151 protein-coding genes and 11 tRNA genes are annotated in these 181,041 nt (G+C 41.8%); 88 read left to right on the top strand and 74 right to left on the bottom strand.

All coding sequences use genetic code 11. The features are described 5' to 3' along the window. Positions 1 to 206 precede the first annotated feature (206 nt). Together AAEU28_RS05515 and AAEU28_RS05510 are read left to right on the top strand one after the other, a co-directional pair. Positions 207 to 282 (top strand) — tRNA-Glu (locus AAEU28_RS05515). 232 nt (positions 283 to 514) lie between these two features. Continuing rightward, positions 515 to 2,074, top strand: a complete 1,560-nt coding sequence (locus AAEU28_RS05510) for a methyl-accepting chemotaxis protein (protein WP_421963280.1) — start codon at positions 515 to 517, stop codon at positions 2,072 to 2,074. A gap of 202 nt (positions 2,075 to 2,276) precedes the next feature. On the opposite strand, the gene nth is transcribed toward AAEU28_RS05510, so the two are convergent. The 12 genes from nth to AAEU28_RS05450 all read right to left on the bottom strand — a co-directional run bounded on the left by nth (position 2,277) and on the right by AAEU28_RS05450 (position 12,078). Beyond that, positions 2,277 to 2,909 carry an endonuclease III gene (gene nth, locus AAEU28_RS05505; protein ID WP_421963279.1) on the bottom strand — a complete coding sequence of 211 codons (633 nt, stop codon included), beginning with the start codon at positions 2,907 to 2,909 and terminating at the stop codon, positions 2,277 to 2,279. Positions 2,910 to 2,923: 14 nt separating this feature from the next. Further along, positions 2,924 to 3,622: an electron transport complex subunit E gene (locus AAEU28_RS05500; protein ID WP_058030776.1), complete on the bottom strand. Its 699-nt coding sequence runs from the start codon at positions 3,620 to 3,622 to the stop codon at positions 2,924 to 2,926. Further along, the gene (gene rsxG, locus AAEU28_RS05495; protein ID WP_421963278.1) at positions 3,619 to 4,257 is read right to left on the bottom strand and encodes an electron transport complex subunit RsxG; all 639 of its coding nucleotides are present in this window, start codon (positions 4,255 to 4,257) and stop codon (positions 3,619 to 3,621) included. Before rsxG ends, AAEU28_RS05500 begins: the two co-directional genes overlap by 4 nt. Next, positions 4,254 to 5,312, bottom strand: coding sequence for an electron transport complex subunit RsxD (rsxD, locus tag AAEU28_RS05490; protein WP_421963277.1), 1,059 nt, complete (start codon positions 5,310 to 5,312; stop codon positions 4,254 to 4,256). Before rsxD ends, rsxG begins: the two co-directional genes overlap by 4 nt. After that, the gene (rsxC, locus tag AAEU28_RS05485; RefSeq protein WP_421963276.1) at positions 5,309 to 8,170 is read right to left on the bottom strand and encodes an electron transport complex subunit RsxC; all 2,862 of its coding nucleotides are present in this window, start codon (positions 8,168 to 8,170) and stop codon (positions 5,309 to 5,311) included. Before rsxC ends, rsxD begins: the two co-directional genes overlap by 4 nt. A gap of 8 nt (positions 8,171 to 8,178) precedes the next feature. Next, on the bottom strand, positions 8,179 to 8,733 hold the full coding sequence (gene rsxB, locus AAEU28_RS05480; RefSeq protein WP_058030772.1) for an electron transport complex subunit RsxB: 555 nt from the start codon (positions 8,731 to 8,733) through the stop codon (positions 8,179 to 8,181). Positions 8,734 to 8,735: 2 nt separating this feature from the next. Then, a complete protein-coding gene (gene rsxA, locus AAEU28_RS05475; RefSeq protein ID WP_058030771.1) occupies positions 8,736 to 9,317 on the bottom strand; it encodes an electron transport complex subunit RsxA in 582 nt (193 codons plus the stop codon). 182 nt (positions 9,318 to 9,499) lie between these two features. Beyond that, the gene (locus AAEU28_RS05470; RefSeq protein ID WP_421963275.1) at positions 9,500 to 11,443 is read right to left on the bottom strand and encodes an EAL domain-containing protein; all 1,944 of its coding nucleotides are present in this window, start codon (positions 11,441 to 11,443) and stop codon (positions 9,500 to 9,502) included. 268 nt (positions 11,444 to 11,711) lie between these two features. Then, a tRNA-Asn gene (locus AAEU28_RS05465) sits at positions 11,712 to 11,788 on the bottom strand. A 23-nt stretch (positions 11,789 to 11,811) separates the two neighbouring features. After that, positions 11,812 to 11,888, bottom strand: a tRNA-Asn gene (locus tag AAEU28_RS05460). Positions 11,889 to 11,904: 16 nt separating this feature from the next. Then, positions 11,905 to 11,981, bottom strand: a tRNA-Asn gene (locus AAEU28_RS05455). 20 nt (positions 11,982 to 12,001) lie between these two features. Continuing rightward, positions 12,002 to 12,078: transfer RNA gene (locus AAEU28_RS05450), tRNA-Asn, on the bottom strand. Between the two features lie 1,035 nt (positions 12,079 to 13,113). Here AAEU28_RS05450 and AAEU28_RS05445 point away from each other — a divergent pair. Genes AAEU28_RS05445 through AAEU28_RS05435 form a run of 3 tightly spaced genes read left to right on the top strand, consistent with a single transcriptional unit; the run spans position 13,114 to position 16,915 of the window. After that, a complete protein-coding gene (locus AAEU28_RS05445; protein ID WP_421963274.1) occupies positions 13,114 to 14,496 on the top strand; it encodes an MATE family efflux transporter in 1,383 nt (460 codons plus the stop codon). Further along, the gene (gene uvrB, locus AAEU28_RS05440) at positions 14,489 to 16,495 is read left to right on the top strand and encodes an excinuclease ABC subunit UvrB (RefSeq protein ID WP_421963273.1); all 2,007 of its coding nucleotides are present in this window, start codon (positions 14,489 to 14,491) and stop codon (positions 16,493 to 16,495) included. Before AAEU28_RS05445 ends, uvrB begins: the two co-directional genes overlap by 8 nt. A 48-nt stretch (positions 16,496 to 16,543) precedes the next feature. Then, positions 16,544 to 16,915 (top strand): DUF2237 family protein, encoded by a 372-nt coding sequence (locus AAEU28_RS05435; protein WP_421963272.1) that lies wholly within the window; start codon positions 16,544 to 16,546, stop codon positions 16,913 to 16,915. Positions 16,916 to 17,512: 597 nt separating this feature from the next. Here the strand turns inward: AAEU28_RS05435 and AAEU28_RS05430 are convergent. Next, positions 17,513 to 18,109, bottom strand: coding sequence for a porin family protein (locus AAEU28_RS05430; RefSeq protein ID WP_421963271.1), 597 nt, complete (start codon positions 18,107 to 18,109; stop codon positions 17,513 to 17,515). A 145-nt stretch (positions 18,110 to 18,254) separates the two neighbouring features. Then, positions 18,255 to 19,103, bottom strand: coding sequence for a LysR substrate-binding domain-containing protein (locus AAEU28_RS05425; protein ID WP_421963270.1), 849 nt, complete (start codon positions 19,101 to 19,103; stop codon positions 18,255 to 18,257). Between the two features lie 118 nt (positions 19,104 to 19,221). Here AAEU28_RS05425 and AAEU28_RS05420 point away from each other — a divergent pair, with 118 nt between their 5' ends. Together AAEU28_RS05420 and AAEU28_RS05415 are read left to right on the top strand one after the other, a co-directional pair. Beyond that, positions 19,222 to 19,872, top strand: a complete 651-nt coding sequence (locus tag AAEU28_RS05420) for a glutathione S-transferase family protein (RefSeq protein ID WP_421963269.1) — start codon at positions 19,222 to 19,224, stop codon at positions 19,870 to 19,872. Between the two features lie 89 nt (positions 19,873 to 19,961). Then, positions 19,962 to 21,725, top strand: a complete 1,764-nt coding sequence (locus AAEU28_RS05415; RefSeq protein ID WP_421963268.1) for an ATP-binding protein — start codon at positions 19,962 to 19,964, stop codon at positions 21,723 to 21,725. Positions 21,726 to 21,768: 43 nt separating this feature from the next. Here AAEU28_RS05415 and AAEU28_RS05410 read toward each other — a convergent pair whose 3' ends face one another. Then, the gene (locus tag AAEU28_RS05410; RefSeq protein WP_421963267.1) at positions 21,769 to 22,227 is read right to left on the bottom strand and encodes a HugZ family protein; all 459 of its coding nucleotides are present in this window, start codon (positions 22,225 to 22,227) and stop codon (positions 21,769 to 21,771) included. Between the two features lie 144 nt (positions 22,228 to 22,371). Next, positions 22,372 to 24,573: a DPP IV N-terminal domain-containing protein gene (locus tag AAEU28_RS05405; protein WP_421963484.1), complete on the bottom strand. Its 2,202-nt coding sequence runs from the start codon at positions 24,571 to 24,573 to the stop codon at positions 22,372 to 22,374. A gap of 129 nt (positions 24,574 to 24,702) precedes the next feature. Here AAEU28_RS05405 and AAEU28_RS05400 point away from each other — a divergent pair, with 129 nt between their 5' ends. Together AAEU28_RS05400 and AAEU28_RS05395 are read left to right on the top strand one after the other, a co-directional pair. Beyond that, on the top strand, positions 24,703 to 25,092 hold the full coding sequence (locus AAEU28_RS05400) for an HIT domain-containing protein (RefSeq protein WP_421963266.1): 390 nt from the start codon (positions 24,703 to 24,705) through the stop codon (positions 25,090 to 25,092). A gap of 28 nt (positions 25,093 to 25,120) precedes the next feature. Continuing rightward, positions 25,121 to 25,528 carry a hypothetical protein gene (locus tag AAEU28_RS05395; protein ID WP_421963265.1) on the top strand — a complete coding sequence of 136 codons (408 nt, stop codon included), beginning with the start codon at positions 25,121 to 25,123 and terminating at the stop codon, positions 25,526 to 25,528. A gap of 53 nt (positions 25,529 to 25,581) precedes the next feature. Here AAEU28_RS05395 and AAEU28_RS05390 read toward each other — a convergent pair whose 3' ends face one another. Further along, positions 25,582 to 28,005, bottom strand: a complete 2,424-nt coding sequence (locus AAEU28_RS05390; RefSeq protein WP_421963264.1) for a prolyl oligopeptidase family serine peptidase — start codon at positions 28,003 to 28,005, stop codon at positions 25,582 to 25,584. Positions 28,006 to 28,562: 557 nt separating this feature from the next. Between AAEU28_RS05390 and AAEU28_RS05385 the strand changes: the two genes are divergently transcribed. Continuing rightward, entirely contained in the window at positions 28,563 to 29,402 is an 840-nt protein-coding gene (locus AAEU28_RS05385; protein WP_421963263.1) for an HDOD domain-containing protein, read from the top strand. 73 nt (positions 29,403 to 29,475) lie between these two features. On the opposite strand, the gene AAEU28_RS05380 is transcribed toward AAEU28_RS05385, so the two are convergent. From AAEU28_RS05380 to AAEU28_RS05370, 3 genes are all read right to left on the bottom strand, one after another. Next, positions 29,476 to 31,095, bottom strand: a complete 1,620-nt coding sequence (locus tag AAEU28_RS05380; protein ID WP_421963262.1) for a PepSY-associated TM helix domain-containing protein — start codon at positions 31,093 to 31,095, stop codon at positions 29,476 to 29,478. Further along, positions 31,092 to 31,406 (bottom strand): hypothetical protein, encoded by a 315-nt coding sequence (locus AAEU28_RS05375; RefSeq protein WP_421963261.1) that lies wholly within the window; start codon positions 31,404 to 31,406, stop codon positions 31,092 to 31,094. Before AAEU28_RS05375 ends, AAEU28_RS05380 begins: the two co-directional genes overlap by 4 nt. A 367-nt stretch (positions 31,407 to 31,773) precedes the next feature. Next, positions 31,774 to 32,730, bottom strand: a complete 957-nt coding sequence (locus AAEU28_RS05370) for a methylenetetrahydrofolate reductase (protein ID WP_421963260.1) — start codon at positions 32,728 to 32,730, stop codon at positions 31,774 to 31,776. 418 nt (positions 32,731 to 33,148) lie between these two features. On the opposite strand from AAEU28_RS05370, the gene AAEU28_RS05365 reads away from it, so the two are divergent. Further along, positions 33,149 to 36,028: a M16 family metallopeptidase gene (locus AAEU28_RS05365; RefSeq protein ID WP_421963259.1), complete on the top strand. Its 2,880-nt coding sequence runs from the start codon at positions 33,149 to 33,151 to the stop codon at positions 36,026 to 36,028. A 90-nt stretch (positions 36,029 to 36,118) separates the two neighbouring features. Here AAEU28_RS05365 and AAEU28_RS05360 read toward each other — a convergent pair whose 3' ends face one another. Beyond that, positions 36,119 to 36,436: a YebG family protein gene (locus AAEU28_RS05360; protein WP_421963258.1), complete on the bottom strand. Its 318-nt coding sequence runs from the start codon at positions 36,434 to 36,436 to the stop codon at positions 36,119 to 36,121. Between the two features lie 217 nt (positions 36,437 to 36,653). On the opposite strand from AAEU28_RS05360, the gene AAEU28_RS05355 reads away from it, so the two are divergent. Continuing rightward, positions 36,654 to 36,950, top strand: a complete 297-nt coding sequence (locus AAEU28_RS05355) for a ComEA family DNA-binding protein (RefSeq protein ID WP_421963257.1) — start codon at positions 36,654 to 36,656, stop codon at positions 36,948 to 36,950. A 49-nt stretch (positions 36,951 to 36,999) separates the two neighbouring features. On the opposite strand, the gene AAEU28_RS05350 is transcribed toward AAEU28_RS05355, so the two are convergent. Together AAEU28_RS05350 and dsbB are read right to left on the bottom strand one after the other, a co-directional pair. Then, positions 37,000 to 37,305, bottom strand: coding sequence for a DUF6170 family protein (locus AAEU28_RS05350; protein WP_421963256.1), 306 nt, complete (start codon positions 37,303 to 37,305; stop codon positions 37,000 to 37,002). Between the two features lie 7 nt (positions 37,306 to 37,312). Then, positions 37,313 to 37,831 carry a disulfide bond formation protein DsbB gene (dsbB, locus tag AAEU28_RS05345; protein WP_421963255.1) on the bottom strand — a complete coding sequence of 173 codons (519 nt, stop codon included), beginning with the start codon at positions 37,829 to 37,831 and terminating at the stop codon, positions 37,313 to 37,315. 288 nt (positions 37,832 to 38,119) lie between these two features. Here dsbB and fadR point away from each other — a divergent pair, with 288 nt between their 5' ends. Next, positions 38,120 to 38,833, top strand: a complete 714-nt coding sequence (fadR, locus tag AAEU28_RS05340; RefSeq protein WP_138484067.1) for a fatty acid metabolism transcriptional regulator FadR — start codon at positions 38,120 to 38,122, stop codon at positions 38,831 to 38,833. Between the two features lie 237 nt (positions 38,834 to 39,070). Next, positions 39,071 to 39,676, top strand: coding sequence for a peroxiredoxin C (locus tag AAEU28_RS05335; protein ID WP_058030731.1), 606 nt, complete (start codon positions 39,071 to 39,073; stop codon positions 39,674 to 39,676). A gap of 212 nt (positions 39,677 to 39,888) precedes the next feature. Here the strand turns inward: AAEU28_RS05335 and AAEU28_RS05330 are convergent, their stop codons facing one another. From AAEU28_RS05330 to smrB, 3 genes are all read right to left on the bottom strand, one after another. Then, positions 39,889 to 40,128 carry a hypothetical protein gene (locus AAEU28_RS05330; RefSeq protein WP_421963254.1) on the bottom strand — a complete coding sequence of 80 codons (240 nt, stop codon included), beginning with the start codon at positions 40,126 to 40,128 and terminating at the stop codon, positions 39,889 to 39,891. A 175-nt stretch (positions 40,129 to 40,303) separates the two neighbouring features. Further along, positions 40,304 to 41,104, bottom strand: a complete 801-nt coding sequence (locus tag AAEU28_RS05325; RefSeq protein ID WP_421963253.1) for a response regulator — start codon at positions 41,102 to 41,104, stop codon at positions 40,304 to 40,306. 94 nt (positions 41,105 to 41,198) lie between these two features. Beyond that, the gene (gene smrB, locus AAEU28_RS05320; protein WP_058030729.1) at positions 41,199 to 41,753 is read right to left on the bottom strand and encodes an endonuclease SmrB; all 555 of its coding nucleotides are present in this window, start codon (positions 41,751 to 41,753) and stop codon (positions 41,199 to 41,201) included. An 89-nt stretch (positions 41,754 to 41,842) separates the two neighbouring features. Here smrB and prmB point away from each other — a divergent pair, with 89 nt between their 5' ends. Together prmB and aroC are read left to right on the top strand one after the other, a co-directional pair. Next, positions 41,843 to 42,778: a 50S ribosomal protein L3 N(5)-glutamine methyltransferase gene (prmB, locus tag AAEU28_RS05315; protein WP_421963252.1), complete on the top strand. Its 936-nt coding sequence runs from the start codon at positions 41,843 to 41,845 to the stop codon at positions 42,776 to 42,778. A gap of 50 nt (positions 42,779 to 42,828) precedes the next feature. Beyond that, positions 42,829 to 43,932 carry a chorismate synthase gene (gene aroC / locus AAEU28_RS05310; protein WP_421963251.1) on the top strand — a complete coding sequence of 368 codons (1,104 nt, stop codon included), beginning with the start codon at positions 42,829 to 42,831 and terminating at the stop codon, positions 43,930 to 43,932. 56 nt (positions 43,933 to 43,988) lie between these two features. Here the strand turns inward: aroC and folD are convergent, their stop codons facing one another. Then, positions 43,989 to 44,843 (bottom strand): bifunctional methylenetetrahydrofolate dehydrogenase/methenyltetrahydrofolate cyclohydrolase FolD, encoded by an 855-nt coding sequence (folD, locus tag AAEU28_RS05305; RefSeq protein ID WP_421963250.1) that lies wholly within the window; start codon positions 44,841 to 44,843, stop codon positions 43,989 to 43,991. A gap of 615 nt (positions 44,844 to 45,458) precedes the next feature. On the opposite strand from folD, the gene AAEU28_RS05300 reads away from it, so the two are divergent. The 12 genes from AAEU28_RS05300 (at position 45,459) to AAEU28_RS05245 (ending at position 55,487) form a co-directional block, all read left to right on the top strand. Continuing rightward, positions 45,459 to 45,535 (top strand) — tRNA-Pro (locus tag AAEU28_RS05300). A 46-nt stretch (positions 45,536 to 45,581) separates the two neighbouring features. After that, a tRNA-Arg gene (locus AAEU28_RS05295) sits at positions 45,582 to 45,658 on the top strand. 25 nt (positions 45,659 to 45,683) lie between these two features. Beyond that, a tRNA-His gene (locus tag AAEU28_RS05290) sits at positions 45,684 to 45,759 on the top strand. Positions 45,760 to 45,776: 17 nt separating this feature from the next. Next, positions 45,777 to 45,853, top strand: a tRNA-Pro gene (locus AAEU28_RS05285). Between the two features lie 23 nt (positions 45,854 to 45,876). Beyond that, positions 45,877 to 45,953: transfer RNA gene (locus tag AAEU28_RS05280), tRNA-Pro, on the top strand. Between the two features lie 255 nt (positions 45,954 to 46,208). Further along, complete coding sequence (tig, locus tag AAEU28_RS05275; protein ID WP_421963249.1) at positions 46,209 to 47,513, top strand: trigger factor; 1,305 nt, start codon at positions 46,209 to 46,211, stop codon at positions 47,511 to 47,513. A gap of 142 nt (positions 47,514 to 47,655) precedes the next feature. After that, the gene (gene clpP, locus AAEU28_RS05270) at positions 47,656 to 48,273 is read left to right on the top strand and encodes an ATP-dependent Clp endopeptidase proteolytic subunit ClpP (RefSeq protein WP_058030725.1); all 618 of its coding nucleotides are present in this window, start codon (positions 47,656 to 47,658) and stop codon (positions 48,271 to 48,273) included. 180 nt (positions 48,274 to 48,453) lie between these two features. Continuing rightward, positions 48,454 to 49,737, top strand: a complete 1,284-nt coding sequence (gene clpX / locus AAEU28_RS05265; RefSeq protein WP_349285628.1) for an ATP-dependent protease ATP-binding subunit ClpX — start codon at positions 48,454 to 48,456, stop codon at positions 49,735 to 49,737. A 119-nt stretch (positions 49,738 to 49,856) separates the two neighbouring features. Then, positions 49,857 to 52,226: an endopeptidase La gene (gene lon, locus AAEU28_RS05260; protein WP_421963248.1), complete on the top strand. Its 2,370-nt coding sequence runs from the start codon at positions 49,857 to 49,859 to the stop codon at positions 52,224 to 52,226. A gap of 199 nt (positions 52,227 to 52,425) precedes the next feature. Then, complete coding sequence (gene hupB / locus AAEU28_RS05255; protein ID WP_010371157.1) at positions 52,426 to 52,698, top strand: nucleoid-associated protein HU-beta; 273 nt, start codon at positions 52,426 to 52,428, stop codon at positions 52,696 to 52,698. A 159-nt stretch (positions 52,699 to 52,857) separates the two neighbouring features. Beyond that, a complete protein-coding gene (ppiD, locus tag AAEU28_RS05250; protein ID WP_421963247.1) occupies positions 52,858 to 54,768 on the top strand; it encodes a peptidylprolyl isomerase in 1,911 nt (636 codons plus the stop codon). A 170-nt stretch (positions 54,769 to 54,938) separates the two neighbouring features. Further along, positions 54,939 to 55,487, top strand: a complete 549-nt coding sequence (locus tag AAEU28_RS05245) for a YkvA family protein (RefSeq protein ID WP_130255301.1) — start codon at positions 54,939 to 54,941, stop codon at positions 55,485 to 55,487. A 42-nt stretch (positions 55,488 to 55,529) separates the two neighbouring features. On the opposite strand, the gene AAEU28_RS05240 is transcribed toward AAEU28_RS05245, so the two are convergent. The 6 genes from AAEU28_RS05240 to pspF are packed head-to-tail and all read right to left on the bottom strand — an operon-like array spanning position 55,530 to position 61,893. After that, a complete protein-coding gene (locus AAEU28_RS05240) occupies positions 55,530 to 56,291 on the bottom strand; it encodes an ATP-binding cassette domain-containing protein (RefSeq protein WP_421963246.1) in 762 nt (253 codons plus the stop codon). After that, entirely contained in the window at positions 56,276 to 57,283 is a 1,008-nt protein-coding gene (locus tag AAEU28_RS05235; protein WP_421963245.1) for an oligopeptide/dipeptide ABC transporter ATP-binding protein, read from the bottom strand. Before AAEU28_RS05235 ends, AAEU28_RS05240 begins: the two co-directional genes overlap by 16 nt. Next, positions 57,283 to 58,176, bottom strand: coding sequence for an ABC transporter permease subunit (locus tag AAEU28_RS05230; RefSeq protein WP_130255298.1), 894 nt, complete (start codon positions 58,174 to 58,176; stop codon positions 57,283 to 57,285). The genes AAEU28_RS05235 and AAEU28_RS05230 overlap by 1 nt, the downstream gene beginning before the upstream one ends. Next, positions 58,163 to 59,194 carry an ABC transporter permease gene (locus AAEU28_RS05225; protein WP_421963244.1) on the bottom strand — a complete coding sequence of 344 codons (1,032 nt, stop codon included), beginning with the start codon at positions 59,192 to 59,194 and terminating at the stop codon, positions 58,163 to 58,165. Before AAEU28_RS05225 ends, AAEU28_RS05230 begins: the two co-directional genes overlap by 14 nt. After that, complete coding sequence (locus AAEU28_RS05220; RefSeq protein ID WP_421963243.1) at positions 59,194 to 60,801, bottom strand: ABC transporter substrate-binding protein; 1,608 nt, start codon at positions 60,799 to 60,801, stop codon at positions 59,194 to 59,196. Before AAEU28_RS05220 ends, AAEU28_RS05225 begins: the two co-directional genes overlap by 1 nt. 3 nt (positions 60,802 to 60,804) lie before the next feature. Next, entirely contained in the window at positions 60,805 to 61,893 is a 1,089-nt protein-coding gene (gene pspF, locus AAEU28_RS05215) for a phage shock protein operon transcriptional activator (protein ID WP_421963242.1), read from the bottom strand. A 184-nt stretch (positions 61,894 to 62,077) separates the two neighbouring features. Between pspF and pspA the strand changes: the two genes are divergently transcribed. The 10 genes from pspA to AAEU28_RS05165 all read left to right on the top strand — a co-directional run bounded on the left by pspA (position 62,078) and on the right by AAEU28_RS05165 (position 71,720). Then, complete coding sequence (gene pspA, locus AAEU28_RS05210; RefSeq protein ID WP_349285637.1) at positions 62,078 to 62,740, top strand: phage shock protein PspA; 663 nt, start codon at positions 62,078 to 62,080, stop codon at positions 62,738 to 62,740. Positions 62,741 to 62,801: 61 nt separating this feature from the next. Beyond that, entirely contained in the window at positions 62,802 to 63,035 is a 234-nt protein-coding gene (gene pspB, locus AAEU28_RS05205) for an envelope stress response membrane protein PspB (RefSeq protein WP_138484102.1), read from the top strand. Next, complete coding sequence (gene pspC / locus AAEU28_RS05200; protein WP_058030712.1) at positions 63,032 to 63,436, top strand: envelope stress response membrane protein PspC; 405 nt, start codon at positions 63,032 to 63,034, stop codon at positions 63,434 to 63,436. Before pspB ends, pspC begins: the two co-directional genes overlap by 4 nt. Positions 63,437 to 63,614: 178 nt before the next feature. Next, entirely contained in the window at positions 63,615 to 65,018 is a 1,404-nt protein-coding gene (locus AAEU28_RS05195) for a YcjX family protein (RefSeq protein WP_421963241.1), read from the top strand. Then, positions 65,015 to 66,040, top strand: coding sequence for a TIGR01620 family protein (locus AAEU28_RS05190; RefSeq protein WP_421963240.1), 1,026 nt, complete (start codon positions 65,015 to 65,017; stop codon positions 66,038 to 66,040). Before AAEU28_RS05195 ends, AAEU28_RS05190 begins: the two co-directional genes overlap by 4 nt. A 138-nt stretch (positions 66,041 to 66,178) precedes the next feature. Beyond that, on the top strand, positions 66,179 to 67,357 hold the full coding sequence (locus tag AAEU28_RS05185) for a trans-sulfuration enzyme family protein (protein WP_421963239.1): 1,179 nt from the start codon (positions 66,179 to 66,181) through the stop codon (positions 67,355 to 67,357). A gap of 220 nt (positions 67,358 to 67,577) precedes the next feature. Further along, positions 67,578 to 68,375, top strand: a complete 798-nt coding sequence (gene phhA, locus AAEU28_RS05180; protein WP_421963238.1) for a phenylalanine 4-monooxygenase — start codon at positions 67,578 to 67,580, stop codon at positions 68,373 to 68,375. Positions 68,376 to 68,385: 10 nt separating this feature from the next. After that, a complete protein-coding gene (locus AAEU28_RS05175; RefSeq protein ID WP_130255287.1) occupies positions 68,386 to 68,730 on the top strand; it encodes a 4a-hydroxytetrahydrobiopterin dehydratase in 345 nt (114 codons plus the stop codon). A 130-nt stretch (positions 68,731 to 68,860) separates the two neighbouring features. After that, positions 68,861 to 70,807: a DNA topoisomerase III gene (locus tag AAEU28_RS05170; protein ID WP_421963237.1), complete on the top strand. Its 1,947-nt coding sequence runs from the start codon at positions 68,861 to 68,863 to the stop codon at positions 70,805 to 70,807. Between the two features lie 55 nt (positions 70,808 to 70,862). Further along, positions 70,863 to 71,720 carry a tetratricopeptide repeat protein gene (locus AAEU28_RS05165; protein WP_421963236.1) on the top strand — a complete coding sequence of 286 codons (858 nt, stop codon included), beginning with the start codon at positions 70,863 to 70,865 and terminating at the stop codon, positions 71,718 to 71,720. A gap of 215 nt (positions 71,721 to 71,935) precedes the next feature. Here AAEU28_RS05165 and AAEU28_RS05160 read toward each other — a convergent pair whose 3' ends face one another. Then, the gene (locus AAEU28_RS05160) at positions 71,936 to 73,483 is read right to left on the bottom strand and encodes a methyl-accepting chemotaxis protein (RefSeq protein ID WP_421963235.1); all 1,548 of its coding nucleotides are present in this window, start codon (positions 73,481 to 73,483) and stop codon (positions 71,936 to 71,938) included. Between the two features lie 79 nt (positions 73,484 to 73,562). Here AAEU28_RS05160 and AAEU28_RS05155 point away from each other — a divergent pair, with 79 nt between their 5' ends. The 3 genes from AAEU28_RS05155 to AAEU28_RS05145 all read left to right on the top strand — a co-directional run bounded on the left by AAEU28_RS05155 (position 73,563) and on the right by AAEU28_RS05145 (position 76,881). Next, positions 73,563 to 74,501, top strand: a complete 939-nt coding sequence (locus tag AAEU28_RS05155) for an NADP-dependent oxidoreductase (RefSeq protein WP_421963234.1) — start codon at positions 73,563 to 73,565, stop codon at positions 74,499 to 74,501. 69 nt (positions 74,502 to 74,570) lie between these two features. Beyond that, positions 74,571 to 76,148 (top strand): glutamate--cysteine ligase, encoded by a 1,578-nt coding sequence (gene gshA, locus AAEU28_RS05150; protein WP_421963233.1) that lies wholly within the window; start codon positions 74,571 to 74,573, stop codon positions 76,146 to 76,148. Between the two features lie 115 nt (positions 76,149 to 76,263). After that, positions 76,264 to 76,881, top strand: coding sequence for a transglycosylase SLT domain-containing protein (locus AAEU28_RS05145; protein ID WP_421963232.1), 618 nt, complete (start codon positions 76,264 to 76,266; stop codon positions 76,879 to 76,881). A 78-nt stretch (positions 76,882 to 76,959) separates the two neighbouring features. Here AAEU28_RS05145 and AAEU28_RS05140 read toward each other — a convergent pair whose 3' ends face one another. Together AAEU28_RS05140 and AAEU28_RS05135 are read right to left on the bottom strand one after the other, a co-directional pair. Further along, positions 76,960 to 78,228 (bottom strand): HlyC/CorC family transporter, encoded by a 1,269-nt coding sequence (locus tag AAEU28_RS05140; protein ID WP_421963231.1) that lies wholly within the window; start codon positions 78,226 to 78,228, stop codon positions 76,960 to 76,962. Positions 78,229 to 78,289: 61 nt separating this feature from the next. Continuing rightward, complete coding sequence (locus AAEU28_RS05135) at positions 78,290 to 79,096, bottom strand: cytochrome C assembly family protein (protein WP_421963230.1); 807 nt, start codon at positions 79,094 to 79,096, stop codon at positions 78,290 to 78,292. 167 nt (positions 79,097 to 79,263) lie between these two features. Between AAEU28_RS05135 and ffh the strand changes: the two genes are divergently transcribed. Continuing rightward, positions 79,264 to 80,640, top strand: coding sequence for a signal recognition particle protein (gene ffh / locus AAEU28_RS05130; protein ID WP_058030699.1), 1,377 nt, complete (start codon positions 79,264 to 79,266; stop codon positions 80,638 to 80,640). 243 nt (positions 80,641 to 80,883) lie between these two features. On the opposite strand, the gene AAEU28_RS05125 is transcribed toward ffh, so the two are convergent. Genes AAEU28_RS05125 through AAEU28_RS05110 form a run of 4 tightly spaced genes read right to left on the bottom strand, consistent with a single transcriptional unit; the run spans position 80,884 to position 84,304 of the window. Further along, positions 80,884 to 81,621 carry a HugZ family protein gene (locus AAEU28_RS05125; protein ID WP_421963229.1) on the bottom strand — a complete coding sequence of 246 codons (738 nt, stop codon included), beginning with the start codon at positions 81,619 to 81,621 and terminating at the stop codon, positions 80,884 to 80,886. Continuing rightward, complete coding sequence (locus AAEU28_RS05120) at positions 81,614 to 82,411, bottom strand: heme ABC transporter ATP-binding protein (RefSeq protein WP_421963228.1); 798 nt, start codon at positions 82,409 to 82,411, stop codon at positions 81,614 to 81,616. The genes AAEU28_RS05125 and AAEU28_RS05120 overlap by 8 nt, the downstream gene beginning before the upstream one ends. Further along, positions 82,404 to 83,453, bottom strand: a complete 1,050-nt coding sequence (locus AAEU28_RS05115; protein WP_421963227.1) for a FecCD family ABC transporter permease — start codon at positions 83,451 to 83,453, stop codon at positions 82,404 to 82,406. The genes AAEU28_RS05120 and AAEU28_RS05115 overlap by 8 nt, the downstream gene beginning before the upstream one ends. After that, positions 83,450 to 84,304, bottom strand: coding sequence for a heme/hemin ABC transporter substrate-binding protein (locus tag AAEU28_RS05110; protein ID WP_421963226.1), 855 nt, complete (start codon positions 84,302 to 84,304; stop codon positions 83,450 to 83,452). Before AAEU28_RS05110 ends, AAEU28_RS05115 begins: the two co-directional genes overlap by 4 nt. A gap of 189 nt (positions 84,305 to 84,493) precedes the next feature. Between AAEU28_RS05110 and AAEU28_RS05105 the strand changes: the two genes are divergently transcribed. From AAEU28_RS05105 to tyrA, 6 genes are all read left to right on the top strand, one after another. Continuing rightward, positions 84,494 to 86,611 (top strand): TonB-dependent hemoglobin/transferrin/lactoferrin family receptor, encoded by a 2,118-nt coding sequence (locus AAEU28_RS05105; protein WP_421963225.1) that lies wholly within the window; start codon positions 84,494 to 84,496, stop codon positions 86,609 to 86,611. Positions 86,612 to 86,844: 233 nt separating this feature from the next. Beyond that, positions 86,845 to 87,093: a 30S ribosomal protein S16 gene (gene rpsP, locus AAEU28_RS05100; protein WP_017216164.1), complete on the top strand. Its 249-nt coding sequence runs from the start codon at positions 86,845 to 86,847 to the stop codon at positions 87,091 to 87,093. Positions 87,094 to 87,110: 17 nt separating this feature from the next. Further along, a complete protein-coding gene (rimM, locus tag AAEU28_RS05095) occupies positions 87,111 to 87,644 on the top strand; it encodes a ribosome maturation factor RimM (protein WP_058030694.1) in 534 nt (177 codons plus the stop codon). After that, positions 87,645 to 88,412: a tRNA (guanosine(37)-N1)-methyltransferase TrmD gene (trmD, locus tag AAEU28_RS05090; RefSeq protein WP_138482613.1), complete on the top strand. Its 768-nt coding sequence runs from the start codon at positions 87,645 to 87,647 to the stop codon at positions 88,410 to 88,412. A 33-nt stretch (positions 88,413 to 88,445) separates the two neighbouring features. Then, positions 88,446 to 88,805 (top strand): 50S ribosomal protein L19, encoded by a 360-nt coding sequence (gene rplS, locus AAEU28_RS05085; protein ID WP_058030692.1) that lies wholly within the window; start codon positions 88,446 to 88,448, stop codon positions 88,803 to 88,805. Between the two features lie 360 nt (positions 88,806 to 89,165). After that, positions 89,166 to 90,302: a bifunctional chorismate mutase/prephenate dehydrogenase gene (tyrA, locus tag AAEU28_RS05080; RefSeq protein ID WP_421963224.1), complete on the top strand. Its 1,137-nt coding sequence runs from the start codon at positions 89,166 to 89,168 to the stop codon at positions 90,300 to 90,302. A 250-nt stretch (positions 90,303 to 90,552) separates the two neighbouring features. Here the strand turns inward: tyrA and AAEU28_RS05075 are convergent, their stop codons facing one another. Continuing rightward, the gene (locus tag AAEU28_RS05075; protein ID WP_421963223.1) at positions 90,553 to 91,704 is read right to left on the bottom strand and encodes a chorismate mutase; all 1,152 of its coding nucleotides are present in this window, start codon (positions 91,702 to 91,704) and stop codon (positions 90,553 to 90,555) included. 346 nt (positions 91,705 to 92,050) lie between these two features. Between AAEU28_RS05075 and AAEU28_RS05070 the strand changes: the two genes are divergently transcribed. Further along, a complete protein-coding gene (locus tag AAEU28_RS05070) occupies positions 92,051 to 95,011 on the top strand; it encodes an EAL domain-containing protein (protein ID WP_421963222.1) in 2,961 nt (986 codons plus the stop codon). A 13-nt stretch (positions 95,012 to 95,024) separates the two neighbouring features. On the opposite strand, the gene AAEU28_RS05065 is transcribed toward AAEU28_RS05070, so the two are convergent. Next, positions 95,025 to 95,354, bottom strand: coding sequence for a stress response translation initiation inhibitor YciH (locus AAEU28_RS05065; protein ID WP_421963221.1), 330 nt, complete (start codon positions 95,352 to 95,354; stop codon positions 95,025 to 95,027). Between the two features lie 201 nt (positions 95,355 to 95,555). Between AAEU28_RS05065 and AAEU28_RS05060 the strand changes: the two genes are divergently transcribed. The 5 genes from AAEU28_RS05060 (at position 95,556) to cysE (ending at position 100,804) form a co-directional block, all read left to right on the top strand. Further along, the gene (locus AAEU28_RS05060) at positions 95,556 to 95,861 is read left to right on the top strand and encodes an STAS domain-containing protein (RefSeq protein ID WP_058030687.1); all 306 of its coding nucleotides are present in this window, start codon (positions 95,556 to 95,558) and stop codon (positions 95,859 to 95,861) included. An 18-nt stretch (positions 95,862 to 95,879) separates the two neighbouring features. Continuing rightward, a complete protein-coding gene (locus tag AAEU28_RS05055) occupies positions 95,880 to 97,544 on the top strand; it encodes a SpoIIE family protein phosphatase (RefSeq protein ID WP_421963220.1) in 1,665 nt (554 codons plus the stop codon). 240 nt (positions 97,545 to 97,784) lie between these two features. Next, the gene (locus tag AAEU28_RS05050) at positions 97,785 to 98,453 is read left to right on the top strand and encodes a GAF domain-containing protein (RefSeq protein ID WP_421963483.1); all 669 of its coding nucleotides are present in this window, start codon (positions 97,785 to 97,787) and stop codon (positions 98,451 to 98,453) included. Positions 98,454 to 98,573: 120 nt separating this feature from the next. Then, positions 98,574 to 99,764: an amino acid aminotransferase gene (locus AAEU28_RS05045; protein WP_421963219.1), complete on the top strand. Its 1,191-nt coding sequence runs from the start codon at positions 98,574 to 98,576 to the stop codon at positions 99,762 to 99,764. Positions 99,765 to 99,982: 218 nt separating this feature from the next. Continuing rightward, a complete protein-coding gene (cysE, locus tag AAEU28_RS05040) occupies positions 99,983 to 100,804 on the top strand; it encodes a serine O-acetyltransferase (RefSeq protein WP_138482628.1) in 822 nt (273 codons plus the stop codon). Between the two features lie 27 nt (positions 100,805 to 100,831). On the opposite strand, the gene xseA is transcribed toward cysE, so the two are convergent. Further along, on the bottom strand, positions 100,832 to 102,202 hold the full coding sequence (gene xseA, locus AAEU28_RS05035) for an exodeoxyribonuclease VII large subunit (RefSeq protein ID WP_421963482.1): 1,371 nt from the start codon (positions 102,200 to 102,202) through the stop codon (positions 100,832 to 100,834). A gap of 132 nt (positions 102,203 to 102,334) precedes the next feature. Between xseA and guaB the strand changes: the two genes are divergently transcribed. From guaB to rimI, 5 genes are all read left to right on the top strand, one after another. Beyond that, positions 102,335 to 103,804, top strand: a complete 1,470-nt coding sequence (gene guaB / locus AAEU28_RS05030; protein WP_421963218.1) for an IMP dehydrogenase — start codon at positions 102,335 to 102,337, stop codon at positions 103,802 to 103,804. 113 nt (positions 103,805 to 103,917) lie between these two features. Continuing rightward, entirely contained in the window at positions 103,918 to 105,492 is a 1,575-nt protein-coding gene (gene guaA / locus AAEU28_RS05025) for a glutamine-hydrolyzing GMP synthase (RefSeq protein ID WP_390441720.1), read from the top strand. 148 nt (positions 105,493 to 105,640) lie between these two features. After that, positions 105,641 to 105,717: transfer RNA gene (locus tag AAEU28_RS05020), tRNA-Trp, on the top strand. A 64-nt stretch (positions 105,718 to 105,781) separates the two neighbouring features. After that, on the top strand, positions 105,782 to 106,108 hold the full coding sequence (locus AAEU28_RS05015) for a hypothetical protein (protein WP_421963217.1): 327 nt from the start codon (positions 105,782 to 105,784) through the stop codon (positions 106,106 to 106,108). Beyond that, positions 106,098 to 106,550 (top strand): ribosomal protein S18-alanine N-acetyltransferase, encoded by a 453-nt coding sequence (gene rimI / locus AAEU28_RS05010; protein WP_421963216.1) that lies wholly within the window; start codon positions 106,098 to 106,100, stop codon positions 106,548 to 106,550. The genes AAEU28_RS05015 and rimI overlap by 11 nt, the downstream gene beginning before the upstream one ends. A gap of 15 nt (positions 106,551 to 106,565) precedes the next feature. Here the strand turns inward: rimI and AAEU28_RS05005 are convergent, their stop codons facing one another. Together AAEU28_RS05005 and AAEU28_RS05000 are read right to left on the bottom strand one after the other, a co-directional pair. Then, on the bottom strand, positions 106,566 to 109,235 hold the full coding sequence (locus AAEU28_RS05005; RefSeq protein WP_421963215.1) for an ATP-binding protein: 2,670 nt from the start codon (positions 109,233 to 109,235) through the stop codon (positions 106,566 to 106,568). A gap of 131 nt (positions 109,236 to 109,366) precedes the next feature. Next, on the bottom strand, positions 109,367 to 110,053 hold the full coding sequence (locus AAEU28_RS05000) for a 4'-phosphopantetheinyl transferase family protein (protein WP_421963214.1): 687 nt from the start codon (positions 110,051 to 110,053) through the stop codon (positions 109,367 to 109,369). Positions 110,054 to 110,327: 274 nt separating this feature from the next. Here AAEU28_RS05000 and AAEU28_RS04995 point away from each other — a divergent pair, with 274 nt between their 5' ends. The 5 genes from AAEU28_RS04995 to AAEU28_RS04975 all read left to right on the top strand — a co-directional run bounded on the left by AAEU28_RS04995 (position 110,328) and on the right by AAEU28_RS04975 (position 116,811). Continuing rightward, entirely contained in the window at positions 110,328 to 111,707 is a 1,380-nt protein-coding gene (locus tag AAEU28_RS04995; RefSeq protein WP_421963213.1) for an MATE family efflux transporter, read from the top strand. 158 nt (positions 111,708 to 111,865) lie between these two features. Beyond that, positions 111,866 to 113,455, top strand: coding sequence for a peptide chain release factor 3 (gene prfC / locus AAEU28_RS04990; RefSeq protein WP_058030675.1), 1,590 nt, complete (start codon positions 111,866 to 111,868; stop codon positions 113,453 to 113,455). Positions 113,456 to 113,524: 69 nt separating this feature from the next. Next, entirely contained in the window at positions 113,525 to 115,267 is a 1,743-nt protein-coding gene (gene argS, locus AAEU28_RS04985; protein WP_421963212.1) for an arginine--tRNA ligase, read from the top strand. A 124-nt stretch (positions 115,268 to 115,391) separates the two neighbouring features. Then, entirely contained in the window at positions 115,392 to 116,033 is a 642-nt protein-coding gene (gene pdxH / locus AAEU28_RS04980) for a pyridoxamine 5'-phosphate oxidase (RefSeq protein ID WP_421963211.1), read from the top strand. Positions 116,034 to 116,046: 13 nt separating this feature from the next. Next, positions 116,047 to 116,811 carry a TatD family hydrolase gene (locus tag AAEU28_RS04975; RefSeq protein WP_421963210.1) on the top strand — a complete coding sequence of 255 codons (765 nt, stop codon included), beginning with the start codon at positions 116,047 to 116,049 and terminating at the stop codon, positions 116,809 to 116,811. On the opposite strand, the gene AAEU28_RS04970 is transcribed toward AAEU28_RS04975, so the two are convergent. Continuing rightward, positions 116,778 to 117,407: an AhpA/YtjB family protein gene (locus AAEU28_RS04970; RefSeq protein ID WP_421963209.1), complete on the bottom strand. Its 630-nt coding sequence runs from the start codon at positions 117,405 to 117,407 to the stop codon at positions 116,778 to 116,780. The two genes, AAEU28_RS04975 and AAEU28_RS04970, sit on opposite strands and share 34 nt — an antisense overlap. A gap of 65 nt (positions 117,408 to 117,472) precedes the next feature. Here AAEU28_RS04970 and serB point away from each other — a divergent pair, with 65 nt between their 5' ends. Further along, positions 117,473 to 118,483: a phosphoserine phosphatase SerB gene (gene serB, locus AAEU28_RS04965; protein ID WP_421963208.1), complete on the top strand. Its 1,011-nt coding sequence runs from the start codon at positions 117,473 to 117,475 to the stop codon at positions 118,481 to 118,483. A gap of 73 nt (positions 118,484 to 118,556) precedes the next feature. Here serB and AAEU28_RS04960 read toward each other — a convergent pair whose 3' ends face one another. Beyond that, entirely contained in the window at positions 118,557 to 118,721 is a 165-nt protein-coding gene (locus tag AAEU28_RS04960) for a hypothetical protein (protein WP_421963207.1), read from the bottom strand. A 177-nt stretch (positions 118,722 to 118,898) separates the two neighbouring features. Next, positions 118,899 to 119,693 carry an RMD1 family protein gene (locus tag AAEU28_RS04955; protein WP_421963206.1) on the bottom strand — a complete coding sequence of 265 codons (795 nt, stop codon included), beginning with the start codon at positions 119,691 to 119,693 and terminating at the stop codon, positions 118,899 to 118,901. 217 nt (positions 119,694 to 119,910) lie between these two features. On the opposite strand from AAEU28_RS04955, the gene speA reads away from it, so the two are divergent. The 4 genes from speA to AAEU28_RS04935 all read left to right on the top strand — a co-directional run bounded on the left by speA (position 119,911) and on the right by AAEU28_RS04935 (position 126,721). Then, positions 119,911 to 121,824 (top strand): biosynthetic arginine decarboxylase, encoded by a 1,914-nt coding sequence (gene speA, locus AAEU28_RS04950; RefSeq protein WP_421963205.1) that lies wholly within the window; start codon positions 119,911 to 119,913, stop codon positions 121,822 to 121,824. Positions 121,825 to 121,835: 11 nt separating this feature from the next. Continuing rightward, a complete protein-coding gene (gene speB, locus AAEU28_RS04945; RefSeq protein WP_421963204.1) occupies positions 121,836 to 122,759 on the top strand; it encodes an agmatinase in 924 nt (307 codons plus the stop codon). A gap of 381 nt (positions 122,760 to 123,140) precedes the next feature. Further along, complete coding sequence (locus tag AAEU28_RS04940; protein ID WP_421963203.1) at positions 123,141 to 125,867, top strand: ATP-binding protein; 2,727 nt, start codon at positions 123,141 to 123,143, stop codon at positions 125,865 to 125,867. 86 nt (positions 125,868 to 125,953) lie between these two features. Continuing rightward, positions 125,954 to 126,721, top strand: coding sequence for a substrate-binding periplasmic protein (locus tag AAEU28_RS04935; protein WP_421963202.1), 768 nt, complete (start codon positions 125,954 to 125,956; stop codon positions 126,719 to 126,721). On the opposite strand, the gene AAEU28_RS04930 is transcribed toward AAEU28_RS04935, so the two are convergent. Then, positions 126,718 to 128,007 carry an MFS transporter gene (locus AAEU28_RS04930; RefSeq protein WP_421963201.1) on the bottom strand — a complete coding sequence of 430 codons (1,290 nt, stop codon included), beginning with the start codon at positions 128,005 to 128,007 and terminating at the stop codon, positions 126,718 to 126,720. The genes AAEU28_RS04935 and AAEU28_RS04930 overlap by 4 nt on opposite strands. 366 nt (positions 128,008 to 128,373) lie before the next feature. Here AAEU28_RS04930 and pdhR point away from each other — a divergent pair, with 366 nt between their 5' ends. The 4 genes from pdhR (at position 128,374) to lpdA (ending at position 135,356) form a co-directional block, all read left to right on the top strand. Next, complete coding sequence (gene pdhR / locus AAEU28_RS04925) at positions 128,374 to 129,132, top strand: pyruvate dehydrogenase complex transcriptional repressor PdhR (RefSeq protein ID WP_138567073.1); 759 nt, start codon at positions 128,374 to 128,376, stop codon at positions 129,130 to 129,132. Between the two features lie 51 nt (positions 129,133 to 129,183). Then, the gene (gene aceE / locus AAEU28_RS04920; RefSeq protein WP_421963200.1) at positions 129,184 to 131,850 is read left to right on the top strand and encodes a pyruvate dehydrogenase (acetyl-transferring), homodimeric type; all 2,667 of its coding nucleotides are present in this window, start codon (positions 129,184 to 129,186) and stop codon (positions 131,848 to 131,850) included. Between the two features lie 12 nt (positions 131,851 to 131,862). Next, a complete protein-coding gene (gene aceF, locus AAEU28_RS04915; protein WP_421963199.1) occupies positions 131,863 to 133,749 on the top strand; it encodes a pyruvate dehydrogenase complex dihydrolipoyllysine-residue acetyltransferase in 1,887 nt (628 codons plus the stop codon). 179 nt (positions 133,750 to 133,928) lie between these two features. Continuing rightward, complete coding sequence (lpdA, locus tag AAEU28_RS04910; RefSeq protein ID WP_421963198.1) at positions 133,929 to 135,356, top strand: dihydrolipoyl dehydrogenase; 1,428 nt, start codon at positions 133,929 to 133,931, stop codon at positions 135,354 to 135,356. Between the two features lie 60 nt (positions 135,357 to 135,416). Here lpdA and phaC read toward each other — a convergent pair whose 3' ends face one another. The 3 genes from phaC to AAEU28_RS04895 form a co-directional block, all read right to left on the bottom strand. After that, positions 135,417 to 137,183 carry a class I poly(R)-hydroxyalkanoic acid synthase gene (gene phaC, locus AAEU28_RS04905; protein ID WP_421963481.1) on the bottom strand — a complete coding sequence of 589 codons (1,767 nt, stop codon included), beginning with the start codon at positions 137,181 to 137,183 and terminating at the stop codon, positions 135,417 to 135,419. A gap of 99 nt (positions 137,184 to 137,282) precedes the next feature. After that, on the bottom strand, positions 137,283 to 137,627 hold the full coding sequence (locus AAEU28_RS04900; protein WP_138567068.1) for a phasin family protein: 345 nt from the start codon (positions 137,625 to 137,627) through the stop codon (positions 137,283 to 137,285). A gap of 70 nt (positions 137,628 to 137,697) precedes the next feature. After that, entirely contained in the window at positions 137,698 to 138,447 is a 750-nt protein-coding gene (locus tag AAEU28_RS04895) for an SDR family oxidoreductase (protein ID WP_421963197.1), read from the bottom strand. A 308-nt stretch (positions 138,448 to 138,755) separates the two neighbouring features. Between AAEU28_RS04895 and AAEU28_RS04890 the strand changes: the two genes are divergently transcribed. Beyond that, on the top strand, positions 138,756 to 140,579 hold the full coding sequence (locus tag AAEU28_RS04890) for an ATP-binding protein (protein ID WP_421963196.1): 1,824 nt from the start codon (positions 138,756 to 138,758) through the stop codon (positions 140,577 to 140,579). A gap of 152 nt (positions 140,580 to 140,731) precedes the next feature. Here the strand turns inward: AAEU28_RS04890 and AAEU28_RS04885 are convergent, their stop codons facing one another. From AAEU28_RS04885 to AAEU28_RS04855, 7 genes are all read right to left on the bottom strand, one after another. Further along, positions 140,732 to 142,558 (bottom strand): DUF885 domain-containing protein, encoded by a 1,827-nt coding sequence (locus AAEU28_RS04885; protein WP_421963195.1) that lies wholly within the window; start codon positions 142,556 to 142,558, stop codon positions 140,732 to 140,734. A 78-nt stretch (positions 142,559 to 142,636) separates the two neighbouring features. Further along, on the bottom strand, positions 142,637 to 143,773 hold the full coding sequence (gene hemW, locus AAEU28_RS04880) for a radical SAM family heme chaperone HemW (RefSeq protein WP_421963194.1): 1,137 nt from the start codon (positions 143,771 to 143,773) through the stop codon (positions 142,637 to 142,639). 2 nt (positions 143,774 to 143,775) lie between these two features. Beyond that, positions 143,776 to 144,363, bottom strand: coding sequence for an XTP/dITP diphosphatase (locus tag AAEU28_RS04875; protein WP_421963193.1), 588 nt, complete (start codon positions 144,361 to 144,363; stop codon positions 143,776 to 143,778). A 7-nt stretch (positions 144,364 to 144,370) separates the two neighbouring features. Beyond that, positions 144,371 to 144,805, bottom strand: coding sequence for a DUF4426 domain-containing protein (locus AAEU28_RS04870; protein ID WP_421963192.1), 435 nt, complete (start codon positions 144,803 to 144,805; stop codon positions 144,371 to 144,373). A gap of 12 nt (positions 144,806 to 144,817) precedes the next feature. After that, positions 144,818 to 145,351, bottom strand: a complete 534-nt coding sequence (locus AAEU28_RS04865; protein ID WP_421963191.1) for a YggT family protein — start codon at positions 145,349 to 145,351, stop codon at positions 144,818 to 144,820. 9 nt (positions 145,352 to 145,360) lie between these two features. Further along, positions 145,361 to 146,182 carry a pyrroline-5-carboxylate reductase gene (gene proC, locus AAEU28_RS04860; protein WP_421963190.1) on the bottom strand — a complete coding sequence of 274 codons (822 nt, stop codon included), beginning with the start codon at positions 146,180 to 146,182 and terminating at the stop codon, positions 145,361 to 145,363. Positions 146,183 to 146,196: 14 nt separating this feature from the next. Continuing rightward, on the bottom strand, positions 146,197 to 146,880 hold the full coding sequence (locus AAEU28_RS04855; RefSeq protein ID WP_421963189.1) for a YggS family pyridoxal phosphate-dependent enzyme: 684 nt from the start codon (positions 146,878 to 146,880) through the stop codon (positions 146,197 to 146,199). A gap of 30 nt (positions 146,881 to 146,910) precedes the next feature. On the opposite strand from AAEU28_RS04855, the gene AAEU28_RS04850 reads away from it, so the two are divergent. From AAEU28_RS04850 to AAEU28_RS04840, 3 genes are read left to right on the top strand one after another with little or no spacing between them, the layout of a single operon-like run. Next, complete coding sequence (locus AAEU28_RS04850) at positions 146,911 to 147,957, top strand: type IV pilus twitching motility protein PilT (protein WP_138482675.1); 1,047 nt, start codon at positions 146,911 to 146,913, stop codon at positions 147,955 to 147,957. A 12-nt stretch (positions 147,958 to 147,969) separates the two neighbouring features. Beyond that, entirely contained in the window at positions 147,970 to 149,088 is a 1,119-nt protein-coding gene (locus AAEU28_RS04845) for a PilT/PilU family type 4a pilus ATPase (RefSeq protein ID WP_138482677.1), read from the top strand. Then, positions 149,069 to 149,971, top strand: a complete 903-nt coding sequence (locus AAEU28_RS04840) for a hypothetical protein (protein ID WP_421963188.1) — start codon at positions 149,069 to 149,071, stop codon at positions 149,969 to 149,971. The genes AAEU28_RS04845 and AAEU28_RS04840 overlap by 20 nt, the downstream gene beginning before the upstream one ends. 200 nt (positions 149,972 to 150,171) lie before the next feature. Here the strand turns inward: AAEU28_RS04840 and ruvX are convergent, their stop codons facing one another. Genes ruvX through AAEU28_RS04810 form a run of 6 tightly spaced genes read right to left on the bottom strand, consistent with a single transcriptional unit; the run spans position 150,172 to position 154,453 of the window. Then, on the bottom strand, positions 150,172 to 150,621 hold the full coding sequence (gene ruvX, locus AAEU28_RS04835) for a Holliday junction resolvase RuvX (protein ID WP_421963187.1): 450 nt from the start codon (positions 150,619 to 150,621) through the stop codon (positions 150,172 to 150,174). Between the two features lie 15 nt (positions 150,622 to 150,636). After that, positions 150,637 to 151,197, bottom strand: a complete 561-nt coding sequence (locus AAEU28_RS04830; protein ID WP_349285688.1) for a YqgE/AlgH family protein — start codon at positions 151,195 to 151,197, stop codon at positions 150,637 to 150,639. Between the two features lie 48 nt (positions 151,198 to 151,245). Further along, complete coding sequence (gene gshB, locus AAEU28_RS04825; RefSeq protein ID WP_421963186.1) at positions 151,246 to 152,202, bottom strand: glutathione synthase; 957 nt, start codon at positions 152,200 to 152,202, stop codon at positions 151,246 to 151,248. A gap of 55 nt (positions 152,203 to 152,257) precedes the next feature. Further along, complete coding sequence (gene rsmE / locus AAEU28_RS04820; protein ID WP_421963185.1) at positions 152,258 to 152,992, bottom strand: 16S rRNA (uracil(1498)-N(3))-methyltransferase; 735 nt, start codon at positions 152,990 to 152,992, stop codon at positions 152,258 to 152,260. Between the two features lie 57 nt (positions 152,993 to 153,049). After that, a complete protein-coding gene (locus tag AAEU28_RS04815; protein ID WP_421963184.1) occupies positions 153,050 to 153,526 on the bottom strand; it encodes a hypothetical protein in 477 nt (158 codons plus the stop codon). 33 nt (positions 153,527 to 153,559) lie between these two features. Further along, positions 153,560 to 154,453: a hypothetical protein gene (locus AAEU28_RS04810; RefSeq protein WP_421963183.1), complete on the bottom strand. Its 894-nt coding sequence runs from the start codon at positions 154,451 to 154,453 to the stop codon at positions 153,560 to 153,562. Positions 154,454 to 154,534: 81 nt separating this feature from the next. Here AAEU28_RS04810 and glnE point away from each other — a divergent pair, with 81 nt between their 5' ends. Beyond that, positions 154,535 to 157,330, top strand: a complete 2,796-nt coding sequence (gene glnE, locus AAEU28_RS04805; RefSeq protein ID WP_421963182.1) for a bifunctional [glutamate--ammonia ligase]-adenylyl-L-tyrosine phosphorylase/[glutamate--ammonia-ligase] adenylyltransferase — start codon at positions 154,535 to 154,537, stop codon at positions 157,328 to 157,330. 56 nt (positions 157,331 to 157,386) lie between these two features. Here glnE and AAEU28_RS04800 read toward each other — a convergent pair whose 3' ends face one another. The 3 genes from AAEU28_RS04800 to tolC form a co-directional block, all read right to left on the bottom strand. Continuing rightward, a complete protein-coding gene (locus AAEU28_RS04800) occupies positions 157,387 to 158,001 on the bottom strand; it encodes a TcpQ domain-containing protein (RefSeq protein ID WP_138482694.1) in 615 nt (204 codons plus the stop codon). Positions 158,002 to 158,017: 16 nt separating this feature from the next. Further along, complete coding sequence (gene lpxL, locus AAEU28_RS04795) at positions 158,018 to 158,944, bottom strand: LpxL/LpxP family Kdo(2)-lipid IV(A) lauroyl/palmitoleoyl acyltransferase (protein ID WP_421963181.1); 927 nt, start codon at positions 158,942 to 158,944, stop codon at positions 158,018 to 158,020. A gap of 121 nt (positions 158,945 to 159,065) precedes the next feature. Continuing rightward, positions 159,066 to 160,406, bottom strand: a complete 1,341-nt coding sequence (gene tolC, locus AAEU28_RS04790) for an outer membrane channel protein TolC (RefSeq protein WP_421963180.1) — start codon at positions 160,404 to 160,406, stop codon at positions 159,066 to 159,068. Between the two features lie 166 nt (positions 160,407 to 160,572). Between tolC and nudF the strand changes: the two genes are divergently transcribed. The 8 genes from nudF to AAEU28_RS04750 all read left to right on the top strand — a co-directional run bounded on the left by nudF (position 160,573) and on the right by AAEU28_RS04750 (position 169,358). Further along, positions 160,573 to 161,196 carry an ADP-ribose diphosphatase gene (gene nudF, locus AAEU28_RS04785; RefSeq protein WP_421963179.1) on the top strand — a complete coding sequence of 208 codons (624 nt, stop codon included), beginning with the start codon at positions 160,573 to 160,575 and terminating at the stop codon, positions 161,194 to 161,196. Between the two features lie 12 nt (positions 161,197 to 161,208). Continuing rightward, the gene (locus AAEU28_RS04780; RefSeq protein WP_138482702.1) at positions 161,209 to 161,664 is read left to right on the top strand and encodes a DUF1249 domain-containing protein; all 456 of its coding nucleotides are present in this window, start codon (positions 161,209 to 161,211) and stop codon (positions 161,662 to 161,664) included. Then, positions 161,651 to 162,424, top strand: coding sequence for a metallophosphoesterase family protein (locus AAEU28_RS04775; RefSeq protein WP_421963178.1), 774 nt, complete (start codon positions 161,651 to 161,653; stop codon positions 162,422 to 162,424). The genes AAEU28_RS04780 and AAEU28_RS04775 overlap by 14 nt, the downstream gene beginning before the upstream one ends. Further along, positions 162,409 to 162,975 (top strand): YqiA/YcfP family alpha/beta fold hydrolase, encoded by a 567-nt coding sequence (locus tag AAEU28_RS04770; protein ID WP_421963177.1) that lies wholly within the window; start codon positions 162,409 to 162,411, stop codon positions 162,973 to 162,975. The genes AAEU28_RS04775 and AAEU28_RS04770 overlap by 16 nt, the downstream gene beginning before the upstream one ends. A 34-nt stretch (positions 162,976 to 163,009) precedes the next feature. After that, positions 163,010 to 164,899, top strand: coding sequence for a DNA topoisomerase IV subunit B (gene parE, locus AAEU28_RS04765; protein WP_421963176.1), 1,890 nt, complete (start codon positions 163,010 to 163,012; stop codon positions 164,897 to 164,899). A gap of 113 nt (positions 164,900 to 165,012) precedes the next feature. Continuing rightward, positions 165,013 to 167,310: a DNA topoisomerase IV subunit A gene (gene parC / locus AAEU28_RS04760; RefSeq protein ID WP_421963175.1), complete on the top strand. Its 2,298-nt coding sequence runs from the start codon at positions 165,013 to 165,015 to the stop codon at positions 167,308 to 167,310. Between the two features lie 165 nt (positions 167,311 to 167,475). Then, positions 167,476 to 167,934, top strand: coding sequence for a helix-turn-helix domain-containing protein (locus AAEU28_RS04755; RefSeq protein ID WP_421963174.1), 459 nt, complete (start codon positions 167,476 to 167,478; stop codon positions 167,932 to 167,934). A 113-nt stretch (positions 167,935 to 168,047) separates the two neighbouring features. After that, positions 168,048 to 169,358, top strand: coding sequence for a M20 metallopeptidase family protein (locus AAEU28_RS04750; RefSeq protein ID WP_421963173.1), 1,311 nt, complete (start codon positions 168,048 to 168,050; stop codon positions 169,356 to 169,358). 41 nt (positions 169,359 to 169,399) lie between these two features. On the opposite strand, the gene lepB is transcribed toward AAEU28_RS04750, so the two are convergent. The 4 genes from lepB to AAEU28_RS04730 form a co-directional block, all read right to left on the bottom strand. Further along, positions 169,400 to 170,065: a signal peptidase I gene (gene lepB, locus AAEU28_RS04745; RefSeq protein WP_421963172.1), complete on the bottom strand. Its 666-nt coding sequence runs from the start codon at positions 170,063 to 170,065 to the stop codon at positions 169,400 to 169,402. Between the two features lie 103 nt (positions 170,066 to 170,168). After that, positions 170,169 to 170,822, bottom strand: a complete 654-nt coding sequence (rluA, locus tag AAEU28_RS04740) for a bifunctional tRNA pseudouridine(32) synthase/23S rRNA pseudouridine(746) synthase RluA (protein WP_421963171.1) — start codon at positions 170,820 to 170,822, stop codon at positions 170,169 to 170,171. Between the two features lie 125 nt (positions 170,823 to 170,947). Continuing rightward, a complete protein-coding gene (locus AAEU28_RS04735) occupies positions 170,948 to 172,816 on the bottom strand; it encodes a methyl-accepting chemotaxis protein (protein WP_421963170.1) in 1,869 nt (622 codons plus the stop codon). 181 nt (positions 172,817 to 172,997) lie between these two features. Beyond that, positions 172,998 to 173,912: a DMT family transporter gene (locus AAEU28_RS04730; protein WP_421963169.1), complete on the bottom strand. Its 915-nt coding sequence runs from the start codon at positions 173,910 to 173,912 to the stop codon at positions 172,998 to 173,000. Positions 173,913 to 174,136: 224 nt separating this feature from the next. Here AAEU28_RS04730 and AAEU28_RS04725 point away from each other — a divergent pair, with 224 nt between their 5' ends. Then, positions 174,137 to 175,363 (top strand): response regulator, encoded by a 1,227-nt coding sequence (locus tag AAEU28_RS04725; RefSeq protein WP_421963168.1) that lies wholly within the window; start codon positions 174,137 to 174,139, stop codon positions 175,361 to 175,363. 25 nt (positions 175,364 to 175,388) lie between these two features. On the opposite strand, the gene AAEU28_RS04720 is transcribed toward AAEU28_RS04725, so the two are convergent. Both AAEU28_RS04720 and rapA read right to left on the bottom strand, forming a co-directional pair. Beyond that, positions 175,389 to 176,009, bottom strand: a complete 621-nt coding sequence (locus AAEU28_RS04720) for a hypothetical protein (protein ID WP_421963167.1) — start codon at positions 176,007 to 176,009, stop codon at positions 175,389 to 175,391. A gap of 241 nt (positions 176,010 to 176,250) precedes the next feature. Continuing rightward, positions 176,251 to 179,145, bottom strand: a complete 2,895-nt coding sequence (gene rapA / locus AAEU28_RS04715) for an RNA polymerase-associated protein RapA (RefSeq protein ID WP_421963166.1) — start codon at positions 179,143 to 179,145, stop codon at positions 176,251 to 176,253. A gap of 349 nt (positions 179,146 to 179,494) precedes the next feature. Here rapA and AAEU28_RS04710 point away from each other — a divergent pair, with 349 nt between their 5' ends. Next, complete coding sequence (locus tag AAEU28_RS04710; RefSeq protein WP_421963165.1) at positions 179,495 to 180,895, top strand: PhoH family protein; 1,401 nt, start codon at positions 179,495 to 179,497, stop codon at positions 180,893 to 180,895. Positions 180,896 to 181,041 lie beyond the last annotated feature (146 nt).

The raw sequence follows: 181,041 nt of genomic DNA, 5'->3' as shown, positions 1-181,041 counted from the left end.
CCTTTCACGGCGGTAACAGGGGTTCGAATCCCCTAGGGGACGCCACTTTACTAAAAGTGCTCAAGATAAATGCTCGTATGGTAAGAGCTTAAATAACCAGTCCTAGTGACACAGAATTCTGCGAAAGAATAATGCCGTTCGCCTCGCTGGCTCGGACTCACCTAACGCAGAAATAGCAAATCAGTAATTTGCTAAACAATTTCTGCGTCCCCTTCGTCTAGAGGCCTAGGACACCGCCCTTTCACGGCGGTAACAGGGGTTCGAATCCCCTAGGGGACGCCACTCTTCTTACTTTATTTATAAAAAATTCCTATTAAATCATCTCTCTTTTCTCTGAATTAAATTTTAATAAATTATCTATCCACTCTTATATCGTCTATATTTTATTACTTCAGTACTCCAAATTGATCTTGATCAATTTTTTGCAGCGAAAAGGCTTTCGCGATTTTCTACGAAAAAATTATCATATCTTTTTTAATAAGTGTGAACGACGATGACTAAAGGAAGAAATCAAGTGACCAACAGAGAGTATGATTACCCCAATCATTACAATCTGTTATCTACAACAAACACCAATGGCCAAATTAAATATGCGAATAAGCAATTTTGCGAAGTCGCGGGATTTGAGCTGCACGAACTAGAAAATAAACCGCATAATATTGTTCGCCACCCGAGCATGCCAAAAGCTGCTTTTAAAAATCTTTGGGATTATATTGGCAGTGGGCAATCTTGGATGGGAATGGTTAAAAACCGCTGTAAAAATGGTGATCATTACTGGGTGAATGCCTTTGTTACACCAATAAAAGATACCTCAGGTAAAACCGTTGAGTATCAATCGGTGAGAACCAAACCAGATAGCGCTGTTGTTAATCGTGCTGAGAATATTTATCAAAAGCTTAATTCAGGTAGTTCTGCAGAAAAACTCACAGCAGCATCTTGGTCATTACCCACCCAAATGATGGCAATCATAGTTGCATTTTATTTATTGACCATGATGTTTACTTCATTACCTACGCCTTGGAACTATATTGTAGAGACTGTACTTTTAGTCGCCATTTTAGCTTTTACACATAGGCAACTCGCACCAATAAGAGCGCTTAGTGAAAAAGCGAAACAAGTTTATGATAATCCGCTAATGCAAAAGATTTACTTAGGTAAAGTAAACGATATTGCTGCAATTGAATTAGCGCTTATAGCAAGGGAGTCTGAGCTCAGAGCGGTGTTAGGTCGTGTTAAAGATGCCAGTGCAACGGTAACCGAACAAGCCGATGATACGGTGAATGAATGCAATCACAGTGCTGAATTATTAAATAGCCAACAAGCGCAAACAGATGCACTTGCGACTGCAATCAATGAAATGACCGCGACAATCTCAGAAGTTGCAAGCAATACTAACAATGCTGCAGAGCGCTCCGAAGCTGCTTTAGAGTCAGTAAAAATAGGCAACGAAGCGGTTAATGAAAATATGCAAAATAATTATGCGTTGGCCGAAGAGTTGTCACAAACGCAAACTGATATTGAAGAATTAAATGCGCAAACTGTAGACATAGGCAGTGTAGTGGATGTGATCAGAGGTATTTCAGAGCAAACCAACTTGTTGGCACTTAATGCCGCGATCGAAGCTGCTCGTGCTGGCGAGCAAGGAAGGGGGTTTGCAGTTGTAGCAGATGAAGTAAGAGCGCTTGCTCAACGTACTCAAGAGTCTACCAAAGAAATTGATACCATTATTGCAAACTTAAGAGGGCGTGCAGAGCAAGCTGTGCAGGCTATTCAAAACGGCGTGAATAAATCGACGGAATGTGTGTCTCAAGCGGAAGGCGCTCAGGCGAGCTTAGAAAGCATTAATGCCATCGTGAATGATATTTCTGGCTTAAACTATCAAATAGCTACGGCCACTGAGCAGATGTCAGGCGTATCAAATGAGCTTAATAACAACGCCGTGCATATCTCGCAATTAGCCAATGATTCTATGCAAAGTTCGGATAAAACCATCTCTACTATGTCTAAGACCCAAGAATCACTTAATGCACAGGCTGCGTTGGTTGATCAGTTTATAAATAAGATGGTGCGATAAACTCTATTAGCTAAAGATTGTATTGTTTTATCACCATGAATGAGAGGTCGATAAAACACAGTCTCTTGTCATTCAGTGAAAATCATTTGAGGGAGCAAGCTCCCTCAAATCTACAAGGCGAATTTTTTTGCCGTTTTTCACATAAACTTTTGCTATTTCGCACTTTTTTCTGGCTGCTTTGCCAATATACGGTTCTTACAGACTATTCTGCCTTCTCTTTAAACTCACACAAGTCTTCAATAATACAGCTGCCGCACTTTGGTTTGCGTGCAACACAGACATAACGGCCGTGTAAAATCAGCCAGTGATGCACATCGACTTTAAACTCTTTTGGTACGACTTTTTCGAGTTTTTCTTCTACAGCAACCACGTCTTTACCCATGGCAAATTTGGTGCGATTTGAAACGCGGTAAATATGGGTGTCGACTGCAATAGTCGGCCAACCAAACGCGCAGTTTAGAACGACATTTGCGGTTTTTCGACCAACGCCAGGTAGGGCTTCCAATGCTTCACGGTTTTCAGGCACTTCACCACCGTGTTTATCTATGAGGATCTGACACATTTTATAGACGTTATTGGCTTTGGAGTTATATAAACCAATGGTTTTAATGTGATCTCTGAGCGACTCTAAGCCAATATCCAAAATGCCTTGTGGAGTATTTGCTTTTGGGAATAGTTTTGCTGTTGCTTTATTTACACTCACATCGGTGGCTTGTGCTGACAAGGTGACAGCAACAAGCAACTCAAATGGGGTGGTGAAATCCAACTCCGTTTCTGGGTTTGGATTGTCATCACGTAAACGGGTTAAGATCTCGAGTCTTTTGGTTTTGTTCATTGTTCGTAACCCGTTTAAGTTAAGCTAGTAACACGTGCTCTCGGCGCTTTTTCGGCTTCTTGCGTAGGCTGTGCTTTAGCTTTAATTTGCGCATCAATCACATTTTTAGCGGCAATTAATAAACCCAAACCTAAGAAAGCACCCGGAGGTAAAATAGCCACTAAGAATTGGTTATCAAATTGAAAAACTTCAATACGCAGAACCGTCGCCCAATCGCCTAATAGTAAGTTTGCACCATCAAACAAGGTACCTTGGCCAATTAACTCACGCATTGCGCCCAATAACACCAGCACCACCATAAAACCTAGACCCATCATGATGCCATCGAATGCAGATAATAGCGGGGTGTTTTTAGAAGCGTAGGCTTCAGCACGACCAATAATGGCACAGTTGGTTACGATTAATGGAATGAAGATCCCCAGTGCTTGATATAAACCGAAGGTATAAGCGTTCATTAATAGCTGCACTATGGTTACAAACGCGGCGATTATCATGACAAACACAGGAATACGAATGTCTTTTGGGACAAAATTACGTACCAATGACACAGTGACATTCGAGCCAACCAGTACCAGAAGGGTTGCGATCCCCAAGCCCATAGCATTGGTAATGGTGCTGGTTACAGCAAGTAGTGGGCATAAACCAAGTAGCTGAACAATAGCTGGGTTGTTGGCCCACATGCCATCTTTTATGAGGGTTTTATATTCGCTCATTGTGTTTCTCCTGCGCACAGGTTGTCTTTGGCAAATAAAGCATCAAAGTGCGTTGTTGCGTACCAAGCAGCTTCTCCCACTGAGCCAGTCACTGCTCTAGGCGTGATGGTTGCGCCAGTAAATTGGTCAAACTCGCCACCATCTTTTTTCACTGCGAAACGGCCATCATTTGCACTATTTATTTGCATGCCATTAAATGTGGTGATCCAATCAGATCTAGAAAGCTCTACCTTATCACCCAGGCCGGGTGTTTCTTCATGACGGGTAACACGTACACCGGTGATTTCGCCACGCTTTGTAACTGCAGTTAAGATATCTATATTACCGCTATAACCTTTTGGAGTGATGTGACGAACAAGCAAAGCTGCGGGCTCGCCGTTTAATCTTGCACGATAAATAATATGCGGGCCTGCTGGGCCAAGCTCTGGCGCGTCACTTTCTACGCAGTCAAGATAGAGTTGGTTGTCGTAACGCTCACTTGGAATAACTTGAGACAGTAAAGACATCAGTTGTGCTTTTTCTTGCTCTGCGATCCGTGTTTCAGTCAGGCTCTGAACCACAGCTACACTGCCTGTGGTTGCCAATGCAAAAGCACACAAAATTGCGCCATTTTTATACATAGACTTGGCTATCATTGTGCACCTCCATGACCAAATGTGCGCGGGCGACTGTAGTGATCAATCAATGGTACTGCCATATTCATGAGTAATACAGAGAAGGCCACAGCATCTGGATAACCACCGTAGGTACGGATGATATAAACCAGTACGCCAATGGCTGCACCAAAAATTAATCGGCCTCTATCTGTGGTACAAGCAGAAACCGGATCGGTGGCAATGAAGAATGCCCCTAACATAGTAGCACCACTGAGTAGGTGGAAAACAAGGCCTGCGTGGCTACCCGGGGCAATGATGTAACCCACAGCACTACAAAATGCCAGTGCAAAAATGAAGGCCACAGGGATGTGCCAGTTAATAATGCCGCGCCAAATTAAGAAAATACCACCGGCCAGATAAGCTAGGTTAACCCACATCCAGCCTTTACCAGCGTAATCGGCAAACACGGCGCTTTGCATCGCTTCAGTGACTGTATAGCCCTGAGAAACGGCTGTTTTTACTGTATCGAGTGGTGTTGCCATTGTAATGCCATCGATACCCGCTCTGACTTGCTCTAGGGTTAAACCTGACGTTGTGGTTTGCGTGAAAATTAAAGCAAGTTGATCAATAAAACTTACAGGAGTCACTAGCAGTTCAGAAACTGGCGACCAAGCTGTCATTTGCACCGGGAATGAAATAAGCAATAAGACATAACCTGCCATAGCTGGGTTGAATAAATTAAAGCCTAAACCACCATAAAGTTGTTTCACGATCACGATGGCAAAAAGGCAGCCGATGACGATGACCCACCAAGGTGCCAGAGGCGGAATACTGATTGCCAGCAGCACACCAGTTAGCCAAGCAGAGCCATCACTTAATGATGGCCAAATGGCTTTATTACGGATCTTCATGATAGCTGCTTCAAATGCACTGACAGAAATGAGTGCGATGAGTATTTGAATTAAAACAGCTGAGCCAAAAAAGTAGCACTGAGCGATGATCCCGGGTACACACGCAGCGATCACTGTCATCATTAATTTATTCAGTGCTTTATGACTATGATTGTGGGGCGATGAAGCCATGGTTAATTTCATGACGGTTCATTTCCTTCTTCTGATTCTTGCTTTAATTGTGCTTCTTTAGCTGCTTTCTTTGCTTTAGCACGTGCAATAGCGGCTGCAACAGCCGCTTTACGTGGATCTTCTGGCTCGCTACTTTGTTCTGCTTGCTCAGTTTGAGTATCAGTCTCATCACTTTCTTCGCTAGCTGCTAGTTCAGCTTCTTTTGCAGCCTTTTTCGCTTTAGCTCGGGCGATGGCAGCAGCAACAGCCGCTTTACGTGGATCTTCTGGCTCGCTGCTTTGTTCTGATTGCTCAGTTTGAGTATCAGCTTCGACATTGTCTTCGCTAGCCGAAAGCTCTGCCTCTTTAGCTGCCTTTTTCGCTTTTGCACGGGCAATGGCTGCCGCAACTGCAGCTTTACGTGGATCTTCCGGTTCGCTATCAGCTACAGTCTCATCGCTTTGCTCAGCTTCTTTCGCTGCCTTTTTCGCTTTTGCTCTAGCGATGGCGGCGGCAACCGCGGCTTTACGTGGATCTTCCGGTTCGCTATCAGCTACAGTCTCACCGCTTTGCTCAGCTTCTTTCGCTGCTTTTTTCGCTTTTGCTCTAGCGATGGCGGCTGCAACCGCAGCTTTGCGCGGATCTTCCGGCTCGCTATCAGCTACAGCTTCATCGCTTTGCTCAGCTTCTTTCGCTGCTTTTTTCGCTTTTGCACGGGCGATAGCAGCTGCAACAGCAGCTTTGCGCGGATCTTCCGGCTCGCTATCAGCTACAGTTTCATCGCTTTGCTCAGCTTCTTTCGCTGCTTTTTTCGCTTTTGCACGGGCGATAGCAGCTGCAACAGCAGCTTTGCGAGGATCTTCCGGCTCGCTATCAGATACTGAGCTATCGCTTTGCTCAGTCTCTTCAGCTGCTTTCTTTGCTTTTGCACGGGCAATGGCGGCAGCAACAGCGGCTTTACGCGGATCTTCTATGCTTTCAGTTTCAGTTGGTGCTTCATCTTGATCAGCATTTTGTGCCGCTTTCTTTGCTTTTGCACGAGCGATGGCGGCGGCAACCGCGGCTTTACGCGGATCGGTCGATGCATCCGTCTGAGTTGTTTGCTGTTCTGAATTTATATCATCAGCATCGGCTTGTTGTGCGGCCTTTTTCGCTTTCGCACGTGCAATGGCAGCGGCAACAGCAGCCTTATTATCTTTAGGCTTATCGGCACTGTCATCAGTGGCTTTCTCAGCCTTGTATTGGCGAGCTTGCTCTTTACGCTTAGCGCGCTCTAATGCAACAGCACTATTATCAGGCTCGAGTGAACCATCAGCTGCTTTTTTCGCTTTAGCGCGGGCAATGGCAGCTTCGACCGCTGACTTTTCTGGTGTTTTCTTGCTCTTAACACGCTCAAGCGCTTCAGCCACTTTTTCTTTACTTTGCGCTGATTGAGTAGCACGGCTAGCCGCACGTTTGTGGCGGTTTTGACGTTCTTCTTGCTCTCGCTCTAAACGCTCTTTACGGGCTTCGAAACGCTCTTTTGCTCGCTCAGCTTTGATTTGTTCTAGTTTTTGTTCTCGGATCTCAGCTTTGGCAACGCGATAATATTGCACCAGTGGAATTTCACTCGGGCATACGTACGAACACGCACCACATTCAATACAATCAAACAGGTTGTATTCTTCAAGCTTTTGGTACTCTTTGCCTTTCGCAAACCACTGTAATTGCTGTGGTAGTAAAGTTTGCGGGCAAGCATCGGCACATGCACTACAGCGAATACAAGCTTTTTCATCGTTTGGCTCGGCCAGTTCTTGATTGTCAGGTGCCAAAATACAGTTGGTGGTTTTGACCACAGGAATGCGCACTGTTGGTAAGGTGAAGCCCATCATTGGCCCACCCATGATGACGCGCTGTGCAGCAACGGGTTCGAAGCCTTGACTATCGAGAAGATGCTTAATTTCGGTGCCCATCAGTGCCCAAACGTTTTGTGCTTGTTTGATGGTGCTACCGGTTACAGTAACAACTCGCTCAATGAGTGGTTTACCACGAAGCACAGCGTCACTAATGGCAAATAAAGTACCGACGTTTTGCACTAATACGCCAATGTCTGCAGGAATGCCCGCACTGGGCACTTCGCGAGAAGTCAGTACTTTGATCAGCTGTTTTTCACCGCCAGAAGGGTATTTGGTTGGTACTGAGCGAACTAAGATTTTATCGTTATGTGCTGAGGCCTTTTGCATCGCAGCAATGGCTTCAGGCTTGTTGTCTTCAATACCAACAAGTACATACTTCGGAGAGAGTAGGTGTTGCATGATCTCAATGCCTTGCACGATTTGCTCAGCATGCTCACGCATTAACATGTCATCGGCTGTGATATAAGGTTCACATTCAACGCCATTGACAACAAAAAAATCAATCTCTGCTTGGCTGCTGGCTTTCACATAAGTCGGGAAGCCCGCACCACCCATACCAGCAATACCTGCATCATGGATTTTATCGATCAGTTGTTGTTTAGAAACTTCGGCATATTGCTCAAGCGGTTCAAGCGCACACCAAGTATCTTGGCCATCAGGTTCAAGCACGATACTCGGCTCTGGTAAAGCGGACGGGTGTGCCGATGGTCTATGTTCAATGGCGGTGATGATGCCTGAAGTAGCGGCATGGATAGGTAAAGACCAATTGCCAGCGGGTTTTGTTAGTGCTTGACCTTTTAAAACATGATCGCCCACATGGACAAGCAGTTGACCATTAGCACCAATATGCTGCTTTAATGGGATAACCAATTTATCAGGTAAGGGTAACTGGCGAATTGGGAGTTGGTTTGACAATGTTTTTTGTTCTGGTGGATGAATACCGCCAGGAAATTGCCACAGCGTTCCACGTTCAATTTGTTCAAATAACGATTCCACGGCAACCTCTAATCAATCTGAGTGACGTTAATGGCGTTTAACTGCCATTTCCATGTTTGCTTTGTTTCAGCAACAGGGATCATATCAATACAGTCAACCGGACATGGCTCAACGCATAAGTCACAGCCGGTACATTCATCTTTTAATACGGTATGCATTTGTCTTGTGGCACCGACAATAGCGTCAACCGGACAAGCTTGAATGCATTTAGTACAGCCGATACATTCATCTTCACGGATATATGCCACAGTTTTAACAGGTTCAGCTTCTTCGCCGCCAGCCAAAGGTTTAGGCTCAACGCCCATTAAATCAGCTAGCTTTTTAATTGTGGCATCACCACCCGGTGGGCATTTATTAATTTCGTCGCCATTGGCAATGGCTTCAGCATAAGGGCGGCAGCCAGGATAACCACATTGGCCACATTGTGTTTGCGGTAAAATAGCATCGACTTGGTCGACAACAGGGCTACTTTCAACGCGATATTTTACCGCGGCATAACCTAAAATAAGGCCAAAAATCAACGCCAGTGAACCTAGCGCAATGAGTGCATAAAACAAGGTCATGGTTAAAACTTCACTAATCCAGAAAAGCCCATAAAGGCAAGAGACATTAAGCCAGCGGTGATCATGGCAATTGACGCACCTTTGAAAGGGGTTGGTACATCAGCAACTGCAAGACGTTCACGCAGTGCAGCAAATAAAACCAGCACCATAGAAAAACCAACTGCAGCACCAAAGCCAAATACGGCTGAGCTCATAAAGGTATGCTCATTTTTTATATTAAGTAGGGCAACACCTAATACCGCACAGTTAGTGGTGATAAGCGGTAAGAAAATACCCAGTAAACGGTATAGGGTAGGGCTGGTCTTCTTCACCACCATTTCGGTAAATTGCACCACCACAGCGATAACGAGTATGAAGCTCATGGTGCGTAAGAACTCTAATTCGAGAGGTTGTAGGATATACTCGTTAACAAGGTAACTCGTTACTGAGGCTAACGTGAGTACAAAGGTGGTGGCCATTGACATACCCACGGCAGTGTCTAATTTGCCTGATACGCCCATGAAAGGACATAAGCCTAAGAATTGTACTAACACGAAATTGTTTACTAATACTGTGCCGATCAGCAACAGAATATATTCAGTCATTATAGCCCCTAACGTTGACGCCTTTTTATTGAGTGCCTAGCGATTGTTAATTTTACCAAGTTTGACGCTGAATATCACAACAAAAACGGCAGAATTGTTTTGATAAATGGGTATTTTTGTAAAGATTTACGGATATACGCAGCGAAATCAAAAAAGGCCCTGAAAGGGCCTGGTTTTTGCTGTTATATTTCTTTGGGTTTCTCTATGTAGTAACCCTGGACACCGTCGAGGCAGAGTGTTTCGACGACGTGCTTTTCTTCTTGGTTTTCGACCCCTTCGGCAAACACACTCACACCAATACGGTGAGCAAGGTCGACCATCAGACGCATGAAGTATTGGTTGTTCTTATCTTCTTCAAGACCTCGGGTATAACTTGCATCCATCTTGATGAAATCAGGTTTCAAATCTCTGAAGAACTTAAATGAGGTTAAACCAACACCAAAACGTTCAACGGTGATACGTGCACCAACGCGGTGGACCATATCGATAAAGCGTTTACTGGCTTTAATATTTTGCTGTAAACCAAACTCGCTCACTTCAAAAATGAGTTTCGAAGCAATATTGGCATCTTTTAACAGACGACGTTCTAACCAGATCACAAATTGATCTGAGTGGGCGCTTGACGCTGTGACATTGATACCGAAGAACTTTTCAGTGAAGTTACGGGTTTTTATGAGCTCAAGCGACGTATCTATGATCAATTTATCGATTTCGATGGCCATCTCAAGTTTTTCTGCCATCGCCAAGAAAGACGCCGTTGGCAGCATTTGGTTATCTTCAGTTTTAAAGCGCGCTTGAATTTCGGCATAGGCTTTAACATTTTTACCAATAGGCATAATGTTTTGCATCATTAAGCTGACGCGTTTTGCTTCGATCACATCATGGATCACTTTACGCCAGTTTTGATTGCCAAAGCCGGCACCAACATTATTAATAAGGTCAGACTCACGTTGAATATGCCACGCATTCGCTTGCTTGCTCTGGGCCATACTCATGGCATTATCGACCACTGATAATATCTCACCCAAAGGCTTGCCAGTTTCGTATGGCACAATACCTGTGTTAGCCACTGAGCTGAGCTCTTGGTTTTGTTGATATTGAGTGAATCTTGCTTGTAATGTATCACCAAAATGCTCGGCTTCCTTTGCAGGAATATTTGGCAAGATAACCGCAAAGTCAGAACTGTTAAGTCGGAATGTTTGCCCGCCAGTATAAGTGCCACAAACATGCGTAATGATTTCAGACACCGCTTTAATATATTCATCGCCTTTTTGATAGCCGCGAGTTTGGTTGATAACTTGCAATTCACTACAACGGATCATGGCAAGGGTACCAAATGATTTTTTGCTGCTTGATTCAATATGCTGCTCGTAATACTCAACGAACATGTTGCGGTTACCCAAACCAGTTACCACATCTTTATAAGCTTCTTGCTTAATACTTTGTGCGGCGCTTTGAATATCTTCTTGTTTACTCTTTAAGAAATGCGCTAAGCGGTTGAAAGAGGGAGCAAGCTCGGCACCCAGTGCTTGCACTTTACCTGCATTAAAGTCATTTTCTATGCTTTCTGTCACTTGGTTTTGAGTAATGTACATATCTACCGCATCAGCAACTGTCATACTGACATTACGATTTAAGCGTTTATAAATGGCTTTCATATAAAAGACAGGAATAAATGCGAGTAGGGCGGTAATAATAAACATCATGATGACAGCTTGCTGTAGAAGTTGCGCCTGACTTTGTGCATTAATAATGAATTCAATTTTAATGTCTTTGGTCACATTCACGGCAAATTGCGGGCGAATAGCATTAATATTCGATTCGATAATTTCAGCTATAAAAGGTAATGGGCTGTGGGTATTAACGTTTAAAACTGTATCACCATTAAAGTCTCTTACAATGAAGGTTGAAAACACATTACCATTCGCGAGTGCTTGACGAATATGCTGAGGGGTGACCTCTGCCATGGTTTTTTCTTTTATATACTGAGTCACCATTACTTGTGCACTTTGCTGTGCTTTTGACACTGCTGAATCAAAGCTGGTTGCAAAGAAGAATACACCAACAAGTGAAAACAGAAGCCAAGAAATCAATTGCACAAATATAAGTTTTTTAAAGCCTGCCATTATTGTGTCTTTCAGTTCTTTTTAGTTTTATTCCAAACTGCAAATAATCTAGCCGCGATTAAGCTAGCCTAAATTTTTTGAGCGCATACTTATAGCCAAGATGATACGGTTCTTTATCGTCAGGCTAATATAAAAATTGAGGAACAATTATCGCAAAATAAGCAAATTTTCTAATTATTTAATTTAGCTGAGTCAGCGATTTTAAAGGAAAAATTAACTATAGTAGGGTAGTGCAATGTTTAGGAAAAGTCTATGAGAATCTGAATATTGGCTCCCCCTCCCCGACTCGAACGGGGGACCTGCGGATTAACAGTCCGTCGCTCTAACCAACTGAGCTAAGGGGGAACAATATAAAAGGATAGTAGTGTTGGCTCCCCCTCCCCGACTCGAACGGGGGACCTGCGGATTAACAGTCCGTCGCTCTAACCAACTGAGCTAAGGGGGAATTACACTATAACGATTGGCTCCCCCTCCCCGACTCGAACGGGGGACCTGCGGATTAACAGTCCGTCGCTCTAACCAACTGAGCTAAGGGGGAATCGTTATTATCAAGAAACTTGGCTCCCCCTCCCCGACTCGAACGGGGGACCTGCGGATTAACAGTCCGTCGCTCTAACCAACTGAGCTAAGGGGGAAGCGTGTCTCTCAACGGGGCGAAATATTAATGACCCCTTGCCAAGGTGTCAACAAATAAAATGACAGAAATTTAAAAAATCCGTTTATCCGCTGGTTTTATATCCGATTTGTCGGTTTTTTAACGCAAATTTACTCTGTGGAAGTAAAGCAAATCCAAAAAAAGCGACTTTGCGATGCTTAAACATAAAATTAAAAATGTTTATTTTGCGCAGTATGAGTCATATTTTGCTCAAAGGCCTTAAATATAACTTTTTAATGAGATCTGGTGTTTTCTTCTTTATATAAGATCATGATCAATAAATTACGAAGACTATTGTTTGTTTCATTTATTCGTGCAGCGCAGAAAATAGACACAGAGAGAAGTTTTGAAGCATAGAATTTTTTACTGATTACTATTTGGCCTTTTAAAATAAGGGGTTATAAAATTTAAATGAACATATTCAGACAGTGAATTCGCTTGTTGATAACTTTAAAGTTATCAACAAGAATGACTAAAGATCATTTTCTGTCACATAAACGAAGCAAAGATCCTTTTCCACTGATGTATTTCCGATCTTTTGATCGCGCTATAAGTCTTTATTTTATTAGCTTTATGACACTTACCCACAGAATCTGTGGATAACATTGTTTATTAATCTTTAAAAAGTATTGCAAAGCCATATGTGTCGGGCTTTAGGAGCTTTGCAATACTTTTTGCTAAATTTTTTTAGTCTAATAAAAACAATGGCTTGTTGTTTTTTGTTCTGGTTTGGGTGGTTTTTGCTCATTGCAGTGTTTTTTATAGTCAATTAAGCGTCATACTTGTGCAAAAAAATCTCAGTGGCTACTAAAGCGACAGGTTAGTAAGTGCTTATGAAAGGTGTTTTTGTGCTTTTTTGGTGCATAGATGGGTTTAAACGACTCAAAAGTGAAGATCTCAGAGTTGAATTAATATTTATTGTTGATAAATGATCACGATCCTCTGGGTTTAGTTTTCATGATGATCTAGAATGCTCAATCCACTGGTCGGGCTTATCTTAAGGTTTCTATTTAATATGGCATCAGCGCAGCAGTCTAAGGTCTCCAATGACATCCTCGAAGGGGACATCCCGTCCACACTCAAACGTATGACCATTCCCATGATATTTGGCATGATCACGCTGATGATGTTCAATTTAGTCGATACCTTCTTTATTAGTATGTTAGGGACTGAAGAGCTTGCTGCTGTTAGTTTTACTTTCCCTGTAACTTTTACAGTCATTAGTCTTGCAATAGGTTTGGGTATAGGTACGTCTGCGGTGATTGCCAAAGCGTTGGGTGCTAATAAAGTAGAAGAGGCCAAGTTTGATGCCACCATTGCACTTTTATTATCAGCAGTGATGGTGTTCTTGTTGTCTTTATTTGGCTTTTTAATGATAGAGCCGATTTTCAAACTACTCGGTGCTCACGCTGAAGTCATGCCACATATATATGACTATATGTCTATTTGGTTCTTGGGCAGCGTATTCTTAATCACGCCTATGATTGGTAATTCAGTACTACGTGCCAGTGGTGATACTAAAACGCCAAGTATTATTATGGGCGCAGCGGGTTTGATAAATGCGATCCTCGACCCTCTTCTTATTTTCGGTATAGGCCCATTCCCTGAGTTAGGGGTTCAAGGTGCCGCGATAGCGAGTGTCATCGCTTGGTCTGTGGCGGTAGGCATTATCTTTTATTTACTTGCAGTGAAAAAGCGCCTACTCAGTGTTAGCCCTGGAGAGCAGGGGGTTATGCAGGCAGTTAAGAAAATCCTAAAAATTGGTTTTCCTGCTGCAGGGGCAAATATGCTGACACCTATCGCCATGGCTGTTATGACAGCGATTGTCGCAACTTACGGGCCTGAAGCGGTAGCAGCTTTTGGTGTCGGTAGCCGTATTGAATCTATCGCAAGCTTAGTGGTGCTTGCATTGTCGATGACATTACCGCCTTTTATCAGTCAAAATTATGGGGCGCAGAATTATCAACGTGTGACAGAAGCTTTTAAAGCCACATTAAAGTTCGTAATGGTTTGGCAGTTTGCTATTTATATCGTATTAATCCTTTGCTCAGGCTTAATTAGTCAAACCTTTGGTGCTGAAAAAGAAGTTCAGCGTATCATTGAGCTGTTTATTTATATCATGCCATTGAGCTACGGTTTTCAAGGGGTGATCATCTTAAGTAATTCGTCATTTAACGCCCTTCATAAACCAATGAATGCCTTGTTACTGAGCGTGATCAGGTTGTTTGTGTTTTTCGTACCATTCGCTTATTTAGGATCGCATTTAGCAGGTCTGAAAGGGTTATTTATTGGTGCTGCAATCGGTAATTTGGTCACAGCCATTGTCGCGTACAATTGGTTCTGCGCGAGCTTAAACCGAATGCAATCTGTGCCTGAGCAGGAATTAAAACATGACTGATGTATTTAAACTTCACTCTGAATTTTCACCAAATGGGGATCAGCCAACGGCTATCGCGCAATTGTGCGATGGCTTAGAAGCGGGCCTTGCACACCAAACTTTACTGGGCGCAACGGGTACAGGCAAAACCTTTACCATGGCGAATATAATCAGCAATCTGAATCGTCCGACCATTATTCTTGCTCACAATAAAACCTTGGCGGCACAGCTATATGGTGAGATGAAAGAGTTCTTTCCTGAAAATGCAGTAGAATACTTCGTTTCATATTATGACTACTATCAGCCTGAAGCTTATGTGGTGGCAAGTGACACCTTTATAGAAAAAGATGCGTCGATAAATGAACACATCGAGCAAATGCGTTTATCGGCAACCAAAGCGTTATTAGAAAGACGAGACACCATTATTGTTGCGTCTGTGTCAGCGATTTATGGTCTGGGCGATCCTGATTCTTATATGCAGATGATGTTATTGCTGAAAGTCGGTGACACAGTTGACCAGCGCGACATCCTACGAAAGTTAGCTGAGCTGCAATATACTCGTAACGACATTGATTTTAGTCGGGGTACTTATCGAGTTAGAGGTGAGGTGATTGATATTTTCCCTGCAGAATCGGATGATATTGGTGTGCGAGTTGAAATGTTCGATGATGAAATCGAGCGTTTGAGCTTATTTGATCCGCTTACGGGCGCCATTGAAAAACACATCGTTCGTGCAACTATCTATCCGAAAACCCACTATGTTACTCCCCGAGAGAAAATTTTAGATGCCATTGAAAAAATAAAAGATGAACTAAGAGACAGAAGAAAGCGCCTTCTCGATGACAATCGCTTAGTTGAAGAACAGCGAGTTGCTCAGCGTACACAATACGATATTGAAATGATGACCGAGCTTGGTTATTGCTCAGGCATCGAAAACTATAGCCGCTATCTTTCTGGCAGAGCGCCGGGTGAGCCGCCTCCAACGTTACTCGATTATTTGCCTGATGATGCGTTAATGATCATCGATGAGTCTCATGTGACCGTCTCTCAAGTGGGCGCCATGTACAAAGGGGATAGAAGCCGCAAAGAAAACTTAGTTGAATACGGGTTCCGTTTGCCATCGGCCATGGACAACCGACCGCTAAAATTCGATGAGTTTGAAGCGATTTCCCCACAGACGATTTATGTATCAGCGACACCCGGTGATTACGAATTAGAGAAATCAAATGGCGACGTGGCTGAGCAGGTTATTCGTCCGACAGGCTTACTTGATCCTGAATTAGAAGTACGCCCAGTAGGGACACAAGTAGACGACTTACTCTCTGAAATTTATAAACGTGTTGAGAAGAAAGAGCGCGTCTTGGTCACCACATTAACCAAGCGTATGGCTGAAGACTTAACCGACTACCTGAATGACCATGATGTGAAGGTGCGTTATTTACACTCGGACATTGATACCGTTGAGCGTATGGAAATTATCCGCGATTTACGTAAAGGCGTATTTGATGTGCTAGTGGGCATTAACTTACTTCGGGAAGGTCTGGATATGCCAGAAGTATCTCTTGTCGCAATTCTTGATGCAGACAAAGAAGGCTTCTTACGCTCTGCACGCTCTTTAATACAGACAATTGGTCGAGCGGCACGTCACTTAAATGGTAAAGCAATTTTATATGGTGATGTGATCACCAAGTCGATGAAAAAAGCAATTGAAGAAACCGAACGCCGTCGCTCAATACAAGAAGCTTATAATGAAAAACACGGCATAGTGCCAACGGCATTGAATAAGAAAATCACGGATGTGATGGATGTTGGTGAAAGTGTCGATGAGTCATCGAGTTCACCTGTGTCAGCAAAAGTCGCTGAGCCTAAAGCGGGTTATTTAGATCCGAAACAAATAGCGGAGCAGATCAGCGCACTTGAAATACAAATGATGCATCATGCAAGAGAGCTAGAGTTTGAAAAGGCCGCTAAGCTACGTGATGAAATTCATCAATTACAGCAGCAATTGATCGATGCTTAGTAATTCTTCGTTTTAACACTCTCAAATATTTAAAAGAGTGAAAAGGTCATGACAGAGAAGAAAGCTCTGAATGTATTGGGCAGTGAATTACAGCTGTGTTGTAGTGATCCGTTAACCGGGTTTATGAGGGATGGGTTTTGCAACACAAATCATCTTGATATCGGTACTCATGTTGTGTGTGCCGTTGTAACAGAAGCGTTTTTAACATTTACACGCTCAAGAGGCAACGACCTAAGCACGCCGATACCTGAGTATGGTTTTCCAGGGTTAAAACCTGGTGATGGTTGGTGTTTATGTGCACTTCGCTGGAAAGAGGCATATGAAGCAGGCGTTGCGCCACCGGTAAAACTTCATGCAACCCATGAAAGAGTTCTGGACTACATACCCCTTGATGCCCTAAAAGCACATAGCTTGGGTTAATAAATTCATTTATCTAAAAAAGGTTAACACTGGCGTTAACCTTTTTTGGTTTTAACCTTCTTCTAACAGCAGATCATAAAGCGATAACTTAAATGAAAGTATGTATATATTTTGGGGGAGTTACAATTTACTTTTCTTAATTTAAATATGAATGCTGAGTTTTTACGTGTAAATAGGGTTTTCTATTTTTTGTGCCACTGAATACACTCAGATGCTTACCTAAACATAATAAAGTCATTATCACAAAACATGAACTCTATAAGGTCATGATAGATATAGTTAACTTTTTTCCATGATTTTGATTGATTTTGCTTTCTGTGCAATTATGAGCATTGGTTGCTACTGAGGATGTGCTATTCCAAAAGTAAGCCTTTAGAGTTTTTTATTTATGGAGCGTATATGAAGTATAAGGGAATAATTTTCTTCACTCTTGGTTTAATCGTTAGTCAAATTCATAGCTATATATATCCAGAGTCATCAAGTTTTATTTTGATAGCTGTAATTTTATCATTACTGCTTGTATTGGATTTTCTCTACAAAAAAGATAAATAAATCATAATGCGTGTATGATTGATACACGCATTATTATTGTGCTTTCTAGAAGCGATAGCTTAAACCTACACCCAGTGTATAGGTATCTAGGTCACCCATATCCATGTACTGGTAAGATGCATTAATGCCGATACCATTATTAAAGTCATATTCCCAGCCCAGTTCTGCAAATAAGCCTACGCCATCATCTGAATTCAGCACTTTGCTGTTTTGTTTAATGTCGTAGTCGTAAAAGTTCGCACCTAACTTAGCATAAAGGCTATTGTTTTTTGTTAGGTAGTATTCACCTTTACCTGCAAACACTAAGTTACTGTACTCTAATTTATTTGCATCTAAATTAAACAGCGGCTTATCGTTATTTTTACAGGTGAATTTATTATCGTTCTCTTCAGTACATTCCCAGTCATCAGCTTCACTGCCGCCATTTAAACCGACTTCTAAAGCCAACATTGGTGAAAACTGGTAGTTATAGTAAAGATACGCTTGACCAACACCGTCACCGTCTTTACTTGAGCCTTTGTATTCTGCACCACCACCAGAAAGTTGAATACCAACTTTGTGTTTTTCTTCAGAAGCTTGAGCTTGGCCCATTAGAGCCGTTGATGATAGTAAAGCCATTAATAATAGTGCGCGAGTTTTCATGATGAACATTCCTGTTTGGTTTTGATGTGCTCATAGTAGAGCGCAAGCTTGTTAGAGTCTGTTGGAGGAATGTCAGCGGTTGTAGGCGGAATGTATGAGAATGTGAAAAAGTGTCAGATAAGATGTGTAGATATTTCAATTTTTGCTAGTTTACTGAAAAAGTTCTCATAGTCTGACTTAGCTGCTCATAAATCTCTTGGGAAATAGGGTTACGCAGACTTTGACAGCGGATCAAAGCTACATTAGCACCGGGTAAAGTGGGTAACTCAGCGTTATTTAACACGCTATAGTCTGCGGTAGATATATTTGCGATTGCACCGATGGCGACACCTTGTTTTACCAAACCCAGTAAAGCCGCAAGGCTGCTACAACTCGCGACTACTTGAAAAGGAATTTTTGCTTTCATGAGTCCTTCAATGGCACCTTGGTGAAAGCGACAATCTGGTTGAAATACTGCAATCGGCAAAGGTGATTTAAGGTGAGCCGTGTGCTCAGGGTTATACACCCACACCCCTTTGTCTTGGTATATGAGCTGACCTTCTTCGGAGTCGGGGGAGCGGGTAATAAGCCCAAGGTCTAAATCGCCCGCATCCAATAATTGTTTGATTTTAAAACTTGGCAAACAAGTTATTCTTAAGTCCAAATTATAGAATTGCGCATGCAAGAGCTTAATCAGCTCAGGTAAAAGGTTGTCGGCATAATCATCTGGGCAACCCAGTCTGAGCAGCGTATTGCTCGCGCTGTGACGCATCGTCTGCAAAGTTTCATCATGGAGCTGCAATAGCTGCTTAGCATAGTGACTAAACTGGCGACCATCTTGGCTTAGGGTTAATAATCGGCCTTGTTTTTCAAATAGGCATTTACCGACATCTTCTTCCAGCTTTTTCATCTGCATACTCACGGCAGCTTGGGTGCGATGCACCTGTTTTGCAGCGCGAGTAAAACTGCCTGTTTCTATAAAAGCTAAAAAGCTGCGCAGCGCGTCAATATCCATTGTGAGTACCTATTCGATTTTCTTATAGGTTGTATAAGAATAATCAGTTAGTCAAGGTTTATAAAATTACTTACATTGACGTTTAAACAGAACAAAGCAGTTAACAAGGAAATCATTTATGCAGCTATATATCGCTAATAAAAATTACTCGACTTGGTCATTAAGAGCCTGGCTTATGCTAGAAAAGTCAGGTATTAATTTTGAAGAGACTAAGCTCAATTTAGAAACGCCTGAATTTTTTAGCACGCTTAAAAATATCACGCCAACAGCGAAAGTTCCGTGCTTGGTAGATGGCGATAGCCTTGTATGGGAGTCTCTCGCAATTTGTGAGTACATAAGTGAAACTTATTTATCAGGGAAAGGTTGGCCGAGTGAAATTAGTCAGAGAGCAAAAGCGAGAGCGCTTGCATCTGAAATGCATGCAGGGTTTAACGCTTTACGTAACGAAATGCCGATGAATATCCGTGCGAAGCGTAAACTTGTTTTAAGCGAACAAGCACAGCGCGATATTCAACGTATTGAGCAAATATTCACGGAGCAATATAAGCAACATCGAGACTGGTTATTTGGTGATTGGTCTATCGTGGATGCTATGTATGCGCCAGTGGTGTTACGTTTTAAGACATATGGCATTGAGCTTAATGAGCTGGCAACCGCCTACATGCAGCAAGTACTTGAGTGCCCAGCTTTGCAAAAGTGGGTCAAAGCAGCCCTTGAAGAAACTGAATGGGTGGAAATGGATGAGACTGGAGAGGAAAGAACTAATTAAATAAAGGACTAAAATAGAATTGGAGTTTTATGCCATTCTCAACTTTAATTATTTAAGCTATTAAGGAAGTTAAACTACAACGAGAGTGTATGCATCAACTCAATCAGCAGCGCAAAAAGTTAGTATCCTATACATGCGCTGTGATTTCTATAGGTATTATTTTAACTTTATCTTCGTTTTATTTTTATAAGCAAGTTGATGAACAGTGGCGTCTTTATTCTGAAGATGCCGCTGAGGTTTATTCATTACATGATAGGTTAGTTCAGCATTTGGGTTATGGTGGTTTTATCCATGATTTTAAAAACCTAGTGCTGAGAAAAGACATCAACAGATACCTCCCTAAACTAGAGGCCTCTCTTGAAGATATTAAAATTGTGATACATCAGCTTGAAAGTTATGAGCAATATAGTGAGCAATCTCTTAGAGAATTATCGCGCGTTGTATCTGATTATGAAAATAAACTGATACTAATAGAAAGTTTGATTGAGCAACAAAAGACAAGCGAAGAGATAGACAAAGTTGTTAAAGTTGATGATACACCTGCGCTAAATGTATTGGCTGAATTTGATTCTGAAATCCGTGCTAGGTTGCATCGTGAAAGCGAAAAGTTGAACCAAAACTTCTTTTTGGCATTCATTGTTCATATTTTTAGTGTTGTAGTATTTATTTTATTATTACTTGTTTATTTTTTTAGATTAATTACAGCCAGTACAAAGGAATATGAACTAACCGACAAGGCATTAGAAGGGGCTCAAGCTAAATCAGATTTTCTTGCTAATATGAGCCATGAAATCCGTACTCCCTTAAATGGTATTATGGGCACATTGCAAGTATTACAAAGTAATGTGAAAAAAGAAGAGAATATTGATTTAACCACAAAAGCCTTATTTTCATGCCGCGCACTATTGACCATCATCAATGATATTTTAGATTTTTCAAAAATTGAGGCTAATCAACTGAGCATTGAAGAGGTCGATTTCTCAATATATAAATTATGTGAATCGGTCTCTTCAGATCTAAACCCGATAGCAATAAGTAAACCTATTTACTTTGACGTAAGTATTGCAGATGACGTAGAGCAAGTATGGCGAGGCGACCCTGTTAGAGTCAGGCAAATATTACTTAATTTGGCATCAAACGCCGTTAAATTTACTTTAGAGGGCGGTGTTAAACTTCAAGTAGTAAATGCGCAACGTAATGGGGTTGAAGGTATTGAGTTTTGCGTGAACGACACTGGGGTTGGTATGTCAGAGTCTGCTTTAGAGTCGTTATTTCAGCGTTTTGCTCAAGCAGATAATTCTGTTACTCGTAAATTTGGTGGCACAGGTTTAGGAATGGCAATTACACAAAACTTGGTGCATTTAATGAAGGGAGAGATAGTAGCAAGGAGCCAGGAAGGTGAAGGCACTGAGGTCGTTGTATTTTTACCGTTACAGAAAAGTAATGTTAAGCAAATTGATTCAGATGAAGACGTTATTTCGGTACCGGATTTAAGTAACCAAACAATCTTAATCGCTGAAGATAATAGCGTTAATATTATGGTGATTAAAGCTATGCTTTTAAGTACTCGGGCAGAGCTAATATTTGTCGAAAATGGCCAAGATGCCGTTGATACTTTTAGAGCGAAAAAGCCTGATATTATTCTTATGGATATACAAATGCCGATAATGGATGGAATACAAGCGTGTAAGCTTATTCGCAACGAATCAGCAGGACAAACAGTGATAGCGCTTACTGCCAATGTGATGAAAGAAGACTTAAAAAATTATAAAGAAGTTGGTTTTAACAACTTTATAGGTAAGCCAATAGAGCAAAGTGAGTTATATAAAGCCCTTTCAAAATACCAAGATTAAAAAAGTAAAAGATGCTACTTCTAAAGCTTTAACTGCACTCTAATTACTCAGTTATCCATTCATCCATTTCTAACCAAAATATTTTACCAAAGCCTGCGATAAAGCGGGCTCTTATCATATTCAATTCCCAAATATGAAAGTCGGTTAGATCTTTATATTGCTCGCTACTTGGAAAGTGTTCTACAAATTGGTCTATTAAACCCTCACTATCATCACGCTCAAATTTAGTGGCCTCAGCGACGAGTGTTAAGCGCGACATTTGTGGATCTTCACTGTCTTGTTGCTCAAATACCGTTAAAGATAATTTGTTGTCATGGGTTAAATTTTTAGCGTGCTGGGCAATATCGCTAATGAATAAATAGACTTGCCCCTGGGTATTAGCAAAAAATTGTACTGTTGAGCCAAACGGAAAGCCTGGCAAAGTATGTGAGTGAGTAGAGAGCACTGCCATCTTAGCGTTGGCGAGTAGTTGCTTGGCTTCTATCAGGGCTTGTTGGCGCATAGGGGTCTCTTCATTTTATATTTATATTTTCCTTTATATTCTTTTTATATTAATAGGGCAATGCACAGTAGCGAACGACTTAGCGCATAAAAAAGCCGCCACATGAGTGACGGCTTAGATAAGTTGTGATTAACACCACATAGCTTACATATTAAAGTGACGATTAAAGAAGTTTGTGATCGTTTGATGTAAGTGTGTTTGTACTTTTTTACCACGTAAGCTGTGCTTAGAGCCTGGGTAAGTCATCATTTCAAATGGCTTAGCATCGTCTTGCAGTTGCTTAAATAGCTTAGTTGCGTGTGTAAATAATACGTTGTCATCGGCCATACCGTGATAGATCATCAATGGACCTTTTAGGCCATCAGCATACGGGAATACCGCACTCATTTCGTAGCCTTTTGCATTTGTCGCAGGGTGACCTAAATAACGCTCAGTGTAGTGTGTGTCATACAGTGCCCAATCAGTGACTGGTGCACCAGAAACACCCGCTTGGAAGTAGTCGCCTGCTTTAAACATGGTCATAAGCGCCATATAACCACCGTAACTGTGACCATAGATACCAATGCGGTTTGCGTCAACATAATCTAGCGTGCGTAAGAACTCAACACCACGGATCTGATCTTGTACTTCAACTTCACCTAGATACTTGTAGATAGGATCTTCAAACTTTTTACCACGGTTGTAAGAACCGCGGTTATCTAATTGGAAAATCACATAACCTTGTTGTGCCATGTATTGGAAGTATAAGTTTTTGCTACGCCAGCTATTGGTAACACGTTGCGCGTGTGGACCACCGTACACGTTAACCATAACAGGGTGCTTCTTACCTTTTTCCATGTTCGCAGGTTTGAAGATACGGTAGTGCATTAGCTGACCGTCTTCTGCTTTTAGTGTACCGTACTCTGGCTCAACTAAGTTGCTTAGGTAAGGTGTCAGTGGGTGTTTGTCATCTAGTTTGTTTTCTTCTAACCAAGTGATGAAATCACCGTTCACTTTACGTAAAGCGACAGAACTTGGTTTGTTTACTGATGAGCTCTTATCAATAAAGGTTTTCGCGTCTTTTGCAACAACCACACTGTGGAAGCTGCCTGGTTGAGTGATGCGTGTGATATGACCTTTTTTGAATAGCGGTACACTGTAAAGGTGGCTTTCTAAAGGCGTATCTTTACGACCAGAGAAATAAACAATGCCTTTTTTCTCATCGATAGCCTTAATGCTTTCAACAATCCAATCACCTTTTGTGATTTGGCGAATAAGCGTGCCATCTGTGCGGTATAAATAAAGGTGCTTAAAGCCATCGCGCTCTGACGCCCAAACAAAATGCTTTTTGTCTTTTAAGAAGCGAAGGTCAAAGTGTAAGTTAATCCACGTATCGCTGGTTTCAGTCAGTGCCACTTTTTGTGTTTTGCGCTTGCTGTCGTAGAAACGTAATTCAAGTTTCTGCTGAGAGCGATTCTGCCATTGGTAAGACAGTGTTTTATTGTCTTTTAACCACTTAGCACGGGCAATATAAATATCTTTGTCTTCGCCAAGGTCAATCCAATCTACTTTTTGGTCGTTCAGCTTTACCACACCCAGTTCAATTTCTACGTTTGGTGTGCCTGTGAACGGGTAACGTTGGTTGAATAGTTTTACTTCGTCAGCGTAGATTTCGTTACGAATGGCTTCTTGTACTGGGCTTTCGTCGATACGGGTAAAAGCAATCTTGCTCTCATCACCAGACCACCAGTAACCCGTCATACGGCTCATTTCTTCTTGCGCTACGAACTCAGCCATACCATTTTTAATGGTGCCGCCACCGTCTTTGCTCAATTGAATTTCTTTACCTGAGCTCAACTCTAAGGCATATAGGTTTTGCTCACGAATGAAGGAAACAAAGTTACCTTTTGGCGAGAAACGGGCATCGGTCTCAAACGCTTCAGTATTAGTTAGCTTACGGCTTTTGCCTGATGCGATTTGGTAGTAGTACAAGTCGCCATTAAGTGGGAAAAGTAATGCTTTACCATCTGCTGACCATTTGTATTCTAAAATACCACGACCAAAAATACGCTGACGTTCACGACGAGCTTTTTCTTCGTCTGATAAGGTTTCAGGACCTGAGAAAAGCGCTTGAGAGTCAACTAATAGGCGATTTGTGTTGTCTTTTAAGTTGTATTCCCATAAATCATAACGGTTGTAGTCATCCACTTTACCCTGTAGGTAAGTAACACGACTGCCGTCAGGAGAGAACTTAAGTTGCACAGGGGCTTTACCAGCCAAACCTGGATCATCAAAAATACGCTCAAGAGTTAATGGTTGAGCAACGGCTGTGGTTGCAGCGGCCATTAACGGTAAGCTTAGCGCCATTGATTTGAATGTAATGCGCACAAAATCACCTTGTTAGTTATTAAAAGTAGAGCGATGGTAACGGCAAGCATGGGCATTGGCAATGTATTAGGATAAAGTGAGCTACATAATTGAAAGAGGGTTTTTATTATGGCATTTGAATTAGCGCCTGAATTACAACGAGATTGCATTGAACTGGCTGATTGGTCACTGTGTAAAGTACTCTTAATGAACGACAGTCAGTACCCTTGGTTTATTCTCGTTCCCCGTGTTGCAGGTTGCCGTGAAATCATTGATTTAGATGACAAGCTTCAAGCACAGTTTTGGCAAGAGTCAGCACAACTAAGCCGAACATTACAAGCGGTATTTAGCCCAGATAAGCTCAATGTTGCAGCGCTAGGTAATATGGTCCCTCAGCTACACGTTCATCATATTGCTCGCTTTACCAATGATGTTGCTTGGCCAAAACCTGTGTGGGGGCTTCATCCTTCTAAGCCTTATACCGAAGAGCAAATTGCTGAGCTTAAAAAGGTGTTCTAGCTTTTAAATAAAGGTGTAGGAGTTAATTATGAGTCGAGAGTATAAGTATCAAAATGAAACCGGGACTAAAATCGGCAAGTGGTATTTAAATCGACTCGACTATTTTGAGTTTTATAGTTTTCTCGGTGAGTGGAAAATAAAAGCAAAGTGCTTAGTCTCCTTATGCTTGTCAATTTGGCTACTTAAACTCCTGCCGGTTTTCTTTGCGCCAATATTGGTTTGGGTGGCGTATGTGTCAGTCCGTACTTTTGTTATTTTGATTGAAAAAAAGTGTCGTTACCGTGGTTACTTTCTCTTTCCTGAAAAGATAATCAATTTTTTTAGAGAGTACCGAAAAGATGTAGATGTCACAGACTTTGATAGCTTGGCAACCGCAGATAAAGCTGGTCAAGGAAAGGACCTTGCTAATAAACACTTCAAGGATAAGCATTATTAAAAAGCCTCACGGTTGTGAGGCTTTTTAGGTTTGCTTTTTAACCTTAGCTCAGGTTATTTAGCTGGTTTGTTTTTAACATACTTCTCTAGCCATTGATCTTGCTCCCATAACAGATGCATTATGCTTTCTTTGGCACGATAACCGTGTGACTCTTTTGGCAGCATTACCAGACGAGCTGTTGCACCTAAGCCTTTAAGTGCGTTGAAATAACGCTCACTTTGCATTGGGTAGGTGCCACTGTTGTTGTCTGAGTCACCATGAACAATGAGTAGCGGTGTTTTCATTTTGTCAGCATGCATAAATGGCGACATAGTGTAATACACCTCTGGTGCTTCCCAGTAACTACGCTCTTCAGATTGGAAACCGAAAGGCGTAAGAGTTCTGTTATAAGCACCGCTTCGTGCAATACCTGCTGCAAATAAGTCTGAGTGCGACAATAAATTTGCTACCATGAAAGCACCATAGCTGTGACCACCAACTGCAACTCGATTTCGGTCAATGAGGCCTCGTTTATCCACCGCGTCAATCGCAGCTTTTGCATTCGCAACGAGTTGAGTTCTAAAGGTATCGTTTGGCTCTTCGTCACCTTCACCTACAATTGGGAAAGCAGCATCATCTAGCACCACATAGCCCTTTTTAACCCAGTAAATAGGAGAACCCCAGAACGGATAAGTGAACTCATTCGGGTTTTGGGTGTTTTGGCCTGCGCTACTCTTATCTTTGTACTCTCTAGGATAAGCCCACAAGATCATCGGGTACTTCTTACCTTCTTGATAATCAGTTGGCAGATAAAGCGTACCAGTTAGGTCAAGGCCGTCATCACGTTTGTAGGTTATAACTTCTTTTTGTACGTCTTGAATGCTTTTGAACGGGTTTTCAAAGTCAGTGAGTTGTTGCAGCTTGTCTTTACCCAGCTTTCTAAAGTAATAGTTAGGGTAATCGCTACTTGATTCGATACGCACAAGTAGTTGTTTTGTATCTACATCAAAGTCACGTAAATCTTCGATTCTGTCAGTATACTCAGAGCGATATAGGCGCTCAGACTTTTGCGACTTTAGGTCGAATTTATCTAAGAATGGGAACTGGCCATCTTTACTATAGCCGTCACCTAATAAATAAACTTGGCCATTATCAATATCCATAACACTTCGGCCGTATTGGTTTCGCTTAGTTACAATATTACCAGGATCGCTATATCTGTCTTGATAGTTACGATCTACAATTGTGATTGGTTTTTGAGATGTATCAGAGGGGTTAAATAAATACTCTTTGGTATTTCGTGTATTCCACCAGTAGTCGACGGCAATGGCGTTATTGTCATCACCCCAAATAATATCGGCATAGCGATTCTGAGTTTTGATCAACAGGCTTGGTTTGCCATCGAATGGTGCTGGCAACTGACTTACTTTATCACGGAAAGCGACCTCTTTTGCGGGGTCACCACCATCTAGTGCCTCAACAAAGGTTAAAGTAGCTGGTTTATCATCACGCCATTGAATACTTCTCTTACCTTCACGTGTGGCCATGAAGCCTTTAGGTAGATCTTCGATAAGTGGTACTTTTTCAATATCAGTGACTATTTTGCCGCGTTTAGTATAGACGGTAGAGGTCATTGGAAAGCGGTCATAAGGCACTAGATATGAGAAAGGTCTGTCGTACTCAGCAACTAAAACATAATTACCGTCTGGCGAAAATGTGATACTGCCATACATGCCAGGCTCAGCCCAATCTGTGACTTTTCCTCTCAGCGTCACTCTTTTTAATGATGAACTAGCAAGTTGTTCAAAGTTAAATTCATCATTTTTGTTTTTAAGCAAGTCTTGGTAAGTACGGTTTTGGGCTTTTTTACCATCGCTGACACTGATGGTTGGTCCCACTGGTACTGCCTGCTCAGTATTGATGAGCGGCTTACGATTCTCCGGCAACATTTTTACGATGAAACCTGAGCTATCCTGGAGCCAATCGATTGGGTTACCCATATTTGCGTTTAACGTTGCGTCGGTTAAACGGCGTGCTTTGGCTTTTTTAATGTCTACAACCCACAGTTCAACGCCTGTTTCAGTGGTATGTGTCATCGCCATATATTTCTGGTTAGGTGACCAACTGAAATTAGTTAAACGTGGATTATTAGGCAGGCCACTCACAGTCTTAATTTTACTTTTACCGACAGGCTGAATTTTTACTTCATTAAAGTAAGTAACACGACTACCAATGTTAGTGACAGGGTTAATACGTAAGCCAGCTAAACGCATCTCTTTAATTGATAAGTCGGCAATTGACTTATAGCTATCCCGATAAATGAGCAGCATATTTTCGCGCTTATCATCGATTAAAGTGTACGGGGCCAGTTTTACATCAACGAGCTCTTTTATTTCTTGTGATGGTTCTTGATAAACCAATGCATCGTTATTAGCTGCAATGCTGGCAGAGGTTGCCATCATTAGTGCAGCACTCAGTAGTAACATTTTAGGGCGCAAAGTCTAAACTCCTTTAGTTTTCCTTGAACTAGGTACATTATCAGAAATAAACAATTTTGGGCTGTTTGAATGTAACGAATTGTTAATTAAAACATTGGGTTGGAAAGTTGTGTCCTACGGAAGAATATAAGATTTTTCGTTTGGGGATATATGCATGACCATTAATCCCACATAAATGGGCAGGCTAACTTTCTTTTAGTGGTTGGGCTTCATAGGTACAGTTTGGGTGTAAGCTACAAAATGGTGGATTACTTTACTGAGTCTTCAATTAGTGTATAGGTCAGTTTTCTAAAGTCGAAGTTCTGAATGTCAGTCATATAGCGACACTGTAAAGACTTGGTCTAGTTTCATGATTATGCTCTATTTCTTGATGTGTGAAATTTTTTGTTGTTGGGAGATAAAAGTTGCTAAAGACTCCTTTATGTGACTATATTTTCCTTAAAGCATAACAATTTATTGATATAGAATTGTAACCTTATACCCAACTAAGTAAATAATAAGGGTATAAAAAATAATACGTTTGCGCGTATCACACGTTACTCGAGGGACTCTAGCTTATGTCTACAGAAAATGCATTATTGACTATCTTAATAGATAGGATTAACAACGACACTTTGGTGTTACCAACCTTACCTGAAATTGCAGTGAAAGTGAGACAAGCTGCAGATGACCCAGAAGTAAACCTGATGCAAATGGCTGATGTGATTTCACAAGATCCTGCGCTCGCGGCACGTATGATAAAGGTGGCAAACAGTGCGTTTATGGGGCGCTCTGTAAAAGTAAATACATTAAATCAGGCTGTGACACGAATTGGTCTTAGACAAATCAAAAATATAGCAACCGCTATGGCGATGGAGCAGCTGTTTGTCTCTAATAACAAGTTAATTAAAACCTACATGGACAAAGCCTGGCAGAAAACATTAAAGGTAGCCTGCCAAGCCATTACCTGCATGGACTTTTACCTTCGTGTTAACAAACACACGTCACTGAACAAAGATACCATTACGCTTGCGTCACTCGTTTTCAACATTGGTGTTTTACCCATATTAACCGAAGCAGAACGTCATCCGGAAGTATTTGCAAACCCAAGCTTCTTAGCACACGCCATTCAAAAGCTCGCAGGTAAGATTGGTGGTGCCATTATGCGTGAATGGGGCTTTACCGATGAGTTCGTAGAAGTTGCTGAAAGCTGGTCAAACCCGAACTATAAGCCAGATCATGTCTGTTATGTTGACTTTATTCGTGTTGGCGCCATTGCTGAAGGTATCTTGCAGGTGTCAGACAAGGCTGCGTCTTTAAAAATGTACGAAGATAAAAGTGTCATTCGCTCTTTAGAAATGTTCACCAGTGATGAATACCTCTCAACACTTGAAGATGTGAAGAGTATGTTTGCCTAAAAACTCAATAAAAAAAGCCATTCAATTTTGAATGGCTTTTTTGTTTTTCTGACGATGATTAAACGCTTAGTTTTTAGCTATGAATGACTAATTCTTCGTTCGTTGTGTTTGCTGCTTTTTCTGCTACATACCAAACACTATTTTTCTCACCCTTGTATACTCTTTTGGCAACTTTGCTTGCGCATGCATAGAAGAACCAAGCAAAGGGGAGGGCCATCACTTCTAGCATGATTTCAGAAAAACTATCCGCATGCCAAAGTCCAAGGTTTGGTAGTAAAATCGCTAACAAAGAGTTAAGTGGCACAATTAGACACAATATTGCGCTTGCTTTGAGTGTATAAATGGCCGTCACAGAAGGACCCTTGATAAAAGCGGTTATGACAACGACAAAGAAGGTCAGGTAGTACAGCCACAGATAAGCAATATTCACATTTAATGACGTCAAGCTTAGCCATTTTGTGGCAGCAAATGCCAGTGAGATAGCGCAAATACAACCCAGTGCAATACCGACCGTTAGTTTAGCCAGAACTAGACTTGATTTAGATTGCGTCGCTTGTTTTTGTTTTCTGCGTTTTTCAATCCACAGTAGATTTCCAGTATAAAACAACAGTGCGCCGAGTAAGCCCATGACAAAATAAGCCCATTGGCCAAGTGTGCCGCCATAACTGCCGAAGTGCAGAGCAAACAAGGAAGAAACAATACTTACCCAAATACCTTGATCGCCACCTTTTATACTACTGGCATTGATTTCGAGTGTATAAGGATGCATAAAAATGAAATCAGTCGTTGGACCACGCATCATTTCTCTTGGATGAGTGATATTCACTGAAGCGCTCGGGCTGGTGGTATTTAAACGAGATAATGCAATGCGCTCAATTTGATAGCCGGGGGCATAAGCTTGTATCTTGGCCGTGATTTCATCTAGGCTTGGAAGCTCTTTAACATTGTATTGATACTCTGACTTTTGCGGCTCTGGAAATAGTTTTTTATCTCCATAGACACCAAACAGCCAACCATATAAAAAGTCATGGAATGCAAAAACAAATACAGTAAAGGCAATCACAATATGAAAAGGTAAGCTGCTCACGCCTATTAAATTATGACTATCTAGCCAAAACCGACTTGCCGACTTGTCTTTTCTCAGTGCAAAGAAGCTTTTTACCAAAGTAGGTAACAAAAAGATTAACCCTGAAATTAAAGCAATAAAATACAAAAATGAGGCTATGCCAAGAATATAACCACCAAATAAGTGGTGACCTATTTCGCCAAAAATACCGCCCGTTTGATGTAAGTAATCCAGTAAGCCTGACAGGTGATTGACTTGACTCAGCTCCTTATTTATCTCGCCATGCTCATTGAAGCCGGCATGCCAAACTTGTTCATTTACATTCACTCCTCGGCCATTACCTTCTTCATACCAAGTGATGGGAGAGTGATTGTCAGAATAGTGAAGGGTAACGGCATTAATGGCTTTTTCTTCGTTCGCAAGTACATGGTTTAACAGTACTTGATGTTGCCCTTCACTCACTTGAGAAAACTGCTTACTAGGCGGTGTGCTCCATTGATCTATGGTGTCAGTGAACATCACTAATGCACCCGCAAAGAAGCCTATAAATAATAACAGCCCGGTTGTGATCCCCGTCCATGTGTGAAGCGTTTGGTATGTTCGAACAATATCGGCTCTTATTTTCATAGCATGCTCCTTAAGCCAAAAAATATCGTGTAGATGATTAAGTTTGCTGACAACAAGTAGATAAATGCTTGCCTAGTTGTTTTGAACATATAAATAAAGCTGACAATCAACATCCAGATTGGGGTAACAATCCACATATTAAATTGGGTTTTCCAGAGTAGGCGTTGGTCGCTTAGGTTAGCGTTAATACTGTCAGGCCCAAACCACACGATTAACGCCACAATGCCATAACTCAACGCTAATCCAAGAAAAACCCCTACCGCTGTTTTGCCCCACCATTGAGGTTGAATTTTTTGGTGTGCCTGACTCATCGAATGCTCCTAATCAAAAAACTAGAGATGGGGATGATGATCAGCACAAGCATAATTAGCATGAGCCAAATAAAAACGCTTGCTGCACCATTGAAGATAAATGGACTGATCACTGCTGAGGAAATTAACAGCAAATAACCGAGCTGTTTAAATTTTTTAGATATGGGGGTGTTTAAAGCCAATTGGTGTCGATTAGACGCATAGATGAAAGATACTCCAGCGGCTATAAACGTTAAAAAAACGAATAGCACTACTCACTCCATGTAAACTTGATTGTTAAAAGAGGGACAGATTATACACAGACAAGTCGCACTATCAATGATAATGCGACTGAGAATCGATGTTATTTAGTTGTTCTTTAGCCTAATTAGGCTATTTGTTTTTCTGCAAGATTAAGTTCCATCGTTGCTTTTAATAAACGATATAAATTAATCGATGCATCAATTTCTTCTTTACGATTAGTTAAGCTTTCAATATTCAAACCAAGCGGTACATTCAGATGTGCACAACTTTGAATGATCAGGTCTAAATTCTCACGACAGATGCGGATTGATTCGCTTAACGGGTTTTGTGAGTCTAGCATGCGCCATTTAGTAGCTTCTGGTACTGAAATACCTAGCCATTCCATAAACTGCAATGTCTTCTCACCGCCACATGGAGTAAAGGTAAGAATAATACGTTTAGGCTCAAGCCCTTGTTGGCGACAGCTACGTGCATAGCTGGTGATTAAATCAATCGTCGCCTGTGCATTGTAAACAGCTTGAGAGATAAAGAACTCACACCCTTGTGCTGTTTTTTCTAACAAACGCTCGTGTTCGTTTCGCTTATTCGCATGGCGTTCAGCAATCGTCACACCACCTAAGAAAAAGTCATCTTGGTGCGCTGCAATCGTTTCGTATGCTTTAGGCAGGCTAAGTTTAACTTCGCCATTTGAAGATGGGCTACCAACTAATACAAGATTATTTAAACCATGCTTAGTTTTAGTATTGTTAAGCCACTGATTAAATTCGCTCGCCCCACGTTGTGCCACACTTTTATAAGTGATGACATCAAGTTGTGACAACTCTTTAACGAGTTGGCTGTATTCACATGGGTCTACGGTATGCTTGAATGGAAAAGGGCGCGGAACTTGAGTTCGGCTGCTTTCATCTTGAATGTCGTAAATAACAACACCGTCATATTCAATCTCGTGTAAACGGCCAAGTAGCTTTTGTGCAATGGTTTTGACTTGCGCTTCATCAGTCCCCATCTTTGGCGGAGTAGTACCAATTAAATATACGCCTTGATTAGGGTCCAAAATTTTCTCTTGTAGTGATAAAGCCATGGTCCTCATTCCCATTGGTTGTGCTGATGAGGTAAATATAGCAGCCATTTAGACGTCTAGATAGATTTTTTTCATGAAACTTATTCAAACACTATGAATTTCTCTCATGTTGTTTTTGGGGTGCAAGGGATAATTCAGTAGCTCAGATATATTTATTTACATAAATTTTGCTTTGAAATGAGCGAGTCACAGTAATTTATTGCATAATTGAAGCAGTCTCATATGTGATACCAATCCTCAATAATACTCAATCATTTTGAGAGACTAAAACTGACGCTAACTTCGTTGGGAATTTCTCATTTAGAACAACTAAATAGCAAAATTTCCGCCTAGTTATCGACAAGTTTTCCTTGCCTCAAAATAGATCGCTTAATTAAGAGGAATGGTATGAAAAATAAAAACTGAATTTGGAAATCACATGAAATTTAAACTTTTGGCAACCAGCCTTGCAGTGACTTTAGCGCTGTCAGGTTGTATGAGTAATAATGCACAGACAAGCAATACAACAAATGCCACTGTTGCATCAGCGTCTGTTGAGAACAAAGTATTTGCACAAGACTATGTGTTAGAAGAACTAGAAAATGGTCTTCGTGTGATGGTCGTTAAAACGGATTATCCTGATGTTGTATCGCTACAAATTCCGGTATCTGTAGGTTCACGAAATGAAATCGAAGCAGGTAAAACCGGTTTCGCTCACTTCTTTGAGCACATGATGTTTAAAGGCTCTGAAAAATTCCCACAAGATGTGTATGCAGATATTCTGAAAAACTCAGGGGTAGACAACCGCGCTTACACGACAAACGACTACACAAACTACCACTTAAATTTTTCTAAAGAACATTTAGACAAAGTACTTGAAATCAAAGCGGACATTTTCCAAAACCTAAAGTACTCAGAAGAGCAGTTTCGTACTGAAGCACTGACAGTTAAAGGCGAGTACTTAAAAAACAACGCCAGCCCAATTCGTAAGTTGTTATCGGCAGTTCGTAAAGAAGCATTTGAAAAACATACTTACAAGCACACGACGATGGGTTTCTTCGAAGATATTGAAGCCATGCCAGATCAAATGGCCTATGGTCAAACTTTCTTTGAGCGTTTCTACAAGCCTGAGTATGTCTCACTTGTGATTGTGGGGGATGTAGATCCGCAAGAAACCATGAAGATGGTGAAAAAACATTGGGGCAATTGGAAAAAAGGTGATTACCAAGCAGATATTCCGGTAGAGCCAAAGCAACAAGCGCCTAAATATGTGCATGAACAATTTGAAGGTATGCCGGGTCACTGGTTATTGGTATCTTACAAAGGCACTGCATGGCAGCCAACCCAAAAAGACCGTGCAGCACTTGATCTTATCTCGCAGCTTTATTTCTCTTCAAACTCAGAGTTATATCAAGAGTTAGTGGTAGAGAAACAGCTTGCAAGCCAGATGTTTACCTATAACGCTGAAACGAAAGATCCAGGTTTATTGCATGTTTTTGTGAAGGTTGAGAAAGAGCAAGACTTGGCAACTGTGCGTGATGCGATTGCAAAAACCTACGCTAAAGCACGCACTGAGCTGGTGGATGCAGATAAGCTAGCGGCATTAAAGTCAAACCTGAAATACAGCTTCATCAATGGCTTAGACTCATCTCAAGCCATTGCGTCAACGCTCGCAAGCTATATGCATTTTGAGCGTGACCCAGAAGTGATCAACCAGTTATATGCGTCAGCGGATGCCATTACAGCTGAAGATATTCGTGACATTGCCAACAAATACTTTGTTGATAATGGCCGCACGACTGTGACCATGTCGGCACTTGAGACTGTTTCTGGTTTCGATAAAGAAGTGTCTGTATCTGAACTTGCGAAACAAGCTAGCCAGCCTGTTGAGCGTCACTTCAAGGTATTAGATAAAACCAATAGCTCGCCATTGGTTGACGTGAACTTATTATTCTACACTGGTGCTGCAGCTGATCCTGCGGGCAAAAAGGGTGTAGCAGCATTAACTGCAGCCATGATTGCGCGTGGTGGTTCACAATCTAAGAGCTACAAAGAAATCCAGCAAGCACTTTATCCAATTGCAGGCAGTTTTGGTTATCAGCTAGATAAAGAAATGATTTCTTTACGTGGTCGTGTGCATAAAGACAATGCAGAACAGTGGTATGCATTGGTTAGCGACCAGTTGTTAAATCCAGGCTTTAGAGAAGATGATTTTAAACGTCTGAAGAAAGAGCTTATTGACGGTATTAAAGCGGGCCTTAAGTCTTCAAATGACGAAGAGCTAGGTAAAGAAGTGCTTTATCATAAGCTATACCAAGGTCACCCTTACGAAAGCTATAACTTAGGTGATCTGTCAGATCTTGAAGCGTTAACGGTAGACGACGTTAAAGCATTCTATGCCTCGCAATTCACCCAAGCTAAGCTAAACGTGGGGATCACAGGTAATTTAGATAATGCTGTGAAAACACAGATGCTTAATGATTTAGCGGGCCTACCAAAAGGCGATGAAGCGCGTTTAAGCATTCCTGATGCACCTAAGTTAACTGGTCGTCATGCGACAATTGTTGAGAAAAATGCGAAATCTACTGCGGTGTCGTTTGGCTTCCCAATCGATACTATTCGTAGCTCTAAAGATTGGACAGCGCTTTGGTTAGTGCGTTCTTACTTTGGTGAGCATAGAAGCTCAAACAGTTTCTTATATCAGCGCATTCGTCAGGTACGTGGTATGAACTATGGTGACTATGCGTATATTGAGTACTTCCCACGTGGTATGTTCCAAACTAAGCCAGATGCGAACCTAGGTCGTTCAGAGCAAATCTTCCAAGTGTGGTTACGTCCACTTCGTTCAAACAATGATGCGCATTTCGCAACGCGCGTTGCTTTGTTTGAATTAGACAAGCTAATTAAAGATGGCATGACTGAAGCGGACTTTAATGCAACTCGTAACTTCTTGAGCAACTTCGTGCCTCAGTTAGTAGCAAGTCAAGACCGCCAGCTGGGTTATGCGCTTGATAGCGAATTCTACAACACAGAAAGTTTTGTTGAGTACGTTCGTAAACAACTTGCGTCACTGACGGTAGAGGATGTAAACCGCGTTATCCGTGAAAACCTACAAACTGATGATGTACATTATGTATTCATCACAGGTGACGGAAAAGACATGCAGAAACGTCTTGCAAAAGAAACGGTTTCACCACTGAAATATAACTCAGATAAGCCTGCAGCACTTATCAATGAAGATAAGCAAATTGAAAGCTATAAGCTGAACATTCCTGCGAAAAACATTGAAGTGTTGAATGTAGAGAAAGTATTTGAGTAATTAAATATTTTCTCTGTCGCAGCCAATAATGTGACTGCGACAAAAAAGCCGCTCATTGAGCGGCTTTTTTATAATTTGAAATAAGTGCTGTTAGGCTTGTTTGATAGGCGTGACATTCTCATCAGTATCGCTATCATCCACATCAGCATCTTTCTTCGACTTTTTTGCAGGTGCACTTGGTTTTGAACCTTTAAGTACATTAATAAAGTCATCTTTTTGTTTCGCCATTTCTAATGCCAATGACTCAACTTGTTGCTCACTCAGTGGCACATCCACTTTACCTAGCATCTCTTCTAAAGACTCAGCAACATCAAGCATTTTGTCGTAAGCATCAGCCTCTTTTTTGCTGGTAAAGGTCATGCGCTCGACTCCATTTCTTTCTACCACATACTTAACAACAACAGCCACGATACACTCCCAATTGCACTGTTTTTTTATACAGTAATCTTTTGAGGCTTATTTTGCAAGTCATTAGACTAATATTAATACTTAAGTTTTATAAGTAGGTAATAAGTTTGACTTTTACGTTATTGTCATCTTTATTTAACATTGCTCTTATGAGTAATTTGGGTAAGGAGTTCTACCCGTCATTTATTAAATTTCAAGGATTTTCCAGGAGGGAAATATGATCAAAGCATTACTTTTAGCCACTAGTTTGTTTCTTGCACCAACTGTATTAGCAGAATCTGCACAGCAACAAGCGTCACCAGAAATTCAATCTGAAATTCATCAGGCAATTAATATTAATGAAGCTTCTCTCGAAGAGCTTGTAAAATTGCCTGGGATCGGAAAAGGCAAGGCGAGGGCCATTGTTAGTTTCCGCGAGCAAAATGGACCTTTTGACGACCTTAACTCCTTAATGGCTGTTAAAGGGGTTGGTAAAAGTATCGTCGCGAAGTTAGAAGGGAAGGTAAAGTTTTAAGCTTTAAATGCTCAGATGAAAAATTAAAAAAGGGCAAAATCGCCCTTTTTTAATTTTGGTTCTGTTTTTCAAACTCCGCAATGGCATCGCCCAGTTTGTTTTTAGTAAATACAATTTCTAGCGGCGTAGTGAGAAGAGGGTATAAGATACCTGCCAGCAACAAAGGAGGCAGTAAATACCAGCCTTCAAAATAAGCCAAAGAAATAAAAAATGGCATCAAGATGGCGAGCTTACAGCAGCCTAATAACACTTTTTCTGGCGCTTCTAAGTGACTCAAAGCAATGGCGATGATTTGTTGCTTATCTCGAAGCCTGTAAGGCTTTAACTGCTCAATATTGCGAAGATTAAAATGCATTATAAATTTACTTTTTTACTAAAGACCAAAGAATAAAAGGTAAAATAACTAAGAAACTGATCGCATATAACGCGAAAATGACTTCCATCCAACCAGGCATGCTTAAACCAACAAACTGCCAATCTATGCTGCCACAATCACCAGTTGCGGCAAAAAACGCCGGGATCCACTCATGTAATGGCATAAACTCAGGGAAGTTAGGAACTATATCGCAAGTGAACGCAAATGGATCAGTGGTGGTTTGCATATTTAAATGCTCTTTTGCCAACATATAACCCCAGATACTACTTACGCCCCATGTTGCAGCGCCAATACCACGAAAAATACCGTTACTTGGGGAAATAAAACCAATAAGACCTGCCGCAAACACGCCTAACACAGCCGTTCTTTGATAAATACACATGATACAAGGCTCTAAGCCCATTGCGTATTGAAAATATAAAGCCGTGACTTCAAGTAAAAATGCTGTCAGTGCCAACAGGCCCCATGCTTTTCTGGAAGTAGGAAGGGTGTTCAACCAGTTCATAAGATTCTCTTATTGTTATATTAAGTTAGCTATCAGATAACTTGCATTACCAATAGGTTCAATTTTTCAGGTTAAGTGAACCTAAATGCTGCGAAACTGAATTATGTTGTGGGTATTATGCTAACAGAGGTTACAAGCTGCAAGAATTAACGGTAGTTGTTAATTTTGCTTAACTCAAAGAACAAAAAATGAATTGTAAAACAGGGCGACTTCTTTACTTGTTAGTTGCAAAGCATCTGGTACAATCAGTGGATTAAATTGCAGTTGCCAAGATAAAAGCGGTGTTAGATGAGAATTTTTAAAGCTAAAAGCCCAGCGGGATTTGCTGAGGAATATATTGTTGAATCAATTTGGAATGGTGAATTTCCACCAGGTTCAATTTTACCAGCTGAAAGAGAACTCTCTGAGCTGATTGGTGTAACTCGCACAACGTTACGTGAAGTTTTACAGCGCTTAGCGCGTGATGGCTGGTTGACGATTCAACATGGTAAACCGACCCGTGTAAATAACTTTTGGGAAACATCAGGTTTAAATATTCTTGAGACGCTAGCGCGTCTTGATGAAGATAAAATGCCAGAGCTGACTGATCAGCTTTTATCTGCACGTACCAACATCAGCGCAATTTATACGCGTGCGGCAATTAAAGTAAATCCACAGGCTGTTATCGAAACGCTTGAAAAGAGCAAAGACTTAGAAGATAACGCTCAGGCATTTGCAGATTTTGACTATCAAGTTCACCATCAGCTAGCGTTAGCAGGTAACAACCGAATTTATGTTTTGGTGCTTAATGGTTTCAAAGGCCTTTACTCTAAGATTGGTGGTCATTATTTCTCAGATCCACGTACCCGCGCACTGGCCAAACAATTTTATTTAGATCTTATAGCGCTGGCTGAAAAAGGCGACTTCGACGGTTCAATTTCTTTATTAAGAAAATACGGTCATCAAAGTGGTGAGATTTGGCAGCAGATCCGTGGTGATATGCCGTCAGATATCATGGACTAAACTGTATTGATTGAAAAAAGCCCGTAGGGGCTTTTTTTATGCCTATAGTTTATACAATCAAAAAAACTGATTGTAGCTATCGGTTTATTTGATTTTCAATTTTTTCAGTGTCCCCATAAACTTGTGAAAATTTTTAATTGGGGTTGTTTTTTTCTAACTAGCCTCAATAATAATTGTCAAAGCAAATTGATATTGTCATTTTGCATTGGATATAACCCTAACTAATTGGAGAAAACCATGGGTGTATTAGTAGGCCGCAAGGCACCTGACTTTACAGCAGCAGCAGTATTAGGTAACGGTGAGATCGTTGAAGGTTACAACCTACACGAGCGTATCAAAGGTAAAAAAGCGGTTGTATTCTTTTACCCACTAGACTTCACTTTCGTTTGTCCTTCAGAGCTAATCGCTTTCGACAAGCGTTACGACGAGTTCCAAAAGCGTGGTGTTGAAGTGATCGGTGTTTCAATCGATTCTCAATTCTCACACAACGCTTGGCGTAACACACCAGTAAACGAAGGTGGTATTGGTCCAGTTAAATACGACTTAGTTGCTGACGTTAAGCACGAAATCTGTCAAGCATATGACGTTGAGCACCCAGAAGCTGGTGTTGCTTTCCGTGGTTCATTCCTAATCGACGCTGAAGGTAACGTACGTCACCAAGTAGTTAACGATCTTCCTCTAGGTCGTAACATCGACGAAATGCTTCGCATGGTTGACGCACTAGCGTTCCACGAAGAGCACGGTGAAGTATGTCCAGCAGGTTGGACTGAAGGTAAATCAGGTATGGACGCAAGCCCAGAAGGTGTTGCTAAGTTCCTAGCTGAGAACGAAGGCGAGCTATAATTTAGCCCTTTAGTTTTTAAAAGCCCGCGGTTGCGGGCTTTTTTGTGCCTGCGAAAAATAGCGAAATTGTGTTCTTTGGGAGTAAAGATTGTAAGTCATTTACTTACCCCCATAAATTTAACTGACCAACGCGTTTGAATAGTTCAACACTTAAATAAACAGCAAACAGGCTGATCACTGGGGTTGCCAAAAGACTCACTAGCGTTAATTCATTAGCCATTGTTTTCTTCCTTGTCGTTTTTAACTGCTTTTTTAGCATGCTTATCAGATTCTGACTTCAATACTTTAGATGCTGTCTCAAGTGTATTTTTCTTAACTTCTTTGATACTTGCGCTAATCGCATTTGAGATCAGGTTGCTAATTTCAGCTGTAATTGCGTTTTCATTAGCTTGTACTGAAGAAGCTGTGAATAATACCGTGCTGATTAATGTTGCTTTAACTAGTGAGTTCATGACGTTCTCCTTTGTATGATTAGTTAGTCGCAATAACTATTACAAAGGTTGTGCCAATCGATAAAAATATTTTAAGTGTTTGTTTCTATTTGATTTTAATTTTTGTAGAAGATTGGTGAAAACAAGGGGTGATTATTTTCACCAATATGAGGTGGCTAAAAAAACTAAGTTTTAGTTAATCTTGCTCTAAGATTGAGTGTAGTAACTGCTTAACTACTTCAGGTTCAAAAGGTTTGTCACATAATGCGTTAACACCAGACTGTGCAACGTTTGCAAGGTGAGTGTCATTGGCCTCAGATGTCACCATTAAAATTGGAATATGAGAGTGCTCACCTGAGTTACGAATATGCTCAGCTAACTCTTGGCCATTCACATTTGGCATATTAAAGTCAGTGACAATGAGGTCAAACATCTGTTCGTTTAAGAAGTCGATCGCTTGTTCACCATCTTCAGCTTCAGTAAAACGGCTTGCCCCCAAATTAGTTAGCACACGACGAATATGATTTCTCGCCAGTCGTGAGTCATCAACAATAAGAATACGCAAATCTTGTACATCGTATAGTTCAAGCTCAAGCTCTTGCGGAGACAGTAAGTCTAAGGTTGCATTGAGTGCGCGACCAAGGTGCACCTTAGTAAAAGGCTTAGGTAAGATCGCCACTACACCAGATTGCTTAAACGCTTCAAGCTGGGCTTTGCGTGTTTCACTTGAAACCAACATAAAAGGGATTGGCTGTTCGGGCTGGGCTTCAGCAATATACTGTTGAATATCAAGGGCACTGCCATCACTCAAATGTAGGCTTGAGATGACTAAATCAGGTTTATGCTTTTCTAAAAAGCTTTTTGCAGAGTCCACGGAATCTGCAAAGTCGATGTTCGTTACACCTTCAGATTCAAGCTCTTTTGCAATAATTTTTCTTTGTGTTGCTGAGGGCTCAACAAGCAGGATAGCAAGATCTGCACTGAGAAGCTCATTCATGATTAGTACTACTTTCAATTAACCAAAATAAGGACGTTAATGTAACCAATTAACATCCTATTAGCTAGTTTGAAATGACTTTTTAAAGGGCAAATTAGCGTCTGTAAATATCAGATTCGGGAATATCAATTAAAATCAACACTGCGCCTTTACCACCATACTCAAGAGGAGCTTGATGCATTGCTAAAATATCTGGGTGCTGAACCAAATACTGTGGCACTTTATGTCTGAGGATATGTTCACCAATACCATGCACAACACAGGCACAATAATGGTGTTGTTTTTTACAGGCATGGATCAAAGCAGCCAACTCTTCTTTTGCGCTGTCTTTACTTAAACCATGCAAATCTAAAATTAACTCAGGCGCAATATCGCCACGTCGTAGTTGTTTAGCTAAGAATTTATCAGCACCTTCACGCACATAGTTTACTGTGCCATGGGTGTCGATATCTGGGATATATTCGTCAGAAAAATAAAACTCCGCTTTATGCTGCTTAGTTTGCTCAGCAACAATTTTGCCTTTAAACGGGGTGTTATCACGTTTAAATTGCACGGTATCTTGCTTTATCTTAGTGGCACCAGAAATTGACTGACGAAATAGGTCGATGTCGTCGTCTTGCATGCTTATGTGTGATTTATCTTTGTTCATTGGCGCATTCTAAATAAAAAAAGCATAAAAACCTAGCTGAAAAACGGCTACAATGGCAGCAGAATTATTGTCAAATTATTGAGTACCGTATGACAGAGTTACAAATTACAGATGAGTTGGCGCAAGAAGCGTGTTCTGAACTATTCACGATCCAAGACTGGTTACGTTGGACAACGACGCAGTTTGTGAATAATGGGCTGTTTTACGGTCATGGCACCGACAATGCCTGGGATGAAGCAGTCAGTCTTGTGTTACCTGTTTTAAACTTGCCACTTGATACACCAAAAGAGTTATTAAATGCACGTTTAACCAGTAGCGAAAAACAGCATTTGATGGGCTATATCTTAGCGCGTGTAAATGACAGAACGCCGGTGCCATATCTAACTAATCAAGCGTGGTTTGCTGGTCTGCCTTTTTATGTAGATGAGCGAGTGCTTGTTCCACGTTCACCTTTTGCTGAAATGATCAAAAAGCAATTTGCACCTTGGGTCACAGAGCCTGAAAAAGTAACGCGTATTCTCGATATGTGTACTGGCTCTGCATGTATTGCGATTGCATTGGCAAAAGCGTTTCAGCATGCTCAAGTGGATGCGGTTGATATCTCTTTTGATGCTTTAGAAGTGGCAGATATCAATATTACTGAGCATATGATGCAAGAGCAGGTGTTTGCGATCCAATCAGATGTTTTCAGTGGTGTACCGGGTCAAAAGTATGACCTAATCGTTGCAAACCCGCCTTATGTTGATGCAGAAGATATGTCTGATTTACCAGAAGAGTTCCATCATGAGCCAGAGCTAGGCTTAGCGTCAGGCGAAGATGGCTTAGATGTAACTCGTGTTATCTTGCAAGAAGCAGCTGAACATCTAACTGATAACGGTTTGTTATTTGTTGAAGTAGGTAACTCTATGGTACATATGGATGCACTATATCCAAACGCGCCATTTACATGGTTAGAGTTTGAGCATGGTGGATTAGGCGTGTTTATGATCTCAAAACAACAACTCGTCGAGTATTTTGCTGATTAAATATAATTGTTAATCAGTTTTTTAAATGTCATTTGGAATGAGGGTGAATAATGGCAGGTAATAGCATTGGCCAACTTTTTAAGGTCAGTACCTTTGGTGAGAGCCATGGGGTCGCATTGGGGGGCGTTGTTGATGGCGTGCCCGCAGGACTAGAATTATCAGAAGCGGATATGCAGTTTGACTTAGACCGACGTAAGCCAGGTCAAAGCCGTTATACCACGCAAAGACGTGAAGGCGATGAAATTAAAATTTTATCGGGCGTGTTTGAAGGCAAAACGACAGGAACGAGCATTGGTCTGTTAATTGAAAATACCGATCAACGTTCGAAAGACTACAGTAAAATTGCTGAAGTGTTTCGTCCAGGTCATGGTGACTACACGTATTGGCATAAATACGGTCACCGTGATTATCGTGGTGGCGGTCGTTCTTCAGCGCGAGAAACCGCAATCCGTGTTGCAGCAGGTGCTATTGCTAAAAAGTACCTAAAGCAATTTCATGCTATTGAGATCAATGCTTGCTTGTCACAACTGGGTCCTATCAAAGCTGAAAAGTTCGACTGGTCAGTGGTTGAAACAAACCCATTCTTTTTTCCAGATGACACAAAATTAGAGTCGCTAGATGAATATATGCGCGATTTGAAAAAGCAGGGCGACTCTATTGGTGCGAAAGTGACTGTAGTCGCGAAAAATGTGCCAGTTGGGTTAGGCGAGCCTGTATTCGACCGACTCGATGCAGAAATTGCCCATTCATTAATGAGCATTAATGCGGTTAAAGGCGTTGAGATTGGTGATGGTTTTGATGTGATAGAGCAAAAAGGCTCTGAGCATCGCGATGAATTAACACCAGAAGGCTTTACCAGCAACCACGCCGGTGGCGTATTAGCCGGTATTTCAACGGGGCAAGATATTGTCGCATCGATTGCACTCAAGCCTACCTCAAGTATTACCATACCGGGGCAGAGCATTAACACACAAAATGAGTCAGTAGAGATGATCACTAAGGGTCGTCACGACCCGTGTGTGGGTATTCGTGCGATTCCAATTGCAGAAGCCATGTTAGCCATTACTTTAATGGATCATTTATTAAGACAGCGAGGTCAAAACCCGCATGTCAATCTTGAGCATGGACCTATTCCAGCTCAGAAACCTGTATAAGACAATCAGAAACAAAAAACGCCACTGAAAAGTGGCGTTTTTATAGATAACGGCGTTTAGCTGTTATATTTTTCGCAGGCTTCAAGCGTATTTTCGATTAAGCTTGCGACAGTCATAGGGCCAACACCACCAGGTACTGGTGTAATAAAGCTGGCTTTTTCTTCAGCGATGCCGTACTGCACATCACCAACTAGTTTGCCTGACTCTAAACGGTTAATACCTACATCGATCACAATTGCTCCTTCTTTAACCCAGTCACCTGGAATAAATTCAGGTTTACCAACTGCGACAACAAGTAAGTCTGCGCGACGAACATGTGCTTCTAGATCTTGCGTGAATTTGTGGCAAACCGTTGTGGTACAACCTGCAAGTAATAGCTCTAGTGACATGGGGCGGCCAACGATATTTGAAGCGCCAACCACAACTGCATGCATACCTTTATATCTCACGCCCGTTGAATCAAGCAAAGTGATGATACCTTTTGGAGTACATGGACGAAGCGCCGGCATACGTTGTGCTAGGCGACCAACATTGTAAGGGTGGAAGCCATCTACATCTTTATGCGGTGTAATACGTTCAAGTACTTTTTCTGCGTCTAATCCTTCAGGCAGAGGTAATTGCACCAGAATGCCATCGACTTCTGGATCATTATTTAGCGTGTCTACTAATTCAAGTAGCTCTGTTTCGGTGGTGTCGCCTGGTAAATCGTAAGATTTAGAGACAAAACCCACTTCTTCACAGGCTTTACGTTTTGAACCTACGTAAACTTGGCTAGCAGGATCTTGGCCTACTAAAACTACTGCAAGACCAGGCGCTCTTAAACCTTGTTGTACTCGCTCAGCAACACGCTGTGCAACATTAGTACGAACTTGTTTGGCGATTGCCTTTCCATCAATTATGTTTGCCGTCATGATTGACCTTATTGGGGTTATAAACTTGAACGAATCATACAAAGTGTATTTATGGGGTTACTTTGTATCTAGTCACAATCAATCGATTGCAACACTAAGTGCGTATTTTCTCAGAAATGCCTTAATTCGCCAAGGTAAGAATCATCTTTATAGTAATATATACCCAAACCACCTCACGATACGAGGTTCAGCGAGAATTGATTGGCTGTCAGACAAGGCATCGATTTGAAGGTCTAGTGGTTCTAAATCGAAAATTGATAACGCAGTATGAAAGCCAATCAAACTCGCCCAAGGGAGCGTGCTTTCAGTCCTATTTCATCGTCAAAGAACTTGGAAAGGACTCGTCATTACGCTGCGTCCTTTTCCTAGAACTAGAACAGAAGGCAGCGCTCTGAATCATGCATCTTGAGGAAGTTTGGGTATATACTTTTATACACAAAGTAAAAATTACTGAAAACTGTTTGTTTTTCATCATTTCTTGCTATTTATTCATCATTTTGAAGTAAAAATAGGCAGTTGAAATATTTTCTAAAAAAAATGTTTGACCTCAATCGGTCAAATCACTATTATGCACCCCGTTGTCAACGAGGAGTCTCGGAGATAACAAAAAGGTATCGGCGATTAGCGCAGTTTGGTAGCGCACTTGGTTTGGGTCCAAGGGGTCGCAGGTTCAAATCCTGCATCGCCGACCACTTTTAAAATAAGAAAAGTAGCATTTTTGATGTTTACTTCGAGTTTGCGCCCTTAGCTCAGCTGGATAGAGCAACGCCCTTCTAAGGCGTCGGTCGAAGGTTCGAATCCTTCAGGGTGCGCCATTCTTATTTTAGTCCCCATGTAGTGGCGGCTGTAGCTCAGTTGGTAGAGCCCTGGATTGTGATTCCGGTTGTCGTGGGTTCGAGCCCCATCAGTCGCCCCATCTACATACTCTTTTATCGGCGATTAGCGCAGTTTGGTAGCGCACTTGGTTTGGGTCCAAGGGGTCGCAGGTTCAAATCCTGCATCGCCGACCACTTCTCAAAAAAATATATATTGTCGGCGATTAGCGCAGTTTGGTAGCGCACTTGGTTTGGGTCCAAGGGGTCGCAGGTTCAAATCCTGCATCGCCGACCACCTTATCTTCTCTCTTTTTAGTCATCTTTTAATCACTCAGTCTGTTATTCACCATTTATTTACCTTCATAGCTCGACTACAGCAATGAATCGGTTATAATGCCGCGTCTATTGTTTAACATAGCGCCCAGTAGGGCAGGCAACAAGATTGTCTAATAGGGTTAAATACACGTATTGCGTTTTTAACTAAGCTAATTAGTGCAACTTGTTTCTAAGGAAGGCGCATTGGCGCCAAAAATGAAGATTGAGGTAAATCATGCAAGTTTCTGTTGAGACGACTCAAGGCCTTGAGCGCCGTCTGACTATCACCGTTCCTGCAGAGAACGTTGAGACTGAAGTTAAAAAACGCTTACAACAACTGTCTAGAACTCAGCGTATCGATGGTTTCCGTCCAGGTAAGGTACCAGTAAAAGTAATCGCTAAGCGTTACGGTGCAGCTGTACGTCAAGAAGTTGCTGGCGATATCATGCAACGCAACTACATCGAAGCAATTGTTTCTGAAAAGCTAAACCCAGCTGGCGCACCTGCGTTCGCACCTAAGTCTTTAGAAGAAGGCAAAGAGCTAGTATTCGAAGCAACTTTTGAAGTTTACCCAGAAGTTGAACTAAAAGACCTTGAGAAAATCGCTGTTGAAAAGCCAGTTGTTGATGTAACTGACGAAGATCTAGCTAACATGCTAGAAACACTTCGTAAGCAACACGCTACTTGGACTGAAAGCGATGCAGCTGCTGGCGAGAACGACCGTGTAACTGTTGATTTCCTAGGTACTGTTGACGGTGAAGAGTTCGAAGGCGGTAAAGCTGAAGACTTCCCTCTAGAGCTAGGTCAAGGTCGCATGATCCCTGGTTTCGAAGACGGTATCGTTGGTAAAAAAGCAGGCGAAGAAGTTGTTGCTGATGTAACTTTCCCTGAAGAGTACCACGCTGAAAATCTAAAAGGTAAGCCTGCTCAATTCACTATCACTGTGAAAAAAGTAGAAGTTCAAGAACTTCCTGAGCTAAACGACGAATTCGCAACTAAGTTTGGTGTTGCTGAAGGTGGCGTTGACGCACTTAAAGAAGAAGTTAAAAAGAACATGTCTCGTGAGCTAACTCAAGCAGTTAAAGCGAACGTAAAAGACCAAGCTATCAAAGGTCTTTTAGAGACTAATGAAGTTGAAGTGCCTAAGTCACTTATCGACCAAGAAATCGACGCGCTTCGTCAACAAGCGGCACAACGTTTTGGCGGCAACGCGCAAAACATGCCTGAGCTACCAGCTGAGCTTTTCCACGAGCAAGCAGTAACTCGCGTTAAGACAGGTTTACTTCTTGGTGAAGTGATCAAGTCAAACGACATCCAAGTTGATGACGCTAAAGTTGAAGAGCTAATTGCATCAGTTGCATCTGCTTACGAAGATCCAAGTGAAGTGGTTGCATACTACAAATCAAACGATCAAATGATGCAGCAAATGCGTAACGTAGCTATGGAAGAACAAGCTGTTGAAGCAATTCTTGCAAAAGCTGCAGTGACTGACGTTGAAAAAGCATTCGACGACATCATGAATCCACAGCAAGGTGCTTAATAAGTCATTGACTTAAAGCTTTGCTAACGATTTAATGGCTCGTGATACTCTTATTGAGGATCCGAGCCATTTTACTTTCTGTAGGTAAAATATCCGCAAAACGCAGCGCCAGATTTTGGCGGCTCCTAAGGAATGAATAACAATGAATGATGGTATGTTTGATCCACTTAATGCATTAGTCCCTATGGTTGTTGAGCAAACAGCGAAAGGTGAACGCTCTTTTGACATTTATTCACGTCTTTTAAAAGAACGTATTATTTTCTTAACTGGACAAGTTGAAGACCACATGGCAAACCTTATTGTGGCGCAACTATTATTCTTAGAATCTGAAAGTCCTGATAAAGATATTTATTTATACATCAACTCGCCAGGCGGTTCGGTAACGGCGGGTATGTCTATTTATGACACTATGAATTTCATCAAACCTGATGTAAGTACGGTATGTGTTGGCCAAGCAGCGAGCATGGGCGCATTCTTACTGTCAGGTGGTGCAAAAGGTAAACGTTATTGCTTACCGAACTCTCGCGTGATGATCCACCAACCATTAGGTGGCTTCCAAGGTCAGGCCTCTGATTTTGAAATTCATGCAAAAGAGATTTTATCTATCAAAGAAAAACTAAATCGTTTAATGGCTGATCACACAGGCCAAGAATACGAAAAAGTAGCACACGACACAGACCGTGATAACTTTATGACTGCAGAGCAGGCACTAGAGTATGGTCTAATCGATGCAGTTCACACTCGCAGAGATTTAAAATAAGTTATAATACCAATCATCAATAACTCTCAAAACTGATCATTTATTTAAGATTATTGGTATAAATCAGGGCAAAGTTAATTTGCCCTATGTTAACTATGCTAATTTTTAGATTCTTTGATATAGTTAACAACATGATTATTGTTATCTAGAGCAGATAACGCAAAACGATGAGGTAGCTGAATGTCAGATACACCAACAGACGGCGACAAAAATACAAAGCTTTTATATTGCTCATTTTGTGGCAAAAGCCAACATGAAGTAAGAAAGCTGATTGCTGGACCTTCTGTTTATATTTGTGACGAATGCGTCGATCTGTGCAACGACATTATTAGGGAAGAAATCAAAGATATTGCACCAAAGCATGATTCTGGTGACAAACTACCTGTTCCTAAAGAGATCCGTAACCACCTAGACGACTATGTTATTGGCCAAGAGCATGCTAAAAAAGTGTTAGCCGTTGCTGTATACAACCATTACAAGCGTTTAAAAAATCAATCTGTAAAGTCTGAAGTTGAATTAGGTAAGAGTAACATTCTACTTATCGGTCCAACGGGTAGTGGTAAAACACTACTAGCAGAAACGCTGGCGCGATTACTTGACGTACCATTTACTATGGCTGATGCAACAACATTAACTGAAGCAGGTTATGTTGGTGAAGATGTTGAAAACATCATTCAAAAGCTGCTACAGAAGTGTGATTACGATGTCGAAAAAGCACAGCGTGGTATTGTTTATATTGACGAAATTGACAAAATCTCTCGTAAGTCAGACAACCCATCTATTACGCGTGATGTGTCAGGTGAAGGCGTTCAGCAAGCATTACTTAAGTTGATCGAAGGTACCGTTGCGTCAGTGCCACCACAAGGCGGCCGTAAGCACCCTCAACAAGAGTTCTTGCAGGTCGACACCTCTAAAATCTTGTTCATCTGTGGTGGTGCATTTGCTGGGCTTGATAAAGTCATTGAACAGCGCAGTCATAAAAACACAGGTATTGGTTTTGGCGCCGACGTTAAAGCGTCAGACTCAGAACGTTCTTTAAGTGAAACATTTAAAGATGTTGAGCCTGAAGATTTAGTGAAGTACGGTTTAATCCCAGAATTTATTGGTCGTCTTCCAGTTGTAGCGACGCTGACAGAGCTTGATGAAGCAGCTCTTATTCAAATTTTAAGTGAGCCTAAAAACGCGCTGACTAAACAATTTGGTGCACTTTTCAAAATGGAAGGTGTTGAATTAGAGTTTAGAGAAGACGCCCTGAAAGCGATTGCACACAAAGCGATGGAACGTAAAACGGGTGCCCGTGGCCTACGTTCTATTGTTGAAGGTGTACTGCTAGATACCATGTATGATTTACCTTCAATAGAAGATGTCAGTAAAGTCGTTATTGATGAAACTGTGATTAAAGGTGAATCAGATCCAATTCTTCTTTATGAAAACGGCAACCAAGACAAAGCTGTTTCAGAATAATTAAGATTCGGTATAAAAAAGGAGCCAATGGCTCCTTTTTTTATCAATCGGTTGAACTTTATGGGTTTAATCCCCATATTGCCATTATTAACGAATAACCAAAATGCGAAGAGAAAATAATGACACTTGAGAGAACTGATCGAGTCGAAATTCCTGTGTTGGCCCTACGCGACGTTGTTGTGTATCCGCATATGGTGATCCCGCTATTTGTTGGTCGTGAGAAATCGATCAGATGTCTTGAAGCGGCGATGGAAAAAGACAAGCAAATTTTTCTAGCCGCGCAGATGGATGCTGCGGTTGATGATCCTTCAACAGATGAAATTTATACAACAGGTACAATCGCGACTGTATTACAGTTATTAAAATTACCTGATGGCACAGTAAAGGTATTAGTAGAAGGTACACAAAGAGCACGTATCGAATCATTCATTGAAACCGATGAATATTTTTCTGCGACTGCGCAATTTGTTGCTTCACAAGATATTGATGAGCAAGAGCAAGATATTTTCGTGCGCAGTGCAATTAGCCAATTTGAAGGCTATGTAAAGCTTAATAAGAAGATCCCACCAGAAGTTTTATCGTCTGTTTCTGGAATCGATGAAGCAGCACGACTAGCCGATACTATGGCTGCACATATGCCTATTAAGGTACCTGAAAAGCAGAAAGTATTAGAGCTTGAAAGCGTAACAGAGCGTTTAGAGTACTTAATGGCGCTCATGGAAGGTGAAATTGACCTACTACAAGTAGAGAAAAAAATCCGTTCTCGCGTTAAAAAGCAGATGGAAAAATCGCAGCGTGAGTACTATCTGAACGAACAAATGAAAGCGATTCAAAAAGAGTTAGGCGAGCTGGATGATGTACCTGATGAATTTGAAGCGTTGAAAAAGCGTATCAGCGAAGCACAAATGCCTAAAGAGGCTGAAGAAAAAGCCACTGCTGAACTGAACAAGTTAAAAATGATGTCACCAATGTCTGCAGAAGCGACAGTAGTGCGTTCGTACATTGATACCATGATCAATGTACCTTGGAAGAAGCGTTCTAAGGTGAAAAAAGATTTAGCTGGCGCTGAAAAAATCTTAAATGCTGATCACTATGGCCTAGAGAAAGTAAAAGAACGCATTATTGAATACCTAGCAGTTCAACAGCGTACCAACAAACTAAAAGGTCCAATCCTATGTTTAGTGGGTCCTCCTGGCGTTGGTAAAACCAGTTTAGGTCAGTCAATTGCACGTTCCACGGGTCGTAAGTATGTGCGTATGGCACTAGGTGGTGTTCGTGATGAAGCAGAGATCCGTGGTCACCGTAGAACTTACATTGGCTCAATGCCAGGCAAACTCATTCAAAGCATGAGTAAAGTCGGGGTGAAGAACCCATTATTCTTGCTTGATGAAATCGATAAGATGTCATCAGATATGCGTGGCGACCCAGCTTCTGCATTATTAGAAGTATTAGATCCAGAGCAAAACAGCACCTTTGCTGACCACTATTTAGAAGTCGATTACGACTTATCAGATGTGATGTTCGTTGCGACGTCTAACAGCTTCAATATTCCAGGCCCTCTACTTGACCGTATGGAAGTGATCCGCCTATCTGGTTATACAGAAGATGAAAAGCTGAATATTTCTAAGCAGCACCTAATTCCAAAGCAGATCAAGCGTAATGGTTTGAAAGCAGGTGAAGTTGAAATTGAAGATAGCGCTATCATTGGCATTATCCGTTATTACACGCGTGAAGCGGGTGTTCGTAGCCTAGAGCGTGAGATCTCAAAGCTTTGTCGTAAAGCGGTTAAAGACATCTTATTAAACAAAGACAACAAACAAATTGTTATTAATGGTGACAACTTAGAGTCTTATTTAGGCGTACATCGTCATGACTTCGGTAAAGCAGAAGATGGCGACAGAATTGGCCAAGTGACAGGTTTGGCATGGACTGAAGTCGGTGGTGACTTACTGACTATCGAATGTGCTTCAATGCCAGGTAAAGGTAAGCTGTCATTTACAGGCTCTTTGGGTGATGTAATGCAAGAGTCGATTCAGGCAGCTATGACGGTTGTGCGTAGTCGTACTGATAAACTGCGCATTAATGAAGACTTTTATGAGAAACGTGATATTCACGTACACGTGCCAGAAGGTGCAACACCAAAAGATGGGCCGAGTGCTGGTATTGCTATGGTCACTGCTTTAGTTTCTAGCCTTACAGGTAACCCAGTTCGTTCTGATGTGGCTATGACAGGTGAGATCACTTTACGTGGTGAAGTACTGCCTATCGGTGGTTTAAAAGAAAAGCTTCTGGCAGCGCACCGTGGTGGTATTAAAACCGTTGTTATTCCAAAAGTGAATGAAAGAGACTTGAAAGAGATTCCTCAGAATGTGCTTGAAGGCTTAGAAATTCACCCAGTTTCTTGGATTGACGAGGTGTTATCACTGGCTTTAGCTGAACCAATCGAGTCATTTTCTGTTGAAACTCAGAAAAAAGTCGAAAATAGCTAAAAAAGTGCTGTAAAGGGCTTTTCAAATCACATTGGTGTGATAAGTTAGGCTCTGATTCAAGCCTAGGCCTTATGTGGCTTAGGCTTACAAAGATTTTAAGAATTAGAAAGTAGTTCACTTTCTAGTAGTAATAACAAAAAGTGGTAGTTATCAAAAAATGCTCTCGCTTTTGATAATAACAATGTAAGAGGATGATATTGTGAATAAATCTCAATTAATCGATCAAATCGCAGCTGATGCTGACATCTCTAAAGCAGCGGCAGGTCGTGCGCTAGATTCATTCATCGAGTCAGTTACTGGTGCGTTAAAAGATGGCGATTCTGTAGCATTAGTTGGTTTCGGTACTTTTTCTGTACGTGAGCGTGCTGCACGTTCAGGCCGTAACCCACAGACTGGTGAAACTATCCAAATCGCAGCTGCGAACATTCCTTCTTTCAAAGCGGGTAAAGCACTGAAAGACGCAGTAAACTAATTAAATTAGTGACGAGGCTTTACACTGATTCACGTTTATAACGCTAAGTCAGTCTCGTGTAGCTTCAAGTAAAAAAGCGTATCTGTTAAGATACGCTTTTTTTACAATAGCTAAAAATCAAAGCGCGTGCGTGCTTTGGCTTAGATAAGAGAAACAACAATGCTAGAAAAGATCAGAGAAGGCTCACAGGGCCTTGCAGCCAAAATTATCCTTGGCTTAGTTATCCTGTCTTTTGCGTTAGCAGGGATAGGTGGTTACCTAGGTCAAACCACAGAGCAACCTGTCGCAGAAGTTAATGGAATTCAGATTAGTCAAACTGAGTTCTCACGTGCTTTTGAAAATGAGCGTGCACGTCTTGAACAACAGTTTGGTGAATACTTTGCGCAAATCGCTGCAGACCCAAATTATATGGCACAGATCCGCAATGGCGTAATTGACCGTTTGGTGCAGCAAGAACTACAAAACCAACTTGCACTTCAGTTAGGTCTACGTGTTAGTGACGAGCAAGTGAAGCAAGCGATTGTTGAAATGCCTTATTTCCAAGTCGCAGGTCAGTTTAATAATGACGCTTACCTTCGTGCGATCCGTCAGATGAATTTCCAGCCAGACACATTCAGAGAGTTCCTACGTGAAGAAATGACACGTACACAACTGGTTTCTGCCGTTGCAGGCTCTGATTTTGTGTTACCAAGTGAATTACAGCAAACAGCTGCACTGCAGCAACAAACACGAAACATCGATTATGTGGTTCTGACAAAAGAGAAAATGAAGTCTCAAGTGTCAGTATCTGACGAAGAAGTGAATGATTATTATCAGCTTAATCAGCAACAATTTATGGCGCCAGAGCAAGTTGCTGTTCAGTATTTAGAGTTAAAAGCTGATGATATTACTTTAGATACGCCAGTGACTGATGAAGATGTGCGCGCTTACTATGAAGAAAGTAAGTCACAGTATTTAGAAGAAGAAAAGCGTCGTGTTGCGCACATTCTTATCGATAACAGCGAAGATGATGCTGCAGCAGAAGAAAAAGCTAACGCTATCTTAGCAGAATTAAAAGCAGGCGCAGACTTTGCTACCTTAGCTGAAGAAAAGTCTGATGACATCGTCAGTGCTGAACTTGGCGGTGACCTTGATTGGATTGAACGTGATGTGATGGAACCTGCCTTTGAAGAAGCTGCATTTGCACTGGCAAACATCGGTGATTTTACAGACGTTGTTGCAACTGAGTTTGGTTACCACATTATTAAATTAACTGATTTACAAGCGCAAGTTGAGAAGCCATTTGAAGAAGTTGCCGCTGAACTAAGAGCTGAACTTGAAAAGAATGCGAAGCTAGATGTGTTCTATCAAAAGCAAACAGAAGTGGCTGAGCTTGCGTTCGAAGTTGCTGATACTTTAGAAGATGCATCACTTGCTGCAGGTGTTGAGTTGAAAACAACTGAACTAGTTAGTCGTATGATGTTACCTGCACCTTTAAATTCACCAGCTGTTTCAACAACTATCTTTACACCAGAGTTACTTGAAGACAAAGTGAACTCTGAAGTATTAGAAGTGGCACCTGAGCATTTTGTGGTTGTACGTGTAACAGAGCACGTTGCTGCTGCAACTAAGCCGCTTGAAGCAGTAAAAGAACAAATTGTATCGACTTTAACAAACGAAAAAGCATCATCGTTACTTGCTGAATATTCAGAAAACTTATTTACTGAATTTAAAGCAGGCAAAGCGTTACAAGAGATTGCGACAGCAGAAGCGACTGAGGTTAGCACTGAGACAGCTCTGCAACGTCAATCTTACTCTGTTGCGCCTGCGATCGTGAAAGAGGTATTTGCTTTACCTCACCCATTGGAAGGCGGTAAAGTTGAAAGCTTAGTCACTTTAAATAATGGTGATGTAGCACTTGTTCAATTAAACTCAGTAACAACCCCTGACATTACGGCTGAACTAGATGCGCAGCAAAAGCAGGGTATTACCATGTCGGCGATAAATAAAAACTATTTAGCGTTTGTTTCTGCTCTTGAATCAAAAGCTGAGGTGGTTCGTCCAACAGTTCAAGTTACTGAAGAAAACTAAGTAAATATTTTATGAACAGAAAAGCGCCTTTATGGCGCTTTTTTTATTTTAATTTACAAAACAATAGCAAGTTTGCCGGGTTTTTGTACGCTTCATTATTGACATAAATCCCCATTGCTCTATGGTTAGAGTAATATCTACAAACAATAAATACTCAGGGAGCTGGGAACATGGCAATCGAAATCAACTTTGAACTATCAGATGCAGATTTAGCGCATTTTAAGAGCATGATGGACAAAGTTATCAGTAAAACTTCACACTATTCAGAAAGCGAAATCTTAACCAAAGCGCAACAGCTAGTTGATGAGATGGAAAAGAGTGAACTGCCAGAATTTGTTCGCACAAGAATGGCGTCTTTGGCGACGTTAATTGATGCAGTTCAAGATACAGAATGGCAGATCCCAGAAGAAGAAAGAAAAGACATTATCGCTTCGCTAGCATACTTCAGCGAGCCTGAAGATGTAGTACCTGATCATATTCCTGGTCTAGGTTATATCGATGATGCGATTATGATTGAACTTGTTTTACAAGATATGTCTTTAGATCTTAAAGCATACTCAGAATTCTGTAGCTTCAGAGCAACAGAAGAATCTCGCCGTGGTGAAGATGCAAAAGTTGATCGTGAAAGCTGGTTAGCAGGTACGCGTGCACAGATCCGCTCTAACATGCGCCGTCAACGTCAAGGCCGTAAATCTCGCCTATTTTCTCGTATCATGTAATTCTGTTTATTTAATAACAGATATGAATTTCGAAAAGGCTGCTTACACGTTAAGCAGCCTTTTCATTACCTTAGATTTGGGTTGAGCAAATACCTGAGCGGTTTTTCCGTATTCAACCACCTTGCCTTTGTTAAGTACCAACAAGCTATCACTCATGTGTTTGACTAAGCTTAAATGATGTGTGATCAAAACATAGCTCAAGCCAGTTTCTCTCTGTAATGCTAACAAGAGATTCACTGTTTGCGCCCTAACAGATGGGTCAAGCGACGATAAGGCTTCATCGAGTACCAAAACCTTAGGATCCAAAATAAGTGCTCTAGCAAGCGCAACACGCTGTAACTGTCCACCACTAAACATGTGTGGATAGTAATGGTAGTGCTCCTCAAGCAAACCAACCCGAATTAAAACATGGGCGATTTTTTTATCTCTTTGTTTGTGAGTTAACTCTGTGTTGTAACTCAGGCAGTCATCGAGTATTTCACCTATCGTAAGACCTGGGTTGAGAGAGCGGGTTGGATCTTGGAAAATCATACGAATATGACGACAGTGATCTTGTCTAACGCCATCGTCTTCTATGGTTGTCCCATTTAGTAAAATTTGTCCTGTTTCGGCCTGCTCTGCACCGGCTAATAGTTTTGCCAAAGTGCTTTTACCTGCGCCAGTCTCACCTATAACGGCGATGGTTTCACCTTTACCTAAGCAAAAGGATATATCGGTTAATACCGGTACATTTTTTCTTTTTAATAAACCGACTCTAACGCGATAGGTTTTGTGCAAAGACTGAACTTTTAAGATGGGTTGCATTTTTTATCTTCCTTCAACAAAGGGAAGTGACAAGCATAAGTATGGCCATGTGATTTTTTTTGCTTGGGTGTGACTACACATTGCTTTTGCGCTTGTGGACACCTAGGCCCTAAGCGGCAGCCTATGGGTAAATGCTGCAATGGTGGGATAGTGCCTTTAAGCGCATAAAAACTTTCTTTATGGGCAAGACCCTGCGCGTAATCTGGCAAGCTTTTTACTAAGGCTTGTGTGTAAGGGTGTAGCGGGGTATTAAATACTTTCTCTGTGGGCCCTGCCTCAACCATCTGACCACAGTACAATACATGCATAGCATGTGACCAAGTAGTGATTTCTTCGAGTTCATGAGAGATCATCAATACAGACATATTTTTGAGCTGATTTAGGCTTTTTAATAGTCTAAAAACCTGTGCTCTTGTGGTACTTTCAAGTGCTGTAGTCGGTTCATCAGCAATTAACAGCTTTGGGTTTCGAGCAATGGCCATGGCTATCATGACTTTTTGGCAGATCCCTTCTGAAAGCTCATGAGGGTAACTATCAGCCACACGCTTATCGTCTCTTATTCCCACTTTGTGAAGAAGCGCTTTGACGCGCTTTTTTCTTAATTGCCTGCGTACTAAAAAGTTACCACTTAGTGATTCTTCGGGAATTGATTCAGAAACTTGCTCAAATACTTTTGCTGTTGGGTCAAGGCTTCTACTCGGCTCTTGATAGATCATCGCAATATCTTGGCTGACTAGTTTACGGCGCTTTTCAGGCGGCAAGCGCATTAAGTCGACTCCTTGCCAATGCATCCTATCGGCTGTGACACGCCAGCGTTTATTTAAAACCCCGACAATGGCTTTTGCGATTAAGCTTTTGCCAGAGCCTGACTCGCCAACCAATGCATGCACTTCGCCTTCTTTTAGGCTCAAATTCACTTTATCAACTGCGCGAATAACGCCATTTTCTGTAGGCAGTTCTATGGTTAAGTTTTTGATGTCGAGTAAATGCATCAGTCAGCCTTACGATCTTTCAATACTTGTCTCAAACCATCACCTACAAGGTTCGTTGATAAAACAGCGATAAATAATAGTACACCAGGCAAACCTACAGTCCATGGCGCTAGGTAGATTAGACCGAGGTTTTCAGCCAAAATAGCGCCCCATTCAGTCGTCGGTGGCTGAGCCCCTAATTTGAGAAACCCCAGTGCTGCAATGTCCAAGATAGCCGTTGAAAGTGCCATGGTGAAAATAACCACAATATGCTCGTAAATATTAGGAAATACGCCTCGAACCAGTATTTTCCATTTACTGGCGCCATCTAAGCGAAAGGCACTGATGTAATCTTTACTCAGCTCTTCTACCACTAAGTTTCTGATTGAATGCACGTATTGAGGAAGCAGAGCTAAAATGATCGCCCACACCGTATTGAGCAAGCCGGGCCCTAAGATAGCGATGATAATAATGGCTAATAACAACGAGGGAATAGATAAAGTAATGTCGAGTAAATGATTAAAAAAGCTCGAGCGAATGCCTTTACTCATACCAGCTAGCGAGCCAATGATGACACCTAAAGCTGTGGTGATTAAAGCTGCAATGATAGATAAACCAAAGGTAAACGTTGCCCCATTCATAAGTCTAGACAGAATATCTCGGCCAAGGTCATCTGTGCCGAGTATAAATCTTACATCACCAGCATCATGCCATGAAGGCGGGAGTAAGAGTGCATCAGCATGTTGCTGATTTATGCTGTAAGGCGAAATAAGTGGCGCGAATAGCGCTAATAAAGTAAGTGCAATAAAAATCCACAAGCCAACAAGCGCAGGGTGGTTAGCCTTGAACTTCTTCCATAAACGAGAAAGTGGCGAGCGGTTCGACTCTTCACTAAATAATTTAAATTTTGCCATGCGCTTGATTCCGAGAAATAGGGTTTAACACGGTATGGCTAAATTCAGCAAACATATTGGCGAAAATAACAAACACAGACACAGCTAATAAACCACCTTGGATCGCTGGGTAATCTCGTTGATAAATACTTTCAATCAACCAGCGACCAACACCTGGCCAAGAGAATATCACCTCGGTGATCATGGCAAGTGTCAACAAAGTACTAAACTGCAGACCGATTTGCTTAATCACAGGCAAAAGTGCATTTCTAAGCGCATGATGCAAAATCAATTGACGACGGTTTAAGCCTTTAGCGCGAGCAGTTTTAATGTAGTTTTGTTCAAGTACATTGAGCATTGAGTCGCGAGTAAATCGAATTAACACAGTGGTCGGATACATAGCGAGTACAATGGTTGGCAATGCCAAATGCTTTAATGCATCAATGAATGCAAGACCACCGTATGGAAAGCCCTGCGCAATAATATCGATTAAAATAAAGTGGCTATAAGGGTCAATTTCATAGAGTAGGCCAATTCGCCCAGACATGGGAAATAAACCCAATCCTAAGCAAAATACCATAATCAACAATAAAGCTAACCAGAAAATGGGAATAGAAAAGCCCATTAAAGTGAAGGAGTTAATGACTTTATCTGGCCAGCGTTTATGGAATACTGCGGCAATGATACCTGATGGAATACCAAACACAATTGCAACAACAAGTGCATATACACATAGTTCAATCGTGGCAGGAAAGAGCAACAAAATATGTTCAAAAACGGGTTGTCCAGATGAAAGGGAGTAGCCCCAATCACCATCAACAATACGGCCAAGAAACGCACCATACTGTACAATGATGTTTTCTTCTAACAGGTACTTATCGGCCAACGCTTGTGACTGAGCATAACTACTATTTACTTGGCCACTGAAGTTAGTAAGCACATCGCCCGGAAACAAATAATTCAAAGAAAAGGTAAATGCAGTCAGAGTGAGCAGCATGAATAGTAAAAGGCTAAGTCGTCTGAATAAATACTCGCGCATTACTGTTTCCTTGCATTTGCTAAAGAGATCCCACCGAATGGCTTCAGGTCGATCCCTTTAACCTCTTTGCTTGAAGCCTGAAAGCGCATGCCGTGAGCAATTGGCACAAGCGGGAGCTGGTCAATGATCATGGCTTGTGCTTGGGCATAAAACGCTTTTCTTTCTTCGATATCTGTTGTGTCGAGCGCTTTAGTTAGTAGTAAGTCAAATTCTGGATTACACCAATTCGCTGGGTTTTTATCACTGAAAGTTGCTGTACAGCTCAATAGTGGACTAAAAAAGTTATCAGGGTCAGGTGTATCAGCAACCCAGCCAAGTAGTACACTGTCATGCTCATGTTTGCCAATACGTTCAATAAATGTATTCCACTCGTACTCAACTATTTTCGCTGTCACGCCAATTTGTTTTAAATCGCTCTGAATAAGCTCTGCCATTTTACGGGCATTGGGATTGTAAATTCTCGATACCGGCATTGCCCAAATTGTCATTTCAAAGCCTTCTTCGTAACCAGCCATATCAAGATATTTTCTTGCTAAGGTCGGGTTATAGGTTGGCATACTCTCTTGTTCAGCAAACGCCCAAGAAGCCGGTGGCAAATAAGATTTGGCAATTTGGCCATTACCATAAAAAACAGCTTGTAGAATTTTATTAAAATCAACTGAGTGAGCGAGTGCCTTACGGACAAGAGAATTATCAAAAGGCTCTTTTTCGGTATTGAATGCCCAATAGCCAATATTTAGGTTTTCAGCTTTTTCTACGGTTATATCAGCACGTTTACTTAAAACTGCCAATTGTGAAGCACTAGGATGCGCGGTGACATCACATTCTTTCGTTAACATCTTGGCAATGCGGCTGGTGTTATTGGTTGTGATATCGAACACCAATTGCGTCATAGCAACTGGGTGTTTCCAATAGGTTTCATTCTTATGATAACGGACCAAATTATCTCGAAGGTATTGCTTATACTTATAGGGACCTGTGCCTATCGGTTTATTATCAAACTGAGATTTATTTTCAGCGGCAGCAAGAATGTCTGCGTACTCTTTAGAGGTAATCACGGCAAAGTCAGTTGCTAAGTTTGATAAAAAGCTGCTTTCAGCATTAAACAGTTTAAACTGCACTGTGTAATCATCGACTTTGATAATCTCTTGTATCAGTTGATCTAAACCGACACTTTGAAAATAGGGGTAAGTCGCGTCGCCAACAAAGTGATAGGGGTTATACACATTGAATAAGCGGTCAAAAGAAAACACCACGTCATCGGCGGTCATTTCTCGACTAGGTTTGAAGTAATCAGTGTGATGAAACTGCACGCCTTTTCGTAAATAAAAGGTGATGGTTGTGCCATCATCAGACACTCCCCAAGCTTCTGCAAGCTCAGGTTTAAACTCTGCAGTGTCAGGATCGATACTGATTAAGCGGTCATACAGCTGGTTTGCAATGAGATCTATGGTCGACCCGGTCGTTGTGACTTGCGGATTAAATGTCATAGGGTTGGCTTCAGCACAATAAACTAACCCTTGGTTTTTCTCATTTAACTTCACATTGGGCGCATCAATGCAGCCTAATAGCAAAGTACACAGCGTGCCCAGCAGCAGTATTCGCACGATTTACGCCTCTTGTTTCTGATCTAACAGATTGTATTTTTTCAGATAACCTCTCAATTGATGATACGTTAAACTGAGCATTTGTGCAGTCTTCTTTTGGTTAAATTGACTATGTTCTAACGCTTTTTTCAGCAGTTCAATTTCATAGTCGTTTGACAGTGTTTTTAAATCGCACGGAAATGAAAAATTATTCTCAGCGTGTTTAGTCTGCTCAATAACTGTAGCCGTGGAGACTTCAGCCGCTGCTGGGGTTATGACTTCAGTGGCGCGTTCAATATTTGTAGGTGCTTTTATACGCTGAGCAGGACGATATGGGCTTTCAAATGGGTCGAATATAATTTCATGAACAGGCAGATGCTCGCTACCATGTCGATATAAGCTTCGTTCAACCACATTTTTTAATTCACGGATGTTGCCCGGCCAATCGTACTCTAATAGCTTGTCCATGGCTTTTTTGGTAAAGCCACTGAACAGTGCCCAATCAAGATCTCTGGCCATGTTTATGGCAAATTGCTCTGCCAGTAAGACGATGTCCTCCCTTCTTGCACGAAGAGGCGGCAGCGTGATGACATCAAATGCGAGGCGGTCTAATAAATCGTGACGAAATTCACCATTATCAGCTAATGTGGGTAGATCTTCATTGGTTGCGCACACTAATCGTGTATCTACTTTTACGGTACTTTTACCACCGACACGTTCAAACTCACCATATTCAATAACACGCAGAAGCTTTTCTTGAACCATGGCTGAGGTGTTTGCTAGTTCATCTAAAAATAATGTACCGCCATTTGCACGCTCGAATCGGCCTTCATGACGTTTACTTGCGCCGGTAAAGGCGCCACTTTCATGACCAAACAACTCACTTTCAAGTAAGTTCTCATTAAGGGCTGCACAGTTTAACTTAACGTAGTTCTGATCCCATCGTTCGGATAGATAATGAAGGCGGGCTGCAATAAGTTCTTTACCTGTTCCTCGCTCACCGATAATTAATACGGGTTTGTCTAGTGGAGCAAGTTGTGAAACCTTGTCTAGCACAGCTAAAAAGCTGTCTGATTGGCCAAGTAAATTATCCTGTTGGCGAAACTGACTCATATTGCCTAACTCTTAGTTATTTTTGCTAACTATTAGTGTATTTTAAAAAAAGGTTGAAAAAAAGGAGTTTTTGAAATTTAATAAGCTACTGATTTTTATTGTTTTTATTTGCTGTGAAAGTTGGCAAGCAATTTGATACTACTTACTCAGTTAAATTAATTGAGTAACCGAAGAGGTAAAGATTATGGGAATTTTCTCACGTTTTGCAGACATTGTTAATTCAAATATCAATGCCATCCTTGATAAAGCAGAAGATCCAGAAAAAATGGTTCGCCTCATCATTCAAGAAATGGAAGACACATTAGTAGAGGTTCGCTCTACTTCAGCTAAAACATTGGCTGAGAAGAAAGAATTAGCACGTCGTGTTGAGCAACTAAATCAAGAAGCGCAACAATGGCAAGAAAAGGCTGAGCTAGCACTGGTTAAAGATCGTGAAGACTTAGCACGTGCAGCACTACTTGAAAGGCAAAAGTCATCAGATGCGGCAGCGAGTGTTGAAAAAGAGCTTGAGCATGTAGAGTCTCATATTGAGAAATTACAGCAAGAAGTTGCCACACTTCAAGATAAGCTAGCCGATGCGAAAGCAAGACAAAAAGCCATTGTACTGCGCCAGCGTTCAGCTGAGTCTCGTTTAGAAGTGAAAAAGGCATTAGACAGCTCAAAAGTTGAAGATGCACTTAATCGTTTCGAACGATACGAAAGCAAGATCGATGGACTAGAATCACAAGTAGAAGCTTATGATTTAGGTAAAAAGTCATTATCGGATGAAATTGCTGATTTACAAAAAAATGAGCAAGTTGATGACGAGCTAGCGGCTTTAAAGAAAAAGCTAGCAAACAAAGAATAAAAGTTAATAAGTGCCTGCCTAGGCAGGCACTGACACAACAGGTTGAGTTATAGGAGTATTGATGATGGATTTAGAAGTTTTAGTTGCCCCGATTATTATTTTTATGGTGATTGTTGCCCCACTTTGGCTCATTCTTCACTATCGCAGTAAGAAGCAAGTAAGCCAAGGTTTAAGCGAGCACGAACACCGCCAACTGTTAGAGCTGGCTAATAAAGCGGAGAAAATGGCTGAACGCGTTGAGACCCTTGAAGCATTGTTAGATCAGGAGTCACCACAGTGGAGACGTAAGGTATGAACAATCTAAAGAAAGAACTATATCGAGATCCAAAACGTGGAAAAATAGCAGGCGTATGTGCAGGTCTAAGTGATTACTTCAATATGGAATTGTGGCTGGTTCGCATCCTGTTTATCACAGCTGTATTGTTATCTGGTGGTCCTTTATTTGTTGTTGTGTATATAGCCTGTTGGTTTATTCTCGATAAAAAAGAACCGAGCATGTCACAAAATGCGGGTAAATTTGATGAGATTGATCCAATATCAGTGAAATTTAAAGTATGGCAAAAAGGTGAGCCACCTCGTCAGGCGCTGTTTGACTTAAAAGATCGCTTAACCCGTTTAGACGGTCGTATTCAAAATATGGAAACTTATGTGACATCAAGTGAGTTTACTGTGTCACGTGAAATCAATAAGCTGTAATACCAATTGCATTCAAGCTTTGTTCGCTTATAGCGACAAATAAAAGTTAAAGGACTATCTAGTTCGTTAGAATGGACACTTAATCAATAAAATTGGTATATCCATCATCTTCAAGCGAGTGCGGCTAAATTTTAGTGTAGGCCGCACGCTTTCTTTAACAGGGAGTGACACTGTTATAATGAGTCCGAATTTATTCAGCCACGCGAACCTTGATAAACTCAAACAAAAAGCCCAAAAGACCCTTCATCGTAGCCTAGATCAGCATGTAAAGCTGGCCGTTACAGGCTTAAGTGGCAGCGGCAAGACGGCATTTATAACAGCGCTTGTAAAACATTTAACCACACAAACCAACAAACAGAATTTACCTTTTTTTGATGTCGTGAAGGATGACCGTCTGATCGCAGCCAAACAAGTGCCACAATCAGCATTAGACATTCCCACTTTTGATTACCCTAGTGCCATTAATTGCTTACTTAATTCTGACCCCAGTTGGCCAGAATCGACAAAGCGTATTAATACCTTAACGATTGCTATTCGATACGAAACCAAACATGGCTTAAAGCAGCATGTGTCGCCACAAAGTACCCTCTATTTAGAACTGATTGATTATCCGGGAGAGTGGTTAATTGATTTACCTATGCTTGAGCAAGATTATGCAAGCTGGAGTGAGTCAATGCTCAGCTTGTTTGAAAAGCCAGAGTACAGCGAATATGCGCGGCCATTTCTAACTGAGCTCGAACAATTCAATAGTGAAAAAAATATTGATGAGCAAGTGCTTAAGCAGTTGTCTAATCTCTACACGCAAGTGTTAAAGCAGTTAAAAGCACAGACGCAACTTGCTTATCTACAACCAGGAAGACAATTGATCCCTGGTGATTTAGAAGATGCCCCCATCTTGTTGTTCTTCCCGTGCCGTGAGAGTAACGACAAAGAAAATAGTCAATATAGCCATTTAGCAAGCCGTTTTGAGGCGTATAAAAAGCAAGTTATCACGCCTTTTTATAAAAACTATTTTTGTGAATTTGACCGTCAGTTGGTACTTGTCGATGTGATGAGTGCCTTAAATGATGGCCCGCAGTCTTTGCTTGAACAAAAACATACGCTGCAAGCGGTCTTGCAATCATTTAATTACGGCCGCTCTAATTTAATTAAGCGCTTGTTCTCGCCAAAAATTGATAAAGTGCTTTTTGCTGCGAATAAGTGCGACCATGTGAATGGCACTCAGCAAGTGGCCATAGCGCAGTTATTGCATGATTTGGTAGGTGAGCAAGCCAACGATATGCGTTTTAATGGCGTGCAGATTGAAACAATGGCGATGTCATCAGTGCAAAGCACTTTGGCGAAGCGTATAAAAGAAGGCGACAAAGCCTTAGACTGCATCTATGGCAAGCCACTCAATGAAGATGAATGGCTTACTTATTTGCCGCCAGAACCGCCAAACCACTTTATTACTCAAAGTCAGTGGCCAGCTCATGGCTTCGAGTTTATTTCATTTGCGCCATTACCAAGCGCCAAAGGCGAGTTAACTCATACCCGTTTAGATCATGCTCTACAGTTTTTAATTGGAGATAAATTGCAATGACAGACAATCAATCAGCTCAATTAAAACCGGGTAGACGAATTAATGTCGGTGATGTCGGCGAAACCCAAAAAGAGTTAGAAACAGGCAAGCGCTTTGAAATAGTCGAAGAGCTAGACGTTATTGATGAAAGCAGTGAGTTTGAACAAGAGTTAGAACCCGTATTTAAACCTAAAACCAGTCGCTTCAATTTCAAAAGCATTTTCGTCATTAGCTTATTGTTATTAATCGCTGTTGAAACGGGTTATACCATCATTGAGGCAATGCAAGAGTCTATATTGCTAGCAGGGCTTTATGGCTTTGTGCTGACTACTGCTTTATTAGTGCTGAGCAAATTCTTATTCAAGGAAGCGGTTTCATTAAAAGCGCTAAAACAGCAAAACCTGCGCCAAAATGATGCGCTTCGGTTAATGAGTAGCACACAAATTGGTGAAGCAGAAACCTGGTTGCAGCCGTTATTAAAACAGCATACCGACTCAGAAATAAAAGAATTTAAAGCCTGCCTAAAACCGCACCATACTGACAAAGAAGTTTTACACTTGTATCAAACAACCTTACTGGTCAGTAAAGATGAGCAGGCAAAAACAATTATTAACCAACATGCAAAAACATCTGCGCTTTTAGTGTCTCTCAGTCCGATGGCATTACTTGATATGCTTTCGGTGCTGTGGCGTGGTATCAGCTTGATTGAAAAGATAAGCCAACACTACGGTATCAAGCTGGCGTATCGCAGTCGCATCATGTTGTACAAACAGTTGGTTAAACAGATGTTGTTTGCTGGTGCGTCCGAATTGGTATCTGACTTAGCGGCGACCAGCTTGGGGGCTGAGTTGCTGGGTAAGTTGTCAGCGCGAGCTGCACAAGGCCTCAGTGCAGGCGTGTTTACAGCGCGCTTAGGCTACAAAACCATGGAGTTATGTCGACCGCTGCCTAAGCTAGAGCAAAAGCAATCCTTATTAGGGCAATCAGCACAAGGTATTTTATCTGCTTTATTAGAGCGTACCAAAACGTCTAAAAATGATTAAACTGACAACTTAACTGTACGATTTTTAGAGGGTTTTGCTCGTCTAGCCGTCTTAACATCTGGCTTGCTTGTGGAATTTTACTTGCTGGATTATTTATTAGTTCATCAACAGACTAATAATAAATTCATAGGCAATAAAATGACGAAGTATCATGACAACACCAATTGCATCCATAGTCCTGTCCATTTTGACGACCCACATGGCGCGTTAACCGCGCCACTATACCAAACATCTACTTTTCAATTTAAAGACGCGGCTCAAGGTGCGGCGCGCTTTGCAGGTGAAGAAGCGGGTTACATTTATACGCGCCTTGGCAACCCGACCACACGTGAGCTTGAACAAAAGCTAGCACAGCTTGAAGAGATGGAAGACGCCGCAGCAACCGCAACAGGTATGGGCGCGGTATCAGCTTCTGTACTGAGCTTTTTAGAACAAGGCGATCATCTAATTGCATCTAGCGCATTATATGGTTGTAGTTTTGCGCTGTTTTCTCACATGCTGCCTAAGTGGGGCATTGAAGTATCATTTGTAGATATGACCAACGAAGCAGAGCTTTATGACGCTGTAAAAGCAAACACCAAAATGGTATTTGCTGAAACTCCGATCAACCCAAATATGACGGTGATTGATTTAGCGATGCTAGGTCAGTTTGCTAAAAAGCACAGTTTGATCAGCGTGGTGGATAACACCTTTATGACACCGCTACTGCAAAAGCCAAAACATTTTGGCATAGATATCGTGATCCACAGTGCAACTAAATACCTTAATGGTCATGGTGATGTCGTCGCAGGTGCAGTATGTGGTTCGCAAGAACACATAGAGCTGATAAAGCTTACGGTATTAAAAGACATAGGTGCGACCATTAGTCCGCATGATGCTTGGTTGATTAACCGAGGCTTAAAAACACTGGCTGTGCGTGTTGAAAGGCACTGCCAAAGTGCACAAAAAGTCGCTGAGTTCTTAAATGCGCACTCTAAAGTCAGTGAAGTGTATTACCCTGGTTTACCTTCTCACCCGGGTTACAAATTCTTAGGCGAGCAAATGAAAGGGGCTGGTGGCGTTATTGCCTTTGAGATCGATGGCACCCTAGAGCAAGGTGAGCGTTTTATTAACGCGACTGAACTTTGTACGTTAGCGGTCAGTTTGGGCGACCCAGAAACACTTATTCAGCATCCTGCCTCAATGACACACTCGCCGTATACCAAAGAAGAGCGTGAAGCCGCGGGTATTTCAGATGGTTTGATCCGAATTTCTGTTGGTTTAGAAGATGTTAACGACATCATTGCTGACCTAGAACAGGCATTTAAGCAAATCTAGTGTAATTATAAATGCACAAAAGGGGCTCTAAAGTCCCTTTTTTGTGTGTGGTGTTTTGTTTTGTGTACAGCGCTGTAAACTAAAGGTTCCAAAAAATCGAGTTTTCAGGATTCCTTGAAACATCTCATCTATTAATCTTTTGCTTACTTTTCCCTAGTATCAAGTCAACAAGTTGAAGCGCTCAAGCTGGGGCAAGAGCGAACTAACAGCGAAGGTTATTATGGCTAAAGCAAGTAAATATGTATCAAAGCAACCTGATGCAAATGGCATCATCGCTTGGACCGAAGAAGAAAATAAAATATGGTCTGAGTTGGTTGCACGTCAATTAAAGTGCATTGAAGGCAAAGCATGTAACGAGTACATGGAAGGCCTTGAGAAAATAAACTTACCACACGATCGTATTCCTCAGCTTCATGAGTTAAACGAAGCGCTTGGTCGTGAAACAGGTTGGCAAGTAGAGCCTGTACCTGCACTGATTGATTTTGATGAATTCTTCAGATTATTGGCGAACAAAAAGTTCCCGGTAGCAACATTTATTCGCTCTCGTGAAGAGTTCGATTACCTGCAAGAACCAGATATCTTCCATGAGATTTTTGGTCACTGCGCCATGCTAACAAACCCTGCATTTGCTGAGTTTACGCACAAGTATGGTCAATTAGGTTATGCTGCTGAGAAAAAAGACCGTGTATATCTAGCACGCTTGTATTGGTTTACGGTTGAATTTGGTTTAATGCAAACTGAAGACGGCTTACGTATCTATGGCGGTGGTGTGCTTTCAAGCCCGGGAGAAACGCAGTATGTTTACTCTGATACGCCAGAAATCAACAAACTAGAAGTGCTAGATGTACTGCGTACGCCATACCGCATTGATATTATGCAGCCGCTGTACTACACAATTAATTCAATTAATGACTTATTCGATATCTCACAAATGGATATCATGGCGTTGGTACAAGAAGCAAAAGAATTAGGCTTATTTGAGCCAAAGTTTCCCCCTAAAGAAAAATTAGCAAGTTAAGGATTTTGTAATGTCTGATTTAAGTGCACAAAAATGTGAAGCGTGTCGTGCGGATGCGCCTAAAGTGTCAGATGAAGAGTTAGCAGTATTAATTAAGCAGATCCCTGATTGGGTTCCAGAAGTGCGTGATGGCATCATGCAACTTGAGCGTGTATTCAAGTTCAAAAACTTCAAGCAGGCATTAGAGTTCACTAACAAAGTGGGCGACATGGCTGAAGAAGAAGGTCATCACCCTGGTCTTCTAACAGAGTGGGGCAAAGTGACAATCACTTGGTGGAGCCACTCTATCAAAGGCCTGCATAAGAATGATTTTGTATGTGCAGCGAAAACAGACGACGTTTTCAACGCTCTATAAGACTTCAACATATCATTTAACCAAAGCGCCTTTTATGGGCGCTTTTTTTATGGCTGAAACTTAAACTCTGGCACTTAGCGCGCCATTGCTCTATCATAACTGTTAATTTATACAGTATATAAATCTAACAATGAAACTCTATATCGCTGAAAAACCGTCATTAGGCAGAGCCATTGCCAATGCGCTACCTAAACCTCATAAGAATAACGATGGCTTTATTGAAGCGGCGAACGGCGATATTGTTACTTGGTGTATAGGCCATTTATTAGAGCAAGCTGAGCCTGAGGCGTACGACCCTAAATTTAAAAAATGGGCGATTGCCGATCTGCCAATCGTGCCAGAGCAATGGCAGCTAGTAGCAAAAAGTAAAACCAAAAAACAGTTTAATACCGTTAAAAAGTTAATTAAGTCGGCTAAAACCATTGTTAACGCGGGCGATCCAGATAGAGAAGGACAGCTTTTAATAGATGAAATGATTAACTTTTGTGGCGCCACTAAATCACAAAAAGAGCAAACACTCCGCTGTCTAATAAGCGATTTAAATCCCTCTGCAGTTAAGCAAGCCATCAATAACTTAAAACCTAACCTCGATTTTTTATCGCTGTCGGTTTCAGCGCTGTCTCGCGCTCGTGCCGACTGGCTTTATGGTATTAATATGACACGCATGAGTACCATCAAAGGGCAGCAAGCGGGTTATCAAGGTGTGTTATCCATTGGTCGAGTGCAGACGCCGGTATTGGGTTTGGTTGTATACCGTGATTGGGAAATTGCCAATTTTGTTTCAAAACCGTTTTATGAAGTCGAAGCGCAGTTAAACACCCAAGCAGGTGCAAGTTACATAGGTAAATGGCAACCAAGCGAAGCCTGTCAGCCTTATATGGATGAAGAAAGTAGAGTACTTGTTAAAGGCTTAGCTGAAAATGTGGCGAGCAGAGTTAAAAACCAACCGGGTGAAGTGAGCAAAGATAAAAGCACTCAAAGTAAAAAGTCGCGCCCTTTGCCGCATAGTTTATCGACTCTACAAATAGAAGCGGCCAAAGTATTTGGCATGAACGCCCAGTCGGTACTTGATACCTGTCAGAGTTTGTATGAGAGGCATAAGCTGATCACTTATCCCAGATCAGATTGCCGTTATTTGCCAAAAGACCATTACAAAGAGCGCAGCTCAGTAGTGGGCGCCATTGATGCCATTAGCGATAAACTAAGTGCTTTTACAGGCAAAGCGAATTTGGAGATAAAATCATCAGCTTGGAACGACAGCAAAGTCGGAGCGCACCATGCGATTATTCCGACCTCAAAAAAGTCGAGCGGCGCGCTGAATCAAAATGAGCAAAATGTGTATTACTTGATTGCAAGGCACTACTTAGCGCAATTTTTTGAGCCAAGCGTTTACGCTGAGCGAGAGATCCATACGCTTATTCAAGGTGGGCTATTTACCTCTAAATTTAAAAGCCTGATTGATAAAGGCTGGGAAGTCTTATTTAACAAGCAAGAAAAAGGAGAGGCTGAGCTTACTCAGTTGCCAATGCTGCAAAAAGGTGAGCAAGTGCAGTGCGTTGATGCACAGGTTATCGAAAAGCATACGTCGCCGCCAAAGCATTTCACCGATGCAACATTACTCGCTGCCATGACGGGGATAGCCCGGTATGTGACCGATCCAGAGATTAAAAAAATATTGAAAGAGACCGATGGCATCGGCACAGAAGCGACGCGTGCAGGGATCATTGAACTACTTTTTAAAAGACAATATTTACAACGTAAAGGCAAAGCCATTCACTCTACCGAAATTGGGCAAAGCGTGATAAAAGCGTTGCCAGAAAGTGTCGGGCGCCCTGATATGACCGCTGTTTGGGAGCAATCTCTTGAGCAGATCTATCAAAAGTCTCAATCGTATAATCAGTTTATGGGCTCAGTTGAAGTGCATTTAAATCGCTTATTACAAGACACACAAACTGCGAGTTTCCAAGGGTTAGCAGGTAAGGGCAAAGCCAGTTTTAATCGTTTTAAAAAGGGTAAGCGCAGTGTGAGTAAAGGTAAAAGCAGTGCTAAATCTCCTCGCGCTAAAAGCAAGGCTTGAAAAAGCGAGAAGAGTCGCAATATAGTGAATAATACATAGATTTAAGAAGTGAATTATGGACAACCAAATTCAATTAACACCTGAAAATATCCAGCAGGTTCTGGCTGAGCAAAGTGCCGATAAACTGGTTCTAATGACGTTCTTTAGTGCGCAGCAACCTGAGTGCATTGAACAAGCGAATATTTTGTCTGCGCTTGCACAAAGCTACAAAGAGCACTTACTCATTGCAACAGTAGATTGTGATACACAACAAGCGTTGGCATCTCAATTAGCACAGCAAGTAGGCCTTCAAGCGTTACCAACGATAGTGTTATTGAAAAATGGCGCGCCAGTTGGCGTATTACCAGGCCCTAAAAGCGATGCTGAAATTAAAGAGGCATTGGCTGAACACTTACCAAGCCCGGAAGTTTTATTACTTGAGCAAGCTAAGCAAGCGCTGGCAAATGACGATCAAAATGCGGCGTTTAACTATGCCAAGCAAGCCTATGCGATTGACCCAGAAAATACCCGTGTGAAACTGGTACTGGCTGATATCTGCATTCAAATTCAAAAGTTTGAAGATGGTCAGGCGTTACTGGATAGTGTTGTCGAAACTGAGCGCGATCCGTATTACCAAAATCTGCAAGCCAAATTAAATGCCGCACAAAGTGCACAGGAATCTCCAGAGATCATTGCTCTTACCGAGCAATTAGATGCGGACCCTGAAAACAAAGATTTAAAAGCACAACTCGCTGCGCTACTGGCTGAAGCAGGTAAGAAAGAGCAAGCGCTAGAGTTATTATTATCTGTGCTAAGAAAAGACTTAAATTTTGGTACTGCGAAAAAAGATTACCTAGATTTGATTGCGAGCCTACCAGATGGTGATGCTTTGGCAGGTGCATATCGTAGAAAGTTATACAGCTTATTATATTAATAGTAAGTATGGTTATGTATAAAAATGGCAGCTGATTTAGCTGCCATTTTTGTTTTAAGAGCCTGAATTAAAACCAGTACTACCAAATAGAGGGCGCGGTTGCAGCGATTTCACATCGCGTTTTTAAGTTATTGCACGAACCCGACATAAAGTCGGCGCTACCAAGTTATTGAGACGGCAGCGGTGATTTCACATCGCGTTTTTTATTCTAATTTTTAGACTTTAAACGTCAGTAACAAACCAGATATTTTGTTTGCGCTTTCTACCAACTTAGCTGCATCTTCCGCGACTTTATAACTCAGGGTTAAATTCTCACTGCCGTGATGGGTGATGGTGGTGATGCTGTCGTTAATCTCCACACTCACCATCTGTTGTTGCTCTGCTGCAGTTGAAATACCTTGCGCAGCATTGGCAATTTCACTGATCTGACCAAAAATCACTTCTAAGGCCTGTTGGCTGGTTTGGCTTGCATCGGCACAGTTTGATGCTCTGTCTTTGGTGCTCTGCATCACTTCTGACCATTTATACAAAGTATCTTGTATCTCTTTGATTGATGAGTAAATATGGCTGGTGGCACTTTGTGTACGAGATGATAGGGCACGAACTTCATCGGCAACCACAGCAAATCCTCGGCCATGCTCACCAGCTCTAGCAGCCTCAATCGCTGCATTCAGTGCCAATAAGTTAGTTTGCTCCGCAATACCTTCGATTTCAGTCATGACTTGGCCAATCTTATCGGCTTCCTGAGCCAATGAATTTGCTGTTTGCGCGGCTTCATCTACTTGCGTGGCAAGCGAGCTGACCATATCAACGTTTTCGAGCATGGTATTTTTAATTTCTAAACAATGATGCTGCGTACTATCGACTTTGTTGGCGGTATCGGCGGTATTGTTTGAAATTTCACCGATAGTTTGGCTCATTTGTGACATCGCTGCAGCCATTGAACGCAAGCGCTCACTTTGCGCTTCAATGCCTTTTTCTGTATCGGAAGACTTTTCATCAAGTCCGGTTGCGATATTTTTGAAAGTAGACGCAGAATCTTGCATACGGCCTAAAACTGTTCGAAGCTTGGCTTGCAGCATACCTAAATTAAATTCTGCGATAGAAAAAGGTGTCGCTTCGCAGTAAACGTAACGCGAGACTGAATCGAATTGCTGTTGCTGTAATTTGAGCTTGGCAGGCACCACAAGCAGTTCATCATAGTTAATGAACAAAATTGCCAGCATGGTGACAATAGCCGCAACACCGAGTTGCCAACCAGCAAAAACAAAGCAAGCAAGGGTAAGCAATAACGCAATAATCGTCGAAAGGCTCTGTCGCAGCGCAATCTGCTCACGCCAGTGCCAAACCTTTTTACCTTGATTTATTGCATCATAAAGCGATTGTGCCCTTTTTTTAAGTTGCTCAGAAGGTTTAACTCTCACCGATTGATAGCCAACGAGCTGGCCATGCTCAAAAATAGGCGTCACAAATGCATCTACCCAGTAATAGCGACCGTCTTTACAGCGGTTTTTTACCACCCCACGCCAAGAGTGACCTTGTTCTAATTTATCCCAAAGCTCCTTAAACGCCGCTTTTGGCATATCGGGGTGGCGAACAATATTGTGGTTTTTCCCTACTAGCTCTTCGGCACTAAACCCTGAAACGGCACAAAATGCTGCATTTGCATACGTAGTGACCCCGCGTAAATCGGTAGTAGAGACAAGTTGTTGCGAGTCATCAAAGGTGACTTCTTCATTGATTATTGACTGGCCACGACGCATGATTTTCTCCATAGGGATCAGTGTAAAACTGTGTTAGATTATAAGGCTATAATGCTTTGTGTAATAGTAGGAATATAGTATGCCTGTGCAAGCAATAAAATATGGAATAGATGAGTTCGGCGCTGCGGATAAAATTCAGGCAAAAACATGTCTTCTACCTGAGTTAAATGACATTCAAGTGCTTATTAAAGTGCATAGCAGTGCAATTAACCCTATCGATTTGAAAACGCGTGCAGGTTTAGGCTTTGTTGCTCAAGCAAAAGAAGCTGATGAGTTTCTACCTTTGGGCTATGACGTATACGGTGTTGTAGAGCAGTGTGGCGCTCAAGTCTCTGACCTACAAGTAGGGCAATTTGTCGCTGGTATGGTGGGGTTTGCCAAACAGCCGGGCTGTTACGCTGATTATATTATTGCTGAAGCAGACGAATTAATTGCATTTGATGTGCAACAAAAATCAGAAGTGGCAGGTCTATGTTTAGCAGGTTTAACCGCAATACAGGCTCTAAAAAAGTTTTCAAGCTCACAGTCAACCCTTTACATTAATGCACCTACTGGTGGTGTAGGTCATTTAGCAATCCAACTAGCCCAATTACAAGGTAAAGAAGTGGTTGCAGTAAGTAATCGCCCTTCACATCAACTGTTACAAAAGTTAGCTGTAAAGGTCGTTGATTATGAGACATTCTTTTCACAAAAGCGCCAAGCACACCTACTCGACTTAGTCGGCGGTGAAATCGGCGAAAGAATGGTCACGAATTTAAACTCAGGCAGTGAAGTGGTGACTGTACCAACCATCAGTGCCCAGCAGATCGTTGCGGCTGCACAGCAAAGTGACATAACGGTCTCCGGTATTGTGGTAGAAAAGAATAAAGCTGATCTAAATGAATTGGTGACTGCGTATCGTGGTGGCGATTTATTTATCCATGTCGATTCGACTTTTGCGTTGCAAGACATCCAGCTAGCGCATGAATACATGGAAGCGGGGCAGCATGCCGGCAAGATAATTATGAGTCATAGTTAATAAATTGCTTGAGTATTGGGGATGTGCCCCCATTGATTGAACATTGCCTATTGGCTTGAGGATAATTTTTTGAATACACCAGAATTAAAGACTCGCTTAGAAGCACTCTCTGCAGCAGAACACCAGCAAGCCATTAAGGGCATCAAGCGTGGTATTGAGCGAGAAGCATTAAGGATCAACCCGAATGGCTCTATTGCCAAAACGCCTCATCCACAAGACGCTGGGCATCCATTAACGAACTCGCATATCACCACTGACTTTTCAGAATCATTACTCGAGTTTATTACCCCAGTCAGTGAAGACCCTAAAGAGACGTTAGCGCAACTGCAAGATTTACAGAAATACACCTTGAGTAAAATGGGCGATGAGCTCTTGTGGCCTATGAGTATGCCTTGCTTCATCGAAAATCAAGATGACATTGCCTTGGCATATTTTGGTGAGTCGAACATAGGTAAAATGAAAACCCTGTATCGTGAAGGTCTAAAAAACCGTTACGGTAGCATGATGCAGGCTATTGCCGGTGTTCATTTTAATATTTCCTTCCCAGATACCTTGTGGGACAGCTTACAAAAAATTGAGCAAAGCACAGCTGAGAAACAAGTTTTTATTTCAGAGAAATATTTAGGCCTTATTCGAAACTTTAAACGTGAGCTATGGTTAATCAGTTATCTGTTTGGCGCCTCTCCAGCGCTGTGTAAATCATTCTTGCAAGGCAATGAAAGTGACCTTCCGTTTGAAACCTTGGGTAAAGGCACGCTTTATTTAGAGCATGGCACAGCATTACGACTAGGTGATTTAGGGTATACCAACAGTGCTCAATCGTCTTTAAAAGTTACGTATAACAATTTAGATGAGTATATTGCGGGCTTACGCGAAGCAATTGGCTGTCACTCTGACTTGTATGGTGATCTAGCTGACTATAAAGCAGAAAAGCCGCAGCAGCTAAATAAAAACATTCTGCAAATCGAAAATGAGTTCTACTCGCCGATCAGACCAAAGCGTAATGCACAGAGCGGTGAGACCCCGACTCAAGCTTTAGCAAGGGCTGGTATTGAGTATGTTGAGATCCGCGCTTTAGATGTTAATCCTTTTTCTCAGACGGGGATCAGTCTAGAGCAAGTTCATTTCTTAGATGTGTTTTTAACCTATTGCTTACTTAAAGACGCGCCAGCATTAAGCTGTGAAGATCAAAGATTAACAGAAGCTAATTTACAAGCCGTGGTGAACTTCGGTCGTAAACCGGACCTTGAGCTACAACGTGATGGTTCACCTGTTTCTTTGCAAACATGGGCAGACGAGATTTTTGCAGAGTTAGTGCATGTGGCTCAGTATATGGACAAAGCAAATGACTCGAATGTCTATCAGAATGCAATCAAATTATGGCGTGAATGCATTTCTGAGCCGAATAAGACACTATCAGGTCAGTTCTTATCTCAGCTTAAACAAAACCAACAAGATGGCGGAAGCTATGCAATTGAGTTGGCGAATGAGTATAAGTTAGCGCATCAGTCTCAGACATTTGTAACCTACTCAAACTCAAGTCTCGATTCTGATGCAGTCGCTTCTCACGAAGCACAGCAGCAAAAAGTGGCAGAAGATGATTTGACTTTTGTAGCGTTCTTAGATGATTATTTTGCTAACGCCTAGGCAAAAAAAAGCGCAGCTAAATTAGCTGCGCAAATATTAAATCAGGGATGAAACAATGCTAAACCACTGTATTCATATGCTCTGACTTATAGAATTTAAATAAGTTCACCAAAAAATGAAAAAAATTAAAAAAAGTTTTCTTACCCTATCTTTCGCCGCGGTTTTGAGCGGTTGCGCAACGGCGCCTCCTAAACAACCTGATAATATTTGTAAGATCTTCGAAGAAAAAGAAGACTGGTATTATGATGCGCGTGATGCTCAAGATAAATGGGGGTCGCCTAAACATGTGTTAATGGCAATGATGTATCAAGAAAGCTCGTTTAGACACGATGCAGCGCCACCAATGGAATACTTTTTAGGATTTATTCCAATTGGCCGAGCAAGCTCTGCCTATGGTTACTCACAAGCTAAAACACCTACATGGCAAGACTATATTCGCGAAACAGGTAATTCAGGCGCAGATAGAGACGATTTCGAAGATGCCATAGATTTTATGGCTTGGTTTGTTAATAAAACCCACAAAGTGAATGGTATTTCTAAATGGGATGCCTACGCGCAGTATCTTAACTATCACGAAGGGTGGGGCGGATATAAGCGTGGCACTTACCGCAAGAAAAAATGGCTGATGGCCGTAGCAAATAAAGTAAAGCATCGTGCAGGGCGCTATGGTGCGCAATTAAAGAGATGTGAAGCTGAGTTAGATAAGTCATGGTTTGAGAGGTTATTTAGCTAAATTAGTAAACCAATTAATAAATTAAAAAAGCCGCGAATGCGGCTTTTTTAATATTTAAAATTTATAAAATCAAAGTTGTCACTTTCTTTGTTCAGGAAACACTTTAACCTGCTTTATCATGTTTTCTTTGATCTCGATAATTTCAATCGGGTAGCCTGCAATCCTCATTCCCAGAGGCTTTTGAGGAATATCTTCTAAATACTCAACAATTAAACCACTCAATGTTTTTGGGCCTTCTGTTGGTAGCTCCCAGTCCATTTCTTTGTTAATTTCACGGATGTTGGCCGTACCATCAACCAATACAGAGCCGTCAGACTGTACGTCAACTTCTTCACTCGCTGCACGAGTTTGTGTTGTTGTGAAATCACCCACAACATCTTCAAGAATGTCCTCGAGTGTGACTAAGCCTTGAATATCACCGTACTCGTCAACAACTAAGCCAATACGTTCTTTGCTTTGTTGGAATTTTAAAAGCTGAGTATTTAATGAGGTGCCTTCAGGAATATAGTAAATTTCACGCACTGCACGTAATAGAGACGGCTTATCGAACTGCTCTTTAGTAAGAAGACGCAGTGCATCACGAGAGTGAATAAAGCCAACAGCATCGTCAATCTGGTCACGATACAACAATACGCGAGTGTGTTGTGCATTGGTTAAATGTTTGGCGATGTCTTTCCAGTCGTCATTAATGTCAATGGCATTAATTTCGTTTCGTGGGATCATGATGTCTTCAACCGTGACATGATCTAAATCGAGAATAGACGTTAGCATGTTTTGGTGATTGCTAGGTAGTAATGCACTGGACTCATTTACCACGGTTTTAAGTTCTTCTTTACTTAAACTGTGCTCTTCAATGTCTTGGTTTGAAATGCCAAACAGTTTAAGAATGCCATTGGTGATCCAGTTTAATCCAATTACAAATGGGAACATCAACTTTAACAGACCTTTCAATATTACAGAACTAGGAAAGGCAACTTTTTCTGGATGTAATGCTGCAAGTGTTTTTGGAGTAACCTCAGCAAAGATTAGAATTACGAATGTGAGCGCAATCGTATTGACAAGAGGACCCCAAACATCGCCGAAGTACCTTTCTGTAATAATAGCAGCAACTGTAGCGGCAGCAATATTAACGAGGTTATTACCAATTAGGATGACACCAATTAATCTATCAGGACGTTGTAGCAAGCTGCTTACACGCTTCGCACCTTTATGATTTTCTTTTTCTAAGTGTCTTAGTCGATATTTGTTTATCGACATCATGCCAGTCTCTGAGCTTGAGAAGTAAGCCGAGAGCAAAATAAGTAAGCCCAAAATCGCAAAGAGCGTACCGGTTGATATGTCGTCCAAAAGAGGATCCCTTTTCTAATATTGAATAGGTATTAAGCGTTACTGAAAGTACTGAGTCAAGTTAAAACTTTACTAGAATCACTTCTTGTATGAATCTGCTACCAAAGTAGGCCAATGTGACTAGTCCTGAGGCGCCTAAAATAGCAAAAACAACGGGTTTACCACGCCAGCCAAAGCGGTGATGACCGAGGGTTACAGTTGCAAAAACTAACCAAGCGATAATAGACAGTACGGTTTTGTGGATGACTTCTTTAGCAAACATGCCTTCAAGAAAGATAAATCCAGACATGAGCGCCAATGTAAAGATACCCGTGCCTACAGTAAGGAGCTGGTAAAGTTGTCTTTCTACTAACATAAGTGGTGGTAGATGACTGTTCATAATGGCAAGGTCTTTTTCTTTGAGACGTTTATCTATATAGAAGAATTGCACTGCATAAAGTGTGGCGATAATTAAAATACAATAAGCGAGCAGTGACAGTGAAATGTGTACAACCAGCCCTAAATCCACATTAATACTTTGCATAATAATATGATGTGGAATGAATAAACTGGCGATTAATAAAATAGCAGCAAAGCCATAGACAACAGGGAGCAGCAAAGTAGCAGGGAACTTCAATGACACCGTCGTGACGCTCACGACAATCACCCAGCAAGTTAATAACGCCACATTAACGGTACTTAAATCCTGGCCTTCTTGTGTAAATACCGAATTCACGAGCACCAGCATATGCGCCAAGATTGCGCCTGTGCTGAGCAAGACTGTTAGCTTGTGACTAGGACCTTCTTTATGAAATAGACGTGACAATACGTGCCCAGTGGCAAGAACATATAAAAGACTGGCAAGTAAAGACAAGCTAATGATCAACATATTAAATATGGTCCAGAGGTTAGAATCCTTGTTACAGGCTATTGTATTTTATGCCACCGTTCTTGCAAAGAGGTTATAAAAAGAAACTTTGTCTTTACTTGAATACTGTATTAGTCGCCTGCATATCAGTATAATGCGCTTAATTACGACTTATTGGAACCTAATACATGTTTGAAAATCTCCAAGAACGCTTAGGTAAAACGTTAAAAAACATCAGTGGCCGCGGCCGACTTACCGAAGACAATATTAAAGAAACCCTCCGTGAAGTGCGTATGGCACTGCTTGAGGCTGATGTTGCATTACCGGTTGTTCGTGAGTTTGTTAAACAAGTAAAGGAACGTGCGGTTGGTGTTGAAGTAACGAAGAGCTTAAGTCCGGGTCAAGTCTTCATCAAAATAGTACGTGAAGAACTTGAAAAGGCTATGGGTGAAGCCAATGAAGAGCTTAACCTAGCTGCGCAGCCGCCAGCGGTATTAATGATGGCGGGTTTACAAGGTGCGGGTAAAACCACCAGTGTTGGTAAACTGTCTAAGTTCTTAAAAGAGCGTAAAAAGAAATCTGTACTTGTGGTGAGTGCGGACGTTTATCGTCCTGCGGCGATTAAGCAGCTTGAAACGCTAGCGAACGAAGTGGATGTTGAGTTTTTCCCAAGTGATATTTCACAGAAGCCAGTTGATATCGCCACCAATGCGATAAGTCATGCGAAGAAGAAATTCATTGATGTTGTGATTGTCGATACGGCAGGTCGTTTGCACGTAGATAGCGACATGATGGACGAGATCAAAGATCTTCATGCAGCAATTAATCCAGTTGAAACCTTATTCGTTGTTGACTCTATGACGGGTCAAGATGCGGCGAACACAGCAAAAGCGTTTGACGAAGCATTACCACTAACCGGTGTTATTCTGACTAAGACCGATGGTGATGCGCGCGGTGGTGCGGCATTATCAATTCGTCATATTACGGGTAAACCAATTAAGTTTATCGGTGTGGGTGAGCGCACTGATGCACTAGAGCCTTTCCACCCAGATCGTGTTGCTTCACGTATTCTAGGCATGGGTGACGTACTTTCATTAATCGAAGAAGTCGAAATGAAAGTCGATAAAGACAAAGCAGCAAAAGTTGCTGAAAAGGTCTTTAAAGGTGACGGCTTCACACTAGAAGATTTTGCAGAACAACTTCGTCAAATGAAGAACATGGGTGGCATGATGGGGATGCTTGACAAGCTACCTGGTATGTCTAACCTACCAGATGCAGTGAAAGATCAGGTCGGTGATAAAACTTTCAATCAAATGGAAGCGATCATCAACTCAATGACACCGAAAGAACGTGCTCGTCCTGATTTAATTAAAGGGTCTCGTAAAAAGCGTATTGCAGCAGGTTCTGGTACTCAGGTACAAGACGTCAATAAACTGCTTAAGCAATTTACCCAGATGCAAAAGATGATGAAGAAGATGAAGGGCAAAGGCGGCATGATGAAAATGATGCGCAACATGAAAAACATGATGCCACCAGGCATGATGGGTGGTGGCCCTAAGTTTTAATTTATAATTTAATACCAATCCTTTTAAATAAGTGATCTATTTTGAGGCAAGGAAAGCTTGTCGATAACAAGGCGAAAATTTTGCTATTTAGTTGTTCTAAATGAGAAATTTTTAACGTGGTTAGCGCCAGCTTTAGTCCCTCAAAATGATTAAGTATTATTGAGGGTTGGTAGAATAATTATATTAAAAAAGGAAGCAACCGAGAGGCGCTTCCTTTTTTGTTTTAAGCTTGCAGGGCGTAAACTAGGCGCTTACAGTTTCTGCTTGTGATCTTGCTGCTTTTGTTAATCTCACTAGCTCTTTACGCACTGACATACCATCATGACATGGCGTTTCAAATTGAATGAAATAGTTTTTCTCATTTGCTCTTAGATAACAGCCATCCGATACGAGCGTTGTCATCACTACATCATCGGCTTCAATATTATGAATAAGCTTAAGAATGAGTTGATTGGCATCGCGGTGATCTTCGTTCATGTGCTCTACCATGCGAGCTTCATCTTCAAGCGAAAATTGCGGCGCTTCTAGTTGCCATTCATTTTGTTCAATCCAGAAGATGTGGCCAAAGCCCCCAATGTAGCGAACACGCTTTACTTCCATTCTCCAAAGCTGAAAATCATGGGCTTGTCGGTACGATATGGCTTCTGGATATTGTCGTTCGTATCTCGCCAGTAGCAATTCAGATTCTTCTTTTGGTACTGGGGCCGCATCACCAACCACTGTAACGCGGGCATGAGCATTCTGATCACCTTGCTCCGCAGCATCAAATACAGTGGCACACATTCTACTGTCTTCACTCAAGTTTCGTGAGTGTTGCGCAATCCCTGCAATATAAAAAATAAGCCGACCTTGATTGTCTGTCATAAATGGCGACACAGACCCAAAAGGATAACCTTGCAGGTTTTTTGAAATTGTTGAGATCACACAAACATGTGACTGTCTGACTAAAGTGCGTGCTTCAAAAGCTGCCTGTTCACGCATTTTGGGCTCCTGTAAGAGGTTCTGAAAAAATCATAGGAATTGAAAAGCTGGGATGCTGGTTAATTTGCATGCCAGCTCTATATATAGGTTGCAGTATGTCTGTTTTAAGGACATGTTGCGGGCTACCATCTTGATGGATATATCCATCGTGCAGTAATAAAACCCTATCCGCATATAATGACGCAAGGTTTAAGTCATGCAATACAGCAATGACGGTATTGCCTTGCTGTGCAAATGCTTTTGCTTTACCTAACGTACAATGTTGATGGTGTAAATCTAATGCAGAGGTCGGTTCGTCAAGCAACATGAGTTTGCCTTTGGTATCCGTTTTATGTGCGTTGAGTTGCGCCAAGCATCGTGCAAATTGCACCCGTTGAAACTCGCCACCCGATAACACAGTGACATCTCGATTTGCTAAATGAGCCAAAGAGAGCATCTCAATGATTTGACCTACGGTGTCGGCCTGCTCTTTGGTACTTTCTTGATACGGGTAGCGGCCCATGGCAATCAACTCGGCTGCACTAAACGCAAAATTGACGCGATTATTTTGCAATAGCATAGCCCTTTGTTTAGCTAATGTATTTGGGTCAAAGTCAGATAATAGCTGGTTCTTAAAGGTTACCTGACCTGTAAAAGATAAATCATCACAAATTGCACTTAACAGTGTTGATTTTCCGGCGCCATTTTCACCCAGTAATACAATAAATTCGCCTTGCTTTGCGTTAAACGACAAGTTCTTAATAATATGCTTATTGCCGCGTGTAACATTAAGGTTATGACATTCAAGCATGCATACCTCGTTTTTGTTTAATTAATTGGTAAATGAAAAAAGGTGCGCCAAATAATGCGGTCACAATGCCGATTGGTAATTCAGACGGGGCAACAATTAAACGTGCTATCCAATCAGCCAGTAGCATTAACAAACAGCCCAGCAGCATACTCAGTGGCAGCATTTTTCTGAGATCTGGACCAACTAGTAGTCTTGCTATATGCGGCACTACCAGACCAACAAAACCAATCATGCCTCCCATAGCAACAGCACCGCCAACGCCGAGTGCTACGAAAAAGACGACTTCTGTTTTCAGACGTTTTACATTGACGCCCAAATGTCTTGCGTCACGTTCGCCCAGCATAAGGGCATTAATTTGTCTTTTTTTCATAAGTAAACAGAGTGTGCTTACTATAATAAGTGGTGCACCATAGGTAATGGCTGACCAGCTTGCACCGCCCAGAGAGCCCATTTGCCAATACGTCATCAATCGCAGTGCACTGTCATCGGCAAAGAAACTAAAGAGTCCAATTATCGCCATGGCTATCGCATTGATGGCAACGCCGGCGAGTAGTAGTGTTGTTATCTGTACTTGTCCTTGGTGGTTTGCCAGACGGTAAATAATACTGGTAATCGTTAACGCTCCGACAAATGCAGCTGGCGCAATCATGGTTTCATTAATGAAACTGACCTTTGGCGCGAGTGCAATGACGGCAATCGCTGCGACAGCCGCACCGCCAGTCACCCCCATTAAACTCGGATCTGCGAGAGGGTTTCTACATAAGGCTTGTGTAGCGGCCCCACTGCAAGCTAAAACTGAGCCGATCAGAATGGCCAGAATAAGTCTTGGTAAGCGAATTTGCGATACTACGCTAAGTTGTAATGTGTTGAAGTCGGTTACAAAGCTATCGGGCATTAACCAAGCAATTGGCATTTTCCAATCCCAACCCACTGGCCCCGTGCTTAATGAAAGCCAAGCCAAAAAAAAGAGTGAGATGGCACTGAGCCAATACCATTTTAAGTGCTGGTTAGAGTTTAGTGTAGGAAGCGCAAGACCGGTCATAGTACATTTTTAAGGTGAAATTCATTTAATGTCTCGATGGCTTCAGGTAAGCGTGTTGTCATACCCAGTGCCATTAAAGAGTCCATGATAAGAAGCCGACATGCTTTTGCTGCAGGAATTAACGCAAGAGCAGCCTGTTGGCAGAACTTTTCAGCGCCGCCCGCGCCATTTACAACATGGCTAGGTGCTACCAAGAAGTCGGGGTTACTCACTACTAAAGATTCGCGGTTAAAAGGTTTAAAACCTTCGTGTTGAGCTAGATTACGCACGCCTGTATAACTAAAAAGTAAATCAGGCACCGTTTCTTTACCTGCGACCATCAATCCTCGTTCACCAGCTGAAAGAATAAATAATGCTTTAGATTCAGAAATGGGGGCTTTGATTGGCAATGCTTTTTTTAGTTGTGCGATAAGTTTTTTCGCGCTTTCTTGTTGGTTTAGATCAGCGGCGACTTGATTGATTAATTGAAAAAGCCCATCTACATGCCTAGGTTTGTTATAAAGCTTGAGTGCAACACCTGTACTCTTTAATTGCGTAAGTACTTCGGGGCGACCTGTACCTTCTAAGGCCAGTATAATTGTTGGTTGTTTTGATAAAACACCTTCGGCAGCCAGATCTCGATAGTAGCCTACTTTAGGTAGAGCAACAGCCTTAGGTGGCCAAGTACTTGATGTATCCACAGCGACTACTTTCTCTCCAGCGCCAAGCGCATAGACAATATCTGTGATGGTGCCACCTGCAGTTACAATTCTTTGTGCTGAGCTATTAAAGCTAATAGTTAAAAGCAGTAAACCAATAGAAATAATGTGTTTCATTGTTTTCTCTTGTTTATAAATTTTTATCGCACTCATAGCCATAGCCTTGGCTTTATGAGCAAATTGCTAAATCCCTCTACGTTATTTCATCCTCGTTTGCTGATAATACCTATCAGAATGCTTAAAATCTATATAATAATAAAAACAATTATCATTTGTGATCAATTTAAAATGTGATTATAGTGCTCTCGAAATTGATTCGTTCTTCCTGTTTGAGGTAAAAAAATGTTTAAGAAGACACCCATTTCGATCAGTATTACTGCAGCTGTATTAACTGCATCATGTTCGTTTATCACTGCGGCTGAAGAAGCTCAGTTTGAAAAGCAAAGTGAAGTTATTGTTGTATCAGGCTCTCGAATTGAGCAAAAATTGGTTGATGTTGCGGGCTCAGTGAATGTCGTTACTGAACAAGAAATTGAACGTGAGTTGGCAGTGGACTTAAATACCGCATTTAAGTATCAAACAGGGATTACAACATCGGGCTCTACAGGTGAAGCTCAAGCACTCAATATTCGAGGTATCGGTGGAAACCGTGTGGTATATATCAAAGATGGCCGTCGTGTAAATGATGCTTATGTAGGTGGAGCTGGTTTACTTATTGGCCGTGGATACTTTGATATAGATAATGTTCAACAAATTGAAGTAGCCAAAGGTGCCGCGTCCTCTTTATATGGTTCTGATGCGCTTGGCGGTATTGTTGTGATCTCAACCAAGGACCCATCAGATTATTTGGCGAATGACACCACATATGCACAATTAGGGTTAGGTTACTATGGCGTTAATTCTGAAAAGAGCTTTTCAGCTACGTATGCTCAGAAAGTAGGTGAGATAAATGCGACATCGATTCAATTAACGAGAAGAGATGGTAAAGAAGCGCAAAATTACCAAGAAAATCTACCAGGCTTTGATTACACCTCGAATGCTGTATTGATCAAATCAGAATTTGATATTTCAGACAATGAGCGTTTATTGGCAACGGTTGATTTTTTTGACCAAGAAACAGAGCAAGTTATAGCTGCCACAATTAATGAGACAGCTGATCTCAATGAAAGCCTATCTGTGTCTTTAGCATTTGATAGCGCGAGTGCGACTGCTTTTTACGATAATTTAAATGCACAAGTCTATTACACCAACTTTGAGCAGAAGAGTGATCAACTACGTGCAAATGACGGTAGCCGAAGCAGAACCGGTCCTTATACCGATTACAATGACTATCGCTTCGAGCAGTCTATTTTGGGAGCTCGATTTGTACTGAATAAAAACTTAGAAGTAGCTGGGTTCAATCACCAATTCGTTTATGGCTTCGATTACGATAGTTATGAGACAGCTAGGCCACGATATAAAACACGACTTGATGCGCAAGGGAATAAACTACTTGATAAAGAAGGGCAGAAAACCTTCCCTGGTGCAGATACAAGTATGCTCGGGGTATTTGTTCAGGACAATATAACGCTTATACCTGATTCTTTAGACCTTAATGCCGGTATTCGTATAGATAGATATGACATGACGCCTAAAAAAGATGCCTTGTACGAGGGGGCTGAGTTTTTTGATATTACTGAAACGGCGTTATCACCGAAGCTTGGTTTAGTTTATTCTTTTTCTGACAACCTTAACCTTGTTGCGCAATACGCTCGAGGTTTTAAAATTCCACCTCATGACCTTGCATATCAAAGTCATGGTGTTGAACCGTTTTACCAAATTTTACCAAATTCAGATTTAAATCCTGAAACCAGTGACAGTGTTGAGTTTGGCGTTAAAGGTGATTTTGAATCACATGGTTTTACTATTACTATGTTCAATACAAAATTTGAGGACTTTATAGGCAATAAGGTTGTGCGTGTGGAGCCAAGCACCATTCCAAACATGCCACCCAAAACGTATTACCAATATCAAAATATCAGTGAAGTCGAAATAAAAGGGCTTGAAACAACTTATACAGTGTGGGTTAACGATAATGTCTCATTTGATACAGGCCTTACTTTTATAAATGGTAAAGACAAAGAAACCAATGAGTACTTAAATTCAATTAGTCCGCTAAATGGCTTTGTGAAAGCCCGTTATGAAAAAGGCGATTGGTCAGTCACAGGAGCGTTTAAGTTTGCCAAGCGTATGACAAAGGTACCAAATAACGACATGGTTCAAACGTCAGGGTGGGGGACTGTTGATTTATTTGCTGATTATGACTTTGGTGTAGTGAAGTTGAATGCCGGCATATTCAATTTACTTGATAAAGCATATACCCCTTATGAAAGTGTTGCTGGTCAGGCTGCCGACGCTGATTTAACACAATTTACACAGCCGGGAAGAAACTTTGCTCTCAACGCAAAAGTGACATTTTAAGGCTGCTCTTCGTCACTAGATTTAAAAAACGGATGTGAGTTTTCACATCCGTTTTTTGTTCATATGACAAATTTATTAAGCTTTTCAACTACCAAGCAATTAAAGGGAGCGCGCTTAAGAGAATAAAATCCAAAACAAACTTGCATTGTTGAAAAAAACTCGTACAATTCCCCAGCTTCCCAAATTGGGAAGCAAATCTTATTAATGAAAACAGTCAACTAATTGAGGACGGTATGGTAACTATTCGTTTGCAACGTGGCGGCGCTAAAAAGCGTCCATTCTATCAAATCGTGGTTGCGGATAGCCGTTTCTCACGTGACGGTCGTTTCATCGAGAAAGTAGGTTTCTTTAACCCAATCGCTGCGGGTCAAGAAGAGAAAGTACGTTTAGATTTATCACGTGTTGATCACTGGGTAGGTCAAGGCGCATCTCTTTCAGATCGCGTAGCTAAGTTAGTTAAAGACGCTCGTAAAGCGGCTTAATAGGCGTAAGTGTAACCATGAGTCAAGAAAACACCTCGATTATTGTAGTAGGTAAGCTTGGTGCCCCTTATGGTATTAAGGGCTGGCTTAAGGTGCATTCATTTACTGATGATCCCCAAGGGATCTTCGAATTCAGCCCATGGTTGATAGGGCAACAAGGTAAATGGCAATCTCTTGAAGTGAGTGACTGGCGTCGCCACAACAAGGGCTTTATCGCCAAGTTTGCGCAAGTAAACGATCGAGACGAAGCAATGGCTTTAACCAATGTGGAAATCTCAGTTGATTCAGCGCAGCTTCCTGAACTCCCTGAAGGTGAGTTCTATTGGCGAGATCTTATCGGCATGTCTGTTGTAACTGATAAAGGTTATAACTTAGGCACAGTCGATGACTTGATGGAGACTGGTTCAAACGACGTTTTAGTTGTGAAAGCAAATAAAAAAGATGCGTTTGGCCAATCAGAACGATTAATTCCGTTTTTAACTGATTCAGTTATCAAGGGTGTTAATCATGAAGAAAAAGTAATTACTGTAGACTGGGATCCAGGCTTTTAAATGAGCCAGCAAAAACCATTATGGGTCGGTGTTATTTCACTGTTTCCCGAAATGTTTGATGCGATTACCCAGCAAGGCGTAACGGGACGCGCTGTTAAAAACGGTTTAATCGAGTTTAACAGTTGGAATCCACGAGACTATGCAACTGATAAGCATAGAACCGTAGATGACAGACCTTATGGTGGCGGTCCGGGCATGTTGATGATGGTTAACCCATTAAAACAAGCCATCCTTGATGCTAAAGCGGCAGCAGGAGAAAACGCCAAAGTAATTTATATGTCCCCTCAAGGGCGAAAACTAGATCAGCAAGGTGCAGCTGAATTGGCAGCATCAGAAAAGCTGATATTAGTTGCGGGTCGTTATGAAGGTATTGATGAGCGGATCATCGAGTCTTATGTAGACGAAGAGTGGTCCATCGGCGATTTTATTCTCAGTGGTGGTGAACTACCAGCCATGACACTAATCGACGCAGTTGCGCGCTTGGTGCCTGGTGTTTTAGGTCACAACCAATCAGCTGAGCAAGACTCCTTTTCGGATGGCTTGTTAGATTGTCCTCATTATACACGGCCAGAAACATTGGATGGCAAGCAGGTGCCTGCTGTATTACTCAGCGGAAACCATAAAGAGATAGCCAAATGGCGGCTTAAGCAGTCATTAGGCAGAACTTGGCTTAGACGTCCTGACTTGTTGCGTAACCTAGCTCTGACTGAGGAGCAAGCCATGTTACTTGCTGAATTTCAGCGAGAACATGAACAAGCTTGTGGCTAGAAGACAGTTACACCTAGGAATGTGAGAAATAAAATGGCAAAAGTAAACCAAAATATTATTAAAGAGCTTGAAGCTGAACAGCTTAAGCAAGACGTACCTGCGTTCGGCGCTGGTGATACAGTTGTTGTACAGGTACGCGTTAAAGAAGGTAACAAAGAGCGTCTACAGGCCTTTGAAGGTGTTGTTATCGCTAAGCGTAACCGTGGTCTACACTCAGCTTTCACAGTTCGTAAAATCTCGAGCGGTGAAGGTGTTGAGCGTGTATTCCAAACGCACAGCCCACTAGTAGATAGCATCACAGTTAAGCGTCGCGGTGCAGTTCGTCGCGCTAAGCTTTACTACCTACGTGAGCGTTCAGGTAAATCAGCACGTATTAAAGAAAAACTTAACTAATACGCGCGTTTTACTACGCTTTAAAAACAGGCCACTCTTTGAGTGGCCTGTTTTGGTTTATATGCCCAAAAAAAACATATCGCACTTTGTGATGTCATAGACGTATACCAACCCTCAATAATACTCAATCATTTCTAGGGACTAAAACTGACGCTAGCTTCGTTAAAAACTTCTTATTTAGAACAACTAAACCGCAAAATTTTCGCCTTGCTATCGACGAGTTTTCCTTGCCTCAAAATAGATCACTTAATTAAGAGGATTGGTATAAAATTAATTCATCCCTTCACTTTTATCTGTCATACCATCCTGTTAGACTAGTTGTAATTATTTATTTACTGGTGTTTATAAAAGTTTACAGTTATGACGGGTGAGCAAACATTAGCACAACTTCGAGCCGGCATTGATGAATGCGACAGTCAGCTCGTACAACTTCTTGCTAAACGCAACGCATTAACATCTCAAATCGGTGCTATCAAACAAGAGATAGGTGCATCTTTACACGCCCCTGACAGAGAAAGCCTTTTGATCGAAGCGAGAAGACAGCAGGCTGAAGAGCACAACGTAAACCCAGATCTAGTTGAAGATATGCTTAGGCGCATGATGCGTGAAGCATACGAAAATCAGCAAAGTAAGTTAGCCTGTAAAGCGCCTGAGTTATCTCCTGTCGTGATTGTCGGTGGTGAAGGGGCGATGGGTCAGTTATTCTCTAAGCAGCTTACTCGCTCAGGGTATGAGATTCGTATTTTGGACCGAGCGCAACAAGCCGATGCTGAAACAATATTAACTGGCGCTAAATTAGTGCTTGTGAGTGTGCCAATTAACGCCTTAGAAGAAGTCGTTTCGTCATTGCCAGCTTTACCTGATGACTGTGTCTTAGTTGATATTACCTCCGTTAAGCAAGCGCCTTTGAAAGTGCTTATGGATAAGCATACAGGTCCAGTTGTTGGCCTTCACCCAATGTTTGGCCCTGATATTTCTCATTGGGTAAAGCAAACTGTTGTGGTCTGTGAAGGGCGAATGTCTGAGGCGTGTTCAGGTCTACTAGAGCAGTTAAAAGTATGGGGTTGCCAGCTAGTCGAAATGGATGCAAAAAAGCATGACCAAGCCATGCAGATCATTCAGGTAATGCGTCACTTAACCACGTTCGTCTATGGCCAATTTTTGGCGAAACAGTGTCATACATTAGAAGAACTACGAAGCTGCTCTTCACCCATATACCAGCTTGAATTAATGATGGTCGGCAGGCTATTTGCTCAGTCCCCAGAGTTATATTCAGACATTATGTTAGCGCAATTTAATGATGTAGAAGGGTTATTAGCGAGTTACCAAGAAACCTTTGAATTGACACTGGATAAACTGAAAGCGGGTGACAAAGCGGCATTGATTGATTCGTTCTCAGAGGCAAAACATTATTTCTCGGGCTGTGCAGAGCAGTTCTTAAAGCAAAGTCGGGGTTTGCTTAATAAAGCCAATGACGCAAAGGTATTAGATATATAGCGCTTAAATGAGCACTTCTTAATAAAGATTGAGATTATACCAATCCGCAATAACACTTAATCATTTTGAGGGATTAAACCTGATGATAGCTGCGTTAAAGATTTCTCATTTAGAACAACTAAATAACGAAATATTTGCCTTGCTTTCAACAAGGTTTTCTAGCCTCAAAATAGACCACTTAGTTAAGCAGATTGGTATTAAAAAGGCACTTCAGAAAAGTGCCTTTTTCAGTTAACTTAATCGTTTACTTTTAAACTTCAACGGCTTGCATAGACTCACTTTGATAGCACCCTAAAATACGCACAAATTGAGTGTGATCTTTAAGCTCTTCTAGGGCATTTTGCACATGCTTTTCTGCCGTATTGGCAAGTAAATCAACATAGAATACTTCTTCCCAAGGGTTGCCAGGCACAGGGCGTGATTCTAATTTCACCATATTGATGTTATGGGCTTTAAATACCATTAACGCATCGGCCAAAGAACCAACCTGCTGTTTGGTTGCCATAATTAAACTGGTTTTGGTTGGGATCTGAGTTGACACTTGCAATGCTTTACGCGCTACAACTATAAAGCGGCTGTGGTTTTCAGTTTGGTTTGCAAGTCCAGCTTTGATAACTTCTAGGCCGACATTTTTACCTGCCTGCGCTGAGCCAATTGCAGCGCCATTCGGTGTTTCTGATGCTTGCTTTAAGGCGCTTGATGTCGAATCACAAGTTTCATGTAATACATTATCTAACCCTTGAATGAAGCGGCTACATTGCGCAAATGGCTGAGGGTGAGCAAAGATTTTTTGAATGTCGCTGAGTTCAGTACCTGGCGCAGCTAATAAGCAGTGTTCAACAGAGTGAGTAACTTCACCGACTATGGTCACTTGGGCATGTTGAAGTAAGTCGAATACCTCGTTGATACTGCCTGAGCTGGTATTCTCAATTGGCAGAAGACCATAATCGGCTTGACCTTTTTCAACATGCTGAGTGATTTGTTCAAAACTTTGGCAGCCCATCTCAACTAACTTACCAGGGCGGCGGCTGAAGTATTTATGACAAGCGAGTTGGCTATAAGAGCCTTGTCCACCTAAATAAGCAACACGATGCGTATCACTTAATGAATCAGGGTTTAAACTCTTTTGTAATAACGCCTGTTGATTTAAAACCGAATCTTCCAAAATAGTTTGAAAAACACTGTTTACATAAAACGCATCAAGACCGAGCGACTTACCATAGTTAATCAGTTTTTCTAGTAAAATTTGTTCACGCTCTTCGTCACGAACCGGTTTATTGTTCGCAATTTTATATTCCAAAACGCTATGGCTAATACGACGGCGTTTTGCCAGTAACACCATTAAGTCTGAATCGATCTCATTTATATCTTTGCGTAAAGCATTTAAAGTATTTTCTGTCATAGGTCCTCACTCCCAGCGGCAAAAAAAAACCTCCCAGTTGGGAGGCTTATCTATTCGTAATCACGCGCAAACAGGTAAGCCTCTTCATCTAAAAAAGAAGCTAAAAAAGAAATAAGTTTTGCGAGTAATAGAATTTGTCATTGTTTAATTAAGAATTACTTAATAGATTGAATACATTATTAACACAGGGGGTAAGTGCATACAAGCACTACCTTAGTCTTTACTGGTAATTTTTTCTCATTTGTTGCTAGATTGTAGGCCCCTAACTTGGCGAAAAGGAAAACATTCTGATATATTGGGGAAACGATATCGATATAAAAATAACAATTTTAATAAGGGTTTAGCAGTGGTCAATCGTCGACCCCCTTCAAGGTTTGGTTTTAATTCTTTAAGCGTCAAACTATCGATTTTAATTTCGGCGGTGTGTTTGGTTGCGGGAATTTTTGCTGCTGCTTTCATGTTAAAGTCAGAAGAAAAACAGCTTGTATTTGAAGAGTATGCAGATCTAAAGCGCTTTAGCACCCAAGTCATAAATCAATTCACTAACTATCTTGAGTTAAAAAAGAGTCTGTCTGAACAAACTGGTGCTGTTGTAACTAAACATCTTTTTTATGATGAACAGACCATTCAGAATCATTCTCCCTCTCCAATACAATTTAGAGACGGCGCTTACCGCAGTACCGCATCGAATGGGTTAACGGCTGCCTATTTTACCGGAGAGTCTTTAAACGAAGCGCAAAAGCAGTTTTTTGCTCGCTCAGAAGCGCTATGGGATATTATTGCACCACCGTTATTGCAAGACTTTTTTAACTTTTACATGGTGACGAATAATCAGTTTGTCAGAATTTCTCCGCCCAATACGCTTTTGAACGCAGCCCCTAAAAAAGGTTTGTTTGATGGCCAAACCATTGCTCAACTTAAACAAGAGCTAAACCCGACACGAGAAGCGGTTTGGTCAAAAGTGCATTACGACGATGTATGGAGCAAATGGGTCATCAGTATTCTTGTACCTCTTTATTTTGAAGAGGAATATCAAGGTTTCGTAGGGACAGATATTAGTATGGTAGACCTACTTAAACACCTGCCAGTACCAACTACGAATCAGGGATATTTAATTTTTGATGGGCAGGGCAATATTCTTGCTGCGCCAAATCTACAAAAAATCTTTAATACGGGCTCTGCTATCAGTCGCAATGAATTAACGCCAGAACTTGCAAAGGTTGTTGATGATACATTGAAGTTAAAATTGCCTGATAGACAATCAATCTTTGACTTAAAAGGTGAAACACATCTCATCAATGTCACTCAACTCACAGAGTTAGGTTGGTATGTTGGTATTTACAAAAAGCGTGATTCGGCGCTTGCCGCACTAGAAGAGCTAAAAGTTAAGTTCTTTGGTTTATTTGTTTTATATGCGATGTTCGTTGCTCTTTTACTGCATCAAGTGCTTTATAAACTGGTGCTACAGCGTATAAATAATACGGTCAGTGCAGTAAAAGACTTTGGTCGAGGCCAATGGGATATGCCCGCAATGCCTAATAATAATGATGAAATTGGCCTCCTAAATGCCACTTTCAATGATATGGGTAAAGAAATTAAAACCTTAGTAACGGGTTTAAACAATAAAATTACGGAAAAAGAAATAGCGCAAAAAGCGGCTGATAGATTATCTAAAGCAGTTGAGTTCTCGGGTACTGCGGTAGTGATCACCAATGAGCATTTTCAAATCGAATACGTAAACCCAAAAATGCAAGAAATGACTGGCTACAATGAAGCACATTATGCCCGACAGCCTTTATTGAGCATTATTTCCAAAGAAATGTCGATTCTTATTGAAGACATCGATTTAGATTTACGAAGTCGAAATTATTGGCGTGGTGATACCATCCTGCAAGGGGTGACAAATGACCCTATTTGGGTGAGCTTGAGTATTTCACCTATTCGTGATGAAAGCGGTCACATTTCAAGTTATGTGGCGTCAGCTCAGGATATCTCGTTCGTTAAAGAGAGTCAGCGAAAGATGGAGGAGTTGGCTTACTTTGATACGTTAACAGGCCTCGCCAATCGTACCTTCTTTAGAATGCAGTTGAAAAAGTCGATGGCATTAGCTGAACGTGGTCACTACGCATTTGCGTTATTCTACTTTGACTTGGATGAATTTAAACGTATTAACGATACTTTGGGTCATGATGCAGGCGATCGTCTACTGGTAGAAGTAGCCGACCGACTTAAAACCCGCCTAAGAGCTGAAGATACGATAGCACGATTAGGTGGTGACGAATTTGCCGTACTGTTAAGTGGCATTGAGAAACGAGATAATGCGATGGATGTGGCTCAGATGATCCAGCGCACACTGAATGTGCCAATTAAACTTGGCAATAATGAAGTGATTGTCAGTGCCAGTATTGGTATTACGCTTGCGCCTTTTGACAGTAAAGAAGAAGAGCAATTACTTAAACACGCCGACTTAGCCATGTATGAGGCAAAGGCCAAAGGGCGAAACACGTTCCATTTCTATTCTCAAGAGTTAGATGAAGCAGCAAACGAGCGCTTGTATATAGAAAATGAACTGCGCTCGGCTATTCGCGATAATCAATTCACTTTGCATTACCAACCACAGGTTGATTACCGAAGTAATGAGGTGGTTGGGTATGAAGCCCTAATTCGTTGGGAGCATCCAGAGCAAGGACCTATCCCGCCTAGTAAATTTATTCCAATAGCTGAAGCTACGGGTTTAATCGTTGAGCTGGGAGAGTGGGTACTCGAGGCCGCATGTCGCTTCTCGGTAAAGTTACAGCAGCAAGGCAAAGTTGGAAACATGTCAATTAATCTGTCTGCGAGACAGTTTAAAGATAGTAATATGAAACGCGTGTTGTCTGATGTGTTAGCACGAACAAATATGCCGCCTAAATTACTTCACCTTGAGCTGACTGAGAGTATGCTTATGGGAGATGTTGAAGCAGCAATTTCTCAATTACACCAAATTAAGGCCTTAGGGGTTTCTTTATCTATTGATGACTTTGGTACGGGTTATTCGTCATTGAGTTATTTAAAACGCTTCCCAGTTGATATATTAAAAGTAGATCGCTCATTTGTGAAAGATATTCCTGAAGACCCGAATGATATGGAAATTACTGCGGCTATTATTGCGATGGCACAAAAGCTTAATCTTGAAGTGGTTGCTGAAGGGGTTGAAACGAAAGAGCAAGTAGATTTCTTAGCGAATAATAACTGTTATGTAGTACAAGGTTACTACTACAGTCCACCTATTCCTGAAGAGGCTGTTGAAGTCTTTAAAGTACAATAACAAAAGGGGGTTATTAGCCCCCCGCAATTTTGACCTTGAACTTCATCACTTCTAGTATTTGTTTAAGCTTGTCACGGTCATCTCCCTGTATTTCAATGACACCTTCTTTTACTGCACCACCTTGACCCATTTTACTTTTTAGTGTTTTAGCGAGTTTCTTTAAATCATGCTCAGACGGGTCAATACCAACAACCAGCATGACGCCTTTCCCTTTACGACCTTTGGTTTGCCTTTCAATGCGGACGGCCCCATCTTTAAAAAGACGGACTTCAGGTTCATTGTTTTCGCTCTCAGGTTTAATACGGCCAAATTCAGTTGAATAAACAAGGTTATTTTCAGACATTTTTCAGTGCTCTTTTGTTTCCATCCCTGAATAATAGCAGTTTCGTAGAGTGCATTGAACACATCTTGATAATGGTATGATTTTTATGCATTTAAATAAATTTTGATAATAAGTTCGATATTTTTTGGCGATTATTTCTAAACAAGTTATATTTAAGGACAACGGATGAATAACAAATTCGAACCATATTAGGAGGTTATAATGAGTTTGAGCAAGAGCGCTTCTGCCGATGGCAAAACGTTGACGATACAGATAAAGGGAAAGTTTGATTTCAATTTGGTTCAGTCTTTCCGTCAAGCGTATGCTGAGGTAGATGGGCAAACAGATAAAGTGATTATCGATTTGCGAGAAACTGATTATATGGATAGTTCTGCCCTTGGTATGCTTTTAAATATGAAGAAAACGTTGGGTGAATCTGTGTCGAGTATTACAATTAGTAACTGTCGTCCTCAACTAAAGAAAATATTGCAAATCTCGCGTTTTGACAAAAAGTTTGATATCGACTGATTTAGATTAGATCCTACCTTGCGTATTTTAGTCGTTGATGACCAACCCTTAAACTGTACTTTGCTTAAAACCATGCTCGAGCAACAAAATTATCTGGTCGAGCTTGCAAGCAATGGACAACAAGCGCTTGAAAAGTTAAACGAGCACTCTATTGATATCGTTTTGCTTGATGTAATGATGCCTGTAATGGATGGTTTTGAAACGGCACCACTTATCAAGCAGCAAGCCGGGGATGTTTATTTACCGATTATCTTTATTACAGCGCTTGAAGATCACCAAAGTTTTGAAAAATGCCTTGAGGTGGGTGGTGATGACTTTATCCACAAACCCTTCGATAAAATCATTCTTTCAGCCAAAATTAAAGCGCATGCAAGAACACGTCGTTTAAGCCAAGAAGCTAATAGACAAAAGAAAGAGCTCGAATACCACTACAACCAAACTGAGCGTGAGCATGAAATTGTAGAGCACATTTTTAGCAATGCGCTCTCGCAGCAAAAAAACTTTCCAAACATTTGTGACTTCCATCTATCTCCAGCGTCTATGTTCAATGGCGACATGTTTTTAATGGCACAGAGTCCGCTCGGTGGTTTCTATTGTCTGCTGGGGGATTTTACTGGTCATGGTTTAGCTGCTGCAGTAGGGGCTTTACCAGCCTCTCGTATTTTCTATGCAATGGTGGCGAAAGGCATGGCGGTGAGTGACATCGCTTACGAATTAAATAATGCATTGGCAGAGTTATTACCTGGTCATATGTTCTGTGCTGCAGCGATCATAGAGTTAAGTGAATCAGGGCGTAGTGTTTCAGCTTGGTTAGGTGGCATACCGGATATCTATTTAATAGATAAAAGCGGGGAGGTAATTAAAACCCTTGAGTCACAGCATATGGCATTGGGTATTCTAGAAGCTGATGAGTTCGAGAGGAATATTGTTCATTTTGAGGTTAATGACGCTCACCGGCTTGTTATGGCAACAGATGGCATTGTCGAGACAGAAAGTAAACAAGGTGAAATGTTTGGTGAAGAGCGTTTAAAAGCGACGCTTGCAAGCAGATCAAATATCGGCACCGAAGATATTATTGCTCAAGTACATCAGTTTTCTGGTCACAGTGAGCAACAAGATGACTTGAGTATCGCAATTATAAACTGTGTTGCGAATCCGCTGGTTATCAATTCGGAGGTGAGTTACTCTCAGTTGCCATTTGACTTTCACGTTGTGCTAAACGCAGAACAAATGAAACGAAATGACCCCATTTTAGAGCTGGTAAATATGTTAAGTACGGTTGAAGGGGTTGATAATCACCGTTCAAATATTTTTCTACTGCTTTCTGAAGCCTATAATAACGCATTAGATCATGGGGTGTTGGGGTTAGATTCAGAGATCAAAAATCAAGAAGATGGTTTTTTTATTTTCTACCAAATGCGTGAAGAGGCCTTGGCAAAGTTGCAAGCAGCTCAGATCGAAATAAATGCAAATTACGAACCTCAGCATCAACACATTAGATTTACCATTACAGATTCTGGTACTGGTTTTCATGTAAAAGAAGATAGCACGGCTTCTTTATGCCAAGAGCATGGTAGAGGGGTTGGCTTACTAAACGAAATAGCTCATTCGGTGTCTTATAATGAGACTGGAAATTGTGTTGAGCTTATATACTCATTAAATAACAATCCTTATATTTCTTGATTGAGTATTTAGGCGATTACTGAACCTCTTAATTAAGTGTATATAACTTTTGCTTCGAAAAAGTCATATTTCAAAGTCAAATAAGCCCTAGCGCTATACCTATCTGCTAAAAAAATTTTTATCCGAAATTATTTCTAACTTTCACTGGTCTTTAATGTTTCTCAATGAATTGGCTTTGTACCTTTGCAAAGCTGATTTTGTGTGTTAAGTTTCGGGTATCTGGATGTTTGGATGGCTAAAATGATTTCTTCTTATCTTTCACTTTCGGGCGTAACGACATCGCCTTCACTTGTTGAGCAAGCGCTAGCAGAATTAGATGCATTTCTAAACTCTGAACAAGGCACTGCGGATGCGGTTTGGTCTTATTTGATCCCTGAATTAGGGGAAGGCGGAAGCTGCAGTTTATTTGGTCAACTACAAGATGCGCCTTTTGAGTTAGAAAGCTATCTCAATAATAACCAAGAAAATAAAGTGTTCTTGGAAAAGCTCAATGCGATTGTGCGATTCGTTGTTGATAAAACACAGGTCGATTGGTTTGGTATTTATGCAAATACTTTAACCCCTGAAGGTGAGCAATTACTTAAACTGGCTTACCATGGTGCACCAAGCCGTCCTTTGTTCCCGCTTACAGAAGACTTTGCAAAGATAAGTAATAACGTACAAGTTGCCTTATCTTCTAAAGGTCGAGTTGTGAATGATGTCGCTGAATATGTAGCACAAGGTGGTGAGTATTATACCTGTGATCCTAAAGTTCAATCTGAAGCATGTTTACCTATGTTTGATAACATTTCAGGCTGCACAGGGATCATCGATGCCGAGGCGTTCTCAACTGGCATTTTTGATGAACAGGTGTTGGCAGTTTTAGTTGCCGCCTGTATTAGAATTCCTCAGTATTTACCGCGTTCGTAGCACTCGAGTTCTTAAAATTTTATGTTACTATTAACGCAGTTTTAACCCCTGGTTATGCCTTGTAAATACTCTGCGCATTTGCTGGGCACACTGACAAATAACTAAATTAAGAGATGACCTATGTTCTCAGAATTAAAACCGTTACCAACTGATCCAATTTTGGGTCTTATGGCTGCTTACAAACAAGATACTAACCCTAATAAAATCGATCTTGGTGTTGGTGTTTACAAAGATGAGCAAGGTAATACCCCTGTACTAAGAGCTGTAAAGAAAGCTGAAGCTTTTCGTTTAGAAAACGAAACCACTAAGTCTTACATTGGTCTTGCTGGTAATTTAGATTTTTGTCAGAAAATGGAAACCCTGCTATTAGGTGAGCACAGTACATTACTTGCAAACCGTGTTCGCACTGCACAAGCACCAGGTGGTACAGGTGCACTACGTGTTGCTGCTGAATTCATCAAGCGTTGTAACACAGATGCGACAGTATGGGTAACAACACCAACTTGGGCTAACCACATCAGCTTATTTGAAGCAGCGGGCCTAACAGTTAAAGAATACCCATATTATGACTACGAAAATAAGGGCTTGTTGTTCGATGAAATGATCGACACGCTTAAACAAGTACCTAAAGGCGATGTGGTTCTTTTACATGCTTGTTGTCACAACCCAAGCGGTATGGACTTAAACGAAGAGCAGTGGAAAATTGTTGCTGAACTTGCAAAAGAAGTAGGTTTCACACCATTAATCGACATTGCTTACCAAGGTTTTGGTGCAAGCCTTGACGAAGATGCAAAAGGCTTACGTTTATTAGCAGATGCAGTTGATGAGCTGATCATTTGTTCTTCATGTTCTAAGAACTTTGGCCTTTACCGTGAGCGTATCGGTGCATGTTCAATCATTGCTAAAGACAGTGCAAATGCTGATATTTCTAACTCGGTATTATTAAGCGTTGTTCGTAGTATTTACTCGATGCCGCCAGCACATGGTGCAGATATCGTAAATACGATTTTAGGTAGTACAGAACTAGCACAAGAGTGGCATGATGAGCTTGATGAAATGCGTAACCGTATTAATGGTCTACGTACATTGATCAAAGATAGTTTAGCGGCTCAAGGTGTAGCACAAGACTTCTCTTTCATTGATAAGCAAAACGGTATGTTCTCTTTCTTAGGTATTAATAAAGAGCAAATCGAGCGCCTTCAAAAAGAATACGCAATTTATATTGTGGGTTCTAGCCGTGTAAATGTTGCTGGCGTGAGCCAAGCTAACATTGAGTACTTCTCAAAGGCGGTAGCTGAAGTATTAAAATAATTAAGCATTACGCTTAAGTAAATGCCACTTTTGATAAGTGGCATTTTTGTTTCTAGATTGTACTTTCTCTTGTGTTGAAGTAGATAGCGAATCTCTCGCAAATTGCCTGTTTTAGTGCAGTTTGTTATAAGTAAGTAGAAGATGTTCCCAGCATTTTCTGGTCGTACGGTTTATGTAACCGTTACAATCCGCCCAATGTCAGTCTGTAAGGTATGTTTATGCGTCATGAAATTTGGCAGCAGCTTCGCCAAGAAGCAACAGAGTTAGTAAGTAGAGAGCCACTTTTGGCAAGTCATGTTTACTCGAGTGTTTTAAATCACGAGTGTTTAGGCTCTGCGTTAAGTTTTATTGTTGCAAACAAGCTTGCAGATGCGGTGGTCTCGGCTTTTACAATTCGTGAATTGTTCGACCAAGCTTTTGTTGATTGCGACAGAATGTTGACTCATGTTGCTCATGATATAAAAGCAGTTAAAGATCGTGACCCTGCGGCCGATAGTTATTTAACTGTTATTTTGAACTTGAAGGGTTTTCATGCAATCCAAGCACACAGACTTGCACATTGCCTCTGGCGTCAGAACCGCAAAGAGCTCGCACGTTTCATCCAAAGCCGTACCTCTGAAGTTTTTGGCGTTGACATCCATCCTGCTTGTAAAGTCGGTCATGGCATTATGTTTGACCACGCTACTGGCATCGTAATTGGTGAAACCGCGGTAATCGAGGACAATGTATCAATCTTACAATCTGTGACACTCGGTGGTACGGGTAATGAACAAGGCGATCGCCACCCGAAAATCAGAGCGGGTGTATTGATAGGGGCAGGTGCAAAAGTACTGGGTAACATCGAAGTTGGAGAAGGCGCACGCATAGGTGCAGGTTCAGTGGTATTAAACCCAGTGGCGCCTCATACAACAGTTGTAGGTATCCCAGCTAAAGTGGTTGGTAAGCCGAATTGTCCTTGTCCTGCAGAATCGATGGATCAAAACTTCTTAGAAGATGAAGTGTCTTTAGAAAACGAATCCTATACCAGCGCTATGCTATAAAGCGTTTATACATAATGACAAAGGCTGCTATTGTGCAGCCTTTGTTGTTTCTAGAGTGTGTTTAACTGTAGTGTGAATTTCACCATCATGGACTTGAGTGACAAGAGTTTCTCCTGCTTTTACTTGTCCAATCGATTTCACAACATGCTCGCCTTTTTTCGTGATTGAATAGCCTCTCGCTAACACGCCCAGTGGGCTGATGCTTTCAAGTCTTGCCGCTAGCATGGCTAACTGTTGCTGTGCCACCTGTTGGTTTTTATTTTGTGCGTTCAATAATCTTTGCTCTAACTGCTGAAGCGCATCTTTTGATTGAGAAAGTCGACGTTCAGGGTGTTGATGTTGGAACCTTTGTTGCAGCAAACTCAGTTGGTTATTTTTTTGATTGAGCTGAGCATGCACACCGCGTTGTAATCGCATCGAAAGCTCGTCTAAACGCTGTGCTTGTTGCTGTAGTTGACTATTTGGATGTTGCAGCTTGAGTCGCTGTAATAGCGCATTGTTAGTTTGCTTCGCTTCTTTGATTTTACTCAGCATTAAATGACTTAAGCGTGCGTACTTTTCAATAATGTGTTTTTTAATCGCATGTTGATCTGGGCTGACTAGTTCAGCGGCTGCTGATGGGGTAGGGGCTCTTAAATCAGCAACATAATCTGCAATGGTGGTATCTATTTCATGACCCACCGCACTGATAATAGGTAAGCGACTGGTAAATATCTCGCGGGCTAAATGCTCTTCGTTAAAGCACCATAAGTCTTCTAACGAGCCGCCACCACGTCCCACAATCAGCACGTCGACTTCATTTCGGATATTTGCCAAACGAATTTTCTCTGCAATTTGCAGGTGTGCATCGCTGCCTTGAACTTGGGTTGGGTATACAATGACTTCAAGTTGTGGTGCGCGGCGCTTCATTACCGTCAAAATGTCTTTAATTGCCGCGCCAGTGGCAGAAGTAACCACACCTACTTTTCTTATTTGTGTTGGCAGAGGTTGTTTATGTGCACTGCTAAATAGTCCCTCAGCAGCAAGTTGTAACTTGAGTGCTTCAAATTGTTGTTTCAGTTGGCCTTCACCAGCAGGTTCCATATGCTCAACAATCAGTTGATATTCACCGCGGGGTTCATACACAGAGACGCGGGCCGTAACAACCACTTGAGCACCATTATTGGGTTTGTATTTGCTGTAACGGTTATTACCTCGCCACATTGCGGCCTTAATTTGTGCTTTGTCATCTTTTAAAGAGAAATACCAGTGGCCAGATGCTGGTGCAACAAAGTTAGAAATTTCTCCGGTTAGCCTTAAAGAAGCAAAACCTTGCTCTAAAATGCCGCGAATTTCTTTATTTAGCTTTGAAACTGAATAAACTTGGTGCTGTGGAGCTGAAGAAACTGAGAATGTCATCATTGGCCTCTGAAAAAATTACCGCGAAACTTTAGCATATTTTTTGAAAAAAAGATTTACTCACTAAAGCAACGCTGATAAAATTCGCACGCAATTCCTATTACTCAATTCCACGTGAGAGATACCGCAAACATGCTAAGAATTGCAAAAGAAGCCCTAACTTTCGATGATGTGCTACTCATCCCTGCACACTCAACTGTATTACCTCATACCGCTGATTTAAAAACGCGTTTAACGCGTGGTATTGATTTAAACCTACCTCTTGTTTCTGCCTCAATGGACACTGTAACTGAAGCGCGTCTTGCTATTGCACTAGCACAAGAAGGCGGCATTGGTTTTGTTCATAAGAATATGACGATTGAAGAGCAAGCGAGAAATGTTCGTAAGGTAAAAGCTTACGAAGCGGGTATTGTATCTTTCCCTGTCACTGTGACAGCTGACCTGACAATTGAAGGTGCGCTAGAGCTTGCACAAGAGAAAGGTTTCTCAGGTTTCCCTGTGGTTGGTGAGAATAACCAACTAGAAGGTATCGTAACTAGCCGTGATATGCGTTTTGAAACGCAACTAGATAAGCCTGTTTCTTCAGTAATGACGAAACAAGCCGATCTTGTGACAGTTAAAGAAGGCGCTGCACGTGAAGAGATCTTAGGTCTGATGCACGAGCACCGAATTGAAAAAATCTTAGTAGTTGATGATGCGTTTGCATTAAAAGGCATGATCACAGTTAAGGATTACCAAAAAGCACAAGAAAAGCCGAATGCATGTAAAGACGAGCAAGGTCGTCTTCGTGTAGGTGCTGCTGTTGGCGTTGGTGCAGGTACTGATGAGCGTATCGCAGCACTTGTTGAAGCGGGTGTTGACGTGCTGCTTATCGATACTTCACACGGCCACTCTCAAGGCGTTATTGACCGTGTTAAAGCAACACGTGAAGCATACCCTGATTTACAAATCGTTGCCGGTAACGTTGCAACAGCTGAAGGCGCGATTGCGCTAGCTGACGCTGGTGCTGATGCAGTTAAAGTTGGTATTGGCCCAGGTTCAATTTGTACTACTCGTATCGTTACAGGCTGTGGTGTACCGCAAATTACTGCTATCTCTGATGCTGTTGAAGGCTTAAAAGGCCGTGACATCCCTGTGATTGCTGATGGTGGTATCCGTTTCTCTGGTGATATCGTAAAAGCACTTGTGGCTGGTGCATCATGTGTAATGGTTGGCTCTATGCTTGCGGGTACTGAAGAGTCTCCAGGTGAAGTTGAGCTTTACCAAGGTCGCTACTACAAGTCTTACCGTGGTATGGGTAGCTTGGGGGCGATGAACCAAAAAGAAGGTTCTTCAGATCGTTACTTCCAAAAATCAAATGAAGCAGACAAATTGGTACCAGAAGGTATCGAAGGTCGTGTTGCATATAAAGGTCCTATCGCAACGATAATTCACCAACAAGTGGGTGGTATCCGTAGTGCAATGGGCTTAACTGGCTGTGCAACGATTGCTGAACTAAATACAAAACCTCAGTTCGTTAAAGTAACGTCTGCAGGTATGGGTGAGTCACACGTTCACGACGTACAGATCACCAAAGAAGCGCCTAACTACCGTATGGGTTAATGCGCAACGCATATTAAAAATTGGGCTAGCTCAGGCTAGCCCTTCTTAATTTTAGGTAAAGTTCGTTTTTGTGCTTTACTAAACTTATCGTTTTCTAACCAACGAGATTATCAATGAGCAAAGACATCCACGATTCCCGCATTTTGATCTTAGATTTCGGTTCTCAGTACACGCAGCTTATCGCGCGCCGTGTTCGTGAAATCGGTGTTTACTGTGAGCTTTGGGCTTGGGACGTAACGGAAGAGCAGATCCGTGAATTCAACCCACAAGGTATTATTTTATCTGGTGGCCCTGAGTCAACGACAGAAGAAAACAGCCCACGTGCTCCTGAGTACGTATTTAATGCAGGTGTGCCTGTATTAGGTGTTTGTTACGGTATGCAGACTATGGCGATGCAGTTAGGCGGCCTAGTTGAAAGCTCAGACAAGAAAGAGTTCGGTTACGCACGTGTTGAAAAACTAGGTAACTGTAAACTATTTGAAGACATTCAAGATCACATCGAGAATGGTTCTGATTTCCTAGACGTGTGGATGAGCCACGGCGACAAAGTTATCGAGATCCCTGAAACTTTCATTACATCTGCAAAGACTGAAACATGTCCACATGCAGCTATGTCTTGGGAAGAAAAACGCTTCTACGGCGTTCAGTTCCACCCAGAAGTAACACACACACAGCAAGGTCAGCGCCTTTTAGAGCGTTTTGTAATTGATATCTGTGGTTGTGAAAAGTTATGGACACCTAGCCAAATCATCGAGGATGCAGTTGCTCGTATCAAAGAAAAAGTGGGCGATGATGAGGTTATTCTAGGTCTTTCTGGTGGTGTTGATTCATCAGTAGTAGCCATGCTTATCCACCGTGCAATCGGTAAGAAGCTAACCTGTGTATTCGTTGATAACGGTCTACTTCGTTTAAACGAAGGTCAGCAAGTAATGGATATGTTTGGTGATAAGTTCGGTCTGAACATCATCAAAGTGGATGCTGAAGAGCAGTTCTTAAATGACCTAGCAGGTCTTTCAGATCCAGAAGATAAGCGTAAAGCAATCGGTCATACGTTCATTGACGTGTTCGATGCTGAGTCTAAAAAGCTGAAAAATGCGAAATGGTTAGCACAAGGTACAATTTACCCAGATGTGATCGAGTCAGCGGCTTCTAAAACAGGTAAGGCGCATGTGATCAAGTCTCACCATAACGTAGGTGGTCTACCTGACGATATGGAAATGGGTCTAGTTGAGCCGCTTCGTGAGTTATTTAAAGATGAAGTACGTAAGATTGGTCTTGAGTTAGGTTTACCTTACGACATGCTTTACCGTCATCCATTCCCAGGTCCAGGTCTAGGTGTACGTGTACTAGGTGAAATCAAGAAAGAATACTGTGATTTACTTCGTCGTGCAGATGCTATCTTCATTGAAGAACTACATAAAGCAGACATCTACCACAAAGTATCGCAAGCATTCACTGTATTCCTACCGGTTAAATCGGTTGGCGTAATGGGTGATGCACGTAAATACGACTGGGTCGTATCACTTCGTTGTGTAGAAACTATCGACTTTATGACAGCGCGTTGGTCACACTTACCTTATGATTTCTTAGGTCTGGTATCAAACCGCATCATTAACGAGATCGATGGTATCTCACGCGTGGTTTACGATATTTCTGGTAAGCCACCTGCAACCATCGAATGGGAATAATGAGCAAGTAGTTCATTGCTAATTTGATGATTAAAAAGGCGAATAGATAAAATATTCGCCTTTTTGTTTATTTAAGCCGCAGTTAAACATTTTTTTGAAATTTTTACTTTACCTTTAAAAAAACCTCTCTATAATGCGTCGTCATTGCAGGGGCGTAGTTCCAATTGGTAGAACAGCGGTCTCCAAAACCGATGGTTGCGGGTTCGAGTCCTGCCGCCCCTGCCACTTCTTACTTTGCTTTCTCTGCTACAAACCTTTATATTCTAAAAAAATTCTTCAAGATTTAACTATGCGCGCATTGCATGCTGATGTTTTAGGTATTACACCACTTAAACTCAATTCACATTTTGCTCCAGAGACACCTGAGTCTGAAATGAACTCGACTGATCACAGAGAGATGCCTTTAATAGCTTCTGAGCAGCAAACTGAGCAACATGAGTTACTAACCCTAGCTTATCAATTACATGCTGATTTATTATTGCTACAGCCCGCAGGCTTTGCAGAAATAATAAAGGGCGATAGGGTCAAGCTGCAGAACAACGTGCTTACTCTTCCTTCTGTGAACCTCACGGTTGAGCACAAACGTGCGTTATGGAAGTTATTACATGACAAGTAAAATAGTTGCGGGCTTGCTTAATGACATGCCGCTTGAAACCATTATGGATATTGAACAGGCATGCCATAGCTTTCCTTGGAGTGCTAAAACCATGCAATCCTGTTTAGGAGGCCGTTACTATAATGCGGGCTTATTATTAGGTGATGAATTGGTTGGTTTTTATATTGCTGAGCAAGTTGGGCCAGATCATACTCTTATGGATATTTGTGTTGCCCCAGCATATCAAGGGCAGGGTTATGCAAAACAGCTTATGGTTCACTTGTTGGAACAGGCGCAAGAACGCCAAGCTGAAAACTGTTTTTTAGAAGTAAGAGAATCAAACCTAAGCGCGATTGCAATTTATCAAAAGTTCGATTTTTCAGAAGTGGGTTTACGGAAAAACTATTACCCAGCGAAAGAGGGTAAAGAGCACGCAGTGTTAATGGCGAGAAGCTTCTTTTAAAAGCGCTAATGCCATTTAATTCACAGTTTGCTGCTGTTGCGCCAAGGTGTACTTGATGGCTTCACATAGATTCAATTGCGTGTACTGCCACTGAGCCTGCTGATTGGTCATTAAGCTATTTTCAAGCTCTTCAGCAGCGCTGTGAATGTTCATAAAGCCAAAGCAGCCAGCACTACCTTTTAAGCTATGAGCTAGTGCTCTGAGCGACTCCCACTCCTGATTATCATAATAGTTTTGCACTTGTTTAAGATAGTCAGGCAGCTTTTCCATGTAATTTTTGTTGATTTGTACAAACTTTTCACTGGCTAATAGGGAATCCCACTTAGATTGACTCGCGGCCTGGATCTGTAGGTGCTCTAAAAGTACTTGGCCAAGTTGCTTCTTATCGATTGGTTTTGCCAAGGTTGCATCACAGCCAGCAGCAAGGTAAGACTCAACATCATGTTTCATGACATTTGCCGTGAGTGCTATGATTGGGCCATCGTAGGCCGCGTGCCTGAGCATTTCAGTGGCTTCAAGGCCACCCATGACAGGCATTTGCATATCCATCAAAATCAGTTGGTAATCATTAACTAACGCTTTCTCAACTGCTTCAGCGCCGTTATTGGCTATATCCGGCTTAATTCCCCATGCATCAAGTAGTAGGCAGATCAATTCTTGGTTATCAGGGTTATCTTCGGCCAGTAGAATATTGGCATCAAACTGGGTTGCTGCAAGCTCTTGTGAGGCATCAGGGATATGTGCTGACTCCTCCAATTTATTGATAAGTTGGTAGTCGCCATTCGGGAAGTTTGCTAAAACACGAATGGTAAACTTACTGCCCACACCTTGCTCACTCATTACTTCTACATCACCGCCGAGTAGCTGGGCTAAATTTTTAGAAATACATAGACCTAGACCGGTTCCACCGAAGCGGCGTGTGGTGGTGCTATCAGCCTGCTCGAAGGGTTTAAAGACGCGTTTTATTTCACTGTCAGACATGCCGATACCAGTATCTTCGATGATAAACTCAACACTTTGACTTTGGTGAATAAATCGCACGCTTAAACGTATGCCACCGTACTCGGTAAACTTCACGGCGTTGGTGGTAATGTTTAATAAGATTTGTTTTAAGCGAGTGATATCGCTGTAAATGGAGCGCGGCAACGGAAATTGGTAGTCCATCGAAAAAGACAGCTGCTTTTCCTGAGCTAGAGGCGCGATGATCGACTCAACGTCTTCAAGTAGAGGTTGAAGTTTGAATGGACGATTTTCTACATCAAGTTTTTCTGCTTCTATTTTAGATAAATCTAGGATGTTATTTATCAGCTCTAACAAGTGCTTTGAATTTCGCAGTACCGTGCTCAAGTGGTTTCGATTCGCGGTCGCTTGCGGGTTGATAATCAACTGCTCGGTGAAACCCATAATCGCAGTCAGAGGGGTGCGGATCTCATGACTCATATTGGCTAAGAAGCGACTTTTTAAATCACTCGCTTGCTCAGCTTCCCTAATAGCAATTTCGAGTTGTTGATTTGTTTGTTCAAGTTCCTCAGTACGAACATCAACCATTTCTTCTAGGTGTAACTTATAGGTTTTAAGTTCAGATTGAGAATCTCTGATCTGTTTTACCATGTGGTTGAAGTCTCTAAATAAAAGTCCAACTTCATCGTTGCTTTGTTCAGGTAAAGAGACTGATAAATTACCATCACCGACCTTATGGCTGGCAGCGCCAAGTAATTCAATTGGGTTTAAAAGTAGGTTCCTTACCACTATAAAAATCAAAATAGGGAGGGTTATCACCGACAAGATAACAATTAATGCCGTGATCAAACTAATTGCTTTGCCTGATTGATACAGCAGTGCTTTCGGAATGCTCGATAAATAATAATAACCACCACTTAATTGCACCGCATAAACCATACGTTCGATGTTATCTACACTCGACAATTTAATAGATTTTAGTGTACTGCGCTCTGCGGTTTCTTGTATTTGTTGAGTTTCTTCGACGTTCAATGATTGCGCATAAAGGCTCGGATCTGAGCTGAATAAGATTTCACCTTGCTGAGTGATTAATAGGTTAAGGGTATTGTTATAAGGTGACTCTAAGATACTGGAATGTATCACTGACGGGTCAACTTGAACTATGATAAAACCTTGTTGTTTCGGTTTTTTCAGTTGGTAATCAACACTGAAAATTTGTCGTACAAGATAGATATGCGTGGTGTTGTTTTCAGTCGGCACCATGAATTTCTGTTGTCGCATACTGCTATTTTTTACTTGCTCAAAAAACGGATAACTTTGTGGTGCCTGATTTAAATTATTCGCATAGTACGCTTTTGATTCACCCTCAGGTGAAACTAGGTTAATACTTAATATGTCAGGGTAGGCATCACTGTAACTGGCGAATACATCCATTAAAGCGCCAAGCCGAGCGGTTTTTTCAAAAGGTGTTTCAAAATCTTTGGCAAGAAAATCGCTTAATACAGGAGAAGTTGAGAGTAGTTTGGTGGTCGATTGGTAGATTTCAATATAGTTGAACATTTTCTGATGTTGCTGTTCAACAAATCGACTTACCGTTAATTTTGCTTGTTTTTGTGTTGAGCTAGTAACGTTAGTTAAGGTGAAACCACCTAAAAACAGCAAAGGTAAAATCACTAATGGAGTGATGTACCATAATAATTTTATACTTAACTTGCTGGTTTTCATGCGATTTAAATAACGTCCTAAATGTTCTTCTTGTTAGCATAATGGAACAAAGCCCAAGTATCTAATCCTAAGACAATGCGGCTTTTTTAACAAGTCATATGCGCTATGTTCATACTTGTTTAATAAAGCAACTATTTTGCTTCAAATAAACATTGAGTGAATACTAGGTCATCTATAAGTTGATAGTGAACATTAACTTCTAAACTCGTTTGCACTTGTTTGCTTAAGTTATGCATTATTTTAAAAGTTAAAATAGTCTCGCTAAATGCAATTAACTTTGCTTTATCGAAGCCAAAATATTTTTTCACAAAAGGGTAGAGGGCTTTATAAATACTTTCTTTGGCAGAAAAAATAACACTTAAGGGGTGCGTTACTTGCTTACCAAGTTCATGAAATTGCGTTTTTTCGTCATCTCGTAATATATGTGTTTGCAGTTTTGTCTCTTGACTATCCTTCATCAATTTTTCGACATCAATACCTACGCTTGTGGCGCGATCTTGCAAGCCAGCTATCGCAGCAGCAATGCCCTTGGTATGGGTAATTGAACCAAATGTACCTGCCGGCCAAATTGGCACTCTATCATCTGAGGTATGGACTATTGGTTTTTCAAAATTCAGTGCTTTGAGTGCTTGAGCTGCACATAGGCGACCTGCTAAATATTCAGCTTGGCGCTTGTAAACGGCTTTTTTTATGCGTTCAGGCAGCGGCTGGTTAAATAAATCAAAACTGTCAGGTTTATAGCTGTCTGCATCGAATTCCAGCACCACGAGTTCAAGTGGGAGATGATTTTTAAAAACAGACGATTTGGTTACTTGCATGGCTCACTCCGTTTAAGGGGCTGAGTGTCAGTTATTTGTTTTTAAATCGCAAGTTTTTCTAAGCAGGTTAAAGGTTGAGCTATTTAAGTAGGTAAATAAGTTTTACAAAAGTTTACCTGCTTTCCTTCAGTCAAGATCTTAGGATGAACTTAAAGTAAAAAATGTTTTGGCTAGGTCACTAAACACACACTTTGTTACAAACGCAGAAAGTTATTTTGTAATAAAAACTTGGGTTTAGGGTCTTAGTTTAAGACATATGAAATGGATTGATACTATGCAGCTGAATCAAACTTTGTGTTATCTAAGTGCATCGCCTTGGCAGCTATTAAGAAAAACCACCGCTATTTTATTGCCTGCGATTTGTATTCTACTGGCCTACGATCTAGCCGAATCATCGGTGATAGCCAACACCAATGAGCAGTTATTGCAACTCTATGGATATGCCCAGCCTCTATTTGTATTATTGATGGCTTTTGCTGTTGCTTTGTCGGTTCGAACGAATATGGCCATGGTGCAATTGGTTGAGCAGCAAAATAAAGGGTTGTTTGCTCATATACGCTTTGGAGTATTTGCCAGCGCAGCGGTATCTATTTTCTTATTACTCACATTAGATGAAATACTGGCCTTATTTGGTTTAGCTGAGTGGTTAAGTAGTTTATCGGACGAGCAGTTTGTTGGATTTACTTCAGAGATCATGTCGTTTTTAACAGTGCGGATCAGCACACTCTTTGCCCTCGTGATTATTTGGCAAGTGAGCAGCGCGCTCAGAGCGTTAAACGATTGTTGGTATTCGGCACTGTATTTATTGCTTTGGATGATGTGTAAATCAATTGGTTTGATAGTGTTAGTTCATCAAAGTGAGCTTCATTTACTAAGTTCTCTCGGCGAGTTGCATGCTTTTGTTGATGTTTTATTTGCAGCGATAGGTTTAAGCCTTGTGCTTATTAGGCATAAATCGAGTTTATTTTCATCAAGCAAAGCAGTAAATGGTAATTTAGATACGATACTGATTATTTGTCAGCAGTTAATGCCTGCATGCTCTCTTGCGCTATTAACTTATATCGCCAGCCAGTTTGATGCGGCTTTTATCGCAGTATTTGCTTTAACCTTTAAAATAGAAGCATTGGCTTTATTGATCCCTATGGTGCTGACCGCTTCATTGCCTGCAATAGTCGGCGTCAATTATTGGTCAAATAATAAAAAACGTGCTGTGAGTATTTTAAAAAGTGCGTTTTATCTCATTATTGCGATGCAATGTGTGATAGCCGTCTTGCTTTATCTATTTCAGTCACAGCTATTTGCTGGGATCTGCCCCGATTGTCAGCAAATTACCTTGTTAAAATACTTCATTCAATTCTTGCCCATTAGTTATGTCGGCTTAGGTATGTCTATGGTGTATGTCTCTTGTTTGAATGCGATGGGCAAGAGTAAACAAGCCATGGTATTTTTGGCTTTCCACCGTCTATTGCTTATCCCAATTTTGGCTGTGTTGGGTCTTAATCTATTTGGCAATATGGGATTATTTATTGGTTTAGCAGTATCGCATTTGGTTATGGGGGGGGTTGTACTTTATCAAATCACTGTTGTTTACAGCCGTTCAAGAGATGAACAAAACGACATGGCTCAATTAGACTTGCAAACAGAAAAAATTTAACTATTTGAGAAGAAAAAGTTGTTATAAAAACCGCTGCACGATTGAGTATCTCGGCAAGATAAGCGAAAATAGTGGATTAACTGATATTCATAGCCTGAGCAGGGCAAGTAATTTCATTTTACTTGTGCTGTGCTCAACTTAAGAGAAGATTTTAATCGATGTCAAACGCTTCAATTCCTCAGGAAGTCTCGAAAAGACGGACTTTCGCGATTATCTCGCACCCGGATGCGGGTAAAACCACCATCACAGAAAAAGTACTTTTATTCGGAAAGGCCTTACAAAAAGCCGGTACAGTAAAAGGTCGTGGTTCAAACCAGCACGCTAAGTCTGACTGGATGGAAATGGAAAAAGAGCGTGGTATCTCGGTCACAACCTCTGTGATGCAATTCCCGTATAACGATGCATTGGTGAATCTACTAGATACTCCGGGACACGAAGACTTCTCTGAAGATACTTATCGTACACTGACTGCGGTTGACTCATGTCTGATGGTGATCGATGCAGCAAAAGGCGTAGAAGACCGAACACGTAAACTAATGGAAGTAACGCGCTTACGTGATACGCCAATCGTGACTTTCATGAACAAGCTTGACCGTGACATCCGTGACCCTATGGAAGTGATGGACGAAGTTGAAACTGAACTTAACATCATGTGTGCGCCGATCACTTGGCCAATCGGTTGTGGTAAAGAGTTTAAAGGTGTGTATCACATTCACCGTGATGAAACGATTTTATACGCAACTGGCCAAGGCCATACCATCCAAGAAAAGCGCATCATTAAGGGCTTAGATAACCCAGACTTAGATGCAGAAATCGGGGATGAATTAGCAGAGCAACTTCGTGAAGAGTTAGAGCTAGTAATCGGTGCATCAAACGAATTTGATCATGACTTATTTTTATCGGGTGAATTAACGCCTGTATATTTTGGTACAGCATTAGGTAACTTCGGTGTTGACCACATGCTTGACGGTTTAACTGAGTGGGCGCCAACGCCTATGCCACGTCAAACAGAAGAGCGTGAAGTAAAAGCCGAAGAAGAAAAGTTCTCAGGTTTCGTATTTAAAATCCAAGCGAACATGGACCCGAAACACCGTGACCGTATCGCTTTCATGCGTATTGTATCGGGTAAATATACCCAAGGTATGAAGATGGACCATGTCCGTATTGGCAAAAAAGTCAGTATTTCTGACGCGGTTACTTTCATGGCCGGTGACCGTGAACGTGCGCAAGAAGCCTTTGCCGGTGACATCATTGGTCTTCATAACCACGGTACAATCCAAATCGGTGATACCTTCACACAAGGTGAAAAGCTTAAGTTCAGCGGTATTCCAAACTTCGCGCCAGAGTTATTCCGTAGCATTCGCTTAAAAGATCCTCTTAAGCAAAAGCAGTTATTAAAAGGCCTAGTTCAGCTTTCAGAAGAAGGTGCGGTACAGGTATTTAGACCATTACAAAATAACAGCCTAATCGTAGGTGCGGTTGGTGTGCTGCAGTTTGATGTGGTTGTTGCCCGTTTGAAAGCGGAATATAACGTAGATGCAATCTACGAGAGTGTGTCAGTACAAACTGCGCGTTGGGTAACCTGCGACGACGATAAGAAAATGGCTGAGTTTAAACGTAAGTGTGAAGCTAACTTAGCCCTTGATGGTGGTGATAACTTAACTTACATTGCACCAAGCCGTGTAAACTTAAACTTATCAATGGAACGCTATCCTGATGTTCAGTTCCACCATACACGTGAACACTAATAAACGCTTAAATTGAATCGATTTTAACCTTGCTGGCATTGATGGTTGGCAAGGGTTACAGGATAAAAAATGAATATCAAAACTCTATTAATTGAAAAAGCCAACGCGGCGATGCACGCTGCGGGTATTCCTGAAGGCACAAACCCAGCGGTTACACAATCTACTCGTCCGCAATTTGGTGATTACCAAATCAATGGCGCAATGGGCGCTGCAAAAGCTTTAAAAACTAACCCGCGTGAACTTGCACAAAAGATCATCGACAATTTAGACGTTGCAGATCTTGCTGCAAAAACTGAAATTGCAGGCCCGGGTTTTATTAACATTCACCTAAAGCCTGAGTTTTTAGCTGCAAGCCTAGAAGCGGCAAACCAAGATGCAAAACTCGGTGTTGCTGAGCATGCAAATCCGCATAAAGTTGTGGTTGATTACTCTTCACCAAACCTTGCAAAAGAAATGCACGTAGGTCATTTACGTTCTACCATCATTGGTGATGCGGTTGTACGTGCCCTTGAGTTCCGTGGTGATACGGTTATTCGTCAAAACCACATGGGTGACTGGGGGACTCAGTTTGGTATGCTTATCGCACACCTTGAAGATTTACTTGAGCAGGGCGTAGACCTTGAAAAAGTAGCACTTGCTGACCTTGAAAGCTTCTACCGTGACGCGAAAAAGCGTTTCGATGACGAAGAAGGCTTTGCTGACAAAGCACGTGACTATGTAGTTAAACTTCAAGGTGGCGACGCACACTGTAAGAAACTTTGGCAGATGTTTATCGACACATCGGTGAAACACTCTGAAGAAGTATACGCGAGATTAAACGTTACCCTTGGTCGTGACGATATTAAAGCAGAAAGTGCTTATAACGATCGCCTACAAGGTGTGATTGACCTACTGAAAGAAAAAGGCATTGCGGTAGAAGACCAAGGTGCACAAGTGGTATTCCTTGATGAGCTTGCCAACAAAGACGGCGAGCCATCAGTGTTCATCGTACAAAAATCAGGTGGCGGTTTCTTATATTCAACCACTGACCTTGCAGCCTGTGATTACCGTTCAAACGAGTTAGACGTAGACCGTATCTTAATTTTCGTAGATGCACGTCAGGGCTTACACTTCAACCAAGTTGAAATCACAGCACGTAAAGCGGGTCTGTTAAAAGACAAAACCAGCTACGAGCCAAGCCTGTTCGGTACTATGATGGGTGATGATGGTAAACCATTCAAAACTCGTACGGGTGGAACAGTTAAACTTGCAGACCTACTTGAAGAAGCAGTAAGCCGCGCAGCAGATAAAATTGCTGACCGTACAGCTGAATTAAGCATCGAGGAGCGCAGCGAAATCGCCCGTAAAGTGGGTATTGGCGCAGTTAAATACGCTGATTTATCTAAGCACCGCACCAGTGACTATATCTTCAACTGGGATACGATGCTGAGCTTTGAAGGCGCAACCGCACCTTACTTACAATACGCTTACACACGTGTAAGTGGCATTTTCCGTAAAGCGGGTGTAGACCGTGCAAACCTTGCTGGCAGTATCAACATTGTTGAGCCGCAAGAAAAAGCATTGGCGTTAAAACTTCTTCAGCTTGAAGAAGTGTTAGATCTGATGATCAGCGAAGCGACTCCGCACGTATTATGTGGTTACTTATACGAGCTTGCGAGCCTGTATATGACATTCTACGAAGCGTGCCCAATCTTAAAAGATGATGTGGCAGCAGATGTACGTGAAAGTCGTTTGCTACTATGTAACTTAGTGGCTAAATCACTACGTACCGGTCTAGACCTTCTGGGCATCGAAGTGATGGAGCAGATGTAATCTGTTTCATTCACTGATTGAATTTTATAGGCCGCGCAACAGCATGTTGTTGCGGCCTTTTTTATATCTAATTAAGAGCAGATTGTTATTAACCTAAGCTCAGGTTAACGAGTAAGGAACGAATATGAAATTAGAAGACATTCGTCGCGAGTATACTCAAGGCGGCTTACAGCGTGAAATGCTAGCAGATGATCCTATTGTGCAATTTGAAGCATGGTTAAAACAAGCGGTTGAAGCCAAGTTTAGTAATGATCCGACAGCCATGGTTGTTGCAACGGTCGATGAAACTGGCCAGCCTTCACAGCGCATCGTACTGCTTAAACATTTGGATGAAAATGGCTTCGTATTTTTCACCAATACCGGCTCACGCAAGGCACAAGAGTTAAAGAGCAATAACAAGATTTCTTTGCACTTCCCTTGGCATGCCATAGAACGTCAAGTGATTGTATATGGTGAGGCAAAACCGCTACCAACCAGCGCTGTGGCAAAGTATTTCTTATCTCGCCCTAAAGAGAGCCAACTCGCGGCTTGGGCGTCACAGCAGTCTCGTCCGGTATCATCGCGTCAGGCACTGATGCAAACCTTCAACAGCATGAAGTCAAAGTTTGCCAAAGGCGATATTCCACTACCAGATTTTTGGGGGGGCTATTGTGTAGAGCCAACTAAGATTGAATTCTGGCAAGGTGGCGAGCACCGCTTACATGATCGCTTTATGTATGTGAAGCAAGCCGAAGACAGCTGGGCTATTGAAAGGTTAAATCCTTAAGCTTCGCTTCAGTATGCAATTCATAGACACCCACTGTCACCTTGACTTCGATGAGTTTAAAGACGACTTTCAAAACCATGTTTACCGTGCAAACCAGCTTGGTATTCATGGTTTTGTTGTGCCTGGGATCACATTAAAACAAAGTAAAGCATTGCTGAGTTTTAAACAGCACAATCCTGGTGTTTATATTGCTTTCGGTCTTCATCCTTACTTTATGGCAGAACATCAAGGCGGTGATTTTGAACAGCTGAAAAGGTTGGCGATTGAACATCGCGAGCAGCTGGTGGCGATTGGTGAGTGTGGTATTGATGCGAGTATTGCAGATATTGAAAAGCAACAAGTGCTTTTTGTAGAGCATATTAAGCTTGCGAATGAGTTGTCGCTGCCGCTAATCGTGCATCATAGGCAAAGCCATCATTTGATCATGCAAGCATTTAAGCAAGTACAGCCAAAATGGGGCGGGGTGATCCATGCTTTCAGTGGTTCACTGCAACAAGCGCAAGCGTATATCAAACAGGATTTTAAACTTGGCGTGGGGGGCACGATAACGTATGAACGTGCCAACAAAACCAAGCAAGCCTTGGCACAAGTGCCACTCGATAGCTTAGTGCTTGAGACCGATGCGCCTTCTATGCCGCTTGCGGGTTATCAAGGGCAGGTGAACCCACCTGAACGTCTTAAAGCGGTATTTGATTGCCTAGTCGCAATTCGTAGCGAGTCAGAGTCTGAGATTGCTGAGCAGGTTTATGCGTCGTCTTGTTCGCTTTTCAAGATTTGACGCTTTACTTCCCAACGTTTTAACGCGCGCCCTAATTGCCAAGTGAATACACAGGTAATGATCAACATTAGCAACACCATACGACCGAGCTCGTGAAAGTGATGATGACTTTCACTCATGGCATCTTGGGTTAAATACACCATATTTACAAAGCCAAGGGGCTTATCGTCCGCATCAAGAATGGGCAGCACGATGGCATCTTTCAATTTGCTGATCCCCGGTAGTTGTTTGGCAATGCCTTGATTGAGCGGCTCGGCTTGAAATCCTTCACTTTTAGTTAAGAGTTGCCCTTGGTGGTCATAAATCGCAGCGCCTAACACGTAGGGGTCTTTGGCTAAATTCTTGGTCAGTTTTTCTAACTTATCAAGCGCTTGGCTTTGCATTGCAAAGCTGGCGTTCCATGCTGTTTGCTGTGCCAAACTTCGGGCTGCTTGATGCGCTTGATTATGTAACAGTTGGTGAGAGCGAAAACTGGTATTAAAGGCAATCCAAGTCAGTGTGACAAAGCAAGCCGCAGCAATGATTAAACGGATCAAGCGTCGGTTTTTCGAAGACGTTATCAAATCAAGTGCTTGTGTATTTTTCATAGTATCCATATTGAGTGCTGACAGCCTTTTGGAATGATGTTACAAATGCATTGTTACTAAATTTGGAGCTCACAATGGCTGGTATTCGCTTTAACCTTACACCGCAACTTCCACTCACCGATTTATGCACCTTAGCAAAATGGTATCAGATTGAAAATGATCACTTAGTCGAGCAAGCGTCTAAGCCATCGCAATTAGGTGAAGATTTTATCGTGTTTTTTGGTGCCCAAGCGAACACACAATTTTTGCAATATGCGATTGAGTTTATTGGCGAAGCTAATATCAATCTGGTAAGCCTATATCAACCTACAGCGCAATTAGCACCCGCGTTAGCGTTTAACGTTACAGCACAGTTTGATGACTTAAAAGCATATAAAAAACAGTTGCGCAGTTTTGCTGCTGAGCACGGTTTTGAAGGTGCCTATTTATCAAAGCCAGCCAGTTTGAGCCAGCCAGGTTTACTCATCATGGATATGGACTCTACGGCGATAGAAATTGAGTGTATTGATGAAATAGCACGATTAGCCGATGTTTATGACGAGGTTGCCAGTGTGACTGCTATGGCAATGGCGGGGCAATTAGGGTTTAGCGAAAGTTTATATCAGCGCGTGGCGAAACTTGAAGGTATTGAACTGTCTTTGATCCAACAGCTAAAAGATAATTTACCGCTGATGGAAGGTATCAAAGACCTTTGTCATACATTAAAAGCCCATAACTGGCAGTTAGTACTTGCATCTGGCGGTTTTACTTGGTTTGCGGAAGCGCTGCAAAAGCCATTGTCGCTAGAGGCCTTTTATGCCAATGAGCTGGAAATAGAAGAGGCGCGTTTAACAGGTAAAGTACTAGGCGATGTGGTCGATGCTCAGAAAAAGGCTGATATTTTAGCTAAGACGCGCACGCAGCTTGGTTTAGCGAAACAGCAAACCATTGCCATTGGTGATGGTGCCAATGATTTAGTGATGATGGCAGAAGCGGGAACAGGGGTAGCCATTCATGGCAAACCAAAAGTGGTTGAAAATGCCGATGCGGCCATTTGTCATGGCTCGTTATTACAGCTGTTGTATTTTATTGCATTACCAAAGTAATCAGTTTGCCAGTGATTAATTGTTCGAAAAAAGGAAGTCGCTGCGACTTCCTTTTTTTGTGTCTATGAAGAGGTTATCTTCGACATGCGTCCACATTTTCACAGGTAGGGAAATAACTCATATGGCAAATACCTTGTGGCGTTGAAAAACCAAACCCACCTGCAATGTTATGAGTCGCAACTTTATCAATGGTTTTTGCATTCGATAAGTTCTTTAACTTCTTTTTATTCAATTTCATGATCAGTTTCCTTCTAAATAAAGCCGAAATTGGCTTTTTCATGTTAGGGGGTAAAAAAGTTAGGAACAAGTTTTTACTCAGAGTAAAAAATTATAAAAACAGTTTGTTCAAACGATTAAATGCTATTGAAAAGCCTGCACTATTTAACTCCTTTGAATACTTAGGCTATGTGAACGATTAAGGCTCAAAAAAGTAAATCAAAATATCAACGGCAATTAAGACGATGATCACCCACTCTAAAAAAGCAGAGTGTTTGTGGTTCTGCTCAGTGCTGAGCATATCCAAAAGCGTATGAATGGTATCGAGCTTTTTCTGTAAAATTTGAATGCGCGGTAAAAAGTCCAAGTACTTACTTAATTGCTGATACAGCCCTTCCAGGTGAGGGTTGTCCCAAAAAAACTCTGGTGTATCGAGCAAGTTAAAATGCAAGTTAATATCTGTGCTGGTTTTAAATAACGCGCCTCTCAACTTAGCGAGTTGCTTGCGAGTAAGAGGCACGATACCTGTTTCAGCTAGAGTCTCAGACAAGTAAGCGTTATCGTTGATCACAGTTTGTGCTTGCTCTTCAAAAAACTCTAATTTGGCCGATTGTGCAAAGGCATGACTGAGCGCCAGTTTAGTCATACTGTCGGTATTGTCTAAATAGAGGCAATCATCTTTTATATAGAAAGAGTCAGTATCTGTTTGCTTATAAATGTAATGTTCAATACTCGGCCTATGAATAGGTTCAATTACTAAGTCTTCTATTTTAGCAATGAGTTTACTTAATTCATCTTGGTTAAAGTTCCAACACACTAAAACTGCATAATCAAAAAGCCACGCTTGTTTTTTACCAAGGGTTAGCCCATAGGCGTCTTTTATTTGTTTGGCACCATAATGATCGACTAATTTAATTTGGGCTTTTTCTTTATCAATACTGTGCCCTAGTAAGGTAATTACCAAACGATTTTCTAACTGAGTTTGCTCAGACATTGCTTGACTCCATCGTCAAAGACTTGGCCAAAATGGCGCTTATTTTCTCGCGCATTTATAGACTGAAATTTATGCAATAGAAATAGTAAGCAGAGGTTTTTAGTGATTTATTTTATTGTCGTGACGACAAAAAATAACAGTTGGACTTGAGGGGGGCCATACCGTTAAATGCGCGCAATTAAGCCAGTCCTATACATTGATTTTTTTAAGGGTAGAAATGAAAGACAACTCAGCGATTGAACAAGTTCGCGCAAGTTACAACGTACCACATTGGAGCCAAGGGTACTTTGATATAAACGACCAAGGTGAGTTAACGGTATCGCCAGATACGGCAAACCCTAACCATGCGGTGAGTTTATCTAACATTGCCGAGCAAATTCAGCAGCGCGGGTTATCTTTACCAGCTTTGGTTAGATTTCCACAAATATTACATCATCGTGTACATAGCTTATGTAATGCGTTTAACCGTGCCATTGCCTCTTACGGCTATGAAGAAAAGTATCTGTTGGTTTATCCAATAAAAGTAAACCAGCAACGCGAAGTGGTTGAAGAGATTTTAGCTAGCCAAGCTGAGCAAAGTGAGAAGCAACTTGGTCTAGAAGCAGGCAGTAAAGCAGAGCTTTTAGCGGTGTTAGCGATGGCACAAAAAGTCAGCTCTGTGATTGTGTGTAATGGGTACAAAGACCGCGAGTACATTCGTCTTGCTTTGATTGGTGAAAAGCTAGGCCACAAAGTGAATATCGTGCTTGAAAAGCGTTCTGAGCTAGAAATGGTACTTGAAGAAGCCTACAAGCTTGGCGTGACACCACGCTTAGGTATTCGTGTGCGTTTAGCTTCGCAAGGCAAGGGTAAGTGGCAGGCAAGTGGTGGCGAAAAGTCAAAATTTGGTTTGTCGGCTTCGCAAGTGCTGAGCGTATTGTCACAGTTAAAAACCAAAGACATGCAAAGCACACTACAGCTCGTGCATTTCCACTTAGGTTCGCAAATGGCGAACATTCGTGATGTGCGTACTGGTGTGAGTGAAGCGGCACGTTTTTACTGTGAGCTACGTCGTTTAGGTGCGAACTTAACCTGTATGGATGTGGGCGGTGGTTTAGCGATTGACTACGACGGCACACGCAGTCAATCAAGTAATTCGATGAATTACTCGCTTGCTGAATATGCCAATAACATCGTCTACACAATCGGGGATGTGTGTAAACAGTATGAGCAGCCAATGCCGATGATTATTTCGGAGTCGGGTCGTGCGTTAACGGCGCACCATGCGGTTTTGATCACCAATGTGATTGGCACTGAGTCATATCAAGTCGAAACGGTTGCGTCACCTGATGAGCAAGCGCCTCAGCTATTAAAAAATATGTGGCACTCATGGTTACAACTTAATAATCGTGTTGATGAGCGCGCGCTTATTGAAATCTATCACGATTGTATGAGCGACTTGGCAGAAGTGCATGCGCAATTTGCAATGGGCTTACTTAACCTAGAACAAAGAGCCTGGGCTGAGCAGTTATCGCTCCGTATTAACTATGAGTTAAAGCTGTTACTCGATGGCAAAAACCGCTTCCATCGCCCGATCATGGATGAGCTGAGTGAGCGACTAGCTGATAAGTTTTTTGTGAACTTCTCGCTGTTTCAATCATTGCCAGATGCATGGGGTATCGATCAGGTGTTCCCGGTGATGCCTTTATCTGGATTAGCAGCACAACCAGAGCGCAGAGCAGTATTACTCGATATCACCTGTGATTCTGATGGCACAGTTGATCAGTACGTTGACGGCCAAGGCATTGAGACCACTTTGCCTGTGCCAAATTGGCAAGCAGAGAGTCCTTACTTAATGGGCTTCTTCTTAGTCGGTGCATACCAAGAAATTTTAGGTGATATGCACAATTTATTTGGTGATACGCACAGTGTGGTTGTGAGCATGGACGAGCAAGGACAAAGTCATATTGTTGAGATTAACGAAGGTGACAGCGTAGAAGACATGCTGCGTTATGTTCACTTAGATGCAGACGAATTCAGACAAGCGTTTGCACAATTAGCAGAAAACAAACTGCCAGAATCAGAGCGCGCACATGTATTGGCTGAGCTAGACATGGGCTTAAAAGGTTATACCTATTTAGAAGATGTATAAAAGGTAACGAAATGCACACTGTGTTTGAAAAAGATAATTGCATGTTGTTTGGCAATGCTATGACTTTTATGCGTCGTCCTTTAGTTTTAAACCCGCTGACTGTTGAAGCCGACGTGGTGGTATTGGGGTTGCCTTATGATATGGCAACGTCAGGACGCTCAGGTGCGAGAATGGGGCCTGACGCAATGCGTAAAGCCTCGACGAATCTCGCTTGGGAAGATACCCGTTATCCGTGGCAATTTGCGCTCAATGAACATTGTAATGTGGTAGATGCCGGTGACTTGACGTATATGTCGGGCGATAGCAGCGAATTTACCGAAAAAGTAGAAGCAGCAGCGACAAGCATGCTTGAGCAAGGCAAGAGCATGCTAAGTTTTGGCGGCGATCATTTCGTGACTTTGCCTTTGCTGCGTGCCCATGCAAAGGAGTTTGGCCAAATGGCATTGGTACATTTTGATGCCCATACCGACACTTACTCAAATGGCAGTGCCTATGATCATGGCACCATGTTTTTCCATGCGCCAAATGAAGGCTTGATCGATAAGCATCGCTCAGTACAAGTGGGGATCAGAACCAACTATACCGAAGCAGACCATGGCTTCACTGTGATTGATGGTCAGCAAGGGAACGAGTTAAGCGCCGATGCCATTGCTGAAATCATCACAAACACAGTGGGTGATTTACCGGTTTATTTAACTTTTGATATTGATGCGCTTGATCCTGCTTTTGCACCAGGTACAGGTACGCCAGTATGCGGTGGCTTAACCACTGATAAGGTCTTAAATATTTTAAGAGCGTTAAAGGGTCTTAATCTAGTTGGCATGGATGTGGTTGAAGTAGCGCCAGCTTACGACAACTCAGAAGTAACTGCATTAGCAGGGGCAAGTATAGCACTTGAGTTATTGCATCTATGGACGCACAAACATAAGTTGTAATTATTAATATATATGCAAAAACAGAAGCCCGAAATCATCGGGCTTTTTTAAAGATACAATTTAATTTAATTTCATACCTTTATTTATTATTCCTCGCCTAAGTCGCTAATTAGACCTACACTTTTATAAAAAATGAATGCGGCGCACCGTAGTTATATGCTTGAGCTCCCAGTATGATACCAATCCTCAATAATACTCAATCATTTTGAGGGACTAAAACTGACGCTAACTTCGTTGGAAATTTCTTTTTTAGAACAACTAAATAGAAAAATTTCGCCTCGTTATCGACTAGTTTTTCTTGCCTCAAAATAGACCGCTTAATTAAGAGGACTGGTATAAATCTCAGGTGGTATAGAACTTATTTGTAGGAAACAATTTTTCATGGGTGAAAAAAAATCGGCAGCAACCCACAATCCATTCTTACTTTTTGTGTTATCACTCACTTTTGTTTGTGTTGGTTTTGGATTATCTAAAATTGCCTTCTATGTACAGGTGATCCCGATTTGGCTGCCTGCTGGTATTGCTTTAGCAGGGTGTTACCTATTTCGCCACAAGTTTATTCCGGTGGTGTTGATAGGCACTTTTTTCTATAACTTTGCGGCAACGCCTGAATACATCACAGATGCAACCCTAAACGCACAGATCTCGCAAAATATCATTATTGCGTGTGGCGCTGCTTTACAAGCATATTTGGGAAGTGTGTTGTTAATTCGATGGGGCGATCCACTCAGAGTTAAACATCAGCTTAGCATCTTAAAGTTTGTATTGCTTGTAGGCTTATGTGTCAGTTTACTTTCGGCGACCATAGGTACACTCTCTGCTGTATTTTTTAGCCCTCAACAAGCGCCAACTTTGCTGCTATTTAGTTTCGTTTTTTGGTGGCTGGGAGACGCATTAGGAGTGTTATTGGCAACACCCTTTGTTTTAGGTTTTATCAGGCTTTTTAGTCATACGTCTTCAACTCATAGTGGTGATAAAACGCTTACCTGGTCATTGCTCTGTCTTTTTGTGTTTGTTGTCTCAATCACCTGGTTATTTTTTGATTCCACTAAGACTGCATTCGAGCAAAGAATTGAGAAACAGTCACAAACAATTGAAAATAAAATTTATCGAGAGCTATCAGGAGCACTGTCGCAATTACAAATTTTGGCCGATAACATTCAAAATTCGCAGTTCATAGATAAACAAGCCTTCGCTAAACAAGCTGAAATACTGATGGCAAACAATGGCATTCTACAAGCTGTTTCTTGGAATCCTTTAATTACACAAAACTTAAAAGATGCGCATACTCAAATATTACAAAATACGTATGGGATTGAGTTTAAGGTTAAAGGTGAGCCAATTCAGGCAGATGATCCAATTATCTACGTACAATACATTTACCCAGAAAAGCCCAATCAAAATGCCATAGGCTTTAACGTTTACTCTAATCCTGAACGCAAAAAAACGCTTTATGCGGTTTTACAAAATATGCAACCAAAAGCTACACCGATAATTCAGCTTGTTCAGCATAAAGAAAAGCGTCCTGCATTTTTGTTGTTTTATCCTGTGTTTGACTTACACAGTTTAAAAGCGCAAACAGGAGAAAATAGACTTATCGGGTTTAGTACTGGGGTGTTTAAAGTGTCTGAAATCATCGATTCAGCGCTAGATAATGTCGATAAAGAATTGTTCCATATTCATGTATTGGAAGCCCTTACAAATACACGCATTTATTCAAGTGATGAAAACACAAATGCCGACAAAGATGAAAACGGCTTTAAACGTTTAGAAATTGTTATGTTTGGTCAGAAGTGGTTTGTCGATCTGCATTTGAACCAAGCTGTCATTAATCTATTGCAACAGCAATCTAATTTGCCCGTATTTTTGCTGCAATTCATTATTGTGACTGCGATTGTTTTGATCATTCTGCAGATGTATAACCAACAAAATGTACTTGATAAGCGAGTTTTACAAAGAACACGTTCTTTAAATAAAGCCGTTGAACAGGCTGATAAAGCCAATCGTGCGAAAAGTCGATTTCTAGCCAATATGAGTCACGAAATACGCACCCCCATGAATGCGGTTGTTGGTTTTTCTCAACTAGCAAAAGAGTCAGAAGATTTTGAGCAGGTTAAATCTTACCTTGAAAATATAGATGTATCGTCACAGCACTTACTTAATATCGTGAATGATATTTTAGATTTTTCCAAAATTGAATCGGGCAATTTTGAGCTTGTTGAAGATGAGTTCGATTTAAACAAAGCGCTCAATAAAGTGAATAACATTTTTAGATTATCAGCGACAAGTAAAGGGCTTACTTGGCGGTTTGAAAATTATTGTCCAGTTCCTTTGTTAGTCAAAGCAGATAAAACACGTTTTGAACAAGTTCTAATTAATTTGTGTGGCAATGCAATTAAGTTTACAGAGCAAGGGGAGGTTGTTCTGACCTGCAACATAATTGCACAAAGTGAACAGGGATATCAGCTGTCTATTCAAGTCAAAGATACGGGCATAGGTATCGCACAAGAGAACTGTGAACAGTTATTTTCGGCATTCACGCAAAGTGACTCCTCCACCTCAAGAAAGTTTGGCGGTACGGGTCTTGGTTTAGCGATTTCTAAACAGCTCAGTAAATTAATGAAAGGGTCTATACGGGTTGCAAATAACCACCCTCAGGGATCGGTTTTTACTTTTACGCTTGAATTACCTAAAGCTGAAAAAGAGATAGACACTGAAGTACCCATTATTAATCGAGACTTTTCGTCACTCAAAGTCTTGGTTGCCGAAGATAACCCAGTTAACCAAATGGTCATTAAAGCCATGCTGGAGAAATTAAATATAAATGCCACGCTTGTTGAAAATGGTCAGTTAGCGCTAGAAGCCATTGAAAAAAATGCTTTTGACGTAGTTTTGATGGACTGTCAAATGCCTGTTTTAGATGGATATGAAGCGGTAAAACAACTTCGCTTAGTAAAGCAATTCGCAACCTTACCAGTTTTTGCTTTAACAGCCGATGCCGATACCGATAGTAGAGAAAAGGCTTTGGCGTCTGGTTTTACGCTACACGTTGCAAAGCCCCTTACCATTGAAAAGCTTAAACAGTGTTTAAGTACCCTAAAATGCTAATTTTAACTTTGTCATGCTAGAAGGCTGGCAAAGCGCCTGCAATTTAGGTTATGTTGTTTTTTCACACAATGCTGAGTTAAGGCTGTATGAAACATCTGGCATTCTATTTATTTTTACTATTTATGAGCATAAGTGCTTTTGAGGTGCGCTCTGAAAGCGAGTTGCGCTTTGTTGCCGAAGATCTCTATCCATTACATTTCATTGATAATGAAAAACATCCGCAAGGTTTTTTAGTCGACTTAGTCGAGGCGGTATTGCTCGAGTGCCAATGTAAAGGACACATCGAAATTATGCCGCAAGCGCGTGCATTTAAAGAGTTTACATCAAACTCAAACACGCTAATGATATCTTTATTAAAAACACCAAAACGTGCCAATGAGTTTAACTTTTTGGGGAGTGTGTATTTTGCAGATGCATATCTAATAGGGCTTAAGCACAGAGCATTTAAACTAATAGATTTGAAAACAGCCCAAGGGCTAAGAGTGAGCACAGTTAGAGGCTACCACAGTCATTATTATTTAGAGAGAGCAGGGTTTTCGACTGAGCATGATCTAGTGCTTGCGCCAGATCCTGCAAGTTTGCTCAAAATGTTGTACAGAGGGCGTACTGATCTGGTGCTAACAAATACCTTGTCACTGGATAAGGAGTTAAGGAACCTAGGATTAGACCCAAGTCAGATAGAAAAAAAGCTGAGCTTGCCAGACTTTCCAAATGAATTGCATTTTGTTGCAAATAAGCAGCTTAATCCAAGTTTAGCTCTGAGTTTAAGTCAATCATTGCAGAGAGTTAAACTCAGCGGAGAATACGCAAAGCTGTTTAAAAAATGGCAATTGGGCCAAACAAACACGCTTTAATCTTTCAAAAAATATGAACTGATAATTGCCAGCAATGATAGGCTGCTGAACATTAAGATAAGTGAAAGAGCACCTAATTGTTCTGCTAACAAGCCTGCACTTCCCAAAATCAAAAGTACAATTCCGGTAAACGTATTACCCACTGCAACATAGTCGGTTCTTTTATTGCCTTCGGCTAAATTCACTAAATAGGTTTTACGACCTAAACGCACACCTTGATGTGCCACACTCAAGATAAAATATAGCAGTGGCAGAAACCAAACAGAGCTAAAAAGCTGAGGTAAAAATACATGCGCAACATAAAGAGTGATGGCATTTATTGCCACCAAGGCAGAACTGAGCGCCATGACACGTTTACTCGATAAATCACTTAAGCGCCCCCAGATTGGTGCTGAAACTAAACTAGCAGCGCCAGATACCAGCATAAATATCGCCAGAACAGCAAAATCGAATGCTTGCTCTGAGGCAAGTACTATGTAAAACGGGGCACTCAAAGCTGAGCAAAGTAGCAATGTACGCGTCAGTAAAAACAGCGCAAAGTTGCTATCTTCATAAATCATCCGAAACTTGCTTAACGCTGCTTTTAAGCCGTTTTTTCCGCCATCAGTCGCGCCTTTATATTCGTTTATTTGCCCATAACTTAAGGTAGCTAATAACCACATAACAGCAGCTAAGCTTAATGCCCATAATATAGTTTGTTCTTGTTGACTGTCAGAAAACATAAAAAACAGCCCAAACAGCACCGTTGCTAAGCCAGATAAACTGGCGGTTAAGCCACTTAAATTGCCTCTTTGTGTTTTAGGAATGGTTTTGCCCAGTACGTCTTTGGCGGCAATTGAGTTAAAACCTCTGGCCAAAGAGAAAATAATGAGCGTGCCAATAATAGCAATACCCGCTTCATAACCGCTTAAAGTAAAGCTTATCGCAATCAATGCCAGCATGCATAAGGCTTGAGTCAGTGAACCAAATACCCATACCCACTTTCGTAGTGGTAGTTTTCTGATGAAACTTGCAATAGCAAGTTGAGGTAACAGTGAGCCAGATTCTCTTATCGGCACCAGCCACGAAATAAAAACAGCGGGCACTTGTAAGCTTTGTAATAGCCAAGGCAAAGTCACTTTTGGATTGAGCAATGCATCTGCAAATTGGCTAAACAGCTGGCTGAATAGCGTCAATACGAAGTTATGAGGGACGACTTTACAGGCAGAATCATCAAGTGGCTTACAGGCCCTGGCATCTTCTTCATTACTGAGTAGCTTAAAGAGGTTGTCTTTATAGTTTTTCATTTATATTCCTCAATTTCCTTGCCGACACTTCTAAATACTCGATTCTGTTTTTACTTAACCACAATACGCCAGTTAAGTAAAAATGATCGCTTTAAATTTTGGAGCACCAAGCTGGTGGCATAATAAAAAATACACCAATGGTCAGACCACTTTAATTTGTACTGTGGTTTTTCCTAAAGTTGTATAAAGTTTAGACTTTGGTTGTAGAAAAGCTGTGGTTAAACCGTGCAGAATTTTGACAGTATCACGGGTTTTTGATAGTGTAATGCGCAAATTTGGTATTACCAATTTACCTTTTGGTTAAGATTACCTAGCAATGTGATGTTAGATGGTCTTTTCAACATGCTTAAATTCGGCGTTTGATCAATGTCTTTAAAGATAAAAGCAGCAAAATTATCCGATGTTATTTTAGAGCAACTTGAGAATATGATCCTCGAGGGCTCTTTAATGCCAGGTGAAAAGTTGCCTCCAGAAAGGGAGCTTGCGAAGCAGTTTGAGGTTTCACGACCTTCTCTTCGAGAAGCAATTCAGAAGCTTGAGGCAAAAGGACTCGTGACACGTCGTCAAGGCGGCGGAACGTATGTAAAGAATCAATTAGAACAGGGGCTCACTGATCCGCTGTTTGACTTGATCAGTAAGCATCCAGAATCGCAATTCGATTTACTGGAGTTTCGTCACGCACTAGAAGGGATCGCGGCATATTATGCAGCGCTTCGCGGTACAGACACTGACTTTGAGAAAGTTCAGCAAAGTTTTGACAATATCGCCGATGTGCACGGGGACCTAGAGCAAAAAGCACAAGCAATTAATGCATTTCATTTTGCAGTGGCTGAAGCGTCACATAACGTGGTGCTACTACACCTTGTTAAAGGCATGCAGTCTTTGCTGGAGCAAAATGTATTACAAAACTTACAAGTTTTGGTGCAAAAGAACGACGTCAGTGAACAACTTGCTGAGCACCGTAAATTGTTGATGGATGCTGTTATAGAAGGTAATCCAGAGCAAGCACGATTAGCCAGTAACGCGCACTTAGCGTTTATTGAAGAAGCATTACTTGAAGCGGATAAAGAACGTTCGCGGATCGCACGTAGTTTAAGACGTACCAGTAACAATCGAGTTCGTTAAAATTAACCAGAAGTAATTAAATTCGTATTTTAAACATAAGGAACACTCCATATGTCTGAAGTCAATAAAATTGACGTAGACGCGTTAGAAACCCAAGAGTGGTTACAAGCGCTTGAGTCTGTAGTAAAAGAAGAGGGCGTTGAACGCGCTCAATACTTATTAGAGCAAGTATTAGAACAAGCTCGTCTTGATGGCGTTGATATGCCAACAGGTATTACTACAAACTATGTAAATACTATTCCAGCAGATCAAGAGCCTGCATACCCAGGTGACACAACCATTGAACGCCGTATTCGTTCAATCGTTCGTTGGAATGCGATCATGATCGTTTTACGTGCGTCTAAGAAAGACTTAGAGCTAGGCGGCCACATGGCGTCTTACCAGTCTTCGGCTGCATTCTATGAGATGTGTTTCAACCACTTCTTCCGTGCACCAAACGAAAAAGACGGTGGTGATTTAGTTTATTACCAAGGTCACATTTCACCAGGTATCTACGCACGTGCTTTCCTAGAAGGTCGTTTAACTGAAGAGCAACTAGATAACTTCCGTCAAGAAGTAGACGGTAAAGGTATCTCTTCATACCCACATCCTAAGTTGATGCCTGAGTTCTGGCAGTTCCCAACTGTATCTATGGGTCTAGGTCCAATTGCATCAATCTACCAAGCTCGTTTCCTTAAATACCTAGAAGGTCGTGGTCTGAAAGAGACGAACGAGCAGCGCGTTTATGCGTTCTTAGGTGACGGTGAGATGGATGAACCAGAATCACGTGGTGCAATTTCTTTCGCTGCGCGTGAGAAGCTAGATAACCTTTGTTACCTAATCAACTGTAACCTTCAGCGTCTAGACGGCCCAGTAATGGGTAACGGTAAGATCATTCAAGAACTTGAAGGTCTATTTAAAGGTGCTGGCTGGAACGTCATTAAAGTAGTTTGGGGCTCTGGTTGGGATCTACTACTTGCGAAAGACACCTCTGGTAAGCTTTTACAGCTTATGAACGAAACTATCGATGGTGATTACCAGACTTATAAGTCAAAAGACGGTGCATACGTGCGTGAACACTTCTTCGGTCGTTACCCAGAAACTGCAGCACTTGTTGCAGATATGACTGATGACGAGATCTTCGCGCTTAAGCGTGGTGGTCACGATACATCTAAGCTTTTTGCAGCTTACAAAGCAGCGCAAGAAACAAAAGGCCGTCCTACTGTAATCCTAGCTAAAACGGTTAAAGGTTACGGCATGGGTGAAGCAGCTGAAGGTAAAAACATTGCGCACCAAGTTAAGAAAATGGACATGACGCACGTTGAACACCTTCGTTCACGTCTTGGTCTTGAAGACTTGGTATCTGACGAGCAAATCAAAGACTTACCATACTTGAAGCTTGAAGAAGGCTCTGCAGAGTACGAATACTTACATGCGCGTCGTAAAGCACTACACGGTTACACGCCACAGCGTTTACCTAATTTCACGCAAGCACTAGAAATTCCAACGCTAGAGCAATTTAAGCCACTTCTAGAAGAGCAAAAGCGTGATATCTCTACGACTATGGGTTATGTACGTGCGCTAAATATCTTATTAAAAGATAAAGGCGTAGGTAAAAACATCGTACCTATCATTGCGGATGAAGCACGTACCTTTGGTATGGAAGGTTTATTCCGTCAAATCGGTATTTACAACCCGCATGGCCAGAACTACACGCCTCAAGACCGTGACATCGTTTCTTACTACAAAGAAGCAACATCAGGTCAGGTACTTCAAGAAGGTATCAACGAGCTAGGTGCAATGTCTTCATGGGTTGCTGCTGCAACGTCATACTCGACAAATGACCTGCCGATGATCCCATTCTACATCTATTATTCTATGTTCGGTTTCCAACGTGTTGGCGACATGGCGTGGATGGCGGGTGACCAACAAGCGCGTGGTTTCTTACTAGGTGCAACCGCTGGTCGTACAACCCTTAACGGTGAAGGTTTACAGCACGAAGACGGTCACTCGCACATTCAAGCGGGTACTATTCCTAACTGTATTTCTTATGACCCAACGTTCGTATTTGAAGTAGCGGTAATCCTACAAGACGGTATTCGTCGTATGTACGGTCCTGAGCAAGAAAACGTGTTCTACTACCTAACGCTAATGAATGAGAACTACGCACAACCTGCTATGCCAGAAGGTGCGGAAGAAGGTATTCGTAAGGGTATCTACAAGCTTGAAGAAAATGCAGGCGACAAAGCACACGTTCAGCTAATGGGTTCAGGTACTATCTTAAATGAAGTACGTAAAGCAGGTCAGATCCTAAGCGAAGAGTACGGTATTGGTTCAGATGTATTCTCAGTAACCTCATTCAATGAGCTTGCGCGTGATGGTCAAGATGTTGAGCGTTTCAACATGCTTAACCCAACAAGCGATGCAAAAGTACCTTACATCACATCTGTATTAGGTGAGTCTCCGGCAATTGCTGCAACTGACTACATGAAGAACTATGCAGAGCAAGTACGTGCATACATGCCAAGCGCATCGTACAAAGTACTAGGTACTGATGGTTACGGTCGTTCAGACAGCCGTGAAAACTTACGTCGTCACTTCGAAGTAAATGCAGGTTACGTAGTAGTCGCTGCACTTACAGAGCTTGTTAAGCAAGGTAAAGTTGACGCATCAGTTGTTGCTGACGCTATCAAGAAATTTGATATCGACACAACGAAAACTAACCCACTATACGCATAAGAGGCAGATAGAATGGCAATCGAAATTCATGTTCCAGACATTGGCGCAGATGAGGTTGAAGTAACTGAGATCCTAGTTAATGTAGGTGACACAGTTGAAGTTGATCAATCTCTTATCACTGTTGAAGGTGATAAAGCTTCAATGGAAGTGCCAGCTGCGCAAGCGGGTACAGTGAAAGAAATTAAAGTAGCTGAAGGCGACACTGTTGCAACTGGCTCTTTAATTATGATTTTTGATGCTGCTGGTGATGCACCTGCAGCAGCCGAGCCTGAAGCACCAGCAGCCCCAGCGGCTGCACCTGCTCCAGCAGCGGCATCTGAATTAAAAGAAGTTCACGTACCAGACATCGGTGGTGACGAGGTTGAAGTAACTGAGATCATGGTTGCTGTAGGCGACGTGGTTGAAGCTGACCAATCAATCTTAAACGTAGAAGGCGACAAGGCTTCTATGGAAGTACCAGCACCATTTGGCGGTACAGTTAAAGAAATCAAAGTTGAAGTTGGCGGCAAAGTAGCAACGGGCTCGTTAGTATTCGTATTTGAAACAGGTGCATCTGCGCCGGCAGCGGTTGAAGCGGCTCCTGCGGCAGCGCCTGCTCCAGCAGCGGCGGCAGAACTGATCGAGGTTCACGTACCTGACATCGGCGGTGACGAAGTTGAAGTAACTGAAGTCATGGTTGCGGTAGGCGATGTAGTTGAAGCTGACCAATCAATCTTAAACGTAGAAGGCGATAAGGCTTCTATGGAAGTACCAGCACCATTTGCAGGTACTGTTAAAGAAGTGAAGGTTGAAGTTGGCGGTAAAGTGTCGACTGGTTCTCTTGTTTTTGTATTTGAAACGCAAGGCTCTGCACCTGTAGCTGCGCCAGCACCTGCAAAAGCAGCTCCGGCAGCACCTGCGGCAAAACCAGCGCCAGCAGCGGCACCTGCAGCTTCAGCACAAAAAGATGAATTTGTAGCGAACGACCAATACGCACATGCATCACCTGTAGTTCGTCGTCTAGCGCGTGAGTTTGGTGTAAACTTAGCACGTGTAAAGGGCACGGGTCGCAAGAACCGTGTACTTAAAGAAGACGTACAAAACTACGTGAAAGAATTAGTGAAGCAAGTTGAATCAGGTCAGCTATCTAAAGGTGGCAACACCGGTGGTGGCGAGCTAAACCTAATTCCTTGGCCAAAGGTAGACTTCAGCAAGTTTGGTGAAGTTGAAGAGAAGAAACTTTCTCGTATTCAAAAGCTTTCTGGTGCAAACCTTCACCGTAACTGGGTACAGATCCCACATGTTACGCAATTTGACGAAGCAGACATCACCACGCTAGAAGCATTCCGTAAAGAGCAGAATGTACTGGCTGAGAAGAAGAAAATGGGCGTGAAGATCACTCCACTAGTATTCGTAATGAAAGCAGCAGCTAAAGCACTAGAAGAGTTCCCAACGTTTAACTCATCACTGTCTGAAGATGGCGAAAGCTTAATTCTTAAGAAGTATGTAAACATTGGTATCGCAGTAGATACACCAAATGGTCTAGTTGTTCCTGTTGTTCGTGACGTGAACAAGAAAGGCATCATTGAGTTATCTCGTGAGTTGATGGAAATCTCTAAGAAAGCACGTGAAGGTAAACTAACTGCATCTGATATGCAGGGCGGTTGTTTCACTATTTCTAGTCTAGGTGGCATCGGTGGTACTGCGTTTACACCAATCGTAAACGCGCCAGAAGTTGCTATCTTAGGTGTGTCAAAGTCAGACATGAAGCCAAAGTGGAATGGTAAAGAGTTTGAGCCGCGCCTAATGGTGCCGCTAAGCTGTTCATACGACCACCGTGTAATTGACGGTGCGTTAGCAGCACGCTTTACTGCAACACTTGCAGCTTACCTAAGCGACATTCGTCAGCTGGTAATGTAAAACTCAAAAATCCCACTGATTTTCAGTGGGATTTTGTTTGTATCCTCTGATACAATCGACGCACACTTTTTTAGTCTGCCCCTTGTTCCTCCTGACAAATGGATGACATGGCAGTGAGTATAACGAGTAGGGCAACGCCAATTTGGCATAACCCGTTCGCAAAATATTAAGGTTAAAACATGAGCAACGAGATCAAAACTCAAGTTGTTGTACTAGGCGGTGGTCCTGGTGGTTACTCTGCAGCTTTCCGTGCTGCTGATTTAGGTTTAGACGTTACACTTATCGAATCACGTAACACTCTAGGTGGTGTTTGCTTGAACGTAGGTTGTATCCCTTCAAAAGCATTACTTCACGTTGCTAAAGTAATCGACGACGCGAGCGAAATGGCATCTCATGGTGTTACTTTCGGTGCTCCACAAATCGACCTAGACAAAATCCGTTCTTGGAAAGAGTCTGTAATCGGTCAATTAACTGGTGGCTTAGACGGCATGGCGAAGATGCGTAAAGTTAACGTTGTTAACGGTTACGGCAAATTCACAGGTGCTAACACTATCGCTGTTGAAGGCGAAAACGGTACTACAACGGTTAGTTTCGACAATGCAATCATTGCAGCGGGTTCTCAGCCTGTAAATCTACCTTTCATCCCAGAAGATGAGCGTGTAATCGATTCAACTGGTGCACTTGAACTTAAAGACGTACCTGAGAAGTTACTTGTATTAGGTGGTGGTATCATCGGCCTTGAGATGGGTACTGTTTACCGTGCACTAGGTTCACAAATCGACGTTGTTGAATTTGCTGATCAACTAGTACCTGCAGCGGATAAAGACATCATCAAGATTTACCAAAAATACGTTAAGAACAAGTTCAACGTAATGCTTTCTACAAAAGTAGTGGCTGTTGAAGCGAAAGAAGATGGTCTATACGTATCATTCGAAGGCAAGAACGCTCCAGCTGAGCCAGTACGTTACGACAAAGTACTAGTAGCTGTAGGTCGTACACCTAACGGTAAACTACTTGACGCTGAAAAAGCGGGCGTAGCTGTTGACGAGCGTGGCTTCATCAATACTGACAAGCAAATGAAGACAAACGTAAACCACATCTTCGCGATTGGTGACATCGTTGGTCAACCAATGCTTGCGCACAAAGCAGTTCACGAAGCGCACGTTGCTGCAGAAGTTATCTCTGGTCAGAAGCATTACTTCGATCCTAAGTGTATTCCTTCAATCGCATACACAGATCCAGAAATCGCTTGGGTTGGTGTAACTGAGAAAGAAGCAAAAGAGCAAGGCCTTAACATTGAAACTGCGGTATTCCCGTGGGCAGCATCTGGCCGTGCAATCGCTTCAGCACGTACAGAAGGTTCAACTAAGCTTATCTTCGATAAAGACTCAGGTCGCGTTATCGGTGGTGCTATGGTTGGTATCAACGCAGGTGAAATGCTTGGTGAGATCGGCCTAGCGGTAGAAATGGGTGCAGACGGTGAAGACCTAGCGCTTACTATCCACGCTCACCCAACGCTGAACGAGTCAATCGGTCTAGCTGCTGAAATCTTTGAAGGTTCAATCACTGACCTACCAAACAAAAAAGCAGTTAAAAAGAAGAAGTAATTCTTTGATTTAAAGCTTTAAAAAAACCCGCTTCGGCGGGTTTTTTTGTTATCTGCTACATTAAAGTGTAACTTTTACATATTCTCCGGGGGCATCATAGATACCCGGCTTTTCGTCAGTTTGTGTTGCTCTGGCCTCTACTTTAGTGTCATTGAGGTTATTCAGCCACTGATGCCAGTGAGGCCACCAAGAACCTGTTTGATGCTTAGCTTTATCAAACCAATCTTGCGCTTCTCCTTTGGCTTCTGGGCCATAAAAGTAACCGTACTTATTTGCCTCAGGCGCATTAATTACACCGGCAATGTGACCACTCTCACCCAGCACAAAAGTCACTGGGCTTGCGGTATTTTGCACACCTTTAAATGTGGCTTGCCAAAGCGCAATATGATCATCACGCGTAGAGAGCATATAAATCGGTGTTTTTACCTTGCTCAAATCAATTTTAGTACCACGAATACTGATTGCTTTGGGTTCTACCAGTTTGTTTTCTAGATAGAGATTACGCAGCATAAAGTTATGGCATGCAGCAGTCAGGTTGGTGCTATCACCATTCCAGTAAAGCAAATCCATATTCATGGGGGCTTTACCTTTGAGGTAATTATTCACATAATAATTCCAGTACAGGCTATTTTCTCTAAGCATGCTGAATGCGGTACCTAGTGAGTGACCATGCATGACTCCATTTTCAGTATTATAAGCCTCAAGCGCTGCAATTGTTGGCTCATTGATAAAGACACCAATCTCTCCAGGCTGAGCAAAATCGAGCAATGTGGTTAATAAGGTCGCACTTTTAATACGCTGCTTCATACGTTTCGCTGTGAAATAAGCCAATGTTGTGGTCAGCAAAGTACCGCCAATACAATAGCCCATGGCATTGACATAAGTTGTGCCTATATGTTTCTCGATGGCATCAAGGGCAGCTATCACGCCATCAACCACATAATCTTCAAAGCTGATGTGTGCCATGCTTGGATCAGGGTTTTTCCACGACATCATGAATACGGTATGGCCCTGATCTACAGCCCATTTCACCATCGAGTTTTGTTGTTGCAAATCTAAGATATAGTACTTGTTCACATAAGGTGGAATGATTAATAGAGGCGTCTCGAGTACTTGCTCTGTGGTTGCACTGTATTGGATTAATTCAAATAAATGGTTTTGATACACCACACGACCAGGGGTAGTGGCTAGGTCTTCCCCGAGTTTATAAGCTTGCTCTTCAGTCATGCTAATACGCAGCATATCTTGGCTTTTGGCTAAGTCTTTTTTAAGCAGTTCAAAGCCTTTTACTAGGTTTTCACCTTTTGACTCTAGGGTGAGTTTAAGTAATTCAGGGTTAGTGCTGATAAAGTTACTGGGCGCAAGCGAGTTAATGGTTTGTCTGGCAAAAAACTCAAGGCGTTCTTTTTGTTTTTCGTCTAGCCCTTGAGTATCACGAATATTTTGTAACAGTGACTCACCAAATAATAAGTAACTTTGTTTGATGTAGTTAAACCATGGGTTTTGTTGCCATTGTTCGTCTTTAAAACGGCGGTCGCCACGCTCTTCACTGATGACAGGTGCAACGTTTTCGTCACCGGCTTGCATCGCGTTTTGCATTATCTGCAATTGCTGCTGCCACCAGTTCGTTTGATTCTTTATTAATGTCTCAGGCTGCTGGCTTAGGGCTTGCAACCAGGTGGTAAAGTCTTTGCTGTTTTGTTCGTTTAAAGCTTGTTGAACAGGGCTTTGTTGGCTCAGGCTTTGGGTAAAGGAGTTAAAAATTTCTTGGTTTTGTTGCCACCAAGATTGCATCGTAGCATTTAAGGCGTCGTTATCCATCTTCATCATGATTGTCCTAATGACACAACTAGACGCTGCTTGGGTGTCGCAGCATGAAGGCAAGAAGAGCAGGTAGCGGTAGAAATACCGCTACCTAAATAAGTCTTAAGCTTGAGCTGTTTGCATTTGCTCTTTAGTTAAAGCTTCAAGGTTGTCTTTGAACTCTTGACCTAGTTTAGTTAGCTTTTGACCGTCTTCAATCATTTGCTGGCTTAGCTGAGTCATTGCAGACACTTGGCTTAAGTTAAAATCGATTGCAGATTTAACATCTTGTACTTCAGTCGCTGCTTTTAATTGCGATACAGAAGCATTTGAAATGTTTTGTACTGCATCAATTTGAATGCTCGCTAGCTGTTCAATGTTCTTTGCAACAAGTTGGTTGAACTTGATTGCTGGGCCGAAAAACTTTTGGTTTTGTTCAGTTAGCGTGTTTAGTAAATCAGTGTACATAACGTTTTCCTTTTGAGTCGTTGAAATTGTTCAAAAAATGGGTTGAGTGTTAACTGCTTACTCAACTAACTTAATTCATGTATAAACCGCCGTTTAAAGCGAGTGTTTCACCTGTGATATAAGCCGCATCGTCAGATGCTAAAAATCGGACTGCTTTGGCGACTTCTTCTGGAGTCGCTAAACGCTGCATAGGCACTTGGCCGCGAATGTTATCTAGTACCTCAGGTTTCATTGCTGCAACCATCGGGGTTTCTGTATAACCTGGAGCAACCACATTCACTGTGACACCAGCGCGCGCACCTTCATAAGCAAGAGATTTAGAAAAGCCGATCATACCCGCTTTTGCTGCGGCATAGTTTGCTTGTCCAAATTGGCCTTTTTGACCGTTTACACTTGAGATGTTGATGATACGACCTTGCTTTTGTGCACACATATGCGCAAATAAAGGTTGAGTCATGTTGAAAAGAGAGTTCAAGTTGGTATCAATCACTTCTCGCCATTGTTCAATCGACATTTTCTTGAACGTGGTATCTCGAGTGATACCAGCGTTATTAACCAATACATCAATGTGTTGATGCTCTTCGATGAGATCGTCTAGGACAAGTTTACAAGCTTGCGTATCAGTAACATCTAAAAACGCCGCTTGGACATGTTTTGGATTGATGTTTGCTTCATTGAGCCATTGATCAAAGTCAGCTTGGGTTCGACGTTGACTGGCAACGGCGATAACGAAGAATTGGTTTTCTACAAGAGATTGAACGATGGCTGTACCAATGCCACCAAAGGCGCCAGTTACAATGGCAGTTTTTTGTATATCCATGATGATTTCCCTACATCTTTTATGACAATTTAACTGCATTTGTCATGTTTGCTTTAGGCAACAAACACCAGTGAAATTCACTTGAGTGATCGTTAAGTGACTTCATTATTTGCGAAAAAAGTGACAGTTTTTTAACCAAACCATGACCTTTTTAAGAACTCACTCTTGCGGCTTACTTTAAGCGTAAACCCCATAGTGCGGTTTATCATATAGTCTATCGTTATGCTCGAAATTTGCACAATTTATAACTTGATCTAAATCTAGTTTTCTTTACTAAACTTAAAGTAAGGAAAAATTAAGGTCAGACTATGCGCGTTCAGTCTTCATTACTTATTTTTAAAGTTGCTTCGAGCACATGTGTGTTTTTAATCATGCTTGCAAGTTGGTTAATGTATTCACACATAGATCATACCCAGCAAGTTGAACTGCAGTTAAATCGTCTAAAGTTAGCCGCAGCGCGATTAGTTGGCGTAAAAAATGACTACATACAAGAAAGGCAGCCAGAATTTATTGAGTCTTTCGACATGCATTATTTTCAGTTCGAAAAAGAATACGGTGAGCTTGCTCAACTTCTTTTAGATGAGCCAAAAGTCATGCAGCAACTTTCCGCAATAGAATCTAATACCGCACAACTAAGGCAAACTTTAAAGCGTTTTGAACAGTTCCAAATCAAGTTAGGTCATGAGGCTGATGAGGGTGTATATGGCTTGTTTAGACGTCACGCTCATCAGTTACAAAGTTATGTGCAAACAGCTGAACAGCCCATGTTAGAGCTAAAGGTACTTGAATTACGACGTGCAGAGAAAGACTTTTTACTGCGACACGATCATGCCTATATTGAACGTCATACTGGAATTTACGAAAAGTTATATCAAAAGCTGCAATCCGAAAACCCTCAAGCTGCACTGCTACTCAAAGCTTATCGCCAAGGTTTTTTATCTTATAGTGCAGTGCTCACAGAAATTGGTTTGAACTCTAAGCAGGGCTTGAGAAAGCAACTTGATGAGCAAAAAAATGCGCTAACAACCAGAATATTAGGGTTAAGCAATACCATTATTTTACAGGATCACGATACCAAGCAAGCTTGGGTTTTAAGTTTACTGGGCATGATAATTTTGATTTGCTCTGTATGTTTTGTTCTATTGATGATATTGCATGCAAGAGTCTCGAAAAAGATCAATGTGATCAATGATGTCTTAGATAAGGTTGTTGAACATGAAAACTTTAAACTCAGGACTGATCTCAATAATACCGATGAGTTAGGTCAAATAGGCACGCATGTCGATAAATTACTTGAATATCTTGATGGTCTACTAGTGCGTTTGTCTTCGGCACAAAAGCGCCTTTTAGAAGATGCTGAAGTGGCAAGCTTCAGTAATGTCATCAATCGCTTTGCCCAAGAGTTAAACGCCCCTCTCGGTGAGGTTAAAAGTGGCAAAGGAGACATGGCAGAGTTAATCGCTATCTTAAAAAGTAATTTAAGAGATGAACTGGATGAAAGCACCTCCATTTCTGAAATGATAAATCATCTAGAAAGTACGCTGGATATTATTGAGAGCAATTTAAAAGTCAGTGAGCAACTTATTGAAGAATTTAAACTTATTTCTTCTAATCAGCACTTTGATGATCTGAGCTACTTTAATTTACTTGATCAAGTAGAGCAGGCTTTTAGAAGTAACGACGGTTTATTACCTGCAGATGACTATGATATCACCTTTGATATTTCAGAAGGGTTGTTTATTAATAGCTACCCCGCAGCAATCAATCAGATCATTAACTTGTGCATTCATAACAGTATTAAACATGGCAAAATAGCCAATCAGAAACTCCATATTGTGGTCTCGGCAATGGTTGTTAATGACTTTGTGCATATCTATTTTAAAGACGATGGCATGGGCATAGACAAAGAAATTTTGCCGGTTATATTTGAGCCGTTTATTACTTCAAAACGTCAAAGTGGTGGTACTGGTCTAGGTATGAGCATTATTTATAATTTAGTGACGCAGAAGTTAAAAGGTGAGGTGAAAATGCAAAGCCCAGCGCATGGTGGTGCTTGCCTTCACATCATATTGTCAGAGACTGAATTTTCACAAAAACAATTATCTGACGTGAGCTCAGATGAAATGGATTAGTACTTAATTGAGTTATACCTCCGCTCAAAATAGCGCACTTAATCAAGAGGGTTGGTATTATTTAGATAGAAAAGTAAATTCGCCCCCAAAAGCGAGTTAAAAAAACAAAAAAGCCATGATCCTCATCATGGCTTTTTATGTCACTTTAGCGGTTAAGCCTTTTTACTGGCAACCCACTCGTCAACGAACTTTTCTAGTACGTTAAGCGGCACTGGGCCATTTTTCAGTACTACATCGTGGAACTGGCGAATATCAAACTTGTCACCAAGTTCTTTCTTCGCGTCTTCACGTAGCTCTAGGATCTTAAGCATACCCACTTTATAAGCGGTTGCTTGAGAAGGCATTACGATGTGACGTTCAACCATTTTAACACCGTCAGACTTAGCGTTAGGGGTGTTATTCACGTAGTAATCGATACCTTCTTGGCGAGTCCACTTCATGGCGTGAATACCTGTATCTACCACTAGGCGACATGCACGCCATAATTCCATAGCAAGACGACCAAAATCTGAATATGGGTCTTCATACAGGCCCATTTCTTTTGGTACTAGCTCAGAGTATAAACCCCAACCTTCGATATAAGCTGTGTAGCCACCGAATTTACGGAATTTAGGCACACCTTCAAGCTCTTGCGCGATAGCAATTTGCATGTGGTGACCTGGGATACCTTCGTGGTAAGCAAGTGCTTCCATTTGGTAAGTAGGCATTGCTTCCATGTCATAAAGGTTTGCGTAGTAAATACCAGGGCGAGAGCCATCTGGTGCAGGCTGCTGGTAGAACGCTTTACCAGCCGCTTTTTCACGGAATGCTTCAACACGCTTAACGATCATGTCTGCTTTTGGCTTAACAATAAATAATTCATCAAGACGAGATTTTAAGTTGTCGATCATCGCAGTAGCATCTTTAAGATACTTCTCTTTACCCTCTTCTGTATTCGGTAAGTAGAATTGCTTGTCGGTTTTCATGAATTCCATGAAGGCTTTTAAGTCACCTTTAAAGCCAACCTTTTCTTTGATTGCTCGCATTTCGTCATGAATACGTGCAACCTCTGCAAGGCCAATTTCATGGATCTCTTTAGCCGTTAGCTCTGTAGTCGTTGTACGAGCAAGGGCATTGTTAAAGAAGGCTTCACCTTCAGGGAACTTCCAAGCACCGTCACGGGTATCTGCTTTTTTCTCAAGCTTAGCAAGGTAGTTAATTAGCTTGTTGTAAGACGGCTTGATAGCAGTTTTAAGTGCTTCAGTCGCTTCATTGATAAGTGCTGCCTTTTCAGAATCAGCGATCTCTAGTTTGTTTACCTTACGTTTGAAGTCAGCAAGTAGAGTAGAGTCGTCACCTTTTTCAAACGGCGCGCCTTTAATGATGTTCTTGCTTGATTCAATTACGTGAGGGAAAACAAACTTAGGTGCAATAATGCCTTTTTGTGCACGGATCTCTAATGAGTCGATAAGTTGGTCGAATACTTTAGTGACGCCATTTAAACGTGAGATATACGCTTTCGCATCTTCTACGCTAGTGATTTGGTGTTGGTTAATTAAAAATGCAGGCACCATTGAGTGCGTACCAAACATTTGGTTAACCGGATAGTTATGGTAGCGCCATTTGAAATCAGCAATGCCATTTTCTAAGCTTTGTTGCATTAGGTCATAACTAACCTGAGTATTAGCATCAAGCTTGCTGCGGTCAATTGCAGTTAAACGAGCAAGATTCTTTTTCGTGATTTCAAGATCTTCAAGTGCGCGTGCTTCACTGTCATCATCCCATTTATCATAGTCTTTTTTGATGCCCATGTAAGTTTGGTATACCGGGCTGCGCATGACGCCATCCATGAAGATTTCTTCGAAAAGCGCATTGGCTTTTTCTACTTCACTTTGGACAACTTGAACTTGGGGTGCAGGAGCAGGTTTTTCAGCAGTTTGCTGACAACCAGCCAAAAATGCTGCGCTGATTGCTGCAGCAATAATGGTGAGTTTACGCATTGTTATCTACCTTTGAGTTTTTTGTACGCTATGGATTATCCGAGCGCGTTTTTATTTTTATAAAAACAGCAATGCTGTTTAAACAAATAATTCTAGCAGGTCATTTAAAAAACGGTGGCCTTTATTTGTAACCAACCATGAATGGCCTAAATCTTCTATTAATCCTTTATCAAGTGCAGTGTTAATTGCAGCTTCAATTTTGCTTATTGGTAAGCCAGAATAATAGATGAACTGATTTTTATTGCATGGCTCTCGCAGCCTAAATTGGTTCATAAAGAACTCAAATGGGCGGTCTTCATTTTCAACTTGCCAGCTTTTATATAAATATGGCTTGCTAAGATCCATATAACCACGAGGGTGTTTCACTTTTACGGTACGTAAAATACCATCTTGTTTAGGCTGAGTTATCTTACCGTGGGCGCCACAGCCTATACCTAGGTAATCACCGAAGCGCCAATAATTTAAATTGTGTTTACATTGATAACCAGGTTTTGCATAGCCTGAGATTTCGTAGTGCTCATAACCGGCTTCAGCCAGTAATTTTTGCCCTTGTTCTTGAATATCCCATAGAGTGTCATCTTCAGGGAGAACCGGAGGTTTAGAAGCAAACTGAGTGTTTGGTTCAATGGTCAATTGATACCAAGATAAGTGAGGAGGATTAAGCGCAATGACTTTTTGTAAATCACTTAACGCATCTTCGACACTTTGACCTGGCAGACCATGCATTAAATCCATATTAAAAGAATTTAATCCTGCAGTTTGTGCTTCTTTTGCTGCGTTTATGGCTTCATTTTCGCCATGAATACGGCCTAGGGATTTTAACTTATCGGCCTGTAAACTTTGCACACCAATTGAGATACGGTTAATACCCGCTTCAACATAATGCTTAAACTTATCTTTTTCTACTGTGCCCGGATTCGCTTCTAGGGTAACTTCAATATCATCTTCAAAGGGGATAAGCTTTTCTATTTCGGCTAATAACCATTGATAGGCCTTACCCGATAACAAACTAGGTGTGCCGCCACCGACAAAAATACTGTGTAGTTTGCGACCTTGCACTAAGTGCAAATCAGCCTGCAAGTCGTGGAGTAAGTGTTGAATATATTCTTGTTCAGGTATTTCACCCTTTTGACCGTGGCTATTAAAGTCGCAGTAAGGGCATTTTTGCACGCACCAAGGTACGTGCACATATAAGCTTAGAGGAGGAAGTTGCACAATTAGCCTTTTAATTTAGCAACGAGTTGCTGCAGTGCCTGACCACGATGGCTCAGGGCATTTTTTTGCTCCTTCGTTAATTGTGCAGACGTGCATCCTTCGCTTGCTACATAAAACACCGGATCATAACCAAAGCCTTCACGGCCTTGTTGATCTTCTGTGATGGTCCCTTCCCAGCTTGCTTGACAAACGAGTGGTGTCGGGTCATCAGCATGACGCATATAAACTAACACACACCAAAAACGCGCAGAACGCACAGCTTTACTTTGCATCTCAACCAGTAACTTATCGATATTGTCTTGGTCGTTTGCGTTTTCACCAGCAAAACGTGCTGAATACACGCCTGGCGCGCCGTTTAAGGCATCGACCTCAAGACCCGAATCATCGGCTATAGCAGGAAGCCCTGTTATTCTTGCTGCATGGCGTGCTTTAATTATGGCATTTTCGATGAAGGTAGTGCCTGTTTCTGGCACGTCAGGTACATCAAACTGGCTTTGTGGTAATACTTCAATGTTTAACTCATTAAGCATTGCACCTAGCTCTTTAACTTTACCTTGGTTGCCTGTGGCAAGAACGATTTGTTGACTCATCAGTTAATTAGTCCACGTAGAATTTTTGTTGAAAGTTTAAAACTTGGAAGTTGTTACCTTGGTTAATGTTGATATTGAAGCGATAAATCTCTTCATTACGAAAATCAACTTGGGCAAGGTAATAAATGGCATCACCATCAACCACTTCTTTGAATTCCAGCACTTGTTTAGTACCAAGGAGGTTCTTTGCTTCACCTGTGAGTTTGGCTTTTTGAGCAGGCGTGCCCTTTTTATTGGCAAGCACTGAGATATTAATCACGCCTTTGTAGTTACTACGCTCAAGCCCATAGGCTTTGGCAATACTCGGCTGAATAAACGTTGACGGGAAAGCTATGTAGTGCACTTGCCACGGGCCGAGTTCTTTATATTGTCCACCTTGTACAGAATTAGCAGAGGTAATAAAGCTACTTAAAGCAAGGATGAAAGCAATCAAAATTCGCATAAATACTCCTAATTAACCTAGCAAGTCCATGATTAATAATTGCACGAACTGTAGGCCAATAATTAATACCAAAATAGATAGATCTAAACCGCCAAGAGGTGGGATAACTTTACGAATTGGGCGTAGCATTGGCTCAGTAAGTTGGTCAAATACCGCGGCAATCGGGTTATAGCCTTGTGCTACCCAGCTCATGATTGCACGAATAATTAATATCCAAAATACCAGCGTAAAGGCCTCTTTTAAGACAGTGACAACACCATTGATTGCGGCGCCTACAGGCTCCCAACCACCGTAAAACATCACCATAAGCAAAGATACTTTGGCAAAACCAACTAAGAAAGCGAGTACCAAAGAGGCGAGGTCCAAGCCACCTACCCCAGGAATGATTTTGCGTAGAGGGTTAACCGCAAAAGAGGTAGCTTTAACGACGGTTTGACTGAGAGGATTGTAAAAGTCAGCGCGAACTAACTGTAGCCAAAAACGCAGTAATATGACCATTAAAAATAGGTCGAATACAATACCAATTAAAAATTGCATAGCAGTCATGGCTGCCTCCTAGATCTGTTGTTCCATTTCTTCAGCGCGAGCGATACAGGCGTCCATAGCGTCGGCAACGGTAGTTTGTAAGTTTTGTGATTTTAAGTATTCAACAGCCGCGTGTGTTGTACCACCTTTTGATGTCACATTAGCGCGCAGTTGTTCGAGTGAAATGTCATCATTGGCAAACGCCATTTCAGCCGCGCCTAATGCAGTTTGCTGTACTAATAATCGAGCTTGTTCATGGCTAAAGCCAAGATTTACGGCTTTTTCAGCAATAGATTGCATAAATAGGAAGAAATACGCAGGCGATGAGCCGGTTACAGCAATGATGTCATTTATTTGCGATTCTTGCTCTAACCAAAGTGCAATGCCTGTTGCGCTGAACATATCAGTGACAATGGCTTTTTCTTCATCGCTAATTGCATCGCTGAATAAGCCACTAACGCCTTTGCCCAATAAGCTTGGTGTATTTGGCATACAGCGCACAAGTTTAGCGTCAAACCCTAGCATTTCGCGCAAGCGTTTAACCGTAATGCCCGCTGCAACTGAGATGAATAGTTTGCTACTCATATCTATACCCGCGTCTTGGAATGTTTGGCAAAGTTCTGCCATCATCTGTGGTTTAACAGAGAGCACGATAATATCGGCTTGCTTTACTGCAGCAAGGTTATCTGATGTGGCGTTCACACCTAAGTCAGCTTCAACTTTTGCTAGTTTTTCTGGATTACGGTTAGTAGCAATAATGCTGTTTGCATTGAAGCCACTTTTTACCATACCACCGATGATGGCATAGCTCATGTTACCTGTTCCGATAAACGCGATGGTTTTATTTGACATAGTTTGTGCTTACCTTATTGTCTTTTTCCAAAAATATCGGTGCCAATACGCACCATGTTTGCCCCAGCAATGATGGCAGGCTCTAAGTCCTGGCTCATACCCATAGAAAGGGTATCTACTTGAGGATATTGGTGCTTTAGTTTATCAAAGCAAGCCCGCATTTGCTGAAAATATTGTAATTGTTTCTGTTCATCGTCAGTTTTTTCGGTGATAGTCATTAAACCTCGGAGGTTTAATTGACGTGCATCAGCAATAAATGCGACCAATTCATCTAGCTCTGATAACTGACAACCAGACTTATTTTCGTCTTCGCTGATGTTGACTTGGATCAGAATGTTTAATGGCATTAGGTTATTTGGGCGTTGCTCGTTTAAGCGCTTTGCAATTTTTAAACGGTCAACACTTTGCACCCAACTAAAGTGCTCCGCAATATGGCGAGATTTATTTGATTGGATCGGGCCAATAAAGTGCCATTCAATGTCTTTTTTATCTTTTAAGTGTTGAATCTTATCAACGGCTTCTTGTACGTAGGACTCCCCAAATTGACGTTGCCCAGCGTCATAAGCTTCTTCAATAAGCTCAATTGGTTTGGTTTTAGACACAGCAAGTAATTGCACTGTATCGGAAAATGGACTGTTTTGTTCTGCTTTTATCACGCGATCGTAGGCGCAGCTCAGACGTTCTGCTATTGTAACCATATTATATTTCAGCTCGTTTTGGAGTCATACATGGATATTACTGAATTATTGGCCTTTAGTGTTCAACATAAAGCCTCGGATTTACATTTATCATCGGGTGTTTCGCCGATGATCCGGGTTGACGGCGATGTGCGTCGTGTAAATATTCCCGCGTTAGAATCGAAAGACGTAAATAGCCTTGTTTACGATATTATGAATGATAACCAGCGAAAGGACTATGAGCAAAATTTAGAGGTAGACTTTTCATTCGAAGTGCCTAATTTAGCGCGTTTTCGTGTTAATGCATTCAATACGAGCCGTGGCCCTGCGGCGGTGTTCCGTACCATTCCGTCAACGGTACTTTCACTTGAAGAGTTAGGTGCGCCAGATATTTTTAAGGATATCTCAGATAAACCGCGAGGGTTAGTACTGGTTACCGGTCCTACCGGTTCTGGTAAATCAACCACTTTAGCCGCTATGGTCGATTACATAAATAATAATAAACACCACCATATCTTGACCATCGAAGATCCCATTGAATTTGTCCATCAAAATAAATTGAGCCTAATTAACCAACGTGAAGTGCATCGAGATACCCATAGTTTTAAAGCGGCCCTTCGTTCAGCGCTGCGTGAAGATCCTGATGTCATCCTAGTCGGTGAATTACGAGATTTAGAAACCATTCGTTTAGCTATGACTGCCGCCGAAACTGGCCACTTAGTGTTTGGTACATTGCACACCACATCAGCACCAAAAACCATAGACCGTATTATTGACGTTTTCCCGGGTGAAGAAAAAGACATGGTGCGCTCAATGCTGTCTGAATCACTGCAAGCGGTTATTTCACAAACACTGGTTAAAAAGGTAGGGGGAGGCCGTGTGGCTGCACACGAAATCATGCTTGGCATTCCTGCAATCCGTAACCTAATCCGTGAAGATAAAATTGCGCAGATGTACTCGGCCATTCAAACCGGTGCTATGCATGGCATGCAAACAATGGATCAATGTCTAAAGAACTTGGTTAACCGCGGTCTTATCACAGCGCAAGATGCACAAACAAAAGCACATGATAAAGCGCAATTTGGTCCAAATATGTAAGGGGAGGCCATCATGTTATTGAATCAATTCTTACAAGCCATGGTAGACCGACAAGCTTCAGATTTATTTGTTTCTGCGGGTCTAGCTGTGAGTGCCAAAATTGATGGTGAGTTAACGCCTTTGAGTGAGGAGCGCTTAACACCCGAAGCCTCTCTTGAGCTTGTTGAGTCTGCAATGAATGACAGGCAAAAAGAAGAGTTTTATCGCGAAAAAGAATGTAATTTTGCGATTGCTACGGATGAAGGGCGTTTCCGTGTTTCTGCATTTTGGCAAAGAGATTGTGCGGGCATGGTACTGCGTCGCATTGTGACACAAATTCCTGATGTGAATGATTTGGGCCTGCCTTCTGTTCTGACAGATGTGATCATGTCAAAGCGTGGTCTGGTGTTATTTGTCGGTGGTACAGGCACAGGTAAGTCAACATCACTAGCTGCACTGCTAGGTTATCGCAACCGTAATCAGCGTGGTCATATTCTAACAATCGAAGATCCGATTGAATTTGTGCATGAGCACAAAAAGAGCATCATTACACAGCGTGAGGTAGGGATTGATACAGAGAGCTTTGAAGCGGCGCTAAAGAGCTCGTTGCGACAAGCGCCTGATGTCATTTTAATTGGTGAAATTCGCTCTCAAGAAACCATGGAATATGCACTTAGCTTTGCTGAAACTGGCCATTTATGTGTGGCAACACTGCACGCAAATAACGCTAACCAAGCGATTGACCGTATTATGCACCTGGTTCCGAAAGAGAAACATGATAAACTCAAGTATGACCTAGCATTGAACTTACGTGCAATAGTCGCTCAGCAACTCGTGCCTTCAGCGAAAGGTGAAGGGCGCGAAGCAGCCATCGAGATTTTACTTAACTCGCCAATGGTTGCTGAGCTTGTCAAAAAGGGTGACATAGGTTCAATTAAAGAAACCATGGCGAAGTCAAAAGAGATGGGTATGCAGACCTTTGATCAGGCATTGTTTGAGCTCTATAAACAACGTCGTATTAATTATGCAGATGCACTTCACTATGCAGACTCGCCAAATGATCTACGCTTAATGATAAAGCTGCAGAATAATGAGCAGCAAGGCGCAGGTTTCCTACAAGGTGTGACTGTTGATGGGTTGGACTCAAAATAATAAGTATTTAAGAAGTTTATATTTTGTACTGCCTATGTTGGTTGTGTTATTTAGTCACACAACCAACGCATTAGGCATAAACAAAATACAGATATACGTTAGGGATGATGTGTATATCGATTACAAACGATTCCTAAACGGCCGTAACGTCTCAGAGATCACGGACTTTTCTGGTGAGTATATTCGTCGAGACGTTGTTGATATGATTTTAGCGCAACAAGCACTCGCGTTAGGTGGCTTTACAAAAGAGTTCGAATATCAAACTGGGAACGTCAACTTTAGAAATACCAAACTGCTCGAACAAGGAAAACTGCTACTCAGCATGGACAGTTATTGGTTAGAAGATGCCAAAGCAATGTCTGACTCTGTGTATGTCAGTAAAGCGCTCATCAAGCGAGGTGAGTACTATGCCGGCGTATTTTATTCACCAAAGAATAAAAAAATGCAGCAGCTTCAGAGTTATCAGCAACTGATAAACTACACCTCAGTCAGCACACCACGCTGGCGTACCGACTGGGAAACCCTACATAACCTGCCATTAAATAAGCTATTTGTTGAACATGAGTGGGTGTCTCAAGCGCGTATGGTAAGCATGATGTGGGCTGACTTTATGTTAATGCCACTGATGCCGAGTCTTAAAAATGAATTTAATTTAGAAGGCATAAAGTTAGTTGCTCACCCAAGTTTGGTGATGCTTTTGGATGGTAGTCGACACTTGGTTGTATCGAAAGCGCACCCATACGGTAAAGAAGCTTTTAAAGCGTTGCAAAAAGGGTTAAAGGTATTAAGGGAGCGTGGCATGATCATAAAAGCCTACACGCAAGCAGGCTTTATTCCTGATCTGTCAAAGTATGAAGTTTTAAATGAGTTACCAGCTAAATAACCTCAGCTCTGGATAAGCGAATTTGTCCAATAAAGCTATTTTTCTCACTCTCAGCGTTGCTTTCATTTGTAATAGCACGCTATTACTGCATAAAAGCGCCTTGATATTGAGCGAAATATCATCATTGGATTGTACGTAAGTTTGTTTTCAAAACTTTTTCTATTCCAAAACCCTTATCCAAACCTGAGGTTAAATAAGAATTAATCCCACAGCGACTCAAAAAAGCTTTCTAAAATGATAACCGCAGACATACTGTCAACGTTACTCTTGCCTAAGTTTCGATAGCCACCTTGTTCAAATAAGCGCGCTTTTGCGTCAGTCGTGGTCAGTCGTTCATCTTGGGTTTCAACTTGTAACTTAAAGTTATTATGTAGGCGGTTGGCAAACTTTTTTGCTTGGAACGTCACTTGTTGATTTGTACCATCCATATTTAACGGCAGTCCAACCACTAATAAATCCGGCTTCCAGTCGTCGATGTGTACAGCAATTTCACCCCAATTAGGAATGCCATCTCGCGCTTTTACAGCACCAACACTATTGGCAGTGCCGGTGATCTCTTGACCAACAGCAATACCAATACTTTTAGTACCAAAATCAAAGCCCATGACCGTTCTTTGGCCAATGGGCGTTTTTTCTTTTTTATTTGTCATTAACTTTATTCTTTATTAAGCATGGCCTGCGATAGTCGCAAGTTTAGAGACATCGAAACCAAGCATTTCTACAGCTTTTTGCCAGCGTAGCTCTACGGGGGTGTTAAAAATGATTGCTGGGTCAGCTTTTATTACTAACCAGCTGTTTTCTGACAGCTCTCGTTCTAGTTGGCCTTGCTCCCAACCTGCATAGCCAAGGGTAATAATAAATTCACTGGGGCTGTCATCATAAGTCAGGCTTGCTAGCACATCCTTAGAGGTGGTTATCATGATCTCAGAGCTCAGTTCCTGACTCGATGAGTAGCCATATTTTGGCGTATGAAGCACAAAGCCTCTGTCGGTATGCACAGGACCACCTGCAAACACATGGCGCTTAGACGCTTCACTCATCTTGTTATTTTCGATATCAATTTTATCGAGAAGTTCACCGACAGTCACATTGACAGGGTGGTTAATCACCAGTCCCATCGCTCCTTCTTCATTATGCTCACAAATATACGTCACACTTTGTTTGAAGTAGGGGTCTTGCAAACTCGGCATTGCGATTAAGAAATGATTTTCTAATGATGATTGCATATTGATGGCCTTAGATCAGAAGATGGGGCGCATGTTGCCCCATTTTGTTTATTTATTATGGGCTAGTTTCTCTTCGATCGCCTCATAGAATTTATCCATAATTGAAATATCAAACGCAGCTTCTATTTCTTTTACGCAGGTTGGCGCTGTGACATTGATTTCGGTTAGCTTGTTACCAATGATGTCTAAGCCAACAAAAATGAGTCCTTTTTCTTTTAAAATTGGCGCGACAGCTTGCGCGACTTTTAAATCATCCTCACTGATAGGACGCGCTTCACCACGACCTCCTGCGGCGAGGTTACCTCGGGTTTCACCACCTTGAGGAATACGTGCTAGGCAGTAAGGGATGACTTCACCATTCACAACCAAAACTCGTTTATCGCCTTGCTTAATTTCTGGAATGTACTGTTGTGCCATTGCAAATCGGCTACCATGTTCTGTCAAGGTTTCGCAGATCACACCAATATTTGGGTCATCTTGTTTGACTCTGAAGATTGAAGCGCCACCCATGCCATCGAGTGGTTTTAAAATGATGTCGCCATGCTTAGTTAAAAACTCGCGAATTTGTGCTTGAGAGCGGGTCACAAGCGTATCTGGTGTATGTTCACTAAACCATGCAGTAAATAGCTTCTCGTTAGCATCGCGTAAACTTTGCGGCTTATTAACCACTAAAGTGCCGGCATCTTCAGCGCGTTCAAGAATATAGGTAGCGTAGATGTATTCAGTATCAAATGGTGGATCTTTTCGCATTAAGATCACATCTAGATCACTCAGTGCAATATCTTGTTTATCTTCTAATGCATACCAGTTGTCAACGTCATCAAACACGGTTGCTTTAGCTGCGGTTGCACGGGCTTGGCCTTGATATAAAAACAAGTCGTCCATTTCCATATAGTACAGCTCATAGCCACGTTGTTGCGCACTGAGCATCATGGCAAAGCCAGTGTCTTTTTTAATATTGAAACCACTGATTGGATCGCTAATGATACCGAGTTTAATTGCCATAATGTTTACCTAGTTATTTGAATGTTTTAATCAATATGGGGTTAGAAAAGCACTTTTAAAGTGCTAAATCACCAAATTGCAATTGCAGTGCACTTAATACGGTTAAAGCGGCTGTCTCTGTACGTAGTACTCGTGGGCCTAAGCGAACATCTACAAAGTCTTGCTCTGAGGTCGCTGCCATCTCTTCATCAGTAAAGCCGCCCTCTGGCCCCACTACAAAACGCACACCTTGTGTTGGTACTGGTAGAGTTTTAATACTGTGCTCGGCACGAGGGTGTAGGGTTAACTTTAACTCTTCACTTTGCTGTGACAGCCACTGAGATAATTGAATTGGAGGGTGGATCTTGGTTACAAAATTACGACCAGATTGTTCGGCAGCAGCGATGGCGATTTTTTGCCATTGCTGGTGCTTCTTAGCGAGGCGATCACCGGTTAGTTTTACGCCACAACGGGTTGTGAACAAGGGGGTGATTTCGGTGATACCGAGCTCTACAGATTTTTGAATGGTGAAATCCATTTTATCACCGCGAGAGATCCCCTGACCCAGATGAATTTTAAGAGGTGATTCAACGTCAACTTCTTTGAATTCGATAGGTGTTGCTGTAACCGACTTTTTGCCTACTTCGGTCAGTTCACACAAATACTCTCCCCCTTCGCCATTAAACAAAGAGACGTGATCGCCTTGCTGCATCCTTAACACTCGACCAATATGGCCAGCAGCATCATCAGAAAGCTGAACAGGGGTGTTAAGGCTTAACTCAGAAGGTTGAAAAATATGGGGAACGCGCATAGTGATTAGACTTAAAAACAAAGGTGGGGCAATAGTAAGGCTAAGCGAAAGCGACGTCTAGTCATTCTCTAATTTACATAAAGATGCTTCGATTGATTTATCGGCTTCATCGAGGTGCTCACTGTGGCAAGACATGTGATTCTCATGAAATACATCAGGAATTTTACTGTAGTTATAACCTTCGGGTGTGATTTCAACTAAATAACGGATTGGGTGAAGTGCGTTGAATATGGCTCTTTGCTCTTCATTTGCTAGATGAAAATCTAGATCATGGATAATCACCCCTGCGATTTGATGGTGTTCTAACAGGTAAGCAGCAAGCTCAGTCACACTTATTTCGTTGGCAAAGTCACAATAGCAGTAGTCTTTGATCAGGTTATCGAACATCATTTTCACTAAATGACGGGTGTCTTCACCGGCAACAATAAGGTGTTGCGGCTTGTTTGGAAATTGTTGATTTTGATAGGTCACAAAATCTCTGCTGAATTCAGCATTACTGTCGATGAGTAAAAAATTTTCAAAACAAGTCGCCATACCTTCACCTTGCTTCAGTCAGTTATTAACTCGCTAGACTGAAAAGAGATTAATAAGTAAATAGCCCATAGCGGTGAAAACCGCAAATTCTATACAGGCAACGCCAATATTATCTTGGTGATCAACTTCTAACCCTACATTCACTTTTGGTAGAGCAAAATGAATAAGAGAAAAGCTCATTGAGTATAACAGTACCCACATTATTCCACAGTGAAGCAATACGCTATTGATATTCTCGACTATGGTGGCCCCGTGATAAGGCGCACTCTGTAACCCTGCAAAGAGCGCTAACGAAAGCCCAATGGTTTTACCCGCATAGCGTATACCAATTGAGGTATTCGCAAGGTTAAAGTTTTGTTGCAATGAAGCACCTTGGTTTGCTTTGGCAAATCGCATTTCTCTGAGCTTGCTATCAATGGCGAATACGATCTGCAAAACAATAAAGCTCATCGTTGCCACCAATAAATCACTGACGCCTTGTGGGTGAAGCCAGTGAAAAATACCTAATACAAGAATGGTATTGCCCAGTAACATGCCCGAATCGACGAGAGCTGCACAGATATTTTGTTTCATGATGGCTTTTTCTTCATTGAAGCGATTTAAAATCCACTTACGATGAATATATTGGCCTAGTAAAATAAAACTAAAGGAAATCAGAACGGTCAGTATGGCTAAGGGAAAGTTACCCGCAGTTAAGTGTTCATACACATCAGGAAAGATATAAGCGCCTGTGATCGCGATGATGCCGATTTGACAGGCGTAGTTAATGCCGAAGGCAAAGTTGTCGCGTTTAGCAATTTCAGATTCGAGGGCTTTTTTGGCTTTGTATTGCATGATCAGACGATGACCAATCACAATCAGGCTTGCTAATACAAAACAAACTAAAATGGCAAAAATATTGATATCGAGTAAAGACAAATATGACATATAACGTGTAATGTTATGGTTTTAATAGATTAACTATAACGACTCCCAACTCATTGAGCTACCTAGCTTTGGAGATTTTTTATGCATCAGGTCGATTTTCCGCTTTCACTTTTGCAATTAGCTGAGCAACGTTGGCTGCAATTATATGGCGCACAGCCTTATGATGAACAGCTTGGGCGGTTAATAGGGCTCAGCGATTTTGCATTTAGAATTTTAGAAAAACAACCTGAGTTAGGGGCTTGGTTACAGCAACTTAATGTTGACTGTCGTATCGTTCCAGAGCCACTGACAGGTGACCTAGCCGAACTGAGTGAGCTGGCATGTTTTAAACAACTGCGTTTATATCGCCAGCAGTACTGGCTAAAGGTGATGTGGTTAGACTTGGTTCATCAAAACCCCATCGAAGACAGTATTGAGTATATTTCTAAGCTGTCAGAAGCTTTAATCGGGGCAGCGAATCAATGGGCGTTTGTTCAAACAACAAAGCAATGTGGCGCCCCGTTAGATGAACAAGGCAACCCTCTGCCAATGTTGGTTTTAGGCATGGGTAAGCTTGGTGGCGGAGAGCTTAACTTTTCATCAGACATTGATTTAATTTTTACTTACCCAAGAAATGTACCGACGCAAGGCGGTAGACGCAGTTTCGAATCCCAAGTGTTTTATACTAAGGTTGCGCAAAAGCTGATTAGCGCGTTAAACCAAGTGACCGCAGACGGACAGGTATTCAGAGTGGATATGCGCCTTCGACCATTCGGTGAAAGCGGACCTCTGGTGATGAGCTTTGCTGCCATGGAAGATTATTATCAAGACCAAGGCCGTGAGTGGGAGCGTTATGCGATGCTCAAAGCTAGGCCGTTAGGGGAAGAAACTTGTTATTGGGATGAGTTTAAGCAACTACTCAAACCTTTTGTTTATCGCCGTTATATTGACTTTTCAGTGATTGAGTCGCTTAGGAAAATGAAGCATCTCATCGCACAAGAAGTACGCAGAAAAGGGTTAGTTAATAATATTAAACTTGGTGCGGGTGGTATTCGTGAAGTTGAATTTATAGTGCAAGCACTTCAGATGATCCGCGGAGGTCGAGATGTTGGCTTGCAAACCCCCTCTATATTGGCCGCCATTTCAGAATTAACTCAGCTTGATATTTTACCGAGTGAAGTCAGCCTTAGTTTGAAGCGTCATTATTTATTTCTCCGTAGAGTCGAGCAGTACCTGCAAGCATTTGACGATCAACAAACGCAAACTTTACCCGATGCTGAGTTAGATAAAGCGAGACTAGCTTATTTACTCGACCAGCCAGATTTTAAGACGACTTTGCCTCAGATTAACCAAGTGATGGAGTCAGTTCGACAAGAGTTTGCTTTAGTGGTGGGTGATGAACCTCAAGAGCAAACGAGTTTTGACGACAGTTATAGCTATGCCTGGTTACAAAGAGATTGCTTACAATTAGAAGGTATACTCGAAGCTGAAAAATTAGCGCAATGGCAAAGTGTGCTGGTTGAGTTTGATGCCAAGCTTAATAAGCGTCATGTAGGCACAAGAGGGCGAGATATACTTGATAAGTTGATGCCCGCTTTACTGCATGCCTTAGCACAGCAAAAAAGCTCAGCTGAGTTATTGCAGCGGGTTTTAAACATTATTGAAATGATAGCGACTCGAACTACTTATTTAGAATTATTGTTTGAGAATCAAGGTGCACTGAAGCAATTGGTACTGTTGTGCGGTCATAGCAAGTGGATCGCTGAACATATTGCGAAGTATCCAATATTGCTTGATGAACTAATAGACCCCGCAGCGCTTTATAAACCTTTACCCTTGAGTGAGTATCAGACTGAAATTAGGCAGTATTTCTTACGTATTGAGCAAGATGATCTCGAGTTACAAATGGAAGCGCTAAGACAGTTTAAGCAAGCGCATCAATTACGTATTGCAGCCGCGGATGCGACCGGCGTGTTGAGCATCATGAAAGTCAGTGATCATCTTACAGCGCTTGCTGAAGCAATTGTATCTCAGTCAGTGAATCTAGCTTGGCAGCAAATGGTGAGTCGCTACGGTGAGCCACAGGGCTGTAATGAGCTTAGTAAGGGCTTTGCAGTCATCGCTTACGGCAAAGCGGGAGGCTTAGAGCTAGGCTATGACTCAGATCTTGATTTAGTGTTTGTCCATAATCAACACGGTGATAGCAGCACGATTGGTAATAAGCAAATCTCCTCGCGTCAGTTTTATTTAAAACTTGCTCAGCGTTTGATGCACTTATTCAATACTCGTACAGCATCAGGGATTTTATATGAGCTTGATACAAGGCTTCGCCCGGAGGGGAACTCTGGCTTGTTGGCGATTAATATTGAAAGCTTTAATCATTATCAGCAGTCACAAGCATGGACATGGGAACATCAAGCTTTGACCCGCGCGAGAATGATTTACGGTGAGACTGAGTTAGTCGAGCGTTTTGCAGTGATCCGTAAAGATATTTTATGTACAGCAAGGGATGAAGCTCAGCTAAAAGATGATGTTGTCAAAATGCGCGAAAAAATGCGCGCGCACCTTTCTAAAGACAGTGAACAAGCATTTGATTTAAAACAAGGCCATGGAGGCATGACAGACATTGAATTTATCGCTCAGTTTTTGGTATTAAATCATGCTAAGTATTGTCATGAACTCACGCACTTTCCAGATAATATTCGTATTCTAGAAAGTGCTGCGCAGCAGGGGGTGATCAGTTCAGAGCAACAAGCTATTTTGACAGAATGTTATTGCACACTGCGTGAGCACTATCACTTAAATAGTTTAAATCAGCACGGTCGTTGCGTGCCAAGAGAGCTAGTAGCCGATCAGGTAGAACAGGTCAGAAATATTTGGCAGCAACTTTTCAACTAAGCCTGCTTCCAGAATAAAAAACGGGGCTAATTTTAGCCCCATTTTTTGTTGATGATTTACTTACTTAACCTTCTACAATTCGTTCTGACGAAGTGAGAAGGTTTTTGTGTAATAACCGCAGCGCGATGGTTCGGGCAAAAGAAAGTATACACTTCGTACTCGAAGTCATCATTGATTGCGCGACCAACCTGATAAAGTGCCGACACAAAATTACTATCGACTCTGAAGTTATGTTTGACGACATAATCTCTTTCTAAATACCAAAATAGTTCAATGCCTTCTTCGCGCGCATAGTTGGCTAAAACTTCCTTCAAAGTGCCACCTGATTCAAAGCGTCGTGGCGCTAGCTCCCCGGTCCAACCAGGAGAGGAAGGTTTTACAACGAGGCCGCGTTGTGCCAGCGCATCATCTAGAGGAAAAGTTGGTTTTCCTAAATTTATGACATACTGATCACGTTCAGTATCTCGCTCGCTAACACGATTCCTAAAGCTTTCATAAAACTGCGATAGACCTTGTGCAGCAGCATTACTGGTTTTGGTCATATCCATATTTTCTGGTAATGTACCGTTAAGCACATAATAGGCCGCAGCAATTAAAATTGCGCTCAGGGCGAGGTGTTTTACCCAAAACCCGGTTGAAGACGACTTTTTTCTTTTGTTCTTTTTAGCCATACATAACACTCATGTTTTACTTGTAGTACGATGGCGCATTCTCATCAGGTCGTGTTTTGAACCTGCGGTGTAGCCACATATATTGTGAAGGTGCTTTATCAATTGACTGCTCCATACGCTCATTTACACGTCTAACATCATTATTGTCATTACCACTCGGAAAATCCTCTAGTAGTGGATGAAATTCAATATGATACTTACCTTGTTCATCTCGAGAGCCTGATAAGCTTAATGCCTCACAATGTTTACTTGCTGCGAATAGTAAGGTGCCTGTCGTTGTCGCTGTGTCTTTTACCGCATAAAATGAAGTAAACTCACAGCGGTTACGGCCATAATCTTGATCGGGCAAGTAGTAACACATTTTTTTGTTTTTTAGTGACTGCAATAAGCCTTTTACATCTCTTTTACCGATTAATGCCTCATTCGAACGAAGTCGTCCTCGAGTCATAAAAAACTCCATTAAGGCATTGTTATGAGGACGGTAGAATCCAACTCCCGGCTGAATAGAGCCGACAATTCGCCCTAGCATTTCAAGATGCAGCATATGTGGTACAAGTAAAAGCACCCCTTTACCATCAGCCTGCACGCGCTCAACATGTTCAAAGCCTTTAATTGAACCAATCACATTTTTAACTCGCCAATTTGGCCACCACCATGCCATGCCAGTTTCTAATGTTGCCACGCCTGTGTTTTCCATGTTCTCTTTTACGAGTTTAGCCTGTTCATCCTCGCTCATATCAGGAAAACAAAGCTTGATATTTACTTCGGCAATTTTGCGGCGTTTCTTAACATATTTATGAACTAATTTTCCAAGGCCTTGACCTAACCATATTTGTATTTTTTGCGGAAGCCAAGAAATTAGGTAAAGGAAAAGCACGCCAAGCCAAGTTAACCAATACTTTGGTGCCAAAAAAGCGAGTTTAAAAGATGGATTTGTGACCACAAAAGTTCTCTCGTACACAGAATTGTCGATAGTTTAACGATAAGCCTTTCAAAATACAAAAGCCGGCGAGTGCCGGCTTTTGAAAAAAGAATTTTAAGTGTCTGTTTAACAGCGCATAATTTTAGCCTTCAACAAGACCCTTGTTGATAGCTTCAAGGTCAGCTCTCGAAAGCGTACCTGTCGCTTGCTTAAGTCTAAGTGAAGAAAGCACGTATTGATAACGCAGATTAGCAAGGTTACGTTTTGCTGCATAAAGGTTTCGTGTACTGACTAGGACGTCAACAATGGTACGAGTACCTACTTCAAAACCCGCTTCTGTTGCTTGTAAAGCACTCTCAGCAGAAACAACGGCTTGCTCTAGCGCACGGTAAGTCGCAACATCAGACACTACTTGGTTATAAGACGTGATCACCGAGCGCGTGATGTCACGCATACTCTTTTCTAGATCTTCACTCGCTGCAACAAAATTAGCTCTTGCTCTGTCTGTCGCTGCTTGTGTTTTACCACCAGAGTAGATTGGGACGTTTAAAGTTAATCCAACTTGAGTCGTGTCGCCACGAGGTTTACCGTCAGCACCTGCTGCATTAGTTAAACCATCTGAGTAAGACGCTTCAAAACCAAGCGTTGGGTAATGACCAGCTTGTGCTCTGTCAATTTCATCTGACGCAATATCTAGGGATGCTTTTGTGATCTGTAAAGATAAATTACGCTCTTTTGCAACATCGATAAAATCAGTTGATTTTTTAGTTGGTTTTACTGTTGAAAAAGTATCAGTGTTTAAAGCATCAAGCTTGCTGTGGTATTTGCCAGTGATTGTTCTTAGTGTTTCACGCGCTGTTTCAACATCATTTGAAGCAACAATTTCGTCAGCAACAGCACGGTCAAACTGAGCTTGAGCCTCATGCACGTCAGTAATTGCTGTTAAGCCTACTTCATAGCGTTGCTTTGTTTGTTCAAGTTGACGCTCGATTGCGCGTTTTTCTGCTTGTACGAATTCAAGATTGTCTAATTTACTTAAAACGTCAAAGTAACCTTGGGCAATGCGAACAATTAGGTCTTGCTGAGCTAAAGCATACTGAGTCTCTGATTGCAGTGCTCGCTTTTCCGCAATGCCTAAACCTTCCCACACACCTAAACTGAACACGGTTTGTGAAAGAGTAAGCGTGCGAGTTAAAGAGTCTGAAGATGAACTACCAAATACATAACCTTGTGCGTCGTTTCCTTCATAACCATCTCTATCGGTTTCACCATAGCTCATTCTGAAACCTAATGATGGTAGTAATTCTCCTAATGCGCTGTCTTTAGCAAACCTTTGTGCGTCAGCTTGGGCTTTGGCTTTTAATACCGTAGGATCATTGGCAGTTGCAATGTCGTAAACTTGTAATAAGTCTTCGGCTTGAGAAATCGTGCTGGTTAAAGCGCATGATAAACCAACAAGTAGTGATAATAAGCTTTTTTTCATTTGTCGCTCGATCCTTAGACAATTTTTAATTGAGAGTATGTTACCGTGTTTTTATCAATAGCAAAGGGGTAAATACGTAAAAGTTTACGCTCAAGTGTAACAGAATATATTACAGTTGAAATACCTAGTTTTTTGCGTCTAGATCCCTATTTTTAAAGGTAAATTTATGAAGTCTATAAATCAATTTAATGAAAATGATGTAAAAATCACATCAATTGAGCCGGTTTTTGATGGCTTCTTTAAAATTCATGCGTATAAATTTAATCATGCGCTTTTTGCTGGTGGTATGAGTCAAACTGTGCGCAGAGAAATACTTGACCGTGGCCATGCTGTGGCTGTTTTACCGTACGATCCGAGTACAGATAATGTACTACTTATTGAGCAAATTCGCATAGGCGCGCTGGCAACAAAAGACTCTCCTTGGTTACTAGAATGTATTGCTGGCATGGCCGAGGGGTCGGCTGACTATGAAGAGGTGGTTCGCAAAGAAGCCAAAGAAGAAGCTGGCTTAGAACTGCAAGAGCTTGAATTTATGACATCATATTTATCAAGCCCAGGCGGTACCACTGAGCGATTATATTTATATCTGGCGAAAACAGACTTATCTAATGCAGGTGGTATTTATGGTTTGGATAATGAAGATGAAGATATCAAAGTGCATGTTATGCCTTATGATGAAGCGATTGCACGCCTAAACAGTGGAGAAATTGATAACGCTGCTACTGTGATTAGTCTACAATGGTTAGCGTTAAATAAAGCCCGTATTTTGGAACAATGGCAAGCAGAGTAAAGAGGTGCACAGTTGAGTAATGTGGTTACTAGGCAAGCGTATATTCAATCACTCCCTAAGTATATTACCTTATGTGAGCGTAACTACTTACGCGCGTTAAAAGTATTACCGGAAGAAGTGGTTGGCGAGAAGCGTAAAATTGTATTAGCCAATGCCAGTTACGAAGTACATATTGACGACTGTGCAAAATACACCACAGATATCTCAATTAAACAAACCTCAACAATCAGCGACTATCTACCCGAGTTAGATATCGCTGTGCGCCTATACCATGATGCTAAAGTGGCTGAGGTGGTGCACCATGACTTTCATCAGCGTATTAAGCCCTCTTACGGTTACCCAAACCCGAGCATGCATCACAAAGATGAAAAATATCAGCTAAATGCTTTTTTGGGTGACTGGCTGATGGCATGTTTAGAAAGTGGTCGAGTACCTTTAAACTGGGATGTGAACAATGGCATGGTTTGAACAAGTTTATACTTTTGATACCCACCATTTAAAACTTGCTCATTTTACTGATTGTCACTTATTCGCTAACAGAGAAGGTGAATACTTTTCTGTAAATACAGCAAGCAACTTAGCGGCAACCTTCGAATTCCTTGCTACACAGCAATTAGATGCGGCAATATTTGGAGGGGATATTACCCAAGATCATACTTCTGAGTCTTATCAGTTATTTGCAGAGCTTTTAGAGCAAAGTGACTTAACCTGTCCGGTCTTTTGGTTACCGGGAAATCATGATGAGCCCTGTGAGTATGCGGCGATTGAAAATACCCAAATACTGCCACATAAAAAACTAATTGCAGACGGCGTTGAAGTATTACTGCTGAATTCAAAAGGCGACACGCCAGCAGGTTGGTGTACACAAAGCCACCTTGAAGAATTAAATATGCTTTTGCATGAAACTGAAAACCATGTGCTCGCGCTATGTCATCATCATCCTGTGCCAATCAACGGTTATTTAGATAAACACATTTTAGAAAATGGGCCGCAGTTATTAAATACTTTGGTTGAGAGTGAAAAAGCAAAGGCTCTTATTCACGGCCATGTGCATAACGATTACTCGCAAAGCTATAGAGAGTTGCCAGTGTTAGCAACACCGGCAACTTCGATTCAGTTTTCAAAAGCAACCCCTAATTGGCAGCAGCAAAATTTAGGGCCTGCAGTGCGTTTAATAGAGTTCTCGCGTTCAGCGTTTAAAACAGAGGTGGTATGGTTAAGCGCGTAATTTATATCCACGGGTTTAATAGCTCAGAGAAGTCATTTAAAGCCCAGCAGTTTGGACAGTGGGTATCAGAAAATTTTCTTGATATTGAGTACATCTCACCGAGATTACACTTTGATCCCAGAATTGCCATCATTCAGCTAACACAGCTTATTGACCAGGACACAGTGTTGTTGGGCAGCTCGTTAGGTGGGTATTATGCGACTTATTTGTCGCAGTTGCATAACATTAAAGCAGTTGTGATTAATCCGGCAGTTAAGCCTTTTGAATTATTAGCAGATTACTTGGGACCGCAGTATAATCCCTATCAAGACATGCACTACGAACTGACTTTAGAGCATGTTGCCGCCTTACAATCATTATTTATGACTCACCTTCCTAACCCAGATAAGGTAATGTTGCTTCAGCAAATGGGAGATGAAGTTTTGCCATTTGAGCAAGCAGTTGATTATTTTAAACAAAGCGCGCAACATGTAGAGTTTGCCGGTGATCACAGTTTTATGGGTTTTGAGCGTTACTTTGACACCGTTGCCAAATTTCTTAAAATCACGTAAAACAAAACGAATAAAAAAGATAAAGAATTAAGCCATGAGCCAGCAGAATTATAATGCCGAAGCGATAGAAGTTTTAAACGGGTTAGAGCCTGTAAAACGTCGCCCGGGAATGTACACAGATACCACTCGACCTAACCATTTAGGCCAAGAAGTAATAGATAACAGTGTTGATGAAGCATTAGCTGGCCACGCAACCAAGATTGACGTCATCCTGCATGAAGATAACTCACTAGAGGTTATCGATGATGGCCGAGGTATGCCAATTGATATTCACCCTGAAGAGGGGATACCTGGGGTAGAACTGATCCTGACTAAACTGCATGCTGGTGGTAAGTTCTCAAACAAAAACTATCAGTTTTCAGGTGGTCTACACGGGGTAGGTATTTCAGTTGTAAACGCCTTATCAACTCGTGTTGAAATTAGCGTGCGTCGTGATGCTCAAGTCTATGAAATGGCATTTGAAAACGGCGATAAAGTACAGGACTTAGAAGTCACTGGCACGGTCGGTAAGCGCAACACGGGTACTTCAGTACACTTTTGGCCTGATGCAAGTTACTTCGATTCAGCAAACTTCTCTTTATCTAAGCTAAATCACTTACTAAAAGCTAAAGCGGTATTATGCCCAGGCTTACGCATTCGCTTTATCAATAAGCAAACCAAAGAAACGCAAGAATGGCACTATGAAGCCGGTCTTGAAGATTACCTAAAAGACGCAGCAAGTGGTTTCGAAGTACTACCAAAATCGCCTTTCACTGGCAGCTTTAGTGGCTCAACAGAAGGTGTCGATTGGGCGCTACACTGGTTACCTGAAGGTGGCGAGTCAATCGCTGAAAGTTACGTAAACTTAATACCGACAGCACAGGGCGGTACACACGTAAATGGTCTTCGCCAAGGTCTATTAGAGGCCATGCGTGAGTTTTGTGAATTCCGTAACTTATTGCCAAGAGGCGTTAAGTTAACTCCAGACGATATCTGGGATAAATGTAGCTACGTATTATCTGTGAAGATGCAAGACCCACAATTTGCAGGTCAAACCAAAGAAAAGCTATCTTCGCGTTCATGTGCCACCTTTGTATCGGGCATTGTAAAAGATGCATTTAGTTTATGGTTAAATGAGCACACAGAAACGGCTGAGCTACTGGCAGAATTGTGTATCAGCAATGCACAAAAACGTATGCGCGCAGCGAAAAAAGTGGTGCGCAAAAAGGTTACATCAGGTCCTGCATTACCGGGTAAGCTAACCGACTGTTCGGGCAGTGAAACAGAACGCTCAGAGCTATTTCTAGTAGAGGGTGACTCGGCTGGCGGTTCTGCGAAGCAAGCCCGAGATCGTGAATTCCAAGCTATCATGCCACTGCGCGGTAAAATCCTAAATACTTGGGAAGTTGAATCAGGACAAATTCTAGCATCTCAAGAAGTTCATGATATTTCTGTGGCTTTAGGTATCGATCCTGATTCAACTGATTTATCGGGTCTGCGCTATGGCAAAATTTGTATTCTTGCCGATGCTGACTCGGATGGATTACACATTGCAACACTCTTGTGTGCGCTATTTGTTAAGCATTTCCCAACCTTAGTTAAAGCGGGCCATGTGTATGTGGCTATGCCGCCGTTATTCCGTATCGATATTGGTAAGGAAGTTTATTACGCACTCGATGAAGACGAAAAGCGTGGTATTTTAGATAGAATTGAAGCTGAGAAAAAGCGTGGCAAAGTGAACGTACAACGATTTAAAGGTCTGGGTGAAATGAACCCAATGCAGTTACGTGAAACAACCATGGACCCTAATACGCGCCGTCTCGTACAGCTGACATTAGACGAAGAAGAGCACACCATTGAAATGATGGATATGCTGCTTGCGAAAAAGCGCTCGGGTGACCGTAAAACTTGGCTTGAAGAGCATGGCGACAGAGCCGAAGTTTAAAAATAGATTTTAAAATTGAGTAGCCGCTAAACGACTTCATCGCTAGCGGCTTTGTACGTTTTGTTCATTTCAGTTAATGAAAGCGTATAAAGATAATAACAATAGGGCGCGATATGACAGATCCGCAAACCTTGTCCTTACAGGGCATAGAACAGCAAACTATGGGGCGTTTTACCGAAGACGCTTACCTCAATTATTCCATGTACGTGATCATGGACCGTGCACTGCCACATATTGGCGATGGTTTAAAGCCAGTGCAACGTCGTATTGTATATGCGATGAGCGAGCTGGGTCTTTCAGCTGCTGCTAAGTATAAAAAGTCAGCACGTACAGTCGGTGATGTACTGGGTAAATACCACCCTCACGGTGACAGTGCGTGTTACGAAGCCATGGTATTAATGGCGCAACCGTTCTCATACCGTTATCCGCTCGTTGATGGTCAAGGTAACTGGGGGGCTGCGGACGATCCAAAGTCTTTTGCCGCAATGCGTTATACCGAAGCCCGATTATCTAAATTCTCAGAAGTGCTGCTAAAAGAACTTGGTCAAGGCACCGTTGATTGGACCCCGAACTTCGATGGCACCATGAACGAACCGCAAGTGCTGCCAGCACGTTTGCCTCATATCTTACTTAATGGCGTAACGGGTATTGCGGTAGGTATGGCAACAGATATACCGCCACATAATGTTCGAGAGTTAGCGTCTGCCTGTTGTACATTACTGGATAAACCAAAAACAACCCTTGAAGAGTTGTTAGAGCTCGTTCAGGCACCTGACTACCCAACCGATGCTGAAATTATCACGCCAAAAGCGGATATTCAGAAAATCTATACCACGGGTAAGGGCTCAATAAAAATGCGTGCGGTTTACACTGAAGAGCAAGGTGAAGTGGTGATCACGGCTTTACCGCATCAGTGTTCGGGCGCAAAAGTATTAGAGCAAATTGCAGCGCAGATGACAGCGAAAAAGCTGCCTATGGTGGCAGATCTTCGCGATGAATCAGATCATGAAAATCCAACGCGCATTGTGATTGTACCTCGTTCAAATCGAGTTAAAGTCGAACCTCTGATGGCGCACCTATTTGCAACCACAGATTTAGAGAAAAGCTACCGTGTTAACCTGAACATGATTGGCTTAGATGGCAGGCCGCAAGTTAAAGATTTACGCTCAATCTTAGCGGAATGGCTTGTCTTCCGTCGCGAAACAGTACGTCGTCGTTTGCAATACCGTTTAGATAAAGTACTTGCTAGACTACACATTTTAGAAGGTTTAATGATCGCCTTCTTAAACATCGACGAAGTCATCGAAATTATCCGTAATGAAGATAACCCAAAAGCAGAGTTGATGTCGCGTTTTGGCCTATCTGACAAGCAAGCTGAAGCCATTTTAGATCTAAAACTTCGTCATTTAGCGAAGTTAGAAGAGATGAAAATCAAAGGCGAGCAAGATGAACTTGCGGCAGAGCGTGACAAACTAGAACTAACACTTGGCTCTGAGCGTCGTATGTCGACCTTGATGAAAAAAGAAATTCAAGAAGCCGCAGAGCTTTATGGTGATGAACGCCGCTCGCCTGTGGTTGAGCGTGGAGAGTCAAAAGCGTTAAGTGAAAAAGACTTAATTCCTTCAGAAGCCGTGACTGTGGTGCTATCTGAAAAAGGCTGGGCGCGTGTAGCCAAAGGCCATGATATTGATGCAGAAGGCTTAAATTATCGTTCAGGCGATGAATATAAAGCCTCAGCACGGGGTAAGAGTAATCAGCCTGCCGTATTCTTAGACAGTACAGGGCGCGCGTTTGCGACCGATGCGCACAGCTTACCGTCAGCCAGAAGTCAAGGTGAACCAATGACGGGTCGTTTTAGCTTAGCGGGTGGCGCGACATTTGAACATGTGGTGATGGGCGAAGAAGAAGAGCTTTACCTGATGGCCACTGATGGCGGCTATGGCTTTATTACTGAGTTTAACGACTTAGTGAGTAAGAATAAAAATGGTAAAGCGCTAGTAACCGTGCCAAAAGGGGCTGAGCTCATAGCACCTATCTCTGTGAATGATGTTGCAACCGATCGCTGTATGGCAATTTCGAATGAAGGTCGAATGCTTATTTTCCCACTGCGTGATTTACCTAAACTTGCCAAAGGTAAAGGCAATAAGATCATTTCTATTCCAAGTGCGAAAGTACAAGCACGTGAAGAGTTTGTAAAAGTACTCGCGTGTGTGCCAGATGGTGCATCGGTTACATTACATGCAGGTAAGCGCAAACTAACCCTTAAGCCTAGTGATTTAGAACATTACTATGGTGAACGAGGTCGTCGTGGTAATAAATTACCAAGAGGGCTTCAGCGTGTTGATGAATACGAAATTGAGTTTACCAAGGCAGAGCCGATAGAAGAGGTCTCGTCAGAAAGCTCAGAGTAAGCATTTTAGCTTTGAAAGCCCGCAATTGCGGGCTTTTTTAATGGCTAATCGTATTAGCTAATTATCTGAACTATAAAGATAGAATTTCATGTCGGGTAAAAGTCGTGGTTGAGTTGCTTTACTTTATTCATAGTGATCTCGTTGGAAGCAAGGAAACAAGAAATAATGGTTTTAAAACAATTAAGAGTCAGTCGGCACTTAACTCAAGAGCAGTTAGCTGAAATGTCTGGTCTCAATGTTCGTACAATTCAGCGAATTGAAAGTGGTCATAATGCCAGTTTGGAATCATTAAAATGCCTTGCCTCTGTTTTAGAAGTGAATGTAGATACATTGCAACAAACGAGGTTAGATATGAAAACACAAAAAGAGTTATGGCAGGCTGCGCCACTGTGGGTCAGATGTTGGTTTGCTTTAAATTATCTCAATTTAACGCCGTCAAAACGTGCGACAGTTCGGGCATTAGTTACTTGTCACATAAGTGGTTATTTATTCTGTTTACTAGGCTTAATAAGTCAGCCAGCACTGGCGGGTGGGATCATTATGTTAGGAGTCGGATACTTTTTTAATTTTTGTTTATGGTTAGGCAATAAGTACAGTATCTGGAGTGATGCTGAGCACAGTTAATTCATTATGTGCTGTCAGTTTCTAAAGTGAGTAATAGATCAGTTGCTATTGGCAGAAAGCAACTGAAACTGATAAGTTTAATGCTCACTTATTACACAAGATAAAAAGAAAAAATGAAAAAACTGACTCTCAGCTTAGCCTTATTACTCAGTGCTAATATTCATGCCCTAGATTTAGATAAATCGGTTCAACAAAGTTTACCTAAACTCAATCAGCTTTATTTACACCTGCACCAGAATCCAGAGTTGTCCTATCAAGAAGAGCAAACAGGCAAGCGTTTGGCCAAAGAGCTAGATCAGCTTGGTTTTGATGTGACAAGTAATGTGGGTGGTTTTGGCGTAGTTGGTTTATATAAAAATGGCAACGGCCCAACGGTGATGATCCGTGCTGATACAGATGGTCTTCCTATTGTAGAGCAGACAGGTAAACCATATGCATCAAAAGTGAAAGTGATAGATAAGCATAATAACCAAGTCGGTGTTATGCATGGCTGTGCTCACGATATTCACATGACCAGTATGATCGGTTCTGCTGAGCAGTTAATAAAGCATAAAGACCAATGGCAAGGGACCTTGATGATGGTTGCTCAGCCTGCTGAAGAAGTCGGGGGCGGTGCCAAAGCCATGATCAAAGAGGGGTTATTTAAGCAGTTTGCAAAACCTGATTATGTGTTGGGTTTACATACCAGTGCATCGCTTCCTGCTGGGCAAGTGGCAATCGCACCAGGCTATGCGCTAGCGAACGTGGATTCGGTGGATATTTCAGTTAAAGGCAAAGGCGGACATGGTGCTTACCCACATACCACTATCGATCCTGTGGTATTAGCATCTCGCATTGTTTTAGGTCTGCAAACCATAACCAGCCGAGAAATTTCACCGCTTAAGCCATCTGTTATCACCGTCGGTTCAATTCACGGTGGTTCAAAGCACAATATTATTTCAAATGAAGTGAAGTTACAGCTAACTCTACGCTCATACGACCCTGCGGTTCGCGAACAACAAATTGCGGCAATTAAACGTTTAACTGCTGGCATTGCGCAAAGTGCTGGGTTAGAAGAGTCGCTTTATCCTGAAGTGCTGGTACATGAATCTGAGTCTATTCCATCAACCTATAATAACCCTGAACTTGCAACTCGTATGACAAAGAGCATTAAACAGGAGTTAGGTGATTCGCAGGTTGTCAAAGCTGAGCCTGTTATGGCAGGCGAAGACTTTGGTTTATTTGGTCGCACCGAAGAAAATATTCCAATTACCATTTTTTGGTTAGGTGGGGTTGAGCCAAGCAGCTATCAAGCCGCAATGAAAACTGGTGAGCCTCTACCTTCATTACACTCGAGCAAGTTTGCACCAGATTATGAACTGGCAGTGCATACGGGTGTAAGGGCCATGACGGCCAGCGCCCTTGATCTTTTTAAACAAAATTAAGTAATAATTATTTTTCTATGTGACTTACCTTTAAACATTGCCTAGAGATAGGTCACTTTTCCTTGCGGTGATACTTTATAAAGACTTAATGAAAAAATTTGACTGCGCTTAACTGGGCCAAAGATACGAGAGTCTGCACTGTTCTGCATATTATCGCCAAGTACAAAATACTCGTTGTCTTTTAAGGTTATTTTTTCTTTTTTATAAGAACATGGCGTTGTAGATATCGATGTTGCACTCTTCAAATGGGGAGGTATGTAGAGCGTTTTATTAATAATGACTTGCTCATCGCATAACAACACTTCATCGCCAGGTATAGCAACGACTCTTTTTTGTAAGGCACCATAGCGGTCAGATTGAAGACCAACGAAGCGGTAACGTTCAATTTTAATATCAAAGTGACGAGATACTGTGGTATCGCCCAGTTGTATGGTTGGATAACTTGATAAACTGTCGGTGCCTGAATAAGAATACCCGGTATACGGTAGAAGACTTAATGACAGAAAAACACATATGCCAGCAGACCCAAAAGAAATTAGTTTTTTAGCTTTTTGTTTATATACACTCAAAATAAGTACGAGCAGAATTGCTGCGAAATAACTCATCAGAAAAACAGAGGTCATAAGATAATTATCTGCAATTTTAAATAATCTGAAACTGGCAAAGAAAGCAGCTAACAAGAGAGGGTAAGCTAATAAGTACTTCAATTTATATCCTTATCATATAAAGCGCCACTTTATATTCTGGTGGCTTTTTTAGCCACCTAAGTAACTTAGATCAAGTTACTCTATAATTTTAAGAGCAATAAATTTAAAAAGGTGCTGCAGTGGTAAAAGTCATCATCTCTTCAGTACGAGGGTGCGCAATTTGCAACATCTCGGCATGCAGCTGTAAACGGTTTGCTGCCGCTAGTGCTTCATCTTTAGCATATAACCTGTCACCTAAAATGACATGACCCAGTGATAGCATATGAACGCGCAGCTGATGTGAACGACCCGTGATAGGAGTGAGTTTCACACGTGTTGCCGCCGCCTCATGCGCTAAAACCTCATAATGGGTAAGTGATGGCTTACCACTTTCATGACACACCATTTGCTTAGGTCTATTTGGCCAGTCACAGGTCAAGGGTAAATCAACCGAGCCTGAAGGCTGCGCTAATTTGCCATGCACACGGGCAATGTAGTACTTGTTGGTTAATCTATCTTGAAACTGAATGCTTAAAAAACGATGGGCTTCTTTGTGCATAGCTAAACACAACACGCCAGAAGTCGCCATATCTAAACGATGGACTATTCGCGCAGTAGGGAAAACACGGTTTACTCGTGCAATTGCACAATCAGCATGTTTCGGGTCTTTACCGGGTACTGTTAACAGCCCACTAGGCTTATTGATAACCAACATATCGTCATCTTGATACAGAATATCTAAATATGGGTCTAGTGGGGGAGCATAGTTAAGTAGCACAGTAATACCTCGTTTTTAGCAAGGGCGCTATTCTACCCTAAGGCAAAGGTAATAAGCGAGTTAACTTCACATACAAAAACAGACCCAAGAGGGTCTGCTTAACATTTTAACGTTCGATCATTTTACTAGACTTTAAATTGCTCAAGCATATCTTCTTGATGAGCAATTTTATCAAACTGTGACTGCATGGTTTGGTCAACGTTAGCTGCTTGAGAAAGTACAGTATCTGAGATAATACGAATCTCAGAGGCATTGTCATTGACGTCTGTGACCACTTGCCTTTGTTCATGCAGCATGTTGGCGATTTGCATATTTAAATCAACAATATGTGCAATTGAGTCTCGTATTGCATCAAGGGCATGTTTGGTTTCATCGGCTTTACCTACCGTCGTTTGCACCACTTGCTGACTTTGCTTCATAACTTGTACTGCACTGATAGCACCAGCTTGGAGTTGATCAATCATTGTCTTAATTTCTGTTGTTGCTTCTTGTGTGCGTTGCGCAAGTGTTCTTACTTCATCGGCAACTACCGCAAAGCCTCGACCTGACTCACCGGCACGGGCTGCTTCGATTGCTGCATTGAGTGCTAGTAGGTTCGTTTGCTCGGCAATACCATTGATCACAGACAGAATTTGCTCGATACCACTTGTTGAGACTTCAAGCTCATTCACGACGTTAACAGCATCGCTTATTTGTTCAGACAATTGTGCGATTGAAGAGGTGGTTTCTGATACAACTTTTTGACCGTCTTGTGCTGCTGTATCGGTATTTTGAATCGCAGAAGCGGCCTCTTGGGCTGTGTTAGCAACACGCTGTTCAGTATCAGACATACTGGCCGTCGCTTCAACTAGCGCACCTAACGCATTCACCTGACGAGAGATTTCTTGTCGAGATTGGTTTGCATCATTTGACGTTTGCTTCGCATCTGCAAGAATTTCACGACCTAGGCTTTGAATTTGCTCAATGATCCCCTGTAGACGTGCAGTGAATAAGTTAAAGTTTTCTGCTAATTCAGAAAATTCAGGGTCGCTGTCTGTGTTCAGGCGCACAGTTAAATCAGCATTGCCTTTCGCAATATTCGCCATGGCGTCATTAATGTCTTCAAGCGGTTTAAGCAGAATGTTAATCACAATAGAAAGCAGCACAACAGCAATAATTACAAACAAAATAGTGAAAGTGATTGAGTCACTGGTTAAATTATTAACCGCGGCAAATACTTTATCTTTTTCCAGTGCCACGCCAACCAGCCAATCAAATCCTTCAACTTGTTGAAACACCAGAATATGCTCTTTACCATTGAGCTCTATGCTTTGCATGGTTTGTCTGAATTGTGTGTTCCCTAAGAACTTTGAGGCTTTTTCACCATTTAATTTGCTATCAGGGTGAGAAATAATAGTCCCGTCTTTACTGACCATAAAGGCGAAACCGGCGTCAAACAGATTGAACGAGTTAATCATGTTACTCAGTTTTGCCAAGCTGACATCAAAGAAAATAGCACCGTGAAATTGACCCGACTTTTTAACCGGTGTGCCAATTGAAACGAGAATTTCTTTTGATACTGAATCGGCATAAGGCGCCGTCACAATCAACTTGCCTGCGTTTTTAGCATCTTGATACCAAGGGCGCTTTCTTGGGTCCCAAGTCGGGCCTGGGTTCCAGCTTGGATCGCTGGCAACATACTTGCCCGTGCGCTCTTCACCGTAGCCTATCAAAATAAACTCTTGTTGTAGCTTCTGTTGGCTAAGTAAAGGGGCCGCTTGGTTTAAGCTGCCTGTTTGCGCCACTAAATCAGTGGTGAGGCTAGCCAAATTCGCACTGCCTTGCATTTGAGCTGTGACTGTGTTGCTGATCCCTTGAATAATTTCGGTCACGCTTTGTTCAACTTGTTTTTCAAGGTTACTTTTCAGCGAGAAATATTGTTTTATAGACAGCACAGTCAGTGCAAGCAGTAAGACCAGTGAGGATATGACGATGATTTTGTGTTTAAACTTCACACATAACTCCAAAGGCCTGAGGCCAGTCATTTATTATTATTAAAGTTTTGATTTGTATTTGTTGATTTGTGAGTGATAACTCAGCGTAATCACTCACTTAGCTAAATGCTACACCCTACTAAAGTCTAGGGTTTAAATGCTTAAAACACAACCTAACTCACAGAGTAAAATCAAAAGTGTTTTATTGTTTGCTGGTATTGATTAAATAGACGGCTGAAAGAGCCAACGCGCCGCCAATAGCAACACTCAAAGGAATGGTTTCTCCAAAATACCAAACCGACAATCCCATAGCGGTTACAGGGACCACAAAGATAAATGAGCTAGAGCGACTCGGGCCTAATTTTTGATTTGCCAAGAAAAACACACTCGTGGCAATACTGACCACAATCACAGACAGAAATAACATGTGTTGCCAATAAACTTCAGGGTAGTTTGTCATTGAGGTAAGTGGATTTAAATCAAAGGCAAAGATATAACTCAATATACTGGCCCATAAGTACATTAGCGCGCTGAATGTCATGAAGTCGGCAAACTGTGTACCACGTTGGCTGGCAAGAGTCAGAAAAGCCCATGAAAGTGCTGCAAGCACAAAGAATAAGTTACCGGATGCAAAAATCTGATCGGTATCAAAATGCCAAACCTCAATCATCATCATGCCACCCGCAAGGCCTAGTAGCATACCCATGAGCTGCAAAGGTCTAAATTTTTGCTGATTAAAAATAGCAGCAAGCACAAATGTCATAATGGGGTTTATGGTTGTAACCAGCATGCCGCCTTTACCTGGTAAACCGTCATGTAAGCCTAAGAAGAACAACTGATTATAACCGGCAAACAAAAGTCCTGCGGGTAAAGACCACAGTAAAGCGGGCCTTGCAAAGCGCAAATTTACTAGTTTTAATCTTTTTACCAAGAAAAGAATGGGCAGCATACTAACGGTTGCCAGAGCGAGGCGATAAAAAACGGTGAGCTTTGCTGGGGCCATATCGGCAATGATTTTCCCCGAAATCCAACTCGCGCCCCAAAATAGCATCGCGGTCACGAGTGCGAGAATAACGGGTGCGTCATTAGAGTTTTCTGACTGCTGCAAAGAGTGCATGGTTTTCCTTTAAAGTCCTAATCTAGACAATAACGCTTTATATCATACTTATTTTAGTTTTATTCGAAAAAGCGGATGAAAGTCACTGGTTTTATCGAGCTTTTGCAGGGCGATTTGAATGTTTGAACTAAGTCGTTTTAAGCATTAAATATATTGGTGTTTTTTTAGCCTTTTTAACTTCTATTTCTATACTTCAAATAATAAAGGTCAAAATGGTGAAAAACGTGGATATCAAGGTACTCCTCATTGACGATGATAACTTTATTCATAAAGTGGTGAGAAAAGCAGCTGATGGGGTATTTAGTGTTTGTCACGCATACAACGGACCAGAAGGCTTTGAACTAGCCAAGACTGAACAACCCGATGTGATTTTACTTGATGTTGAAATGCCAGGCCAAAATGGCTATGAATGCTGCGAGGTCTTGAAGTCTGACAGTGCAACGAAAGAAATTCCAATTGTATTTTTGTCAGGAAAAACAACTTTAAGAGAGCGCATGCTAGGATACGAGGCCGGTGCTGATGATTATCAACTCAAGCCTTTTGATACCGTTGAATTAATTGCCAAATTGAAGGTGTCAGCCAAATATAAAACAGAGCGAGATTCATTAAAAACAGAAATAAAAACGGCGCATAACACCGCGATGGATGTGATGACTGGCAATAGTGAGCTTGGCTTGGTGATGCGCTTTGTTGAAATGACCTATGGTATTCGCCAGTTAGATTCATTGGCAAAACAGTTGCTCGAACTAACGTCTAGCCTAGACTTGAAATGCTCAGTGCTGTTTGATTTTAATGGCAAGGCATTTACCTATTGCAGCTCAGGTTTACTGTCGCCCATAGAGCAAGAATTGCTAGAAAGCTGTCGAACTAATAAGCGGTTTATTGATTTTGGTTGCCGCACGATTATCAATTATCCAAAAGTAACCTTACTTGTAAAAAACATGCCTTTAGACAGCCCTGAAAAATATGGGCGATTCAAAGATGTTTTGCCTACTGTTTTAGGTGCCACCGATGCCAAACTTAGATTGATGGAAACCAATGATCTCTTGCTTAAACAAGGCGAGAAAACCCATTTTGCTTTCACCAATATTCGCCATTCATTACAGGATCTTGTCAAGAGCTTACATGTTCATCAAGCAGATGCGGGAGAAAGTATCGAACGCCTCGCCACGAGTATGCAATTTGAATTACCCAAGCTTGCGCTTGAGCCAGACCAAGAAGAGTTTATCCTTGATTCTATCACCAATACATTTGATGAAGTCTCTGAGCACTTGAGTAACTCAAACGAAGTGAATATTACGTTTGTGCATATTTTAAAAGAGATGAAATCCTTAGTCGGGGATTTAGAAAACGTCATCTCAGCAACGCAGCAAGACATCTGCTTTATGCAAGGTGCCGAGGTAGATATTGACGATGAAGATGGCTACCAAATGGACGTAGAGCTATTTTGATGACGCTTTGTTAATGAGTAGGGCGCTACTCAGCGAGTAGTTTATCTATATCCTTGATGGCATTTTGGTAATTGATGATCATAAACTCTTCTTGTGCGGTTAGCTCTTGCAGCAGGTTTCTCATTAAATAAAGTGTTTCTAATAAATAGGCCTCTCTGACAGACTCTCGGGAGTAAAAAATATCCCCTAATCGAGTCAAAGTTGCTTCTATGCTTAAGGTTTGAAAACGATACAGGGTATTTAACGCAGAGATAGTCTCGATACGCATATTAGAAGAGATCCCCGATTGCTTGAGTGCATCCCAGGCGGAGTTTCTTAACATATCTTGCACTAAACCATTTGGCATCTGACTCAAAATAAATGCTCGTTGCTTACTACTATCTAGAAACTCAGGTGGCTTGGTAATAGCAGATTCAACATTGGCAAGTACTTGTTGATGATAAGGTCGCCACTGTTCTAATAATGCTTTATTGGTCGTTAATTCGGCTTTTATGAGTTGCAAGGCACGAACTTTTTCTTGGTCTTTTTTAACTTGCGAATGCATTTCACTCAGAAATAAAGCCAATAGTACACTGAATACGATTAACCCAGATTCAAATAAAACTTTGATGATATTTGCCCGTGCTTTTTTAGTTTTAAATAGCATCTTCCATCCCAAGATGTTTATTGCCAGTCTCATTAGATTGAGAATATTGTTAAAACATAATAAGACTGTATCTGATTAGGGTAAACAGCAAAAGGGTAAACTTACGATGAGAAATCATCAACTTTCAGGAAATACCACTAGTTGTGAGTTTTGGAAGTGCAATTGATATTTGTTTGTAGGTTTTGGAAAAAATTTAATAGAGGGGAAAAGGAGGCCAGCCGTTGGCTGACCTCACAGGAACTTAGTGAGACACCACAATTAAGCGGATCGCATCAAGTTTCAATTGCGCTTTTTCAATAAACTCATCTAATTGCGCTTTTTGCTTATCGAAGACCTGAATTTCTTCATCACGAATATTCGGGTTGATGGCTTTTAATGCCACAAGACGACCTTGCTCTTCGTTTAACGAGGTTTGCATTTTTTCTTGTGCAGAAGCTTTAAGACCAACTAACTCGGCACCCGCTAACTCATTCGCTTTAGTAATGAGTGGGTGGATCGCAGCTTGTAACGCATTTGCCAATTTACTACCCGTTTGGCGGCCAACCGCTGAGAGTTGGTTGTTGAATGCATCAAAGGCAACATTTTCAGCTAGGTTATTACCCGCTTTATCAAGTAATACGCGAATAGGTGTTGGCGGTAAGAAGCGACCGACTTGCAATGCTTTTGGTGCAGAGGCTTCAGCGACAAAAATTAACTCAACAAAGAAGGTACCTGCAGGTAGCTTTTTGTTTTTCAGTAGTGCCACTGACGCACAACCAAAGTCATCGTCACAGATCATATCCATGGTGCCTTGCACCATAGGGTGATCCCAACTGATGAATTGCGCATCTTCCTGTGAAAGAGAGGTTGCACGGTCAAACGTTACCGTAATGCCATCATCGCGCAAACACGGGAAAGACGGGTTAAGCATGTGCTCTGTTGGCTTCAAGATAATGGTGTTTTCGCCTTTATCTTCTTGGTTTACACCAAACATATCAAACACATTGATCATGTAAGCGGGTAGCACAACATCGTCATCAAGTTGTTCAATTTCGGCGGCTAATGCATCGGATTTACCTTGGCCACTCGAATGAAGCTCCAATAAACGGTCACGACCTTGTTCCATTTGTTTACGTAGTTGTGCGTTTTGTTTTGCAGCTTGTTCTAAAAGTGGGTCTAGCTCTTCTTCGTCACAATTATGCTCACTGATAAACTCTAATAAGTCATCGCTGAACTCTTTGTAAAGAAGCTGACCTGTTGTGCTGGTGGTTTCGAATGCATCTAGGCCTTCATGGTACCAACGCAATAACACTTCTTGCGCGGTATTTTCAAAGTAAGGCACATGAATGTTGATATCGAACTTCTGACCAATACGGTCAAGACGACCAATACGCTGCTCCAGTAAGTCTGGGTTCAGCGGTAAATCGAACAGCACAATGTTATGTGAGAATTGGAAGTTACGGCCTTCAGAACCAATTTCAGAACAGAGTAATACTTGCGCACTGTCGTATTCGTCGGCGAAGTAAGCGGCTGCACGGTCACGTTCAACAATGCTCATACCTTCGTGGAAAACGGCTGATTTAATGGCTTCGCGCTCACGTAAAATTTGTTCAAGGTTGATAGCTGTTTGTGCTTCGGCACAGATCAACAACACCTTTTCGTGCTTAAGCTCTTTGAGTTTGGCAATTAACCACTCAACTCGCGGGTCGAAACCCGCCCAGCTACTACCAGCACCTTCAAACTCTTGGAAGATTTTTTCTGGGAACAAGGCGCGTAATGCAGACTTTTCAGGTGTTTGAATGCCACCCATATTACCCATCACAGACATGGCGGTTTTGTATTGCTTAGGTAACTCAACCGGGTAGCTATGTAATTTACGGCTTGGGTAACCATCAATGCCACTGCGGCTATTACGGAATAAAATACGACCTGTACCGTGGCGATCTAATAGCATCGACAAGATTTCTTGCTTTGCTGCGTCATCACCACTTTGCGCTTTGGCTAGTAATTCAGTGATGTCAGTTTCTTTTAACAGGGTCTTTAAAGTCGTCTGATTCTTTTCATCTAACTCGCCTTGCTGTAACAGCTGATTAGCGGCATCAGCCACTTCTTTATAATGGCTTTCTTCTTCAACAAAAGCATCGTAATCGTAGAAGCGATCTGGGTCTAAAAGCTGCAGACGAGCAAAGTGGCTGTAGTGGCCAAGTTGGTCTGGCGTTGCTGTTAGAAGAATTAAGCCCGGAATATCTTGGCTAAGCTCAGCAATACGCAGGTATTCTGTGCTTGGCTTTTCTTTAGTTACCGTTAAGTGGTGGGCTTCATCGATGATCAATAGATCCCAATCAGCCAAAGTGGCTTGTTCAAACCAGCGGCGTTTTTTGGTGATGAACTCAAGACTCACCAATACCAGTTGCTCAGTCTCAAATACGTTTGGAGAGTCGGCAAAAGCTTCGTCGCAACGTTCTTCATCGAAGATAGAGAAGTACAAGTTGAAGCGACGCATCATTTCAACCAGCCATTGATGTTGTAAGTTTTCAGGCACAACGATTAAAACGCGGCTAGCACGGCCAGTTAAAATTTGTTGATGTAAAATCATGCCCGCTTCGATGGTTTTACCTAAACCTACTTCATCTGAAAGTAAAACGCGTGGCGCGTGACGCTGGCCCACTTCATCTGCAATATATAACTGGTGCGGAATAAGGCTGGCACGTTGGCCAATTAGGCCTTTTAAATGCGATTGCTGACGGGTGAACTGGTGCTGCCATGTGTTATAGCGCAACGTATAACGGTCGAATCTGTCAATTTGACCAGCGAATAAGCGGTCTTGTGGTTTATTAAACTTAATAAAGTGGTCTAAAAACGTTTCTTTTAACGTGGTTTTTTCTTCTGTATCGAGGCGAATACCGTGATAGCTCAGAATGCCATTTTGTTCTTCAACGGTTTCTACCTCTAGTTCCCACTCTTCGACACTGCGAATAACATCACCAGGATTAAAAATTACACGGGTAACCGGTGCTTCTTGTACTGAGTAAACGCGGTTTTCTCCACTGGCAGGGAATAAAATCGTAAGCTGTCGCCCCTCTAAAGCTACGATGGTACCTAATCCTAAATCTGATTCAGTATCACTGATCCAGCGCTGACCTAAGGAAAAATTCATGTTTGTCTCGACTTAGCAGAAAAAAGGCGGCTATGTTAACCGTAAGCAAGGGCCTATTCAATCTTGTTTCTCAGGCAATTTTATGCTTTTGAGGATCCAGTAGCGCGCAGATAAATCATTGCCTTTTAAGATAGTCGAAATCTTCTGATTTAGTGAAGGGAATTGATCGGTGTATTGAGTTTTGGTTTGAGCAAAATTCACTCCTTAAAGGTAAATACAATCTATTTCTGTCATAAAACAGACTTTTATGACAGATAGGCTAAACTTACAGTGTGGCCATGAGTTTTTGATGGCAACGTCATCAAAAGCCATGGCTGTCGCGGTATCAATGCAACGATAGGAAGATGCTATGGTAAAAGCTCAAGATGTCGATAAAAAAATGTACGTGCTCGACACTAACGTACTACTCCACGAACCACTCGCATACCTCTCTTTCCAAGAACACGATGTAGTTGTCCCCATGACAGTGTTAGAAGAGCTTGATCACATAAAGGATAGAAAACGTGATGTAAGCCGTGATGCACGTGTTGCTATACGCGGTCTTGAAGATATTTTAAGAGATGCCTCTCCAGAACAAATGTTAGAGGGGGTGAAGCTCCCAAATACCACTGGTGAGAACAACTCAAATAATTGTGGTCGTCTTGTGATCATCAACGACCATTTATTTCCTGATAATGTGTCTGGTTTACCGGGTAATGAAAATGACCACAGAATTATTAACTGTGCCATTCATTTACAGCAGCAACATAAAAGTACCAAGGTTGTGCTGGTTACTAAAGACATTAACATGCGCCTTAAAGCAAAAGGAGCCGGACTGAAATTTGTAGAAGACTATCGTACAGACCAACTCATTGACGATATTAAACTGCTCAGCTCGGGGTTTAAAAAGTTTCAAGGTGATTTTTGGCAAAGTGTTGGCGAATGTAGCTCAGAGCAGCAAGGACGTTACACCTTGCATCATATTCCTAAAGAACGAATTGAAGATGTTTTTAGTAACGAGTACATCGTTGATGAAACCGACCATTTTGCTGCGCGAGTGGTAGGATACGACGAAAAACATATTACCCTAAAAGATCTCGGGGTCGAGCGCCTAATGCATCAACAAGCTTGGGGCGTTTCACCCAAAAATATTTATCAAGGTATGGCACTTGATGCCTTATTAGACCCAGAAATAGAACTGGTCATTCTGACAGGCCCAGCCGGTTGCGGTAAAACACTCCTTGCTTTGGCCTGTGCGTTGGAGATGGTGATTGAGAAGAAGGTTTATGACAAGGTGATTGTCACTCGTAATACACCTGAAATCGCAGAGAGTATAGGTTTTCTTCCCGGCACAGAAGAAGAGAAAATGGCACCTTGGCTTGCAGCTATTACCGATACCCTTGAAGTGCTACACAAGAATGATGAAAGCCCGATTTCAAGCCGTAACTACATTATGGAAAAGGCCAACATTCAATTTAAGTCAGTAAACTTTATGCGTGGCCGTAGTATCCAAAATGCGGTGGTGATTTTGGACGAAAGCCAAAACTTAACCGCTTCACAATTGAAAACCATTATTACCCGATGTGGTGAAGGCACAAAACTCATTTGTACAGGTAACTTGGCACAAATAGACAGTAATTATTTAACCCCAGTGACCTCGGGTTTGACCTACTTAGTTGAACGGTTTAAACATTTTGAAGGTAGCGCCACCATCAATCTGAATGGTGTGGTGAGAAGTCGTTTGGCGTCATTTGCCGAAGAAAATTTATAGCTAAATTAAATCTTTTCTATTCAAATCAATGCTCACCTCGGTGGGCATTTTTTATGATTGAGTTTAATCAATCCTTTTATGTTTTTATTTCGTAGCTATATTTTGATACAGGCTGTTTGAGTATACCCAAACAACCTCAAGATACG

Origin of the sequence: Pseudoalteromonas sp. SS15, from assembly GCF_049257195.1 — a bacterium.
Classification (GTDB): Bacteria; Pseudomonadota; Gammaproteobacteria; order Enterobacterales; family Alteromonadaceae; genus Pseudoalteromonas.
This window is presented reverse-complemented; position numbering and strand designations above follow the sequence as displayed.

What these genes read in the sequence shown, in the direction of transcription:
- AAEU28_RS05155 (WP_421963234.1), top strand. Translation starts at nt 73,563, where the DNA reads ATGCCTGTGCAAGCAATAAAATATGGAATAGATGAGTTCGGCGCTGCG.
- pdhR (WP_138567073.1), top strand. Translation starts at nt 128,374, where the DNA reads ATGTCTTTAAAGATAAAAGCAGCAAAATTATCCGATGTTATTTTAGAG.
- AAEU28_RS05335 (WP_058030731.1), top strand. Translation starts at nt 39,071, where the DNA reads ATGGGTGTATTAGTAGGCCGCAAGGCACCTGACTTTACAGCAGCAGCA.
- folD (WP_421963250.1), bottom strand. Translation starts at nt 44,843, where the DNA reads ATGACGGCAAACATAATTGATGGAAAGGCAATCGCCAAACAAGTTCGT.
- nudF (WP_421963179.1), top strand. Translation starts at nt 160,573, where the DNA reads ATGAAGTCTATAAATCAATTTAATGAAAATGATGTAAAAATCACATCA.
- xseA (WP_421963482.1), bottom strand. Translation starts at nt 102,202, where the DNA reads ATGACATTCTCAGTTTCTTCAGCTCCACAGCACCAAGTTTATTCAGTT.
- speB (WP_421963204.1), top strand. Translation starts at nt 121,836, where the DNA reads ATGCACACTGTGTTTGAAAAAGATAATTGCATGTTGTTTGGCAATGCT.
- tolC (WP_421963180.1), bottom strand. Translation starts at nt 160,406, where the DNA reads ATGAAAAAAAGCTTATTATCACTACTTGTTGGTTTATCATGCGCTTTA.
- AAEU28_RS04940 (WP_421963203.1), top strand. Translation starts at nt 123,141, where the DNA reads ATGGGTGAAAAAAAATCGGCAGCAACCCACAATCCATTCTTACTTTTT.
- AAEU28_RS05165 (WP_421963236.1), top strand. Translation starts at nt 70,863, where the DNA reads ATGGACAACCAAATTCAATTAACACCTGAAAATATCCAGCAGGTTCTG.
- rimM (WP_058030694.1), top strand. Translation starts at nt 87,111, where the DNA reads ATGAGTCAAGAAAACACCTCGATTATTGTAGTAGGTAAGCTTGGTGCC.
- AAEU28_RS04895 (WP_421963197.1), bottom strand. Translation starts at nt 138,447, where the DNA reads ATGGATATACAAAAAACTGCCATTGTAACTGGCGCCTTTGGTGGCATT.
- AAEU28_RS05365 (WP_421963259.1), top strand. Translation starts at nt 33,149, where the DNA reads ATGAAATTTAAACTTTTGGCAACCAGCCTTGCAGTGACTTTAGCGCTG.
- AAEU28_RS04830 (WP_349285688.1), bottom strand. Translation starts at nt 151,197, where the DNA reads ATGCAATCATCATTAGAAAATCATTTCTTAATCGCAATGCCGAGTTTG.
- tig (WP_421963249.1), top strand. Translation starts at nt 46,209, where the DNA reads ATGCAAGTTTCTGTTGAGACGACTCAAGGCCTTGAGCGCCGTCTGACT.
- AAEU28_RS05370 (WP_421963260.1), bottom strand. Translation starts at nt 32,730, where the DNA reads ATGGCTTTATCACTACAAGAGAAAATTTTGGACCCTAATCAAGGCGTA.
- aceE (WP_421963200.1), top strand. Translation starts at nt 129,184, where the DNA reads ATGTCTGAAGTCAATAAAATTGACGTAGACGCGTTAGAAACCCAAGAG.
- pspA (WP_349285637.1), top strand. Translation starts at nt 62,078, where the DNA reads ATGGGAATTTTCTCACGTTTTGCAGACATTGTTAATTCAAATATCAAT.
- AAEU28_RS04855 (WP_421963189.1), bottom strand. Translation starts at nt 146,880, where the DNA reads ATGGTTACAATAGCAGAACGTCTGAGCTGCGCCTACGATCGCGTGATA.
- AAEU28_RS04770 (WP_421963177.1), top strand. Translation starts at nt 162,409, where the DNA reads ATGGTTAAGCGCGTAATTTATATCCACGGGTTTAATAGCTCAGAGAAG.
- AAEU28_RS05325 (WP_421963253.1), bottom strand. Translation starts at nt 41,104, where the DNA reads ATGAATGAGCTTCTCAGTGCAGATCTTGCTATCCTGCTTGTTGAGCCC.
- serB (WP_421963208.1), top strand. Translation starts at nt 117,473, where the DNA reads ATGGCTGGTATTCGCTTTAACCTTACACCGCAACTTCCACTCACCGAT.
- AAEU28_RS05405 (WP_421963484.1), bottom strand. Translation starts at nt 24,573, where the DNA reads ATGGCGCTAAGCTTACCGTTAATGGCCGCTGCAACCACAGCCGTTGCT.
- pdxH (WP_421963211.1), top strand. Translation starts at nt 115,392, where the DNA reads ATGAAATTAGAAGACATTCGTCGCGAGTATACTCAAGGCGGCTTACAG.
- gshB (WP_421963186.1), bottom strand. Translation starts at nt 152,202, where the DNA reads ATGGCAATTAAACTCGGTATCATTAGCGATCCAATCAGTGGTTTCAAT.
- AAEU28_RS04995 (WP_421963213.1), top strand. Translation starts at nt 110,328, where the DNA reads ATGCAGCTGAATCAAACTTTGTGTTATCTAAGTGCATCGCCTTGGCAG.
- AAEU28_RS04750 (WP_421963173.1), top strand. Translation starts at nt 168,048, where the DNA reads ATGAAAAAACTGACTCTCAGCTTAGCCTTATTACTCAGTGCTAATATT.
- rsxD (WP_421963277.1), bottom strand. Translation starts at nt 5,312, where the DNA reads ATGAAATTAACCATGGCTTCATCGCCCCACAATCATAGTCATAAAGCA.
- pspB (WP_138484102.1), top strand. Translation starts at nt 62,802, where the DNA reads ATGATGGATTTAGAAGTTTTAGTTGCCCCGATTATTATTTTTATGGTG.
- AAEU28_RS05330 (WP_421963254.1), bottom strand. Translation starts at nt 40,128, where the DNA reads ATGAACTCACTAGTTAAAGCAACATTAATCAGCACGGTATTATTCACA.
- AAEU28_RS04875 (WP_421963193.1), bottom strand. Translation starts at nt 144,363, where the DNA reads ATGAGTCAACAAATCGTTCTTGCCACAGGCAACCAAGGTAAAGTTAAA.
- smrB (WP_058030729.1), bottom strand. Translation starts at nt 41,753, where the DNA reads ATGAACAAAGATAAATCACACATAAGCATGCAAGACGACGACATCGAC.
- AAEU28_RS05400 (WP_421963266.1), top strand. Translation starts at nt 24,703, where the DNA reads ATGGCATTTGAATTAGCGCCTGAATTACAACGAGATTGCATTGAACTG.
- clpX (WP_349285628.1), top strand. Translation starts at nt 48,454, where the DNA reads ATGTCAGATACACCAACAGACGGCGACAAAAATACAAAGCTTTTATAT.
- AAEU28_RS04755 (WP_421963174.1), top strand. Translation starts at nt 167,476, where the DNA reads ATGGTTTTAAAACAATTAAGAGTCAGTCGGCACTTAACTCAAGAGCAG.
- AAEU28_RS05225 (WP_421963244.1), bottom strand. Translation starts at nt 59,194, where the DNA reads ATGCGCGAGTATTTATTCAGACGACTTAGCCTTTTACTATTCATGCTG.
- guaA (WP_390441720.1), top strand. Translation starts at nt 103,918, where the DNA reads ATGAGCAAAGACATCCACGATTCCCGCATTTTGATCTTAGATTTCGGT.
- AAEU28_RS05015 (WP_421963217.1), top strand. Translation starts at nt 105,782, where the DNA reads ATGCGCGCATTGCATGCTGATGTTTTAGGTATTACACCACTTAAACTC.
- AAEU28_RS05175 (WP_130255287.1), top strand. Translation starts at nt 68,386, where the DNA reads ATGTCTGATTTAAGTGCACAAAAATGTGAAGCGTGTCGTGCGGATGCG.
- rimI (WP_421963216.1), top strand. Translation starts at nt 106,098, where the DNA reads ATGACAAGTAAAATAGTTGCGGGCTTGCTTAATGACATGCCGCTTGAA.
- dsbB (WP_421963255.1), bottom strand. Translation starts at nt 37,831, where the DNA reads ATGAACTGGTTGAACACCCTTCCTACTTCCAGAAAAGCATGGGGCCTG.
- AAEU28_RS04885 (WP_421963195.1), bottom strand. Translation starts at nt 142,558, where the DNA reads ATGCGTAAACTCACCATTATTGCTGCAGCAATCAGCGCAGCATTTTTG.
- AAEU28_RS05110 (WP_421963226.1), bottom strand. Translation starts at nt 84,304, where the DNA reads ATGAGTGCGATAAAAATTTATAAACAAGAGAAAACAATGAAACACATT.
- AAEU28_RS05135 (WP_421963230.1), bottom strand. Translation starts at nt 79,096, where the DNA reads ATGTTGATCATTAGCTTGTCTTTACTTGCCAGTCTTTTATATGTTCTT.
- ruvX (WP_421963187.1), bottom strand. Translation starts at nt 150,621, where the DNA reads ATGACAAATAAAAAAGAAAAAACGCCCATTGGCCAAAGAACGGTCATG.
- AAEU28_RS04960 (WP_421963207.1), bottom strand. Translation starts at nt 118,721, where the DNA reads ATGAAATTGAATAAAAAGAAGTTAAAGAACTTATCGAATGCAAAAACC.
- AAEU28_RS05395 (WP_421963265.1), top strand. Translation starts at nt 25,121, where the DNA reads ATGAGTCGAGAGTATAAGTATCAAAATGAAACCGGGACTAAAATCGGC.
- AAEU28_RS05410 (WP_421963267.1), bottom strand. Translation starts at nt 22,227, where the DNA reads ATGCGCCAACAAGCCCTGATAGAAGCCAAGCAACTACTCGCCAACGCT.
- AAEU28_RS04975 (WP_421963210.1), top strand. Translation starts at nt 116,047, where the DNA reads ATGCAATTCATAGACACCCACTGTCACCTTGACTTCGATGAGTTTAAA.
- pspF (WP_421963242.1), bottom strand. Translation starts at nt 61,893, where the DNA reads ATGAGTCAGTTTCGCCAACAGGATAATTTACTTGGCCAATCAGACAGC.
- speA (WP_421963205.1), top strand. Translation starts at nt 119,911, where the DNA reads ATGAAAGACAACTCAGCGATTGAACAAGTTCGCGCAAGTTACAACGTA.
- rsxG (WP_421963278.1), bottom strand. Translation starts at nt 4,257, where the DNA reads ATGATAGCCAAGTCTATGTATAAAAATGGCGCAATTTTGTGTGCTTTT.
- rsmE (WP_421963185.1), bottom strand. Translation starts at nt 152,992, where the DNA reads ATGCGCGTTCCCCATATTTTTCAACCTTCTGAGTTAAGCCTTAACACC.
- AAEU28_RS05235 (WP_421963245.1), bottom strand. Translation starts at nt 57,283, where the DNA reads ATGCATTTACTCGACATCAAAAACTTAACCATAGAACTGCCTACAGAA.
- AAEU28_RS05435 (WP_421963272.1), top strand. Translation starts at nt 16,544, where the DNA reads ATGACAGAGAAGAAAGCTCTGAATGTATTGGGCAGTGAATTACAGCTG.
- AAEU28_RS05075 (WP_421963223.1), bottom strand. Translation starts at nt 91,704, where the DNA reads ATGACAGAAAATACTTTAAATGCTTTACGCAAAGATATAAATGAGATC.
- ffh (WP_058030699.1), top strand. Translation starts at nt 79,264, where the DNA reads ATGTTTGAAAATCTCCAAGAACGCTTAGGTAAAACGTTAAAAAACATC.
- AAEU28_RS04865 (WP_421963191.1), bottom strand. Translation starts at nt 145,351, where the DNA reads ATGACTGCTATGCAATTTTTAATTGGTATTGTATTCGACCTATTTTTA.
- AAEU28_RS05115 (WP_421963227.1), bottom strand. Translation starts at nt 83,453, where the DNA reads ATGACCGGTCTTGCGCTTCCTACACTAAACTCTAACCAGCACTTAAAA.
- fadR (WP_138484067.1), top strand. Translation starts at nt 38,120, where the DNA reads ATGAGAATTTTTAAAGCTAAAAGCCCAGCGGGATTTGCTGAGGAATAT.
- AAEU28_RS04930 (WP_421963201.1), bottom strand. Translation starts at nt 128,007, where the DNA reads ATGAAAAACTATAAAGACAACCTCTTTAAGCTACTCAGTAATGAAGAA.
- AAEU28_RS05420 (WP_421963269.1), top strand. Translation starts at nt 19,222, where the DNA reads ATGCAGCTATATATCGCTAATAAAAATTACTCGACTTGGTCATTAAGA.
- AAEU28_RS05045 (WP_421963219.1), top strand. Translation starts at nt 98,574, where the DNA reads ATGTTCTCAGAATTAAAACCGTTACCAACTGATCCAATTTTGGGTCTT.
- AAEU28_RS05380 (WP_421963262.1), bottom strand. Translation starts at nt 31,095, where the DNA reads ATGAAAATAAGAGCCGATATTGTTCGAACATACCAAACGCTTCACACA.
- AAEU28_RS05375 (WP_421963261.1), bottom strand. Translation starts at nt 31,406, where the DNA reads ATGAGTCAGGCACACCAAAAAATTCAACCTCAATGGTGGGGCAAAACA.
- ppiD (WP_421963247.1), top strand. Translation starts at nt 52,858, where the DNA reads ATGCTAGAAAAGATCAGAGAAGGCTCACAGGGCCTTGCAGCCAAAATT.
- AAEU28_RS05355 (WP_421963257.1), top strand. Translation starts at nt 36,654, where the DNA reads ATGATCAAAGCATTACTTTTAGCCACTAGTTTGTTTCTTGCACCAACT.
- rapA (WP_421963166.1), bottom strand. Translation starts at nt 179,145, where the DNA reads ATGAATTTTTCCTTAGGTCAGCGCTGGATCAGTGATACTGAATCAGAT.
- tyrA (WP_421963224.1), top strand. Translation starts at nt 89,166, where the DNA reads ATGACGGGTGAGCAAACATTAGCACAACTTCGAGCCGGCATTGATGAA.
- AAEU28_RS05145 (WP_421963232.1), top strand. Translation starts at nt 76,264, where the DNA reads ATGAAAAAAATTAAAAAAAGTTTTCTTACCCTATCTTTCGCCGCGGTT.
- glnE (WP_421963182.1), top strand. Translation starts at nt 154,535, where the DNA reads ATGCATCAGGTCGATTTTCCGCTTTCACTTTTGCAATTAGCTGAGCAA.
- AAEU28_RS05425 (WP_421963270.1), bottom strand. Translation starts at nt 19,103, where the DNA reads ATGGATATTGACGCGCTGCGCAGCTTTTTAGCTTTTATAGAAACAGGC.
- AAEU28_RS05245 (WP_130255301.1), top strand. Translation starts at nt 54,939, where the DNA reads ATGGCAATCGAAATCAACTTTGAACTATCAGATGCAGATTTAGCGCAT.
- AAEU28_RS05060 (WP_058030687.1), top strand. Translation starts at nt 95,556, where the DNA reads ATGAGTTTGAGCAAGAGCGCTTCTGCCGATGGCAAAACGTTGACGATA.
- guaB (WP_421963218.1), top strand. Translation starts at nt 102,335, where the DNA reads ATGCTAAGAATTGCAAAAGAAGCCCTAACTTTCGATGATGTGCTACTC.
- AAEU28_RS05065 (WP_421963221.1), bottom strand. Translation starts at nt 95,354, where the DNA reads ATGTCTGAAAATAACCTTGTTTATTCAACTGAATTTGGCCGTATTAAA.
- argS (WP_421963212.1), top strand. Translation starts at nt 113,525, where the DNA reads ATGAATATCAAAACTCTATTAATTGAAAAAGCCAACGCGGCGATGCAC.
- phhA (WP_421963238.1), top strand. Translation starts at nt 67,578, where the DNA reads ATGGCTAAAGCAAGTAAATATGTATCAAAGCAACCTGATGCAAATGGC.
- AAEU28_RS05415 (WP_421963268.1), top strand. Translation starts at nt 19,962, where the DNA reads ATGCATCAACTCAATCAGCAGCGCAAAAAGTTAGTATCCTATACATGC.
- AAEU28_RS04815 (WP_421963184.1), bottom strand. Translation starts at nt 153,526, where the DNA reads ATGGCGACTTGTTTTGAAAATTTTTTACTCATCGACAGTAATGCTGAA.
- rpsP (WP_017216164.1), top strand. Translation starts at nt 86,845, where the DNA reads ATGGTAACTATTCGTTTGCAACGTGGCGGCGCTAAAAAGCGTCCATTC.
- trmD (WP_138482613.1), top strand. Translation starts at nt 87,645, where the DNA reads ATGAGCCAGCAAAAACCATTATGGGTCGGTGTTATTTCACTGTTTCCC.
- AAEU28_RS05195 (WP_421963241.1), top strand. Translation starts at nt 63,615, where the DNA reads ATGAGTCCGAATTTATTCAGCCACGCGAACCTTGATAAACTCAAACAA.
- cysE (WP_138482628.1), top strand. Translation starts at nt 99,983, where the DNA reads ATGCGTCATGAAATTTGGCAGCAGCTTCGCCAAGAAGCAACAGAGTTA.
- rsxB (WP_058030772.1), bottom strand. Translation starts at nt 8,733, where the DNA reads ATGACCTTGTTTTATGCACTCATTGCGCTAGGTTCACTGGCGTTGATT.
- nth (WP_421963279.1), bottom strand. Translation starts at nt 2,909, where the DNA reads ATGAACAAAACCAAAAGACTCGAGATCTTAACCCGTTTACGTGATGAC.
- AAEU28_RS05430 (WP_421963271.1), bottom strand. Translation starts at nt 18,109, where the DNA reads ATGAAAACTCGCGCACTATTATTAATGGCTTTACTATCATCAACGGCT.
- AAEU28_RS05160 (WP_421963235.1), bottom strand. Translation starts at nt 73,483, where the DNA reads ATGCGTCGTGGCCAGTCAATAATCAATGAAGAAGTCACCTTTGATGAC.
- proC (WP_421963190.1), bottom strand. Translation starts at nt 146,182, where the DNA reads ATGTCAAATAAAACCATCGCGTTTATCGGAACAGGTAACATGAGCTAT.
- AAEU28_RS04900 (WP_138567068.1), bottom strand. Translation starts at nt 137,627, where the DNA reads ATGTACACTGATTTACTAAACACGCTAACTGAACAAAACCAAAAGTTT.
- AAEU28_RS05125 (WP_421963229.1), bottom strand. Translation starts at nt 81,621, where the DNA reads ATGCGTGAACAGGCAGCTTTTGAAGCACGCACTTTAGTCAGACAGTCA.
- AAEU28_RS05240 (WP_421963246.1), bottom strand. Translation starts at nt 56,291, where the DNA reads ATGCAACCCATCTTAAAAGTTCAGTCTTTGCACAAAACCTATCGCGTT.
- AAEU28_RS05385 (WP_421963263.1), top strand. Translation starts at nt 28,563, where the DNA reads ATGTCTACAGAAAATGCATTATTGACTATCTTAATAGATAGGATTAAC.
- AAEU28_RS04850 (WP_138482675.1), top strand. Translation starts at nt 146,911, where the DNA reads ATGGATATTACTGAATTATTGGCCTTTAGTGTTCAACATAAAGCCTCG.
- AAEU28_RS04730 (WP_421963169.1), bottom strand. Translation starts at nt 173,912, where the DNA reads ATGCACTCTTTGCAGCAGTCAGAAAACTCTAATGACGCACCCGTTATT.
- aceF (WP_421963199.1), top strand. Translation starts at nt 131,863, where the DNA reads ATGGCAATCGAAATTCATGTTCCAGACATTGGCGCAGATGAGGTTGAA.
- AAEU28_RS04890 (WP_421963196.1), top strand. Translation starts at nt 138,756, where the DNA reads ATGCGCGTTCAGTCTTCATTACTTATTTTTAAAGTTGCTTCGAGCACA.
- lon (WP_421963248.1), top strand. Translation starts at nt 49,857, where the DNA reads ATGACACTTGAGAGAACTGATCGAGTCGAAATTCCTGTGTTGGCCCTA.
- AAEU28_RS05105 (WP_421963225.1), top strand. Translation starts at nt 84,494, where the DNA reads ATGTTTAAGAAGACACCCATTTCGATCAGTATTACTGCAGCTGTATTA.
- AAEU28_RS04845 (WP_138482677.1), top strand. Translation starts at nt 147,970, where the DNA reads ATGTTATTGAATCAATTCTTACAAGCCATGGTAGACCGACAAGCTTCA.
- clpP (WP_058030725.1), top strand. Translation starts at nt 47,656, where the DNA reads ATGAATGATGGTATGTTTGATCCACTTAATGCATTAGTCCCTATGGTT.
- AAEU28_RS05445 (WP_421963274.1), top strand. Translation starts at nt 13,114, where the DNA reads ATGGCATCAGCGCAGCAGTCTAAGGTCTCCAATGACATCCTCGAAGGG.
- AAEU28_RS05230 (WP_130255298.1), bottom strand. Translation starts at nt 58,176, where the DNA reads ATGGCAAAATTTAAATTATTTAGTGAAGAGTCGAACCGCTCGCCACTT.
- AAEU28_RS04720 (WP_421963167.1), bottom strand. Translation starts at nt 176,009, where the DNA reads ATGCTATTTAAAACTAAAAAAGCACGGGCAAATATCATCAAAGTTTTA.
- AAEU28_RS05185 (WP_421963239.1), top strand. Translation starts at nt 66,179, where the DNA reads ATGACGAAGTATCATGACAACACCAATTGCATCCATAGTCCTGTCCAT.
- parC (WP_421963175.1), top strand. Translation starts at nt 165,013, where the DNA reads ATGACAGATCCGCAAACCTTGTCCTTACAGGGCATAGAACAGCAAACT.
- AAEU28_RS04810 (WP_421963183.1), bottom strand. Translation starts at nt 154,453, where the DNA reads ATGTCATATTTGTCTTTACTCGATATCAATATTTTTGCCATTTTAGTT.
- AAEU28_RS05050 (WP_421963483.1), top strand. Translation starts at nt 97,785, where the DNA reads ATGATTTCTTCTTATCTTTCACTTTCGGGCGTAACGACATCGCCTTCA.
- aroC (WP_421963251.1), top strand. Translation starts at nt 42,829, where the DNA reads ATGGCAGGTAATAGCATTGGCCAACTTTTTAAGGTCAGTACCTTTGGT.
- phaC (WP_421963481.1), bottom strand. Translation starts at nt 137,183, where the DNA reads ATGAAGATGGATAACGACGCCTTAAATGCTACGATGCAATCTTGGTGG.
- AAEU28_RS04870 (WP_421963192.1), bottom strand. Translation starts at nt 144,805, where the DNA reads ATGCGAATTTTGATTGCTTTCATCCTTGCTTTAAGTAGCTTTATTACC.
- pspC (WP_058030712.1), top strand. Translation starts at nt 63,032, where the DNA reads ATGAACAATCTAAAGAAAGAACTATATCGAGATCCAAAACGTGGAAAA.
- AAEU28_RS04710 (WP_421963165.1), top strand. Translation starts at nt 179,495, where the DNA reads ATGGTAAAAGCTCAAGATGTCGATAAAAAAATGTACGTGCTCGACACT.
- rsxA (WP_058030771.1), bottom strand. Translation starts at nt 9,317, where the DNA reads ATGACTGAATATATTCTGTTGCTGATCGGCACAGTATTAGTAAACAAT.
- AAEU28_RS04800 (WP_138482694.1), bottom strand. Translation starts at nt 158,001, where the DNA reads ATGGCTAAAAAGAACAAAAGAAAAAAGTCGTCTTCAACCGGGTTTTGG.
- AAEU28_RS05170 (WP_421963237.1), top strand. Translation starts at nt 68,861, where the DNA reads ATGAAACTCTATATCGCTGAAAAACCGTCATTAGGCAGAGCCATTGCC.
- AAEU28_RS05350 (WP_421963256.1), bottom strand. Translation starts at nt 37,305, where the DNA reads ATGCATTTTAATCTTCGCAATATTGAGCAGTTAAAGCCTTACAGGCTT.
- AAEU28_RS04970 (WP_421963209.1), bottom strand. Translation starts at nt 117,407, where the DNA reads ATGGATACTATGAAAAATACACAAGCACTTGATTTGATAACGTCTTCG.
- prfC (WP_058030675.1), top strand. Translation starts at nt 111,866, where the DNA reads ATGTCAAACGCTTCAATTCCTCAGGAAGTCTCGAAAAGACGGACTTTC.
- AAEU28_RS05500 (WP_058030776.1), bottom strand. Translation starts at nt 3,622, where the DNA reads ATGAGCGAATATAAAACCCTCATAAAAGATGGCATGTGGGCCAACAAC.
- AAEU28_RS04935 (WP_421963202.1), top strand. Translation starts at nt 125,954, where the DNA reads ATGAAACATCTGGCATTCTATTTATTTTTACTATTTATGAGCATAAGT.
- AAEU28_RS05000 (WP_421963214.1), bottom strand. Translation starts at nt 110,053, where the DNA reads ATGCAAGTAACCAAATCGTCTGTTTTTAAAAATCATCTCCCACTTGAA.
- uvrB (WP_421963273.1), top strand. Translation starts at nt 14,489, where the DNA reads ATGACTGATGTATTTAAACTTCACTCTGAATTTTCACCAAATGGGGAT.
- AAEU28_RS05190 (WP_421963240.1), top strand. Translation starts at nt 65,015, where the DNA reads ATGACAGACAATCAATCAGCTCAATTAAAACCGGGTAGACGAATTAAT.
- AAEU28_RS04840 (WP_421963188.1), top strand. Translation starts at nt 149,069, where the DNA reads ATGGGTTGGACTCAAAATAATAAGTATTTAAGAAGTTTATATTTTGTA.
- AAEU28_RS04775 (WP_421963178.1), top strand. Translation starts at nt 161,651, where the DNA reads ATGGCATGGTTTGAACAAGTTTATACTTTTGATACCCACCATTTAAAA.
- AAEU28_RS05470 (WP_421963275.1), bottom strand. Translation starts at nt 11,443, where the DNA reads ATGGCAGGCTTTAAAAAACTTATATTTGTGCAATTGATTTCTTGGCTT.
- AAEU28_RS05005 (WP_421963215.1), bottom strand. Translation starts at nt 109,235, where the DNA reads ATGAAAACCAGCAAGTTAAGTATAAAATTATTATGGTACATCACTCCA.
- parE (WP_421963176.1), top strand. Translation starts at nt 163,010, where the DNA reads ATGAGCCAGCAGAATTATAATGCCGAAGCGATAGAAGTTTTAAACGGG.
- lpdA (WP_421963198.1), top strand. Translation starts at nt 133,929, where the DNA reads ATGAGCAACGAGATCAAAACTCAAGTTGTTGTACTAGGCGGTGGTCCT.
- rplS (WP_058030692.1), top strand. Translation starts at nt 88,446, where the DNA reads ATGGCAAAAGTAAACCAAAATATTATTAAAGAGCTTGAAGCTGAACAG.
- AAEU28_RS04955 (WP_421963206.1), bottom strand. Translation starts at nt 119,693, where the DNA reads ATGTCTGAGCAAACTCAGTTAGAAAATCGTTTGGTAATTACCTTACTA.
- prmB (WP_421963252.1), top strand. Translation starts at nt 41,843, where the DNA reads ATGACAGAGTTACAAATTACAGATGAGTTGGCGCAAGAAGCGTGTTCT.
- AAEU28_RS05120 (WP_421963228.1), bottom strand. Translation starts at nt 82,411, where the DNA reads ATGCTTGAATGTCATAACCTTAATGTTACACGCGGCAATAAGCATATT.